Genomic DNA, 230,686 nt, shown 5'->3' on the forward strand with positions numbered 1-230,686 from the left:
CCTTATACTATTGATTGTTGTGAGGTTGGGGAATTAATGTATGAGACATTTAATGCAGCAAGTGCAAAGCTTAATATAATAGGTGTATCAGCACACCCAATGAATGCTTATAAAATAATGCTAAATCCAACTTTATTAGCAAATGAGTTTATAAATCTTTTTGATAGATTGCAAACTCCTGAAAATACTAAAGATAAAGATGGATATATTTGGATAAATGAAATGCACTCAAATCAAAACGAAGCTAGTGTGTGTTTAAATATAAGAGACCACGATAAAACTAAGTTTGAAGAGAAAAAAGAATACATTAAAACTTGCGTTGATTTTATGCAAAATAAATATAAAAAAGCTAGTTTTAAACTAGAAATGAGCGATACTTATTACAATCTAAAAGATGCTTTAAATGATGATAATAAAGATAGTTTAGATAAATTATATAAAGCTTTTGAATTATCAAATATTAAAGCAAATACAATTGCTATGCGTGGTGGGACTGATGGAAGTGCGTTGAGTGTAAAGGGTCTTTTTACCCCGAATTTTTTCACAGGAGCACATAATTTTCATTCAAGATTTGAGTTTTTACCTGTTAAATCACTTGAAAAGTCTTATGAAGTAGCACTTAATTTAGTAAAAATATATTCAAACTAGGAATTTTAATTCCTAGTTTTAAATTCTTAAAAGCTATATCCTAAATTAACTCCGTATCTAATACCTTTAGCTATTACATCATTTGTATAACTTGCTTTAATTCCTGCATAAAAGCCGTCTAAATTGCGAGTGAATTTATAACCTAGCATAAGATTTGCTTCATAATTTAGTCTTTTTTGTTGCTCGTTAAATAATTTATCTCTTTTATTATCTAAATAAAATTTTGCAAAAGCACTAGCTTCAACAACTAATCCTTCATCAAAAATATTCATAGTGCTAGCTCCTAATTTGATTAAATTAGTATTAGCTACTAAATCTTTAGTATTAGTTTTGCTTTTGATTTTTTCATGACCTAAGCCACCTAAGACATTAAAGCCTGATTTAACTCCTACATTATTATTAAAAAATCCAATACCACCTAATACATTAACAGCAGTATAAGTGCTTGAAATTTTGCCACTTTCTATATTATTTTTATATTCTGAATCAAAGTCGTGAATGCTTAAATCTGCACCAAAAACAAAATCATTATCATAATTACTAAGTTTATAAGAATTTATAAAAATTCTTCCTTGATAAATACCATTATCGCTTAAATTAAGCCCGTAATCTTTAGCTTTTCCTACCATAAAATCAGCACCTACGAAGTTTTGTGCGTTTAGGCTAATTACACATATTAGTGTTGATAAAATTTTTTTCATATTATCTCCTTTTTAAAAAATGTTAATTCTATATTTGTATTTTTATATTTTAGTAATTTATAAATTATGACAATATATAGGCTTTTTGATATTAGAAATAAGTTGTCCGTTATTATTTTTAGGAATTGTTGTAAAACCTACATTATTTATTACAATACATATTGAGTTATTTTGGTCTATATTAGTTGATTTGCTTAGTCTAATAATATATGAATTAGCTTTTATTAGATTATAAGTTTTTGATTTATTAGCATATGAACTTGCAAATAATTCTCCTAATTCATTTACCATTATTCTGTGAGTTTTTTTGTATTTATTATTTAGATTATAAAATACATCAATTTTAGTTATTCCAAAGCTTTTTGTAAGATTTGTCCTTGTTGTAAGCAAATTATCATCTACGCTTATTCCTGCATATCTAGCTCCAATTAATTTTGTTTTATCAAATAAATCTTTTGCTAATTCATTTGCATCTGGATTTGATGAGCTAGAACCTATGCTATCACTAAAAATACTATATCCAAATTCTTGATGATTGCATTTGTATTTGTTATATGAAGTTTTTGTATTTGCTACACAATGAAAATATATTTGCCAATATGATTTATCGTAATTTGTCGTATAATCATATATATCGTAATTTAGTGCTAAATTACGAAGTATATAAATATCTTGAGATAAACTCCTAGCCGCTAGGATTAAAGAATTTGAATTGATTTTTGATATTGCTATACTTGAGAGTATTCCAGCAACAACTAAAACTAAAACTAATTCAATTAAAGTAAAGCCACACTTATTTGCACGCAGCTCTGTCAATATGTACGAATCCAGAATATTTCTCTACATAAATACAAGCTATATCACTACCTTTTGAAATTTCTATTTTAAATCCACTTGGATTTTGATTAAAGTTTAAAGGCTCTCCTAATTCATTAAATATAATAGTATCCGTAGGTGTTAGACCGCTAGCAGGAGTTGTTGTTGGTGTAGTTGGGGTAAATGTTATATTGTATTTTTTAATTTTAAGAATAGCTGTTCTTGTAGCACAATTTTCATTGTTTTCAAAATCACATATTCTTTTATCAGGATTTAAAAAATCTTCAGCATATTCTGCTAAAACAGGCGTACTTCCTTTTGTGTTGTATTCGGTTTTACTAATTTTATAAATCTTATTAGAAGCTATTGTAAAACGATAATATTTATTATGATAACCATTTGTTCCATCATAAGCGTCATCTCCTAACGCTAGAATTTTTGTATATCTAATATCGTTTGCAATACTTCTAGCAGCATCTATTAATTCACTTGTATGTATTTTAGAAACAGCAACCGCACTAAGTATAGCACCAACAACCATAACAACTAATAATTCAATCATAGTAAAAGCTTTTTTCATACTTACATCCATTCTAAAACTTGAGCTAACTCATTAGCTACAAAGCATTTAATACCTTTAAAATTACTTTTATTTGGAATTATAGCATTTTTAAAGCCTTGATTTTTTGCTTCATTAAGTCTAATATCAAGGCTAAAAACTTCGCAAATTCCACCATTTAAACTAAGCTCCCCAATAAATACACTCTCATTGCTTAAAACTCTATTTTTAAAGCTAGATATTATAGCAGCTGCAACTGCTAAATCAGCAGCAGTCTCGCTAACTTTTATCCCACCGCTAATATTTATAAATACATCATATCTTGCAAGTGGAATTTCTAATTTTCTCTCAAGCAAGGCTAAAATCATATCAAGTCTATTTCTATCAAATCCAGTTGCACTTCTTTTAGCATAAGCACTTTCGCATACTAAAGCCTGAACTTCAAGAGTAATTGCTCTGCTACCTTCTAAAATAATAGTTAGAGCACTTCCTGCATGATTTTTACCTACAAATCTAGTTTTAATATTGTTTGCACTTATAAGTCCATTTTCACTCATTTGCCAAATGCCTATTTCGCTAGTGCTTCCGAAACGATTTTTAAAGCCCCTTAAAATTCTTAATTCCTTACTAGCATCACCTTCAAAATAAAGCACCACATCAACCATATGCTCAAGCACTCTAGGTCCTGCAATTGAGCCTTCTTTAGTGATATGTCCTATTATAAATGTGCTAATATTATTGCTTTTGCTTAGTTTCATTAGCTCAAATGTAAGCTCTCTTACTTGAGTGATTGAACCAGCACACGAACTTATATTTTCTGAATAAATAGTTTGAATACTATCTATAATTAAGACTTCATAATTATTGCTTAAAACTTCATTTTTAATATTTTCAAAACATAATTCAGTTAATAAAAACAAATTATCTTCATTAGCATTTAATCTATTTGCACGAAGTTTTATTTGACTTTTACTCTCTTCAGCACTAACATAAAGGACTTTTTTGCCATTTTTTGCTAAGTTTGCAGCGGTTTTTAAGAGTAAAGTTGATTTGCCAACACCAGGAGAGCCACCTAGTAAAACTAATGAGCCTACAACAAGCCCGCCACCTAAAACCAAATCAAGCTCTTTATCATAAGTTGAAAATCTATCAACTTGCTCAATTAAAACTTCTTTAATGCTAACTGCTTTGTTTGAATTTGGTTTTATTTCGTTTTTTAATACTTCAATTTGAGTTTGATTTAATTCTAAATATGAATTAAATGCCCCACATTCAGGGCATTTGCCTAAAAATCTAATTTGTTGATTACCACAAGCTTGGCATTCATAAAGGCTTGATTTTTTCTTAGCCATTGTTAAAAATTCCGTCTAAAAGAACCTTTAAATATTCATTTGCTTTAAAAGGAGCAATATCATTTGCACCTTCTCCATATCCAAAATATAAAATTGGTAGCTCTAATTCTCTTGCGATTGCAAATAATGAACCACCTTTACTTGTTCCATCAAGTTTAGTAATAATTACTCCATCAAGCTTTACTAAATCATTAAAAACTTTTGCTTGATTAATACCACTATTTCCTTGAGTTGCATCTAGGACTAGAATTTTTCTATGTGGAGCGTTTTCATAAGCACGAGATGAAATTCTTATTATTTTTTCTAGTTCATTTGCTAGATTTTTTTTATTTTCTAATCTTCCTGCTGTATCAATAATAACATTATCATAACCTTTGCTAAGTGCTTTAGTAATGGTATCAAAAGCAACTGCACTTGGGTCATGCCCTTGCTTAGTGCTTACAATATCGCAATTATTTTTACTAGCCCAAAGTTCAAGTTGCATAATTGCACCTGCTCTAAAAGTATCACAAGCTCCTAGTAAAACTTTTTTGCCTTGATTTTTATAAAAATTACTTAATTTTCCTATGGTTGTAGTCTTTCCTACTCCATTTACACCTAATATCAATTCTACAAATGGTTTATCATTAGAATTTGAATTAGGATTTTCATACATAAAATATGAGCTCATTACTCTTTCTAAATCTGCTCTTTCAACTATATCTTTAGGCGGTAAGTAGTATAAAATCTCTTCTACTATTTCATAAGTAATATCAGCATTTACTAGCATTTCTTCTAATAAATCTTTACTTATTTTTTCGTTTTTTGGTTTTACTTGATTTATAGCTTCAAGTGTTTTTGCTAAGCCTTTTTTTAAAAAATCTAACATTATTTCATAACCTTTTGAATATCAATATCAAGCATTTCTTCATAAACTGCACCTAGATAGTTGTTTATATTTTTACCATTTTGGTCGTATAAAGCAATATATGGAATGCCGTTAATTTCTCCTAAAACTTTTAAAAATGTGTAATTATTATCACCTGTAACAATATCATAGCTAATACCATTATCCTTAATAAATTTAGCTATTTCTTCATCACTTTTATCTTCTAATAAAACGCCAATAACTCTTAATCTATCTTTATATTTTAATGCTAAATCATTTAAGTGTGGAATTTCAGCCTTGCAAGGTGGGCACCAAGTAGTAAAGAAATTAAATAATATAATTTTATCATTTGAAGTAAATTCTAAGTCTTTATTATCATTATTAATTCTTTTAATTTCAAAAATCTCATCGCTATTATAAAATTTTAAAGAGAATTTAATTAGTCTATTAAAATCAGGTTCTTTTTTAACTTCAACTTGAGTAATTTGTTCGCTTTCTTCTTCTTTTTTATCTTCTTTCTTATCAAAACAAGCTGTAAAAAACAATAAAGCAACGCTTAGCAATATAGCTTTCATTTTAATTCCTTATGTAATATGCTTATAAATTTTTTAGGTTAGATTATGGATAAAAAGTTAATAAGAGAAAAATTTCATAAAGAAAATTATAAATTTTGTAAAAATTACGGAAGTTTTAGAGCTATTTTAAAAATAATATCTAAAGTTAAAACAAATAAAAAATTAAATCTTTTAATTTATATTGCAAAAGATAAAGAAATAAATCTATATAAATACAAAAGATTTTTATGTAAAAAATTCAATATTTATATTCCAAAAATGCTTAGTGATAATAGTTTAGCTTTTAATAAATTAAGGTTTCCATTAAGTGAAGTTAGATTTAAAATAAAAGAAAGCTCAAGTAAGATTGAAAATGTTAAAATTGATATTGCAATTATACCTGTTTTAGGAATTGATAAAGATTTTAGAAGAGTAGGTTTTGGCAAAGGATTTTACGATAGAACTTTTTCTAAAATTGATTATGATTTATTAATTATTTTTATTCAAAATATAAAATCCGTTACTAAAAACAAAATTTGTTTAAAATCGGATATTCAAGGCGATTTTTATATCGCAAATGGTAAAACAATAAAAAGAAAGAGAAGTTATGACATTAGTTGAAATTATATCGTTATTAGCGGTATTTATTCTAGGAGGAGCATTAGGGGTTTTAGTAGCCAAAAGAATACACGAAGCTCATTTTAAAATTCACGAAGAACAAGCAAAAGCAAAAGCAAAAGTGATTGAATATGAAGCTGAAAAAATACTAAGAAATGCTGATAAAGTTCTAGAAAATGCCAAAGCAAGTGAGGGTAAGATTGAGTTGAGTTATAAAAAATCTTATGATGAAAAGATTTTAGAACTTCAAAAAGAACACGATAAGAAAATTCTAGAAATTGAGAAAAAAGAGCAAATTCTAGCAATAAACGAACAAAAATTAGATGAATTTAAAGCAAGTATTGTAAAAAGCGAGCAAGCTGCAAATGAATTGATGGAAGAAGCAAATATGCTTAAAAAATCTTGCGAAGCAAAAATGCAAGAATTATTAAGCAGTATTGAAAATATAAGTGGTTTAACTCAAAGCGAAGCAAGAGAATTAGTAATAAATCAAGCTAAAGAAGATGCAAGAGATGAAATCGCTCATATCGTAAGAAAATGCGAAGAAGAAGCAAAATCTCAAGCAAAGGCAAAAGCAGGATATATCCTAGCACAAGCTACTACTAGATTTGCAGGTGAATATGCAAGTGAGAGATTAATTAGCGTAATAAATCTTAAAAGCGATGATTTAAAAGGAAGAATTATCGGTAAAGAAGGAAGAAATATAAAAACACTTGAAATGGTTTTAGGTGTTGATGTAATTATTGATGATACTCCAAACGCAATTATTATTAGCTCATTTAATGTTTTACGCCGTGCAATTGCTAAAAAAGTAATTGATTTATTAATAGATGATGGAAGAATTCAGCCAGCTAGAATTGAAGAATTACACGAAAGAGTTTCAAAAGAATTTGAAGAAGAAATGTTTAACGAAGGTCAAAATATCATAATGGATTTAGGACTTACAAAAATGGCCCCTGAATTAGTAAAATTAATTGGCCGTTTAAAATATCGTGCAAGTTACGGACAAAACGCATTAGCACATAGCTTAGAAGTTGCACATTTAGCAGGAATTATCGCAGCTGAATGTGGTGGTAATACAAGACTTGCAAGGCGTGCTGGAATTTTACATGATATTGGCAAGGCTTTAACTCACGAATATGAAGGTAGCCATGTTGATTTAGGTGCTATGGTTTGTGAAAGGCACAAAGAGCATCCTGTGGTATTAAACGCTATTTTTGCTCATCACGGGCATGAAGATGCTTTAAGTATTGAAGCTGCTGCAGTTTGCACGGCTGATGTTTTAAGTGCGGCAAGACCAGGTGCTAGAAGAGAAGTTTTAGAAGCGTTTTTAAAGCGTGTTAGTGAGCTTGAAGCTATTGCAAAACAACATTCTCAAGTTAAAAAAGCTTATGCAATTAATGCTGGTCGTGAAATTAGAGTTATTGTAAATGCTAAGCTAATTAATGATGATGAAAGTGTTCTTTTAGCTAAAGAAATAGCTAGTGAAATAACAAGCAGCTTACAATTTCCAGGAGAAATTAAAGTAAATGTTATCCGTGAAACTAGAGCTGTGGAGCTAGCGAAATAATGCAAGAATTTATAGAAAAATTTGTAGAATACGGATATATTTTAGTATTTTTATACTCTTTAGGCGGCGGTATGTTAGCACTGCTTGCCTTAGGAGTGTTTGCAAGTGCTTATAATGTAAATCCTTATATTAGTATTTTAGTAGCTTTTGTAGGTAATTTTCTAGGCTCATCGGCTTTATTTTATTTTACTAGAGCTAGTAAAAAAGACTTTCAAAAACATCTTGTAAAGCATAAAAGAAAACTAGCTCTTTTAGTAGTTTTATTTAGAAAAAATGGCTTTATTTTTACTTTAGTTTGTAAGTTTGTTTATGGGCTTAAAACCTTAGGTCCAATAGCAGCTGAGATTTCAAAATTAAGCTTTTTTAGATTTAGTATTTATAATTTAATTTCTTGTTTTGTTTGGGCTGTTGTGGTGTTTTATGCGGCGTTTTATTTAGGAGATAGCTTGGCTAAAACTTTTGATGAATATTCATCTTATATGCCAATTATTTTACTTGTTTTATTGATTGTAATTTTCACATATTTAAAAATAAAAGCGAAGAAATGAAGAGCAAAAAATTATTAAATATTAGATTTTTTTTAAGAAAGATAATTCATTTTAAAAATCATAAATTCCTAAATCAAATTCTACTAGATTATCCGAAATTATCTAAGAAATTTAGCGAGAATTTAAAATATCACAATGATATGTTATGCAAAAAATACGGGGCTACTAATTTTACTTTTGAATATTCAAATGAATGTTTTAAAAGGGATTTAGAAATTATTACAAATAGATTTTTGGATATTTTAAGTAATGATGAGATTATTTTTAACGAATTTGATTTAAAAATTACGCTTAGCTCAAATCCTAAAGTAATTAGCGAAGGACTTTTTACAATTCATTTGCATTATAAAAATGAGCTTTTATATTCTTTAAGTTTTGTTTTATTAAATGATGCTTTATTAATCACAGCTTTACAAGGTAATTTAAATACTAAAGATGAGATAAAAGAATTTACTAAAGTTTATTTTGGCTTAAGACCGCTTAATTTTATTATATTTTTTGCTTTTATTTTTGCTGAGTTTTTAGGTATAAATAAAGTTTGCGGAGTAAAGGATAGATTTTTAGTATCAAGATTTAAACGCAATAGAAAAAGAGATGGAAGAGTATTTGTAATACCAAATTATGACGAAATATGGCAAGAAAATACAAAAATTATTAAAGAAGAAAAATCATTTTATGTATTAGAATATTTGCAAAAAGATTTAGAAGAAATACCATCAAAAAAACGCTCAATGTATAAAAAAAGATTTGAGTTCTTAAAAACGATTAAATTGTAAGCAATAATTATTCCTAACTAGCTAAAATGCTCTTTATGAGAGTAGATAAATTTTTAAATGCAGTAAATATCACAAAACGCCGTTCAATTTCACTTGATATGTGTAAAAACGGCGTAATTTGTATAAATGGAAATGTTGTTAAACCTAGTAAAGAAGTAAAAGTTGGCGATATTATAAGTCTAAATCTTTTAAACGAGCAAATTAGATTTAAGGTATTAGCTTTACCTACAACCAAAAATGTAGCTAAAGCAAAATCAAATGAATATGTGGAAAAACTAGATGATAATCAAGGCTAATTTAGATAATTTAGATTTAGTGGTAAATGAGTTTGGCGATAATGGGATTTATTTATTGCAAGGCGATTTAGCTAGTGGCAAGACTACTTTAGTAAATAAAATAGCAAATAAAAAATTAAATCAAAAAGCAATTTCTCCAACTTTTAGTGTATTAAATACTTATAAAAACGATACTAATACGATTTATCATTATGATATTTATCAAAAAGGAACAAAAGCTTTTATAGAAAATGGTTTGTTTGAGAATTTGTTTAATGATGGTCTTCATTTAATTGAATGGGCTGATGATGATTTTATAAAAATATTAGAGCAATTTGCACTTGAATACAAGATTGTAAAAATTAGCGCTAATAATGAAGGTAGGCTTTATGAGTTTAGTTAATTTAAAAGCGTGTGGTTTAAAAAAAAGTATAAAAAATATAGAAATTATAAAAAATGTAGATATTAGTATGGATAATTCTCAAATAGTAGGATTGTTTGGAAGTAATGGTGCAGGAAAAACTACTACATTTTATATGATTTGCGGACTTGTTAGCCCTAGTGCTGGGGATATTTTTTTAGATGATTTAAATATTACTAACGAGCCACTTCATAAACGCGCAATTCTAGGCATTGGTTATTTACCACAAGATTCAAGCGTTTTAAAAGATTTAAGTGTTTGGGAAAATATGCAAATTGCAGCAGAGCTTAAAGGGCTTAAAAATATAGATGAATTAATAGAAGAAAAATTAAATCTTTTAAAGATTTATGATAGAAAAGACCGCCTTGCAAAAAGTCTTAGCGGTGGGGAGCGTCGTAGATTAGAAATAGCTAGAGCTTTAGTTTTAGAGCCTAAGTTTTTATTACTTGATGAGCCTTTTGCTGGGGTTGATCCAAAAAGTATTAATGATGTTCAAAGCATTATTAAGGATTTAAAAGATTTAAATATAGGCGTATTAATTACTGACCATAATGTCCGTGAGACCCTTAGGATTTGCGATAAAGCTTATGTTTTAGATAGCGGTAGTATTTTAGCTAGTGGAAGTGCTAAAGAAATTGCAAATAATGAAATAGTAAAAAGCAAATATTTAGGTAAAAACTTTTCTTTATAATGTTAAAAGTCCGTCAGCAAGTAAGCCAAAAGCCAAAATTATCTCAAACCCTTAGAAGCTGGTTGCCACTGCTTCAAGCTAGTAGTGATGATTTAGAAGATGAAGTAAATAATCTAGCAAAAGATAATCCTTGTATAAAAATTAGCTCAAAAAAAGAAATAAATGATAAAAAATCTAACAAAAGTATAAGACAATTATATTCTAAAGGTGGTGGTTTGATTGAAGAATTAAATATCGCTAAAAAAAGCATATATGATGATTTAGAATTACAGCTTAATAAGACTTTATTTCCTACTCAAAAATCTCAAGAAATTGCAAGAATTATTATAAGTTGTCTTGATGAGAATGGATATTTTGTATATGATGAAAATATTTGTTTAGGATATTTATTAGAAGATATAGAAAAAGTTAGAAAGAGATTTTGCTACCTTGAGCCTTTAGGAGTTGGTGCGATTAATTATATTGAAGCTTTAGAGTTTTGCTTATTGAATGCGAATTTAGAAAATGAATTATTTTTATTATGTAAAAAGCTTATAAATGATTTAGATAATTTATCAAAATATACTAAAAATCCTTTATATAAAGACGCAATAAGAATTATAAAAAGCTTTAATCTACCGCCTTTTATTGATGATTTAGAAGATAGCAAAGAGATTATCCCTGATATTTATATCTTAAATGAGAATGGAAAATTAGAAATAATTATCAATGATGATTATTATCCGCAGATTGAAATTCAAGACTATAAAGAGTTAAAAGAACAAGTAAAAAATGCTAAAAATTTAGTAGATGCTTTAGAGATGAGAAAGGCGACTTTAAAAAAACTTGCCTTAATGATAGTTGAATATCAATATGATTATTTTTTAGGTGGAGATATTAAGCCATTAAAAATGCAGGATTTAGCAACCGAACTTGATAGAAATACTAGCACAATTAGCCGCGCAATAGCTAATAAATACATTAGCTCAAATCGTGGGATAATAGCTATTAAAGACTTTTTTGCAGCAGAATTAAACGATGGCACAAGTAATAAAACCATCAAAGAATTTGTAAGTGAATTAATCAAAAATGAAAATCACTTAAAACCTTTAAGCGATCAATTAATTTTAGAAAAAATAGAAAAAGAATTTAATGTAAAAATAGTAAGAAGAACTATCACAAAATATAGAAAATTACTAGATATTCCAAGCTCAAGCGAGAGAAAAAAATTATATTCATTAAGGTAGAAAAATGACTTATTTAGAACTAAAAGAAAAATATAAAGATATAAGAATTATAGCGGTTAGTAAATATACAACAGATGAGAAAATAATGGCTTTACATAAATTAGGACAAATTGAATTTGGCGAAAACAAAGTGCAAGATTTAGCTAGAAAAAAAGCTGAATTATCAAGTGATATTAACTGGCATTTCATAGGAAATTTGCAAAAAAACAAAGCTAATTTACTTATAAAAACAAAGCCTGTTATGTGGCAAAGCTGTACTAACTTAGAACTTGCAAAATATGTTGATGCTAGACTTGATTATGAGCTAGATACTTTGCTTGAGATAAATGTGGCTAACGAAGATAGCAAGGCTGGTATTAATCCAAGTAAAGCGATTGATGAGTATTTAGCGATTAAACAAAATTGTAAATTCATAAAACCTGTAGGAGTTATGTGTATAGGTGCTATGAGCGATGATATTAAGCAAATTATTAAGAGTTTTGATTTGTGTTATAAGATTTATGATGAGCTTAAAAAAGATGGAGCTAGGATTTGCTCTATGGGTATGAGTAGTGATTATGAAATAGCTATTAAAAGTGGAGCAAATATGATACGCTTAGGCAGTGTGCTATTTAATTAATAAAATAAATTTTCATTTTATAAGATAAGTTTTTATAGTTGTAGTTATCTTAATTTTTATATAAAATATTATTAAATAATAAGAGCTATTTTAAGATATTATTTTTTAGTTTTATATAAAGTTTTGATTTTAAATTCCAAAATCTTTAATATCGTAAATATTGTTTATTACAAATACAAAATAAAATATATATAAGTTCTAAAATATCTTTATATTTAAAATATTGAAATTAACAATATAATACCAATTTGCCTTTTATTTTAAAGTATTATCTCCTATTTTAAATTCTTAAAATGTATTGAATTTAAAATAGGAATTGAGTTTATATTTTTAACTCCCATTCATAAGCGCTTTTGCAAATTAATTCAAGGTTGTCGTTACTATATTTCCAGTCTGTTAAAGAAGTTATTTTTTTATTAGATGCTACAAGTGAGCTAGGATCTCCTGTGCGTCTATCTGCCATTTCTACTTTAAAATCATTACCACTGATTTTTTTCATAATATCAATTACTTCTTTTACGCTAGTTCCTTTTGAGTACCCAACATTAAAGGCTTGACTTGTTTTTTGGTTTTTTAAATATTTTAATGCTTCAATATGTGCGATAGCCAAGTCATCAACGTGTATATAATCCCTTACGCAAGTTCCATCAGGGGTATTATAATCATTACCATATAAATACATTTTATCTCTTTTATTAGCAGCACATTCAGCAGCTATTTTTATAAGTAAGCTAGATTTACTAAATTGACCTAAAGGTGCAATTAGGCTTGCTCCTGCAACATTAAAGTATCTTAATGCTATGAAATTAAATTCTTTCTTAGCATTTGATAAATCATTTAATATATATTCGCCTATTAGTTTTGTTAAACCATAAGGATTTATAGGATTTTTTGGAGTATCTTCTGTGATTAATTCATTAGTTTTTGGTTCTCCATAAGTTGCAGCAGAACTTGAGAAAATAAAATTATTAATATCGTATTTTTCACAAATTTTTAATAAATTAATCATATTTGATACATTATTATCATGATATTTTAATGGATTTTGCGTGCTTTCAAATACGCTAGTATTAGCTGCAAAATGCACTACACAATCTATTTTATTATTGGTTACTATTTGTTCTATTAGTTCTAAATTTCCAAAATTTCCTTCGTAGAATTTAAAATTATCAAATTTATTTAACACTTCTAAAGCCCTTGCATTTCCAGTGCTAATATTATCAATACCTATAACTTTATAATTATTCTTTAAAAAATGATAACTTGTAATTGAGCCAATATAACCTGCTGCGCCTGTAATTAAAATCATTCTTCGTTCCTTTCTAAATGTATTATTTCATCAAGCACGACTGTTGCGTATGAGCCTTTTTGTAGGCTAAATTCAAGGCTAAGTTGTGCTAATTCTTCATTATAGTTAATTTTTTCATCATTTGTGTAAGTCCATAAATATCTTCTTGAACCATTTTGAGTTTTTAATAAATCAAAATAATCCTTATATATGCTATTTTCAATTTCACCTAAAAAACCTTCATTTAATTTAGGCTTATTTCCTAGTATCAATCCAGAAGGGCTAATATCCCTTGCTAAAAATCTTTTTAAACCATCTTCTAAATTCTCATTAAATACCTTGCCGTAAGGATAATGCTCATATATTTCATTATCAAATAATTTAAAAAATTGTTCTTGTTTTTTTAGATTTTCAACTAAAGTTTTATCCTTATAAAGTGCTAATAATTCTTGTTTAGAAAAATCATTGCTAAATCTTGAAATTTCTATTCTTTTTGATAAATATGTGTTGAATAATTCGCTTTGAAATGCAGAAATTAAAAAGTTATTTAATTTATTATTTTTAAATTTTAATTCGTTTTTTAATATTTCTAAGCCTGTTTTTGCATTATCATTATCTTTGCCAAAACGCTGATAGCCATAATAATTAGGAAAGCCATTTTCTTTAATATTTGTAAAAATTTGCTCAATCTTTAAGGCGTCAATTTTATTAACTTTTTTTAATCTTATAAAAAATGAATTACCTTTTAAATGTCCGATTTTTAATTTATTATTGTGTAAAAAAGTATCAATAATTTTACATTTTTCATGAGAAAATTTAGCTAATTCTTTCTCGTATTTTTTAGGCATTGAAATGTATTGAAATGTAAGTCCTTGCTTGTCTTTAAGACCTGCGTAACCAAAATCTTTTGCTTTAATTCCTGTTGCTGCACTTAAATCTTTTAAAAGTTCATTTGTGCTTAAATCTTTCTTTTGTATATGTAAAATCAAATGCTCTCCAGAGCCACTAAATTCGTATAATGGTATTTCACGCACTACGAAATCGCTAGAATTTTTTGAAAAATAAACATTGATTTTTGAATGAGTGTTTGCTCTTAAATACATATTAAATCCTTTTAATAATTTATAACATTTTTTTGATATAAATTAGTAAAAAAGGAATTTTGTTATGAGAAGTTTTATTTTAAGAGTATTTAGATTTGATGCTAGTAGAGATTATGAGTTTTACTATAAGCCATATGAGATTAATTTAAAAGACATTAACGATAGTTCTACACTTTACGATGTTTTAGGGTTAGTAAAACAACAAGATAGATATTTTAATATGCCAGATTGTAATGAATTTGTAAGGATTGAAAATAAAGTTTTATCACTTAATACAAACATAAATGAACTTATTAAAAAATTTGGAAATGATTTTTGTGTAAGTGCAATTGATTTAAAAAGAGCAAAGCTTGATTTAATGTGTGATGATAGTGATTTTATAAAAGTTTTTGATTATTTTAAAAATATTTGCAATGCAGATGATTATAAAGATTATTTAACTTATAAATTTTTATATTATGCAAGTGATATTCGTGAATATAATGATGAATTTTTAGGTGATAGTGCGTTTGTGTTTGCAAATAAATTATTAGAAAAATATCCTAATAAAAGAAAAGATATTTTAGATATTGTTTTTGATAAGGAAAAAGGAATTGAGTATAGTGTAAGCTTAAAACCATTTTTATATAGTGATTATGAAAAATATGAAGAAATTAAAAATTCTTTAAAACATCAAAAGGAGATTAGATGATAACTTTAATAAATGATGATTTTAATTTTTCTAATTTATTAAAAGGTGATTATAGAAAAACCTATGTAAAAACACCTAGTTTTATGAGTGAATATAAAGCAGATGAATATAAAAAAGAATTTGATTCTTGTTTAGGAGAGATGAATTTAATCTGCGATACTAGTATTTTAGATTATGCAAAGAAAAATTATAAAAATGCTTCATGTGTTATTCAAGATTTACAAAATATAGAAATTAAAAACGATTTTAATGGTTTTAATGTAGCTGTTTATCGTGGTTTTACCATTGATTTATTTTTACATTTTTTAAAAAAGACTAAGGCAAAATTAATAAATTATGAAACTCAAGAATTTGAAAATGGTTTTAGATTTTTAGAATTTGATAAGCAAATAGCTTATAAAAAAGCAGCTAAGATAGTTTTAGATGCTTATGATAGCGGTGCTGATTTTTTAGTAGTTGGCGATAGTTTAAGCTTTAAAATGTTTGATACTTTAAGTGGCGAATTACAAAAAGTATCTAATAGAGATTTTAGTGATTTTTATATTTTACATATGGCTGAGTTTATAAGTTTAGCTAATGGTAATATTCCAGCTAGTCTTAAAGACCATAAATTAAAGGTTAGTTTGGTATGAAAATAGCCATTGCGTGCAAAGATATTTTATTAGAAAAGACTTTAATATTATTTTTACAAGATTATTTAGCAAATAAAAAAGATTGCGATTTTTTAATCACTGATGAAAAATTAATGCACGCAAAAAAACCACAATTTATAATAGGTTTTAATAATGCACATTTAAAATTGCCTTTTAGTAAAGAGCAATTAATTGATGCTTTATATGAGTTTTCAAGCACAATAAATCAAGATGATAATAAGGTTTTAAGTTTTGAAGAAAAACTTGATAAATTACTTAATAAATTTAAATATGATTTACTTCAATTAATGTATGAAAAATAATGTTTTAAGAGTTCAGAGCGGTTTTTTAAAAGGTAAAATTTTAGAAAATCCATCAAAAGATACCACAAGAGCTACAAAAAGTATAGTTAAGTCTTGTGTTTTTAATGTTTTAAGAGATGAATTAAGGGAATATGTTTTTATAGAAGCATTTGGCGGTAGTGCTAGTATGGCGATTGAGGCTATAAGTAATTATGCTAAAAAGGCATTTGCTATTGAGATTGATAAATTAGCGTATAAAAGTGCTTTAAAAAATACAAAAGATTTAAATATAGAAGTTTTAAATGACGATACTTTTAAAGCTTTACCTAATATTATTGCCAAATTACAAAATGAAAAAACTATTCTTTATTTAGACCCGCCATTTGATATTAGAGATGGTTTTAGTGATGTATATTTGAAAATCAAGAATTTGTATGAGAATTTAGATTGTGATATTGTCATTATAGAGCATTCTAGCAAGGTTGAATTTGCATCTTTAAAATATACCTTATTTAAGGTAAAAAAATTCGGCAACACAACTCTTAGTTTTTTTACTAGGTCTTAATTTATTTACTTTAGCTTAATAGAATATAGAGCATAATTTTTTTAGTAGGGATACGCAAGCCGAAAGGAAAATTATATATATTTTTATTAGGAGATTTTATGAAAAAGTTTTTATTAGTTTTACTTGCTTTTTCTAGTGTTGCTTTTGCTGCAGAAACTGAAATCGGTAGCGAGTTATTAAAAGCTTGTTCTGTTTTAGCTGCTGGTATTGGCTTAGGTGTTGCTGCACTTGGTGGTGCTATTGGTATGGGTCATGCTGCTGCTGCGACTATTGCAGGAACTGCTAGAAACCCTAGTTTAGGTGGTAAATTATCAACAACTATGTTTATTGCTATTGCGTTAATTGAAGCACAAGTAATTTATGCTCTAGTTATTGGATTAGTATTATTATACGCTAACCCATTTTTAGGATAATTTTAGGCTACTTTTGTAGCCTTTTTGCGTTTATGGTGGAATTGGTAGACACGCTATCTTGAGGGGGTAGTGCCAACAGGTGTGCGAGTTCAAGTCTCGCTAAACGCACCATGAAAAATAATATTACAAAAGGATTTTGAAGTGAAATTATTAGTAGTAGATGATAGCTCTACAATGAGAAGAATTATTAAAAATACTTTACAAAGATTAGGTCATGAGGATGTTTTAGAAGCTGAACATGGCGTGGAAGCTTGGGGATTGTTATGTGCAAATAGCGATATTGATGTTTTAATAACAGATTGGAATATGCCTGAAATGAATGGTCTTGAACTTGTTAAAAAAGTAAGAGCTGAAGCTAAATATGCAGATATGCCAATCATCATGGTAACTACTGAAGGTGGTAAAGCAGAAGTTATTACAGCATTAAAAGCTGGTGTTAATAACTATATAGTAAAACCTTTTACTCCACAAGTATTAAAAGAAAAATTAGAAGATGTTTTAGGATAATTATGCGTAATACTTATCAAGAATTAGTTATTAAAACAAATAATTTGGAGTTTATTAGTGATTTTGTATTTGCGTTTGATGTTGATGCAATTGAAGAAAAAAATGATGAATTAATTGTAAGAAGTGATAATAATCTTGATGATTTAGTTTTTGCGTTAGGCGAGTTAAAACAAAAACTTAATGATGCTAATTTAAATATTAATCTTACTTATGAACTTTGTGAAAAAGAGAATAAGGATTGGATTAATGAATATAAGAAAAATATAAAGCCAATTTTAATAGATAATATATATATACATACTACTTGGCAAGAGCCTAAAGCAGGCTATGTAAATCTAAAAATAGATCCAGCTTTAGCTTTTGGCTCAGGTCATCATGAAAGCACAAATTCTTGTGTAGAATTTTTGCAAAAATATTATAAAGGTTGCAAAACAGGTCTTGATGTAGGATGTGGTAGTGGAATTTTGTCTTTAGTTATGGCTAATTATGGTATTAGTGTTGATTCTTGTGATACTGATGAATTAGCAATTATGAGTACTAAAAATAATTTTGAGTTAAATAATCTTAAAATTAATAATATTTGGCAAGGTTCTTGTGATAAAGCCAAAAAGAAATATGATTTAGTAGTAGCAAATATAATTGCCGATGTGATATTAATTATTAAAAATGATTTGATAAAAAGTCTTAATGAGAACGGAGTTTTAATTCTTTCTGGTATTTTAAATACTTATTCTGAAAGGATTAAAAGTCAATTTTCTTCACTAACTTTAGTTGATGAGAAAATAAAAGGAGATTGGCTAACTTTAGTTTATAAGGTGAAAAATGAATAATAATGAAAATAAGAATTCTAATAAAAATCCAATAGTTATATTTTTAATTTTTTCACTATTGGTATTTGGTGGGTTTTCTTTATTTTTTGAAGAAGGTGGAATAGCTGATAATGGAAATAAAATAAGTTATTCTGACTTTAAGAAAAAAATAGAGACAGGTGAAATAACAAAAGTTCAAATAGGACAAACTCAAATAAAAGGTAGCGGGCTTAACTCTAGTTATACTGCAAACTTAGTAAGAGATTCAAATCTTACTACTTTACTTGATAGTAAAAATGTAAATTACACATCTTATTCTGAAAATAACTTTTTATCTAATTTATTATTTACTTGGATAATTCCAATTTTTATATTTTTTGCTATTTGGGGATTTATTACAAACAGAATGCAAAAGAAAATGGGTGGCGGAATTTTAGGAATTGGAAACTCAAAAAAATTAGTAAATTCTGAAAAACCAAAAGTAAAATTTGATGATGTAGCAGGTGTAGAAGAAGCAAAAGAAGAAGTAAAGGAAATAGTAGATTTTCTAAAATATCCAGAAAGATATATTAAATTAGGTGCTAAAATTCCAAAAGGTTTATTGTTAGTTGGACCTCCAGGCACAGGTAAAACTCTTTTAGCAAAAGCAGTTGCAGGTGAAGCCGATGTTCCATTTTTTAGTGTTTCGGGTTCAAGTTTTATAGAAATGTTTGTAGGTGTTGGCGCTAGTCGTGTTAGAGATTTATTTGAAAACGCTAAAAAAGAAGCTCCGGCAATTATTTTTATAGATGAAATTGATGCTATTGGTAAATCTCGTGCAGCAGGTTCACATATGGGCGGGCACGATGAAAGGGAACAAACTTTAAATCAGCTTTTAGCTGAAATGGATGGGTTTGGTTCAGAAAGCCCTGTAATTGTATTAGCAGCTACAAATAGACCTGAAGTGCTAGATGCAGCATTACTTAGACCGGGTCGTTTTGATAGACAAGTTTTAGTTGATAAGCCAGATTTTAAAGGAAGATGCGATATTTTAAGCGTTCATATGAAAGATGTAAAAATTGCTAAAGAAGTTAAAGTTGAAGATATTGCAAGACTTACGGCAGGACTTGCTGGAGCTGATTTGGCAAATATAATAAATGAAGCTGCATTACTTGCAGGAAGAAATAATAAAAAAGAAGTAGAGCAAGGCGATTTAACTGAAGCAGTTGAAAGAGCTATTGCAGGACTTGAGAAAAAATCAAGAAGAATAAGTGATAAAGAGAAAAAAATTGTAACATATCATGAGTGTGGACATGCTTTAATAGCAGAGACAACAAAAGGTGCTAAAAAAGTTACAAAAGTTTCTGTTATTCCTAGAGGTTTAGCAGCGCTTGGTTATACTTTAAATACTCCTGAAGAAAATAAATTCTTAATGCAAAGACACGAGTTGATTGCAGAAGTTGATGTTCTTTTAGGTGGTCGTGCAGCTGAGCATGTATTTATTAAAGAGATTTCAACAGGTGCTAGTAATGATTTAGAAAGAGCAACCGATATTATAAAAGCAATGGTTTCTATGTATGGTATGAGTGATATTGCTGGGCTTATGGTTTTAGAAAAACAAAGAAATCAATTCTTAGGTGGTGGTCAAACTATCAAGGATTATTCAGATGATATGGCTCATAAATTAGATGAATATGTTAAAAACTTACTTGATGAGAGATTTAAATCTGTTGTTGCTACTTTAGAACAATATAGTGGAGCAATTGAAACAATGGTTGAAAAACTTTATGAAAAAGAAGTAATAGAAGGTAGTGAAGTAAGAGAAATAATTAAAAATTATGAAATAGAAAATAATTTTGAAACTAGATTAAGTGAGATAGAAAAATGAATTTAATAGCAAATTGTGGAAAAAAGATAATATTAATTGCTTGGATAATATTTATATTATTTACTTTAATATTTTCTTTTTCTTGTTTGTTATTTTTAATTTTAGTATTACTACATTTATTTTATAAAAGGGTTGAGAGAGAAATAACTGATTATGATAATAATACTATAGTAAGTCCAATTGATGCAAAGGTAGTTGGAATATATGTTGATGAAGATAATAAAAATATAGTATTAACTTTAGAAAAAAATTATTTTAGCTTATTTTTAAATTCTTCAGAAATTAGAAGTGTGATAAAGTCTGAAGATATTTATAAAAAGCAATTTAATGGTTTAAAATATAATGATAATTTTTATTCAAATGCTACTGAAATAGTATTTAATAAAGATATTTCATTAATTTTAAAACCTGCTAGGTATTGTGTAAATTCTTTTTATGACATAAAAAAAGCTTTTAAAGGTCAAAGAATTGGATTTTTTTCAACAGGATTAGTTGATATAAAATTACCATATAATTGCACTTTATTAGTTGGAATGCACGATAAAATCTTAGCTAATGCAGATATTGCAAAGATTGGAGAATAAAATGGAAAAAAATTCTCATAAATTAGCTTATATTTTACCTAATTTATTTACAGCAGCATCTATATTTTTAGGCGTTTTAAGTATTTTAGCGTCTATTAAAGGCGATTATGATAAAGCTATGATTTTAATTATAGTAAGTTTGATTTGTGATGGCCTTGATGGTCGTGTGGCAAGACTTACAAATACAGCTTCAAAATTTGGAGTAGAATTTGATAGTTTAGCTGATATTATTGCTTTTGGAGTTGCACCTGCAGTACTATTTTATTTTAATTTAGGTCAAGAATATGGAAGACTTGGTTCTCTTGCTATGGCTGTTTTTATAATATTTGGTGCAATTCGCTTAGCTAGATTTAATGTTACAACAGGCACATATGATCCAAGAGTTTTTATAGGTCTTCCAATTCCAACGGCTGCAGTTGTTTTAGGTATTTGGGTTGTGTTTTATAAACACCATTTTGATAATAATTCATTTATAGAAATTTTTATTATATTTCTTACATTTTTATTATCATTTTTGATGGTGAGCAATGTAAGGTATCCAAGTTTTAAAAAGATAGAATTTCAAAAAGCAAATATTTTAAAAGCTTTAGTGATTTTAATTTTTATTTGTTCTCTTATATATTTACGCCCTTTAGAAATTTTTACCTTAATAATGAGTGCTTATGTTATTTATGGTTTATCAAGAGCGATTTATAATTTATATATAAAAAAGATTAAAAAAGTAGGATAAATATGTTGGATAATAGTAGCGTAGCAGTATTTATAGATGCAGAAAATATACCTGCTAAATATGCTAGAGAAATATTTGACTACGCTTCTAATTATGGAAATGTTATTATTAAAAGAATATATGCTGATTGGAGTAAAGAAAATATTCAAAATTGGCGTGAAAAAATATTTGATTATGGCATTATTGCAATGCAGCAATTTTCTACTTCATCGGGTAAAAACTCATCTGATATGTATCTTACAACCGAAGCTTTAAGCATATTTTATGAAAAACAAATAGATGTTTTTGTTATAGTTTCAGGTGATAGTGATTATACGAGTTTGGCTCAAAAATTAAGAGAAAACAAAAAATTAGTAATTGGAATAGGGACTAATAAATCTTTAAAATCATATGTAAATTCATTTAATGAGTTTTTTTATTTGGATAATGAAAAAGTTAAAAGTAATGATAAAGACAGATTAAAAGCAATTCCAAAAGAGCAATTAAAAGAATTAGAACAAATAATTGATAATTTAATTGATGAAAAAACTAGAGCAGAATATGCAGTAATAAATACATATATGCAGAAAAAATATTCTGATTTTCACGCTAAAAATTATGGTTTTAGTAGTTTTAGACAATTAATTGAGAATTTTATTTTAAAACATAAGGAATATCAAGAAAAAGTATCTGATGATAGATGTACTTATTATCTTGTGAAAAATTCTACACTCCTTCGCCCAAACAAGGGCGATATAGACTAAAAATTTATTAATAATACATATACTAACAATACATTAAATTAAAGGAAAGAAAAAAAATGAGTGAAAGAATTATAATATTTGATACAACTTTAAGAGATGGTGAGCAAAGTCCAGGTGCTTCAATGAATACAGAAGAAAAAATCCAAATAGCTTTAGCGCTTGAGCGTTTGGGTGTTGATGTTATGGAAGTAGGGTTTGCAGCATCTAGTCCAGGAGATTACGAAGCGATTAATAAAATTGCGCAAATTATTAAAAACTCAAGCGTTTGTTCTCTTGCAAGATGTGTAGAAAACGACATTATTCAAGCAGGTAAAGCGCTTGAGCCAGCAGCTAAAAAACGCATTCATACATTCATTGCAACAAGCCCAATTCATATGGAATACAAGCTTAAAAAAACTTCAGCAGAAGTTTTAGCAACTGCAGTTAAGAATGTAAAATTAGCTAAGAGTTTATGTGATGATGTTGAGTTTTCTTGTGAAGACGCTTTAAGAAGTGATGTAAATTTTTTAAAAGAAATGGCTGATGCAGTTTATGAAGCAGGTGCAAGGACATTTAATATCCCTGATACTGTTGGATATAGATTACCTGATGAGATTTATAAGGTATTTAAAGAAATTAGCGATTATACAAAAGGAAGACTTATAGTATCAGCACACAATCACAATGATTTAGGTTTAGCTACTGCAAACACACTTGCTGCTATTAAAGGTGGTGCTAGACAAATTGAAGTAACTCTAAACGGCTTAGGTGAGCGTGCAGGAAACGCTGCTTTAGAAGAAGTTGTGATGGCTTTAAAGGTTAGAGCTGATGAATTAGGCGAGTTTTATACCACAATTAATCATAAAGAAATTTATCCATCAAGTAGATTATTATCAAACATAATCGGTGTAAATCCACAACCAAATAAAGCAATAGTAGGTAAAAATGCCTTTTCTCACGAAAGTGGAATTCATCAAGATGGCGTGTTAAAACACCCTGAAACTTATGAGATTATGAAAGCTAGTGATATAGGCTTAGTTCAAGATAATTTAGTTTTAGGAAAACATAGTGGAAGAGCAGCGTTTAATGATAAATTAAAATCTCTTGGCTTTACATTAGATACCGATGAGTTAAATCGTGCATTTGCAGAGTTTAAAGACCTTTGCGATAAGAAAAAAGAAGTATTTGATGAGGATTTAATAGCGATAGTTGCTGCTGATAAGATTAAAATAGAAGAGAAATTTAAGCTAATAAACCTTCAAGTAAGCGATTGTTCATCAGCACTTGCAACTGCTGCTGTTACTATGGAGTGCGATGGAGAAATATTTAGCGAAGCAGCTATTGGAGATGGTGTAATTGATGCAGTATTTAAAGTAATTGATAGAGCTAGCAAGGTAAATGGTAGCTTGCTTGATTATAAGGTTGATGCAGTTAGTAAAGGTAAAGATGCTTTAGCTCAAGTTAGTGTAAAAGTTAGCTTTGAAGGTCAGCGTGCAATCATTGGTCATGGGCTTGACCTTGATACTATGAAAGCTAGTGCTAAGGCATATTTAGGTGCATTAAATAGCTATATTTCAATGAACAAATGATGAAAAAAGTTATAGAATTTGTAAAGGAGTTTAATAAGTTTGCTAAGGATAATTCCTTAGCACTTATAGAATTAGAACAAGCAAATTTCATAGCTAGTGCAAAAGACACTCTAAATCTTAGTAATATTGTAAAAAATATTATTTCTATTAAATTTTATAACCTTTATAAAGGAATAATTTTTTCTGATTTAGATTTATTTGTAGATAGAATACAAATATCACAATTTAGCCTAATTGATAAAAAACATATGTTGCTTTTATTAATAGCTAGTAGAAGTGAAAAATACGCTCAAACTCTAACCAGTAGTTTAAGAGAAGATGAAAGAAAATTTCTTAATACTTATCTTAAAAAAACTAAGGAATTTGTAAATTATGTATTGGATAAAAACAATAAAGACGAAATAGCTTTATTTTTATATGATTTAAATTCTTTTAGAAAATACTTAAAAAAAGATGAATTTTTAATGCCTACGAAAATTTCTAATGCTTTTAATTGGGTTAAAAAAATTGATGATAAAAATATTTTAGATGAATTAGAAAATAGTAAAAAATCATTATTTTTATCAAGAAGAAAATATTATGATAAATTAAATATATATGAAGATGTTGTGAAAGATTATAAAAAATATGAAAAAAAATTAGATTTAATTATTAAAGAGTTTAAATCAAATTCTAATTTATAAATTAAGTAAAATTCAAATATACTAAAAGTTCTTTATTATTATGATTTTTTATACTAAAAGTATTGCCTAATGCTTCGTTTAAAGTCCCACTATTTAGATATTTAAAATTAAAATTATTTAGTTCATATTTAAGGTTTTGTGAGCTAAATTTAGCTCTTTTATCAAGGCAAAATAATGATATTTGCTGACCTTTATAAGAATTAGCAGTAAAATCAGTATTTTTTATAAAAAATTCCCCGTAATTTGTGATTAGTTTTAGATTTATTGTCTTATTAAAGCGATTTTTTAATTTAAAATATTGAAATAATAAAGCTATATTTGCTATAAAATGATCATCTCTTTTGCCCCCAGCACCAAGGATAAAAATATCACTAAAATCCATTGATAAAGCGTATTTATAGGCTTTTGTTAAGTCATTTGTATTTTGATTTTTTACTTTAATTATTTTTGCTTTTGTTTTTAGATTTTGAAAACTATCTAAATCACCAATAATTACATTAGGCTCATAATTATTAGCCAAAAGCAAATTAGCAGCACCATCACAAGCTATTAAAAAATCAGCATTTTTTAGATAATTTAAGGTTATTTTATTGGTGCAAAACTCCCCATTAGCCATAATCACGCAAGTCATTTTAAATCCTTTTTCCAAGAAAATAAGTAAATAATACCTAAGATAAAAAATAAAATCATAAGCATTAATACAGCTAAATTAGAACTATCTTCAATGTAAAGAATGGTCCAAATATAAATAGAAGCAATGTTTGAAATACTTATATAAATATAATGATTTATTATTTTTTTTAGACTTAAAATAGTTGCTATAAGCCCACTTGAGAATATAAAGCTTTCAAGATAAATAAATCTTGATTCTAAATTCTGTAAATAAAAAGAATAAAAATAAGCAATAATAAAAATTGCTATATAAATTAATATAAAATTTTTCAAGTTTAAAGTCTTAATTAAAGTATTTTTATTCCAATAAAAATAGCCATAAATCATCATAGGAAAATAGCATAATAAATACAAAAATACTTCTCCAAAAAGTCTATTTATATAAGCAATATAAGCATAAATTAAAGCATTAAATACACCTACAATAAAGCATAATTTATTTTTTACTCCCATTAATAATACATATAAAATTCCAGTAAAAAGAGCAAAAAAGTTTAAAACATTTGAATTGGTAAAATAAGCAAAAGCTAAACTAAAAATAAGCGAAGTTAAAAATAATCTCATAATATCTCCTTAATCAGCATTACCTGTCCAAGTTCAATGGGTTTAATCTCAGCTAAAAGCACCCCAAAAAAATCTTATTATAATTATAAAAATTAATAATCTTATTAATCAATTTGTTTTATAATCACAGCTTTTAATTTACACCAATTTGGAGGTCAAAATGGCTTTGGATTCGGCAAGAAAAGCTGAAATTATCAGCAAATATGCAAGATTTGGTGGCGACACAGGTTCGTCTGAAGTTCAAATTGCTTTACTTACAGAAAGAATTGCAATATTAACAGAACACTTAAAAGTATTTAAAAAAGACTTTTCATCAAGACTAGGACTACTTAAATTAGTTGGTCAAAGAAAAAGACTTTTAAAATATTTAAAAGCTACAAAATACGATGTTTATGTTAAATTAATTAACGAATTAAACATTAGAGATAAATAATTCTTAGCCCCTTTTTGGGGCAAAATACTATGATTTTATACGATAATTTAGAAGAAATTACCTACCTTGAAAAACTAGCAAATCGTCTAAGCTCTAAAGATATTGAGCTTGTTTTAACTAACAATGATGAAATGCAAGAAATCAATAAAAATACAAGAAATATTGATAAAACTACTGATGTTTTAAGTTTTCCACACGATAATTCTTTTTTAGATACTAATTTTTTAGGCTCATTAGTTATTAATACCGAACTAGCAAAAACTAAAGCTTGTGAATTAGGGCATAGTTTAGAAGATGAAATATCTTTATTATTTATTCATGGAATGTTACATTTATTAGGGTATGACCACGAAATAGATAATGGCGAAATGAGAGCAAAAGAGATTGAGCTAATAAAAGAATTTAATTTACCAACAAGCCTTATAGTAAGAACTTTAGATTAAATCTTTTTATGTAGAATGATAACTATTTTATTTTTTAAAAGGATATTCTATGGAACAAAATGCTTTAGTTCAATTTTTACCATTAATCGTATTATTTGCGATTTTTTATTTTTTAATTATTCGCCCACAACAAAAACAAGCAAAAGCACATAAAGAAATGCTAAATTCACTTACTAAAGGTGATAAAATAGTTACCAATGGTGGTTTAATTGTTGAAGTTGTAAAAGCTGAAGATGATTATTTAAAAATTAGATTAAATGATGATGTTGTTGCTAAATTAGATAAAAATTTTGTAGCTAGAAAAGTAGAAAACACAAATAATTCGGAAGCAACAAAATAATGCGTAATCAAAAAACAAAAAGTATCACATATCGTTTTTATGTTTTAGTTTTTGTTACACTTTTTGGCATATTTTTAAGTGTGCCAAGCTTTTTTTCTATAAATGGTCCTAAGATTAATTTAGGGCTTGATTTACAAGGCGGACTTCATATGCTTTTAGGTGTAGAAACCAATGAAGCTATAAAGTCTAAAGTAAAATCAATCGCTTCAAGTATTAATTATTCTTTTAATAAAGAAAATATTTTAACTGATGGATTTAAAAGTAATGATGGTGTAATACATTTTGAACTACTAGATAAAGATGATACTGCTAAAGTAGATAAAATAATTAAAGAACTAAAAGGCTTAAAAGTTAGTGTTAATAATTCTTTTTATGAGATTACTTTAACACCTGAAGAAGAAGTTCAAACTGCTAAATTTGCAATAGATCAAGCTGTAGAAACTATTAGAAATAGACTTGATTTATTTGGGCTTTCAGAGCCAACTGTTGCTAAACAAGGTGAAGATAAAATCTTGGTTGAAATTCCAGGCGTAAAAACTGCTGAAGATGAGCAAAGAGCTAAAGATTTAATAGCTAAAGCTGCACATTTACAACTAATGGAAGTAGATAGAGCTAAGGCTGATCAAGGCAATATGTTAAGTCCTGAAGAAGCAGCAAGTTATGGAGATATTATTTTACCTGATGTAAAAGATAAAAATATTAAATATGTTTTAAAAGAATTACCTATTTTAGATGGCTCTATGTTAATTGATGCTAGAGTAGGATTTTCTGATAAAACTGCTCAACCTGTTATTAATTTTACACTTAATTCAGAAGGTGCAAAAATATTTGGAGATTTCACAGGTAAAAAAGTAGGTCATCAATTAGCAATAGTTTTAGATGGTAAGGTATATTCAGCTCCTAGAATTAATGAAAGAATAGGTGGTGGTAGCGGACAAATTAGTGGGAATTTCAGTGTTGAAGAAGCACACGATTTAGCTATCGCACTAAGAAGTGGGGCTTTATTAGCACCTGTTAAATTACTTGAAAAAAGAAGCGTAGGGCCAAGTTTGGGTGCTGATAGTATTGAGCAAAGTTTAGTTGCACTTTTAGGTGTATTTTTGATGATTGTTGTTTTTATGGGAGTTTATTACGGAATTAGTGGTTTGTTTGCAAATATCGCTCTAATTTCTAATATATTCTTATTAGTAGCAGTAATGGCACTTTTTGGAGCAACACTTACTCTTCCTGGTATGGCTGGGATTGTTCTAACCGTCGGTATGGCTGTAGATGCGAATGTTATTATTAATGAGCGTATTAGAGAGCTTATAAGAGATGGCGTTAATTTAAGAGATGCTATAAATAATGGTTATCATAACGCAATGAGTGCGATTTTAGATAGTAACCTAACTACTTTAATTACAAGTGCTGCATTATATGCTTATGGAACTGGTGCTATTAAAGGATTTGCTGTTACTATGAGTATAGGAATAATTGCATCTATGATAACAGCAATTATAGGAACTCATGCTTTATTTGATTTGTTTGCTAATAGAATTGAAAAAAGTGGTAATACAAGACTTTGGTTTGGTTATAGGAGAGTGTGATGCAAGTATTTTCTAGTAAAAAAATATATGATTTTATGAGGCTTAGATTTGCATCTATTGGCTTATCTTTTGTTTTAGTTATTGGCTCTATTATTTTATTATTTACACAAGGTCTAAATTACGGAATTGATTTTAGTGGTGGGACTTTAGTTCAGATAAAATACACTAATAAAAATGCTCCTTTAGATGATATTCGTAATATCTTAAATCAAAATGAAGCTTTAAAAGGTGCTAGCGTTACGGAATTTGGAAGTAGTGATGAAGTAGTAATTAGATTTTCAAGTTCAAGTGATAGTTTAGGTAAAGATGTAGGAGATACTATTGTAAAAATGTTATCTTCAACAGGCGATATTGAGCTAAGAAGAGTTGATATTGTTGGACCAAAAGTTGGTGGAGAATTAAGACAAAAAGGTTTAATGGCTATTTTGGTATCTTTTGCACTTATTTTAGTTTATATAGCTATTAGGTTTGAATGGCGTTTTGCTATGGCTGCAATTATTAGTGAAATTCACGATATTGTAATAGTTATTGGAGCGATTTCTCTTTTTCAAATTGATGTTAACCTTGATACTTTAGCAGCTATTTTAACCGTTTTAGGCTATTCACTAAATGATACAATTATTATTTTTGATAGAATTCGTGAAAGCATAAAAGAGAGTAAAAGCACTAATTTAGGCAGTATTATTAACGAAAGCGTATCAGCAACCTTATCAAGAACAACTCTTACATCAGGAACAACACTCTTTACGGTTTTAATTTTGTTTTTTTATGGTGGAGACATGATACACGGCTTTTCTCTTGCTTTAATAGTTGGGGTTATTGCAGGAACTTTAAGTTCAATTTTTGTAGCAAGCCCACTTTTAATGTGGTTTAATTTTAGTGTTAGTAATTATAGAACTAAAGAACTTGATAAAATCAAGAAAAAAGAAGAAAAAGAACGCCTAAGAGCAATGTATGAAAAAGGACAATTATAATGGATTTTGGAAGAGTAATTCATATATTCTTTACATTGATGAGTTTAACTACAACGGCTGGCTTTTTATATTATCAAAGCCCTGTGGCATTATTTATAGCAGCTAGCATTAATTTGGTTTCAACACTTTTAAAAATTGGTGTTAGAAATATTTTAAGCACAGAGATTTTTGCAAGTTCACTTGTAACTGATGTGCATTTAATAATAGCTTTTGTTTTAACTCAAATTTATGGAACTAGTATGAGTGATTTGGTATATAGTATGACAATAGGTGCTGTAATATCAAATATATTTACACTTATTTTAGTATTGATTGAAGCTATTAAAAATAAAGATGAATTTTAAGGACTAATTTATGTACAACGCAAAAGAAGTTGAGAAAAAATGGCAAGAAATTTGGGATAAAGAGAATTATTACGAACCTAGTAATGATTTTAGTAAAGAAAAAAAATATATATTATCAATGTTTCCATACCCAAGTGGTAAAATCCATATGGGACATGTAAGAAACTATGCAATAGGTGATGCTTTAGCAAGACGCTTTAGAACTATGGGCTATAATGTTTTACACCCACTAGGGTTTGATAGTTTTGGTATGCCTGCTGAAAATGCTGCTATAAAATATGGGCTTCATCCTAAAAAATGGACTTATGAAAATATTGATTATATGAAAAAAGAACTTTATTCTTTAGGTTTTTCGTTTTCTAAGACAAGATTGCTTGCTACAAGTGATGAGATTTATACTAAATTTGAGCAAGAAATTTTTGCAAAAATGTATGAAGCAGGTCTAATTTATACAAAAAAAGCTAATGTAAATTGGTGTGATAATGATAAAACCGTTTTAGCAAACGAACAAGTTGAAGATGGCAAATGCTGGAGATGTGGTCATGAAGTAGAGCAAAAATCTATGAATGGTTATTATGTAAGAATTACAAAATATGCTGAAGAATTATTAAAAGATTTAAAATATTTAGAAGATAAATGGCCAAATCAAGTTTTAACAATGCAAGAAAATTGGATAGGCAAAAGCGATGGATTGGAATTTGAATTAGATGTATCAAGTTCTAATAAAGATTTAGATGGATTAAAATTCAGCGTATTTACAACCCGTGCTGATACGATTTTCGGACTTTCTTATTTTGCTTTAGCACCTGAACATGAAATTACTAAAAAAGTTTTAGAAACTAATTTAATAAGTGAAAATGATAAAGATAAAATTAAAGCTATGCAAAATATGAGTGCTAAAAATAGAGCTCAAAGTGAAAAAGAAGGCGTATTTTTAGGTATTTATGCAATTCATCCAATAACTAAAGAAAAATTACCTGTATGGGTAGCAAATTTCGTTTTAGCTGATTATGGTAGTGGTGCTGTTATGGCAGTTCCAGCTCACGATGAAAGAGATTTTGAGTTTGCTAAAAAATATAATTTAAATATAAAATATGTAATAAATGGCGAAAATAAAAAAGATAATGAACCTTTTACTGAATATGGAATTTTATTTGATAGTGCAGAATTTAGTGGCTTAGATAGTGCTAGTGCTAGAATTGCAATTGCTAAAGAATTTGAAAATAGAAAAATCGGTAAAAGTATAATCAATTATAAATTAAGAGATTGGGGTATATCTCGTCAAAGATATTGGGGAGCTCCTATTCCGATTGTTAAATGCGATACTTGTGGAAGCGTAGTTGAGAATAATTTACCAGTAGCTTTACCTGAAGATGTAGTAATTGATGGAGAAGGAAATCCACTTGAAAAACACCCTACATTTAAACAATGTAAATGCCCTAAATGTGGAAAAGACGCAATTAGAGAGAGCGATACAATGGATACATTTTTCCAAAGTTCTTGGTATTTTGCAAGATTTGCAAGTAATCCTAGCAATTGGAATACAAAAGCAATTGATGATGAAGCAAAATATTGGATGAATGTAGATCAATATATTGGTGGTATTGAACACGCGATTTTACACTTATTATATGCTAGATTTTTCCAAAAAGCTCTAAGGGATTTAGGATATTTAAATGTAGATGAGCCGTTTGAACGCTTACTTACTCAAGGTATGGTTTTAAAAGATGGTGCTAAGATGAGTAAAAGCAAGGGCAATACGGTTGATCCTGATGATATTATTAAAAATTACGGAGCTGATACTGCAAGACTTTTCATACTTTTTGCTGCACCACCTCAAAAAGAATTAGAATGGAATGATAGTGCGGTTGAAGGTGCTTATAGATTTTTAAATAGACTTTATGATAAGGCTTTAGGGATTAATGTAGTTGATTTTAGTAATATAAATCACGCAAATCTTAGTAAAGATGATAAATTAGCAAGACTTAAAGTATATGAAGCTTTAAAAAAGGCTGATGATGTATTTAATAAAACTTACGCATTTAATACATTAATAGCTGCTTGTATGGAAGGCTTAAATGCTTTAAATAACGCAAGTAGTGATGAAGTTTTAAGTGAAGGTTTTGCAATAATTTTAAGCATACTTGACCCAATTATTCCACATTTAGCAAGTGAGTTAAGTGAGAAATTATTTAATAGAACAAATATTAAAACTTATGAATTAAAAGAAGAAGTATTTGTAAGCGATACAATAAAACTTGGAATTAGTATTAATGGTAAAAATAGAGCAGAGATTGAAGTTGATGCAAATGCTAATCAAGATGAAATTATCAAAATAGCAAAAGATAAAGCAGCTAAATGGCTAGAAGATAAGATTATCGTAAAAGAAATTTATATTCCTAATAAATTAGTAAATATTGTAATTAAATGAAAAAAATACTTTTAAGTTTTACATTATTTTTTTGTGCTTGTGGCTATGCACCTTTGAATGTAGCCACTAGCAAAATGTTAGGCGAAAGTGTCAATGTAATTACTATTATAAATAAGGCTGAACCTAAAGATAGTATTACTTTAAATGATAATTTTACGAATTATGTAGAACATTATATGCATAAAAGTGTTAGTAAAACTGCAGATAGTAAGATTATTTTAAGAATTCTTAGTAGTGAATTTATACCTTTATATTATGATGAATTTGGATACGCTAAGAGCTATAAAGCTATTATTAGATTAGAATTTAATGTAACTTTTCAAGATGAAACAACTAAAAAAATTATAACTTCAGGCGAGCATATTTTTAATACAAATACAATTAGTGTTTTAAGTGATGAGCAAAAAAGTAGAGCTATTAATTTAGCTAGCCAAAAGGCGTTTAACGAATTTGCTTTAAGAATTATTATGTAGTTAATAATTAATTTTGTTTTGTTAGTATTAAGAAAAAATTTTAAAGAGAAAAAATGTCTATTAATATTAATGTGATTGCTAAAGAAACAATTGTAGAACTTACCAAAAGGAACTTATTATTAACTCCTGAAAATTATTCAGAAGTTTTTGATGAGATTGCTAAAAAGTATGGAAGAACAACTCAAAATATTGATAAAATTCAAGGGTATATTTCTAAATTAAATCCCACATTAGCTCAAGATGTAAAAGGAAGAAATGTAAAAAGCTTAGAAGAATTAGTAGTATTTTTAATCTCTAAAGCTAATGGTATAAAAGAGGATAATAGTGATAAAAAGCTCATAATAAACTATAATATAATTTGTAAAAAATTATTAAAAATATTATCAAATTTACCAAATAAATCAACTAAAACTCTTAGTGAAGAAGCTTTAAATAAATTAAATAATTCAAGTCTAAAAACATTAGAAGAATTAAAAAAAGATTGGATTAGGGTAGATGATGATTTATTAGAACTTAATAATAAAATTCAACATTTAGGATTAAACTCAAGAGATGATTTTTTAGAAATTTTAGATGAATTATCTTTAAAAATTGAAAGAAATAATTCTAATGCAGTGTGTGAAAATTTAGCTCCATCTGTGGCTTATTCTTTAACTCCATCAATTGCTAATTATGTAAATGATGAAATCAATCAGTTTTGTGAGAGTATAAATGCAGAACCGCAAATATTAGGCGTAAAGCAAATTACAGAGCAATTTAGAAATCTAGTCAAAAAAAGAATAGATATTGATAGAGCAGAAATTTCAAGTTCAAATAAAGTTTTAAATGATGTTTTGGAGCAAATTAGCGATAAGATTGTAAGTATTCTTAGTATGGCTACAAATTCTCAACAAAAAGTTCAAGAAATTAAAAAAGAAATTGAAAGTATTAAAGCTGAAGATGAAGCTATGCAGACTATTAAAGCAAGATTGATAGCTATAGTTGCTATGTTTGAAAAAGAAATAATAGATTTAAAAGAAAAAACAAAATTAGATGCCGATACTCTAGGTGATCTTAAAATTAAAGTTCAAGGATTAGAGCAAGAAATTAATAAACTAAGAGAAGAAACTCAAGTAGATTTTCTAACTCAACTTGCAAATAAGCGTCAATTAGAAGAGCAATTAAAATTAGCTGAAGAATCTTATGAAAGATATAATATAAATTATTCAATAGCATTTTTTGATATTGACCATTTTAAGTTTATAAATGATACCTATGGACACGCAGCAGGAGATACTATACTTGCTAATTTAGGAAATATTATTTTAAATAACATTAGAAAATTAGATTGTGCGGGAAGATATGGTGGGGAAGAATTTATGGTAATTCTTCCACATTCATCAATTGATGATGCAGTAAAATTTGCTGAAAAAATTAGAGTTTTAGTATCAGAGCAAAAGTTTTTATGTAAAGGTAAGACTATTAGTATAAAAGTAAGCGGTGGTGTAAGTGATAGAAGAAGCTATGAGACCCAAGAGCAATTTATTGAAGCTGTTGATAAATTATTATACGCAGCAAAAAATGCAGGTAGAAATAATATAAAAAGTGCAAGTAGAAAATAAACTTTCAAATTATTTAGATAATTTAGCGGAATTTTACGAGAAATTTGACCTTTTTAAGGCTCATAGATTTAAGCATTTGCTAAATTATGATTTTGATACAAAAGTAGTGCAAATTTTAGGCACTAATGGTAAAGGTAGTACGGGAAGATACCTTGCTTTAATGCTTAGTGATAGCGGGTATAAAGTAGGGCATTTTATAAGTCCACATATATTTTCTTACAAAGAAAGATTTAGTATATTTCAAAATCAAGTTATGCAAGATATTGATTTAGACATAGCTCATAATATTTTGCAAGATAAATTAAAAAAGCTTAATTTAAAAGAAAATCTTAGTTATTTTGAATATTTATGTTTTTTATCACCTATTGTTTTTAGTGAGTGTGATTATGTAATTTTTGAAGCTGGACTTGGTGGAGAATACGATGCTACAAGTATTTTTAAAAGAGATTTATGTGTATTTACTCCGATTAGTATTGACCACGCCGATATTTTAGGTTCTAATTTAGATGATATTTTTAGAACTAAAATTAAAGCAATGTGTGGTGTTAATATTTTTGCTAATAAAAATGAGATGATATTAAAAGCGGCCATTCAAAAAGGAGTTAAGGCTAGTTTTTTAAATGCTGATTATTCAAAATTATGCCTTGATGAAAATGAGTTTTTAAAACATAATTTTAGCTTAGCTCAACTTGCATATTTTGAGTTAGAAAAACATTTTTATATAGGTAAAGCAATTAAATTAGATTTAAGAGCAAGATGTGAAAAACTAGCAAGTAATTTAATAATAGATGTAGGGCATAACGCTGCAGCTGCAAAGAATTTAAATCAAGAAATTAAAAAACAATTCCCAACTAAAGTTAGTTTAATTGCTAATTTTTTTGCCAATAAAGATGTAAAAGATATTTTAAGTATTTTAAAGCCAAGTATTAATGAAGTTTTGGTTTTTAACTATAAAAGCGAACATAGAGCTTTAGCAAATGTTAAAGAGATTTGCAAAGAATTAGACATTAAATGTAGTGATTTTAGTGATTTTGATATAGATAAAAATTATGCAGTTTTTGGCTCTTTTATGCTAGTAGAAAGGTTTTTGAGATTTTATGCAAGCAAATCTTTATGAGTATTTAATAAATAATAAAAATTATGCAAAAATTATTATATGTGAAGACTTAAACGAAGCAAAATCTTTATCAAATGTAGCTTTATATTTAGGGATAAATAGTTTTATTTTACCTGATTTTAGAGCAGAGATTAATGACGATTTACGCTCGTTTTCTATGGAATTATTTGATATTTCAAAAGTTTTAAGTGATTATTACGATTATCAAGATAAAAAGATTTTAATAATCCCTATTAATACTATTAAAAAACCACTTCCAAGTAAAGATGATTTAAAGTGTTTAAAGATTGAATTTGGCGATAGGATTAATTTAAATTCTTTAGCAAAAGAGCTTTTAAGGTTAAATTATAATTTAGTTGATATGGTTCAAAGTCCAGGAGAATTTAGCATAGGTCATGAAAAAATTGATATTTTTTCATTGAAATATGAAAATCCAATTAGAATAGTTTTATTTGATGATGAAGTAGAAAGTATTAAATATTTTGATGCAAATTCTGGACTTAGCTATAAAGAAGAGTGTGAATATTGTGATATTTTGCCGTTAATTTCTTATGTAAGCGAAGAAAAATACGAAGAAATCAAAGAAAGTATTTTAAATAATGATGATTTAAATGAATACGAAAGTGTATTTTATTGGCATTTAAAACTTAGTAATTATTTAGAGTTTTCTTATGTTTGCACGAAAGAATTTGAATTAGGAAATATAATTTCTAAAGCTAAAAAATATAGCGATATGGTGTTTAATCCTAGCAATGATTTTTTCAAATTAAACTCAAATAAAAAAATAAAATTACTAGCTAGTAATGAGAATAAATTCTTAGATTATAAATTAGGTGAAAATGTAGAAAAAATCATCTCAAATGCAGTTTTAAATATTCAAAGCGATGATGAATTAATATTAAGTCTTAATAAATATTATAAAAAAGAGAAAAAATATAAATCAAGCATAGTTTTAGATGAGCTTATAAAAAATGATTATGTAGTTCATGAGCGATACGGCGTAGGTAGATTTTTAGGATTAGAATTAATAGAAAATGAAGGAAAAAAGCAAGAATTTATTGTGATTGAATATCAAAATGAAAATAAATTGCTACTTCCAACTAGCTCACTTTATTTGCTTGATAAATATATTTCAAGTTCAATTCCTGAACTTGATAAATTAGGCAAAAATACTTTTGTAAAACTCAAAGAAAAACTTAAAACTAAATTATTAGCAATTGCAGGTGCTATTACTGAACTAGCAGCAAAAAGGCAGTTAATTGTAACAAAGGCTATTAAAAAACCACTTGATTATGAGATATTTAAGGCTAAAGCAGGATTTGTTTTAACAAGTGATCAAGAAAAAGCAGTTAATGATATTTTTGAAGAGATAAGCAAATGCACTCCTATGGATAGATTACTTAGTGCTGATGTTGGTTTTGGTAAAACCGAAGTCGCAATGCACGCAATTTTTGCCTGTGTTAAAAATGGTTTAAATGCCTTATTTTTTGTCCCGACTACACTTTTATGCTCTCAACATTATAAAACACTTAAAAATCGTTTAGAGCCTTTTGGAATTCAAGTTTTTAGACTTGATAGATTTTCTAATACTAAAAAAGCTATTATGAATACAAAAGAACCAAAGGTTATTATAGGAACTCACGCTTTACTTAGCTTAGCAATTGATGATGTTGGGCTAATTGTAATTGATGAAGAGCATAAATTTGGCGTAAAACAAAAAGAAAAATTAAAAGATATAAGTATAAAAGCTCATCAATTAAGTATGAGTGCTACTCCAATCCCAAGAACGCTTAATCAAGCTTTAAGCACACTTAAGACTTATTCTCAAATTCTAACTCCACCTAATGATAGATTAGATGTAAGAACTTTTGTAAAAACTTATGATGACGCTTTAATTAAAGAAATCATAGCAAGAGAGCTTAGGCGTGGCGGGCAAGTATTTTACATACACAATCACATAGCTTCAATTGAACATAAAAAACGCTATTTAGAAGAGCTTTATCCAAAGCTTAGAATTTTAGTTTTACATTCAAAAATACCAGCAAATGAAGCTGAAGAAAAACTATTTGAATACGAAGAGAAAAAGTATGATTTATTATTATGCACAAGCATTGTTGAAAGTGGAATTGACTTAGCAAATGCAAACACCATAATAGTAGAAAAATCAAACCATTTCGGTATAGCTGATTTGCACCAACTTCGTGGTAGAGTAGGTCGTAGCAAAATACAAGGATTTTGTTATTTTCTAGTTGATAATGAAGAAAGCGTTAGTGAAGATTCTAAGAAAAGATTATTAAGCTTAGCTAGTAACTCGTATTTAGGCAGTGGTAGCACTCTAGCTCAAATGGATTTAGAAATAAGAGGCGGTGGTAATTTATTAGGTGCTGAACAAAGCGGTCATATAGAACAACTTGGCTATGCACTTTATATTAAAATGCTAGAAGCTGAAATTAATCGACTAAGTAAAGGAAATATCACAAAAGAGATTAAATACGAGCAAAAATTATTAGTAAATGCTTATATAAGCGATTATTTAGTGCCTAATGATAAGCTAAGATTAAGCCTTTATAGAAAAATAAATGAGTGCGATAATTTAGCTAGTTTATCTACTATGCAAGATTCTTTTAATGATAGATTTGGCAAATGTGATAGCTATACAAGAAATTATTTTTCACTTATGGCAATTAAAATTTTATGTATTAAGCACGGATTTTGTGAAGTTAGTAATTATGAGCAAAATATAAAACTTTTAAAAGATAATGATGAAAGAATTATTTTAAAAGCACCAAGCAAAAGCGATGATGATATAATAGATACTTTATTAAAATATTTAAATTCTTTATAAGAATTTAAATATTAATTCGGATTAATTAATTTGCTCAAGCATACTTAAAACTTCTTCAAAAGCAAAAGCCTCATCATTTCCTTGTCTTAAAAAATCATTCATATAATCTTTTTTACTCATTGCAAAATCAAGCTCTTTATCGCTACCTTTTACATAAGCACCAATTCTAATTAGAGTTTCGTTTTCTTTTAAAACTGAATTAAGCCTTTTAAACTTAGCAGCATTTTTTTTATGTTCAGGCGTTACCACATCTCCCATAACCCTACTTGCTGAATTTTGAATATTAATCGGAGGATATATTCCAAAATCAGTTAGGCTTCTATCTAATACGATATGCCCATCAAGAATTGACCTGCTTTGATCAGCAATAGGATCACTCATATCATCGCCATCAACCAACACTGTAAAAAATGCTGTAATAGTTCCTTTACCTTCTTCTTTACCAGCTCGCTCCATTAATTGCGGCAATAGATTAAATACACTTGGTGGATAGCCTTTAGCAGTAGGTGGTTCTCCAAGAGCAAGACCGATTTCGCGTTGAGCCATAGCAAAACGAGTAACGCTATCCATTATAAATAATACATCCATTCCTTGTTCTTTAAAAAATTCAGCCACACTCATAGCACAAAATGCCCCATATTTACGCATTAATGCACTATCATCGCTAGTCGCAACTATCATAACGGTATCATCCATTTTACCACCTAAATTCTTATGTATAAACTCAGGAATTTCTCTACCACGCTCACCTATTAAAGCGACTACTTTAACGGCTGCAGGGGCATTTTTAACTATCATTCCCATAAGAGTTGATTTACCAACCCCAGAACCAGCAAAAATGCCTAATTTTTGTCCTACTCCACAAGTTAAAAGTCCATCAATACTTTTAATACCAACAGGAAAAGGCTCGCTTATAAGCCCACGCTTAAGTGCGTCTATTGGTGCTCTTAAAATAGGCATCATTTTACTTGGTGTGATTTTTTCTTTTCCATCTTTTGGACGCATAAATGGATCAACCACACGCCCAAGTAATTCCATAGAGCAAGGAATTTTCATTCCTGCTTCTTCTAAAAATGCTTTATCTCCGATTTTAAAGCCTTCTACAAAATCAAAAGGGCTTAAAAATGAAATATGCTCCTCAATCTTAACAACCATTGCATAAGCGGTTTTTTCCTCGTTTTCAAGTCTTATAACATCGCCTACGCTAGTGATTAATCCTTTAATCTCTATACTAATTGCAGAGATTTTGTATATAAAGCCAAAATTTTGTGAAATTGGTATTTTTGATATTTTATTTTTAAGTTTTTCTAAGTTCATTTTATTAGTGAATAAAATTCTTTCCTAGTTCTTTCATCGCTTAAAAATATGCCTTTAAGAGAACTTGTTATTGTTTTAGAATTTACTTTTTGAATTCCACGCATTTGCATACATAAATGCTCAGCTTCAATAGTTACAGCAACACCTTTTGGCTTTAATATTTCATATAAAGCTAGGCTAATTTGTTCGCATAATTGTTCTTGGATTTGCAATCTTCTTGAATAAACTTCAACAAGTCTAGGTAATTTTGAAAGCCCAACTACTTTTCCATTAGGTATATAAGCAATATGAACTTTTCCAAAAAATGGTAATAAATGGTGTTCGCATAAGCTATAAAAATCAATGTCTTTTACTAAAACCATTTCATTGTTATCAGTGTTAAAAATAGCTTCGTTTAAAATTTCTTTTGGATTTTTTGTATAGCCACTACATAAGAATTCATATGATTTTTGAACCCTTTCAGGTGTTTTTACTAATCCTTCTCTATTTGGATTTTCACCAATTTTTATTAATAAATTTTTAATTAAGTCTTGCATTCTTTACCTTTATATTTTGCCAATGATTAATTTTTTTAGCTAGAATTGTGCGAAATATTTTACAAAAGGTAGTTTAATGAAACTTAGTACAACAAAAATTGATGAAATTAATTACTCAGTAAGTGGTGTTATAGAAAAATCTTTAATAGATGAAAAGGTTAAAGAAATAGCTGTAAAAGCTAGTAAAACTATGCAAGTTGCTGGTTTTAGAAAAGGCAAAGTTCCTGTAAATGTTGTTTTAGATAGATATAAAGATTCTTTACTAAAAGATGCAGAACAAGAAGCGATTACAAGTGCTTATAAAAATGCAGTTAAAGAAACAGGTAAAGATGAAAAAGAATTAATCGGCGAGCCAAGCTTTAAAAAATTCGATAGAAAAGATAGTGGAATTGAATTTGAATTCGTAGTTTCTTTTAGACCAACAATTGATTTAAGTGGTTATGAAGCATTAGTTCCTGCATTAAAAATAGAAGAAATTAAAGAAAAAGATATTAAAGCTAGAAAAGAAGCTATGCTTAAGCAATTTGCTCCATTAGAAAAAACTAAAAAACAAATCTTAAAAAAAGGTGATTATGCTAAGTTTGATTTTGAAGGATTTGTTGATGGCGTTGCTTTTGAAGGTGGTAAAGCAGAAAATTATATGCTAGAGATTGGAAGTGGTCAATTTATACCAGGATTTGAAGATGGTATGATAGAGCTTAAAGTTGGCGAAGAAAAAGATATAGAAGTAACTTTCCCTGAAAATTATCAAGCAGCTCATTTAGCGGGTAAAAAAGCAGTATTTAAAGTAAAATTACATGAAATTCACGCAAGAAAATTACCTGAAATTGATGAAGAAATGCTTAAAAAATTACTTCCTGGTGTAGAAAACCCAACTGAAGCAATTTTAGATGAAAAAATAAAAGAACAATTAGAAACAGAAGCTAAATTTAAACAAATTGATGAAAAATTAAAACAAGAATTTGTTGAAAAAATGCTAGAAAAATATACTTTTGCAGTTCCACAAAATATTTTAGAACAAGAAACTAATTTACAATTTAATCAAGCTGCAAGAAGCTTTAGTAAAGAAGAATTTGACAAATTAAAAGATGATAAATATTTAGAAGAAAAAAGAAAAGAATATGAATCAGAAGCTTTAAAAAGCGTAAAATTGACTTTCATTGTTGATGAATTAGCAAAATTAAGAAATGTAGTTGTAAATGACCAAGAAGTAGCGCAAGCTATTTATTTTGAAGCTTTAAGATATGGAATGGACCCTAAACAATTAATAGAAAACTATACAAAAAATGGCACATTACCAGCTGTTAGAATGAGTTTAGTAGAAGAAAAATTATTTGCTGATTTATTTTTAGGAAAAGATAAATGAGCTACATACCTTATGTAGTAGAAAAAACTAGCAAAGGCGAGAGAAGTTATGATATTTACTCTCGCTTACTTAAAGATAGAATTATTCTTTTAAGTGGTGAAATAAATGATGATGTAGCTGCTAGTGTAGTTGCACAATTATTGTTTTTAGAAGCTCAAGATTCTACTAAAGATATTTATTTGTATATAAATAGTCCTGGTGGAGTTGTAACTAGTGGTCTTAGTATATTTGATACAATGAATTATATTAAACCTGATGTTAGTACAATTTGTATAGGACAAGCTGCTTCAATGGGAGCATTTTTACTTAGTTCTGGAGCTAAAGGTAAAAGGTTTGCTCTTCCAAATGCTAGAATTATGATACATCAGCCTTTAGGCGGTGCAAGAGGTCAAGCGACTGATATTGAAATTCAAGCAAAAGAAATTTTAAGATTAAAAGCAATGCTTAACAAAGTATTAGCTGAAAATACCGGTAATAAATTGGCAAAAGTTGAGAAGGACACTGAACGCGATTATTTTATGAGTTCAGAAGAAGCTTTAAAATACGGACTAATTGATAAGGTATTAGAAAAAAGTTTTAAATAGGATAGGGCTTTGAATAAAGAGATAATACACGATGAATCTCCTAAGATTCAGAAATTAAGCGGTGGAGAATTTGAGAAATTTACTCAACAAGTAATTAAACAACTTATAGAGGATAATGTTCCACCAACTCCTACTAATTATTCTATTTATTTTGAAAAAATGTTAGATACTAAGCCTATGGCCTTTAAAAAAAGAGTAACAGAAATGATTACTTATGAAAAAGAAGACCAAAGTAATAAAGTTGCTGTAATAGAACAAGACATTAAAGAAACCTTTGTAAATATAAAACAGCTAGTAGGTTCTATTGCAACAATTTATAAAAATATAAGCACAATGAAAGCTTTAATTAAGAAAAAAATAGGCGATTTGAGTATTGCTACCGGTTCTTTATCTATTCAAAATATTTTAAGGTCTTTAGATAGTGATATGGCTAAACTCACCACAGCCCTTGATATTCAATTAAATAGTATAAAAAAAGGTTATGATGAGATTGTAAAAATACATAATAGGGTAAATGAGCAGAGTGAATTTGATGATAAATTCGGAGTGTTTAATAAAAGATATTTATATAATAATATTACTCAAGACATAGAAGATATTAAAAAATATGGTTATTCAATATCATTGATGTTTGTAAAGATTAAAGATAGTTTATTAAATACAATTGAATTACAAAAAGATAAAAATCTTTTGATGAGAAATGTTGCGAAATTATTATTAAAAACCTCAAGAAGAAGCGATGTTGTGGCACATTATGGAGATGGTATTTTTGTAATGGCAATGAAACATACAAATATAGTTAATGCAAAAAAAGCTTGTGAGAGAATTTCAGACTTATTTTACAATACAACATTTTTTATAAATGATAATGAAATTGATATTAATATAGAAATGAGCGTTGTAGCACTTAGTGGCGATAATTATGAAGAACAGATTCTTGAGGCTATTAGCGTATTACCGAATACTGGTAAAAATAAAGAAATTTATGCTGTAGTTGGAGATAGTGAAGAAAATGATGCTTAAATTAATAACTTATCCTAATAAATTATTATTTACTAGGAGTGAAGAAGTTAAGGTATTTGATGAAGAGTTACATACATTTTTAGATGATATGTATGAGACTATGATTTCGTCTAGTGGTATAGGTTTAGCAGCAATACAAGTTGCAAAACCTTTAAGAATATTTTTGATTAATTTATTAAATGAAAATGAAGAACAAAATAAAGATGATTTGATTGAATTTATTAATCCAATAATAACACCTATTGGAGAAGGAACGCAAGTTTATGAAGAAGGTTGTCTTAGTGTTCCTGGTTTTTTTGAAGAAGTAACTAGATATAATAAAATTAAAGTTGATTATTTAGATAGATTTGGAAATCAAAAAACTTTAGAAGCTGAAGGGCTTTTAGCAGTTGCTATTCAACACGAAAACGACCATCTTGATGGACATTTATTCATAGAAAAAATATCATTTAGTGGAAGAAAAAAATTAGAAAAACATTTAAAAAGTTCTAAAAAGCCTAAAAAATAATTATGGCTTTTTAGATTATTGTTTATATCTTCATTTATTTTTCAAAATAATTTATACTTTTATAATTCATAGTAATATTTTAAAAAAAGTATAAAAATATTTATTGTTAAAATCTTTTGGAATTTAATTTGCAATGCTTTTATAGAACTTACTTTGTATTATGCTTGTAGTTTAAATTATTTGATTAGTTTGTAAATATTATTAGATAGATTTGATATTTAAAACTTAAGTGAATATTAAAAATTACGCAGCTTATAAATATAGTAATTTATATTAATTTAAATAAAATAATTGGTTTTAATAAGATATTAAAATACTTAAATTGATACTAAAAATTAAAATTGTAACTAAGCAGAAAAAATCGGATATTATTTTTTATTACAAAATAATTTTTTAACAACACAAGCACTAAATACTAGATATTTTTATAAGATTTTCATTAGTTATTTTATACTTTTAAAAACTATTAAACAAACCTAGAAATTAAATTAATATCAAGATTTTAAATATTTTATAGGTAATATATCATTTCTATAATTTAAAATATTAGCTATCTTAGATTTAAAATTTATATTAAAATCTTAAAAATAAATTTATATTTGACACTTTTTTGCCACTACATATTTTTATAATAAATTGATTTTTTAGAAGGAGTATAGATGTTATCAAGGAGAAATTTTATAAAAGGAGTAGCAGGAGTTGGCCTTAGTGCACCTTTAGCATTAAACGCTAATGATAATTTAGGAAAAGACATAAAATTTGATGAAATAGCTGATGTTATTATAATCGGAAGTGGTGTGAGTGCTCATATTTGTGCTGCTTATTTAGTAAAGAATAAAATTGATGTTTTAATGATTGAAAAGATGGATAGAATTGGTGGTAATTCAGTTCTTTCTCAACAAGATTTTGCTGTTCTTAATTCAGATTTACAAATTAAAGCTGGCATAAAAGATAGCGAAGAATTATTTTTAAATGATTTAAATAAAGCTGGAGCTGGATATAATCATTTAGAACATTCTTTAAGAATTATAAGAAATTCAAATGAAGCATATGAATTTGCTAAAAGTTGTGGGGTTAAATATGCTGATAAGCTTAAGTTTTTAGGCGGTCATAGTGTTGCTAGAAGTGTTGAAACTATTGGCGGTGGCGGTGCTTGTATTAGCACTTTAAATGAATTTTTTATAAAACATAATGGAAAGATTAAAAACGAAACTAAATGCGATGAAATCATTCAAGATGAAAGTGGCAAAATAATTGGCGTAAGCGTTAGAGAAAATTATAGATTTAATAGAAATCTAGCAAATGATGATAGAGAGAATTTAAGTGGAGATAAAAAACACTATAAAGCAAGGCTTGCGGTAGTTTTTGCAACAGGTGGATTTAGCCGTGATATTGAGTTTAGAAGTATAGTAAATCCTAGATTAAGACTAGCAAAAAGCCCTTCAAGTTTAGGTCAGACTGCTGGTGCATTAAAACAAATGCTAAAGGTAGGAGCAATCCCAACTCAATTAGCACTTAGTAGATTTTCTTTTGGAATTCCTACAGAAGATTTAATTTATGGGATTATGGTTGATTGCAATGCTAAAAGATTTTTAAATGAAGATGGGGATAGACAAGGTTTATCAAATAAAATCTTAGCTCATATGGAAAAGATTAACACAACAATTTATCCAATAATTATTTTTGATAGCATAGGATTTGCTAATTCGCACGACCCTAATAGAATGCAAAGTTTTATTACTGCAGGGAAAATGAAGAAATTTGATAGCTTAAGTGATTTAGCTAATAATTTTAAGCTTAATGAAAATGATTTATCAAAGACAATGCAAGATTATGAAACAGGAATTTCAAATAATAAAGATGAGTTCAAAAAAGATTTAAGTAAGATTAAAAATTCTAGTATGAGTAAAGCACCTTTTTATGCAATGACAGCTGCACCAGGTCTTAGTTATACTCCAGGTGGTGTTTATGCTGATATAAATATGAGAGTTTTAAATATTAGTAACTATGAGCCAATTAAAGGGCTTTACGCGATTGGTGAGGCAACTGGTGGTGTTCATGGACAATCAAGGCTTACTAGTTGTTCTATTCCTGATTGTATGACTTCAGGAATTGCTTGTGCGAAAGATATTTTAAAAGGAGTATAAATGCAAAAATTATTAATGATTTTGATATTAAGTATTTTTGCATTAGGCAATGAATTTGCAATAAAACCACACCATGTTGATGTGAAATTAAAATGCACAGATTGTCATAAAGAAGCAAATGAAAAAGATTATAAAGCACTTGATTCTAATTCATGTCTAAGTTGTCATGGAAGTAAAGAGAAATTAGCAAAAAGGCTTGATTTTTTAAAAGGTAAAAATCCGCATAATAGTATTCATGATAATGCGAATTTAAATTGTTACACCTGTCATAATGAGCATAAGCCATCATTTAATATGTGTAATACTTGCCATAATACTAAAACTTGGATGAAGGAGATAAAATGAAAAAAACTATTATTTTTGTTTCATCTATTGTGGTTTTAACTTTAATTTTTGTGTTTTTATCTCATAAAGCTATACAAATGACTGGCGATGATAAATTTTGTGCGAGTTGTCATGTAATGCAACCGATGAAGGAAGCTTATATTAAAGATGTTCATAGTGGTAATAATAATCTAGGTATAAAGGCAAATTGTGTAGATTGTCATTTGCCACACGATAATATAGTAAATTATCTAAGCACAAAAGCTTATAATGGCATTAAAGAATTTAGTATCACTGCTATTGGAGCTGATGAAAATATAGATTGGTATGAAAAACTCAATCATAAAAAAGATTATGTTTATGATAGTGGATGCTTAAAATGTCATCAAGATATTACTAAAATTAATTCTAAAAATGAAATGCAAAATACAATGCATAAAAGATATTTAGATTACGCAAATGAATTAAAATGTGTAAGTTGTCATACCCATGTAGGTCATGATGGTTTAAGGGGTAAATTAGATAAAAAATGAAAAAATACACAATTTTATATGCAGAAGATGATTTAAATCTAGCAAGTCAAGTTATTGATTTGCTAGAACTACTTGATTTTAATGTGCTTTATGCTAAAGATGGCTTAAGTGCTTTAGATATATATTTGGCTAAAAAGCCTGATATATTATTACTTGATATTTCTATGCCAAAACTTGATGGTTTAAATTTATTAGAAAATATAAGAAATTCTGATAATAAAATTCCTGCTATTATGATTACAGCTTTAAGCGATAAACAAACTTTATTAAGTGCAGTTGAGCTTAATATTTGCAAGTATTTAATAAAACCTTTTGATAGGATTAAACTTGAAGATGCTTTAAAAAAGGCTATAAAAAGTATTAATAATAAAATTAAATTAAGCAATAATATATATTTAGATATTGATTTAAATGAGTTATTAGTAAATGATGAGATTATTAAGCTTAGCAAAAAAGAATTTTTATTGCTTGAAATTTTGTTAAAAAGTAGTCCTAACATTGTAGATATTTATAAGATTTGCGATTATGTATATAATGATTATGATGTAAGTTCTGATGCTATTAAATCACTCATTAAAAATCTTAGAAAGAAATTAGGCGATAAAGGTATAATTCATAATGCAAATTCTCGTGGATACTATATCAAAATTACTTAATATAAGCATTCGCAAAAAAGCTTTTATATTTGTTTTAACTTTGATTATTTTTTTATGTTTTATTTTGAATTTTTTATATATTTCTTGGCATAAAAATTATTTATTTCAAAACAAAAATAGTTTTAATGATAGGTTTATTTATTTTTATAGTGATTTTTTAAATAATTTATTAAACAATACGCTTAGTATTAGTTATGAATTTAGTTCTAATTTAGATTATTTAAAAAATGATGAAAAGCTAAATAAATTAAATAAATTATTTTTAAATCTAAGCTCAAATGAGGCATATTTAAAGGATATTAAATTATTTATTTTAAAAGAAAATATTTGCATAGAAAAAGATAAAATAAAATTAAATTGCCAATATGATTTTAATAATCAAACAGATATTTTACTTAGATTAAATACCGAACCAGTTTATTTAATTAATTTAAAAATAAATGAAAATTATGCGATTACTTATACAATAAGTGCAAAAAAATTATTAGATAATTTAAAAATTCAAGATGATTTTTTAGCTGCTTTAAAGTATGAAAATGAGTATTTTTATAATGAATTTGATTGGCAAAATAAAACTAAACTTTTAACAAATGATGAAGATATAATTAAGTTAGATGATAAATATTATTTAAGTAATGAAATTATTTTAAATGATAGATTTTTAATATTGATTAAAAAAGATATTACAAAAGATTATAAAACTCATTTACATATAATAAAAAAGGCTTTTATAATTAGTGTGATTTTGGTATTTTTTGCTTTTATTGGGGTATATTTTGTTTTAGGATTTTTAATTAATAAATTATTAAAAACCGAAGAAAAACTAAGAAAATTAAATGCAAATTTACAAGAAGAAGTAAAAAATCAAGTTGAAATAATTAAGGCTAAATTAGATGAAAATACACAAAAAGAGCAATTGCTAAATCATCAATCAAAATTAGCTGCATTAGGTGAAATGATAGCTTGTATAGCTCATGAATATAGACAGCCATTAGCAACTTTAGGTGCAATTTCTAGTTATCTTGAGATTAGTTTAGAAAAACAAAAAATTGATGATAAGTTTCATCAAAAATTAAAAGAGATAAATCCTATTTTAAATTATATGTCAAAAACTATTGATGAATTTTATGATTTTTATAAGACAAAGCAAGAAAAAAGCTCTTTTTATGTTTATGAAGCTATTTTAAATTCTTTAACGATTTGTAATGCAAGCCTTACAAGGAATGCAATTAATACTACTTTAAGACTTGATAAGAATTTAAAAATAAATTCATATAAAAATAGTTTAGCTCATGCAATAATCAATCTCATTACAAATGCAAAAGATGCTTTAGTTAATATAAAAAATCCTTATATTATAATTAATCTTTATGCTTATAAAAATAATATTTACATTAGTATAAAAGATAATGGAATAGGGGTTAAAAAGGATTTAGAAGAAGAAATTTTTAAACCTTATTTTAGCACGAAAAATGGTTCAGGGCTTGGGCTTTTTATGATAAAAAATATTTTAAATAGTGAGTTAAATGCTGATGTGTTTTTAAAAACTAGAAAAATTGGAGCTAATTTTTATATTAGGATTGCTTATGAATGAGTTGTTTTGTTTAATTGTAGGTAGTGGTATTAGTGGTTTAACATTGGCGAATTTATTGGTTAAACAAGATATTTTATTAATTGAGCAAGATGATGAATTAGGCGGAGCTAAGAGTTATTTAAATTTTGCTGCTAGTAATTCATCTTTTCAACAACTAGCAAATATAAAAGATGATAAATTTTATGATGATTTGATTTCTTATTCAACTAATTATGCTGATTTTACTTTATTAAAAGAGCTTAGTGAAAAATCAGCACAAGCTACTCAACTTTTAAAAAGTTTTGGGGTTGAATTTGAATTAGCTATATTAAATAGCTTAAATCATTCAGTTCCTAGAGAATTACACCCTTTAAAAAATGCTAAAGAAAGTGTGATAAATCCATTAATCAACAGATTGCTTAGTAAAAATGTAAATATATTAACTAAGGCTAAATTAATTGATTTTGATAATGGTATTGCAAGTATTTTACATAAAGATGAAATCATAAAAATTAAGGTTAAAAATATAGCTTTTTGCACTGGTGGATTTGCAAACGATAAAGAATTTATAAAAATTCATTATCCACTAGCTTATTATGCTAAAACTATGTCTAAGAATAATTCAAATTCTTTAAAGATTTTATTAAAAAATGGAGCAATCCCAACTCAATTAAGTCTAATGAGATTTGCTTTTGTTTTGCCTATGGATATTTTTAAATATGGAATTTTAATTAATTCTGATTTTAAAAGATTTGTTAGAGAAGATAGCTCAAGGCAAGATTTAGCAATAGCGATTTTAAATGAAATTAAAAATAATAAATTAGTTAAATTACTCCTAGATAATCACGGAATAAATTATATAAATGATACAAGTATATTTTACAAATACTATTCTTTAGAAGAAATTGATAAAAGATTAATTAATTGCGTTGATGAATACAATAGCTATTTTAGTAATAGGATTGATAAATTGGGTAAAAATCTTAATAATATTTCTATTAAAGCAATTAATAAGCCTATGTTTTATTTGGCTAATGTAGATGTTTATTTAAACTATACTTTAGGTGGGGTTAAATCAGATATATTTGCAAGAGTAGTTGATATAGATACTAATACAGCTAAGAATAATATGTTTGCTATAGGAGAAGTTAGTTCTATGTTTGGAGAAGCAAGGCTTAGTGGAGCTGCTAGCATAGCTTGTGTTGTATTTGCTATGAATGCTAGTCAATTTATGCTATCAATTTGAAAGTATTAATAATTTTTTTATAATCTAGCTAAATAGGAGAAAATATGAAGAAGAAATACTCATTTTTTAAAAACGCAAGTTATGCTTTAGCAGGGGTTAAAAGAGCTTTAAATGAAAGTGCTTTTAGGATAGAATTTATAATAGGAATTTGCTTTATTTTATTTGCTTTATTTTATCCTTTTTCTTTATTTGAAAAGGCATTTTTAATAGATGTTATTATTTTAGTATTTGCTGCTGAATGCTTTAATACTTCTATTGAGAGCGTTGTAGATTTGGCAACTTCAAAATACCATAAACTTGCAAAAGATGCAAAAGACTTAGGCTCTGCTGGAGTATTTTTTACTATTTTAATAGCTGTTTTAACTTGGCTTAGCGTTTTATATAAGGAATTTTTATGAAAATAAGTGAGATTTATAAGATTTTAGATGAATTAAGTCCTTTTAATACTCAAGAAAGTTGGGATAATAGTGGGTTAATTTTAAGTAATGATGATAGTTGCGAAAGGATTTACCTTAGCCTTGATTTAGATTTTAATCAAGTAAAATCATTTTTACCAAATTCATTGATTATTACTCATCATCCTTTGATTTTTAAGGGTATTAAAAGTATTAAAAATGATTATGCTGGTAATATTTTAAAAGAATTAATCAGAAAAAATTGTGCTTTAATTTCTATGCATACGAATTATGATTTAAGTCATTTAAATAGATATTTTTGTGAAAAGTTTTTAGGCTTAGAAATAATTGAAAGCGATGGGTTTTTAGCTTATGCTAAGAATAATTTTAAAGATATTTATGAATTGGCTGATTTTTTAAAGGCTAAATTAAACTTAAAAAAAATATCAATATCTTTAGCAAAAGAAATAATTCAAACTGATTTAATAGGAATTTGCACGGGTTCTGGAATTTCATTGGCTAGTGAGCTTAAGAGTAATATATTTTTAACAGGAGATATTAAATATCACGACGCTTTAGCTCTTAGTGAAAATAATATAAGTTTAATCGATATTAAGCATTATGAAAGTGAGATTTGTTTTGCTAATTCTTTAGCGAGTAATTTGCAAAAATTACCGATAGAGATTATAATCAGCTCTTCAAAAAATCCATTTTTAGAGTATTAAGGACATACTATGAATAAACACCTATCACAATTAGTAGAGCTTTCTAAATTAGATAAAGAAATAGATAGTTTTTTACCACAAATTGAAAGTGCTAAAAGAGAAGCGAACAATTTAGAAGATAAAATTAAAAGTCTTGAGAATAAAAATTCAAAATTAGAAGAAAGCATAAAAGAAATTAGTGAGAGTAAAGTAAAAGTAGAAAATCACATAGCTCAATTTTCAACAAAAATCAATGAAACTGCTAAAAAAATTGCTTTAGTAAAAACAGAAAAAGAAGCAAATGCTTTAAAATTAGAAGAAGAAATCGCAAGAGAGCAATTAGAAGCTGCAAATGAAGAAATATCAAAATTAGAAAAAATAGTAGATAATAAAAAAGAAGAAATTAAAGAAAATCAAAAAGAAATTACTAAATTAAATGATGATTTAACTATAGCAATAGCTAATCAAAAATCAGCACTTGATGCTATTGAAGAAAAAAGAAAAGAAATTTATGTAAGAAAAGATAAGTTAGCTAGCGAAATTGATAGCAAAGTTTTCGGATTTTATGAAAAAATTAGAAAATGGGCTAAGAATACTGCAGTAGTTCCTGTTAAAAAACAAGCTTGCTATGGTTGTTTTATGCAACTAAATAGCAAAACTTTTAGTGCAGTTTTAAAAAGTGAAGAGATTAATAACTGCCCACATTGTGGAAGAATTTTATACATAGAAGAGTAATTTTTATAATTTAAAAAATGTATTTTTTTTATATTCTTGTTTCTATTTTAATTTATCCTTTATTCTTATTGGTTTTAATTCCTTTAAGTTTTAAGGATAAATATTCTAAACTTTATCAAAAATTTTTACCATTCAAAAAGCATAAAATAGCAGATATTCATTTTCATTTTGCAAGTTATGGAGAAGCTGTCGCTTTAGGCGAGTTGATTAAATATTATAAAAATAAAGGTTTTAAAATATTACTTACTTGCTCATCAAAAACAGGGCTTATGAAAGCAAAAGAATTTGATGACAATGCTTTTTTACTACCTTATGAGCCATTATTATATTTATGGCTTAAACCTGCTAAGACTTTAATGGTATTTGAAGCAGAATTATGGTTAGCTTTACTTAAAATATATAAAGATTTTGATAAAAATACTATTTTATTAAACGCTAGAATGAAAGAAAATAGCTTTAAAAATTATAAAAAATTTAGTTTTTATTATGCAAAAATATTTTCATATTTTGATTTAATCCTTGCTCAAAGTAATGAAGATAAAGAAAGATTAGAATATTTTAATGCTAAAAATATAGAAGTTTTTACAAATATAAAGATTACAAATAAGCCAATAGTTACTAAGCAATTAAGCAAAAATAAAGAAATAATTTTAATTGCAAGCACTCACGAAAATGAAGAAGAAATAATTCTAAATAAGCTAGATAAAAATTTCTTAAAAGATAAATGTCTAATAATAGCACCAAGACACCCTGAAAGATTTCATAAGGTTGAAAAATTACTTTATAATAAGGGTTTTAATATTGTAAAATATAGCAATGATTGTGATGGATATTTAAAAAGTGAAGTATTTTTGCTAGATACTTTAGGAGAATTAATTAATTTTTATTCAATTAGTGATTATGTGATTTTAGGTGGTTCTTATACTAAAATAGGCGGACATAATTTCGCCGAAGCTGCGTTTTTTGGCTGCAAAATCACTTCAGGAACTAATGTGTTTTCTCAATATTCAAGTATAAAATGTATAGAAAATATAAAAATTAGTGATGATATTGATTTTACAAATGTTAAAAATGCTAAAATCAAAAACGAATATACTTTCAACGCATTATGCGAAATATTAGATAGGAAAATAAATGAAACAAGATAAAGCATATAAATTATTAGCAATTCAAGAAGGAATTTCAAATTCAGCTGCTAAAGAATTAATAGATTTAGGTTTAGTAATGCACGGGGGCAAAAGATTAGAGATTGCAAGGGGTCTTATGCCTGTTAATACTATTTTTAAACTTGCAAAACCAGAGCTTAGCGTATTGTTTGAAGATGATAATTTATTAGCTATTAATAAGCCAATTGGTATTGCGAGCGAACATATTAAAAATAATTACACTCTTTTAAATAGACTTGATAAGGATACAAGTGGCATTGTATTATTTGCTAAAAATGAAGAGTTTTTAAAGGCTGCAAAAAACGAATATAAAAAAGAAAAAGTGCAAAAACTCTACCTAGCAATTACTAATAAAATCGTAAGCGAAGGAATGGAGATTGATGAGCCGATTTTAACCATAAAAGGCAAAAGTGCATTTAGCAAAATTAGTAATAGCGAAAACGCAAAATACGCTTATACTAAAATAGAGCCTTTAATTATAGAAGGTAAAAAAACCTTATTAAAAGTGCAAATTGCAACAGGTAGAACTCATCAAATAAGAGTTCATTTAAATAGCGTTGGTCTAGGAATTTTAGGCGATGTTAAATATAGTAAAATAATTAGCTCAAGGCTAATGCTTCATTGTGCTAGGACAAAAATATTTGATTATGATATAAAAACTCCTATGCCAAATGATTTTCATAAAGACTTTGAATTAAAAGGGCTTAATTTAGACTTTTTATTTTAATTTTTAATGCTTTTAAGATAGTTTTTATTTTAAAAGCATTGGAATTTTATAAATTATACTTTACCAATGATAAAGCTTATAATTATTACACTTTGTTTAATTGCTGAAATTAAAATAAATCCCTTTAAGCATAGTAAAGGAATAATAATGTTAGATGTAATGCAAATTCAAGAAATTTTACCACATAGACCACCATTTTTGTTAGTTGATAAAATCACAGAAATCAATCTTGATGAAGGTTATGTATTAGGTTATAAAAATGTTAGTATAAGTGATCAAGTATTTGCAGGACACTTTCCAGGTCATCCGATTTATCCAGGAGTTTTAATATTAGAAGGAATGGCTCAAACGGGTGGAATTTTAGCTTTTCAAAGTATGAAAGATAGTGTTGATCCTAAAAGCAAGGTAGTATATTTTACAGGAATGGAAGAAGTAAAATTCAAATCACCAGTAAGACCAGGCGATAAATTAGTATATAAAATGAGCGTTGTTAAAAATCGTGGAGCAATGTGGGTGTTTAGTGGCGAGGCTTATGTAGATGATACATTATGCACTCAAGCAATTTTAAAAGCGATGATAGTAGATAAATGATTTCAGATTTAGCAATAATAGAAAATGGTGCAAAAATAGGCAAAAATGTTAGCATTGAGCCTTTTGCATATATAGGAAGTAATGTAGAAATTGGTGATAATTGCATTATTAAAAGTGGTGCAAGAATTTTAGGAAATACAAAAATAGGAAATAATTGCAAGATTTTTTCTTATGCTATTTTAGGTGATATTCCACAAGATATTTCTTATAAAAACGATGATTTTTCAGCTTTAATAATAGGCAATAACACAACTATTCGTGAGTTTTGCACTATAAATTGTGGCACACAAAAAGGCGATGGATACACAAGAGTTGGAAATAATAATTTCATAATGGCTTATGTTCATATTGCACACGATTGCACCTTAGCTGATAATATAATTTTAGCAAACAATGTAACCTTAGCAGGGCATGTTGAAGTTGGCTCATTTAGTGTGATTGGCGGACTTACTCCGGTTCATCAATGGGTTAAAATAGGCGATTATTGTATGCTTGGAGGTGCTTCAGCATTATCTCAAGATTTACCACATTTTTGTCTAGCCGAAGGCAATCGTGCTTATGTTAGAAGTCTTAATTTAGTAGGGCTTAGAAGGCATTTAGAAAAAGATAAAATAAATGAATTAAGTGAAGCATTTAGTAGGATTTTTAGAAGTAAAACAGGGCTAATTAGCGATAGAGCAAAAGCTTTATATGAGAGTTCAAATTCTGCCGAAGTTGTTAAATTATGCTCGTTTATTTTAAATACAAAGCGTGGAATTCCAGTGAAAGGAAATGATAATGAGCAATAATATTTGTAGTTTTTGTGGCAAATCTTATCCGTTTGACCTACTTTCAAATGGTAAAAATAATACAATTTGTCCTACTTGTGCTGGTGTTATATTTAAAATGTATGATGCTAAAAATAAAGAATTAGCAGTAGATGAGGTAGCTGATAGTTTAAAAGATATAAGTTCAAAAGCTTTAAAATCTCATTTGGATAATTATGTAATAGGTCAAGATAGAGCAAAAAAGGTTTTAAGCGTAAGCGTTCATAATCATTATAAAAGGCTTATGAGTAATGCCGATGAGAGTGATGTAGAATTAGCAAAATCAAATGTTTTATTAGTAGGACCTACAGGAAGTGGTAAGACACTTTTAGCTCAAACTATGGCAAAAGCACTTGATATTCCTATAGCAATTTGCGATGCTACGAGTTTAACTGAAGCTGGATATGTAGGAGAAGATGTTGAAAATATCTTAACAAGACTTTTACAAGCAGCTGATTATAATGTTGAGCGCGCAGAATGTGGGATAATTTTCATTGATGAAATTGATAAAATCGCAAGAAAGGGAGAAAACCGCTCAATTACAAGAGATGTAAGTGGAGAAGGCGTTCAGCAAGCATTGCTTAAGATAATAGAAGGTAGTGTTGTAAATGTCCCACCACAAGGCGGTAGAAAACACCCAAATCAAGAATTTATTCAAGTTGATACTTCAAATATTTTATTTATTTGTGGTGGTGCTTTTGATGGAATTGAAGAGATTTTAAAGCAAAAGCAAGGCGAGAATGTAATGGGTTTTGATACTACTAGCGTTAAACTTAGTGAAGATGAATTGTATTCACATATTGAGCCTGATGATTTGATTAAATTTGGTCTAATTCCTGAATTAGTTGGAAGATTGCACGCAATTGCAAGTCTTAATGAAATTAGCGAAGAAGATATGGTAAGAATTTTAATTGAGCCAAAAAATTCAATAATTAAGCAATATCAAAAGATTTTTGAATTTGATGGTGTTAAATTAGAATTTGATAAAGACGCACTTTTAGCTATTGCTAAAAAAGCTCTTGATAGAAAAACAGGAGCAAGAGGTCTTCGTGGGATATTAGAACAATTATTACTTGATTTAATGTTTGATTTAGATAAATATGAAGGTTATGAAATCGTTATAAATAAAGATTTTGTTAATGACGAAGGCGATGCTATTTTTTTAAAAATTAAGGATAATAAATGATACTAGACCATTTAATAGGGTTATTTTCAAGTGATATGGGTATTGATTTAGGCACAGCAAATACTCTTGTGCTAGTAAAAGATAAGGGTGTAGTAATTGATGAGCCAAGTGTTGTAGCAGTTCAACATACAAAATATGGAAAGAGCAAAATTTTAGCAGTTGGTAAAGAAGCTAAAGAAATGCTAGGTAAAACTCCTAGTGATATTCAAGCAATTCGCCCTATGAGAGATGGGGTTATAGCTGATTTTGATATGACTGAAAAAATGATTAGATATTTTATTGAAAAAACACATAAAAGAAAGAGTTTTTTACGCCCTAGAATATTAATATCAGTTCCTTATGGTCTAACTCAAGTTGAAAGAAAAGCAGTTCGCGAAAGTGCTTTGAGTGCTGGTGCAAGAGAAGTGTATTTGGTTGAAGAGCCAATGGCTGCAGCAATTGGTGCAAATCTTCCCGTGCAAGAACCTGTCGGCTCATTAGTAGTTGATATTGGTGGTGGAACTACTGAAATAGGAGTTATTACTCTAGGTGGTCTTCATACTGCAAAAAGTATTAGAACAGCAGGAGATAAGTTAGATAGCTCAATTGTAAATTATGTAAAAGAAAAATACAATCTAATAATAGGCGAAAGAACTAGCGAAGATATTAAAATCCAAGTTGGTTCAGCTATTCAATTGCCTGAAGAATTAACTATAGTTGTTAAAGGAAAAGACCAAGTAAAAGGGCTTTTAAGTAAGGTTGAACTAAGTAGTGAAGATATTCGTGAAGCTATAAAAGAGCCTTTAAAAGAAATTGCTGATGCGCTTAAGTTTGTATTAGAAAATACAAAACCAGAACTTGCAGGCGATATTGTAGAAAATGGTATAGTGCTAACTGGTGGTGGAGCATTAATCCGTGGAATTGATAAATATTTAAGCGATATTGTGAAATTACCTGTTTATGTTGCTGATGAGCCACTTCATGCAGTAGCAAGAGGAACTGGAAAAATACTTGAAGAGATTTCTTTACTAAGACAAATAGTAAATGATGAATAAATTTAAATTATTACTCCTAATATGCGTTTTGCTTACATCTTCTTATTATTTTGTAGCAGATGTTAAAAACGCTGTTTTAGGGGTTAATGATTTTGTTTTAAATAAGCTTTATAATGCTTATGATTACACCAAACAAAATATTACTAAATATTTTAATCAAGTAAATCAGATAGATGAATTAAGCACAGAAAATAAAAAGCTAAAACAATACAAATTCTTATATGATAATTTGGTTATAGAATATAACAATCTTGCAAAAGCCCATAATCTTAAAAAATATGAATTTGAACTAGCCTTAACTAGGGTATTATCTTATGAAAAAATTGGAAGTTTGACTAAATTTTGGATGAGTTATGATGGTATAAAGCCTGATATTACTTATGGTTTGATATATGATAATAATGCAGTGGGGATTATGTATTCAAATAATAATAGAGCTTATGCACTTAGTTTAAATGATGAAAAATGTGTTTTTTCTGTGGTTGTTGGGGAAAATAAAACTCCTGCTATTTTACAAGGTAGTAAAAATTCAATTTATGTTAATTTCGTTACTGATTATAAAGAATTAAATATAGGAGATTTGGTTTATACGAGTGGAAAGGATTTGATTTTTCCAGAGGGTATTTATGTTGGAAAAGTAGTAAAAATCATAGATGAAGCTGGGTATAAAAGAGCTATTTTAGAAGATACAAAAACTCTTAGTCCTTATAGATATGTTTATATGGTAAGTGCTAAAGAGAACTCACAAGAAATTAAAAATTAAAATCTTAAATTATTTTTTATTAATTTACCCTTTGTTAATAGGGGGGGGTGTAGAATAATTACTTCATTTTAAAAAAGGAGTAATTATGGATAAGAGTTCCATTTTAATGCTACTTGATAATAAAATTTCAAGCGAGCAAAAGTTTATGCTAAATGATAAACTTGATAATTTAAGCGAAGAAAAATATAAAAACCTTCCACTAATCCCGTTAAAAAGCCCAATTTTAGCAGCAGTTTTAGGATTTTTCTTCGGAGTTTGGGGTGTTGATAGATTTTATCAAGGAAATATGCTTTTAGGATTTTTAAAAATAGGTCTATTTTTAATAGGCTTAGCTTCGACACTTGTATTTATCGGAGTTTTTATTTTATGGGCTTTATATATTTATGTATTAGTTGATATATATTTTGTATATAAAGCAGTTCAAAAAGACAATTACACAAAAATATTACAAATAATAGGATGATTTTATGAAAACAGATTTTTTAATTTCTAACAAAGGTCAAGAATTAATCAAAAACGAAGAAGAATTGAGAGTAAAGTTGAGTGAATTTGTAGGAGAATTGCCAAATGCTGCAATAGTTGATGAGTTAAGCAATGCGGCAAAATACTATACAAATAATGGCGAATCAAATACAGCAAGATATTCTTTTAGACTAAAAGATATATGCCTTCCTACATTATTGTTTAGTTATTTTAGTTATGCGTTGCGTTCTATGTGGATTTATGCAGGAATTGTTTATGGGGCAATTGTGGTTTTATCTTTTTTTGGTTATTTTTATTTTAAACCAAAGGGCTTATCAAATTCTTTTGATTTTTCTTATATTAGTTATGTTTTAATTTATGTAATTATCAGCGTTTTAACAAGTGCAACTTATAGATATTTTTTATTAAAAGAATTTTTCACTAAATACGAATTAACACTTATTAGCAAACCTAGAAAACCCATAAATATCTTAATAGCTATTGGATTTATTATTGCTTTATTGTTAGTTATAAAATTAATTAGCCTTTTTATTGTAGGTGCTAGTGTAATGGCTATTGGTGGTGTAACTAGATGGTAAGAATAGGAATTTAAAATTCCTATTTTATATAGCTTAAAGATTTTTTAAGCTTTTTTAATCTTTCTAAATCTTTATGCTTTAATTTTAATAAAGTTTCAATTAATTGAGTATGCAAGGCTTGTAATTCTACTAATTCATCTTTACTTAGAGTATCTAGCCAACCGCTATTAATTTTATCTTCTAGCTCATTGGCTAAACTTTCTAATTCGTAAAAATCTTCATTAACTAATGCTAATTTGATTTTAGTTATCAATGTTTGCTCTCTAAATATGAAATTACGCCTAAAGCAGCGTTAGCACCATCAGCCGCAGCACAAACAACTTGTCTTGGAGCATCTACTCTTAAATCTCCTGCAGCAAACAAGCCTTCAACACTCGTTCTCATTTTTAAATCAACCTTAACAGCATCTCCTACCATTTCGCATAAAAATGAGCCATCAGTTTGTTTTAATACTTCATTTCTCACATCAAGTCCTACGAAAGTAAATATCCCTGGAACTGCTAAATCTTTTTTGCTACCATCATTAAATACTATTTTAACCCCAGTAACTCCAGCATTATCTCCTACAACTTCTTCTACTTTAGCGTTTAAAATGAACTCAATTTTTTCATTTTTCTTAGCTCTTTCAACGGTTGATGGAGCTGCACGAAAACCTTCTCTTCTGTGGATTAAATATACTTTAGAGCATAGATTAGCTAGATAAAGTGCTTCTTCAAGTGCAGTATCTCCACCACCTAAAACTGCAACTTCTTTTTTTCTATAAAACGCACCATCGCAAGTTGCACATGTGCTTACTCCACGACCAAAAAATTCATTTTCGCCTATAAAACCAGCTTTTTTAGGAGCTGCTCCTGTGCAAACTATAACAGCTTTAGCATCTTCGCTTGAATTATCAGAGAAAATTATTTTAAAATTCTCGCCATTTTTTTCAACTCTAATTACTTCTTTTTGCTCAATTTTTAGACCAAATCTAGTGCTTTGCTCACTCCAAGGTGCCATAAAGCTAATTCCATCCATTACGGTTGCAACGCCTGGGTAATTCTCCATCTCACTTGAGCTTGTGATTTGTCCGCCTGGCATAAATTTTTCATACATTACAACATTTTTAAGCCCACCACGAGTTGCATACAATCCCGCACTAAGACCAGCAGGGCCACCACCAATAATAGCTAAATCTAACATTTTATCTCCTAATTAATAATTTTTATTATTTAATAATAACTTTATTAAGTTAATCAAGTTTAAAATTTATTATACTTTAATTCGTTACCAAACAATCTAATTTTGTCTTTTTTATAATCACTTCTAAGTGGGCTTAAATAACTTTTATATTCAATAGGATAAATTCCTGTAATATCACAAATTAAATGTATTAAATCATCGCTCATAAAAGGCAAATCTTTAGCTTTATTTAAATCTTTTAATAGTTTTTTATGATTTTCTTCAAAAGAATTTGAATAAAGAATTATAAAAGGTATTTCAGCAGTAATTTTATCTAAAATATGCCCTAAAACAGATTTGCTTTTATCATCATATAAGCTTTCAGCATGGTCGCTTAAATAAATTATCAAACTATCATCATTTTTAAATATATCATAAATATTTTGGATTATATAATCAGTATAAAGTATGGAATTATAATATTCTGCTATGCTTTTTTTATCGCTTATATTAGTTTTAATATCGCTTTCATTAAATTTTGCAAATTCTTTAGGATAGCGTTTTTTGTAATTTCCGTGATTTCCTAAAAGATGAATTACTATGAAATTATTATCACTTAATTTTAGGTTTTTAATAATAGGCAATAAAACCCCATCATATTTTGCATAACTTAAAGTATCGCTAGAGCTCATATATTTATTTGTAAAATAAGAAAAATCACTCATAATACCAACACTAGCAGCATTATTTCCCCATTCGCTAATATAGTCTTGATTAGATATCCAAAAGGTTTTGTAATTTGCTAATTTGAATAAATTAATAATGTCTAAATTCTCATAAAATTTTCTTTCACTTAAATTATCTAAATTAGCAAAATTAAGTAATACACTCATTACTGGATTTGTAGAAGCATAAGGGGCAATAACATCAGAATAAATTATTTTATTTTTTATATTTATTAGATTAGGTGTGGTGTTTAATCCTTGCCCGTAGTCTTGATAAGCACTTCTTCTTGAGCTTTCTCCTATTATTAAAACTATATTTTTTATGTTTTCATTAGCTTTTAATTTTTCGTGATTATTAGCAATTTTTAAATAACTCTTTTGCATTATTTTAGAATTAATCAAAATATCATCTGTATAAATTAATTCTTTATTAAATTTAATAAAAGGAATATTTATATATCTACTAAAATCATATTTAATAGCTCTTCTTAAATCATTCCCAAAGCATACTACAAAGATTAAAATAATAAAAGCTATGTTTAATTTGTTATTTATTTTTATATTTATTTTAATTTTTAATAAAAATAAAGCCACAATCATAAAAATTAAAATTCCAAAGAATTTAAAATTAATATATATTGATACAAACTCAATACTTTCAGCCATATTTGTATTTAAAAATGCTTCTAAGAAACTTGGATTTAAAAAATTATTAAAATTAATTACTAAAAAAGATTGAATAAAGATTACAAAGAAATTATAAATTATTAAAAATCTTAAAATACCCCCCCCCATAAGGGATTTTAGATTTTAGAATATAGATTAGAAAATATACAAACAAGATTATAAAAATTAGCGTAACTGAAGTAGATTTTATATATTTTAAATCTTGAATAATGCCTTGATTTATAATCTTATTAGAAAACAATACTAAGCAAAAAATATTGCTTAGTGTAAAATATAAAAATATTCCAAAATGCTTTAAAACAAATTCAGTAAAATTATTCTTCATCTTTAGCCTTTTTTTGCAAGATATTTAGGGTTGTATTTACTATACTAAATGCTAAAGCAGTATAAATATATGCTTTATTTATATGAATATTTAAACCTTCAACTATTAAAACGCCACCAACTAAGACTAAAAATGTTAAAGCTAGAGTTTTTAATTCTTGGAATTTTTCTACTAAATCTCCAATCCATTTACTAGCAATCATCATAAACATCATAGCAATTATTACAGCTAATATCATAATACTAAGCTCATCAGCAATTCCTACCGCAGTAATTACACTATCTAAAGAAAAAATTATATCAATTAAAGCAATTTCAATTATTACAACAAAGAAATTTGAACTAGCCTTAAAATTACTATTATCACTATGCTCGTTTTTTTGCATTGATATTAGTTCTTTAATTGATTTAATTATTAAAAATATTCCCCCACCAATTAAGACAATATCTCTACCGCTAAAATCTTGACCTAAGATATTAAATAAAGGTTTTGTAAGTTTAACAAGCCAAAAGATACTAAATAAAAGTGCTATACGAGTTAGCATAGCAAAACCAAGTCCTAAAATACGGCCTTTATTTTGAAGGTGTTTTGGTAATTTACTTACTAAAATAGTAAGAAAAATAATATTATCTATTCCTAAAACTATCTCAAGTAATACTAAAGTTACGAAAGATAATATGCCTTCTGAAGTGAAAATCCATTCAAACATAATTGTCCTTTTTATTGATTAAAAAATGCTATCCTAACCGAAATTTTTTAAAGGAGATTAAATGAGATTAGAACACGATTTTTTAGGCGAACTTGAAATTGCTGATGATATTTATTATGGAGTTCAGACCTTAAGAGCAGTGCAAAATTTTGACATTTCAGGAAAGCGTTTAAAGGACTTTCCAAGACTAATTATATCTTTTGCGAAAGTAAAAAAAGCAGCAGCTTTAGCTAATTATGAATTAGGCTTAATTAATGAAGAGATTAAAAACGCTATTTGTTTTGCTTGTGATGAATTAATAGCTGGAAAATATAAAGACCAATTCGTTGTAGATATGATACAAGGTGGTGCAGGAACTTCTACAAATATGAATGCAAATGAAGTTATAGCAAATATTGCTTTAGAAAAATTAGGGCATAAAAAAGGTGAGTATGAGTATTGCCATCCAAATGACCATGTGAATTTATCTCAAAGCACAAATGATGCTTATCCAACATCTTTAAGAGTTGCTTTATATGATTATTTAAGCGATTTAATGAAAGCTATGAATTATTTAAAAGCAGCTTATGAAAGAAAAGCAATTGAGTTTAAAGATATTATAAAAATGGGAAGAACCCAGCTTCAAGACGCAGTTCCGATGACTTTAGGAAGAGAATTTAAAACTTTTGCTGTAATGCTTGGCGAAGATATACAAAGAGTTAGCGAAGCAAGAAGCTTAATTTTAGAAATTAACTTGGGTGCAACTGCTATTGGAACAGGAATTAATTCTCATCCTGATTATCCACCAATCGTTGCAAAACACCTTCAATACATAACAGGTGCAAATTTTGTAATAGCAGATGATTTAATAGAAGCTACACAAGATACAGGAGCTTTCGTTCAAATTAGTGGAGTTTTAAAAAGAGTTGCAACAAAATTAAGTAAAGTTTGCAATGATTTAAGATTACTTTCTAGTGGTCCAAAATGTGGCTTAAATGAAATTAACTTACCAAAAATGCAACCAGGCTCATCAATTATGCCAGGTAAGGTAAATCCAGTTATCCCTGAAGTAGTAAATCAAGTGTGTTATTATGTAATTGGTGCTGATGTTAGTGTTACTTTAGCTTGTGAAGGCGGACAATTACAATTAAATGTATTTGAACCACTTGCAGCATATAGTTTATTAAATAGTATTTGTATGCTTGAGCGTTCTATGAAGACTTTAGCTGATAAATGTATAGATGGTATCACAGCAAATAAACAAATATGCGAAGATTTTGTGATGAATAGTATAGGAATTGTAACTGCACTAAATCCTTATATAGGTTATGAAAATAGTGCAAGTATTGCAAAAGTTGCATTGCAAACGGGTGCAAGAGTTTATGATTTAGTTTTAGAGCGTAAATTAATGGATAAAGAAAAGCTTGATAAGATTTTAAGTCCTGAGTTTATGTTAAAGCCACATATGGGAGAAATTAAATAATATTTTGAAATAGAAATTCGGAATTGGGAAAAAGGGGTGGAAATATCGGTATTTAGGTGCTTTTAAGCTAAAACACAAAATTCGCTCACATTAAAAAAATAAACGCTTTAAAAACTTTCAAAAATGCTTATCTTGTTTCATAAAAAATAGTTGGCAAGTTAAAAACTTGCCTTGTATAAAAAAGGATAAAAGATGATTTGGTATTTAATAAAATTTGAAGTTGCTTTAATGGTTTTAATGTGTTTAACACTTATAATCTTAGATAAATATGCATCAAAAGAAAATCAACTATCTAAAAATAAAATTAAGGTTTATATTTTGTGTGTTGTAGGACTAATTTATCTTATAAAATGTGTTTAAAGGACAAATAATGAAAATTATTGATACTTGGATATTAGTGGCTATGGTTTTAATATGTTTTTGTGTTGTTGTTTTGACTTACGAAGACTATAAAAAAGCCTTAGCTAGTGGTAATGAAAGAAGGATTGATAAAGACAGAAAAGATTTAAAAGAAGCAATAGCTATATTATTTGTAGCGATAGTTTGCTTTATTTTAGGGTTTTTGTTTTTTTGATAGGTGCTTGGCAAAGGCTAGAAACTTGTTGTTTAAAAAAAATAAGGATAGAAAATGGTAAAGGTAAAGTTAAAGTTTAAAACTGATGAAGAAGAATTAAAAAAATTGGCAAGTGAATATAATTTAGCAGATAAAAAAGCGTTAAAAGCTATAGAGATTTATTGCTTGATAGAAAAATTACTTCCTAATGAGTTTGTTGTAGAAGGTAAAGGAATTTTTGGGATTAATAATACAATACTAACATTGCAAGATGAAATAAAGTTCGTAGAATTAATGGCTGTAGATCTTCATAATGCGTTTAATGTATTTATGAGTGATGAACTTATAAAAAGATTTGAACAAGAAGAAAGCTTTTATAAGTATTTTGAAGCTAAAAATATGCTAGGAGAATTTTCTACAAGGCAAATAGCTATGATATTTTGTATGTGTTTTTATAGATTTTATTCTTATTTAATAGTAAGGCGTGAAAATAAGTCAACTAATATTCGTAATTTGAATGAGATAGTTGATAATGATTTAGGTTTTGGTAGATTTGATTTGGGTCTTGTATTTGAAGAACTTAATATAGAACGAGAAAATGAAAGAAGAAGTCATCACAGATATTATGAAGTAGTACAAAATAAAGAATTATACTACAGCACGATTTGTAAGCTGATATTTAAAAGGATTTTTTGTGAAATTGAAAAAACGCAAGAAAAACAGCAAATTGTAAATGAAAATAATACTGATATAATACGAGAATCACTACTTAAAGGTTTTTTTTAAAGGAGCGTTAATGGATATAGTAATTATGTATTTATTAGGTGGATTAGGTTATCTTTATGCTGCTTTTAGATGTCGTAAGGATAAGATAGATTTTTTAGTTTTACTTATATTTGCGATATTTTTTATCGCTGCAGGAATTAAAGAAATATTAGCTGCTTATTGATTAGTTTTGAACCACCGAGTTTTTCTCGGTGGTTGCTTATTTTGTAATTCTCCCCTTTATTTTAATGTTTTTTAAAAATCACAAAGGGGCGATTATTGTTTAAATTATTTAAAGGAAAAAGTATGAGAATAGAAGAATTGATAAAGAAATTAGTTGCATTACAAAATGCTTATGGAAACTACAAAGTGTTTTTAAAAGAAAACGAGAATAGTATAAGAATAATAGAAGATATTGTGCTTGAAGAAGCAATACTAATGATTGATGATGAAAAAGTAGGAAATCATAATTATTTCCTAATTGGCTGAAAGGGTAAAAATGAAAGATTTTCAAATGATTTTGGAATTAAAAGAATTATTAATTAAAACATTTCAAGGTAGTAAAGATATATTTCCTACAAGACCATATGACACTATCATTGTTGCAGGACTTATTAGGGTTTATAAATCTAAAACAAGGGCAAAAACATTAAATATCTTTTTAAAACATTGGATAAAGACTTCACTAGATGATTTATATAAAGATAATTTTAAAGTTGTATTACAAAATCATAAAGGTTTTATATGCTTTAAAGAAGTAGCCTTGCATTGTATGAATGAAACTAAAAGGATAAAAGATGTTTCCAAATAGAGATTACGAAAATATAGAAAAATTTATTAAGGATTTAGAAGAAGCAGGAGCTGATGGCTTTTTCTTCAGCCATATAGATGAAATAGTGTGTCACAAGATAAAACAGGATATTTATTTTAGTTATTTATCTAATATTTTAAATATTAAAAGCTATACCCCTATGAATATCAAACTAGCCTACAGAAAGCTTGAAGAAAGCAAAAGGCAAGAAGTATTTAGCGGACTTATTGCTTATTTAAAATCTACTTATTTAGATTTTAAAAGAGAAAAAATCCAATTGATAAGTAAAAAACAACTAAAAGAAGTTATTGAGTATTGGGAAAAAATAGGGAAAGTTTATGGATATGACTATGCTGACCCAAGACTTTTAAAATCAGGTAAAGATAATTACTTTTTTGAAAATGAAGTAATAAAGCGTATTTTAAGAACAGATTGTTTGCAATTGAGATTTTTATTAGATTATACAAATAGAGATAGAACAAGGGTTGAATTTTTAGAAAATTATTGGGTAAGGCATATTAAAGAGAATGAAACGCCTTATGAATTAGTCGTTAGAGTAATAGAAGAAATCAACCAAATAAACAAGTATTTTGAATTTGTTTGGGATAAGGATGAGTGATGAGAGAATTAAAAGATTTAAAAGATTGGTGGATAGAACATTATAAAAAGCAAATTGATGAGCTAAAAAAGATTAGAAAAAACAAATTATATAGCCAAAAAGAAAAAGAAGTTTCTTCTATAGGAGCTGAATTTAATGCGTATGAAGGTTGGTTTTATTTTGATATTGGAGCTAAGTTTAAACTAATACCTTTACAAAACGACCTATACCATAAAATAAATAGCTTAGATAGTAAAATTAGAAAAGAGTTTGCTTATGAGTTCATAACAAAAGTCTTAAATGGCTATATTTTAAGTGGCATTGTAGAACCGATGAGTAAAGAGCTAGTTGACCCATTTGAATGGAGCTTTTGTTTTGGCTATATTGATAAAAAAGAGCCACAATGTATTAACTTTTTAGACTTTTATGGTGTAAATGATGCAGAGCGTTTGGTGGAAGAAGTTGGGTGCAAAAAATACAACGAGCTTACAGATATGGATGCTGGATATATCAATAGTATGAGTGATTTTTCAGCGTTACTTATTTTAACAGATAGCAAAACCGCGAGTGAATTTATAAAAGATTTTTTAAAAAGGATAAAAAATGGTTAGTAAAGGTTTTTGTGAAAGAGCAACGATGGTTGATAGTGAAATCATTTGCGATAAGGATTTAGATTTAGAAGCTTTAGGACTTTATAGTTTTTTGGTGTTTTTAAGCAATATAAGCGAACCTATAAATCTTTATAAGATAGCAAAAAGCAGAAATATAGATTTTAAAAAACATTATAAAACACTAAAAAGACTTGAAGAAAAAGGATATATAGAATTACGAGACTTAAGAAATATCCTTGCCAAAGAAAGCCTTAATAGTAACGATAAGTTTGAGAATATCGTAGTTAAAGTTCATAATATGTATAGTAGAAAAAGACCACAATTAGGAGAATGATATGGAGCTTAAAGAATTTATAAAGCAGCTTAAAGCCGAGATTGATTGTGTAAATACAAATCCTAAGCTTTATTTTTATATTGAAAATTACGGAATAAAAGCTGAAATTAAAGAAATAAAAGCTTTTAGCGAAAAAGCAATAGATATAAAGCTAATAGCAGAAGAAGTTTAGAAAGGAATAAAATGTTAGAAAGATTTAAGAGATTATTGGAGATAGCAAAAAATGATGAAGAGTTTAAAAAAGAGTTGGCTGATTGCTTAGATAAGGCAGAAACTACTAAAAACCTTAAGCATTTTCAATATGGGCTTTATAGCGATGAAGAAATAGAGCAAATATCACAAAAAATTTTAAGAGCAGATTTAATGTATAAGCTAATTCCTAATAGTATAAAACTGCTTAATAATGAGCTTAGTTTTGCTTTTGATGTATCTAGTGATAAGATATTTTTAAAATACGATGTGAAAAACTATAGACCTATTGATTTAGATATTGTTTTTGATGGACACCCAGATGCAAACGAAGAAGATAAAAAAAGAGTAAAGGATTTAACTTATAAAAAGATATGGAACGAACTATGTATAGAAGAAAACAAAGCATTATGTAGTAAAGTAATATCGCTTGCAAAAACGCAAGATTTTCAAACAAAACAAGCAATTTCTAAAACAAAACTAGATGAGCTATTAGAAAAGCTTGATGAAACTATTGAAAGTGTAGATTGTATTCCACACAATAGTGTAAATTCGGTATCAGGCGATTGCAGTGATATAGTTGATGAATTAGAAGAATTAAAAACCGAGCTTAAAGACTTATTTACAATAAAACTGATTTAACACACACCCAAATCCCCCTTATTTAATTATGTTTTTTACAAAACACCCAAAGGGCGAGTATTGTTTAAAGAAAGGAAAAAAAGATGACTTATGAAGAATTAAAAGAGATTAAGCAAAGGCTTGATAAGTGGAGAGAGCAAAGGTATTTAAGTTATGAAAGTCAGCAAAAAGGCTTCGTGCCGAATATCCTAGATGAGCTAAGAGAGTATTATCTAGCAAAAGATGACGATGAAAGGGTCGCTGAATTATGCGATATAGTAATTTATTGTTTAAATGTAAAAGAGTTAGAAGAGTTTGGGTTAAGTAATAAGCGTGCTGCTTCGCTAAGACATTTGATAGATAATCTAGCAAATATGATAAGCACAAAATACACAGGACTTGAGCTTGATTTTAAAAGCGAGTTAGCATTAGCTAGTATTGAAGGACTTATTGAAGTTAGTATAAGAATAATTCAAAGAATGAACTATAACCCTTATGAATGCCTAAAAGAAAAGGTAAAAGAGATAGAAAGCAGAAGTGGTAAATATGATGAGAGTTTAGGTAAGTTTATTAAAGATTTTGGAACTTATACAAAAGAAGAAGCAAAAGAATTAATCATTAGTTTTTATTACGCTTGGGAAGAAGATGATATTAAATACGATAAAGAAGATGAAGATTATTTTTATTTCATTATCACAACAGAAAACAATCGTATTGAAAAAATCAAAAAATGGCATAAAGCTAAGATGATTAAATGCTTAGCATAGATGAATATCTAAAAGCAAAAAATATAAAAAACCCACAATTAAAAAAATCATACGATTTACTAATTAGCTATGAGCTAACTCATAAAAAGTTTAGCAAGGCTGATTTTTTAAATGAGCTTTATATTTTTTGCACCACATTAAAACAAAACAGGTTTTTAAAAGAACGCTACATTCAAGCGTTTTTTTTAATTAATGAAATTGAAAAGAATTTAAAACAAAATTAGAAAGGAAAAACAATGAAACGACACCCAATTTTGAATAGTGATTGTTCTCATTACGACAATGAGAGCGAACCTACGATTTTACAAATACAAAAAGAATTAACCTTAGATGAATTAATCGGCTTTTGCAAAGGCAATGTTATAAAGTATAAAAAAAGATATGGCAAAAAAGAAGGGGAGAATTTAGAAAATAATATAGATAAACAAACTACATATAGGTATGGAGCTTTATTTTATAAATTATTTAAAAGTTTTAAAGCTAATTCAGAAGAACAAGAGATTTTAACTAAGATTTGGAATGCAAATATAACCGAAAAAGAAGCAAGAGATTATTTAGCTAAAAATAAAGCCGCTGCAGAAAATAAAAAAATGTGTTATGTAATTGTTTGCGATATTTTAGAATATTTGCTAAGGAGCTAAAATGCAAGAGTTAAAAGATATTTTTGATTATATAAATCAAATGGATTATGAAACGCTTTTTAAGAATTTAAAAGGCATAAACGAACAAGAAAAGCTAAGAAAAGAAATTAACATTAATTTTAAAACCAATGCTGATTTATCTTATGAAGAGTTGAGATTATATGGATACAGAAAACTTACTAAACCTGAAGCGTTTTTACAAATAAAAAACGCCTTAGAAAAGTTCTACAAAAGTAAAGAGCTAAAGTTTTATATCTATAAAGAAAACAAGCAAATTTGTTTAAATGATTTAGATGTTAGCAAAAGCTTTTTTGCTTGGTATGTTGAAAATACTAAGCCACAGATTTATTTTGAATACAAAAATAAAGAATATAACTTAAAAATATACGATGTATATTTTTATGATGTTTTGCTAGGCAATAAAACAATTTTAGAGCTTGAAGCGAATAAGGTTTTTGGTAAAAAAATGAGCGAATGCTTATACGAATTAAACAAAATAAAAGAAAGGCTAGATAATGAGTTTTATAAATAATTTTGAAACAAAGCAAAAGCTTGTAAATATAGAAAATGGCATTAATTCACTTAAAAACAAAATAAATATAGGTGTAGATTTAAGTGAAGTTTTAAACAAATTAACAAGCATTGAAGCAAGATTAGAAAGGATAGAAAATGAGCTTAGAGAAGCTATCAAAAAACCTACAAATATATAGAGAGTATCTAAAACTAAGTGAGTTATTAGATTTTAATCACGAAGCTTTTAGCGAGATTAAAGAAAAGCTAAAAGTAAATGATATAAAGTGCTTAAAAGATGGTTTAAGGCTTAGAATTGATAAGATAGAAAGAATATTTTATTATAAAAAATGCTTAGAAAAAATAGCCTATCCTAAGTTTATACAAGCATTGAATAACTTAGATAAAAACGAGCTAGAAAAGTTTTCACAAAACACAAAGCATTTTTTAGCTTCTAAAAGCGTAAAAACAAAAGATATTAAAAAGCATTTAGCTTATGATTTTAAATATGTTTTAAAAGATACTGCATTTTTGCAAGATTTAAAAAACTTGTTAGTCTTAATTTAATCCCTTTTTTTGACAAGTAGGTAAAAGTCCTTTTCACATTAAAAATAAAAAGGATAAAAAATGGTAACACTTAATTTAGTAGGAAGAATAGTAAAAGATGTAGAGCTTTTTAATAAGCAAAGTGGACTAAATGATGATGTATTTTATACAAATAATACAATAGCTATTGAACTAAACGGCGTAGATAGAAGTAAAACAAAGCCTGAATACACTCAAACACCATTATTTTTTAATTTTGTTTTATTTGGCAATGAAGCAAAAAACTTTAGCAATTGGGCTAGTAAAGGTCAAAGAATTGCAATTGTAGGCGAGTGGCAAATAGATTATTATTTAGATAAAAACCAAGAGCAAAGAAGCCAAGACACTATAAAAGTATTCAAATGGCAATTATTAGATAAGCCACAAGAAAAACAAGCACAAACAAGGCAAACAAACTATACGCCTAAAGAAAAACCAGCCATTCAGCAAAGCGAAGAAGAAAGCGAAGTTCCATTTTAATAAGGAGAAAAAATGACAAAAAGCAATTTAAATTACATAATAAATGAGCTAAAGATAATTGCTAATTTTATCAAAAAAAATGATTTAGCTAATTATCACTCAAGCCTAATTAATTTATATATTTATATATACAAATTAAAGGGTAAAAAACTTGAATATATATTTATTTTGCTTTTGCCAAAAATTGCTTCGCTTATCAAAGCAAATGCTGAAGTTTTTGAGAATAAGCTAGAGCTATCAAGGAAAGTTTATATTAAAAAATGCCTTGAAGTTCTAGAAGAACTTATAAAAGATTGCGAGATTAGAAAAGAGCTAAAATGAAAATTAATTTAATAAATTATGGAATTAGTTCTGTAGTTAGAATAAGAAATGATAAGCAAAAAATATTAGCTAGTTATAGCTTTTTTAACAACGATGAGCTAATAGATGATTTAGGAAGAGTTGTGAGTTTTAATGCTAAAGCAAAAAGATTTTATGAAGAATGCTTACTAACAAACTCACTAAACGAGATAAAAGAAATTGCAAAAAAATATACATAAAATTTTATGTATTTTTATATGTATTTTAAGGAGTAAATATGAGTGATAAAGAAAGATTATTAGAAATATTGTTTCAAGTTTGTAAGGATGAAAACATTAACTTTCTAGCAGTTAATGATATAAGATTAGCAAAAGATAAATTATATCTTAATGAGCTAGAAATTGACCCAAACGCAGTGTTATACCTTGATTACGCAAGATTGTTTGCGAAGATTAATGCAAGAGTTAGCATTATTCAAGCACTAAATATCGCAATAAAAACTGATTGCGATACTTACAAAGAACAAAGACTATTAATCCACGAAATTTTAAAAATAGCAAGTGAGAGCAAATTATTTAGTGAGCTTGAACTAATGCAGCTTAGCCTAAGCGCAAAAGATAAATGCGATGAGTTGTTAATAAAGGAGTAAAAATGAATAATGAAGAAATATTATTAAATAGCATAATTCAAATTAAGAAAGCGTTTTTTGAAACAAGAGAATTTTTAAACGATAAATCTTGGGAAGATTTGATAAATAAAAAAGTCTATGAGTTAATTTGTAAAATTGTAGAAGATGGTAAACAAATTGACCTAGTTACTCTTGTGCTTTACGCACAAGAGCTAAAAGTAGAGCAAGTAATTGATAGAATTTATTCAATTACTAACACAGAACCAACATTAAATTATTTAGATTTTGCAAAAAATCTAAATAAAAAAGAATGCTTAAAAGCTCAAAACGACCTAGCGTTAAAACTACTTGACGCTAGTAAAAATGGCAATCTATTAAGTTATGAAGATGTAATGAACTTAATAAAAGTTCCAAAGACAATGATTTACAAGACTGCTGCCGAACTATACTATGAAATGAGCGAAGAAATAAAAACAATGACCTTATATCCAACAGGAATTAGCGTTATTGATAGATGTTTTAAAGGTGGCTTTCAAACGGGCGGTCTTATTTTAATAAACGGAGAGCCTGAAGCAGGTAAATCTATGTTTGGCTTACAAGCAATAGAAAATATCGCAAGAGCTAAACACAGAGCTGCTTATTTTTGTTTTGAGTTTTTAAAAAGGGACTATATTCAGTTAAAAATGAATGTAGATAAGAACCTACAAACAAAAGAAAATGCAATCGCAGCAGAAGAGAATGAGAAGCGTGCGTTAAAAAGACAAGCAAGAATAAAACAAGAATTAGAATTAAAAAAAGATGAGATTAGAAAATTACAAAATAAAAACGAAAATAAAGCAATAAATTTAGAAGATAAAGAAGTTCTTAAACTATTAGATATTAAGTATGAATTAGATGATGAAAAACCTATAAAACCTGTAATTATAACACCATTCTTTAAAAAGGAAAATTTTAACAATCTTGAAGTTATAGATGAAGATTATGGAATTAATGAAGTTGCTATGCATATTAGAAAGTTGTGTGAAGAAAAAAATGTTAAATTCTTTTTAATTGATAGCCAAATGCGTTTGGAAGTAAATAACGGAAGAAGCCTTGAAGAAGAAGAAAGCCGCAAATTTAGCACCCTTGCAAAACTAGCACATAGTTTAGATATTTGTATAATCTTAATAGTTCAAACGAGTAAAACGGACACCCAAACTCCTGCGGGGACAAAAAAAGGAGCTCACGAAGCAAAAGCTATAATCCGTATTGAAACAGTAAAGGAAAACAAAAGTATAAGTGCAACAAAGCGTTACATTATAGTTCAAAAAAATAAGCAAAGTGGAGCTCACGATAGTTTTCTTGTGGAATTTGACCCTAATACTTGCAAATTTGGTGAGCGTATTATGGATAAAAAAGATGATGAAAACAATAAAAAGAAACATAAGGTAGAAGATTTATGAACCTACAAGAGCTAAAAGATACATTAAATATTTTTGATATTGCAAACTCATTAGGGCTTAATGTAGCAAAAAATGGCACTAGATTTTGGACGCAGTGTCCATTTCACGCTGATAAAAACCCTAGTTTTATTTTAAATGCTGATAAGAATTTTGGTTATTGCTTTACTTGCAATGCAAGTGCTGATGCTTTTAAACTCGTAATGCATATAAAAAATTGTGATTTTAATGCAGCTTGCGAATATATCGCAAGCTATTACAATACTATTTATGAGAGTAAAAGCTCAAGCAAAAATCAAGAAAATTACGAAAGCCTAGAACAAGCTTTAAGTATTTATCAAAGAGCATTAAATGATGAATGCAAAGAATATTTAAAAAAGCGTGGAATAAATGAAGATAGTATCAAAACCTTTAAGCTTGGCTACGGCGTAAGATATGAAAAACAAGAAGATGAACTAAAACTTCATCTTTTTAATAATCGCTTAATAATTCCTATATTCAATAATTCAAAACTAGTAGGATTTGGTGGAAGAAGCCTTGAGAAAAATCCAAAAATAAAATATATTAATTCTCCTGAAAGCGTATTTTTTAAAAAATCACAAATCCTATTCGGACTAAATGCAAATCATATTAAAAAGCAAAATAGCGTAATTATTGTTGAAGGCTATTTTGATGTGATATTAGCTCATCAAAAAGGCTTTAAAAATGTAGTTGCAACGCTTGGCACTGCATTAAATGATTTTCATATAAAAAGGCTTAGCAATCTAACGAATAATATTATCTTTTTGTTTGATAATGATAATGCAGGAATGCAAACTAGTCTAAAAATTGCAAGAACTTATATAAATAATGAGTTTTGCAAAATGGGAATAATTGATTTTAAAGGTTGTAAAGACTTAGGAGAATTATTATTAAAAGATAGTGAATGTTTAAGCCGTATTAAAACAAAAGATTTAGCACTATTTTTATGCCAAAACGAAATGCTAAAATATGTAAAAGGCGAAAATAATATAAATATTATTAATAATATTAAAAACATATTAGAGCAAGTAAGCTCAAACTATCTAAAAAGCTTTTATAGAACTAAAATATGCGAAACTTACAATTTAGATATAAAGTATTTTAGTCTTAGTGTAAAAAGCGAAAAGCCTACAACCACACCTAATTTAAAACAAAAAAGCGAAATAGAAGCAAGTATTTTAAATAAATGTTTAGAAGATAAAAATCATTTAGAATACACGAAAACTTATTTAAAAGAAGTGCATTTTTTAGATTTTTTTGATAGTGCTAGAAAAGTTTTTACAAATCAAAGCTTAGATGAGAGCGAATTAGCAGAAATTAGCATTTATGCTAACAAAAAAAGTAACTTGGAGTTTTTAATCGGTTATAAATTAAAAGACTATTCGCAATGGCTAATAAAAGAAATAGCGACAAATAAAGGCTTAGACGCTTTAGATAAAGCAAAGCGTATTCAAAAAATCCAAGAAGATATAAAAAAACTAAATGCAAAGGTAGGACTAAATGCTAGATAAATATAATCAACTACAAGCAGAACTTATAAAAAGAGAATTGGCTAAAAAGAGCCTAGTGGATTTTATGCGATATAAGTTTGAGAACTTTTATAATAAAAAGTTTAATGACTGCTGGTATTACGGCTACATTGCTGAATACTTAAAAGCTTGTATGTTAGGTCAAATTGATAGGCTTATAATAAATGAGCCACCATCACACGGAAAAAGCGAACAAATAGTAAAATCATTCGTTCCATTTGTATGGTTAAATGACCCTAGCTTTAAGATTATTTATACAACTTACGGAGCTGATTTAACAAAAGATGGTGGCTTAAGTGTAAAGACTTTTATTAATTCTAAAGTATATCGCAATTTAGGTGCTGATTTTAAGTTAGTAAGTGATGAAATATTTAATATTACAAATGATAAAGGTGGTAGAATGTTTTCAACTACTACTGGTGGAGCTGTTACAGGCTTTCATTGTAATGCTTTAATTATTGATGACCCATTAAAAGCAGCTGAATGCTATTCGCAAACGGCTAAAAACAATGTAGAAGAGTATTATACAGGCTCACTTTTATCTCGTTTAAAAAATGATGAAGCAAATTTCGTTGTAATTATTATGCAACGCTTAGCCGTAGATGATTTAGTAGGTAGATTAAAGGACAAAGATGGCTTTCATCATATTTGCTTACAAGCTTTAAATGAGCGTAAAACTTATTATTTTATGCCGAATGAAAAAAGAATTACGCATTCAATAAATATTGATGAAGATTTAGAGCTTTTTTATGAAAGAGAAGAACAAGAAGCCTTAAACCCATTTTTAAAACCTGTAGAAAAATTACTAAGAGATAAAGAAGAAATGGGCGAAGTAGTATTTAATACCCAAATGCAACAAGACCCTGTAATTACTGAAGCAGGATTTTTTGAAAAAGAGAAATTATCTTACATAAATGATTTTGATATGCCTAGCCAAAACGACTACATTATAATAGATAGTGCAGAAAGCACAAGTAAGAGTGCTGATGATAGAGCGATTGTTACTAGTGGAATAAGTATAAATGAAGATAATCAAACCTTACTAATAGTTAAAGATATTTTGCACGGAAAATGGGAATTAGAAGACTTTTGCGAGAATGCAATTACAATGATGTTAAAATACCCAAATGCACCTGTTTTTATTGAGTTAGCTGGTGGTGGAATAACTTTTCATAGGGAGTTGCAAAAATATATTAATAAAAAAAATACTGAATTTAGAAGAGATGGAAAAGCTATTTTAACAAATATCGTTCAAGGCTTTAAGCCAATTACTAAAGAAAGTAAAAATCATCAAATCCAAGCTTTAGCCCCACTTTATAATACAGGCTTTTTAAAGTTTAAGCACACTTGCTTAAATAAAGAACAAGCTATAAAAGAATTACTAGCATTTGACCCTAGCAAGAAAAACAATACAGATAATGTAATTGATTGCATAGCTAAAATGCTTATTCTAGATGGAGTTTATCCACTAGATAATAATAATTCAAAAAATACTTTAAGCGATATTACTTATAGATATAAAAGGGGGTGGAGAATATGAATAAAAAAGAATTAAAAATCCAAGCAAGGACATATTACGAAACGCATTTATGCAGTGTAAAAGATGTAGCAAAGCATTTTAATATAAGCGAAAAAACGCTTTATTATTGGATTAAAAATGAAGATTGGCAACAAGCAAGCGTGGGTGTAAATGTAGATAGCAATGAACTCGTGCAAGGTGCAATAATGAGCCAAATAGACGCCGCTAAACAAAATGTAAAAAATGAACTTATAACACAATTTGAGAATAAAAAGTGTCTATTTGATGAAAGCATAATAGATACTACAAGCGATGAAATACTACTCACTGCTATGAGTTCAAAAATGATAGATAAAACACTAGTTGAGTATATGTATATGAGCAAGGCAAGTGCAGTGAAGCTATATAAACACGCCACAAGTTTAAAAGAGCAAAAAGAAGTAATAAATGCCCTTGCAACTGCTGCAAGTATAGCTGAAAGTGTCAAAAAGTGCATTCACGGAAAAGATGTGCCAAGTATCGCAATCCAGCTAAATAATAACAATATTTTAAGTAGTGAAAACCTAGCAGAGCTTAGTAGTGATGAACTTAGGAGAATGTTAAATGAAATCAAGAAGCCCGAGATTTAGTATAGATAAAAAAGTCTTAAATGATTTAAAAATTACTGCTAGATATTATGGAGTTAGTATCTCGTATTTGTGCGAGTTAGCGATTGATTTTTACAAAGGAAAAGAATATGAAAGAAAATTACAGAAAAAGTTGCATATTTTATATGCAAAAAAACAAGTTAAAGAGCTTAAAAAGACTTGCGAAGAGCAAAAATACTTCAAAAAGCAAGATATTAGAGGTATCGTTGCGACAATTTTTAGCGAATTTGAGTGAAAAAGATATATTTTTAGCAAATGAGCTAAAAAATTTATGGCACTAAAATGAGATTTTAAAATTTGCTACTCTTTTTAAAAATTTTTAAAAGGAGAGCAAATGCCAAACGAAAACGAAGCACCAAACGAAAAAACGGCACAAAAGCCAACACAAGCTCAAGCACCTAGCACTAAAGAACAAATTATGGCTTTAGAGCAAGAAATAAACGAGAGTAGAGCTGCTATTGATAAAGATTTTGCTAAAAAGTTTGCTTCAAGCATTAGTGAAGAACAACAGCAACTAATGTTTAATGATTTAGCTGCTTTTTTAGAAAGTTACGAACAAGCAAAGCTAGAGAATTTAAAATCGGAATTAAAGCCAAAAATCGCAAAACACGATGAGCTTAAAATCCAATTAGAAAATGAAGGCATTGAAGAGACAATAAAAGCTGCAAAAGAAAAATTACTCGCAAAATACCCAAAGGCAAATCCTGATGAAGTCCTTGCTTTTATGCAAGAAGATTTAAGCCCTAAACAATTAAAAGAATTAGAGCAATTAGACCCAAGCGAAGTGTTAATAAAAGTCTATGAGCTAATGCCACAGAGTAAGGGCAAAGAATTACCACAAGAATTAAATGATTTAAATGATGATGGTAGTTTAGATAGCAATAATAAACAATACGATGTAATGAATATTGATTAAAAGGAGAAAAAAAATGGATAAAAATATTATAACCACAACAAAACAAGCGTTAGATTATTTTAACGATGAATTAGTAGCTAAAAAAATCAGCAATGATTTACAAATAGGATATTTAGCAGAAAACCCATTACTATCTTTAATGGGAACAGGAAAAAATAGAGCAATTAGAACTATAATCTCTAACACATTAAATCCTTTAACAATTCCATTGGGTGGCTTAATTGATGGCGACGCTCAATATGGTAATACGCATATGTTTTCAGAGCTTTCAGAGATTTCGTTTTTATCACAACAATTCACACCGCAAGTTTTAACAAAAGCAGTTCAGCTTGAGATTGAGCCTTATCGTGCTAGGACAGGACTTGATTATGTAGCAGAAGCTAAAAGACAACTTAGTGATTGGTTAGGAGAACATACGCTTAAAACACAAATGGCAAATCTTACTCACAATTTTACAAATGCAGTTTTTGCAGATAAAACAAATGGAGTAAAAACACCAAGTCAAAATCAAAAAATAAGTGCAGTATGTAAGACAATTGAAGCAGATGATTTTTTAACTCTTGCAGTATTAGAAAGAGCTATTGATATGGCAAGAGATGGCGAATACTATGATGGCGATAATAAAAAAGGCTTTACACTTGACCCAATAAAACTTAGCAAACAAAACTTAGGTGCAGGTGGAGCTGAATACATACAAGAAGACTATATTATCGTAATTTCAAGAACTCAAGAAAGACAACTATTAAAAGACCCAAGATATGTCGCACTTTACGAACAAGCAGTAGCAAGGGGAGATAATCATCCGTATTTAACAGGCTTTAGAGTTAGAGTTAAAGGTTGCCCTTTAATGGTAATGAAAAATTGGGATGGAGAAAATGGTGGCGGAATGCCAAACTCACACACAGACCAAGACATAATCAATAAATATCTAAAGAACTTGCCTGATGATACGATTAAACCTTTAAGTGATTATAAAGGTAGTGGTAATTGCAAGGTTGCCATCGGTTGTCTTTTAGGTGCAAGTGCCTTAGTGCATATTGCAGACCAAGAAGTAAAAACTTATATAAAAGAACACCCACAAGACCCAAGAAAACTAATGATAGGAATTCAAAAAATCCTAGTAGCTGAAAAAGTAAGATTTTTCGCAAGTAATAAAGCTAATAAAAACCCACGCAATGGTAAAGATTACGGCGTAATCGGTATCTTTAGCAGTGGTGCAGAAGTTTAAAAAAAAAGGAGAAAAAATGAGAATACACGAACACACAAAAAGAGTAATTAGAATTATAAATCTTGAAGAATTAGCAACTGATAAAAAACATTATATTGGTTGCTTTCCAAATGGCTATTTCATAGGTGCTGTAAAAGTTCTAACAAAAGAAGCAAGTGAAACAACAGGAGTTTTAGCAGTGATTAAAGACAAGAACAACAAAGAGCTAATTTGCGATATTGATTGTGCTGTTAAAAACAACTTAACGGAGCTTTCGGTTTATGATGTAATGGAAGAAACTAAGCATTTATACATTAGTATTAAACAAGGCACTCCTACTAAAGGAAAGCTAGTTGTATCTTATGATTTAGTTTCTAATCAATCAAGCGTTTATGAGTTTGCGTGATGATTAATAAAGCTCATTTCGTAGGTCTTATTTTAAATCAATTAGTTGCTAAAGATGAGAGCAATTATGATGAAGATAAAATATTGTTTTATATCAATATGGCTTTAAAAGTCATCTCAAGCGAACTTGATTTAAATGTAAAAACTATTGAATGTGAGCTTAAAAAAGGGGTTGAATACCCCTTTCCAAGCGATTTTATAAAATTATTGGCAGTTAAAAATAATGATGAGAATGTAAAAATATATTCTTATTTATATTATGCGAATAAAAGCATTAAAGAAAACGCAATTATTTTAAGTGCTAATGATTTTTTTGCAAACTTTAGCTTTAAGGCTAAGATGATTTACTCATTTTATGATGAAGTAATGCCAAGTGATACTTATATAAATATACCACTAATATGCGAAAAAGCACTTTATTATCAAACGCTAATGTTAGCAAAAGAAATGCTACTAAGCACAGGTAAAAGCTTAGAACAAGCAGAAGTATTTCGCCAAAAATACGAGCTTGAGCTACTTAGATGCAAGAACCTACTAAATAACAAGCATAAACTAATTGAAACGAGATATAAAAATGTTTGAAACTGAATTATTTATAAAAAGATTTAAAATGATTGAAGAAGTAATGAGCGAAAGTAAACTCATTGACTTAGGCAAAAAAGCTTTTTTAGAAGAGATTAAAAGTGATGAATTAGGCGAGATGGAAAAAGCTCAAGCTGCGGCTTCATTTCTTTCTCAAATAGTCACTTCAGCACTAAATATTGCTGCTGAAAGTGCTTTAAGAGTAGGCATATCATACGAAGAAGAAAAGGCAAAAAAAGAAAATACATACCATCAAAGCGAGATGGCAAGAGAGCAAATAAACAAACTCTCGCTTGAGAAAGATTTAGTAAAAGCTCAAATTAACTTAACAAATCAGCAAGAAGATATAGAAAAAGCAAAGCTAAAAAGTGCTTTAGCAGATTTAGAAGCAAAACTCAAGCAACTTGAATTACTAAAAGTGCAGATTTTAAGCGAGATTGAAAAGATTAAAACACTTAATAAAACAGCAGATGATAACTTGCGTGTAAAAGTTGGAGAGCTATTAATTCAATTTATGCAAATAGCACTTAGTAAAGATTGGGTTAAATTAGATGATAAAGCAGGAACTAGCCTTTATACGCATATTTTAAATAGTATTCAAGATATTTTAGCGAAGAGCAAAAACATTGCACTTGATACTAGCAAGTTTGATAAGATAATAGCCGAAACGCTAAAAGCAAATGCTAGTTTAAATACGCCTAGCACAAACATAAAGGCTGATAATTATAATGTATTAATTAGTAATTATACGCCTAATTTAGATGAAATTATAAGCATTATGGTTTTAAGTTCTGATGCTAGTATAACACCAAAAATCTATTTGGATAATAAGTTAATTTTTAGTGGTTTTGCGACTAGCTTTAAGATAACTAGCAAAAAAGACTACATTGTAAAAGTAGAATTTAAAAAAGATATTATAAAAGAATATAAATTAAGTGTAGTGTAAAATGGGTTTTTTTAAAAGCATTGGAAAAGCTATTGCAAAAACAGTAAAGAAAATTTCTAAACCTGTTTTTGATATTGTTGCCGCACCTGTTAAATGGACAGGCAAAGCTTTAACTTGGGTTGGTAAAAAAGTTGGCGGTGATGTAGGAAAAATCTTAGGCGGTGCAGGAGCTATTGGAACAGGCATTGTTGATTATGCTGATAAGGCACTAGGTTCTATAATTGATGGCGTTTTCACAGGACACATAAGACAAGCATTAACTACCACACTTGATTTAGTAGCTTCAGCTGCAATAATCATAGCAGGAGTTTTTACATATAATCCTTACTTAATCGCTGCAGGTGTAGCTTATGCTGATTATCGTTTTGGGAATGGTAATTTAATCGTAAGACCTGCAGTAAATGTTACCACAGGCTTTTTAGCAGATACGGGAATTTTAAAACACGCAAGAGAATATAGAGAAGAAATAGCTTTAATAGTTGGTGTTAGTGCAGGTATTTTGGCTAGTTATGGTGTAGGAGCTTTCGTTAGCTCACTTGGAATTAGTCAAAGCATAATAACTACATATAATGCAATAAATAGCGTGAATATGTTTTACAATGGATATGTAAGCTATAAAAACTACGAAGAATTAAAAGAACAACTAAGAGAGCAACTAGAAGAATATAAAAAATACTTGCAAAGCTTAGAAGAAGAGAAAAAACAAGCTAATGATTTGTTTTTAAATCAAGCACTTAATTTTAATTTATACGAGTGGTTTGCAGGTGGCAAAAAGTATAATGAGTTCAGCATAGGAAACGCTGAATATGATTATATGAATACTAAAAATCCGTGGTTCGTAGCACTAAATGAAAGCGAAGAAAAAGCTAAAAATTATGAAGATTTAAAGCCTTATTTATCTTATAAGTCTTTAAATGTTTATGATGATTTTTTTGAAAAGACCTTAAAGGTCGATAGTGTTTTTGGTATTGCCAGTATAAAGCAATTTTCAAATAAAGATATGTATATAAATGTTGCAAACGAATACAACCATTTAGTTGATTTATATAATGCTAAGCAAGATTTATCAGCAAAATTTGGAACTACTAATCTAACAGTATTTACAAGAATTGGCAAAATACTAGCTAGTGTAACATTTCCTGTAAGTGAAGAACAATTAAAACTAAAAGAAAAGGAGCTTAAATATTATGAACGATACTTACAATGATTTTACTAAAAACTTTTTTGGCTCAAAAATGCCAACGCAAGAGCCGTTTAATTTTAACAATGATTACAATTTATGGCAGAGTTTAGGCTATTCTCCATTAAATGCTGGGTATGATAGCTTTTCAAAAAATAGCTTTAGTTTTAGTGGCAGTGGTAATGTAGCTAATAATAACACTAACTTTTTTGCTAGCAAGGGTTTTGCTAATGCAATGGGTGCAGTTAATACGATTGGTGGTATAGCAGGTGTAGTTGGTGGATTTATGGCTGCAAGAGAGCGGAAAAAGTTTGGAAAAGAAATGGCTGCTTTAGAAAGAGAACAAAGACATAGAATATACGCAAGAGAAGACGCAAATAATAAAGCACTCAATCAAGGTTTAAGCGCGTTTTTTAAGCAAAAAAAAGATAATTTATAGCACTAAATTTAAATTTGCATTTTTGCTACATTTCTTACAAGGAGCAAAAAATGCAAAGAGAAGTCATAACAAAAGCTAAAACTTTAAAACTAAAAAATCCTTTTGTAAAAGAATTAGTTCAAGTTGAAAATAACAGAGCCACATTAAGAGTTGATGAGTTTTACGCTGATGAAAATAACAATATTTACTATGTTTTTTCAGGAAATGGCATATTTAGTAGTTTTGATGATTACATTAATACTCCTTTAAATTTAAATAAAATAGACTTTTTCAAAATTGATAAAGAACTACTAAATCCTGATTCAAAATATTTGCTCCTTTTTAATAGCGAAATAGATGAAAAATATAAAAAAGGCTTAGAAGAATTTTTGTTAGAAAGGATAAGCGATGATAGATAATCCAAAAAACTTAAGCGAAATGCTAAAAAGTATTGTGAGTGGATACGATGATATTAAAAGCATTCATAATCAAAATATATTGATAGAAAAAAATATATTTTCAGTGCAGACTGCACTAGAAAACGAGCTAAAAACAAGTGCAAGTTACAATGAAAGAACTAAGCTAAAACTAGATGATATAAACGAAAAATTAGCTAATGCAAAAGTATTTTTTGATGAGATAGCAAGTAATCAAGCCCAAGTAAAAGCACTCTTTACTAGCATTAATAACCTAGTGATAAAAGAAGCAGCACTTATAAAAAATGTAGATAGTAAAATATCAAATTACACCGAGCTAAATGCTAAAAATACTGAATTACTAGCCGAAATTAAAGCTATCAAAGAAGCTGTAGCTTTAGCTACTAAAACTTACAAAAATGATTGTGATTTGGCATTAAAAGGGCTTAACGAAAGCTTAACAAGGGCAAATACATTAAATGAGAGCTTGGCTGTTAAGGATGTAGAACTAAAAAATACGCTTGAAAGTATAGAAAGTGCTAGGACAAACTGCCTCGTAATCTCAAACGAGATTAAAGAAATGCGAAAGCGTAGTCAATGCCTAATGTCTAAAGCTGAAGATATTTTTAGCAAGGCTACTTGGTTTGAGAATACGCTAAATGAATACATTGCAAAAATACAAACACTAGAAAACAATTATAATGAAGCTTTTGTTAAAAATGAAGAATTAGAGCTAAAAATAAAAGATAGCATTGATACACTTGATAAGATTTTAATAGCCTTAAACGGAAGAAGCTTGGATGAAGTATTAACAGAGCTAAAAACTACAAATACTACCTTACAAACTGCAATAAACACAAAGTCAGAAATTGATACAATTAAGACCAACTTAGAGCAAGTTTTAGCAGAGCAAAACACAAAGCTAGATAATTATTACACAAAGATTGAAAGCGATGAGCTTTTAGACTTAGTGAATAATGAAATAGCAAAATTACAAGAGAATAAAGCTGATAAGCTAGAGCTTGAGCCACTAAAATCTGATATTTCAAATCTAACTAATAATAAAGCAAATAATACAGATTTAGAGCCAATTAAAAATAATATTTCTAATCTAGCTAATAATAAAGCTGATAAGCTAGATTTAAATCCAATAAAGAATGATATTTCAAATCTAGCCAACACTAAAGCAAATAAAAGCGAAGTTTATACAAAAACAGAAAGCAATAATTTACTAAATGCAAAAGCTAACAATACGGATTTAAATCCAATAAAGAATGATATTTCAAATCTAACTAATACTAAAGCAAATAAAAGCGAAGTTTATACAAAAACAGAAAGCAATAATTTACTAAATGCAAAAGCAAATATAGGGGACTTAACAAAAGCTAAAAGCGATTTAGAAGTAAGAATTAAAGCAGTTGAGAATGATTATGTAAAAGTCTATGATACGCCTATTAATGTAAGCGTAGGCACCGGTGGAACTTATGCGAAACTAAGCGACGCGTTTAAGGCGTTAATGTGTTACAAAAAAGCAAGAGCAAATGTAGGAGATTGTGTTATTACGCTTTTACCTAATTTTGTTTTAAACGAGCAACTTACATTTGATAATGTAGATTTAACGCATATAAGACTTATTTCAAATAATGCAGTAATTAAATGTGAGTTCGCCCACGAAGCAAGTGCAAATTTTGCAGTTTTTAGATTTTTTCATTCTAAATCTTGCTTATTTTATAGATGTAAATTTGATTTTACAAATAAGCCACAAAGACTAATTCAATTAGGTTATAATAGTTCGCTTAGATTTTGTGAATGTAGTGTAAATAATTCAATTTACGGAATAATCTCTTATAATGGTTTTGCAGATGTTAGAAGTTGCACTTTTACAAACACTATTGAAACTTGTCTTTATTTTACAGAAAACGCTAATTTAAATGCATTATCTAACACTTACGATACTTCAAATCGTGCAATTGTAAGCCTAAGAAATACAAAACTAAATTCATATAGAGATATTTTTAAAAACATTAAATTAGAATGCTTCCTAGTGGACTGGGGAGGATTTGCTATGTATGAAGCACATCCGAATGGGAGTTTTGTGAACTCTCCTAAGAAATGTAATCTAGTGCCAAATACACTTTATAAAAATGGAGTATTTTTTGATAGGACTACTAGCGAACAACCAATAATACAGACAGATATACCGAGTGGAAAAATGTTTAAATGCAATGGTATCAATGTAATAATGCTAAGAAATCTTAAAGTAGTTCCAACTTGCACTGATGCAATATGTACTAATTCTTATACAATAAATAAAGGATATATAAAAAGATATTCTTTTAGATATGACTTTAAACTACCTGTTGTAGGAGCCTTTATGGTCGGAATGGATAGAAAAGGCTTTTTTATGAGTGGTCAAAGTTTTTCATATTCAATAAAAGACAAAGAAGAAACAACACCAGGAAAAGATTTAAAAGTGCAAGTAAATCAGCTTAGCGAAGCTGACGCCTTAACATTTAACATTGTAGCAATAGGATATTAAGATGGAAGAATTAAACAATTTAATACAAGATGATTTTATCAATGATTTTAGCGATTATTACACTGATGAGAAAGTTTACAGCGTTGTTTTAAAAGAAAGCGGCTTTATTGATTATATTGATATGAAAAAACTTGAGAACGGCATAGAAGTTAGCGAAGAAGTTTATTTACAAATTATGCAAAATAAAGTGAATTTCTACGAAAACGGCGAGTTTATTTATAAGCCTGAAATTATGGAGCTAAGTTTTAATGAGTTTAAAGAGAAAAAACTAAGTGAAATAGAAACTAGCTTTAAAAATGCGATGAGCAACTTAGACAAAACGCCTGATGAAGAAAGGCTTACTTTTGAAAGGCAAGAGCGTGAAGCTAGAGAGTATCTAGCTAGTAATGATGAAAGCAAAGCACCATTTTTAAAAGCACTTGCAACTAGCCGTGAAGTGCCTTTAAACGACTTAGCACAAAAAGTAGTAGCTAAAGCTAATTTATACGCAAACGCTAGTGCAACACTCATCGGAAAAAGACAAAAGTGCCTAGATGAGCTTAAAAAAGCTACCACTAAAGAAGAGCTGGAAAGGATAAGTTTTGAATAGAGTTATTTTAAAGCCAATTAAAAAAGATAGGTGGGAATTAGTGCAAGATTATGAATATGAGAGTTCGTTCGGAATTATTAGTATTCCAAAGGGGTTTATCACGAACGGAGCGAATATTCCAAGAATTCTATGGAGTTTGTTTCCACCGAATAGTCCTGAATATATCAGTGCAGCTACTATTCACGATTATTTGTGCTTAAATGCTTATAAGGATAATAAAAATTATGCGATGTTTTATTTTGCAGATAAGGTGTTTTATGAGTGCCTTAGAAAGCTTAATGTAAATAAGTTTAAAGCTAAGATTTTTTATATATTTTGTAGGGCATATCATTATGTTAAGTATAAATAAAGAGCTAATAATAATCGGTGTTTTATTGCTATGTTTATTGTATCTAAATCACGAGAATAAGCACATAAAAATAAGGCTAAATGAAGAGCTAAAGGCGAAACAAGAACATATAAAAACGATAGAGAATTTAAATCAAGAAATTAGGAAAATAGAGAGCCTAAATAAAGAATTAAAAGCACAAGAAATAAAGCAAGAAAATATAAAAAATATTCAAGTAAAAAAGGCATTAAATAATGAAAAAAGTAAAGATAAGCTTAGCGATTATTTCGTTGATGTTTTTTGCAGCTTGCAGCAAACAAACGCAAATAGTGTATGTAAAACAACGCCTAGCAAGTAATTTGTTAGAGTGTAAAAGTATAGATTACTCAAATTATAAAATGAGTAAAAATAGTGATTTAGCATTGTTTTTAATAGATTTAAACGATGGCTATTTAGATTGTAAATATAAGCTTGATTTAATTAGGAGAGAATATGGAAACTGAAGCGATAGGAATAGTAGTAAAAACCGCTAAAGCTTTTGAAGACTTAGGCATTATAGGAATTATGTTTGTTTGGATTGTATATCGTGAATATCAACATTATAGATTTTCAAAATCAACTACAGATGAGCTGGTAAAATCATCAAATGCTTTATATAATTTAACAGATAAGATAAATCAAAAAATCATAGAAAGTAATGCAAATAACGCTAAAAATATAGAACTTTTAGGCAGTATTGATACAGAATTAAAACAAAACAATGAAGTAAATAAGCACTTGATAGAATATGTAAAAGATACTTGCGTAGGTGTAAAAGTAAGACTTGATAAACTAGATGATAAATTAAATGAAATAGATAAAAAAATTATAGCACTAAAATGAAATTTGCTCTTTTGCTAGACTAAAGCAAAGGAGCAAGAATGATAAAAATTAAGCTACATAGATACAAGCTAAATTCACACGGAAGATTTGGTGCGTTTAGCTTGTATGATGATGATAAACTCATATATAAATGTAATAGTTTAGAAGAATTAATCGTAGGCACTAAAGCAGGTTGTGATATGGCAATTACAATTGGAGTGTATGAATGCGATTTGCATTATAGCCCAAGTAAGAAAAACGGAAGTAAGAAATATCCAAATAATTTATTAATTAGAGTAAGCAATGTAAATGTAGATAAAGATAGATATATCTTAATCCATATCGGAAATACGCTAAAAGATACGCTTGGCTGCATACTGCTTGGCGTGGTGGATAAGGATTATACAGGAGTATGGAACTCTACAAAGACTACAGGGGAGTTTTACGATAATCTTTATGATTTATGCAAAAAATATGAGTATGAGCTAAAACAAGAGCAAATGGTAGCAACGCTAGAAATTACTAGCGAACTTGAAGATGAAATCGTATGTTTAAGTTAAAGGAGATAAAATGGGACAATATGTAGATAGTAATTTGCTAAATATGGCAAAGCCTGATAAAAATGAATGGCAAGCAGTTGGAGATGGCTTTAAAGAAATGTATAATAATTACATTAGAACTAGACTAAGCCAAAATGAAATAGATTTAAGTGACTTGAGATTAGGCTATGAAAGAGCTACTCAAGATGATAGGATTAGAGCGATTAAGCTAGGAACAGAGAACCTAGAAAATCAAGTGCAAAAAGGTGCAATTGATTTAGATATAGCTAGACAAACTAAAAATAATAAAATCGCACAAGAGCAAATAAAAACCGCAAACGATATGGAAACTCTAAAGCAAAATCAATTCGCTACAAAAACACAACCTGAAATATTTAAAATGCAAAAGGAAAATCACAAAGTAAACTTAAGCAATACCTATTCAATTATAAATGAGCGTAAGCAAAATATGTTTTTTAAAGACCAAGCCTACAAAGAACAAGAAGAAGCTAAAAAAGTAATGAGTGATTTTAATGAGTTTTCACTCAAGTTTCCTAACTTAAAAGGAGATGATTTAAAGAATGGTTATGTAAAAAACCTTGATGATGAGTATAATTATACACTCAATAATCCACTATTAAACGATAGTCAAAGAGTTAATAAATTAAGTGAAATTCATAGAAAGAAAATAAATTTTGCAAAATATTTGCCACAAACCGCACAAACAAATAGCATTATAACACAAGGGTTTAGTCCTTATAGTAAAGGTGGCAATGGTGCAAATGCAACAAGTGGAATAGATACGAACGAAATATTTAACAACCTTAACAAAGAAAAACTATTAAAAGAAGAAATTAACAAAAATAATAAAGATATAACTAATATTAAAAATCAAATCAGTTCTATAAGAAATAATCATTTAATTAGCGATGAAGAAAAAGCAAAACAAATACAAGAATTAGATGGTGCAAAAAAAGACCTAGAAAATAAAAATAATACCTTAATGAACTATCAAAATACAATATACAAATCAGATTTATCTGATATATATAAAATTCTTGAAACTAAAACAAGTAAAGAAATAGCAAAAGACGCTTTTACGAACTTAGAGAATTTAAAAGAAGTAAAAAACCTAATTAATAAAGCAGCTTATTTAAGTGATAAGGTAGGATGGTTTGGTATAAATAATAAGATTTATAGCGTAGCTGCTAATATGGTTGGCTCTACTTTTGATATGAAAGAATTAGAATCCGTAATGACACAAATAAAAGCAAGATTAAGTGCAGAAAAAGGCAAAACATTATCTAAAGAATATCAGAATTTAACTAAATTAGTTGATGACCCAACAACTTTTGCAAACAACTTAAACGCTTTTAGGCAAAGTCTTAGCTCACTTGATGATTATATCATAGGACAAGCTTTAAATATAGGAGATAGTTATGGCAATGATGTTAAAAATCTAGTATCTAATGTCGGTGGTTTTAATAAAAAGGTTAGAGATGATTTCAATAGCGAAGATAATGAGATAAATTTGGTTTTAAAACAATATACCGAAACTACAAGCAGTAATAAAAATCCTACAAATCCTACGCTAGAATTAGCTAAAAGAAGCCCATTTGCATAAAACTAAGACAGGAAAAACTTTAATAATATAGGAGCCAAGCCTAATATTAAGGCTATTATTAAAGCTCTTTTCCAATCCCATTGATTATAACTTAAATTGCTATCTTTTGTATGTTTATCTTCTATTAACTGCTCTTCTGAATTAGTTTTATTGTAAAGATTTTCATTCTTTTTCATCATAGGAACTAGATTATTATAAATTCCACTATGTTGATGTAGACATAATTTACACTCTTCATCGTATTTTGTTCTACTTGTTTCATCACTAAGAATTGAATAAACTTTAAGATAAAGTTCACCTTTTTTATTAAGTGCTGTGCCATATTCGTTAATTAATTCTTCTTTTTTATCTTCATAAGCATTTATGATTTCATCTAAACTAGCTGCCCTACTAACACCTAAGATTTTATAATAATCTAGCATTATAGTTTCGGTATCTTGTTCTTTTTTACTATTAACATTCAAGCTATCATTTGAAGCTATGGATTTTTGTTTATCTTTTTCGCTAGATTCATCAGAAAAAAGAAAACCAATAAAACCAATAATTAAAAATAAAATTATAACAATTGCACCTATGCCTATTAAAAAAGGGGCAATATGCACTAATAACCACATTGCACCAGAAGCAAATGCTAACATTACGCATAGTCCAATTAAACTGCCTATGAATTCAGCCATTAAAATCCTTTTTAAATATATTAAAAATTAAAAAAAACATAAATTATTATACAAGAAATCACCTATAATCTACTTTCTTAGTAATTTCACTAATTCTTTTTGGTCTACCTAAGTATTTTGGCTTGTTTAACTTCTCGTATTCATAATCATTTGTCGTTTTATATAAATCTTCATTTTTCTTAAACATAGGGACTAATTTTGAATATACCTTGCTATGCCGATGTAAAAACTGCTTATACTCTTCATCGTATTTTGCTCTACTTGTTTCATCACTAAGAGTTGCGTAGGCTTTAAACAATCTTTTGCCTTTTTTGTTAGTAGCTGTGCCATAATCTTCAATCAAGAGAGCTTTTTTATTTTCATAAGCATTTACAATCTCATCTAGGTTGGCATTATAATCAATACCCAATATTTCATAGTGATTATCCATTGTATTGGTTTGCAAATCTTCTTCATTGCGTTTATTATTTTCTTCTAATAGCTTTCCTAAATCGCAATTTTTATTATCACCTACCATATCTTCTGTTATATCGCTCAATATCTCTTTACATATCGCAATGGTTTTTTCTTTTTCTCTTTTATCTGAAAATAAAAAATTTAAAAACCAACGCAACACAGCAAATCCAATAATAACCCCACCGATAGCAGTTAAAATTGGTATAGCAATTTTCATTAAACCTGAAGCAAGAGCAGCTATTGCCAATACAAATCCAATTCCAACAAGCCCTATTATAAAATCTGCCAAAAAAATCCTTTTTAACACATTATAAATAAAATAAACTAAAAAATATTTTAATATTTATATTTATAGCATAAAACGACTTTTAACTTTTAGTTATATTAAATATAAGAAAGGACAGAATAAATGAAAAAACATAAAAAAAACAATTTTAATTATAGATTATTCTTATTGTTATACTATTTATAAACCCTAGCAAAACACGGCTAATTTGCTAGGGTTAGGTGAATTGCTTTAAGCTTAGGCTAAGCCGTGCTTCACTATAATTTGATTAGAGAATTAAAAAAGTGTTTTACTTAGAACTTTTTTAAGGTTCTAAGTAAAGCTATGATTAAAACGATTAAAATAATTGTTTCTCCCATATTACCACCTTTCCACCCTAACAAGCCTAAGGCAAAAAGCAAATCATATTATAAATTAATTTTTATTAAAAACATTTTAAATAATATTTTTATGGTATTTTCCGTTTTGGAAATAACCACTTTACGGCACTAAAACGACTTTTAGCTTTACGCTATCTTGAAAATAAAAAGGATAGACAAATGCTAAAAGTTGCGGGATTTTTTGCAGGTAGTGGTGGGATTGAACTTGGATTTAGCCAAGCTGGATTTAATATAATTTATGCAAATGAGATAAATCCACTAGCAGCTAAAATATACGAAGCAAACTTCAAACACAAAGTAGATATTAAAGATATAAAAGATGTAGATAATGTGCCTAATTGTGATGTAATAGTGGGTGGTTTTCCTTGTCAAAGCTTTAGCCTTGCTGGTCTTAAGCTTGGATTTAATGACAAAGTTAATGGTAATTGCTTTTTTGAACTTGCAAGAATGATAAAGCTTAAAAATCCAAAAGCCTTTATGCTTGAAAATGTAAAAGGACTTGTAAATCACGATAAGGGTAAAACGCTAAATATTATTAAAAATACTCTTAAGGATTTAGGATATTACTTACATATAAATATTTATAATGCAAAGGAATATGCAAATATCCCGCAAAATCGTGAGAGAATATTTATAATCGGATTTAAAGATAAAAGAGCTTATGAAAGATACAAACCTTTAAAAAAAGTGCCTTTAACTAAAAGCATTAAAGATTTCGTAGATTTTAATGCTTTATTAGATGAGAAATATTATATAAAAGAGAGTTTTACTAGATATGAATTAGTAAAAGATATAGAAAAATATAAAATATATACTATTGCATTCAAACAAGCTAGAACAAATAAAGATAATGTATGTCCTTGCTTACTTGCAAGTATGGGCAAGGGTGGTGGTAGAACACCTTTTATAAAAACAAGTGATGATAGGATTAGAGTATTAACTCCTAAAGAATGCTTTAAACTGCAAGGCTATCCTGATAATTTTATTTATCCAAAGGATATATCTAAAACACAACTTTACATAGCAGCAGGTAATAGTGTCGTAGTGCCACTCATAAAAGAAATCGCATTAAGTATCAAAGAAGCTTTAAAGTATAATTTATAGCACTAAAATGAGATTTTACAAAACGCTAAACTCTTTTTAATTTAATTAAAAGGAGTTTTGATGACTTATGAAGAATTTCAAAAATTATATAATGAAGATAAAGAGTTTAAAAGTTTAATAGATGAAAAAGCAAAAGCAAAAAGTAAAGCGATTGACAATATTGCTACAAAACAAGTAGAGAGCATAATCGCTGATATAAATACAAGCGATAATGAGTTTTTACAAACACCTAATCAAACGCCTACGCAAACACCTACACAAGAGCCAACACAAACGCCTACGCAAACGCCTATGCAACAAGTAGGACAAGCATTTAATGATAAAACTAAGATATCTAATAATATAAATGAAATGAAAACTTTAAATGAGATAGCAAAAGATAATAAAAGTGATATTACAGGTTATATTAATGATATAACTAAAAAAGAAAGAGAAGAATTTGATTTTTATACTAATGAGATTAAGCAAAATACTAAAATAAAAAGCGATAGTTTCATAAATAAATTAGTTAAAAATTATAGACAATTTAACAAAGGAGAAGATGTTGTTACATATGCAAATAATGTAGTAAAACAAATAAATGATTTTACAAATCAAGGTATGCAAGATTTAGAAGATGATGGCTTATTTGCTCATTATAAAATAGATAAAAATGATTTTAATTCAGAAGCTTATTTTAATTACATTGAAAATCAAGCCCTAAAACAAGAAAAAATCAAGCCCCTTGATAATTTTATATTAGATAGAATGTTAGCGTTAAATGAAGTCAATAATAAGTTTAATGATATAGCAGCAAAGGCTAATCATTTATATACTGATTATTCAGATATTATAAAAGCAGCAATAGGAGATAATAATGATAAAGCTGAATTGTTAGACAAGACTGCTGTAGTAAAAGCTCAAGTTAATTCATATTTTAACAAAAACTATAATAGCCAAATTACTCAAGATGGTAAAAATTATTATGCGATTGATAATATTACAGGTAAAAAGATATTTCTTGGAGATAGCAATAGTATATGGTCTGATTTAAAAGCTGCACCATTTGAAACAACTCTAACTGCTGCAGGTGCCTTAGGTGGCGGAATTATTGCTAAAAATACTTTAGGAGCAAGACTTGGAGCAACTTTAGCTACAGAATTAGCAGGTTCAATCACAGCGGCTGCTTTAGCTGCTAGTGGTGGTTCTATAGTTGATTATTATAAAAATGTCAACGAATTAGGTGTAGATGGCAATTGGGATGAAGCATTAAAAAAAGCAAAAGAAGCAGCCGCTTTTTCTGCGGTTGCTGATATAGGTGCTTTAGGAGTATTAAATACACCAAAACTAATTTCAAAAGGTTTTAATATGACCATAGGTAAAATAATACCTACTAATGCAAAAAAACGAGCGAGTAAATTTATAGGTGGTCAAGGTATTGGAGCAGCAGAAAATTACACTAAAGGTTTGCAAATAGAAGATGATGTATATGAAGTATTACTTAATGCAAATGAAAAATATAAATTTGCTGATTTAAGTGAAATAAAACATAATCACGAAGTAAGAGAAAAATTTGCAGATAAAGTAGTAGGAGTAATAGCTAATCGTTTCGCTCAAGAAGAGATTACAAAATCACAAAAAGAAATGCTATTAAAGGCATTAGTTAGCGAACAAGGTGCAGATAACTTAATAGAAGCAGTGCAGAAAAACATAAGCTACGCACCACTTTTAGAAAAAAACATAATAGGAATTCATACAAGAGCTTTTCATAATTTTATGGGACAAATAAAAGATAATGTAAGTGAAGAAGAAATAAGCAAAATCATATTTAAAAATATTGATGAGATTAAAAATAACTATGCAAATATCTATGAAAAAATAAAGAAAATTGACAAAAATGAAAATCATAAAGTAGATATTAAAGAATTTTCAAAGCTATTAAATAATTTTTTAGAAAGCGATACAAATATCGCACATTTAACAAGTAGACAAAAAAGAGAAAAGTTTTTTAGGGGATTTGAAAATATCGTTTTTGATGATAAGCATAATCTAAAAAGCTTTAATGCTAATGAACTAATAGAAATTAGAAAAGAGCTTTATAGTTATTACTATTCAAATACAAATAAAGGTGCTTTAAAGAAAGATTATAAAGCTTTAAAAGATATTTTAGATAGTAAAATATATGATTATTTAGAAAAGCTTGAAAAGAACGGACATAAAGAATTAGCAAAAGAATTTAGAGCCGTAAATGATGATTATCACTTCTATAAATCAGTTTTATTAGATGATACGATAGGCTTACAAGAAACTTTAGATAAAAGATTGTTAGATAATAACGCCTTTTTAAATGCTTATGAAAAATTATTAAAAGATGATATTAGAAATGAAACAGGCGAAAATTATTTCCATAGGTTTATATCAAAACTAAGCGATAGTGAAAGGGCAAAAATAGAGTTTTCTATAATAGAAAGAAATATTAATAAGAAAATCCATACACAAAGATTAAGCGAAATTGTAAGTTATGATTATGGTAAAATCGCAGATGGCTTAAAAGGATATAACTTTTTATCGCAAACTAGCAAAGATATGGTGGAGTTAATTGATACATATTCTAAGTTTTTTGCAAATGATATAAAAATTTTAAAAGCTATTGGTAAAGATGCTACCGAGCAATTATCACAAGGTATTAGCCAAAATGTAATAACAAGATTTTTTACAATGCTTTCAAATCTTTTTATGCAGAGCTTAAAAAAATATATGTTTTGGACTGATAGTGGTAAAAAAGCGTCGTTTCAATATCATATCCTGCAAGGCATTAAACAATCTAAAAATATAAATGATTTTAACGACTACCTAAAAATGAGCTATAACTTGGCAAAAGATAGCAAATTAGCCTATGCAAGTATTTTAAAAGAGATGGTAGATGATACTCAAAAAATGGTGGATATCAAAGATGAAATCATAAAAGAGAGCGAAAAAGGAACACCAAGAAAAGTAAAAGAGCGTGAAATAGATTTAGATAATGTTACACCTAATTCAGGCAAAGCTGATTTGATGGATGTGGGATTTACTAAAGAAGAAGCTAATAAAATGACTTTAAGACCATTTGATGAATTAGGCAGCTTAGGAGCTGATAATGAAATATTTAAAATGGATTTTAAGAAATATATAAATAAAATAAATGATAATGAAGAAGAATTTTATAAAAGGAGTTATTTAGATGATAGAACAAATTCAAAAGGTGCTACATTCAACAGAATTGGTGAATTTAACGAATTATCGCAAGATAATGGCATTAAGGGAAGCTATAATGTCCTTAACGAAGGAAGAGCAACAGAGTTTAGAAGTGAATTTGGCGGGGATAGAAGAAGAGAGCTTACTAAGACAGATACTAGAATACGAGAAAATCAAGATGAACGATTGGCAGATAAAGTATCTAAGCAATCATCTGATGCCGACTTGGCTGGATTATCAGAGCAACGAAATGCTAATAGCCTTAATGCAGAAAAAACTATGGATAATACTAGATACGATAACACAGAATTGGCAAGTGATAACACAAGAAATTTACCCACCGCAACACACACAAAAGCAGGAGAATTACAGGAGAATGGTAATGAGCGATTTAGAGCGATTGCTGATACTAATAGATTTGAACGAGATAGCAGAATACGACAACAATATGCAAGAAGCGAAGAGAATATTATCACAGGTGTTGAGCTAGAAAAAAAAGAAACGATTAATCATTTAGCTACTAAAAAAGCTAAGCAAAAGGTAGCTAAAGATTTAAGTGATGAAAAAGTATTAAATGAGAGCATAAAAGAAGCAAAAGAGCAAAGGGCTTTAAGCGAAGCTACTAAAAATTATGCAGGAACAATTGATAAAGCAAATATTAATACAAATATACAAAGCTTAAAGTTATTAAAAGAGCTTGAGAACACAGAAAGAATTGCTAATGAAGAAGAACAAAGATTACTAGCTTCTTTTAGTGGATTTGGTAAAGACGCACAAAAAGTGTTTAGCAAAGATAGTAAATATCTAAAAGAATTAAAAGAGTTTTTAGATGATAGCGAGATAGAGCAATTAAAAAGAGCTACGCTAGACGCATATTTTACCCCTACTGCAATTGTAAATAATATGTATGAGATAATGAAAAAGCTAGGCTTAAATAAAGGAGATTTAATCCTTGAGCCTAGCGTTGGGCTTGGTGCATTCGTTAGAAACAAAAACGAATATAACTTTAATTTAGTTGAGCTAAATCCTGTTATTGCAAGATTTACAAAGCAGCTTTATCCATCATCAAAATTAATAAATGATGATTATATAAAAACAAGTGCTAAGGCTAATTTCATCTTAGCAAATCCACCTTATGGCAATATAAAAACTTTTTATAAAAATGAAGAGCTAAATATACACAACGCATTTACTAAAAAAATGATAGATGATTTAAATGAAAACGGCGTTTTAGGTATGATAATAACTCATAGTTTTATTGATAATATGGATAATGCTATGAAAGAATTTCTTCATAAAAACGCTGATTTTATTACGATGATAAAAGTGCCTAATAAGGCGTTTAAAGATACAGATATTAATACTGATATTATCTTTTTACGCAAAGGCACAGGGCAAAACATAGATGTAATGCTAAATAATTTTTATGAAAAATATCCACAAAACTTACTAGGTGCAAGTAAGAGCCAAAAAACAAATCAATATGGTAAATTAGAAGATATTTTTAGTGGTGGAGCATTAGAAAAAGCTCACGCAAATGATGATATAAGGATTAATATAGATAGTATTAAAATCTATGAATACGAAAAAAATCCAATAATTAACAAAGAATTAGACCAACCACTACTAAAAGCTAGAGAATATTACAATAAAAACGCTGATGAAATAAGAGCTGGCGAAGTTTATGTAAAAGATAATAAAGTATATTTTAACGATAGCGAAATAAATTTAAATGAACTTGATAAAACAAGAGCAAGTGCTTATAAAAAATTCATTGAACTATATCCTAATATAAAAGCCCTAAGAACCACATTAAATAGCTTAAGAGAAGCAGAGTTAAGCGACGCTAAATTAGATACTATAAATCTACTTAGAACCAAACTAAATAGTGATTATGATACCTTAGCAAAAAAGCTAAAAAATGATAATATATTTAATTCACACGCTTTAAAATACGGACTTGAAAACGACGCTTATGCTTATGAGCTAAAAGCATTAATTAGATACGATGAAAAAACTAAAAAATACTATAAAAATGATATTTTTAATAAAAGGGTGTTTAATCCTGTAAAAGTTGAAAGTAAGCCTAAAAGCATAACTGACGCATTCTATTATAATCAAAACAAAAACTACGCATTTAATTCTCAAAGCTTAAGCGAGTTGCTAGATAATAAATTTAGTGTTAGAGAGATTGAAAAAGAGCTTTTAGATAAAGAATTGGTGCTTAAAAATCATAATGGCGAATTAGTAGATACAAATGAGCTTTTAAGTGGAGATTTATTAGAAAAAATAGCAGAATTTAAAAATGCAAAAAACTTAGATGAATATCAATTAAAAACACTTGAAAAACTAGAAAACGCCTTGCCCGAAAGGATTAAAATAGATGATATTAGCTTTTCTATGAGTTCAAATATCATAAAAGAAAAATATATAAAAGACTTTTTTAGTGATACTTATAAAGCTAATATAAAAGATATTATTAAAGAGCCAAACACGAGTAAAATAGATATTATTTTTAGCGAACTTGGAGAGCATAAGTTAGTAGTAGATGATTTATATAAAACTTATGATATTAGCGATTTTGCTGATATTATTTTAAATAATAAGCAAATCGTAGCTCAAAAATATATAGACAAAAAGCTAGTAATTAGTGATAAAGGCACACAAGCTTTAAAAGGCATTATAAACGATATTAAGCTTAAATTTGATAATTATGTAAGAAGTAATTATGCAAATGAAATTGAAGAAAGTGTATATAAGCTAAATGCAAAGATAAACAAATCTTATGAAAACTCACATATTAGCGTTGCAGGAATGAATGCTGATATTAGTCTTTACGACCATCAAAAAAGTGCAGTGGCAAGGGTTCTTGATAATAAAGCAACTTTTATAGCTCACGAAATGGGACTTGGTAAAACTATGAGTATTGCAAGTAGCGTAATGAAACTTAAAGAAGTTGGCAAAGCAAATAGAAGTATGATAATAACGCCAAAGGCGGTTGTAGGTCAATTTGCTAATGAGTTTAAATTCTTATATCCAAATAGCAAAATCTTAATGATAGATAAGTTTGATAAAGCAAATCGTTTAAAAACTCTTAATATGATGAAATACAATGATTTTGATGTATGTATCATAAGCCACGATAATTTTAAAAATATAAAAATAAATACTGAATATGAAGCTAATTTTATTAAAAGCGAAATAGATGAGCTAGAAAGCACGATAAAAAGAATTAAAGCAAAAGATAATGATAATATAAACATTAAAAATCTAACAACAAGACTAGAAAACGCCCAAAACAAGTTAAAAAATAGACTTGAAATTGCAAATAAAGAAAAAGATAATGTGTTTTTTGACGACTTAGGAATTGACGCTTTATTTGTAGATGAAGCACATAAGTTTAAGAATATGAGCTTTTATTCAAGTTTTAAAAACTTAAAAGGACTTGGTGCAAACGACGCAAGTGAAATAGCTTACGATATGTATATAAAAACTAGCTTTTTAAGAGATAATGATAAAAGAATTGTTTTTGCGACAGGAACACCGCTAAGTAATAGCATAACAGAGCTATATTCATATATGAGAATGCTAAAACCTGATGAATTAAAAGCGTATAACATACACTCACTTGATGATTTTATAAACGCACACGCAAAAATTGAAGCAGTGCTAGAGCCTAATGCAAAAAACGAGCTAGTAGAAGCTACTAGAATAACTGATATTGTAAATATTAAAACTCTTAAAAATATGCTTTTTAGCGTGATGGATTATATGAGTAATAAAGAGCTTAAAGAAATTTGGGAAATCCGTGCTAAGAATGGAGATTTAATAGCACACGAAAAACTAAGAAGCCTTGCACCTAAGATAGAGCATATTGAAGTGGCTATTAAACCAACAGATGAGCATAAAGCTAGAAATAGATTATATGCTAAGTTTTATGATGATTTAAATAATAGTAATAATCACGCATTAGCAGGACTTGAACACTATAAAAAAATGTATGATGAAAATAGACTAAGCGAAAAATATGAAGGCACTTTTTCAAGTGATAAAATATATTCTAGAAAACTTGCAGCAAATGGAGAATTAAACGCCGCAAGAATGAATGATAGCATTGATATTCGTTTAAATGGTGGTAGTTTAGATGATGAAAATAGTAAAATAAATACTGCAGTAAAAAATATAATCAATACGGCTAAGGATTGGGAAAAAGATAAAGGAACTCAAATTGTGTTTTTAGACAAATCAAATGCTATGCAAGATGAGATAAGAGAAAAATTAATAAAAAGTGGTAAGTTTAAAGAAAGCGAAATCGTAAATATTAGAGATTTTGACAAAATCACAAACGAGAATAAAAGAAATGAAGAAATAGCAAAAGCTTTACAAAAAATGCAAGATGGCGAAGTTAGAGTTTTAATAGGTTCAAGGCAAAAACTTGGAGCTGGAGTGAATGTGCAAAAACGCATAGTAGCATTACACAATATAGACGCTCCGTGGAACGCAGCTGATTATATGCAAGCACTTGGTCGTGCTGAAAGGCAAGGAAATGAGCTAAATAAGATATATGATAATTTTAGTGTAAAAAGTTATAACTATGTTTTAGAAGAGAGTTTTGATGCTAAAGTTTATGATATATTAAAGCATAAACAAAATATATCAAGAACCTTTTTTGCCAAAGATAGCAATTTAAATAGTGCTGAAAATTTTGTAGGAGATATACCATTTGAAACAATGTCAAATTTGGCAAATGGTAATGAATTAGCAACTAAAATGCACGAGCTAATGAAACAAAGAGCTAAATTAGTAGAAAGTAAAGCTGCAATTGAAGCTGCAAACACTAATAACGAGCAAATGTTAAGTAAAAATCAAGCACTTTTTAGCAAAGCAAATAAAACGCAAAAGCTAATAAAAAGCCTTGATATAAAAGAAAGCGAGAATGTAGTAATTGGTGGTAAAGAATATCCTAAAAATACTGATACAAATAAGCTTATAAAAGAGCGTTTAAGGGCTAATCAGCACTCACACGATTTTTTGTTAAGTTATGATGGAGTTTATGTGAATTATCAAAGAAAAAGCTTTAATAAATATGAGCTTTTTATATATGATAGAATTGATGGAGTTGATACAAGATTTGATTTAGTAAAAGAGTTTAGTTTAGATGATAATACAAATATACTGCAAAGATTAAAAAATAGTTTTGCTAAGTTTGATGATATAGTAAAAGAACAAGGCGAGATAAAATACAATGCACTTAAAAAAATCAACGAAGCAAAAGAATATAAAGTGCAAGTATTTAATGATGATGAAAAAATCATAAAGCTAAATAATGAAATCGCAGAGCTTAAAGCTGATATTGAAAGAAAAGTAAAAGCAGCTAAAGAGCAACCAAGTAATGAGCCTATAAAAGAAGAAATAAAAGAAGAGATTAAGCTTTAAAAAACGATTTAATAAATAAAAGTAAAGATGAGCTTTTAAATATCGCTAAAGAAGATAATTTAAGTGAGTGATTTTATGTAAAAAAAACGCTGGTTGCAGTGATAGTGCAACTAGCGTAGCATTTATTGCACTAATTCTATCTAAGTTTGAAATCTGCAGTTCACCTACAAGATTAAAAAAAATAAATGCTAGTTTTTATTTTAACCCTATTTTATTAATATAAAAATAAAAAAGGTTTGAAACTTGAAAAATATTAAAATTACCGATGATTTTATAAATGATTTTAAATTAGATGAAAATATTAGAAAAAAAACCTTTAAAATAAAAGATAATTTATATATTAGATTTGAGCGAAATGTTAAAGCGTTTGATTTTAAAATGAGTTATCAAAATAAGGTATATTTTGAGAAAATAAATGAATTTAATTATCAAGATTTTACGATAAAAGATGCTTTTATTAAAGCTTTAGAAATTAAAGCAAGTATTTTAAAAAACCATAAAATTGATTTTGCTAAAATTATCAATATTACTCCTAATAAATCTAAAAATCAAGTTTTTAGTAGGACTTTAAGAAGAACAAAATTCCTTAAAATTGATAAGATTATTTATAGGCTAAAATATACTGATAAGATTTTCAAGTTTAGAATAAATGAGTATTTAATAGTAAAAGTTTCTAAAAAATGCAAGGCTTTTATTTTTAATTATACTAAAGATAATAATTATTATAATTACAATTTAGGTTGGTTTTCAGCCGATTTTTTATATAAAGACGCTATGCAAAAAGTAGATGAGATAAGAAAAGAATTGAATATTTAATTTTTAAATATAAAATCTAATTAAGAAAAAATATAGTTTCACAACCGATTTGAAACAAAAAAGCATTATAATAAATGCGTTTTAGGTAAATGTTAGTTTCATAACTTTGATTGTGAAATCATTTGAAAAAGTATAAGTAAAAAGGACAATGTGATTAAAAATCACACTCCTTTTAAAAATTGGTTTTATTTTTAACTCTTGCTTTTTTTCCACGAAAGTGCTTTTCATCTAGTAATTTAGCTCTTTTTAGATTATCTCTATTTTTAGTAAGAACTACATATTTATACAGATTTCTTCCTTTTATTAAAAAAATTTCATTTGTGTTTATATTTTTTAGCGTAAAAGTATGTTGTCCTGATTTTCCATAGCTTTCTTTTAAAACTTCGCATTCTAATGCTACTCTGTCTAGAAAAATAGGCTTTTTATAAGTGCCACCCCATCTATCCTGAATAAACAAAATTTTATCTTCTGAAACGATATCTCCTGTGCTATCATTGTGATAGCGTCTTGCAAAAGGTTTTAATAATTCATAAATATCATTATGATTTATAAACTTATCATCTTTAAATCTAAGCTCACAAATCTTTTTTAATTCTTCTAATTTCATTTTAACTCCTTTAAAAAATAATATAATTGTATTTGCTAAACGCTTGATTTTGCGTTTTTGTTTGGTTTTTATGAGTGATGAGTTTAGCTAAGAACTCATCGCTTTTAATTAATTCTAAGAATGCTAAATAATTCATATTGCATCCTTATAATAAAGTTTGCAAAAATCTTTTAAAGCACTTATGGCTTCTTCGTGTTCTCTAAACCTTTCTTTAAGATGATATGTCTTTCTAATATCATCATTAAATCCGCCTTCGCTGATAAAGTCTACTTTATCGCTTAAATATTCTTCTTGCTCTATTGTCGGTGATTTAAGTCTAATATCAGCTTTTATTGTCTCGTTATATATTGTTAAGCTAAGTTCTATGCTTTCGCCTAAAAACCTGCTGCTTTTTGTATCTGCAATTGTAACAATTCTTTTTATTGAATGTCCTTTCGGATAAGCACCTGCTGAAATAATTTCTAATTCTTTAAACTCTTCAAATGCTTTTGCGTAAGCTTTTATGTTAAATCTTTTCATTTTTTATCCTTTTATTTATAATTTTTGCTTAAAATAAAAGCCCTTGCTCGTAACAAGGGCTAAAAGGCTCTTAAGCAAAAAGCCTTTTGCAATGAGATGTTAAAATCTCTTTTAGGTTGGTGTTTTTAGAAAGAGTGCTTATCTCTTCTAAAAACATTTCATCATCGTAAAGCTTTACGAACTCATCTTCTGAAATTTGTTCTCTAAATAATATGTGTTTTAGCAAAAGTTTGTGCTTTTCTTGGAAATCATAAGCACTGAAATTATCTTGCTTATAAGCAATTAAGAGCATTTGTGCTTCTAAACTTAAATTATAGAAATCCTTATCTTTTAACTCGCTAACTATAACCCTTGCAACTTCGTTTAAGAAGTCTTCTAAATTTATATTTAAATCTATCATTTTTTATCCTTTTAATTTTTTTTGGTTTTTTGGCTTTTTAAAAAGCAACTTGTTTTTTATCCGTTTTAAAATCTTTTTTTGTTTTTTATGGCATTTGGTTAGTCTCCTTTCGTTAGTATATATATGTTTAAAAAACATTCTTTATTATTTTTTTTCGTTTTAAAAACATATTAAGCGAAATGTAACATAATATTCTTAAATTAAATTTAAATAAATGTTGTTTTTAAATATTTTTTATATTTTTTATGTTTTATTAACATATATATATTAAACTATCATCATATATCAAAAAAAGGAAAAAAAAATGACAAAAGAAGATTTTCAACAAAAGCTAAAAGATTTGAAATTAAGTCTTACTGACTTTGCAAAACTTATAAACACTCCTTACGCAACCGTGCAAAATTGGACTAGAGAAAATCACACGCCGCCTTCTTGGCTTGAGAGCTGGTTTGATAACTATGAGAAGGCAAAAAGTTTTGATAGTGTAAAAGATGAAGTAATCAAATTAGCTAAATTATTTAATAAAGAATAGATTTAATTCTGAATTTAAATTCTTTATTTTTTTAAGAATTTAAATTCGCCACCCCACTTAAAAAAATCACATACCATACTAAAGTTAATAAACAATTAATTTTATAAAGAATTTAAATTTATTTTAAGGAAAAATTGGTAAAATACTTGTGTCTTTTGCTAAAGCTTAAGAGTTAAAGATGATTTAAAATTATTTTTAATTTTTGTAATCGCTTTACTTAAAACTTTAAAAAGTTTCTAAGTAAAGCACAATTCAAAAAAACCTAAAAGCATTATAAACTTGCACTGCTTAGCTTTAGCTTAAGGCAAAATCAATCCAAAAAAACTGCGGTGCGGTTTTAATGCTTATAAGAGTGAAAGCTTTTATAAGCAATTGGATGATTTAAATCTTTCAAAATTACGCTTAAAATCAAAAAACTTTACTAAAACATACTAAGATACTAATTTTATATTTAAAACGATTTTAGATATGTTTTTGTTAATTTAAAAGCATATTTTATAAACTCGCCACATCAGATTTTTTTACACTTTTAAAATTCGCCGCCCCCCCCCACCGAAAGGAAAATTTTTATTTTTTTATGGTTTTTAACTTTAAAAATAAGTGTTTTCGCCGATTTGTGCTAGGTTTTTAGACAATTCTTTAGGATTTTTTTAAAAATTCTAATTTTTCTAAAAAATATTTTTGCTTTTTTTTGATGGATTTATGTTTTGTATTGAAAACTTTAATCTTTACAAAAATTATTTTTTTAGATTTTTTAGCACAATTTAGCACAATTTATAACACAATAATTTTTTTAATATTGCTAAAACTACGACTACATAAGCAAATAAACATTTTTATACTAATTTTTAGCTCAAATTCAGAAAATCAAAAACGAAAATTTTTAAACAAAAACAACTCAAAACACGCTCACTAATACTCATTGCCTAGAAGTGAAAAATCGTAAAATCATAGGGGGCTATCTTGCCCATCGTAACAATTACCCCTAGCTATGCAAATAATCAATTCTTTTAAAAATTAGCCAATTTGTTTTAAAGCCAAGCAATCATAAAAACAAAAAAAATATTTTTAAATGGGGCGACTTGAATTTGGATTTTGGGGCGATTTATGGCACTAAAATGAGTTTTTAGTTTTGGGTAATCTTTTTACAAAAAGATTAAGGCTTAAAAATGAACCTAGATAAACTCAAAAAAATGTTTAAAGAAGCAAAAGAGATGAAATACGCTGAGCGTAAAGAATACGAGCAAAGCTGCGAGTATTATCACAACAATCAATTAAGTGATGAAGTTTTAGCAATCCTTAAAGAAAGAGGACAACCACCGCAAAGCGAAAACATATTCGCAATGCTTATAAATAAAGTGCTAGGCTATAAAAACCAAGAGCAATTAGACATACAGGTATTGCCTACGCAAGAAAGGAACAAAGACTTAGCGATTTTGCTTAGCAATATTTTAGAGAGTTTATTTGATTACGAGTGGCAAAAAGAAAGCAAAAAGCTTTTTTTAGACCTTGCGAATGGGGTGGCAGTCGCTAAGATATGGTGCGTGGCTAGTAAAACTACAAACAGATGGGGCGAACCTAACAAAGAGCTTCACATAAAACGCATTGACCCTAAAACATTTTTCATAGACCCTTATAGCAAGGAATATAATGCAAAAGATAGCAGATATTTTCATCATATCCAACTAATCAGCCTTGATGAAGCTAAAAAGCTTTTTAAGGGCAAAATCACACCTAGTTGCGTAATAACCAATAGCTATGGAAGTGAATTTGTGCGTATAGTTGAGACTTGGTATAAAGAAAACGACGCTTGGCACAGAACCTTTTGGAATAATGAAACGATTTTTAAAAGTGAAAAAAATGTTTTAAGCTTTAATAAAACGCCTTATGTGGTGCAAAAGTTTAATATAGATGAGAAAAACAATTTTTATGGCTTTTTAAGAACATTAAAGCCTGTATTAGACTTTATAAACTACGCAGAGAATAGAATGGCGAATATGCTAAATAGCACTAAGATTTTTTATGAAAAAAGTGCGGTAGATGACCCTGAAGAGTTCGAGCGTGGGGCTAGTATGGATAATGTGATTTTACCTGTGCGTGATGGAGCATTGTCAGGTAATAAGATAAGAGTGGATAATCAAGCACAAGAAATAAGCCAGATAGCTGCAAAAGTGAATGAGAAGCGTAACACAGCACAATTTCTAGTAGGTTTTAATAGTGAAATGCTAGGCTTTACAAATACTCGTGTAAGCACAGAAACCGTAATGCAGCGTAATCGTGCAGGTGTAATTAGCCTTGAACTTTATATGCAAAGCACAATAGCTTTACAAAAGAATATGGCGAGAATTATGCTTGATTATATTCAGCATTATTTTGATACGGAGCAGGTTTTTAGACTTGTGGATAAAGAAAATTACGAAATATATTATCAAACAATTAACGAAGCAGTTCAAGAAAATGGCGTAGTAATCTATGAAAACGGAAAGCCTAAAATGAATAATGCAATTTCATTTGATAGATACGATATACAACTAACTACTAGAGCTGATACAGACGCAAGTGAGCTTAAGTTTGCAACTTGGGGCGAAATCTTAAAGACTATTGCACCAATAGACCCGCAATTAGTCTATAAACTAATGCCAATGATGTTTAGCGATAGTGGGAATGCAACTTATAGAAAGGTTGCAAATATTATGCAAGAGCATATAGAACAAATGAGCCAAAACACCCAGCAAGACCCAAATGCCGACTTTAATCAAGCTATGCAGCAACTAATGTTACAAGAAAAACAAGCCGACATTAATGTCAAAAAAGCAAAAACAGCCGAAAATATAGCTAAATCTCAATATCATCTTAAAAAAACAGATAATCAAGGAGAGCGAAACGACCTTTAAATAAGGCTTTTCGCACCTTTTTTATTTTTTTTCTTTCGTTTAAGCAAAATTTAAGCTTCCCTAATATATTTTATTTATAAATTAAATTTAATATAATAAATTTAAATTTAAATTTTTAATTAGATAATATCTCTTTATTAGAATTTATTAAAATTCAAATTCTCTAAATTCAAAAAAAAAAAAAAAAAAAAAAAAAAAAAAAAAAAATGGCAAAGCCCTATTTCATCGGCATTTTAGCATTCTTTAAGTATTTTTTAAGGAAATATATTTTCATTTTTACGATTTTAAAAATAAGCTAATTTTATTAATTATAAAGCATTTAAGCTATGTTTATATTAAAAATTTTTTTTGGAAATTTATTTCCTAAGCATTTTTTAAGGATATATTTTTTATAATGATTTTTGTGAATTTAATTCATCAAAGATGAATTAAAAAGTTCTTTTACTTATTATTGTCAAAAAGGGAAATCATAATTTATTTTTTTATGTGAGCTGATTTTATTTTTTTATAAGGATAGATGATGCTACAAAAAAGTGAATATATTCGTTTTGCTACAAACTTAAACAATACGCAAAAACTATTGATGTTAGATGCGTTATTAGAATACAAGACAATAAAAACTAGAACCTTAGATTATTATGTAACTTTATTAGGCGTTGGTAAAAAAATGCTTATTGAATACTTAAAAGATTTATCAGAAAAGGGATTTATTGGCAGTTTAGATTATTCAAAAGATATTATTAAATTCAAAGTATTAGATTTAGATTTTTCAATTTTTGAAGAAATTAAAGAAAATGCAAAGTTTGATTTTAATGAATTTATGAAATACATAGAGTTCAAGAAAGAATATTATGCAAAAAAAGGTGGAAAAAAGAAATTAGTTATTGGCAGCGAACAAATAAGAAAAACTGCTAATTTTTTGAACGCATTAAATGACTACGATTTAGCAACAGCTACTTTAGAAATGAGTATAACCTATGCGTGGATAAAACTACTACCTGAAAAGGCAAAAAACTATCTAATGCAAAAAAGAGCTGCAAATCTTAAAACACAAAATATCAGCATAAGCGAACTTATAAAAGCACCTAACAATACAATAATCCAAAACGGCGTGAAATACACTGCCATCTACACCACTAAAGGTTGGGAGATAGAGCAATGCGTAGCGAGTTAGTAGATTTATTAGACACTGCGATTATTCGTGCAGGACTTAATAAGCAAGAGATTTTAAGGCTTGAAAAAGCCTTGAAAAATGTTTGTTATGTAGATGAGTTTATAGACAATATTTGTGCTGATAGTGATGAGATTGCTGGCTACAACATAAAAGCATATTCTTATATGTATTTTTTACATTATCTTAAAAAGGATGCCGAGAAGGCGAGACTTTTTAAAGCTAAAGATATGTTTAAAAACGAAAAAATATTAAGCAGTAGTGATAAAAACTTAATTATGTTTGCGAAAAATACCTATGCAGATGAAAGCGAACAGCTTTTGTTTGTTTCTCAATATCTTTAAAAAAAGGGGAAGCAATGAAAGTTGTTAATAGAAACAATAAAATCTATATTCATTATACGAATAAAGAGAATAAAATCATTAGGTTTAGCACTAAACTAATTGCAAATAAAAGCAATTTAGCTTATGTAAAAGCAAACATTTTTAAGCTAGTAAAAGACTACGAGTTAGATTTAAAGCTTTCAAAAGAAAGTTTTGAAGAGTATGTAAAAAGGTTTTTAAAAAGTAGCCAAGTTGGTAAAAAAGAAATTACCAATAAAAATAATGCAAGAATTTTTAGAAATCACATTATGCCATACTTTAAAACTTTAAAAGACTTAAATTACAAAAGCGTTAAAGATTTTATTGCAAGATTAAATGATAAAGATTTATGTGCTGAATTTAAAAAAGATATTGTAAATAGGCTAAGGCTTTTATGTGAAGAAGCTATAGAGTTAGGCGATATAAAAACATTCGCCTTTCCGAAAACAAAATTCAAAGATTTAAGGGTAAAAGTAAGTATAAACGATAAGGTTTTAAGCGTTGAAGAACTTAAAACCTTGATTAAAAATTGTAAAGATGATTTTTTAAAACAAATCATCATTGTCAAATGTTTCACTGGTATAAGGAATAGCGAACTGATTGCTTTAACTTGGGATTGTATTGATTATGAGAATGAAAAAATCACAATTAAATATAATATCTCAAGTGGCAAAATAACCACCACTAAAACCAACAGAATTAGAGTGATTGATATGCTGCCACAGGTTAAAATAGCTTTACAAATGCTAGAAACCCAACATAAATATAATGAAACCTATGTTTTAGCGAGTGCTAAAACAAAAAGGCGTTATATAAGTAGTAGTGCTTTAGTAAAAAGGTTTAAAGATTATTTAAAAGACAGCGAGTTTAGAGAACTAAAGTTTTATTGGACTAGGCATATTTTTGCCACTCTATGTTTAAGTAAAAATATTCCTATTGATTGGATTAGCAAAACTTTAGGTCATAGTAAGATAAACACAACTTTATCTTTCTATGCGACCTACATAGAAGATAAAGAAAAGATAGACGCAATAAAAAATGAGCTAAAAGCGTTGATATAATGCTTTTAGAAAATTGTGCTAAATTGTGCTAAATTGTGTTTTTTAGTTTTATTTGCCTAGCTAGTAGGCAAATCAGCGTTTTAACATTAGCACAATTTTAAAAATTAAAAAACGCTAATTTTCCCTTTTTTTCAGTATCTCCGAATTGATTGTGAATTTGAAATAGGAATTTTAAATTCCTATTTCTTTAAAAGTAATAGATAATAATTTAATCTAAATAATAAAAATTATTATTTATTGCTTTTGTTTAAATTTAGCTAATTTTTTTTAGTTAAAATTTATCTTTAACAATCACAAGGAATAACAATGTATAAGATGATATCAAGTATGAAATTAAGCATAATTTTGTTTTTGTTGTTTGCTTTTGCTAGTGGTTTAGCAACTTTTATAGAAAGCAAATATGGAACTCCTACAGCTTGGGCTTTAATATATGCTAGCTGGTGGTTTGCTGCTATTCAGGTATTGCTAGGAATTAATTTATTTTTTGCAATATTTAGATATAAAATGTATGAAAAATTACCGCTTTTTATATTCCATCTTAGTTTTTTATTTATGCTACTTGGCTCGGCACTTACTAGGTATTATGGATTTGAAGGATATATTCATATAAGAGAAAATGAAACTTCAAATATAGTAAGCTCAAGAGAAGCATTTTTTAGTATTTCTGCTATGAAAGATAATAAATACTATTCAAGCGATGAGTTTAAATATATAAGCGTAATAGGTCATAATGATGTAGATATTAACTTAGATTTAGATGGCAAAATAGCTAATTTAAAATTAGAAAAAGTTATTTTACACGCAAAACCAGCTTATAAAGAAGAAATAGGTGGAAAACCTTTCGTATTATTAAATGTTTCAGGAGAGCAAGGCTCAAGTGCATTAGCCCTTGATGAAGGTAGATTTGTTGTATTAGGAGAAGTTGTAATAGCAAATAAAAAAACTATTTCAATGAATGCTAAGCTTTTAGAATTTAACGAAAACAAAATTAAAGCGAATTTTGATTTAGAAATATTTGATGTTAAAAATAAGAAAAATATAAAATTATTAGCTGATAATGAATTTAGCCTTGATGATGGAATGGTAATTTCATTTGAAAATTACAAAATTGGATTTGATAAATTTTACAAAAACGGCGTTAAATACTACGAAGATAGCAAAGATAGCGAGTATCCAAATGCTTATTTAGTAAAAGTAACTTATGATAATGATAGTTTATACGCATATTTATTTGAAGGAGAAGGACAAAAAATCACTCTAGCAAATCAAACTTTTAGCATATCTTATACTGCTAAATTACTTGAATTACCATTTAGCTTTACTTTAAACAAATTTGAATTAGAGCGTTATATGGCTTCAAATTCTCCGAAATCTTATGCAAGTTATATTAGAATAAATGATGATGAAAGTAAGGATTATAAGATTTATATGAATAATGTATTAGACCATAAAGGTTATAGATTTTATCAAAGCTCATACGATAAAGATGAGCTAGGAACTATTTTAAGTGTAAATCAAGACCCAGGCAAAATACCAACTTATATTGGATATTTATTATTAGGTATAGGATTATTTTTAAACTTGATTTACAAAAACTCACGCTTTATGATTTTAACAAAACGCTTAGCAAAAATGAGTTCATTAGTGCTTTTACTTAGTGCTTTAACTCCACTTTTACATTCTGATGACATTAATGAAGCTATAGATAATGCTAATAAAAATCTAGCCCCAGTTAGCCTAGAAGAGCATGTAAAAGAATTAAGCGTTTTACCAGTTCAAAAAGACAATGGAAGAATAGCTCCATTTGGCTCATTAGCACTTGATTTAGTAAATAAAATTCATAAAACAAGCACTTATCAAGGCAAAGATGCAACAGAGCTTTTAATATGGATTATGAGTGATTTTAAAGACTTTTCTAAAGAAAAATTTATTTATCTAAGCAATCAAGAAATAAGAGATTTTTTAAATCTTGGCAAGGGTAAATATGCTAGTTTTTACGATTTTTTTCCAAATAATGTATATGCTTTAAAAGATGAAGTTGATAAAGCTTTAAGAACCAATCCAAACAAGCGTGGAACTTATGAAAAAGAATTATTAAAAGTTGATGAGCGTTTAAATCTTTTATATTACGCTTCTTTAGGTGGTTATGTAAGAGCTAGTTTTGAAGATGGTAAAGCTTTAAATGTCTTAGAAACTAGCAAACCTGATTTAAAAGCTTATTTTTTATCATTAATAAATGCAAATAAAGACAATAATTATGCTTTAAGCTCAAAGATTTTAAATGAGATTAAGGCAAGTCAAGGAACTAATATTGATGAAGCAAAATTTAAATTAGAAATCGCTTTTGATAAGGTAGGGATTTTTACAAAATTAAGCCCTGTTTATTTATTAGGTGGTTTAGTGCTATTAATTTTAGTATTTTCAAGAATGATTAGTGGTAAAACAAGTCTAAAAACTGCCTTTAAAATAGTTTATTATCTAAATATTTTAGTTTTCATAGTTCATACAATTGCACTTGCTATTAGGGGATATTTAAGTGGTCATGCACCTTGGTCAAATTCTTATGAAAGTTTATTGTATATTTCTTGGGCATTAAGCTTAAGTGGTATTGTATTTTCTAAAAAAAGTCCTATTTCATTATCACTTACTTCAATTCTTGCAGCTATTGTTTTAATGGTAGCTCATCTTAGTTCAATTGACCCACAAATAGGCAATCTCGCACCTGTTTTACAAAGTTATTGGCTAACAATTCATGTTAGTATCATAACTGCTAGTTATGGATTTTTAGGTCTATGTGCTTTACTTGGAATTTTTGTATTAGTTTTATTTATTATGTTAGGAAAAAATAAAAAGCTAAATGAAAGAATAAAATCAAATATAAAAGAAGCTACAATGATTAACGAAATGGCTATGATTTTAGGCTTATCGTTGCTTACTTTAGGCAATTTCTTAGGTGGTGTTTGGGCTAATGAATCTTGGGGAAGATATTGGGGCTGGGATAGTAAAGAAACTTGGGCTTTAGTATCTATTTTAGTTTATGCTGCAGTTTTACACATTAGAATGATTAAAGGAATAAATAATCAATTTACATTTGCAGTATGCTCTATGTTTGCATATTTGAGTATTATTATGACTTATTTTGGAGTGAATTACTTTTTAACAGGTATGCACTCATATGCTGCAGGAGAAGCTGCTAGCGTGCCTATTTATGCTTACATTAGCGTAGGAGTTATGGCGTTATTAGCGATTGTTGCAAGTAAAAATAAAAAGGAAGCAGAACTTTTATGAGAGATAATGTATTTATAATTGTCGGCGTAGTAGCTTTTTTAGTAATTATTGCTCTAGTTTTTTATTTTATAATTAAGAGCTCAAAAAATAAAGAAAATCAAATTCTTACACAAGAAAAGCAAGAAGTAGTCAAGAAAGTAAATGCTTTAGATGATTTGATAAAAGCAGCAAAGAGTGCAAAAACTCCAGCTGCTTTAAATAAAGTAGTTTTAGCGTTTTTACAAAGTCAAAGTCTTGAAAATAGAGCAAGTCTTACAACTTTAAGTGAAGATGCTAAAAAAAAATTAGGATTTATTAGTGTTGTTTGTGCTAACAAATGTGCTGAAGCAAAATTAATTGCTTTTTTAAATCACGAATTGGGTAAAAAATATCCAAGTTACAAAAGAGAAATAGATTTATATGAGAATTTAGGACTTGCAAGAAGAAGGATGAAGTAATTGAATAAACTTTATTTTAGGTATCTTGCTAGCCTTTATCTTAAAAATTGTTTAATTTTTATTATTGCTTTTGTAGGATTTTATTTATTTATAGATATTTTAATTAATTATAAAAAGCTGCATTTAAATACCAATATATTCTTATTATATATTGTATATACAATGCTTACAGCTTTTTATTATATATTGCCAATAGCTTTAATACTTGCTATGATTTTTACAAAAATATCTCTTATTAAAAAAAATGAATTTATAGCGTTTTATTCTTTAGGGCTTAGCAAAAACGCAAGTGTTAAGCCTATAATGTTTATAAGTTTAATAATAAGTTTTATCGCAATTTTTTTAAACTATACAAATATTGCTTATGCAGAAAACTATAAAAGCAATATTTTAAAATACGGATATTTAAGCAAAGAACAAATGGATTTGTTTTTTAAATATCAAGATGATTATATTTATATAAAAAGTTATGATAAATCTACAATGAATGATATTAAAATTATCAAAAAAACAAATAATGAAATATCTAAAATCATTTTAGCAAAAAGAGCAAATTTTATTGATGATAATTGGGTTTTAGAAGATGCAAAAGTTATGGAATTTAAATTAGGAAATAATTTTGATGATACCTTTATAATTAATCAAAATTTAGAAAAAGAAATGATTTTAAAAGATTTTAACCCAAGTTTGCTTGATAATTTAGGCACTGATGATAGCTCTTTAAAAGACGCATTTTTTTATCTTAATAATTTTGAAGCTAATAAAAACATAGCAAGAGCTAGTATTTATAAGCAAAGTATATTTTTATTATATGCTCCATTTTTTATGCTTATAATTTTTTACAATATTCCTATTATGCCAAGATATAATGATTTAAATATCTATGCTTTAACATATACAAGTTTATCTTTATTAGTTTATGGAGTTTTATTTTTGCTATTAAGATTTGCTAGTAATGGTAGTATAAATCCTGAACTAGCTATTCTTTTGCCAATAAGTATAATTATTGTATATTCATTAATGAAGTTTAATAAAAATAAGTGATTATAAAAGGAGCAAAAAATGGACTTTTTAAAACTTGCAAATGGTATTAATACACCTTTTTATTTGTATGATTTTAACGAGATTGAAAATAGATTTAATAGTATTAAAAAAGCATTTAGTGGAGCTAAAAATAATATTTTTTACGCGGTTAAGGCTAATTCAAATTTATCTTTATTAAAGTTTTTAGCGAATTTAGATAGTGGATTTGATTGTGTTAGTGCAAATGAGATTAGAAGAGCTTTAAAAGTAGGTGCTAAACCTTATAAAATAATTTTTAGTGGGGTTGGTAAAAGTGCAAGTGAATTAGAATTTGCAATAGAGCAAAAAATACTTTATATAAATGTAGAAAGTAGTGCTGAATTAGAGCTTTTAGAAAGTATTGCAAAGAGTAAAAACCAAGTAGTAAATATAAGTATTCGTGTAAATCCTAATATAGATGCAAAAACCCATCCTTATATTTCAACAGGTCTTAAAGAAAACAAATTCGGAGTTAGCCTAGATAATGCTAGGGCTATGTTTTTAAAAGCACATAAATCAGATTATTTAAATCCAGTAGGAGTTCATTTTCATATAGGTTCAAATATCTTAGAATTAAGTAGTATCATCCAAGCTGCTATTTTGGTAGAAAAATTTATAAAAGAGCTAAATACCGCAGGGCTAAATATTAAGTTTTTTGATATTGGTGGCGGAGTTGGTATCAAATACAAAAATGATGAAATCGAGCCTAATTTAGATGAGTTTGCACATATGATTAAAAATATTGCAAAAGCACAAGATTTGACAATTTGCTGTGAGCCAGGTCGCTATATTGTAGGAAATGCAGGTTATTTAGTAAGCAAGGTTTTATATGAAAAAATTAACGAAGGAAAAAGATTTGTAATATGCGATGCTTCTATGTGTGAACTAATTCGCCCAAGTTTATACGAAGCATATCACGAGATTTTAAGCTTTCCTAGTGTAAATAAGCTAAATGAAAGTAGCAAGGCTGATTTAGTTGGTGGAGTTTGTGAAAGTGGAGATTTCTTAGCAAAAGATATAGTTTTACCACCTTTAATGGCAAATGATTTAGTAGTTATTAAAAGTTCAGGAGCTTACGGATTTGTAATGAGCTCAAATTATAATTCAAGAACAAAGGTTGCTGAATATTCTTTATACAACAATGAGTTAAAATTAATAAATAAAGCTCAAAGTTTTGATGAATTAATAGCTAATGAATTATCTTGTTTGTGAGTATATTATGAATTTAGAAGAAATTAGACAAAATATAAATAAAATTGATGATGAAATAATTAAATTATTAAATCAAAGAATGGAATTTGTAAAGCAAGTTGGTATTTTAAAGCATAATGAAGGTAGTCCAATTTATCGTCCTGTAAGAGAAAACGAGATAATAAATAGACTAAGTGAAAACAGCAAAGGCTTATTAGAAAAAGACGCAATTAAAGCAATTTATCAAGAGATTTTTGCAATTTCAAGAAATCTTGAATTACCACAAAGAGTTGCGTTTTTAGGTCCAATTGGCACTTATACTCATCAAGCAGCAAGATTATGGTTTGGAGCACTTAGTGAATATATTGAGATTGCTACTATTGAAGATGTTTTTGTTAGTTTAAATAACGATGAAGTATCTTATGCAGTAGTTCCTATAGAAAACAATACAGAAGGTGGAGTTGGAGCTACTCTTGATTGTCTTGCAAAATACGATGATATTTTGATTTTTGCTGAAAATTATTTAGATATTCATCATTCATTCGCAAGCACAACTGATGATATAAGAGATATTAAAGTGATTTTTTCTCATCCACAAGGCTATAATCAGTGTAAAAAATTCTTAGAAGCTCATAATATTTTAGACATTGAGTTTGTCCCTACAAAAAGCACAGCCGCTGCTGCAAAATTAGCAAAAGATACGCCAAACTCAGCTGCAATTTGCTCAAAAATTGCAGCAAAATTAAGCGATTTGCCTTTAATGTTTGAATGTATTGAAGATAATAAGGCAAATAAAACTAGATTTTTAGTGCTTAGCAAACATTCTTGCGAAAAATCAAGCAATTCTAAAACATCAATTCTAGCAAATACAGCACATAAAGCAGGTGCTTTAGTTGATTTGCTTAATGAGTTTAAAGAAGCAAATATCAACTTAACTAAAATTGAATCAAGACCTTTAAAGAAAAAAGAATTTGAATATAGTTTTTTTATTGATTTTGACGGACATATTGATGATTTGAATGTGCAAAAAATCTTAAAAAATAAAACAAATATAAAATGGCTTGGCTCATATTTAAAGAATGATAAATGATTAAGCAATTTTTACAAGGAATAGGCAAGTTCTATTCGGGTTTAGAAAAAAAACAAAAACTAACTATATTAGCAGCCATTATTGCAACCGTTGCTTTTATAGTTTTTTTACTCGTATATAATTCTGGTAATAATAAAAACTACTCTGGATATTCTGTTTTATTTGATGAATTAGATACTAAAAATTCAGCTGCAGTTGTGTCAATATTAGAAAAAAATCAGATAAATTATATTTTAAAAGATGAAAGCACCATTTTAGTTCCAAGTGCTGATGTTTATAAGCAGCGTTTAGAAGTGGCAAGTGCTGGAATTTTAAAGGATAATAAAGTAGGTTTTGAGATTTTTGATAAACAAGAATTTGGAGCTACTGATGAAGAACAAAAAATCAAGTTTAAAAGAGCTTTAGAAGGCGAATTAGCAAGAACAATTGAGAGCTTAAATCCTATTAATAAAGCTACAGTTCATATTGCTTTTGGTAAAGAATCTTTATTTGTAAAAGAAAAAGAGCCACCAACAGCTTCAGTAGTTTTAAATATTAAAATGGGTATGAAATTAGGTCAAAAGCAAGTTTTAGGGATTAAAAATTTAATAGCATCATCAGTAGCTGGTTTAAGTGTTGAGAATGTTAAAATAATTGATCAAAATGGAGTTAATTTAGGTGCTGATGAAGTAGGGCTTGATGTAGATGAATTAAACGCACAAATAAATTATAAAAAAGAATATGAAAATTCATTAGAGCAAAAGATTATAAATGTTTTAGCACCTGTTCTTGGTGGTTGGGATAGAGTTGTTGCTAGAGTTAATGCTGATTTTAATTTTGATAAGGCAAATAGTCAAAGTGAAGTGTTTGACCCAAATTCAGTCGCTAGAAGTGAGCAAAGTTTAGAAGAGAAAAAAGAAGGCAAAAAAGGCAAAGAAGTAGGCGGAGTGCCAGGAGCAATATCAAATATTGGACCTGTTCAAGGCATTGAAGATGGAGAAAATAAAGAAAGTTATAGCAAAAATCAAAGCACAATTAATTATGAAATATCTAAAAAAATTACAACCATCAAAGGTCAATTTGCAACCTTAAATAGAATTAGTGCAGCAGTAGTAGTAGATGGAAAATACGAAATTGATGAAAATGGCGAAGTAAAATATGTAGCAATTAGCGATGATGAGCTTAAAAAATTACAAGGTTTGGTAAAAAACGCAATAGGATTTAATGATACTAGAGGAGATAGTGTTAGTGTTGATAATATTAGATTTAATAATATTAAAGCTCCAGTTCCACCATCAATTAAAATTACTAATTTCTTAGAAAGCTATATAATGCCGTTTATCCCACCTGCAAAATATATTTTTGCTATGGTGTTAATGTTTATATTTTATAAAAAGGTTATATCTCCGTTTATTAAGAAAATGCTTGAGGATAAGGTATTTACACCTGAAGAATTAGAAGAAATTAGGCGTGAAGAAGGTGCTGATGATGAAGAAGATGCGATAGAAAAATATCAGCAAGCTAAGAAAAGAGTTGAAGAACAACTTGGAATTGATGCTGGATTTAGTGAAGATGAATTACAATATGATATTTTACTTGAAAAATTAAAAACTATTAGCACAGAAAAAAGTGATGAGGTTGCTATGCTATTTAAAAGTTTATTAAAAAACGATGCTGAATTTAATCAATCTCAAAAGGAAATGTAATGGCAAATTTAAGCAACGAACAAAAAAGCTTATATAATGATTTAAGTATTTTAGAAAAAATTGCAATATTTTTGGTTCTAATGGGAGAAGAGCCAAGCACACTAATATTTTCAAATCTTGATACAGATATGGTAATTGAAATCACAAAATATATTGCAAGTGCAAAGCAAGTCGATAGGGCAGTAGCTACTGCTGTATTAGAAGAATTTCACGCTTTACTTAAGTCAAATCAGTATATTAAAAATGGTGGTTTGGAATTTGCTAAAGAGATTTTATACAATACTTATGGGATTGAAGAAGCTGAAAAAATCTTATCAAAATTAGCAAAAACTTTAGATGGAAATCAAGCATTTTCTTATCTTAGCAATATTAAACCTCAACAATTAGCTGACTTTATCGTAAATGAATATCCACAAACAATAGCTTTAATTATTGCACATATGGAGCCTACTAGAGCAGCTGAGACTTTAGAGTTTTTTGAAGATAATTTAAGAAGTGAAGTAATCCATAGAATTGCTACTTTAGGTGATATTAGCCCAAGTATTATTAAAAGAGTTTCAACCGTTTTAGAGAGTAAATTACAATCTCTTACATCTTATAAAGTTGAAGTTGGAGGGACTAGAGCAGTTGCTGAAGTGCTTAATCGTCTAGGTCAAAAATCAAGCAAATCAACTATTGCATATTTAGAGCAAACTGATGAAAAACTTGCAACTACTATTAAAGATATGATGTTTACTTTTGATGATATTACTAAATTAGGCACAACAGCAATTAGAGAGATATTAAAAGTAGCTGATAAAAAAGATTTAATGATAGCTTTAAAAGGAAGCACGGAAGATTTAAAAGGTATGTTTTTATCTAATATGAGCCAAAGAGCAGCAGAGAGTTTTAATGAAGAAATGGGATTTTTAGGTGCTGTTAGGGTAAAAGATGTAGAAGAAGCACAAAGAAAAATCGTTGAAGTTGTTCAAAAGCTTAATGAAAGTGGAGTAATACAATTAGGCGAAAGTGATGAGATGATAGAATGATGAAAACTATTATTGATAATAAAGCCAAAGAGCATCATATTCAAAATTATAAATTTAAAATTCTAAGCTCGTTTGATACCGATACAAGTGAAGAGCAGCTTAGTGAAGTTATTGAAACTCCACAAGAAATAAAAGAAGAGCCTGTAATAATTAAAGAAATTACTCCGCCACCACCACCGCCACCAAATCCAATCAATGAAGAAATGCTTAAAAAAATGGAAACTTTAAGCGATAATGTAGTAAAACTTCAAATGAAACTTGAAAAACAAGAAGAAGAATTTGAAAAAAGACTTTTAAATGAGATTGAAATAGCTAAAAAAAACGCTTATGAAGAAGGTTTAAACGCAGGTAAATCTCAAAATGAAGATAAAATAAACGAGCTTAGTATAAATGTATCAAATAGTATTAAAAAGCTTGAAAATAAATGCCAAGAATTAAGTGATTTTTGTGAAAAAACAAAAAGCGATTTAAACGAAGCTGCTTATTTAATAGCTAAAGAAGTAGTAAATAAAGAGCTAGAAACAAGTTCAGCAAAAATTGCTCTAGCTTATGCAAATACGATAATGCAAGGAATTGATAAAAGCATTAAGATTAAAATCAGTGTAAATCCTAAGGATTTTGATTATTTAAATAAAGAATTAAGTTCAAATAGGATTGAAATCTTAGCTGATGATGCTATTAATAAGGGTTGTTTGATTATTAATTCAGATACATTAAATACTCAAATTAACTTAAAAGAAAGATTAGCACAAGCAAGGAGTATGATATTAGATGAAGCGTAAAATTGAAAATATCAAAAGCCTTAATGAAAACGAATTAAAAGAATTATGTAGTGATATAAGAGCTACAATCATTGAGCAAGTTAGCAAAAACGGCGGTCATTTATCGTCTAATTTAGGCGTGGTTGAACTAAGCGTTGTTCTTCATCATTTATTTGATATAAAGGAAAATCCTTTAATTTTTGATGTATCTCATCAATGCTACGCACATAAAATATTAACAAATAGGAATTTAGAAAATCTAAGACAATTTAATGGAATTAGTGGTTATACCGAGCCAAATGAGAGCGAGTATGATTTTTTTATAGCAGGGCATTCATCTACTTCAATATCTCTTGCAACGGGGGTTGCAAAGGCTTTTAGTCTTAATAAAAAAGATGCAATTCCAATTGCTATTATTGGTGATGGGGCGATGGGCTGTGGATTAGCTTATGAAGCTTTAAATGAATTAGGAGATAGAAAATATCCAAGTATTATTATCTTAAATGATAATAAAATGAGTATTAGTAAGCCTATTGGTGCGGTTTCAAGATTTTTATCAAAAAGTTTATCAAGTCCAATTTATCAAAAATTTAAAAAAGGCGTTGAAGCAATGCTTGAATACTTGCCTGAAGGTGCTAGATATACTGCAAAAAGATTTGAAGATGGATTTAAATTAATCACTCCTGCTGGAATGTTTTTTGAAGAATTAGGACTTGAATATATTGGCCCAATTGATGGGCATAATATTGCTGATTTAATAACTGCATTAAATCTAGCAAAAAGTCTTAAAAAGCCTGTATTATTGCATATTCAAACAATCAAAGGCTATGGTTATGAGTATTCTTTAAATGATGAGGGTAGTTGGCACGGAGTTGGAGCTTTTGATATAAAAACAGGTAAGAGTTTAAGTAGTTCAAAAAAACCTAGTGCAACGGCAATTTTTAGTGATATTTTAGATGAACTAGCAAGTAAAAATGAAAAAATAGTAGGTCTTAGTGCAGCTATGCCAAGTGGCACTGGAATTGATAAATTAATAGCAAAATATCCTAATAGATTTTATGATGTAGGAATAGCAGAAGCTCACGCAGTAACTTCAATGGCAGCTATGAGTAAATGTGGTTTTATGCCTGTTGTAGCTATTTATTCAACTTTTTTGCAAAGAGCTTATGATAGTTTAATTCACGATTGTGCAATACTTAATCTTAATATGGTTTTTGCACTTGATCGTGCAGGGATTGTAGGAAATGATGGCAAAACTCATCAAGGAGCTTTTGATATTTCATATATATCTTGCATACCTAATTTTAAAATTTGTGCCCCAACGAATGCTAAAAGTTTTAAATTATTGCTTGAATACGCTACAAGTAAAGTTGGGTTAATTGCTATTCGCTATCCAAGGGGAAGTTTTGCTTTAGATGAGAGCTATGAGCCAAGCTTAAAAACTCATTTTATTAAAAATGTAAATTCTAATATAAGCTTTTTAGGTTTTGGAGAAGGCGTTGCAAAAGCTTTAGCAGTTAGTGAAGAAATCAATGCAAATGTAATTGATTTAGTATTTGCTAAACCACTTGATAAAGAGTTTTTATTAAATCTTGCTAAGAGTTCAAAAGAATGGCATATTTTTAGCGAAAGTGCAAAAATAGGCGGATTAAATTCTATAATTTCTAGCTTTTTAAAAGAATATGATTTAGACATTAAATTAATATCTTATGAATATGAAGATGAGTTTATAACTCACGGAAATACAAATGAAGTTATGCAAAGCTTAGGGCTTGATGCAAAAAGTATTATAAATAAAATTAAAGGCAATAAATGATAGTTAGTGCAGGAATAAGTGAGATTTATGATTACGCAGAGCCTATTGGATTAGGTAGTAATTGCGCTATAAAACTTAGCGAATTAATACTTAAAAAGCAGCCAAAAAGATTGATTTTTATAGGTTCAATGGGGCTTTATACTAAAGAAATTGAGCTTTTTAGCGTAAATGAGTTTAAAAGTGCTGTAAATATTGAATTAGCTATGTTAGATGATTTAGTTTATACCCCTATGAAAACTAATGAAGTTTCTAATTTAAATTCTTCTAATTATATTTGTAAAAATTACGAATACGCTAAGAAAATGAATGAAAAATACGGGATATTAGGCGAAAATATGGAGTGTTTTAGTTTTTTTGCGACTGCTAATTATTATAAAATCCCAGCTAGTGCAATTTTAGTAGCGACTAATTATTGTGATGAATTCGCACACGAAGAATATATAAAAAACATAGCAAAAGCTAATGAAATACTAGAAAATTACTTAGAAAACAAAGGACTTTTATGAAAGAATTATTAGATTTTTTACCAGAAGAATACAACCTTAGTCCAAAATATCTAAATAATGAATTAGCAAAATTTGTATATCAAAAATATATAAATGATTTTAGCGAAGCTACAAGTTTATCAAAAGCTTTAAGAGAGCAATTAAAAAATGAATTTAACATTATGCCACTTAGCTTAAAAATAGCTCAAACAAGTATTGATGGGAGTATTAAATTCTTATTTTCCTTGCACGATAATCACACAATAGAAAGCGTTTTGCTACCTATGAAAAAAGAAAGAATAGAAAATGGTGTGAAAAAAAGTGCAAAATACACTATTTGTATAAGTAGCCAAGTAGGTTGCAAAAGTGGTTGTGCCTTTTGCTTAACTGGTAAAAGTGGGCTTATTAGAAATCTTAGCACAGCTGAAATAGTAGCTCAAGTATTATTTATCAAAAAATACGCAAAAATCCCTTATGAGCAAGGTATTAATATAGTTTTTATGGGTATGGGAGAGCCACTTGATAATTTAAAAGCAGTTAGCAAGGCTATTAAAATCTTTTCTCATAATGATACTCTAGCAATATCACCACGCCGTCAAACAATCTCAACAAGCGGTCTTGCAAAGCAAATTGAAGAATTAGGTAAGATGAATTTAGGTGTATTACTTGCAATTTCGCTTCACGCTGTAAATGATACTTTAAGAGATGAATTAATGCCTATTAATAAGGCTTATAATATTGAAAGTGTTTTAAATGCGGTAAGGAATTTCCCAATAGATGCTAGAAAAAGAGTGCTATTTGAATATTTATGTTTAGGTGGGATTAATGATGATTTAAGCCACGCAAAGGCTTTAGTAAAATTACTACACGGAATAAAAGCTAAGATAAATTTAATTTATTTTAACCCACACGAAGGCAGTATCTATAAACGCCCAAGTGAAGAAAAAGTAATTGCTTTTAGAGATTATTTACAAGCACACGGACAAAACGCTACCATTAGACAAAGCAAAGGGCTTGATATTAGTGCAGCGTGCGGGCAATTAAGAAATAACGAGGATGAAAATGCAAAAACCATCATATAGAATAGCTCAAATATTAGTAAGACTTTATAATGAAGAGATATTAAATAAGCACGATTTAGCTGAAGAATTTGGAGTAAATGCTAAGACTATTCAGCGTGATATTAATGAAAGATTATCAAAATTACCAATAATTGCTAGAAGAAATGGGGATTATAGTTTAGATAAAGCTTATATCAAAAGCAATCACGAAGAGATTAGAAAACTTATAAAAATATTTGATATTACTATGCTTCCAACAAGGCTTAGCGATGAGTTTTTAAACAATCTTTTTACTCAAAAAGAACTACCAATTACTAATATTAAAAATAACGAAATTGATGATATTAGTAGTGTTTATGAGAGCTTAACTAATGCAATTTTAAATAAGGTAAAAATTAAAATAACTTATAATGCAAAAGAAAGAATTTTAATGCCTTATAAATTAGTAAATCATCAAGATATTTGGTATTTATTAGCTTGTGAAGAAGCTGAACTTAAAAGCTTTACTTTATATAAAATCAAAAATTTATTAATCACACAAGAAGAATTTATCCCAAATGAAAGCACACAAGAGCTGATTAACAATAATTCAAGTAGTTTTATATCAAATAATATTACAAATGTTATTTTAGAATTAGATTGTGTTGCTAAAGAATATTTTTTAAAAAGAGCAATATTAAAAAATCAAAGAATAATTTCAAGCCATTTAGATAAAATCATAATAGAAACAGAAACAAGCTATGAAGATGAGATTATTAGGCTGGTTTTTAAGTGGATTCCACATATTAAAATTCTTGAGCCAAAAAGCTTAGCAAATGAGTGCAAGGCTAGAATTAAAGAATATTTAAAGAATATTTAATGCAAAAGCAAAAGATATTTGAAATAATTTGTAGTGAGTGTAAAGAAAAGCAAATTAGCATAGTAAATATTGAAGGATTTAGCATAATAAACGAAGAGATTTTTTGCCTAAAAAGCTCAAATAAGATTTCTTATAATGATTTAAGATATATTGATTTTGCTTATATTTTATTAGAAATTAACACGAAAAATAGTTTAATAAATGCTTTTAGTATAGCTGCAAAATTAGTAAGCGATGATTATGAAGAACATAAAGAATTATTAAAAAAATGCTTTTTGCTCTTAGATGATACAACGCATTTTAAAGACCTTGAAAAATGCTTAATAATGTTGCAATTAAAAGAAAGTTACGATAAGTTAGAAGATAAATTCTAGTAAATTATTTACTAGAATTATTGCTTTTTACTATTTGATGAAGGCAAGAGCCATCTTTAACATTTATAAATTCATCATTTTTAGAAATAGCTACAAAGATTTCATCATTATTTTTTAAATAGTGTTTTTCTCCAAAAGGAGTATAAGATAAAGCACCTAAACATATCAATAAATTTGCAGGCTTACTAGCTATTAAAGGTCTTATATCTTCAAGGGTTGCTATGTCTATTTGATTATTTATAGTATCAATTAGCCAAGTGATTAATGTATTTGAATAATAAAAATAATTTTTTATATAATCTTCGTTTGCGTATTTTATTATCTCATTATCTCTTTTTAAATAGCAGTGGATTTTATAATCATTTAATTCATCAAGATTATTTAAAGGAACTAAATTCCCAATACCTTTACTAGCAGTTGAGAAGTTCTTTTTAGAAGATATTTTATTTTCATTTACTCTTTTACTAGCGTCATTAAACGCTGCATAAAATTGTGGTTTTAAATCACTTAGTTTATCATTTTCATAAAAAGCTTTAAAAGTTACACATAATTCAGGCTCAATTTGAACAAAATCTCCATCTAAAATAAGCTCATTTTCACTAATACAAAATCTCTTTAAATATTCTTTATCACTATCTTTAGAGTAGAATGGAAACACACCTTTAGGTGCAAAATCACTTGTATGTAATTCAGTAAAATCTTTAGCTTCGTTAGCTTGATTTAAATGATTAGGAACATTTCCTATCACACCTAAGCATAAATAGTCTTTAAACATTATTTTTCCTTAAATTGAAATATTTTTATAATTTATAGCATTAATTGATAAGTTTTATGTAAAATAAATATACTTTTTTTATTTTAGGAGAAAATATGAAAAAAACGATATTTCTATCCCTATGTGCGATAAGTGTATTGCACGGGAGTATGGTAACAACAGAAAATAAAATTAAAGGTATTTTTATTGGAAATGTTGATAATGCGTATGGTGCTGCACATACTAAACTTGAATTAATACAAGACTTTTATAACTATGGTCGTGATAATGCAATCATTGGTTGTCTTCACGGAAGACCTGGTAGTGATGCTTGGGCTTATTATGATTGTGCTTCTTTAATGCAAGTGTATAGTTATAAAGATGGTAGCGGAAATCCTGAAGCAGATAATGCAAATTATAGAGATAATGTGTATTGTATGGTTGATGGCAGTAATGATTTAGGAACAAATAAAATTCCAAATGCTAGTGAGTTTATTGCAAATATTAATAAAGCTAATCTTGATAAAGGATTATATGTTTCAAAAGATAAGATAAGCCCAAGTATTAAATATGATACTACTATATATCAATACAACTTAGGAAATTATCAAGAATCATATAAAGATTTTGGCGTAAATACTACAGGTAGATTATTAGTAGTTGCTAACAATCAAAAAGAATACAATCCATTTAGTTTTTATCTAAGCGATAATATTAATCTTGGCTCTTTTCCTAATGATTTTAAAAACTTCGTAAATCAAAATCTAGGTATACAAAATGGACAAATGATACCAGGAACAGGTTCAAAACGCTCTAATATGTATCAAAGTTGGGCTCTTTTAGCTCAAAGAACAATATCAGGTGGCAAAGATAGAGGTGCTTGGTGTAATCAGATTTATCACTGGGATGATCGTAGGTTTAGAAGTGGTTCAGGTTGTGGTTCTAGTGATTGGAATAGTTTAAGCGCTCATGGAAAATATGTTAGATTTTTCCATTCTTTATGGGGTTTAGGCTATCAATTTAGAGCTTCTACTGCTAGTGATCATGTTTTAGACTATAAAACAGGTATGGCTCAATATGGTGGGATAAAAAATGAATATGGTCAAGTAGTTCCTTTTGGAATTAGTGGAGACCTTTATGGTTCTGCAGAATTTAGAGGGGATGATACCTATGTTAGACATTATCCAGAAGGCTATAAAAGAGATTTGTATTATCAAACTTATAATCTAAGAAAAATAACTGAAGCAATTACTTTAAAAAATATAAGCTTATATGGAACTAATGAGTTTAATAATAAAGATAATGTGTTTCCTTTTTTTAATAAGAATTTAGATCAAGGTATTAATAATTCTAATGCTTTTGGTAATAATAATAAGATAGGAAAATGTTATTTTATTAATTTACAATATTATGGAAGTAAAAATCAAAATGGTTATGCAAAGTTTGAAGCTATGCAATCTAGCAAATTATTATGGAATAAACCAGCTAATGAGTTTTTACAAAACTATATAAGTAGTTTAGATGGTAAATATGCAATCGCTAATTACTCAATAGATAGAAGCAATATTTATACTAGAGCAACTTCTGGTGAAGAGCATATATTTACTTTAAATACTAGACCTACAAGTTTTAGATATGATGATGCGAAAAAATACGGCAATTCTTCAAATGGCAAAATTGGTGCTAGATATTATTTACATTTTTATCCTGACGCTGATGGAGCTAAAACTACTGAAATTGATAAAAATTTAGTTCCTAGAAAAGCAAAAGTTGAAAATTTACCAAGTAGCTTTAATGATAAAGAATTTTATGTTGTAACAGAGCTTAAATACGGAGTAAATAATAATGCTCAATTATCATTTACATACGAAGGCGTTGATTTAGACTTTAATAGATTAGGCTTTGAAAATAAACAAGAATGCGATATAAGTAGTGGTAAAAACTGCTCTAATATGAAATTTAAATTTAAAGATTTTAAATACAAAACTTATAAATTAAGCAAAACTGATGGTGGCTTTAGAGTAATTAGCGAAGATAGTGAAAAGAATGGCTATTTTTCAAGTGAATACACAACTGATGTTATGGCATTAAGAGTTGATGAAGGGTTATTAGATGCAATTAAGTATAAATCTGGTGAATCAATACTATTAGAACTTACACTTGATAGAGGTTTTTATGCTGATGATAGACCATTTTTTGAAACCAATTCAAATACTATTATTAATGCTAAATCATCAGGTAAGTTCTATGTAATTATTAGTGATATTAATTTTAATGCTAGTAATGTAGATTTTGGTTCTATTTGGAATAAACAAGACCCTGATAAAATGCCTGTATTAAACAGCACTAGCACAGGTTTTAATCCTACGACTGCAAATACTAGAATAGCTGGAAAACCTGTTTATTTAGGTATTCAAAGTGCAAAATCATCAAATAAATTAAATAATATTGATAATTTTGTAACTTTTGATGTAATAGATGCAAATACTAATAAAATAATTAAATCAGCTGACCTTACTTATTATGATAATGGAACAAGTAAAGTTAATATTAGTCACGAAAATGATTATTTAGTAGGTAATCCAATATTTACTCAAACAGGATTTAGTGGTGCTTATCCGTTTTATAATGGCGTTGTTAGAATTGATGATTTAAAAGTAGGTAGATATAAAGTATGCTATACAATATATTCTAAATCTCAAGTTCAAGAAGAAATCAATAAAAATAATAACAATAAAGACGCTAAAAGCCTAATTGAAGTGCCTGTTAAAGCTAGAAATTGCACTAATGATTTTAGTTTAAGACCTGCTTTAGTTGAATACACTACAAGCACTACATTTACAGCTGGAGAAAATGCTCTTGCGGGTGGAAAAGTAGCAGTATTTAATGCAGGATTAAAAGATGCTGATGATAAGCTAATAGTAACAAATGAAGAATTTGCTTTAACAAAAACTACTTTAAGTGTAGAAGATAGTCAAGGTAAAAATTATGATTTTAGTTTAAATGCAACTAATAAAAATACTATATCTGATAGCAATGAAGTTGCGTTTGTAAAAGACAATAATAATACCTATAAAATCAATGACGCAGTTGTAAATTTCCCATTATCAACTGATGCAAAACTTAAATTATACGAAGGTAAATTCACAAAACCAGATAGTATTAAAGGTTTATGTAATGTAAATGCTATCAATAATAAAGTAGATGAATATGGAAAAGTAGGTTGTTTAATTGATAGTAAAAGTGCTATAAGTATTAATTTTGCTAGCACTAAGGAATATGTTTTAAGAACTCCTATAATAAACAATGCCTTTACAGATGAAAAAACATTCTTTAAGAGTGAAGTAGGCGATAATAATAGCTTAAAGATTTATTATGTATTTAATAATTTAGGTGCTAAGGATACAAATAGCTTAAATTATGTATATCATAAATTTAGCAAAGACCATAATCTTGAGTATGAATTAAATTTTGATAATACTGATAAACAAGCTAAAGATAGATATTTAGTAAATATTGATGAAAATTATACGGATAAAAGCTTTAATACCACAATTAATGGTGCAAATCAAATTCTAGTAGATAGAGTTATCATTACAAAAGATAAGTTAAATAAAGATTTTGATAAAAAATTAGAAGATTTATATAATGATACAAAGACAAATAACATTAATGCTGTTATAGCTGGATTTGCTGCACCAAAAGATAAAATATCTGTAGATTTAGAATTAGCTTACACTAAATACAAAAAAACTCCAGATAATAAAACAATAGATACTAATGCAAGTTTAGCTAAGCCAAGTGTTGCTGAGTTTTCATTATTAAAATCATCAAAAGTTTCTTTAGATGGAGCTAGCACTAATTTAGCTAATGAATACTCATTTATCTTTACTAATGTTACTTATAAAGATAATAAAGTAACAAATACTGACAAAATTACTTTAAATCCTACAACAGATTTAGAGCTTTATTATTTAAATAAGAAAAACGAAAGAACAAAAATACCTTTAAAGAGTTCTTTATATTATAAAGACGCTGGTGCTATTATTAATGAATTATCATTTAATGCTGAATATGGCTCAAGCTTTTCTAAAAATCCAAAAACAGGCGAAGTAACTATCACACTAACACCTGATAATGCTAAAAAGCAATACATTAAAGAAGTAATTAATCTTAATAATACAAGTGATTTACATGGTGGTAAGTTCAGTTTAGAATTTACAAATACTAAATAATTTTAAGAAGGGTTTAAAAACCCTTCTTTTTATTAATGACAAGCCGGAGTGTTTGTCGTTGGTTGAATACTAGAATTATCAGCTTTAGTAGTGTTTAAAAACTCAATTAATTTAAATGCAGCTTCTTCATATCTTTTTGCTACTATTGAATTTGGCTCACACATAGAAATAGGCTTACCACTATCTCCACCCGTTCTAATTGATAAATCAATAGGAATACAAGCTAAAACAGAGCAATCATATTCATGAGCTAAATTAAGCGCTCCACCTTTACCAAAAATCTCATGCTCAACATCGCAATTAGGACAAATAAAACCACTCATATTCTCAATTACACCAGCTACAGGTATATTTAATTTGTTAAACATATCTAAAGCTCTTTTACTATCATCAAGGCTTACTGCTTGTGGGGTGCTAACGCAAACTCCCGCACTAACAGGCACACTTTGAGCTAGAGTAATTTGTGCATCACCTGTTCCTGGAGGCATATCAAGTAATAATACATCAAGCTCACTCCATAACACATCGCATAAAAGTTGCTCAATCGCTTTCATTACCATAGAGCCTCTCCACATTAATCCTTGTCCTTCTTCAATTAAAATTCCCATACTCATAAACTCAATTCCATAAGCTTTAACAGGACGGATTTTATTGCCTACTACTACAGGTTTTTCGTTTTCAGCACCAAGCATTCTTGGCATATTAGGACCATATATATCAGCATCTAGCACTCCTACTTTTTTACCAAGTTTTGCAAGTGATAATGCTAGATTTAGAGTAGTTGTGCTTTTGCCAACTCCACCTTTTCCACTACTAATCATCACAAAATGCTTAATTTGTGGAGCTAGATTTTTGATTTTTGGTCTTTTTACTTCTGGCTCTTCTAATTTTGGTTGAATGATTTTAAGCTCAAGTTTATAATGATTATTTCTAGCTATTGCTTCACATTCATTTCTAATAGCATTTGCTATTTGCTCACTTGCAGCTGGAATTTCAATATCCATTAGGATAATATCTCCTGCTAATTCGCACCTTTTTACAAAACCAAAACTTACAATATCCTTTTGAAAATTAGGATATTTGACATTTTTGAATAGTTCAATTATTTCCATTTTTTCTCCTTTTTTTACCTTTTATGCTAACAAAAAAAGTAAAATAATAAGATGAAATTTGTATTTTTATTAATTATTAGTATTTTTTTAAGAGCAAGTGATATTAGTGTTTGTTATGTAAGTGATAGCTACAAGCGACTTGATACTATGTTTGGGCATATATTTTTAGCTTATAACAATAAAGCGGCTAGTTTTAATCTAAATAGTAATTTAAATATTAAAGATAATTTATCAGCACTTTTTGGAGTAGAAGGCATTATGCAAATTTTGCCTAAGGATAAATTAATTAAGTTTTATGAAGATGATGAAAGACAAGTAAAATGCTATCCGCTTAATTTAGATGATAGCCAAGAAGCCAATCTATCAGCTTTATTTTACGAAGATGAGATTTATGATACTTATACATTTTTGCATAAAAATTGCTCATCGGCTTTAAGTATGTATGCCAAAAACTATGGTGTTAATCTTAAATCAAGCCTAATTCCAATTCGTTTTGTATCACTTAATACTGATTATAAAAAGAACTTTCATAAAGTAGGATTGTTTTATGAATATGATAAAAAAAATAGCCTTGATTTTGAGATAAGTATTCTTAGTCTAAATGATAAATTATCTCATAGTTTAAATATATTAAACTTTAATAAAAATTATATAAGCCCTATAAAAATTAGCGAATACGAAAAGATTAGCTATGAATTTGAATTAGGAATTAGATATAAAAAGGCTAGGGTGTTTGCTAATTTTTTCTTAGGGTATTATTATGAAGGTTTTTTTATAGGGGCTAATAATTATGGCTTAAACATAGGTTATTTAAAGGATTTTGATAATTTTGGTATAAAAATTAGTGCTGATAAAAAACATATAAATCTTAATACTTATTTTGATTATAAAAATTATCGTTTAAGTTTAATTGCTAATCAAAATTACGCTAAAATCGGTCTTATATACTCATTTTAAGGATAATAATGAAAAGCGTTGCAGAGAATAAAAAAGCAAGATTTGAATATAGCATAATTGATACTTATGAATGTGGTTTTGCCTTATTAGGTAGCGAAGTTGTAGCTGTAAGACACGGCAAAATCAATTTAAAAGATTCTTTTGTAAGGATAATCAAAGGTGAAGCTTGGCTACTTGATAGCCACATAGGTCATATGAATACGGCGAATAAATACTTCACTCACGAAGATAGAAGAGCTAGGAAATTATTGCTTCATCGTGCAGAAATTGATAAATTAATAGGTAAAATCAGCACAGATGGATTTACTTTAGTAATACTAAATTGTTATTTTAAGCGTGGGATTTTGAAAGGAACTCTAGCTTTAGCAAAAGGAAAAAATCTTCACGATAAGCGTCAAGCAATCAAAGAAAGAGATTTAAAACGAGAAGCAAGAGCGTATTATTAATTAACTCTTAAATATTAAACTAAAATTATTTTATATTAAGGAAAAATATGAGAATTTATTTTGCAAACGACCACGCAGCAACTAAGTTAAAGTTTAGTTTGATTGAATATTTTAGTAAAGAATACGAATGTATAAATCTTGGTTGTGATAGTGATGATAGTGTGGATTATCCTGATTATGCTAATAAATTAGCAAATGAGCTTAAAAACGATACAAATGCAATAGGTGTTATTATTTGTGGAAGTGGTATAGGAATTAGCATAGCGGCAAATCGTCATAAGCATATTCGTGCAGCACTTTGTCATTGCGAAGATTATGCAAGATTGGCAAGAGAACATAATGATGCTAATGTTATATCTTTAGGCGCTAGATTTGTTGATTTTGAACTTGCAAAAAAATTAATCATAACCTTTATAAATACCCCATTTCTTGGTGGAAGACACGAAAATAGAGTAAAAAAATTAGGGCAATAAATGTTATTTATTTGGATGGTTATTACTGCTTTAGTTTGTATATGTATTTATTTTTTAGTAATGACTTATTATTATAAATCATTACTTAATAAAGAAAGAGCCTCAAAAGAGTTTTTAAAAACTAATTTTGATGATACAGAAGTAGTTATGAGAAAGCTACAAACACAACTTCAACGCTCTTTAGGAAATATAGATGTATTAAATGAAGAATTAGATAAGGTAAAAAGTGAATTAACAAGCCTTAGGACAAGAAATTCTCAATATCGCTTAGAAAATAATAAATTAAACACAAAAATCAAAGAATTAGAAGCAAAAATTGAAAGCTTATTATAAGGATTAATATGAATATAGAAAAATTATTAAATGAGAAGATAAAAAGATACCCAAACTACCCAAAAGAAGGAATTGTATTTGCAGATATTACCACGCTTTTAGCAGATAAAGAAGGTTGGCAAGTTTTAATAAATCACTTAAAAGATAAATATAAAGATGAAGAATTTGATTTTTTAGTAGGAGCTGAAAGTCGTGGCTTTATTTTTGCAGCTGCATTAGGAGCTATTTTAAATATCCCTTTTGTTCCAATTAGAAAGAAAAACAAACTCCCAGGAGAGCTATTAAGTATTGAATATGATTTAGAATACGGCAAAGATAAAATAGAGATGAAAAAGGACGCATTTTTAGGCAAAAAAGATGTAAAAGTTCTTTTTATGGATGATTTATTAGCAACGGGTGGCACTAGCATTGCTTGTATGAAATTATTAAAATTAGCAGGTGCTAAAGAAATTAAGAGTTGTTTTTTAATAGATATAAATATCGGTGGATATAAAGCTTTAAAAGAGCATTGTGATGATATTTATTGCATTTTAAAGGATTAGCAATGGATATGATAATTAATTTTATAAATTCCTTTTTTGCTGATCCTGAGGGGGTTTTAACTTCCTTATTTAGAGATAAAATCGTAATTGCTAGTATTATTATATTTTTATGGTGCACGCTAGAAGGCGAAACTGCATTAATACTAGCAGGACTTGCAGCTCACGGAGAGCATATTCATATAGGACTTATCACATTTATAGCAGGTTGTGGGGGATTTTTGGGTGATCAGATATATTTTTATATAGGAAGATACTCAAAAAGCTATATTAGAAAAAAGCTAAAAACACAAAGGCGAAAATTTGCAGTAGCACAGATTTTACTTCAAAAATATGGCTGGCCTATAATATTTATCCAACGCTATATGTATGGCTTTAGAACCGTTATTCCTATGAGTATAGGGCTTACTAATTATAGTGCAAAGAAATTTGCGGTAATTAATTTTATTTCAGCTCAAGTATGGGCTGCTATTACTATTTTTATAGTGTATATTTTTGGCGAGCATATATGGGAGATTATTAATTGGGCGAAAGACCATTGGTATTTGGCAGGAATTTTAGTTGTAGGATTTTTATGCTTAATTTTATATGCTTTTAAAAGTTTAGAAAATAAATTATTAAGTAAGAAAGGTAAAAAAAATGAAAGTAGTATTTAATGAAAAAAATACTGATTTTAAAGTTTGTTTGATACAAAACAAAGATTTAAGTAGATTTGATGATAAAGAATTTTTTGAAATAAATGATTATAAAGGAGTTGGAGCGATTTGCAACCTAGCTAAAAGAACGCTTTATGTTGGCTTAAACGATGAATTAACTTATGCTAGTTTTATAGCTAGTTTAGGTAGTGCGATTAAGAGCATTAAGAACTTAAATATAAAAAGCATTAGCCTTGAATTTATTAATCTTGGTTGTGAGTTTTATAGTGCTTATGCTCATATTTATGCTGTTATTTCATCTTTATATGAGTTTAATAAATATCATAAAGAGCCTAAAAATTCTAAAATAGAATTAATAAGCCTTGAAACACAACAAAACGATGATATTCAACAAGGCATTGAGCTAGGTAAAGTATTAGCAAATGCTTGTGAAGATGTAAAAAATATAGTAAATGAAATTCCAAGCACTTATAATCAACTTAGTTTTGAAAAAGACGCTTTAAAATTAGCTAAAGAATTTGATTTAGAATGCAATGTTTATAGTGATGATTATTTACAAAAAGAAGGAATGAACGCATTTTTAGCAGTAAATCGTGCAAGTAGTTATCCTGCAAAATTAATCCACTTAGCTTACAAACCACAAAACGCTATTAAAAAAATAGTTTATGTAGGAAAAGGGCTTGTATATGATACAGGTGGGCTAAGTCTTAAACCAGCTGATTATATGCTAACTATGAAAGCTGATAAGAGTGGTGCGGCTGCTGTTTTAGGTATTTTAAAAGCAGCTAGTATGTTAAAACTACCTTATGAAATACACGGAATTATAGGTGCAGCACAAAACTGCATAAGCGAAAAATCATATATGCCTGATGATGTATTGATTTCAAGAGAAGGTGTAAGTATAGAAGTAAGAAATACTGATGCTGAAGGAAGATTGGTTTTAGCAGATTGCTTGAGTTTTGCTCAAGATTTAAAGCCTGATTTATTAATAGATTTAGCTACTTTAACAGGTGCTTGTGTGGTTGGGCTTAGCGAATATACAAGTGGTATTATGGGATATAATGAAGACTTGCAAAACGAGTTTTATAACAATTCAAAAAGAAGTGGCGAATACACTTGCGTTTTACACTTTAACCCACACATTAAAGAGCTTATTAAAAGTAAAATAGCTGATGTTAGCAATACAGGTAGCTCAAGATATGGTGGGGCAATTAGTGCAGGAATGTTCTTAGGCGAGTTTATTAGAAAAGAATATAAAGACAAATGGCTACATTTAGACATTGCTGGACCTGCTTATGTAGAAAAAGTGTGGGGCGAGAATGCTTATGGAGCAAGTGCAGCTGGAGTTAGAATGAATATTATAAACTTACTTAGAATGGCAAGGAGTGCAAAATGAGCCTTAGCGTAGGTATTGTTGGACTTCCTAATGTTGGTAAAAGCACGACTTTTAATGCTTTAACAAAGGCAGCAAACGCTCAAGCAGCAAATTATCCATTTTGCACCATTGAGCCAAATAAAGCTATTGTTGAAGTGCCTGATGAGAGATTAAAAGTCTTAGCAAATATAGTAAATCCTGAAAGAATAATGCACTCAATGATAGAATTTGTAGATATTGCAGGTCTTGTAAAGGGTGCTAGCAAAGGCGAAGGTTTAGGTAATAAATTCTTAGCAAATATTCGTGAAACTGATTTGATTTTACATATAGTAAGATGTTTTGATGATGAGAATATCACTCATGTTGAAGGTGGGGTTGACCCGTTAAGAGATATAGAAATCATAAATCTTGAATTAATCTTAGCTGATATTGAACAACTTAATAAAAAGCTTGATAGACTTAGCAAAGAAGCAAGAGCAAATCTTAAAGGTGCTAAAGAATGCCTTGAATTAGCACAGGATTTATTAAAACACCTTGAAGATGGCAAATTAGCTAGTGAATATGCAAATCGTGATAGCGAAGCTTTTATAACTTTAAATAAAGAATTAAGATTACTTAGTGCTAAAGAAGTAATTTATGGCGTTAATGTAAGCGAAGATGAATTATTAGATGATAATGATTATGTAAAAAAGGTGCGTGAATATGCAGCCAAATCAAATCATAGTGTTTTAAAATTATGTGCTAAGCTTGAAGAAGATTTGGTTGGAATGGACGAAGCTGAAGCTAATGAGTTTTTAAAAGAATTAGGCGTAAATGAAAGCGGTTTAGCAGCTATTATTAGGACAAGTTTTGCTAAGCTTAATTTGATTTCTTATTTTACTTGCGGGGTTAAAGAAGTTAGGTCTTGGACTATTCATAAAGGTTATAAAGCTCCTAAGGCTGCAAGTGTAATTCATAATGATTTTGAAAAAGGCTTTATCAAGGCTGAAGTAATTAGCTATGATGATTTCGTAAATTGTGGTGGCGAAGCAAAAGCTAAAGAAGCAGGTAAATTACGCTTAGAAGGTAAAGATTACGAAGTAATTGACGGCGATATAATGCACTTTAGATTTAATGTATAAACCTTATTAGCAAGGCTTAAAAGTCTTGCTAATCTTTTAAAAATCCTTTTTATTTATAGAATTTAGAAAAACTAAAAATCTTTATAAGTTAAAAATATTAAAAGCATTGTTGATTGAAAATAAATCAAACAAGACTTAAAAAAGTCTTGCTAATCTTTTAAAAATCCTTTTTATTTATAGAATTTAGAAAAGCGAAAAATCTTTATAAGTTAAAAATATTGTTGATTGAAAATAAATCAAACAAGACTTAAAAAAGCCTTGCTTGATTTTAGATTAGAAATTATAAGAAAATCCTAAGTTTATATTGTAGTTATTATTAAAGTGATTTGTAATGCTCTTAGCAAAATCTAAATTAATGTTAGTATTAACGCTAGGTTTATAATCAGCTCCGAATTTTATTTCAAATCCTCTATCTTGAACCCTTTCAAAATAATAAGTCATACCATCATTAGCACTATTACTTGGACTTTCGTTTAAGTCTTTAATATAAGCAAATTCAGTATTTAAACCTACTTTATCATTGATTTTAGCACCAGCTTTAATAACTGCTTTTGCAGTATATTGAGCTGCTTGTTCTGTTTGAATTCCTAATACTGCTCCATCAATATTTACTTTTGGATAGCGAGTAGCTATTAATTTAATATTAGGTTCTACATAATAATCAGAGCCAAATCTTTGTCCTACTTTAACTTTTGCTTGCCATAAATTATCATATCTTGTAGTATTTATCATCGCTAAATCGCTCTTATAATTACCTTTTAAAGTCAATAAATTTAAGTCATAATCAACGAAAAATCCCGAATTAAAATTCGTGCTAGCATAAAGTCCAATGCCAGTTATTCCAACATCAGTGCTTAATGCTTTATTAGCTTTTAGTTTTGCTTTAGAAGCTTTTATACCATAAGCTACATCAAGATTTTTTAAAGATACTTTATTATCTACTCCGACATTAACTCTGCTACCTTTTAAATTATTTGAATCTGTTTCAAAATAACCATAATCAGAATTTATCCAAAAACCTTTATTTTTATCATCATTTCTTAAGTAATTAAATCTTAAGTCATTATCATCAATATAATATCTAGCAACATAATATGGTGTATACATTATGTTTTTAATCGCACTTGTAACAGCTGGGTCAAGATATTCTAAAGTCAATAAATCCTTATCATCAGCACTAACCTTACCAAAGCCTTTTAAAGCTTCTTTATCTATTTCTAAATTAGACCTAATGCTATCTTTATTAATTATTGGTTCTTTATCTGTTAAACCTAAACTCCATACTCCATCTTTACCTATTTCATCAAAGCTTAAAACCTTAGTATTATAAGTAGCTAAAACGGTTTTATAAGTTACTTTAAAGTAAGCTTTATCTTTTTCATTATCTTCTTTTTTACCATTTACAATAGCAATAGGAACTCTTGTATTTATTAACTTACTTAAGTTCGTATTGTATAAAACGATTTCGTTATTTTCTCCTAAAGCTTCTTTATTTACTATGATAGGACCACTGAATTTATCTTCTAAACTAGTATCAATTCCACCACCATAAATATAAAACTTAGAATTATTAGCATTTAGAGTATTAGTTACAACTTGTGCTTGAATGTGCGAATTATCCACTATTAAATTATCAGCTCTAATTCCACCTATACCATTGCTATTTGTATTAGTAGCTCTTATTGTTGAATTTTTGATTGTATAAGTGCTATTTTTTAAATCGCTTGTCTTATCATAAGTATTTGTAGCCAAATCATCAATGCTTGATATAGGTTTAGTTCCTGTAATTTCTATAAAGGCATTATCAGCATTTAGCGTATTTGTTTTAAATGTGTTTGCAGTGAAATTACCTGAAATCTCTGAATGATTATGCACTAAAATATCTTTATTAAAGGTATTATTTAAGTTCGCATTTATATTGCATTGTTCTACATTGTTATTGTAAATTCCATTGCTAGTGTTTAATGTCCCACACTTATTATTGTCATATTTAATAGCAGCATTAATAATAGAATTATTTACATTCAATTCTGAATTATTTGTAATATCTTCGCTTACATTTTTAACATTTGTAAGACTTAAAATACCGCCATCATCATTTGTAATTTTGGTTGCTAATTCGCCTATATTATTAAAGTCTAATTTAGATTTATTTCCATTATTTTTAATACTTGTTCCAGCGATTTTATCAGTATTATTAATGCTTAAATCTCCGCCTTTTTGATTTGTAATATTATTAAATGATTTAATATTATCTAATACCACTTTAATAGCTTCATTTACTAAATCTTTCATAGAAGCATTGCTTAATTTAGTATTGCCTTCGCCTTTTAGTGTTAAATCATCATTAAATGTTGAATTATTTAAATTATTTGTCCCACCATCTATTGTAGTTTTATTGTTAAATTGTGAGCCATTATCTTTTACATTCTTAGCTATAACTTCGCCATCAAATGTAGTTTGATTAGAATCTAGGCAATCTACTTCTACTTTTCCTTTAAGAGTTGTCGTGCTATCTGGTTTAAAACAAGCTTTATTTCCTTTAACGCTTATATCATTTTTTAAAGTTGAATTACTTACTTTAAATTCCCCACTAGCATTTAATTTAGCGTCTAATTTAGACTTATCATCAATATTTTTAATATCCAAATTATTCGCATTAAATGTAACATTTTTGCCTATATTAACACCATTTTTACCATCAATATTGCTTAAGCCTGTGCTAGTGATTGTAACAGGAGTTGTATCATCGCTACAAATACTAGCTTTGTTATTTAAATCCAAATCCTTAGTATCAATGCTAGAGCAAACTTTAGCATTATTAGTTAATGTGGTTTTTCCATTATTTGCAGTGATTATTGCGTCTTTTCCTTTAAACTCCCCACCACTAATAGTAATATTCCCAGAATTTGAAGTAGCTTTAATATTATTTGATTTAGTGTTGTTTAAATTAATATCATTATTTGCATTTAAATTCGTATTATCTTTTATAGTTGCATTAGTTACATTGATATTTTTATCTGCTTTTAAATCAGCATTAACTTGCGTAGGCTCGCTTCCTTTGATTGTGATATTTTCTTTTGAAGTTAGTTTAGAATTAATCTTGCTTGGATTATTCTTATCATCTGAAGTTACAATAATATCTTTTATAGCATTAATTGTCGCATCAATTACGCTATTTGCTATATTTGCCATTCCTTGCAAGATAATATTAGAACTCTTATCATCTTTACCTATTTGAGAATTATTAGCATTAAGATTATTAGCATTTACATTGCTTGAGTTCAATGTAGCATTTGTAGCTGTAATATTATTAGCTTTATTAATATCTGCATTTATCGTTGTATCTTTTCCTAAAGTAATATCATTAGCATTTTTTATAGTAGAGTTAATGGTAGTTTTTTTATTAGCTGCAGGTGGTTCTGGACTAATTCCATCATGCACTCCTAGATTTTGAGCGTCATTGCTTAAGATTATATTACCTGCTACATCAATATTTCCGCCAGCAACTTCAGCCCCATTTGCAATTAGTAGCGTTCCACTAGGATTTTTGCTAGTTAAATTTCCTTTTATAGTAGCGTTATCAATTGTAGCATTGTTAAAATTACTATCTGCATTAATCAATGCACCTCTTCTAGCTACTAATTCATTAGTTTCTATTGCTTTATTAATTGTAGTAGTTGTGTTATTAGCACAAGAGCCACCACCTATTATATCTACTCTACCGCTACTATTAATATTTGAATTAACAATAGAACCATTTTGCACGGTAACTAAATTAGTTCCTTTAATTAAACCATTATTAGTAGTAGAGCAATCTATTAAGGCTTTATTTGTAAATAATTCTCCTAAAACATTTACAACTGATTGTTTAGTAGCTGAAAAATCACTAGAATTACCATTATTTAAAGTTACGCTAGATGAACTTATATCAGTATTTTTTGCATTTAGAGTATTTGTTTTTATATTTTTAGAATTTGTAATGCTTAATTTCTCATCAGCTTTAATTAAATCAGCATTAATTCCTTTAGCATCTTTTGTATTTAAGATATTAGTATTTTTAGCACTGATAGTATCTCCAGTAAATTTAACATCATCTAAAGTTAAATCATTTAAGCGTTTGCTAGTATCATTACCTATATTTGCATTAGTTAAATCTACATTTTTAAGACTTAATGTATCATCTACACTTGCTGCATTTATATTAGAATTACTAATCTTAGAATTAGCAATTTTTAAATTCCCATCAATTCTAACATCATTATTTTTATTAGCATCTTTATTTTGAATGTTTAATTTTTCTAAAAGCATATCTTGAGCTAATTGTAATAATGTTTTATTAGCTTTGATTGTAGTTTCTTGTGAATTATCTAATTTAGAATTAATGAAATTAACTTCATTAGAAGTTAGATTTCCCGATAAAATAGCGTCTTTTATAGTAGTAGTGCTTTTGATATTTACATTACCACTAAGTGTAGCTTGATTTCTTACTTCTAAATTATCAGTATCTTCAATTGACGCTAATACTTTTGTATCTTTTCCATCTATTATGATTTTACCACCATTAGTATTTGTGCTAAGCTTTGTGCCTTCGTTGATTACGCTTTTGTTTTGTAAGGTTATTGTATTAGCATTTATGGTAGCATTTTCTGTTGTTGAATTATCAATCGTTATATCTTTAGCTTGTAAGCCACCTTGTATAGTTGAGCCATTATTTACTTTTATATCAGTAGCATTAATTTGTGAGTTTGTTTTAGTGCTACTATCATTTAAAGTGACGCTATTAGCATTTACAACACCACTTTCTCCTAAAATAGCTTTGCTTTCAAATTCTGCTGTAGTAGTTATTGTAGAATTAGCATTTAATGTAGCACCATCTTTTACAAGCAATTTATTAGCATTAATTGTCCCTTTTATATCGGTTTCTTGAGTGCCAGGTGCAGGGTATTTGCTATCTAGTATTTTATTACTTAAAATAACACTTCCACTATTTGTTATAAACTTAGCATTTTCATCTGATTTAGCTCCGTATCCTAATACAATATCACTATTTTTAGATTCTAATTCTCCGTTTATAGTCCCCCAATATGCTTGGATTTTATTATTTGCCTTAATTTTTGCAGTTTTTTCTACATTTGCATTTAATAAATCCACGCTATCATCTATATCTAAAATACCTTTTATATTTGCAGTTGCTATTCTTGCACCATTTGCTTTGATTGTTTTATCTGCATTCAAGGTAGCATAATTTGATATATCTACAAATCCACTTGCATTTATATTGGCATTGATTGTTGTATCTTTGTCGCTAATAGTAATGTCTTTAACATTTGTAATATCTGCATTAAGCTTACTTCCATAAGATATTGTTGCATTGCCACCTATATCAAGAGCTGAATTAATTTCGCTATTGTTATCTATAATTACATTGCCAGTTGATTTGAAACTATTTCCATTATAAGTTGAGTTTTGAAAATAAGCTCCGTCTGTATTGATATTTGCACCACTAACACTTGCATTAGTAGATTTAAAATAATTACTTGTAAATTCTCCACCACTAACATTAGTTTTGTCTTTACCTAATTCTCCAATATTAATAGAATTTGTGCCAGTAAATACTCCACCATTTACATTGCTACCTGATTTAACATATATATCATTTGCATTTAATTCTCCGCTACTTACATTACCACCAGAATTAATGTTTATAGTGTTATTTGCAGTGATTTTACCACCACTTACATTGCCACCAATGTCGGCTTGATTTGTAGCATTTAGCTCTGATGAGCCACTTATATTTCCATCTTTATTTAATTTAATATTAGTAGCTGTGTGAGTTCCTTTGCTTACATTTGCACCATTTTCAATGATAATATCAGCTCCTGCTATGGTATTGCCTTGTATATTAGACTTGCCTTTATAAGTAACATTATTAAACTTACTTTCTAAATTAGCGTTTTCGCTTGTGTTTGAATTATCTAGCGTAATATCTCCACCTTCAGCTGTTATTTTACCCGATTGGATATTTGAGTTATTGTTAATATTTACATTTTCATTAGCTTTAAGTGTTCCAGAAAGTATATTTGAATTGTTAGTAATATTGATATTTTTACCATTTATGTTCTTTGCATTACTATCTGTATTATCTAAAGTTACACCGCCTTGAGTTGATGTTACTTCTGTTTTTGACATTAAGGCTTTATCGGTTTTATTATCCTTAATTGTTATATCGCTACCACTTTTTAAGGTTACTAAATCTAGCTTAGAATTGGTTATATTTATTTTATTTCCACTTTGAGTAGACCAAATACCACCATCTGTAGTGTTGTTTGAAGTAATATTTGAATTAGTAATATCAATAGTTGAATTTGGCTTACCCACAACTATGTGTTTAAAATCAACATTTGAACCATCAATTTTAATATCTTTATTTGTGCTAATATTTCCGGTAGTGCTTACAGAACTATTATTTATTGTAAGATTATCAGCGTTTATTCTATCCCCATTTATATTTGCATTATCTGTGATAGTTAGTTTTTGTATAGCGTGTGTTGAAGTGCCACCAGTTGTTCCTATATTAACATCAGTATATTTACCACCTTTGATATTAATCCCACCTGTTGTGCTACCTTTTTCTTGTCCTATATCAGAATTACTCGCAGTAACATTTACAAGGTTTAGAGTTTTATTTTGACCGCCTATTATATTAACAGCGTTTTTGCTAGTTCCAACGATTGTAGTGCCTGTTATGGTTGTATTATCTTTAGTAAAAGTAGCAGCATTATTATCTTTTGTATTTATCGTGCCATTTAGTAAATTAGAATTTATATTAAAGCCAGCTGAATTGATATTAATCGTATTATTAGTGCCGGTAGTTGCATTAGTTGCGTCGCCTAATATTACACTCCCACCATTATGAGTAATAGTATTGCCACTTGTATTGCCATTAATATTTAAAGTCCCACTATCACTTGTAATAGTTGAATTACTAACTTCATTTGCAGTTAAAGTCCCACCTTTGCTATTTATGGTTGATTTATCTTTAACATTATTAACGCTTAATTTTCCATTAGCATTACTATTAATAGTTGAGCCTAGAACATCGCCTGATATAGTTAAATTACCATCTGTATTACTATTAATAATTGAGTTATTTGTAACATTTTTAGTAACTTCAATTTTAGCACCATTGCTATTGATAGTTGAGCTATCTATATTGTTTGTTACCTTTAAAGTCCCGCTAGTTCCATCAATTGTAGAACCTACTACATCATTTTTAACATCAATAGTCCCACCATTATTTTTAATAGTTGAATTGTCAATATTATTTGTAACACTTAAATTCCCACCACTTTCACTATTTATAATTGAATTAGCAGTAATATTATCAGCAGTTATATTTGCACCTTTACTATTAATTGTAGATTTATTTGTGATATTTCCCGCAGTTAAATTCCCACCATTACCATTGATTGTTGAGCCATTAATTTCATTTGTAACTTTAATAGTCCCATTAGTTTCGCTATTTATAGTTGAATTATTTTTTATATTATTAGCAGTAATAGTTCCACCTTTGCCATTAACTTCTGAGCCATTAATTTCATTTGTAACATTAATAGTTACACTGTTTTCGCTATTGATGATGGAATTATTATTTATATTTTCAGCAGTGATAGTTCCACCTTTGCCGTTAACAGTAGTAGATGAAATAGTGTTAGCAATTATTGTACCAGAACCATTTTGTACTTTGGAATTTGTAGCTCCATTACCTTCTACAATATTTAGTGTTATAGTCCCTAATTTATTGTGTAAGAATGTATTATTTAAACTTGTATTACCTTTTACAGTAAATGTTGCATTGCTATCATTTACTAAATAAGTATCATTACCTATTAGATTACCTTCTACAAGTAATATTGCATTTTTATTTTGCATATAGATACCATCTTTACTACTAAGTTCTGTTGCTTCTATTCTACCTGCATTGTTAATATCTCCATTTACAGTTAAATCATTTTTAACTGTCATAGAACTAGTTTTATCCATCCATAAGGTGCTTCTTTGCTCTCTATTATTAGCATGTTGACCACCTTGGCTATTAATTATGAAATTTAAAAAAGTTCCATTAAAACTATCTAAAGGGTGAAAATCTCCACCACCACTCATAGTAAAAGTAGTATTATTTGCATTTGCTTCGTTTTTAAAATTAATTGTTTTTATATCTGTTTGATTTAAACTGCTGTATATATCGTTTGTTTTTTCTATTGTTAAGCTATTTCCACTAAAAGTCGCTGCTTGAACTGAACTAATTATCGTAAATGCTAGTAATGACATTCTTATGGTCTTATTCATATGAAATCCTTAAAAAGTTGCTTGATTTTTATTAATGCTAAAAAATTGATATAAATCAAGGTATTATATTTATAAATTGAAAAAACAAAGCTTAAAAAATGATAATTTTGCAACAATTTTTGCTAAATTTTTCGCAATAAAATACTTAAATATTACAAGTTTTCTAATAGTAATTTAGTTGTATTTAAAATGCTTTATATATTGTTGTAGTAGATAAAATATTAATTTATAAAAATTTAATATTTATTATTAAATATTTAAAATCTTAAATATAAATTAATTTTTATTAGTAAATATAAAAATATATATTTTATAATTTTTCTTAAGAATTTCATTTTCAAATTCTAATTATTCAAAGAAGACTAAAAATACCTTATAACTTTATGATAATACTTACTATATAAAATGTTCTTTTATATTTTAAAAAGGAGAAATTATGGCAATTTCAAGAAGAACATTCCTTAAAGGTTCAGCAATTACAGCTAGTGCGATTACTTGTCCTTTGAGTGCTGATACAAATTTTTATGATATCAAGCAAATCCCACACGCTACACATTTTGGTGCATTTACAGCCGAAGTAAATAGCGAAGGAAAAATAATCAATCTTATCCCACACGAAAGTGATAAAAACCCAAGCGTAATCACTAAAGCTATCATAGATAGAACATATTCAGATACAAGGGTAAAATATCCAAGTGTTAGAAAAAGTTTTTTAGAAGGTAAAAATCGCCCTGATTTAAGGGGTCGTGAGCCTTTCGTTCGTGTTAGTTGGGATGTAGTGCTTGATTTATTATATAAAAAGCTTAAAGCTACAAAACCTGAAAATATCTTTAACGCAAGTTATGGTGGATGGGGTCATGTTGGCTTACTTCATAATTGTAACGCAGTTGCAGGTAGATTTTTTAACACCGTTTTAGGTGGAGCAATAGGCACTGATGGAGAGTATAGTAACGGAGCAGCGGGTAAAGTAAATACTGCTATAGCAGGGGATTTAGAAGTTTATAGTTTGCAAACAAATTACGAGCAAATGATTAAAAACTGCGAAGTTTATGTAATGTGGGGTTGTGATATTTACAAGGATAATCAAATAGATTTTAAGGTAGCTAATCGTGAGAATGATGGTTGGCTTAAAAAATACGCAGCTAGTAATATAAAGTTTATTAACATTGACCCACAATACACAAAAGCAGCAGAAATTACAAAGGCTGAATGGATAAAAATCGTCCCAAATACCGATGTTGCAATGATACTTGGAATGTGCCATTATTTATATACAAGTGGAAAATACGATAAAGAATTTATAGCTAAATATACAGATGGATTTGATAAGTTTTTACCATATTTGCTAGGTAAAACTGATGGAGTAGAAAAAACTCCTGAATGGGCGGCTAAGATTTGTGGAATTGATGCGACTAAGATTAAAGAATTATGCGATTTATTTGTTAGTAAAAGGACATTTTTAGCAGGTAACTGGGCAAATCAAAGAGCGCATCACGGCGAACAAGCTGACTGGGCTATCATAACTTTAGCTTGTATGATTGGTCAAGTAGGACTTCCTGGTGGTGGATTTGGCTTTTCTATGCATTATTGCTCGGCTGGTGGAGCGTTTAGTGGAGCGTTACTTCCTGTTGGATTACCACAAGGAAAAAATAGCGTAAATATAAATATCCCTGCAAGTCGTGTAAGCGAAGCTATCCTAAATCCAAATAAAACTATCAATTTTAAAGGCAAAACCTTTACATATCCAGAGATTAAAATGTTTTATGTAGCAGGTGCTAGTGTTTTAGGTCATCATCCAAATACTAATGAATTAATTCATGCTTTAAGACAACTTGAAACAATAGTTGTTCATGAGCCTTGGTGGACGCCGATGGCAAAAATGGCTGATATAGTAATCCCAGCTACAACAACACTTGAGCGTGATGATATAAGTTTTGGTGGTTCATATTCGCAAGATTGGGTATATGCTATGAAAAAAGTAATCGAGCCTGTATATGAAAGCCGCAATGATTACGATGTTTTCTATGAACTAGCAAAAAGATTTGGCGAAAGAGAATTGGCTAAGTTTAGTGGTGGCAAGAAAGACCATTTAGAATGGATAAGAAGTTTTTATGAGAAGAGTGATTGTATAAATGAAATGGAATTTGATGAGTTTTGGGAGAAAGGCTCACTTCATTTTGAAATTCCAAAAGAAGCTTATGAATTTGTTCGCCACGCTGATTTTAGAAAAGACCCAGTGAATAATAAATTAGCAACAGAAAGTGGAAAATTCCAAATCTATTCACAAAAATTTGCTGATTATAATTTACCTGATTTTAAAGGTCATATAACTTGGTTTGAACCGGCTGAATATTTAGGAAATCAAGAATTAAGCAAAAAATATCCATTCCATTTATTAAGCCCACACCCAAGATATAGAATTCATTCTCAACTTGATAATACTTGGGTAAGAGAGCTTTACAAAATCCAAGGTCGTGAGCCTGTAGTAATTAATACAGAAGATGCTAAAAAGCTTGGTATTAAGCACGGCGAAGTGGTAGAAGTATATAATAATCGTGGTAGATTATTAGCTGGTGCATTTGTAAGTGATGATATTAGAAGTGGCGTTGTAGCTATTCAAGAGGGTGCTTGGTATGACCCTGAAGATGATAAAGATAATGCAAGATGCAATCAAGGTCATGTAAATGTGCTTACTTCATCTCGCCCAACTTCTCAAATGGCACAAGCAACAAGCGTAAATACTTGCTTAGTAGCGATTAGAAAACTTGATAAAAATGAAGCTGTTAAACCATATAAAAACACAACACCACCAACAATTATAGGAGCGTAAAATGAGAAAAATTATAGGATTATCATTAATTACTTTAAGTGCTTTTGCATATAAGCCTGATTATCAGCAAATATTTTTACCAACTCCTGCAAAAGTTGAGACAAAAAAGCAAGAATTTGCTAAAGATATTAGATTTATCTTAGATGAAAAAGCGACAATGCTAGATGAAAATCAAAAGCAAATCGGAACGATTTATGAAGGAACTATGGTTAAGCTAATTGAAACTAAGGGAGATTTAGCTAAGGTTAGCATTAGTGGAGAAGTTGTAGGAGATAAATTAGCATTTAATAAAAATGCGGAATTTGTCTATTTAGAGAGTAAAAACGCTAAGCCTGAAATGAGCTTTTGGGTAAAATCAAGCTCTTTAACTACTGATAAAGACGCTGCTTTTGAAGGTGTTGAGGTGTTTTATTATGATTCTTGCACGAGTTGTCACGCAGCACACGCTCCAAGCGAACACGCAATTGATGAATGGGACGCTTATTTAGGAGCAATGCAAATGAATGCAAAAATTACTGACGAGCAAAAGGATAGAATATTACGCTATATGCAAGCACATTCTAGCAATGGAGCTTTTAAGTAAATTAAAATAGAATTTGTAATTAGGATTAATTACAAATTCTTTTATTATTTTTCTATTTTTGTTTTACAATCTAAGCACTCTATAAATGTGCCTTTTTTAAGTTCTTTTATAATCATTATTCCGCCACAATTAGCGCATTTTTCTTTAGCTAGTGGGTATGAGCTAATGAAATTACATTTAGGATAAGAACTGCACCCATAAAATGCACCCCTTTTAGAAAATCTTTGCACCAAATCGCTACCACATTTAGGGCAAGGGACATCTAGTTTTACTAATTCTTTTTTAGGTTTTTCTTCTTTGTTTTCGGTTTTTGTATCGTTTAAATTCCTTGAATATTTGCATTTTGGATAACCACTACAAGCTACGAATTTACCGAATTTGCCTTCACGAATTAGCAATTCTTTACCACAATCAGGGCAATTTTCTCCTAGTTTTTCTACTTGTTTTTGACTTTGAATACTTGTTTTTCCATCGTTGATTTTAGTGATAAATGGCTCATAAAATTCATTTAAAACTTCATCTAAATCACGCCCATGAGTTGCAATCTCATCTAAACGCTCTTCCATATTGCTAGTAAATTTCGCATCTACTATTTGCATAAAATGTTCTTCTAAAAATTCTATGATTTTTTCGCCTTTTTCTGTAGGGATTAGTTGTTTTTTCTCTAACTTCACATAATCTCTATCAATTAAAAGGCTTGTTGTAGGTGCGTAAGTGCTAGGACGACCTATGCCTAATTCTTCAAGTTGCTTAATAAGACTTGCTTCGTTGTATCTTGCAGGTGGCTCTGTGTGTAAGGTCTTTATTTTTGAGCTTTGTAAAGTCATTTTATCGCCTTTATTTAAAGCAGGTAAAATCTTATCTCCACTAGCATCATCATTCAATCTTAAATGCCCATCAAATAGCACTCTTCTTCCACTTAGTTTAAACTTCGCCTTATTACTTGTGATATAAATTGTATTGTTTTCTATCTTTGCATCAGCCATTTGGGTCATTAAAAATCTATCATAAATTAATTTATACAATTTATATTCATCAGCCTTTAAATACTCTTTAGCAATTTCAGGAGTAAAGCTAACATTAGTTACACGAATAGCTTCGTGAGCTTCTTGAGCGCCTTTGCTTTTAGTCTCATAAACTCTTGCTTTAGTCGGTAAATATTCTTTGCCATAGTCTTTTGCGATTTGCTCTCTTGCTGATTTTATTGCTTCTTCGCTTAAGTTTAAGCTATCAGTTCTCATATAAGTAATTGCACCCATAAATCCTGCGTGAGTTTGAACGCCTTCATATAAAGTCTGTGCTAACATCATAGTTTTTTTAGGAGAAAAACCTAATTTAGAACTAGCAGCTTGTTGTAAAGTAGAAGTCATAAAAGGTGGTTTTGGACTATCTTTACGCTCTTTTATACTGATTTCATCTACGATAAAATCCGAGCTTTTAATGTGTTTTAGGATTTCTTCGGCTAAGGCTTTTTCAGTAATGCTTGTTTTTGATAATTTCTTGTTATCAAATTCTATTAATTCTACTTCTAAATCTGTTTTAAACTTAGTATCAAGCTCATAATACTCAATGCTTACGAAATTTCTTATTTCTCGCTCTTTTAAGATAATTAATCTTAAAGCCGCACTTTGAACCCTACCAGCACTAAGTTTGCTTGCTACCTTGCTTGATAATAAGCCACTTAATTTAAAGCCTACAATTCTATCTAGCATACGCCTAGCTTGTTGAGCATTTACGCTATTTAAATCTATTTTTCTTGGGTGTTTAATAGCGTTTAAAATAGCGTCTTTTGTAATTTCGTGAAAAACTATTCTATCATAGCCTAAAACATCTCCGCCTAAGATATTTGCTAGATGATATGCAATTGCTTCTCCTTCTCTATCTTCATCGGTTGCTAGTAAGACTTTAGCACCTTTGCTAAGGCTTTTTAATTCTTTTACTATGCTTGAGTGAGTTTTACTGATTTCATAATTAGGTTTAAAATGTCCATCTTCTATATCAATTCCTAATTTATTTTTAGGCAAATCCCTAATATGACCTTTAGACGCAATTACGCTATATTCACTACCTACAAATCTTGAAATTGTTTTAGCTTTGCTTGGTGATTCTACTATTATTAGGGTATTACTCATTCGTTCTCCTTGATTAAAACATTGGCAAATTCATCATATAATTTTCTATATTCATCGCCAAGTTTTACTAAATCTTTATTTGTGCTAATGTATTCTAAATCCTTTAACACTGCATAATCTTTTAAAAAATTATTTGCATTTTCTTTTTTAAGATAAGTTTTTGCAAGTTCGTTATATACATTTAAAAATTCCTTTTGAAAATCTTCAAATTTTTCTAAATCAACACTTAATAAAGTATCATTTGAAAAGCTTAAAACCTTGCTTTTAAATAATATTGCTAAAAATATCAAACCCTCACAATAATAAGGCTCTATTTCTTTAGTGCTTTTATAAGCCATTAAAGATACTGCTCTACTTGTTATATTTGCTAATAAGGCCTTTTTGTATTTTTCATCAAAATGATTGCAAAAATCATATATCCCACCAGCACTTGCTTTAAATTCTTCAATATTTTTAAATACTCCATTAGTATTCATTAAGCTTTCTGTATCGCTACCTATAAAGAAAATATGTCCTGCTTCGTGTCCAATGGTGCTAATCTCATAAATCTTTTTCCATAAAAACTCATCATTTAATACGCTTTTATTGTAGTCGTTAAAGGCTTTATCAAATACTTTTTGATTTAGCATTGTTCTTGGTTTTGATTTTGTTTTTTTATAGACAAAATCTAAAAATGCAAATATTTTTTTGCCATAATTTGCTGATACAAATTCATCATTTGGCACAACTTGAGCTGAAAATAAGCCATTTAATTCTGCTCCATAATAAAGTATAGGTTTGCTAATATGAAGCTCAATTTTGTCTAAATTAGCTAGGCTTAGATTTAATGCGTTTTGATTAGTTATATTAGCGTTTTTATAAGCTTTATTTAAGCTATTTTTCATCTTATTAACAAAACTTTCACTATTAAAATCATAATTATCATCAATTCTAATATCCCACTCAAGTGCTACTGAATGAGTAAATGCGTCTTCGTAATATTCTAAAAAATGCCCAACTTGAATGAAGTCTTTTGCCCCCATCCAAGCTATTTCAGCATTTTGCCAAGGCTTTAGGCTAAGCTCTTTACTCATTAAAGCATTTTGCAAGGCTTTAAGATATTTTATATATGCTTCATTTTTATGATTTAATTTAAAAAACTCATTAAAGTATTCATCAATCTTTTTAAATTCTTCTTCAAAATATAAAGAATATGGTAAAAGCTCTGGTTTAGTATCCAAATTAATTGCTATTGCATAAATCCTAGTAGCTATTTCATCATTTTCATCAAGATAATAAAGCTTATTATTTTTTATAAACTCATAAGGATTTTCTAAACTTTTAAAAAATTCATTATTTTTTTCAATTGCCTTATCCCATTTAGGCTGAATACTATTAAAAACAAGACCGATTTTATGCACTAGTTTTAATAAATCTACATAAAATTTATCTAAACAAGGGCTTAATTTTTCAATGATTTTTATATGTCTTTGCTCGTAAAATTCTTTTACTCTTTTATATGCTAAATCCTTTGCTTTTGCTAAGTTTATATTATTTTTTTTGCAAGTATTTTCATAATTTGTAGTATTTAGCTCAATAATTCTTAATAAATATGAATTGAAATTCATATCATTTATCTCTAAGCCAAGTTCTTTTAAATCATTATTGATAAGTCTTGCTAAATCGTGATTGCTTGATGAGTTTAATTTGTATAATGAGAATAATTCTTCTTCGTGCTCTTTTATGATTTTTCCTAACATTTTTGCTCCTTTTTTCGCATTTTGCCAAAAAATATTTAAATATGGAACACACTTTGCTATATAAGTAAAAATATTTTTAAACAAGGATAGAAAATGGCAATTTCACCTATGAATAATACTGCTATGAGTGTTAATACAAGTATCGCTGCACAAAATGCTAATACGCTTTCTGATAAGCAAAAATCAGAGGGCTTTAGTCTTGATAATACCATTCATACAAGTGATGTAAAAAAGCAAGAAGCAGATGCAAAAGCCTTAAAAGAAGCCGATGGGACTAATCCAAATTCTAAGATTTCTCAAGAAGCTTTTATGAGATTATTGCTTGAAGAATTAAAGCATCAAGACCCAACAAGTCCAATGGATAGTGATAAAATGCTAACTCAAACAAGCCAACTAGCAGCTCTTGAAACTCAAGAAAAAACTAATAAAACTATGGATGAATTAGCTAAGAGAATGGAATTACTTAGCAATAGTGTAGGAATTGGTATGATTAATGCGGTTGGTAAAATGGCTGTGCTTAAAAAAGATACCTTTACTCACGATGGTAAGGCTGTTGATTTGCCGTTTAACTTATACTTTCCAAATGGTGCTCCAAATGATGTAGTAATAGGTGTATTTAACTCAAATAAAGAGCAAATTGACGCAATTAAAGTTGATAAAGACATTATTCAAAAAGGTAATAATAATTTTATTTGGGATACTAGATATGAAGATGGAACTATTAGAGAGAAGGGTGATTTTAAATTCGTAGCTCAATATGAAGATGAACACGGAAATATAGTTCAAATTCCTAGTGGTTATTTTAAGGTTGATGGGGTTACTTTTGAAGATGGTAAGGCTTATTTAAACGCTTCTGGTATTAAAATCAGCTTTGATGATATAGCACAATTTCAGGATGAAAAACTATGATGCGTTCATTTTATAACGGGGTTAGTGGAGTAAAAACTCATAGTTTTGGAATGGATTTATTAGCTAATAACATTTCAAACATAAACACCGTTGGCTACAAGGCTGCTATGCCTGAATTTAAAGACATATTTTATCAAACAGGCAATGATGTTGGTGGCTTAAATAATTTTGGGGCAAATCAAGTCGGACTTGCTGCAAGTGGTTTAAGCTCAACTTTTTCTCAAAAACAAGGAGCATTAGTTTCTAGTCAAAATACCTTTGATGTAGCACTTGAAGGCAAGGGATTTTATGGCATAAAAGATTACGATGGTAATACTTATTATACTAGAAATGGGGCTTTTAATATTGATAGCGATTTTAATTTGGTTGATAGTTTTGGAAGATTTGTGCTAGGGACTATGAATGCTGGATTTAATGCGAGTGCTATGAGTGAAAATATTAAAGAAATGTTTGGAAAAGTTAGTTCAAATGCTGGTTTTACAATATCTAATAATGATTTAGATATTAAACTAAACGCACCAAACGCACAAACTCCTATAACATTGCCAAGAACACTTTTTATGAATGCAGTAGCAACTACAAATGTAAATATTAAAGCAAATCTTAGCAATGCTTTTCACGAAGAAGATAAGTATATAAATCTTGATAATATTGAATTAGAAATTGATAATAATAAAAGCACTTTTAAAGCAAGTAATCTTGAGCCTAATGCTAGAATTTTATTAGAAGTTGATAGGGGAGATGGAAGCGATACTATAGAAGCATTTGCTGATGAGTTTGGGAATTTAGAAAAGACAATTAGCGGGAATGTAAATAGCTTTAGTGCAAGGCAAGTAAAGACTATTAATGTAGGTGCTAATAATAAATTTGATATAGCAACTTATGATGCGAATGGAAATATTAGAAAAATTGATTTGCAAATACAAGCTATTGATAAGCTTAATTTTAAAGCTACTGCTATTTTAAAAGATACTCAAGGAAATACTATTAGTGAAGCTAGTGGGAATATTATTTTTAATACCGATGGTTCATTAAATACAAATGAATTAAATCAAATAGATGGAATAAATCTAAATCTAGGAAGCCCAAGAGTTGATGGTAAGGGTGGATATGATGGATTAACTTGTATTGATAATGCAAAAATAGAGCGTTATGTAGAAGCAAACGGCTATCCAGCAGGAGTTTTAAAAGATTACGCTATTGATGAAAGGGGCAATATATTAGCTAATTTTACTAATGGTAAATCTCAAGCTGTAGCTAAGTTTGCAGTGTTTAATTTCGTAAATGAGCAAGGCTTACATAAAAATGGAGAAAATGAGTTCAGCACTACTCCTGATAGTGGAAATCCTATATTTTTTACCGACGCAAATGGTAATGTAATAAACTCATATAAAATCAAATCAAATTATTTAGAGCAAAGCAATGTGGATTTAGGCACGGAGCTTACTCAAGTGATTATTTTTCAAAAGGCTTATGAAGCAAACGCTAAGAGTATCACAACAGCCGATCAAATGCTAAAACGCGCAATAGAGATGAAAAAATAATACAAAATAAATTATATTTAGCACAATTTTTCGTGTTAAATATAATTAAAAATATATTTTAAATAAATTATTTAGTATAAAAATATTTAAAAATTGTGTGTTTTATAAGTAATTTAGAATTTAAAATATGTATTTTTGTGTTATTATCTTTTTAAATAAAGTTAATTTTTATTTTCTTTAGCTTTTAATATATAAATTAATTTTTATTAATATTTTGAAATTTGAAGAAAGTATTGTAACTAGGGATTTTAAGAAAAATTTTATGAATAAAATATAATTTAAAAAATCATAATTTGTATATGTTTAAGTTTTGTTTAATAAATTAAATATATAGTTCTCGTGCAAATTTATTCAAAGGAGACACAATGAAAAAACGTAACAAACCTGTTGCTGGGGGGGGTATTTTAAAGTTATCTCTTGCAGCTAGTGCATTAATTTTCTCTCAAGGCTTAATTGCTGATGAGCCACAAACTTCAAATCAAAACACACCAATAGTAAAACAGAATGAAGCAAACTCGCAAGGTATAAATTCATCACCTTCAAACTCAACTGGAACTCCAACTGCTGAAAATAAAGAACCTTCTGTAGAGAATAAGGAACCTTCTGTAGAGAATAAAGAACCTTCAGTTGAAAATAAAGAACCTTCTGTAGAGAATAAGGAACCTTCTGTAGAGAATAAGGAACCTTCAGTTGAAAATAAAGAACCTTCTGTAGAGAATAAGGAACCTTCTGTAGAGAATAAAGAACCTTCAGTTGAAAATAAAGAACCTTCAGTTGAAAATAAAGAACCTTCAGTTGAAAATAAAGAACCTTCAGTTGAAAATAAAGAACCTTCTGTAGAGAATAAAGAACCTTCTGTAGAGAATAAGGAACCTTCTGTAGAGAATAAAGAACCTTCAGTTGAAAATAAAGAACCTTCAGTTGAAAATAAAGAACCTTCTGTAGAGAATAAGGAACCTTCTGTTGAAAACAAGGAACCTTCAGTTGAAAATAAGGAACCTTCTGTAGAGAATAAGGAACCTTCAGTTGAAAATAAAGAACCTTCTGTAGAGAATAAGGAACCTTCTGTAGAGAATAAGGAACCTTCAGTTGAAAATAAAGAACCTTCAGTTGAAAATAAAGAACCTTCTGTAGAGAATAAGGAACCTTCTGTTGAAAACAAGGAACCTTCTGTAGAGAATAAGGAACCTTCAGTTGAAAATAAAGAACCTTCTGTAGAGAATAAGGAACCTTCAGTTGAAAATAAAGAACCTTCTGTAGAGAATAAGGAACCTTCAGTTGAAAATAAGGAACCTTCTGTAGAGAATAAGGAACCTTCTGTAGAGAATAAGGAACCTTCAGTTGAAAATAAAGAACCTTCTGTAGAGAATAAGGAACCTTCAGTTGAAAATAAAGAACCTTCTGTAGAGAATAAGGAACCTTCTGTAGAGAATAAGGAACCTTCAGTTGAAAATAAAGAACCTTCAGTTGAAAATAAAGAACCTTCTGTAGAGAATAAGGAACCTTCTGTAGAGAATAAAGAACCTTCAGTTGAAAATAAAGAACCTTCAGTTGAAAATAAAGAACCTTCAGTTGAAAATAAAGAACCTTCTGTAGAGAATAAAGAACCTTCAGTTGAAAATAAAGAACCTTCTGTTGAAAATAAAGAACCTTCTGTAGATACAAAAGACCCTGATGAGCCGAAGAAAGAAGGTCAAGTAGATGAAAATCAAAAAGATGAAGCAAGTAAAGAAGATGGTTTAAAAGCTGAAGATACTCCAAAAGTAGATGAAGTTCCAAAAACTGAAGATAAAAAAGAAGAAGTTAAAGAGCCAGAATCAAGCAAAGAAGATACAAATAAAGAAGATGCAAATAAAGGTGAAGAAGATAGCAAAAAAGATGAAGCTACTAAACCAATCAAACCTGATGTAAGCACACCAGCTGTCCCAGAGAAATCTCCTGAAGAAGTTAAAAAAGAGCAACTAATCAAACAAACAGAAGAAATAGTAAAAAATCTAGGCAATCTAGGAAATATGGCAAAAGATAAAGTAAATGAACTTGTAACTATCCTAGTAGATAGCGGAGTAAAAGATTTAGCGACATTTAATGCAAATAATTTAGACGCTACTACAAAAGCAAAAGTTCAAACAGCAGCAAATGCAATAGCAACAAAAGTAATTGATAATGAAAAATCAAATATCACAAGCAATGCTCTAGGTGCGTTTAATGTGCAAATTAATAATATGAATAAGCGTTTAGGTGAGATTAGGGGATTAAATTCTGATATTGGAACTTGGTTTAGAGCTTATGGCGGAAGATTTAGCGATAGTAGCAATCATATTAATTTCTACTCAACTCAATTTGGTGCTGATAAGATGAGTAATTTAAGCGATGCTGATGTGATAACTGGTGCAATGATAGGATTTGATAAAGTTAATGCTGATACTAAGGCAAATGGCTTTAATATTGGTGTATATGGAAGTTATATCCATAATAATGGTTTATTTGTTGATAGCGTTTTAAAATATGCAAATACAAGCTTTAAAAAGACTGGCGTAGAGTTTAAAAAACAAAACTCTGTATTATTAAGCGTTGAAGGTGGATATAGAGCTAAGATTAATGAAAAAGCTTATGTAGAGCCAAGTTTAGAAATAATCACTGGTCGTGTAGGTAAATATGAAGCTAAGAGTAAGGCTAATACAATAAGTGTTAAATCATTTACGCCAATTATGATTAAGCCACAAGTTTATACAGGTATAGAACATAAAGACTTTGTATTTAGAGCTGGAGTTGGTGCTGTAGTTAATGCGAAAAAACAAGAAGCTGATATAGTAATCAACAATATCGTAAATGGAATTGATGCAAAAGCTAAAACTAAGTTAAATAGCAATAATCACGGATTTGCAAGTGTAGGTGGTAGCTATAAAGTAAATGATAATCTAAGAATTAATTTAGGCGTAGAAAAGAGCTTCGGAAGTAAGTTCAAAAAAGACTATGAAGTAAATGCAGTTATTAGATATACATTCTAATTTGTTTAAAGCTTAAGGTATTTAAACCTTAGGCTTTAAAATAAAAATAATTTAGTATGATATTTTTATATTTAAATTATTAAAGGAGTTTTGATGGCTACAAGTAAGGATTATTTGGAGTATGTTTTAGACTTATTTGATGGATTGAATATAAGATATAAATATATGTTTAGTGAATATATGCTGTATTATAAAGATAAGGTTATAGGTGGTATTTTTGATAATCAATTACTATTAAAACCTACAAAATCAGTGTTGAAATACTTAAATGAACCTACTTTTTTATTGCCTTTTAAGGGTGCAAAAAATGAGATGGTTTTGTTTGATAAAGAAGATAAAGAGCTTTTGAGTATGATTGTAATAGCAATGGTTGATGAATTGCCAAATCCTAAAAAGAAGCTTAAAAATAGTAAAAATTGTATTAGTAATTAAAATATTTATAAAAATTCTTAATTTTTAAATTCTCATAGCTATTTTGATTGAAATCTTGTGAAAAGTATTTAATATATTTATAATATATCAAGATAACTTGATATTTAGAATACTATAATAAATTTTCAAAATTATTTTATTTTGAAAAAGGATTTTTATGGAATTTACAAGTGAGAAATTATTAGAAACTTTTTATGAGTTTTTGTTTTTAACTGCTGAAATAAGCTTTTTATTTATTTTTATCAATATGATTATGTTTTATATTAATTCAAGATATAGCTTTAATAAATATTTAAAAAATAATGTTTTTTCATATTTTATAGCAATATTTTTAGGCTCAATTACTACTTTTTGTTCTTGTTCAACTATACCTGTTTTTAATTCTTTAATTAAAAACAATATTAATCACGGAGTAGCTAGTGCTTTTTTACTAACTTCGCCATTAATTAATCCTATGCTAATTACTATGCTACTTAGTGCATTTGGTTTTAGCATAACTTTTTATTACATTATTTATATAGTTATATTTGTATTTATTATAAGCTATTTAATAGGTTTAATACCTGCAAGATTGCTATTAAAAGATATTGTAACTAAAGAATTTCAATTTAATCAAAATACCAAGCTTAATTTGTATGAATGTTTATACAAGTCTTTAAAATCATATAATGATATTTTTTATTATGTATTATTTGGTATGTTAATAGGTGCTTTTTTGCATAATTTTATGCCTGTTGAATTTATTAAAGATTATTTATCTAGTTTTGGAATTTATGGTATATTTTTGGCTAGTTTTGTTGGTTTGTTGCTTTATATACAAACTTGCTTGATTATTCCATTGGGAGTAACTTTAATAAATGTTGGGTTTCCTATCGGTATATTTTTTAGTTTTTTAATAGCTGGTGGGGGTTGTTCTTTACCTGAATTAATTTTACTTAGGTCAATGTTTAAAATTCGTATGATGATAATATTTATCATTAGTATTTTATCAATGGCAAATATTTTTGGAATTTTACTTTATTTATTTTATTAAGGATTAAAATGAAGAATTTATTAAATTATACAGCAGCTATAAATGATGAAACTAGGCTTAAAATCTTAGCTTTTTTAGATATTCATAAAAAATGTTGCGTATGTGAGATATGTGAGAGTTTTGAAATGCTTCAGTCTAGGATTTCAAGGCATTTAAAGATATTAAAAGATGCTGATTTATTAATAGCTAGTAGGGGTGGGGCGTTTATTTATTATGAGATAAATTATGAAAATACTAAAGAGATTTTAGAGCTTTTAAAAAAGGCTAATTTTACTTTACCTGATTTAAAAACCCCAAAAGAATGTAATTCCTAGAAAATCTAGGAATTAAAATAAAAATCCAACAAAGCCATTAACAACAAGAGCATTTACAATGTCTACTAAAAATCCACCCATAATAGGAACGATAATAAATGCTATTTTGCAAGGTCCGAAGTGATTTGTTACTGCTTGAAGATTTGCAATCGCAGTTGGAGTTGCACCCATACCAAAGCCACAATGTCCTGCTACAAGGCAAGCTGCTGCGTAGTTTTTGCCACAAATAACAAAGGTTACATATCTTACATAAATAATAATTGCTATTGTTTGAATTATTAATAAAACGCTGATCGGAACAGCTAATTTTATAAGTTCAACGATATTTAAAGTCATAATTGACATAGCAAGGAATAATGATAAAGCCACATTTCCTATCACACCTACTTCTCTATCAAATACTTTATGAATATTTAGTGAGCTAAAGCCATTTCTAATAATAATACCTGAAAATAAGCACCATACAAATGTCGGCATACTATCTAAGAATTTTAAAAAGCCAATTTCTTTATTGGTAGCTACATTTGCTGCTTGGCACGCATAATCAATTGCATTACCAATCACTAAAGCAAGAGCAATTAAACTTAAGCTTGTAATAAAACTATAACTTGTAATTAATCTTACTTTTTGCGGACTTGTAAATGCTTCATCACTTGATGTTTCGTTGTTTTCTACTTCATCGCTTTTTAGATTAAATTTTTTGATTAAATAATTCGCCATAGGACCACCAATAAGCCCACCAGAAATTAATCCATAAGTAGCACACGCCATTGCTATATCAGTTGCTTGTGCGAAATTATAAGGTGATTCTTGAAATGTAGCTCCCCAAGCAGCACCAGTTCCGTGTCCGCCACTAAGTGTAATTGAGCCACCAAGTAAGCCTATTAATGGATTTTCACCCATAGCACTCATTACTCCAACACCAATTGCGTTTTGAACCACTAATAAGACGAAAACAGCAATTGAGAAAGTAATTAGTAATTTCCCGCCCTTTTTGATACTATCAAAATCAGCACTAAGCCCAACCGTTGCATAAAATGCTAATAAAAGTGGGGTTTTTATATCTTCTGCGAATTTGATTGTAAAATTTGCATAATAACTAGATAAGAATAAAATAAATGCTACTATGATACCACCAGTTACAGGCTCTGGAATATCGTAATTTCTTAAAAAGCTAGAATATTTAGTAATTATTCTACCCAAAATTAAGACAAGCATAATACAAATAAATGTGCTATAAAAATTAAGTTCAAGCACACTAGTGCCATTATCATTGCTAAGCAAAGTTGCAATACCGAGATTGATTTTTTCCATTAAAACTCCTTTTATTAAATCGCTTTATTTTGTCTTAAAATATTTAATTTGTTACAAATATAAGCAATTAATTTTGTTTTTTTAAAAAAGTGAGTAATTTTGTAATAATTTTGAGATTTTATTTAATAAAGTTTTGATTGATATATAAAGAAGAGCTACCTAAAAGGTAGCTTAGAAATTATTTGCTTTCAGCGTCTTTTTTTTCTGCTTCTGGCTCAACTGCAACTGCTTGTGCGTTTGCATCAGCATTTTCTACTGATTGAGTTTGTTCTACTGGTTGAACTTTTGTAGCGTCTGTATTTTCTTCTGCGAATAAACCTGCACTAAATGCACCTAAGATAGCTGTTAAAACTAATAACTTTTTCATTTTTTCTTCCTTTTTAATTAAAATGCGCCGGCATTCTACTCCTACAATCTTAAACTTTACTTAAAAAAAATAAATTTTGAAAAAATATTCTGAAATTCCTAATATATAGTCAAATTAGCGATTTTAAATTAGCAAAATATTTATAAAATTATTAAATATATTTATATAATTTAAATTAAATAATTATGGATTTTAAAATAGGAATTTAGTTCCTATTTTGTTGATTTTGTTTTTGCATTATCTGTGTTTAGTAAAGAACTAATTCTTACTCCATTAAGGTAAATTATCCAAGAAAAATAAAGCCATATAAAGAAAAATAAAACAGCAGAAAAACTACCATAAATGCTAGCATATACTTTATTTAGTGATATATAAAATACAAAAAGACTTTTAAAAATGCTCCAAACTAAAGCTACTAAAAAGCTTACTAGAGCTATGATTTTAGGATTTAAATGTTTATTGATTGATATATGAAAACATACAAAAAATAAAGCCCAAATGATTAAAAAAGGTAAAATTCCTAAGAAATTAAACTTAAGTCCTATTGCATCTATATATTTTTGAATTTTATAACTTAAATAAAAGCTAGTTAATAATCCTAAAGGTGCTAGAGTAATTAGCGACCAATATGTGCTAAGTGATGAAAAAAAGCCCTTTTTAGGAGTATTGCTAATGTGTGAGATGGTATTTTCATAAGCATTAAAAAACATAAATAAAGCAAAAACCATAGCGATAATTCCTGCTACATCAAGTTTTGTGCTATTTTGTAAAAATTGCTCTATGTAATTTACAGAATTTGCTTCTTGGTTTGGCAAAATTAAGCTAAATATAAAATTATTTAATTGGCTGCTTTGTTCTTTAAAACTTGGCATATGAGCGAATACAAAAAAACTTAAAGATAAAATCGGAATAATATTTAAAACACTATAAAAAGAAAGCGAACTAGCGTGTTGTAAAATACCTTTATCACTTACATTAATGATTGTTTTTAAAATGTGTAAAATCTTTTTCATAAAAATCCTAGATAAATAAAAAATATTAAGTTCAAACTTATAACAAAAATTGCTAAATACCTATGAAAAATTGATAAAAAACTAAGTATTAAATAAATGAAAAAATATTTAAATTCTAATTTAAAATTAATTGCAAACATTTTAAAATCTAAAAATATTAATAAGTATTTATCCAATAAATCTCCTAAATTAATAATATGTAAAAACAAAACTAAAGGATAAAAAATCACAAAAATAGGAGTTAAAATAATCCCTAATAATTGTTGAAAGCTAAGCAATGGAAAAAAGTATAAAACAGGTGCAACCATTGCAAAAAAGGTGCTAAGTTCAAGGCAGATTAGTTTTGTAAGCGAATTAGCATTAAAATGATAAATAAATAAAAATATATAAAAGACCCCAAGGCAAGAGAAGAAAAATCCCACATTAAATAAAAAGCTAGGGTTAATAGCAATGCAAATAAAAAATGCTAAAAATAAATGCGAAAAACTAAGAATTTTAATTGCTCTAATTATGAAATAAAATCCCAAAATAGCCATTATAAATGAGCGAAAATAGCTTGCAACTAGACCAATTTCATAAAAATATAAGGCTAAGATTATGAAAATAATTATTCCTAAATCAAAATGAATTGACCTATATGGGAAAAATCTTTTTTGAAAATACTTATAAATAATTGAAAATATAAAGAAAAATATGGAATAAATAAGCCCTAAATGATAGCCTGATATTGCTAGTAAATGTGCAATTCCATAGTAATTTACGCTATCCCTTAAATCCTTGCTAATGCTTTTTGCAAAAAATAAAGCTCCAAAAAATTGCTTCATAGTTAAATTCTCGTGCTGATTTATAAAATAACTTACAAATGCGTTCTCTTTAATCTCTTCTAATTCTTCTAAAGCATAGCTTGGCAAATAAAATCTAGCTTGTAAGTATTCATAAAAATTAAGCTTATTTTTAGCTGCGAATTTTAAGCTGATTTGATTGGATTTAATTTCTTTTTTAGTAGTTGTGTATATTAAAACATCTTTATATGCAAGTGCTAGAACATAATAACTTTTATTATTTTTAGTTTTTAAATAATTATTGCTTATTTTTAACTCATAACTATCTTGTTCTAAAAACTCGCAAAAATCTAAGAATTTCAAATGCACTTGCAAACAAAATATAGCAATTAAAACAATAAATATTATAAAATAATGTTTTTTATTGATTATTAGAGTTCTTTTGCTCTTTATATTCATCACATAAATCGTTTAAAAAACAATTATTACAATCAGGTTTTTTAGCCTTGCAAATATATCTTCCAAACAAAACCATTCCTTTATGCAATTTATCAAGGTCGGTTTTAAATAGTTTTGTAAGCTCTTTAGCACAATCATTGGGAGTTTTTGCATTTGATATTTTTAATCTTTTGCTAACTCTAAAAATATGAGTATCTACAGCCATTACATTTGCACCCAAACTCTCGCATAAAACCACATTAGCAGTCTTTTCTCCAACCCCTGCAAGGTTTATTAAATCATCAAATCTCATAGGTATAATTCCTGAATGAAATTCCACAACACTTTTTGCCATTTTGATAAGATTAATTGCTTTATTTTGATAAAAATTACAACTTTTAATTAATTCTTTTATATTCATTAAATTTGCATTTGCTAAAGAATTTATATCAGGATAGTTTGCAAATAAACTTGGTGTTATTAGATTAACCCTACTATCAAGGCATTGAGCTGATAGCATAACACAAACTAAAAGTTCATAATCATTATTAAAAATTAATTCACTTTTTGCGTTTTTATAATTATTTAAAAATCTATTTTTAATTTCTTTTTCTCTTCTTCTCATAATTACTATCTTACTATTTTTTTACACAATATTTGTAAAATGATATATCAAATCAATTGAAAAAGGAAGATATTATGAAAAAAATTTCATTAGTTCTAGCAGGACTTTTATGTGGTGTAAGCTTAAATGCAGCTGTGGTTGCAACTTATAAAGGTGGAGAAATTACAAGCGATGATTTAGCACCTTATTTAGCTCAATTTCAAATAAGCGATGTAAGTGCGCTTCCAAAAGAAGTTAAAGATGGTTTAATAAGAGATGTATTATCAAAAAGACTTTTTGCTAAAGAAGCTGAAAAGATGAAATTAGATAAAGATGCGAAATTTCAATCAGCTTTAAATAGTGCAAAAGAATTATTACTTGCTCAACAATATTTATTGAAAAAATTTGAAGGTATCAAGGTAAGTGATGCTGAAATTAAAAAATATTATGATGAACATTTAAATGATTTTAAAGTTCCTGAAGCTGTAAAAACTAAACATATTTTAGTTGCTAGTGAAGCTGATGCTAAAGAAATATTAAAACAATTAAAAGGTCTTAAAGGAGATAAATTAGTAGCTAAATTTAGCGAACTTGCTAAATCAAAATCACTTGATAAAGGTTCAGGAGCAATGGGTGGCGATTTACCTTATATGAGTGCAAATGAATTAGTTCCTGAGTTTTTCAATGCAGCTAAAAAACTTAAAAAAGATGAAGTTTCAGAACCTGTAAAATCTCAATTTGGTTTTCATGTAATCTTAGGAGAAGATTTTAGAGCTAGCAGACAAGGAAGCTTACAAGAAGCAACTCCATTTATTGAAAATGGTTTAAAAAATGAAAAACATAAAGAATTAATTAAAAACGAAGTTGAGAATTTGATTAAAAATTCAGGCTTACAAGTTAAATAAGGATTTATAATGGGTGTTTTAGAATTAGTAAAACCAGGTGTTATTTATGGTAAAGATTTAGAGCGTGTTTATGCTTACGCAAAAGAAAATAAATTTGCAATTCCAGCAGTAAATGTTGTAGGAACAAATTCTATAAACGCCGCATTAAAAGCTGCTCGTGAAGCAAATTCGCCTATTATTATTCAATTTAGTAATGGCGGAGCTAGTTTTTTTGCAGGAAAAGATTGTCCTAATTCAGCAGTAATTGGAGCAATTGCAGGTGCAAAGTATGTGCATGAAGTAGCAGCTGCTTATGGAGTAGTTGCTATTTTACATACTGACCACGCAGCAAAAAAACTTTTACCTTGGATAGATGATTTAATTAAGGCAAATAAAGAATTTTATGCAATTCATAAAAAACCTTTATTTAGTTCTCATATGCTTGATTTAAGCGAAGAAAGTTTAAAAGAAAATATTGAAATTTCTTGCGAATATTTTAAGAAATTTAACGCATTAGAAATCGGTATAGAAATTGAATTAGGTTGTACTGGTGGAGAAGAAGATGGAGTTGATAATACAAATATTGACAATGCTAAATTATACACTCAACCAAGCGATGTAGCACTAGCTCATAAAGAATTAAGCAAAATTGGGACAAATTATACAATCGCAGCAAGTTTTGGTAATGTTCATGGGGTTTATAAACCAGGAAATGTAAGACTTGAGCCAGTAATTTTGCATAATTGTCAAGAATATTTACAAAAGGGTGCAAAACCACTTAATTTTGTATTCCACGGCGGAAGTGGTAGTGAAGCAGAAAAAATCACTGAAGCAATCAATTACGGCGTAATTAAAATGAATATAGATACTGATACTCAATGGGCATTTTGGGATGGTGTTCGTGAATATGAAGTAAAAAATCACGGATATTTACAAGGACAAATCGGAAATCCTGAAGGTGATGATAAGCCTAATAAGAAATATTATGACCCAAGAATGTGGTTAGTTGCTGGAGAAAAATCTATGCAAAAACGCCTTTTACAAGCGTTTAGCGAGTTAAATTGTATGAATAGGAATTAATCTTGCAAACAATAATTGTTAAAAAGAAGAAAAGTGTATTTTCTTCTTTTTTATTTTTAATCTTTTTACCTTTATTAGTCTTCGTGTTAGCGATTTTAGCTTATTTAAATATTATAAAACTTATTATGCCATTACATACTATTATAATGTGTGCTGTGCTCTTAGTATTTGCTATGTTTTTTGCACCGCAAAATGAATATTGTGTATATGCAAAAATTAAAAAGAATTCATTAATTTTTGAAAATGATTTAAAAGATTTTATTAAAGATAATTCTTTAAGAATTGATGAAATTAGTAAGGCTAATGTGAGTTTTGATGAATTTTTTGATAATTATTTACATAAGCTAAAGCCACTTTCATTTGGATATATTGCTAGTGCTGTTTTTCCAATGATTGGAATTTTAGGAACATTTATAAGTATTGCAATATCTATGCCTGATTTTAAAGTAGGTAGTTCAGCTGCGCTTGAAGGAGAAATTAGCTTATTGCTTAGCGGAATTTCAACTGCTTTTTATGTTTCAATTTACGGGATTTTTCTTACTATTTGGTGGATGTTTTATTCAAGACTTGGTATTGCTAAAATTAATAATTTTAAAGAAAATTATAGAATTAATAGTAAAAAATATTTTTGGAGCAAAGAAGAATTAGAAAGAATTTCTCTTAGAAAAAATAGTGAGTTATTTTCTAATACAAATTTATTATTATCAAAGCTTTATGATAATGAGTTTTTTAATGAAATATCAAAACTCCATCAAGATAAATTTACGGGTTTTAAAGAATTATTTAAATCTTATGAAAAAATTGCGATAGTTCATACAAATTTAGCTCAAAAATCTTTAGAATTAAGCAATAAAAATACTAAGCAAATGCAAGAAAAGATAGATGAATTTTCATTAAGAATTGAAAATAGCTTGAAAGAATTTGCTAAATTAAAAGAAGATTTAGAAGCTAAATTATTAGATTTTAAAAATATTTATGAAGATGAAAAACACGAATTTAGAATAGTTGATGAATTAAAAGCTGATATTGAAAACCTTAGCAAAGAAGCAAATCAGGTATTAAATAAAATAAATAATGCGTAATAAAGATAATAATAATTTTTGGATAGTTTATGCTGATTTGATGGCTGGATTATTGTTTGTATTTATTTTAGTTCTTAGTGCTATTGTTTTAAAATATATTTTTACACAAAATGAGCTAAAAAATGAACAAAAACATTTAGATGAATCAAAAGCTTTAATAATTAGCAAAGATGAGCTTTTGAGTTCTTTAAATGAAGAGCTTGAAAAACTCAATATTTCATTAAACGATGAGCTAAATAAAAATAAAGATGCAAATGATTATATTAAAAAATTGCTTTTTAATTTAGATGAAAATGCAAAAAATAAGGAAGAATTATTAAGTAATATTGATAAAAAAGACGCACAGATTTTAATACTACTTAAAAATCTTGAAGATACTGAAATAAAAATAAAAAATAAAGATGATAAAATAGACGAATTAGCAAAGCAATTGAGTGGGTTTAAGGTTGAATACGAAAAGCTTAAAAATAATAAAACAAAATTAATTCAAGCTTTACAAAATAAATTATCAAATGATATTTTAATCAATCTTAATTCAGGCAGTATTAGCTTAAATGCTAGTATTTTGTTTGATAGTGCGGAGTATTTGATTAAAGATAGTGCAAAAGAAGAGCTTAAAAAAACTCTAATTAAGTATTTTGATGCCTTGCTTAGCTCACCTGAAATTCTAGCTAATATTGATAGTATAGTGATTGAAGGACATACTGATAGTGTTGGTGGATTTACTTATAATCTTGAGTTATCTCAAAAAAGAGCTTTGGAGATTATGAAATTTATTAATTCGTTTTATAATGATAAAAGATTAGAAAAACTACTTGTAGCAGTTGGCAAAAGCTATAATGATTTAAAATTTAAAGATGGCGTTGAAGATAAACAAGCAAGCAGAAGAATAGAAATAAAATTACAATTTTCAAATGAACAAGCAATCAAGGAATTTGAAAGCGTAATTTCAAAGGATTTAAGTGAAAATAGCAATAATTAGACTTAGTGCAATGGGCGATATTTTTCATATGCTATGGCATATTAATTATATAAGAGCTGCATATCCTAAAGCTAGGATTGATTTTTTTGTAGATTCTAGGTTTTATTTTTTACTTGATGGACTTGTTTGGTTTGATAATATTTATTCATTACCACTCAAAAAACACCCAATAAAAGCATTAAAAGAGATAAAACATTTAAAAAAATTATATGATATTAGTATTGATTATCAAGGAAGAATAAAATCAGGTTTTTTAGCAAATTATTTGAGCGCAAATTCTTATGGATATTCTAAAAATGGCTTAAGAGAAAAGTTAGCTTATTATTTTTATAAAAACCATTGCAATTGTGATTATTTAGAAAATGTGTATAAAAGAAGCCTTGAATTAACTCGCTTTGCTTTAAAAGAATTTAAAAATGATGAGTTGGTAACTAGCGATGTATTAATTTATGATGAGATAAAAACTCAAAATATTATGAATAAAATAAAGCCTTTAGTAGAAGATGAATTTATATTATTACATAATGGCTCAAGCAAGATAAATAAAATGCTTCCTTTAGAAAAATTGATTGATATTTGTAAAAATTGTGATTATAAAATATTGCTTAGTTGGGGTTCTCAAATAGAACTTGATAGAGCAAATGAGATTGCAAAAGAATGTAAAAATGCTAAAGTCTTGCCTAAAATTTCATTAAATGAATTAGTATTTTTAAGCAAATTAGCAAAATTAATTATAGGAAATGATAGCGGGACTACTCATATTGCTGTGGTTTTAAATCGTCCTAATATAACTTTTTTAAACGAATGTGATAAAAAACCTGCAAAAAGATTAATAAGTCCATCTAATTTACAACATTATTTTTATAAATTTAGCGATGTAAATAAAGAAAAAGTTTTAGATATTATTAGTAAGGTTTTTAGCAAATGAGAGATTATTTATATATTTTTATTTTTTATTTTTTTAATTTTTTACTAAAATTAATTCCCAATAAGATTTTAAAATTCTTTGCTAATTTAATCGGTAGCCTAGCATTTAGAATTAATAAAAAACATAAAAATATAATCTTAAAAAACTTAGAGCATTTTTGCAAACTCACACAAGCTCCAAAAAGTATAGAAATTACCAAACAAGTTTATAAAAAATTTGCCTTTTATATATTATCAATGGTAAAAAATCAAGATATAAGCCAAGAAAAATTATTAAAACAAATAAAATTATTCAAAAACGAAGAATATTTACAAGATTTATTAAGTGCTAATGCAAAAATAGTTTTTACAACAGCACATTATGGATATTGGGAGATTTTGCCATCTGCTGTTGCTATTAAGTATAATTGTAAAATTAATATAATTGGAAGAGCTTTAGAGAGTGTAAAAATTAATGCCATACTTACTAAATATAGAGAAAATTTCGGAGTAAAACTAATAGAAAAAACAAATGCTTTAAGACCTATGATTAAGGCTTTAAACAATAATGAATTAGTAGGAATTGTAAGCGATCAAGACGCACATATTAAAGAAAGTAGCGAGTTTATTTTATATGGTAGAAAAGTTACTCAAAGCAATGCAGCAAGTCTTATAGCTAAAAGGTGTGATGCTTATTTATTGCCTGTTTATATTTATGAAATTAGCGATGGTTATTGTATAGAGTTTTTTAAGCCATTAAAGGCTAGTGAAAAAACAATAGAAGAACTTAGCTTTTATCAATTAGAATGCACGAAAAAAATGTGGGAAAAAAATCCTAGTGAGTATTTTTGGTTTCACAAAAGATTTAAGACATTTTATGAGGATGAGTATTGAAAGTTTTTATATATTTACCTAATTGGCTAGGCGATGCTATTATGGCTGCTGGTGCTATTAATGCTTTAATTAAAAAATATCCTAATGCAAAAATTACTTTTTATGGAAGTTTTGTAGCTTGTGAGCTTTATAAGGATTTAGGTGAAGTTGTAGTAGAGATAAAAAAACAAAGATTAAAGCAAATTAAGGCTTTAAAAGAAGAATTTGATTTAGGAATTTCATTTAAGGCAAGTTTGTCATCTAAGTTTTTGTTATTTATATTAAATGCTAAGAAAAAATTTTATTTTAAAGCAAACAAAAGTGATAATACTCATCAAGTTTTAAAATATTTTAATCTAATAAAGCCACTTGGATTAGACGAGCAACTAAACACAGCTTTACCTTTTAAAAAGCTTAAAACAAGAAAACTAATAGGAATAGCAGCTGGGGCTAATTATGGTGCAGCTAAATGCTATGAGCCTAGTTATTTTGCAAAAATTGCTAGCACTTTTAAAGAGCATAAAATAATACTTTTTGGGACTAAGAATGAAGCTGGAATTTGTAATTTTATTGAAGATGAGCTTAAAAAATACAATATAAAAGCCATTAATTTGTGCGGTAGAACTAATATTAAAAGATTGGCTTTAGCAGTTTCTAGCCTTGATTATTTATTGGCAAATGATAGTGGAATTATGCATTTAGGTGCTAGTTTTAATATAAAAGTTCTAGCATTTTTCGGACCTACGAATACAAAACAAACATATCCTTTTTGTAATAATGGTAAGTTATTTTCATTGTTTTTGCCTTGTTCTCCTTGTGCTAAAAAAGTATGCCCTTTAAAGCACCACAATTGTATGAAACAAATGACACCTGAATTTGTATTAGAACAAATGAGATAAATCAAGTCTTTTTATTTCTTTAAAGAGTAAAATACTCCTAAAATTATTCAAAGGAGATTTTATGAAATTTAATGTAATTTATGAAGTAAAAGATTGGCAAGGCAATTCAAGTGAGTTAAAAATAACTCCAATTTATGATGATGAAGCGAACAAAGAAATTCAAATTATTTTACCAAAAGGTAAAATTATGCAAGAGCACAAAGCTCCAGGAGTGATTGTGGTTCAGGTTTTAAAAGGGGATATTGAGTTTATAATTGATAATAAAAGTATAAATTTAAAAGATTTGATGAGTATAAAAGTAGCTGCTAATATTAATCATAGCTTAATCGCTAATGAAGATAGTATAATTAGACTAAGTCTTGCAAAAAATGATAATTTTAGTAGGGTAAAAAGCGTTCAAATTGATTAATACTTTAGAGGTTTTTCAACCTCTAAATAATTAGCAAGAATATGTAGTTTTAAATTCGTATGCAGTTGGGCGTTGTTCTACTGGCCAAACTTGATTTTTAAACTTCATATGTTGATAATCTTGTATGCAAACATCAGTAAATGCAGGTTTTAAATAAGCATTATCACGGATTAAACTCTCTAAAGCACCCCTTAGAGTATGTGGTAATTGCTCTATTCCTTTTTCTCTAATTTCATCAAGGCTTAATTTAAATAAATTTTCATCCATAGGTCCAGCTGCAGTAAGCTCATTTTTAATTCCATCAAGTCCTGCTAAAAGCATAGATGAAAATGCCAAATACACATTACTAGAACTATCAGGAAAACGCATTTCAACTCTAGCACTTTTTTCGTTAATTCCATAAGGCACTCTACAACTAGCTGAACGATTTTGACAAGAGTAAGTTAGAATTGATGGAGCTTCAAACCCTGGTATTAATCTTTTATAAGAATTAGTAGTTGGATTTGTAAATGCTGTTACACTTCTTGCGTGTCTTAAAACCCCACCTATATAATGAATTGCAGTCTTGCTAAGTCCTGCATAGCCACTTTTATCATAGAATAAGTTTTTACCATTTTTAAATAAGCTCATATGAACATGCATTCCGCTACCATTATCAAGATGAAGTGGTTTTGGCATAAATGTAGCAGTTTTGCCATTTAGATGAGCTACCATTTTTACTACATATTTATATATTTGAACATTATCAGCAGCTTCTACTAAAGTATTAAACTTAACCCCGATTTCTCCTTGACCTTGTGCGTTTTCGTGGTGATGAACAAAGCATTCAATACCAACACGCTCTAAAACTTGAACCATTTCAGCTCTTAAATCTTGCATACTATCAACAGGAGGAACTGGAGTATAACCACCTTTTCTTCTTGGGCGATGACCGGTGTTATAAGCGTCTTCATAATGCTTACCATCATTCCATTCACCTTCTTCTGTGTCTATTTGATACATAGCATAATTCATTGTATCTACGATTTTAATATCATCAAAGATGAAAAATTCATTTTCAGCACCAAAATACGCAGTATCAGCAATATCACTACTTTCTAGCATTTTAAGAGTTCTTTTTGCTATTGTTCTTGGGCATTTTTCATAAAAATCATTTTTATAAACATCAAAAATATCACAGATTACAATAACGGTATTGTCGCTTGTAAATGGGTCAATAAAAGTTGTTGTAACATCAGGGATTAATATCATATCACTTTTTTCAATTGGTTGCCAGCCCTTATATGAGCTTGCATCAAAAGGAATTCCATTAGTAAGTGTATCTTTTGTTACACTTTTCATAGTGTATGTATGATGATTCCAAGTGCCATCAAGAGAAGTAAATCTAAAATCTACAAACTTTATTTCATTGCTTATGCAAAAATCAAAGAATTCGGTAACATTATTTACAAATTTAGCCATTTTTTTAACCTTAAGTTAGATTTGATTAGCTATGATTTTAGCTAATATTTTTTAATTAAGTATTATTTTAAGGAAGAAAAATAATGACGCAAGAAGAATTAGATGCTTTAATGGCTGGTGGGCTTGATGATTTTGAAGATGAGATTGTTAATGATATAAAAGAAGAAGTTGTAGAGCCTAGTGAAGCAATTGAAGATTTAGAAGATGAAGAATTGAGTTTAGAAGAAGAATATAAATCATATAGACCAGATTCAAGGAAATCTTGGCCACCACCACCACCAACAGAAGATCATAAAGTTGTAAATCAATTAGATGATGTAACTCGTGATAGTGAAGTTAAAGCTACTGAATTACTTGAAAAAATTGAAACAATGATGGATTATTTTGCAACTGCTGAAAAGATTATAAAAACCTTTAAAAAATCAGTTCAAAATCAAGTTGAGTTATTTACAACTTTAAATGAGAAATTTCCTAATGTTAATAAATTTAGTGAATGTTTAGCTGAATGTAAAGAACAATTAGCAAAAATTGATGAAGCATTAGATAATCTAGCTATGGGACAAGATGAAGCTATGATGGCAATGGACGCTATGCAATATCAAGATATTCATAGACAAAAAATTGAGCGTGTAATTAATGTAATGAGAGCGTTATCTAAGTATATGAATAGCTTGTTTGAAGGCAGAATTGATGATGAAAAAAGAGTTAGTAGTGCTGTTCATATTGAAGGAGATAGCACAGCTGATTTGGTTACAAATGATGATATTGAAGCATTAATTGCGTCATTAGGTAAAAAATAATGCTAACTCCACAAATAATTGCTCCAGCAGGTAATTTAAAAAAATTAAAAATTGCTGTAAATTATGGTGCTGATGCTGTTTATGCAGGACTTTCATCGTTTTCTTTACGCTCTCGTGCTGCTAAAGAATTTGATGAAACTAGCTTTGCAGAAGGTATAAAATATGCTCATAGCAAAGGTGTGCAAGTTTATGCAACGGTTAATGGTTTTCATGTGAGTGCTCAATTAGAAGGTCTTAAAAGACATTTAGCCTTACTTGCTGAGTTAAAACCTGATGCGTTAATAATCGCTAGTATAGGTGCTATGAGATTAGCAAAAGAAATAGCTCCTAATATTCCTATCCATGTTAGCACTCAAGCAAATATTTTAAATTATGAAGATGCTTTAGTTTATAAGGATTTAGGTGCAAAAAGAGTTGTAATTGCTAGAGAATTAGGCTTAAAAGATGCTTGTGATATAGCAAAAAATGCAGATATTGAAATAGAAGCATTTGTGCATGGCTCAATGTGTTTTGCTTATAGTGGAAGGTGTTTAATATCAGCAGTTCAGAGTGGAAGACGCTCAAATCTTGGTGCATGTGCTAATGATTGTAGATTTCCTTATGAATTATATGCGAAAAATCCAGAAAATAATGCTTTATTTAGAATAGTAGAAGATGATTTAGGAACACATATTTTTAATTCTAAAGATTTAAAACTTGCTAATTATATAGACAAAATTATGGAAAAAAATGCCATAAATGCCTTTAAAATAGAAGGAAGAACTAAGAGTGAATATTATGTAGCTTGTGCAACTAGAACTTACAAACAAGCTGTAATTGATACTTTAAATAATCAATTTGATGCGAAAAAATATGATGATGAGTTAAATACTTTAAAATCTCGTGGATTTACTGATGGGTATTTAATGGCTAGACCTTATGAAAAAGATGATACTCAAAATCACGAAACTTCAATAATGCAAGGCACAATGCAAGTGCATGGGTTTAGCGAAAATGGTAAAAGCATAGCTAGTAAGGGAATTATTAAAAAAGATTATGAATACGAAATATTTGCTCCATTAAATGCAAGTATTGAATTAGTAAATAATGAAATAGGCGAAATTTATAAGCGTGATGATAAATATTTTTGCAAATTTAAAAAGCTTATAAATGAGAACAATAAAGAATTTAGCGAATTACATAGTGGTAATATAAATGAGATTTTAAGCCCATCTTTATTGCCAGAATTTAGCTTTTTAAGAGCATAGGAGTTTTTATGCAAACATATCTTGAACTTAGTGAATTTTGCAAATTAGTTCATTTGAATGAAGAAGTTGTAATGGCTATGATTAAAAGTGGTTCATTAAAACACAAATATGAAAATGAAAAGCTTTTAATAGAAGCAAATGCAGGGACTTTTGCAATCGTTCCTGTAAAAGATAAAAACATAGAAGTTCAAGATATTGCAAATACCCCTGCAGGTAATTTTATAGAAAAGACAATAGGAACTATTCTTAATCTTCACGAGAAAGTCTTAGATGCAAAAGATGAAACTTTAGAAGTTTTAAGGGGTGAAAATGCCTTTTTAAAAGAAGCACTTTATTCTATGCAAGAGCTTTATGATGAAGATAGAAAAGTAATAGATACTCTAAATAAAGAATTAGAATTAGCTAGAGAAGAAATTGAATATCTTAAACGCAAATATAAACTAATGTGGAATAAAGCTGTAGAAAATTATCAAAAAGATATTAAAGAATAAAAATGAGAAAAATCTTATTATTTGTATTTATTAGCGTGTTTTGTTTTGCTAATCAAGGTTTAGAGTATTATAAAAATAAAGAATACGAAAAAGCTGCTAAAATTTGGGAAAAAGAATGTGCTAAAGATAATTTTAAGTCTTGCAGTTTTTTAGGTTATATTTATAGTCAAGAAAAATATGTAAAGCAAGATTATTCAAAAGTAATTAAGCTATTTAAAAAAGCTTGTGATGCAAATGAGTTTGGTGCTTGTTTTGGTTTAGGTTGGATATATAAAAATGGAAAAAGTATAAAACAAGATGATAAAAAAGCAAATAACTTATATGAAAAAGCTTGTAATGCAGATATTTTTGAAGCGTGTTATAATTTAGGTAATTCTTATTATATTGGACAAGGTGTAAAGCAAGATTATAGTAAATCAATCAAGTTGTATGAAAAAGCTTGTGATGGAGAAGTTTTTAATGCTTGTTATAATGCTGGCGTCTCGTATAGCGAAGGAAAAGGCGTAGAACAAGATTACAATAAAGCAATTAAATTATATGAAAAAGCTTGTGATGGAGAATATCCTATGGCTTGCAATAATTTAGCTCTTGCTTATTTTAATGGTGAAGGTGTAAAAGAAGACTATAATAAAGCGCTTAAATTAAGTAAAAAAGCTTGTGATTTAGGCGAGCAGATGGGTTGCTATAATTACGACATACTTAATCAAATAAAGTATTAGAATTTAAATCATTCATTATAGATTTAAATTCCACATAATAATTTGCGTAAAATATACTTTTTTTTATTACAATCAATAATATTACAAAAAGGAGAAATTATGAAAGTTTTATTAATTAAAGATGTAAAAGGCTTAGGTAAAGCCGGAGAAGTTAAGGAAGTAAAAGATGGTTATGGTCAAAATTTCTTAATCGGTAAAGGTTTTGCAAAAGTTGCTAGCACAGAAGTGCTTAGAAAACACGCAAGTGATTTAAAGAAAAAAGAAGAGCAAGACAGATACGAGCTTGAATTAATGAATAAATTAAAAGATAGTTTAGCTGATAAAAAAGTTATTATTAAAAAACAATTAGGTGCTAATGGAGCATTATTTGGTGGAGTTACAAAAGATGAAATTTCACACGCTATTAAAGAGCAATTCAACCTTGAACTTGATAAAAAAAGCATTCAAGATTATGCTATTAAAGCAGAAGGTGAGTATAAAGTGAGTGCAAAATTAGGTCATGGCATTGTTGCTGAATTTATAGTAGTGGTAAAAGGTGCTTAATGTTTCACGCTACTACGATTTTAGCTTATAAAGGAAAAGATGCTTCAGTAATTGGTGGTGACGGACAAGTTACTTTTGGAAATACGGTTTTAAAGGGTAATGCAGTAAAACTTAGAAAACTTTATGAAGGAAAAGTATTAGCAGGTTTTGCAGGAAGCACTGCTGATGCTTTTACTTTATTTGATATGTTTGAAAAAATGCTTGAGAGTAAAAAAGGAGATTTAGAAAGAGCTGTTATTGAGTTTTCAAAAGAGTGGAGAAAAGATAAATACTTAAGAAAACTTGAAGCTATGATGATAGTTTTAAACAGAAAACAAATCTTTTTATTAAGCGGGACAGGCGATGTAGTTGTGCCACAAGATGAGTGCATTTGTGCTATTGGAAGTGGTGGAGCATACGCACTTAGTGCTGCAAGAGCATTGCATAATCATGCGAATTTAGATGAATTAACTTTAGTTAAAGAAAGTCTTAAAATTGCAGGAGAGATTTGTATTTATACAAACACAAATATAACTACTTATGAATTAAGGGATTAAGAATGCAGATGTTACCTAAAGAAATTGTTGAATTTTTAGATGAATATGTAATAGGTCAAGAAAAAGCTAAAAAGGTAATTGCTATTGCTTTAAGAAATAGATATAGAAGATTAAAGCTTGAAGAAAGTATGCAAGATGATGTTGTTCCTAAAAATATTTTAATGATAGGAAGCACAGGTGTTGGTAAAACAGAAATTGCAAGAAGAATTGCTAAATTAATGGGCTTACCTTTTATTAAAGTAGAAGCTAGTAAATATACTGAAGTTGGTTTTGTTGGTCGTGATGTAGAAAGTATGGTAAGAGATTTAGCTAATGCGGCTTTAACTTTAGTAAAAAATGAACATTTAGAAAAAAACAAATCAAGATTAGCTGAACTAATAGAAAATAAAATTTTAGAAAAATTATTACCGCCATTACCAAAAGGTGTTAGTGAAGAAAAACAAGCAGAGTATGAAACTAGCTTAGAAAAGATGAAAGAGCGTCTAAGAAATAAAGAATTTGAAGATAAGGTTATAGAAATTTATGTAACCCAACGCTCACTTGAGACAAATCCAAATCTACCACCAGAACTTGCAAGTATGCAAGAGATGGTAAAAGTGATTGGTATTGCTGATAAAAAAGTGAAAAAAGAGTTAAAAATTAAAGACGCTAGAAAAGTTTTAGAAACTGAATTAACAGATAGTGTTTTAGATAATGAAAGCATTAAAGATGAAGCCTTAAAAAGAGTTCAAAATGAAGGAATAATCTTTATTGACGAGATAGATAAAGTTGCGGTAAGCTCGGGTAATTCAAGCAGACAAGACCCTAGCAAAGAAGGTGTTCAAAGAGATTTATTACCTATCGTAGAAGGTAGTGTAGTAAATACTAAATTAGGTAATGTAAAAACTGATCATATATTATTTATTGCAGCAGGTGCATTTCATTTAAGTAAGCCAAGTGATTTAATCCCTGAATTACAAGGTAGATTTCCATTAAGAGTTGAGCTTGATAGCTTGGGTGCTGATGAATTGTATGAAATTTTAACAAGACCTAAAAACTCACTTTTAAAACAATATAAAGCACTTTTAGAAACTGAAGGAGTTAATTTAGTGTTTGAAGATGATGCTATTAAAAAAATTGCAAAAATAGCAGCACAAGCAAATGAAAGTATGGAAGATATAGGTGCTAGACGCTTACATACTGTTATTGAAAAATTAGTAGAAGATATTTCTTATGAGTGTGATAAATACAAAGATAAAGATTGTGTAATAGATACAAAATTAGTTGATGATAAATTAGGCTCTATTATAGAAAATCAAGATATAGCAAGATATATTTTATGAAAAGCGGTTTTGTAAGTGTAATCGGCAGAACAAATGCCGGTAAAAGCACAATGATTAATTCTTTACTAGGCGAAAATATTTGCCTAGTATCACATAAAGAAAATGCCACAAGAAGAAAAATGAATGTGGTAATAATGCACGATGAAAATCAAATAATATTAATAGATACTCCAGGCCTACACGAAAGCAATAAGAATTTCAATCAACTATTAATAGAAGCTGCTAAAAAGAGCTTAGATGAGTGTGATTTGATTGTATTTGTGATGAGTATTTTTGATAGTTTAGATGAATATAAAAAATTTTTAGATTTAAAGCCAAAGGTTGAGCATATTGTAGTTATAAACAAAGTTGATTTGGTTGAACCTAAAAAATTGTTAGATAAATTAGAAGAATTTAATAAATTAGATATTGTTCCTAATATCATTCCTTATTCATCAAAAAATAAATTTTATAAAAATAAATTATTAGATGAGATGGTAAAGTATTTACCAGAACACCCATATTTTTTTGACCCAGAATTTAGCACTGATAAAACAACTAAAGATGTTATTAAAGAATTAATAATAGAAAGCATTTATCAAAATCTTAGTGATGAATTGCCATATTGTTGTGAAGTGTTAATTAATAAAATTATAGAAAAAGATAATTTTTTAACTATTTATGCCGATATTATTACAGATTCAGAAAATCATAAAGCAATGCTAATTGGTCGAAATGCTAATACAATTAAGCGTATTGGAATAGTCGCTAGGAAAAGAATTGCTGAAGTTTTTTTATTAAAAATTAACTTAAAGTTGGTTGCAAAAGTTCAAAAAAAATGGTACGATAATGAGAACTTTTTAAAAAAAGTAGGCTTAAAACAATAAAAAATAAAAGGTATTTAAATGGCGAAAACAGCGAAAAAAAGAGAATTGGTCGCTTTTGATTCAAGTACAAAAAAACTCTATAAACTTGCTGATAATGTCCTTAGTGAAATTACCGTTAAGGAAAAAAGCAATTCTGCTTACAATATTACCTATATGCCAGGTGAAAATGTAAAGTATGCTTCTGTTGAGGTTCCAAACGATACAGATGAGGATGAAATCAGTATAATTACAAACAAAACTTATGAAGTGTTAGAATTAGATATAGACAAGGATTATAAGATATCTTATAGTATTTCTAATGCTAGTATGGGAATTAATACAGTATATAATGTATTTGTAGTAGAAAATGAAAAAATTGAAACAGAATTTAAAGATGTAGCTAATAAGCTTCAGTATATTGATTATATAGATATTGAACCATTGATGTATCAAAATTATTATACAAGCAAACTTATAGAAAGTGATGGAGTTCAAGTATTTATATATTTTCATAAAACATATACAACACTTACCGTGTATAAAGATGGAGAATTAATAAACTATAAGATTATTAATAAACTTAGCATAGATATGTTGCATGGTAGTTTTTCTCATGATTTAGGAGAGAGAATTCCTGAACATATGTTTTTAAATGAATTATCAAAATATGGTTTTGACCATGTAGATGATGCAAAAAGAGTTTCACTTAATAAGGTTTTAAGCGAGTCTTTTAAATTCTTAATTAACAATTTATCTTTAATATTAAGAGGTGCTCAATTAGATAATGTTACTATTACAAAAGTATTTGTAGGAACTGATATTGGGTTAAGTCAAAATTTCTTAAAAAAAGTTGAAGTATTGTTTTCTTGCTTTAGGTGTCTTGATGATGATATTATACTTGAAACTATGCTTAATAATAAAGTTGAAATTGGAATTAATAGTCTTGAAGTAGCAGAATTTGTTAATATCCATAAAATTAAATATGATTTATTTAAAAATATTAGAAATTTTACCGTTGAGGTTAATACACCTTCTGAATTTACAACTACTCCTGAAAAAGAAGGCGGAGAATTAAGGATTAATCCATTTGTTTTATTAAGCTTGTTAAGAGCTAATGAACAATTAAAAATGCCAAATGATGTATTTAACATATCTACATTTTTAAGACCACCACCTTTTGCGAAGAGATATTCTGGGAAGTTAATTTTATCAATTTTGGCTGTTATTGTATTGGCTAGTATTTATCCTATATATAATTACATAAATGGTAAATTTATTGAAGTAGAAGAAAGAGATACTAGTGAAAAAATTCCTGCTAAACAAACAGAATATACAAGAATTGATAATGAAATTAAAAACCTTGAAAGTAGATTATCTAGTTTATCAGCTGAAGTAAATGAAGCTAGAAGAACTTTAGAATTTAGATATACACTTTTAGATAATATTTATGATAAAAAAGTTAATTATCTATCAAAAGCTAGTGCAGCTACAAAAATGGCTAGTATCTTAAATCAAAGCAATATTAAAGTAACAAGTATGTCTTTTGATAATGATATTATAAATGTTAATTTAAAAGGAACTGCAACAGGTATAACTTCATTCTTAAAAGAAATAGGTGCTGATGATACTTATAGTATTGAATCAAGAGATGTATTGATTAAGATATTAAATCTTGATGATAAAGATAAAGAGCATGAAAGTAATATTGTAATAAAGGTTTTAAGATGAAACAAGGTAGTATTTTTGATAAAATAGATAATTATTACGAAAAGCAGCCTAATACTAATATATTCTATATGAGTATATTTATGTGTGTATTTTTATTTGGTTATTTAATCTATGATTATACATATGAGAGTTCAGAGCAGTATGTGGCAGAACAAACAGAATTGTTAAATAAAGCTAAAGAAGAGTTAAGAAGGCTTGATGATTTTATTGAAAGAGAAAAGCAAAACTCAAGAATACAAAAATTAACACAAGATATCATTAGCGAAGAAAAAGCAAGAAAAGAAATCAGTGATGAGAATATGTATTTTGATGATAAATTAAAAGAAGCGTCAAAATTATTATATAATCAAAAAAATTGGTCTGAGTTTATGGCTAAAATTAATGAATTATCTAAAAAATATCAAGTAGTTTTAGGTGATGTAAGAAGTAGTGTAAATGATTTGGTAAGTCAAAAAGTAGAAGAAGTTTTTAATGTTCAATTTTCTTTAACTGGTAAATTCCAAAATATTTTACATTTTGTAAATAGCTTAGAAAAATCAATTGATGTTGTAGATGTAAATATGCTTAAACTATACAAAATTGAGCCTACAGATAATCCTAATAAGGATAATAATGGTGGCGAAAATAACAAAGTTTATACAAATGACATTCAAGCTGATGTTAAAATCTCAATATGGGGGATTAAATATTAATGAAAAAAGTATTATGTATATTAGTTTGTATTCAAGCAATTTTTGCTATGACAAGAACAGAACTTGACAATAAATTTAATGAATTAGTTCAAGTTAGAAATACAATAGACTATCTTGAAATTACAAAAACAAATGATCCTTTTTATAAGGACAAAATCAAATCAGACGAGGTTATAACTTTTACTTTATATGCTATTGTAGATAAAAGAGTGAAAATCAATCAAAAATGGTATGGTTTAAACGAAATAATTACTGCAGGTTATAGGGTAGTTAGTATTAATAATGAAAGAGTTGGTCTTTCAAATTCAATTAATTATGTAGAACTTAATTTAAAGGATAATCAGAATATTCAAATCAGTGTTAAATAAAACTATTATATCTTTAAGTGCAGCGCTAATGCTATCTAGCTCATTAAGTGCAGCAGATTGCTCAAAAAGAGCTTTTGATATTAAAGTAAATAAAGAAGATACTTCAGCTTACGAAATAATTAATCAATTATCAAAAGTATGTGATTTTAGTGTAGTTTATAAAGATTCATATTCAAAAGGAATATTGAGTACTAGACAAGATGGAATAAGCATTAAAAATATGCATATTAATGGCATTTTTGATTTGCTTATTGCTGAACAAGGTTTAGATTATGATTTTTCAAATAATATCTTAAAAATTCAAGGTTTAAATACTAAAACATTTAAATTAGATTATATTACTTCAGTTCGTAAGGGTAGTGCTATTACTAAGGCAAATGTTGAATCTCAAGCAAGCAGCAGCGATAGCAGTAGCTCAAGTTCAAGTTCAGGTTCAAGTTCAGATAGTGATAATATGATTGAAACTAAAGAAGAATTTGATTTTTGGAAAAACATAGGCAAAGAGATTTCAGAAATAGTTCAAAATTCAGGTCAAAATATTCCTATTACACCTCCTACAATCAATGCTAATGCAGGTTTAATCACAGTTACTTCAAGTAATGAAATTTTAGATAGGATTGAAACTTATTTAAATCAAGTTCAAGAATCACTTAAAAAACAAGTAGTAATTGATGTTTCAATTATTGAAGTAAGCCTTAATAAATCTCATAAAACAGGTATAGATTGGACTCAATTTAATTTAGGATTTGATACTACTGGAGCATCTCTTACAAATCTTATTGGAAACACTGCTAATGGCACTATTATTTTAACTGATAAAAAAAATACTTCTAATGTATTTTGGGGTAAAACCGATAAAGGTAGATGGCACGGAGATGAAAATATAGCTATTAATATGGGTATTAACCTAACAGGTATGATAAATTTTCTTAAAGAAAGTGGAGATGTTAAAGTTGTTTCAAGTCCTAAAATCGCAACTTTAAATAACCAACAAGCATTAATCACGGTTGGTGATACATATAATTATAAATTAAAAGGAAGTAGCACAACTACAGATAGTGGTAGCACGGGTGATGCTGATGAAGAAAAATCAATTTTCGTAGGTATTTTATTAAATATCTTACCTGAAATATCAGATGATAATAAAATTATGCTAAGAATTAATCCAAGCATTAGTGAGCTAATAAATATTGAAGATAAAAAAGTTAAAGATGGCTATAGGGTTGTTGCTCCAGATACAAAACAAAAGAAATTATCAACAGTTGTTCAAGTAAGAGATGGAGAGACTATTGTTTTAGGTGGACTTATTACTGATTCTGAATTATTTAGTAAAAATGGAATTCCGGTATTACAAGACATTCCTTTATTAGGAAAATTATTTGGCTCTAAACAAAAATCAAAAGAAAAAACAGAATTAGTGTTTGTTATCACTCCGCATGTTGTTGATTTTACTAAAGATAAAGAAGAAGTAAGAAAATCTTTAGAAGATTTAGGATACTCTTTAGCACTAGATTATAAAGAAGATTTAAAACCTACTGCTACTAAAAACTTATTTAAAGAAAAAGCAGAAGAATTTGATTCAATAAATAATGTTGAATAAGGGTTGCTATTGAATAAATATACATTAGCTAAAGAATTATTTATAGACAATTTAGAAAGCCTTAGATTTATCAATCTTGATAAATCTAAGATTGCTTATCATAAGATTATAACTTCATTAGAAAAGCCTTTAAAATTAGTATTGTTTTATGGTAAGCCAGGTTGTGGTAAGACTTTTTTATTAAATAAAATAGAAAAAGATTTAAAAGAAAAAAATAAAAAGATTATATTATTAGAACAGCCATTTTATTCAGAATCAGGATTTTACACAGAGTTGCATAGAAAAATTTTTAATGAATATGTAGAGATTGAAAAATACGAAGATTTTTTAAGAATTTTTAAAGATAAAGTTACTCAAACTCCTGAAGAATTAAAATACGATGGATATATGGTAATGCTTGATGAAGCTCAAATGTATCCTAATATATTAATAGAAAAAATTAGACTACTATCAGATACTAGAATGTTTAAATTCTTATTTACAGTTCATAAGACAATTGCTGATGAGGATATTTTAGCTCAAGAGCATTTTACTACTAGAATTTGGGAAAGTATTGAACTTAGTGAATCTAGTGAAGATGAAATTAAAACTTATATTAATAAGAAATTAGAAACTTTAAAGAATGGTTTGGATAAAGGATTTTTTAGTAATAAAAATTATAAGTTTATATATAGCGTTACTAAAGGAAACTTAAGAACTGTTAATATGTTATTGTATAAAGCATTTGAAATATATGAATTTTACGAACAAGAAAGATTTAGTGAGTTTAGTAATCCAAAAATCAATGAAAAAGTATTAGAAATGGCTGCTCTTGATAAAGGTTTATTAAATGCTTAATTTACATGAAGTTATAGAATTAGAAAATAAATGGAAAATTTATTCAAGTAAGAAAAAAAAGAAAAAGTATATCTTTTTATACATATTAGCTTTTATTATATTTGTTATTTTTATATCTGCTTTAATATATTTTGCATACTCAAAAGGTGCTAGCGAATTAGAAACTAATGTAAAAAAAAGTAATAATGAAGTTAAAAAGATTATAAATGATACTAAGGTTAAATTAGAAAAAGAAAAAATATTAGATAATAAAAATATTATCAATAAACCAGTAGAAGTAATTAGTAATAAGCCAGATAATGATAAAAAATTAGTAGATATGCCTAAACAAGAAGAAGTTAATACTACTACTTTATCAGATACTACAAATAATGAAACTATATCATTAAGTATTATGAATATAGATGTTAAAAACTCATCTTTTAAATCAAATACAAGTGAAACAAAATCAAGTAATATTAAAAATAATAACATTATTAAAAATATACCTAAAAATATAGAAACTAACACAATAGTTATTACTGATTTAAATTCTACGGCTACACCTAAGGTAGAAAGCAAAAAAGAATTAGATGATTTAGAATATTTGAAATTAAAATTTTCTGAAACTAATAGTATATATTTTGCTTTAGATATAGCTGATGTATATTATTCTAAAGGCGATTTTAAAAACGCTAGAGAATGGGCATTGACTGCAAATAAATTAGATGTTAAAAACGATAAATCTTGGGTTATGTTTGCAAAAGCAAGTTATAAATTAGGTTTAAAAGAGCAAGCTATTAATTCTTTAACTAATTATTTAAATTCTAATAGTTCAACTCGTGTTAAACAAACTTTAGACTTAATTAAAGAAGGTAAATTATGAGAAAAATTATTTTTTTATTAATAGCTTTAAATTGTTTCGCTATTAGTTTAGCAGATATTAATAAAGCTATTGAAAATCAAGAATATTCAAAAGTATGCAATAATTTAGTATATGATTTAGCTGTAAAAAATCAAGATGATGGATTGATGAATTTGTATGGTATTGCATGTTTAAGAACAGATTATATAAACAAACTATCAGCTGTTATTATTGCACTTAGAAATTCAAAAGAAGCAAGAGCTAATGCTGTTTATTATTCAACTATTTTATATAAGAAAAAATTATTACATTCAGCACTAGTTGATAACCTTAATATAAGCTCTATTAAGCTACCTAAGTGCGATTATATTTTATCTGATATTTACGATGATTATATATTAGGTAATTATATAAAGGAAAATGATAAATATATTTTTAGATATAATGATAAAATCTATGAAATGAGTTTGAGATTTGATAAACCATTTACTAAGATGGTTTTAACTATTTTAAATTCAAACAATCAAATATTAGAAGTGAAAGAGTACTGGTAATGGAATTTGTAGATCGTTTAGGAGTTTTAGTATATAGAAGAAAAATGGAATTAAAAGACACTATTATGTCTTTTGAAAATCCACAAGATAAGTTAAATTATTTAAAAAGCGTTTTAGATGAAAGCACATTAGAATCTTTATTGATTGACCTTTATAAGACTAATGGTATTACTTTAGATGATATTGCATTACATTTTGAAATAGGTAATAAAGAATTTTTAGAAAAAATTGCACAAAAATTAAGATTTGAATATATAGATTTAGATTCGGTTGATATTAATTATAAGATTTCTGAAAAAATTCAGTATTCAGTTTTATCAAACTATGGATTTTTACCTTTTAAAGAAGATGAAATTAATTTATATGTAGCATATAAAGAACCATTTAATTTAGAAACTCAAGATAAAGTTCAACATTTATTTAGTAGAAAACTTGTTAAAAACTATGTCGCACATCCATCTCAAATTGATAGATATTTAAGTAAAATTCAATTAAATGAAAGTATAAAAGATATTATCAATGATATTAGAAAAGAGTTAAGCTCTGATCCTACAATGACTGGTGGAGAGCAAGATAGCTCTGGAATTTTAAAATTAATTGAAGTTATCCTTAGAACTTGTATTGTAAATCGCTCAAGCGATATTCATATTGAGCCTACTGAGACAAACTGCATTGTTCGTGGTAGGATTGATGGTATGCTAACTGAAATATTTATTTTTGATAAAGATATATATCCACCAATGGTTTCTAGAATGAAACTTTTATCAAATATGGATATTGCAGAGAAAAGAAAACCGCAAGATGGTAGATTTTCAGCTAGGGTTTTAGATAAAGAATATGATTTTCGTATTTCAACATTACCTATTATAAATGGCGAAAGTATAGTTTTAAGGATACTTGATAAATCAAAGATTTTAATTAGTCTAGGCAATCTTGGAATGCACCCTACAAATCTTGAAAGATTTCAAGCAGCAATGCATGCACCTTATGGGATTATTCTTGTAACTGGTCCAACAGGAAGTGGTAAAACAACTACTCTTTATGCTGCGCTTAATGATATGAAAAGCGTTGAGACTAAAATTATCACGGTTGAAGACCCTGTAGAGTATCAGTTGAATTTGATTCAGCAAGTGCATGTTAATGAAAAAGCAGGGCTAACATTTGCAGCTGCACTTAGGTCTATTCTAAGACAAGACCCTGATATTATAATGATAGGTGAGATTAGGGATGCTGAAACATTAACAATTGCTATTCAAGCAGCACTTACAGGACACTTAGTATTTTCAACTCTTCACACGAATGACGCAGTTTCAGCCGTTACTAGGATAGTTGATATGGGGGTTGAGCCTTATATGGTTAGTGGTGCATTAACAGCAATTGAAGCACAAAGACTTGTAAGAAAGCTTTGCCCTAATTGTAAGCAAGTTACAAAAATACCTGATAATTTTTATTCAAGAATTGAAAAGTATGTAAAAGAAGTAGAAAATCCACAATTTTATAAGCCTGTAGGTTGCCCTAAATGTTCTCAAACAGGCTATACTGGTCGTGAAATGATAAGTGAAATTCTACCAATCAGCGATAGAATTTCTTCTATGGTTGCAGCGGGTGCATCTAAAGAAGAGATTAGAAAAGTAGCTTATGAAGAAGGTTTTGTTGATATGTTTCATGATGGTATAGTAAGAGCTGCTAAGGGTGTTACTAGTGTTGATGAAGTATTAAGAGTTGCGAAAGAGTAATAAATGAAGAAATTTCAAGTTGAGTATATTAGTAAAGGACAAAAAAAGGTCTTAACTCTAACAGCGCAAAGCAAGGCAAGTGCTGTTGAACAAGCTAAAAATAAAAATTTAGGCCGTATAGTAAAGGCTGGCGAAGTTCAAACCGTTTCGCTAGGAAGTGCTGTTGATAAATTAAAAAATTTATCTTTTTTTAAACCTACTATAAAATTACCTGATTTGATTGCTTCAATTAACCAATTAGGTGTTATGGCTGGTGCTGGTATTTCTATCCATGATAGTGTGAGAGAAGTTGCAAATTCAAGTGCAAATAAAAGGGTAAAAGAGATTTTTTCTAAAGTTTATGAGGACTTGAATGCTGGTCTTAGTATAAGTTTATCACTTGAACCATTTCAAGCTGAATTAGGTGATATTACACTAGCTATGGTTAAGCTAGGTGAAAGCACTGGTAAATTGGGTGAAAGTTTAAAAAAACTTGCAGAAATTTTACAAGAATTATATGACAATCAACAAAAGTTTAAAAAGGCTTTAAGGTATCCTATAATAGTTGTTACAGCTATTGCTATAGCATTTACTATCTTAATGCTTGTTGTTGTTCCGCAGTTTAAGGAGATATTTGAACAATTAGGGGCTAATTTACCACCTGCTACTAAGGCTTTGTTATTTATTGAGCATACTTTAAGAAATTATGGGATATATGTTTTAGTTGTGCTTATTGGTGGGATATTTGCTAGTAAAAGATTTTATGGAATTAATGATAATTATAAAGCTTTAGTTGATAGATATGCTTTAAAAACTTATCTAATAGGAAAGATTATTTTATTTGCTACTATGAGTAGATTTAATCTTATTTTTACAGAGCTAGTAAGAGCAGGTATTCCTATTGCAGATGCACTTGATACTTCACTTAGAACAATATCTAATACAACTATGAAAAATAAATTAAATGCTACTAAAGTTTCAATTTCAAGAGGGCTTAGCTTAACTGAATCTTTTAAAGAAACAGAACTTTATGAGAATATGCTTATTCAAATGATTAAAGCAGGCGAAGCCAGTGGTCAATTAGATGCAATGCTTGAAAAAGTTACTGGGTATTATAAGGAAAGATTTAATAATATTATAGATAACCTATCAAGCTATATTGAGCCAATTCTTATGTTATTTATTGCTGGTATGGTTCTTTTCTTAGCACTTGGTATTTTTATGCCTATGTGGGATTTAGGAAGCGCTGTAAAAAGCTAAATAAAATCTTTAGTCAAGAATTTGACTAAAGATAATACATTTCTTTATTAGTTTGAATTTACAATAATTTAACTAAGTTCTATACAATCACTAAGCTACAATATTTTTTAATTTGATAAATAGTTTTAATTTTAATGAATTAAAATAATCTTTGTAAGCTATTTGGTTTATAATATAAATTATAGATTTTGATAAGGTTTTATCTGTATTAGTAATTATTTAAAGGAGTTAAAATGACTAGAATATTAATGATTGAAGATGATTTAGAATTAGCAGAAATTTTAAAAGAATATTTAGAGCAATATGATATGAAAGTTGATATTGCTGATGAACCATATATTGGATTGTCAAAATTAAATCTTACTACATATGATTTGATTATATTAGATTTAACATTGCCTGGAATGGACGGACTTGAAGTATGTAAAGAAATTAGAAAAAAATATACTAGTCCAATTATAGTATCATCTGCAAGACACGATATAAATGATAAGGTAGAAGCTTTAGAATTAGGCGCTGATGATTATTTACCAAAACCGTATGATCCAAAAGAATTAAAAGCTAGAATTACATCGCATTTAAGAAGATTTGAACAAATTCAAATAAGTGCAAACGAGCATAGCAACAAGACTTTAGAATATGATGAATTTAAACACGCTATTTATTTTAGGGGCAAAGAATTAGTTTTAACAAATGCAGAATTTGATATTTTAAGTTATTTAATTAAAAAAGAAGGTGGTGTAGTTAGCCGCGAAGAATTAATTTACAATTGTTCTTCAATTAATGAAGAAAGTTCTAATAAAAGTATAGATGTAATTATTTCTAGAATAAGACAAAAAATTAGTGATGATAGCAAAACTCCAACTCATATTCACGCAATTAGGGGAATTGGTTATAAGCTAACACAATGAAATCTAGTATTTTTTATGTAATTACTTTTATTTTTATATTAGCTACTTCAACTATAGGAATGGCGTTTATTTGGTTGATTAATTATGATAAGGATAATTATTCAAACGAACTAAACGCTAGATATTCTTACTTAGCGAATTTAAAACTCCAAGAATTAAATAATGCAATTACTGAAGATGAATTTAATTACAAACAAAATCAATTTAAACTTAAATTAATAGACCAAGATAGTAAAAAATTAATTTTATTTGATGCTATAACATTGGCTGAAGATAGTAATAATTTAGGAGCAAGTAAAATTCTTACAAGTAATGGCAAGAATTATTTATATATAATAGCAAATGATAAAGATTTCTTATATGAAGATACGAATTTTAATTCTTATAGATATATGAGTATTCAAATAATATTATGTATAGTTATTTTGGTTTTATTAATTAGTTATATATTTGTTATAGGTAAATTAAGACCTATTAGAAGACTTAAAAGACAAATTACAAAATTTGCTAGCAATGACTTAGATAATATAGAAAATATAAGCAAGGGTAATGATGAGATTTCTCAAGTTTCAGATGCTTTTTATCAAGCTATTAAAAAAATTAAAGATTTAAATACTTCAAGACAATTTTTTTTAAGAAATATAATGCACGAGCTTAAAACTCCAATTACAAAAGGTAGAATTACAGCTGAAATGCTAGAAGATACGAAATTTAAGCAAAGACTTATAAATGTATTTGATAGAATGGTTATTTTAATAGATGAATTGGCCGCAGTAGAGCAAATCACAAGTGGAGTTGCAAAAAATCCAAAGAAAATTTCAATTACTCACATTTTTAATGAAGCAAAAGAAATGTTGCTTTTAGAAAATGAAAAAATTAATATTATAAGTGATAATACTTTTGTAGTTTATGTTGATTTTAAATTATTTACAACTGCAATTAAAAATTTATTAGATAACGCTATTAAATATTCAGATGATAATGCTGTAAGAGTTATAATTTGCCATGAAAGTATAAAGTTTTATAACAAAGGTAAAAAATTAGATAAAAATATTGAGTATTATTTAGAGCCTTTTACTCAAGGTGGTAATAAGAGTTCAAATTCTTTTGGCTTGGGGCTTTATGTTGTAAATACGATTTTAGAAGCTCATAAATTGAAATTAAATTATAACTATGATAATGGTTATAATATTTTTGCTATTACTAATCTTGATAATATAATCAAAGAAGAAAAAACTCAAGAAAAATAACTTTTATTAACTTTAAAAAAGCTAAAATACCCGCTTATTTCACACACACCAATCCTTATTTGTTGCAACGCTAGTTGTATTTGGGTGTGGAGGTAAAAACAATTTTTTAAGGAGAAACCTATGGTTACAATGAGAGATTTATTAGAATGTGGTGTGCATTTTGGGCATCAAACAAGACGCTGGAATCCTAAAATGAAAAAGTTCATTTTTGGTGAGAGAAAAGGTATTTATGTAATTGATTTACAAAAAACAATTAGATATTTTAGATATACATACAATATCGTTCGTGATGCAGCAGCAGAAGGTAAAACAATTTTATTTGTTGGAACTAAAAAGCAAGCAACAGATGCTATTAAAGAATATGCAATTAAATGTGGAATGCCATATGTAAATCACAGATGGTTAGGCGGTATGATGACAAACTTTGAAACTATTCGCCAATCAATTAGAAAACTTGAAGTTATTGAAAGTATGCAAGAAGATGGAAGCATTAATTTATTAACTAAAAAAGAAGCATTAATGCTAAATCGTAAAAAAGAAAAATTATTAGATTATTTAGGCGGTATTAGAGACCTTAAAACTCGCCCTGATATGATTTTTGTAATTGATACAGTAAAAGAAAAAATTGCAGTTGCAGAAGCAAATAGATTAAAAATCCCAGTAGTAGCTCCAATTGATACAAACTGCGATCCTGATGTTGTAGATTTTCCTATCCCAGGTAATGATGATGCTATTCGTTCAGTTCAATTATTCTGCCAAGAAATGTGCGAAGCTATATTAGAAGGTAAAGCTTTAAGAGAACAAGATGGTGAAGTAGTTGAAAGAGCAGAAGTTAGTGAAGATGAAAAACAAGAAGTATTAGAAGAAGCTATGATGGAAGGGGAAATGTAATGGCAGAAATTACAGCAGCTATGGTAAAAGACCTGCGCGAAAGCACAGGTGCTGGAATGATGGATTGTAAAAACGCACTTAAAGAGTGTGATGGAGATATGCAAAAAGCGGTTGAATACTTAAGAGAAAAAGGCTTAAGTAAAGCTGCTAAAAAAGCTGATAGGCTAGCAGCTGAAGGTTTAATTGGTGTTAAACTTTCAAATAATTTAGCAAGTTTAGTAGAAATCAATTCAGAAACTGACTTCGTTGCTAAAAATGATAAATTTATAGATTTAGTAAATAAAACAGTTGAACAAGTTCAAGTTAGTGGAGTTTGCGATGTTGAAAGTTTATTAAATAGCAATATTGATGGGGCTAAATTTGAAGATTATCTAAAAAATCAAATCGCAACTATTGGAGAAAATTTAGTTGTAAGAAGATTTGCTACTTTAAAAGCAAATGATAATGAAGCTTTAAGTGGTTATTTACACACAAATGGTCGTGTAGGTGTTATCGTTAAGGCTAAATTTAATAATGCTGCTAATAAAGCAAAAGTTGAAGAATTTTTAAAACAACTTTGTATGCATATTGCAGCTATGAAACCAAGTGTTTTAAGTTATAAAGATTTAGATAAGGAATTTGTAGAAGCTGAATATAGAGCTTTATGTGCTGAACTTGAAAAAGAAAATGAAGAATTAGTTCGCCTTAAAAAGCCACTTCATAAAATTCCACAATTTGCAAGTAGATTACAAATTACTGATGCAGTTTTAAAGAAAGCTGAAGAAGATATAAAAGCTGAATTAAAAGCTCAAAATAAACCAGAGCAAATTTGGGATAAAATTGTTCCTGGTCAAATGGCAAGATTTATAGCTGATAACTCAATTTTAGATTCTCGCCTTACATTAATGGGACAATTTTATGTAATGGATGATAAAAAAACAGTAGAGCAAGTTATTGCTGATAAATCAGTTGAATTAAAAGATGAATTAGTAATTGAAAGCTTCGTAAAATATGAAGTTGGCGAAGGCTTAGAAAAGAAAAACGAAGATTTCGCAGCAGAAGTTGCAGCTCAAATGGGTAATTAATGTTAAAAGCAAGCGGTATTGGTAAAAAATACGATGCCGTTTTATTTAACAATTTAAATTTAACTTTAAATCCGCAACAAACTTTAGCCGTCTTAGGCAAAAGTGGTTGCGGAAAATCTACATTATTGCATATTTTATCAACACTTTTAGCACCTGATAGCGGGGAAGTCTTTTATAAAGATAAGAATATTTATAAACTTAGCGAAGATGAAAGATTATTAATAAGAAGAAATGATTTTGGAATTATTTTTCAGCAGCATTATCTTTTTAAAGGATTTTCAGCTTATGAAAATATTGAATTAGCAAGTGTTTTATCAAATAATAAAATAGATGATGAGATAATTAATTTTTTAGGTATTAAAGAAATTCTAAATAAAAAAGCTAATGAATTAAGTGGCGGAGAGCAACAAAGAGTAAGTATTGCTAGAGTTCTTTGCAAAAAACCTAAAATTATTTTTGCTGATGAGCCAACTGGAAATCTTGACCCAGTAAATGCAAAAATAGCTATGAAGTTATTAATTGATTATGTTAAATTAAATAATTCAGCCTTATTTTTAATTACTCACGATGAAAATTTAGCTTTAATGTGTGATGATATTTTAAGGATAAATAATGGGTAAGTTAGTTTTTTTAAGTGGTGCTGGTCTTAGTGCTCCATCTGGCTTAAGCACATTTAGAGATAATGATGGTTTGTGGGAGCAATATGATTTAGATGTGGTTTGTAATTATCAAACTTGGATTAAAAATTTTAATTTAGTTCATGAGTTTTATAATAAAAGAAGACTTGAATTAAGAAAAGTTAAACCTAATAAAATGCACGAGAAGATTGCTGAAATATCAAAGCGTTTTGAAGTTATTAATTTTACTCAAAATGTTGATGATTTATTAGAGCGTGCAGGGTGTGAAAATGTAATTCACTTGCACGGAAAATTATTAGAATTACACTGCACTAATTGTAATGACATTACTAAGCTTAATTTAAATGATGATTTGGAATTTAAATTTGAAAATTGTAAAAAATGCCAAAGTAAATTAATTAAACCTAGTGTGGTATTTTTTGGAGAACAAGCGCCATTTTATACTGATTTATATTCAACATTTTACAATCTTAATGAAGATGATTTGGTGGTTATCATAGGAACAAGTGGTGCAGTTATTAATATAAATTATTTATTAAGGTTTGCAAAATCTAAAAATATATTAATTAATTTAGAAAAAAATAAATATATAAATGAAGCTTTATTTTCTCATATTATTTATAAATCTTGTGATGAATGTATAGATGAATTAGAGCAAATTATTCAAGAATGGAACTAGTAAGATTATTTAGTGAGCAAAACATAGTTTTGTTTATGCTATTACTTGCTAGAATGAGTGGACTTTGCTTGTTTTTTCCATTTTATTCGCATTTACAAATTCCTGTGGTTATTAAGTCTAGTTTTGTTATTATTATGACTTTTTTTTTCTATCCATTAGCTCATACTAATATAACGCCAAATTATTTAGTTATTGCCCTTATAACTGAGCTTTTGTTAGGACTTGTTGCAGGTCTTTGTTTGCAGCTTACTTTTACGATTTTACAAATGAGTGGAGAACATATTAGTTTTATTATGGGTTTTTCTATGGCTAGCGTGCTTGACCCAAATACTGGTGCAAATACTCCTATCATCGGTCATTTTATCTCTCTTATTGCATTGCTTTTGTTTTTAGCTTATGATGGACATCATTTGGTTTTGTTATTTTGGGCAAAGAGTTTAAATGGTATTGCTTTAGGTGATTTTGCTTTGCATGATGGTTGGTTTAGACAGATAATGAATGAGACTAAAGACATATATTTAATTGGTCTTAGCCTTGCGTTTCCAATAATTGCTATATCAATGCTTAGTGATTTTGTATTTGGTTTGCTTATGAAAACAATGCCACAATTTAACCTTTTAGTGGTAGGCTATCCTATAAAAATAACGATAGCATTTATTGTTTTGATGACAATTTTAGCTACAATCTTGTTTTATTTTAAAGAATTGGTTTTAAAAGTGTTTTTACAACTTGAACTATTTGTAAGTTAGGAAGGTATAATGAATGCAATATTAATTAATAAAAATCCAGCAATTTCAAGATTAATAAGCCTTAGTTTGCAAAAATTAAATATTACTTATAAAGAAATAAATAATTTAGAAGAGCTTGAACCTTGTGATATTATTATAGCTGATAATGAGTGTGAAGTTGATATTAAATTATGTCAACAAATGTCTAAAAAACTAATTCTTATATTAGCAAAAAATGAAACAAGTAATGATGCAATAGTTATTCATAAACCATTTTTACCTACTGATTTTATAGATTTGATAAATAGTTTTAAAGACGAATTAAAAGAAGATTTTAATACTAGCGATTTAGATAATATTGATTTATTAAGTGATGATATTGATTTGGAAGAATTTAAAATAGATAATATCACTGATTTAGATAGTTTAGACTTGAATGATTTTGGTAATAGTTTAGGTTTGGAAACTAAGCTTGATTTAGATAATACTGATGAATTAAATTCTATAGATGATTTTAACATAGATAATATTGAAGAACTTGATAATTTAAATAACGATGAATTATTACAAGATTTAGATAGTTCTAATGATTTAACTTCTTTAGATGATGAATTATTGCAAGATTTAGAGAATTTAGATGATGTTGATAATAAATTTAGTGAAGAATTGGATAATATTGAAGAACTTGATAATTTAAATAATGATGAAGCATCTCAAGGTTTAGATGATATTAATAATGAATTAGATGAGAATTTAAGCGCTCTTGATGATTTAAATTCTTTAGATGATGAATTAGATACGAAATTATCTGATTTTAATGAAGATGAGAATTTAAATAATGATGAATTATCACAAGATTTTGATAGTTCTAATGATTTAACTTCTTTAGATGATGAGTTACCACAAGATTTAGATGATACTAATGATGAGTTAGATGAGAATTTAAATACTCTTGATGATTTAAATTCTTTAGATGATGAATTAGATACGAAATTATCTGATTTTAACGAAGATGAGAATTTAAATAATGATGAATTATCGCAAGATTTGGATACTTTAAGTGATATTGAGAATTTAGATGAATTAAGTAATGCTATTGTTTTAGAAGAAGATTTAAAAACTACGAAAGACATAGATGATTTAGAAGAGAATTTAAATAATGATTTAAATTTAGATGATTTGAATAATATTGATGAATTTTCATTACCTGAAAGTTTTGAAGAATTAAGTAGAGATTATCAAGATTTATTGCAAGATGATATTGATTTTACAAGTTCAAATGGTTTAGAAGAAGATATAAATAATAGTTATGAAGATGATAATTTTAAAGATTTAGAAGATGATTTAAATACAGAAATAACAAATGATTTTGATGTTGTTACGGGTGATTTAGATGTAGCTGAAGATATGAAAGATGATTTTATTGATAGTGGTTTAGAAGAAGAATTTGAAGATATGAAAGAAGATTTGAATGTTAATAATCATTTAGAAGATATTCAAGATAATGAATTAGGTTCTTTAGCTGCTTTTGATGATATTAAAGATGATATTGAAGATATTCAAGAAATTGTAGGAGATGAAAAAGTGAGTGATTTTGATGATTTAAATGAAATTGAAATTAAAAAAGCGTTAGGGGAGGAAGTTGTAGAATTATTAGACAATAATGAAGATATAAAAGAAAAAAATAATGATTTTACTAATAGCATAGAAGCAAATGTTGATGATGACATTAGTGAAGTTAGCGAAAATGTTACAAAAGCAGTAAATCAAGCTATTATCAATAGCACAAAAGGCACGAAAAATCGTATAAAAGATATAAATATATCAATTAATATAAGTTTTAAAGATTAATTATGGCAGGAATTTTATTAATATCAGGCCCAAGTGGTGCGGGCAAAAGCACACTATTAGAGCGTTTAGCACAAGATTATAATGATTTTTATTTTTCAATATCAGCAACCACTAGAGCTCCTAGAGCAGGAGAAAAAGAGGGTGTAAATTATTATTATTTGACCCACGAAGAATTTGAATTAGGAATTAAAAATGATGAATTTTTAGAATATGCTAATGTTCATGGGAATTATTATGGAACGCCATTAAAACCAATTTATGACGCTTTAGAAAATGGTAAGAATGTTATTTTAGATATAGATGTTCAAGGCTTTAGAATAGTAAAAGATAAATTAGGTAAAGATTTTTTATCAGTTTTTATAAGTCCTGAGAATGAAAAAGTATTAAAAGAACGCCTTGTTTCTCGTGGCACAGAAAATCCTGATGTAATTGCTAAAAGACTTCATAATGCAACTGCTGAAGTTCAAGCTATTGGAAGATATGATTTTTTTATTATAAATGATGATTTGGAAAAAGCTTATAAAGAGCTTAAATTACTTTACCAAGCAGCAAACTTAAAAGTGTTAAATAAAGACATTAAAAAATTTATTTCAGAATGGAAAAAAGGAGAATAATATGGGAATAGGTAGTGGATGGCACTGGATTATTGTTTTATTAGTAATCATTTTATTATTTGGTGGTAAAAAATTACCAGAACTTGCAAAAGGCTTAGGAAAAGGTATTAAAACATTTAAAAAAGAAATGGCAGATGATACTACTGCAAAGCCTGTGAATGAAATTGATGAATTAGCTGATAATACTAAAAAAACTGAAGCTAATGAAGTAAAAAGCGAGCAAAAAGCCTAATGCTAAAGGAAAGTATTAAAGAGTATTTATCAAAAGTATTAGAATGCGAATTTAGTTTAGAAAGTCCAAAAGATAGAAATTTAGCTCATTTTGCAATGCCTTGCTTTAGCTTTGCAAAAGAGCTTAAATTAGCCCCAAATAAAATTGCAGCAGATTTTGCAGAAAAATTGAAAAATTGTGAGATTTTTAGCAGTGTTGAAGCAGTGAATGCTTATGTCAATTTCAAATTATCAAATGATTTTTTAGATAAATTATGTAAAAATGCTTTAAATAACCCAGAAGATTTTGCAAAAAGTCCTAAAAAAAATTATAAAATCTTGCTTGAATATGTAAGTGCAAATCCTACAGGACCACTTCACATAGGGCACGCAAGGGGTGCTATTTATGGAGATAGTTTAAATAAAATTGCAAAACATTTAGGCTATACATTTGATACAGAATATTATGTAAATGATGCAGGTAATCAAATAGATTTATTAGGCGAAAGCGTTATTTTAGCTATAAGAGATTTTGTTTTAAAAGAAAATGTTGAATATCCTGAAAGTTTTTATGGTGGCGAGTATATGCAAGAACTTGCTAGGATTTTTTATGATAAATTCAAAGATGATTTTATAAATAACAAAACCAAAATAGCAAGTTTAGCTAAAGATGAAGTCTTAAAAGAAATCAAGCAAACTTTAGCAAATGCTAGAATTGAGATTGATAATTATGTAAGCGAAACTGCTTATTATCCAAAGCTTGAAGAAACTTTAGAAAAATTAAAAAAAGCCGAAGCAACATATTTAAAAGATGATAAATTATATTTAGCATCTACAAAATATGGAGATGATTTAGATAGAGTTATAGTGCGTGAAGATGGTAGGGGGACTTACTTAGCAGCTGATATTGTTTATCACGATGATAAATTAAGTAGGGGATATGATAAAGTTATTAATATATGGGGAGCTGATCATCATGGCTACATTGCTCGTGTAAAAGCTGCTATGAGTGCTTTAGGGCACGATGCTAATAATCTTGAAGTAATCCTAGCTCAAATGGTTAATTTGCTAAAAAACGGACAACCTTATAAAATGAGTAAAAGAAAAGGTAATGTAATTTTATTTAGTGATGTTTTAGATGATATTGGCGTAGATGCTTTAAGATATATTTTTATAAGTAAGCGTTGTGATAGTCCGCTTGAGTTTGATGTAGATGAGTTTAAAAAGCAAGATAATTCAAATCCTATTTTTTATATAAACTACGCACACGCAAGAATTCATCAAATATTTGCAAAAGCTAATAAAAACTTTAATGATGTAATTAATGTTAGTTTAAGTAATTTTAAAGATGAAAATGCACTTAATTTATTATTTGATGCTTTAGCTTTAAATGATGTTTTAGAAGACGCTTTTAATAGTAGAACTCTTTCTAAATTATGCGATTATTTAAAACAAATCGCAAGTTCATTTCATAAAATTTATAATGAAACTAGAGTTGTTGGACATGAAAACGAAGAGCAATATTTAAAAATATTTGCTCAAGTTGCTTTATGTATAAAAACAGGTTTTAGCTTAATTGGTATAAATGCAGTAAGTAGAATGGAAAAAGAGTGAGTAAAAAACACAACAAATCCCCAGAGCAAGTAGCTTTGGGGGTAAATAAAATTTATAAAAGTAAAAAAATAGAAAGTTATGTAGTATTAGTAGTTTTAGCATTTTGTTCTTATGCTATTGGTGAATTAAGCTTTTTTAAGAACTTTGGAATATCAGCTTTAATAATTGCCGTAATTTTGGGAGCTGTTATTGGAAATTTCGCACATCATAATGTAAGCTTATTAAAAAAAACAGGTGCTTTAGGAGTATGCACTAAGCAGATTTTAAGACTAGGGATTATTCTTTATGGTTTTAGAATTTCTTTAAGTGATATTGAAAGCATTGGTTTAAGTGGAGTTGGACTTGCTTTTTTTATAGTTTTTTCTACATTTTTTATTGGCTTATTAATAGGAAAATTATTAAAAATAGACTTTTTACAATCAGCATTAATTGCTAGTGGTTCTAGTATTTGTGGAGCTGCTGCTGTTTTAGCTAGTGAGAGTGTGCTAAAAGGTGGTTCGGCAAGAGTTGGTATAGCAGTTTGCACCGTAGTTGTGTATGGTTGTATTGGAATGTTTGTTTATCCATTGGTTCAAAATCTATTTGATTTAGATGGTAGATTATTTGGCTTTTTAGTAGGCGGGACTTTACACGAAGTTGCACATGTTGTAGGAGCGGGTTCTAGTATAGGAGTTGATGGGGCAAATTCAAGTATAGTTATAAAAATGGTAAGAGTTTTAATGCTTGTTCCATTTTTATTAATGCTTAGTTTTGGATTTAAAAAAGAAGAAAAAAAAGGCAATTTCTTAAATCAAATTCCTTGGTTTGCTTTAGGATTTTTACTAGCTTGTGGCATATCAAGTTTGCCTATTTTAAATACAGAATATGCTTTAAATGTTATAAAGCCTAATATTGCTATTTTTGATACATTTTTATTAAGTTTAGCAATGGTGGCACTTGGAGTAAATATTAGAAAGGATATGTTAAGCAAAGCTGGTCTTAAGCCATTTATTATGGCAGCAATTTTATGCGTATGGTTAGTGGTTGCAGCTTATGCTTATATAAAGGTGTTTTGTTAATGAGAGCAGAATGGCAAAAATGTGAATATATATTATTAGCATTACCTCATAAAGATAGTGATTGGTCGCCTTATTTAAATGAGATTTTAAATTCTTATTTAGAATTTGCAAAAGCTATTACAAATCATTGTAAGGTGCTTTTAGTTCATCACGAAAGTGCAAATCTTGATGAGTTTAAAAAGTTAAATAATATAGAGTTTTATTGTTTTAATACTAATGATACTTGGATTAGAGATTTTGGTCCAATTGATAATAATTTGGATTTTGTTTTTAATGCTTGGGGGAATAAATTTAGTTCTAATTTAGACAATGCTTTTAATGAAAATTTGTTTAAAAATTATCTTAAAAAAGACCTAAATAAAATTGATTTTATTTTAGAAGGTGGTAGCATTGATACTAATGGCAAGGTATTATTGACAACTACTGAATGTTTATTAAACGATAATAGAAATCAACAAAGCAAAGAAGAAATAGAAAATACACTTAAAAAATATTTAAAAGTTCAAGAAGTTTTATGGCTTGAAAATGGTGTAATTATAGGTGATGATACGGATTCTCATGTGGATACTTTAGCTAGATTTATTGATGAAAATACTATCGCTTATAGTTCTTGCGAAGATGAAAATGATGAAAATTACGCTAGTTTAAAAGCCTTAGAAGATGAGCTTAAAAAAACTAAATATAATCTAATCCCACTACCAATTCCTAGCCCAAAACATTATAATGGCAAAAGACTAGGCTGCACTTATGCTAATTTTGTGTTTGTAAATGATGCTTTAATAGTGCCTTGTTATGATGATAAAAATGATGAATTAGTAAGACAAAAATTACAAAAAGCTTTACCTAATCATAAAATTATTTTAGTGAATGCCTTAGTCTTCGTAAGGCAAAATGGTTCATTACATTGTTCTTGTATGAATATATTTGAAGAATAATTTTATTTTCATAATTACTCTTTTTAATTAATTTTTTAATTTATAATAAAATTTTTATTTTAAAAACAAGGGGTAATTATGAAAAATATTTTAGATTTAGTAGGCAATACACCAGTAGTTAAACTCAATGCTTTAACAAATGATAAGATGGCTCAAGTTTATGTAAAACTTGAGAAATTTAATTTAAGTGGCAGTGTAAAAGATAGAGCTGCTTTAGCTATGATAGAAGAAGCTAAATTACAAGGAAAATTAAATTCTAATTCAATCATTTTAGAGCCAACTAGTGGAAATACAGGTATTTCTTTAGCGTTGATTGCTAGATTAATGGGCTATAAAGCTTGTATAGTAATGCCTGATACTATGAGTAAAGAAAGGCGAGATTTAATAAAAACTTTCGGAGCTGATTTAATTCTTACGAGTGGAAAAGATGGTATGAAAGGTGCTATTAATAAAGCTTTAGAATTAGCAAAGAGTGATAATAGATATATAATCTTACAACAATTTGAAAATCCAGCGAATACAAAAGCGCATTATACGAAAACAGCAGAAGAAATCATAAAAGAATTTAAAACTCTTGATTATTTTGTAGCAGGAGTAGGCACAGGTGGGACTATTAGTGGTGCTGGTAAGAGATTAAAAGAGCATTTTAAAGATATTAAAGTAATAGCAGTAGAGCCAGAGCAATCTCCAATGCTTAGTAAAAATACAGCAGGAGCGCATAAAATTCAAGGAATAGGGGCTGGATTTGTTCCTGCTATTTATGATGCTAGTGTGGTTGATGATATTGTTTGTGTAGATGAAGCTGATGCAATTAATATGGTAAGATTATTAGCTAGTAAAGAAGGATTGTTATTAGGAATTTCATCTGGTGCTAGTATATTTGCAGCCTTAGAGTTGGCAAAAACTTTACCAAATGATAAAAAGATTTTAGCAATAGCTCCTGATGGCGGAGAAAAATATATTTCTATGGGGATTTTTGATGTTTGATAATTTAAAATATGATTTAGAAAATATTTTAAAAAACGACCCAGCAGCAAGAAATAAATTAGAAGTTTTTTTATTATATCCTGGTGTACATTCTGTGTTGTTTCATCGTTTAGCGCATTTTATGTATAAGAAAAAATTATTTTTTATAGCTAGATTTATATCTCAATTTTCAAGATTTTTAACAGGTATAGAAATACATCCAGGAGCAATAATTGGCAAAGGCTTATTTATTGACCACGGAATGGGAGTTGTGATTGGAGAAACGACTATTATAGGAGATAATGTTACTATTTATCACGGGGTTACTTTAGGCGGCACAGGTAAAGTTAGTGGTAAAAGACATCCTACCATTGAAGATGGAGTAATAATTGGAGCAGGCGCTACTATCTTAGGCAATATCACAATTGGTAAAAATGCAAAAATCGGTGCGAATGCTACTATTTTAAAAAATGTATCGCCAAATACAACAATGGTAGGAACTATAGGAAAGGAAATAATCAAGAATATAAAATAACTAGAATTTGATAATATCTTGAAAACTTATAAGGATAAAAATATGTTAAAAATTGGTTTAGTATCACAAAAATATAGCGAAAATATGAGAGAAATCACAAAAGCAAAGATTAAAAATGTTGCTAAAAAAGGTGCAAAATTAGTAATTTTACAAGAATTACACCAAAGTGCTTATTTTTGCCAAGTGCAAAATACTAATAATTTTGACCTAGCTAGTGATTATGAAAATGATTTGATTTTTTGGAGCGAAGTAGCAAAAGATAATAATATCGTATTAGTTACATCTTTATATGAAAAACGCCTAGAAGGTTTATATCACAATACCGCTATAGTTTATGAGAGTGATGGAAGCATTGCAGGAAAATATCGTAAAATGCACATACCTGATGATCCGCATTTTTATGAGAAATTTTATTTTACTCCAGGTGATTTAGGTTTTCGTGCGATTGATACAAGTGTAGGAAAATTAGGAGTTTTAGTATGTTGGGATCAGTGGTATCCTGAAGCTGCAAGACTTATGGCTTTAGATGGAGCGCAGATTTTAATATATCCTACAGCTATTGGTTGGCTTTATGAAAACGGCGTTAGTGATGATAGTGAAACTATGCAAGACCAATTAAATGCGTGGCTAGGCGTTCAAAGAGGACATGCAATAGCTAATTGTTTGCCTGTTGTGGGGGTAAATCGTGTTGGTTTTGAAGATGTAAGTCTTAGTGGCGAAAGCAGCATTACTCAAAATGAGAAAAAACATTTTATAAATAACAATGAAACTACTAAAAATGGTATTGATTTTTGGGGTAATAGTTTTGTATATGATGCACAAGGTAAAGAGCTATTTAGAAGCAATGAAAGCGAAGAGCTTGAAGTAGTAGTTGCTATAGATATGAAAAAATGCGAACAAATAAGACGCTGGTGGCCGTTTTTAAGAGATAGAAGAATAGAACATTATTCTAATCTAACAAAAAGAGCTATAAAAGAATAAATTATTTTGGAATTTAATTAGGAATTAGCATCAAGCTAATTTCTAATTGCTAGGATATTTTATGGCTTTTAAAAACGCAATTATTGATGATAGATTAGATAAAAAATACTCACTTTCTTATATCTACGGAGAACATACTAATAGTTGGTATGGCAGACAATGTCATAAATTTCCTTATGATTGGGATATTGTAATAGATGAAGAATTAGACTGCTGGTTTATGAATTGTATGTATTTTGATGACCCTGAGCTAGACCATGCAGAGCTTAATAAATCTTTGTGGATTTTATATTATAAAGGCGAGCATATAAGGATAATTTTAGATTATGATATTAGTCAAGAGATTGATAATGTAGTTTATAATAGAGTTTATAAAATCCTTTCTATAAGAGATAATAAAACATTAAGTGAAAAAGAAATAATAGCCTTATTAAGAGAAATATTAGCTGTTTATAAATGGAATGGAAGCTTAAATAATGATAAAGAATTTAAAGCATATATAATAGATGAAGTGTTTGAAGATATTTTGTAAAAAAATTAAATCATTTTAAAAATATAAAGGATGAAAATGTTTTATAAAGAATGTGAGCTTTGCTCTTGTAAGATTTCAAAATTAAAATTATATACCTATAAAAAGGATTTAGGAATTTATACTTTAAAATGTCCTAATTGCAATGCTTCTTATGGATTGAAACTTAAAGTATATTTTGTAATGATTTATGCTATTTTGAATGAGATTTTAGGATGGTCTGTGTTTTTGCTACCATTTTTTTGTGTGTTTTTATGCAGTGATTTTGTGAGTAAGAATGCTGTCTTTTTAATCTTTGTATGGCTTGTATCTTTTCTAGGTATTGGGCTTTTTGTGGTAATACTTGAGCATTATTTAAATTTATTTATATTTTCTAAATTTGTTTTAATTGATGATAATGAGAAGTTAGAAGTTAAAAAAACTAGATTAATTAAATTAAAAGATTTTTTCATAAAGCTTATAAAAAGATGAAAATGTTTTATAAAGAATGCGAGTTTTGCTCTTATAATATTTCAAAGCTAAAATCATTTTCTTATAAAAAAGACTTAGGTATTCATACCTTGCAATGTCCTAATTGTAAGGCTTCATATATTTTAAAAGGCAAAATATCAAGATTAAAAATTAGCGAAATGATAAATATTATTTTTGGTGTGTTAGATTTTAGTATTGCATTTTTTATAGCTAGGGCTTTTGTTTATGATAATATTTTAATTTTTATAATTTTGTTTTTCTTAGTTTTTGTGATTTTATCTTTTATATTCTCTATTATTCAGCGTTATTTGGATTTATTAGTATTTGCAAATTTAAGTTTAATTAAAGATATAAAAACTAAAGATAATTGGCTTAAAAAAATAAAATATTATATTTTTTATAAAAGCTAATTCTTATTTTAAATTCCATAAAATTTTAAAGAATTAAAATATGAATTTTACTTTCAAAAAAGGAGAAAGAATGGCTTTTAAAAATGCAATTATTGGCGATAATTAGAGAAGAAATATTCTTTTGTAGATATTTGTATTGAGCATACTAATGATTGGTATTTAAGACAACATCATAAATTTCCTTATGAAGAACGCATTGTAATAGATGAAGAATTAGACTGCTGGTTTATGAATTGTATGTATTTTGATGATTCAGAACTTGACCATGCAGAGCTTAATAAATCTTTGTGGATTTTATATTATAAAGGCGAGCATATAAGGATAATTTTAGATTATGATATTAGTCAAGAGATTGATAATGTAGTTTATGACAAAGTCTATAAAATACTTTCTATAAGAGATAATAAAACATTAAATGAAAAAGAAATAATAGCTTTACTGAAAGAAATATTAGCTGTTTATAAATGGGACGGAAGCTTAGATGAAAAAGAAGAATGCACAATTTATGTAAGAGAAGAAGTATTTAAAGATGAAGTGTAAAAGAATTTGATTGTTGGTTTAAAGATTTTATTTTTTAGTTTTTTGATTAATAAATTATGCTTTAAAAAGTTAAAGGCATAATTTATTTAATCTTTTATTAATCTTCTATCAATTTATATCCTAATGACGCATTATATATTATAAAACTATGGCAAGTATCAACTTGAAATTTATCAGAATCAGATTTAGGTTCTAAATCTACATTGTCATACCATTTTTTACACCAATCAGGCAAGCACGCATCTTGTATAACATAGCCTACTTCTACAACTTTATTATTTCTAGGGTCTGTTTTGAATGCACATTTTTTACCATAATTCATATTTCCTTGAGTTACTATAGTTTTATCAGGATATGTTCTTATGATTTTAGCTGTGTTAGTATTAGAATTGTTGTTATGGTTTATAACATTATTTACATTTAAAAGTTCTGGCATAACGCAACCTGTAGATATAAAACATAACGCACTAGCCATAATTATATTAATTTTTTTACTCATTTTCTCTCCTTTATATTAGTTTTTTATTTTAATAATATAATACTTATAATTGACTTAATACAGAATATCAAAATTAATACTTCATCTTTTTAAATTCTCTTAGTTTTATTTATTTTTTGTAAATTTGTAACAATTTTGTAATTTTTTACGATTTTTATGCTTATTTTTCACATTAAATTCACATAAAAATCCTAGCATTTTCTTAAATCAATTTAAGGAGAAGTTATGAAAACTAAAATTAGTATGATTTTATTATTATCATCTTTTGCATTTGCGATAGACCCAAGTGTGAATAAAACCAAATCAGAAACAGGCATTAAACAAGCTAAAATGAATTGGGTAGTGCCAAGTGCTATGAATGATGATGGGTATTTAGATGAAGAAAAATTACCTAAAGGCTCAAAATATATTGAAGCAGTGATTTTAGGCAATAAAATCCTAAATGAAACCACATATTACATAGGTCCAAAGGCAAAAGATGAGAGTAAAAGATATGCAGGAAATAATTTATCTTGCAGCAGCTGTCACGCAAATGGCGGGACTATTCCTTATGAATCAGGTTTTGTAGGAATTTATGCTAGATTTCCACAATACTTAGCTAGAGGCGATGTAGTCGCTACTCTTGAAAATCGTATAAATGGCTGTATGGAACGCTCTATGAATGGTAAGCCATTGCCTATTAATTCAGTAGAGATGAAAGCAATTGTAACTTATATGCACTATTTAAGCCAAGGTGTGCCAGTGGGTGCTAATGTTGAAGGGCAAGGACTTACTCAAGTAAAATTATTAAATAGAGCAGCTGATCCTAAAAAAGGTAAAGTTATTTATGAAGAAAAATGCTCAGCTTGTCATGGTGAAGATGGGGCAGGAATGCTAAATGACGAGCAAAAAGGTGGATATTATGTATATCCTGCTTTATGGGGAGATGATAGCTATAACACAGGTGCTGGAATGTATAGACTAATAAAAGCAGCTTCGTATATTAAAGGTAATATGCCAAAAGGTGATGCTACTTTAAGTGATGAAGAAGCTTTTGATGTGGCAGCTTATATTAATTCAAAACCAAGACCAATTAAGGCTAATCGTGAAGCAGATTTTCCTGATAGAAGGACAAAACCACTTGATATGGATGTAGCTCCTTATGATGATGATTTTAGCATAGAGCAACATAGATTTGGACCTTATATAAAAATGCAAGAAGTTAGCAAATCTAAAGCAAAATAAGTAAAGAAGGAATTTCAATTTTGAAATTCCTAAAATCTTAATTAAATTTAACATTATTTATATTTTTAAATTTTAAAATTATGTTTCATTTAAAGTTTCAAAAGGAGTATGTAATGTTAAAAACTATAAAAGCAAAACTTGGTTTTGTTATTATTTTAGGATTGTTTGTTTTATTTTTGATGCTTTATTTATTTTACAATAATAATCAAAAGACAATTCAAGCTAATTCAAATGAGGTAGCAAGAATTATGCAAGTTGATATAGAAGAAAAATTAAAAATATCAACTGATGCAATGATTAATGCGCTTTCAATTCATTTAAAAGATTTACAGAGTGAAAAAGAGAAAATTGATTATATAGCACAAGCTATAGAAAATTTTAGATTTGACAATGGTAATGGGTATTTTTTCGTTTATAAAGATACCACAGCAGTAGCTCACCCAGTTAGCAAAAAGCTAATAGGACAAGATTTAAAGGGAATGCAAGCTCCTGATGGGACTTTTTTTATTCAAGAATTAAGCAAAAAGGCTAATTCTGGTGGTGGTTTTGTAACCTTTCCTTTCCCTAAACCAGGCACTGATATTACAGCACCAAAATTATCTTATGTAGCATTAATACCTAATACAAATTCTTTATGGATTGGAACAGGTGTTTATTTAGATGAGATTGATAAGAATACTCACGAGTTAGAAAATTTAATCAATAGTAGTTTTGTTACGACATCTATTATTGCTTTATTTGTATTTATAGTGGTTTTTATCCCTTATATTGTATATGTGATGATGCTAATAGTAAAATCTTTAAGCAAATTAAATAATGGTATTAACGAATTCTTCTCTTTCCTAAACCACGAAAAAGAAGACGCTCACGAAATCATCTTACATTCTAAAGACGAATTTGGCTCTATGGCAAAAGCAATCAATGATAATATAGAAAAAACTAAATTATCTTTATTAAAAGATGAAGAAGCAGTAGAACAAAGCGTTCAAACAGCAGCAGCAATTGAAAGTGGAGATTTAAAAGCAAGAATTACTTTAAATCCTGCAAACCCACAATTAATTGAATTAAAAAATGTCTTAAATAAAATGCTTGATACTTTAGAAGAAAAAGTTGGAGCTAATACAAACTCAATTGAAAAGATATTTGATGAATATAGCCAAAACGACTTTAGAAATGAAATAAAAAATGCTAAAGGTAGAGTAGAACTTGCAACTAATATGTTAGGTAAGCAAATAAGAGATATGTTAAAAACAAATCTTGAAACTGCAAGAAACCTGCAAGATAAATCTAAAATACTAAAAACAAGTGTTAGTGATATAAACGAAGGTGCAAGAAAGCAAGCAAGTAGCTTACAAGAAAGTGCAGCAGCAGTAGAAGAGATGAGTGCATCTATGCATGCAGTAAATCAAAAATCAAACGAAGTTATTAAAAACGGAGAAGATATTAAAAATGTTATTACTATGATTAAAGATATAGCAGAACAAATTAATCTACTTGCACTTAATGCTGCAATAGAAGCAGCACGTGCAGGTGAGCACGGACGTGGGTTTGCTGTAGTTGCTGATGAAGTAAGAAAGCTAGCTGAAAGCACTCAAAAATCACTAACAGAAATAGAAGCAAGTGTTAATGTATTAACTCAAGGAATAAATGATATGAGCGAAAGCATTAAAGAACAAACTCAAGCAATATCTCAAATAAATGAAGCAATAAGTAGTATAGATGAGCTAACACGTGCTAATGTAGTAGTAGCTGATAATACTAATAAAATATCAGATGAAGTAGATTTAATGGCTAGCATTGCTGTTGAAGCTGTTATGAAGAATAAGTTTTAATACTAATTATTCTTAAGAACTTTTATTTATTAAGTTCTTAAGAACTTATCTAAAGCTAGAAAGTAAAACTTTTTAGCTTTATTGTTTTTATGAGTTTTTGTATTTTTATTAGTGATTGTTTTTTAAAGCTTATTATTTTTACCTTAAACCTAAAAGTTTTTTATATTTTTAATTTTCTTTTATCTTTTTTACCTATTTACTCTCATTAGAATTTGTAATATTTATGAATTGAAAAAGTTTTAAGGCAACTCATTGTATTTTTAGGTGTATTTTTAATAATTTTAAAAATAAAGAATTTAAACTAAGAATTTGGTTTTAACTCCAAAAAGAACCAACGCTAATTAAGTTGGTAAAAATTGGTAAGATTTTGAGTGTTTAACATTAAAAATTATGGAATTTGAATTAAGAATTTGATTTGTGGTTTTAGTTTTAAAATTAAAATTCCTGTTTTAAATTCTTTTTTTCAGTGTGTTTTTTCCACTCTTGAGACTATTATTTATAACTAGCAAATGAATTGCTAGTTATAAATAATAATGAGAGTGAATAGGTAAAAAAGATAAAAGAAAATTAAAAATATAAAAAGTTTTTTGAATGGTAGGTAAAGATTATAAAAAACATAAAAGCTTTAGAATAATAATCACTAAGAAAATTATAAAAATTAAAAAATATTAAAAACTTTTAGGTTTAAGGTAAAAATACAAAAACTCATAAAAACAATAAAGCTAAAAAGTTTTACTTTCTAGCTTTAGATAAGTTCTTAAGAACTTAATAAATAAAAGTTCTTAAGAATAATTAGTATTAAAACTTATTCTTCATAACAGCTTCAACAGCAATGCTAGCCATTAAATCTACTTCATCTGATATTTTATTAGTATTATCAGCTACTACTACATTAGCACGTGTTAGCTCATCTATACTACTTATTGCTTCATTTATTTGAGATATTGCTTGAGTTTGTTCTTTAATGCTTTCACTCATATCATTTATACCTTGAGTTAATACATTAACACTTGCTTCTATTTCTGTTAGTGATTTTTGAGTGCTTTCAGCTAGCTTTCTTACTTCATCAGCAACTACAGCAAATCCACGTCCGTGCTCACCTGCACGTGCTGCTTCAATTGCAGCATTAAGTGCAAGTAGATTAATTTGTTCTGCAATGTCTCTAATCATAGTAATAACATTTTTAATATCTTCTCCGTTTTTAATAACTTCGTTTGATTTTTGATTTACTGCATGCATAGATGCACTCATCTCTTCTACTGCTGCTGCACTTTCTTGTAAGCTACTTGCTTGCTTTCTTGCACCTTCGTTTATATCACTAACACTTGTTTTTAGTATTTTAGATTTATCTTGTAGGTTTCTTGCAGTTTCAAGATTTGTTTTTAACATATCTCTTATTTGCTTACCTAACATATTAGTTGCAAGTTCTACTCTACCTTTAGCATTTTTTATTTCATTTCTAAAGTCGTTTTGGCTATATTCATCAAATATCTTTTCAATTGAGTTTGTATTAGCTCCAACTTTTTCTTCTAAAGTATCAAGCATTTTATTTAAGACATTTTTTAATTCAATTAATTGTGGGTTTGCAGGATTTAAAGTAATTCTTGCTTTTAAATCTCCGCTTTCAATTGCTGCTGCTGTTTGAACGCTTTGTTCTACTGCTTCTTCATCTTTTAATAAAGATAATTTAGTTTTTTCTATATTATCATTGATTGCTTTTGCCATAGAGCCAAATTCGTCTTTAGAATGTAAGATGATTTCGTGAGCGTCTTCTTTTTCGTGGTTTAGGAAAGAGAAGAATTCGTTAAGTCCTTGGGTGATTTTTGATAAAGGTTTTAAATAAAAATTAATAATTAAACTTAAAAATCCTATTACTATTATTAAAAATATTAAAAAGCTTATTAAAGTAGCATTTCTAGCATCATTTACACTATTATTTATTACATCTTCTAAAATAATGGTGCAAATACTAAATCCACTTATATCATTAATAATACAATAAGCTAAGTAATTTTTATTATCCTTTGTAAAAACAATATGATTTAAATTCTTATTAGTTTTTAGCGTAGATAATTTTTGATTTAGGCTATCAAGCCATTCAGGTTTGCCTAATTCGTTTGCGTTTTCACTAGCTATTATCTCATTATTTTTATCAAGAATTAAAGTGCTAATATCATTATGAGATTTAATTTTTGTAATGGTATCGCTAAAATCATTTATTAGTATATTTCCACCAATTACAGCTACGATTTTATCATTTTTAAACACAGGTGCAAAAATAGTTGTGGCTGATTTTTTGCTTGAGACATCTTGATAAATTGATGAATTACTAGCCTTTTTTAAAGCTACTGCTTCTTTATACCAAGCTCTAGTTCTACCATCAAAATTAGGGATTAATCTAAAAGTTAAATCAGGTTCAGCCTTATAAACATTTCCATTTGCTAAGCCTATAAATAATCCTTGAAAATCTAAAACCCTATTATCACTACTAATGATTTGCTTGATAAATTCTGGGCTTAAATCATCAGCATCTTCAAAAGTTTTTGCAATTTTTTCAATTTGCTCAATACGGGTTTTGATATATTCATCAACATAAGCATTTCTTAATTGCAATTCTCCTGCTATTGAAGAATCGTAATTATTTATGATTATATCTTCTGTCTTATTGCTTTGCATATAAGATAAAACTAAAAGTAAAACTACAAATAAACTTGCAGTTGTTAATGAAATTTTGAAAGAAAGTTTCATTTGGTAATCCTTTTTTTAATTGAAATCGAATACCAATTTTACCCCCCCCCAACCTTAAATAAAAATAAAATTATAAAATAAATTATTAGATGATAAAAATTATTTACATTAATTTAAATTCTTATTTTAAATATCTTAAAAAATACAAAAAAGTTTTTAAGCTTAAAAATTAATAAATTTAATAAATCATTAAGCTAAAAAAGAGATAATCAAACTTATTTTTTTTAAAGGACGAAAAGATGAAAATTATAGATTTAATCAAGCACAACAAATATCTTACTATCCGTCATCATCTTCGTCATCTACATAATACTCATTAATTTATAATCGTTTTTTAGTTGTGTTTTTACACTTTTTATTATTTTGTTTAAAGGAAAAAAATTGAAGAATTTAGAAAATATTTTTAAAGTAATTTTTCCACTTGCAATAGTGATTATTACTACTTATTATTGTTATCCATTTAAAGAACTTAGCGAAGCAGAGCATTTAGCTTATCTTAAAAGTTATGGCACTACTTTAGGACTTACTTCACTTGGTTTGATTATTGGTCTTACTGGTGGATTTTTATTAGCGTTTTTATTGGTGCTTAGGAATAGATTTTTAACAATGTTAATCAATGAATATTTAGATTTAATTAGGGGTATGCCATTAATGCTACTTTTAATGATATTTGCATTTGTGGTTTTTGCTCAAGTTGAAAATGTATTTTTTGTAGCCGTTATTGCTTTAGGACTTAATTCTAGTGCTTATGTTGCAGAGATTATTAGAAGTGGGATTGAAAGCGTTGATAAAGGTCAAATGGAAGCAGCAAGGTCTATGGGTTTATCGCATTTTCAAGCTATGAAAATGATAGTTTTTCCACAAGCTGTTAAAAATATCATTCCTGCTTTAGCAAATGAGTTTATATCGTTGTTTAAAGAAACTTCAGTAGTTGCGTTTATAAGCGTTGTTGATTTGACTTTTCAAAGCAAGATTTTTCAATCACTTTTATACGACCCTAAGCCTTATATTTTCGCAGGTGTTGTGTATTATGCTAGTGTTAAAGTATTTACTTGTTTTGTAAGATTATTAGAAATGAGGCTAAAAAGAAATGATTAAGATATCTAATTTATGCAAAAATTACGGGAATTTAGAAGTATTAAAAGATATTAGTGTAGAGATTAATAAAGGCGATATTATTGCTATTATTGGACCTAGTGGCGGTGGAAAAAGCACATTTTTAAGATGTTTAAATAAACTTGAAGTTGCAAGTAGTGGAGAGATTTTAATCAATAATGAAAATATCTTAGATGAAAAAATTGATATTAATAAGCACAGACAAAAAGTATCAATGGTATTTCAACATTTTAATCTATTTGCAAATAAAAATGTATTGGATAATTTGATTTTAGCCCCTGTTAGTTTAAATATTTTAAGCAAAGATGAAGCTATTAAAAAAGCTAGAAATCTTTTAGCTAAAGTTGGTTTAGCTGATAAAGAAGAGTTCTTTCCACACAAATTAAGCGGCGGTCAAAAACAAAGAATAGCAATAGCAAGAAGCCTTATGATGGAGCCTGAAGTTATATTATTTGATGAGCCAACTAGTGCGCTTGACCCTGAAATGGTAGGAGAAGTTTTAGGACTTATTAAAGAAATAGCAAGTGGAGATAATGCTCCTATTATGATATTAGTAACTCACGAAATGGGTTTTGCAAAAAATGTAGCTAATAGAGTATTTTTTATGGAAAGTGGCAAAATAGCAGTAGATGATACACCACAAGTTGTATTTAACTCTAGCACAAATGCTAGATTAAATGAGTTTTTAAACAAAGTTTTAAACCATTAGGATTAGATATGAAAAAGATTTTTTTAGCTTTATTTATAACTTTATTTGCTTATGCAAATGAAGTTGTTAAGGTTGGTATTTCGGCAAATTACGCTCCATTTGATATGATGGTTGATGGTAAATTGAGTGGTTTTGATGTTGATTTGGTAAATGAGATTTCAAAGGTTGCTAATCTTAAGATTGAATTTGTTAATATGAGTTTTGATGGGCTTATTCCATCTTTAGTAGCTGGTAAAATCAATATGATAGCTTCAGGAATGAGTATTAGCGAAAGAAGAATGAAGAATTGTGATTTTTCTAATCCTTATTTTTTTGGAAAAACTATGTATCTTAAAAGAAAGGGCGATATTTTCACTACAAAAGAAGATTTAAAAGGTGTTAAAACAGGAGTGAAACTTGGCACAATTCAAGAAAATACTGCAAGAAAGCTAGGTGCTAATGTGATTTTACACGAAGATTCAGCAGTGGTTGTTATGAGCCTTGTGAATAAGCAAATAGATGCGGTTGTTTTTGATTCTTTTGTGGCTAAGAAATTTATGGCAAAAAATCCTGAAATTGAGAGTTTTTATGAAGAAAATGACGGGGCTTTAGGTTTTGCATTTGCATTTGCAAAGGATAAAAATAAAGACTTAATTGATATAATCAATAAAGCCCTTGAAGAAGTAAAAGCAAGTGGTAAGTATGATGAGCTTATCAAAAAATACGGGCTATAAGGAGTAGTTATGAAAAAGTTTTTATTAGTAGTGTTTGCACTGATTTTTAGTGCTTGTTTATATGCAAATGACAAGGTTTATAAAGTTGGGATTTCTCCTGATTATCCTCCATTTGATATGTTAGTTGATGATAAGATTAGTGGTTTTGATGCTGAATTATTTGATAATTTAGCAAAAATTGCTGGTATAAAATATGAATTTAAAGCTATGAGTTTTGATGGACTTATTGCAGCACTTAAAGCAGGTAAGATTGATGCTATTATGAGTGCTATGAGTTCAAGCGAACAAAGAAAAAAAGCTTGTGATTTTAGCAATGTTTATTATAAAGCTAAGACAATTTATCTAAAGCATAAAGATAGTAGTATCGCAACTAAAGATGATATAAAAGGTAAAAAAGTAGGAGTGCAATTAGGCACGGTTCAAGAAGCAGCAGTAAAACAAGTAGGTGCGTTAGTGCAACCTAATGAAAATCCTGTTGTTTTAGTAATGGCTTTAAATGATAAAAAATTAGATGCTTTAGCATTTGATGCACTTGTAGCAAGAGAATATTTAGCAAAATATCCTAATTTAGCTGAATTTTATAATGAAGATGATGGCACAGAAGGATTTTCTATAGCGTTTAGCAAAAATGAAAATGTAGAGCTAAGAGAGAAATTAAATAAAGCTTTAGAAGAATTTATAAAAACTAGCGAATATGAAGCTTTACTTAAAAAATACAATATAAATTAATATGAGAAGTGATTTTTTTAAGCCTAGATTTAAAACTAGGCAAATTAGTGTAGGCGGGGTTAAAATCGGTGGTGATGCTCCAATTAGCGTTCAATCAATGCTATTTACAAAAACTCAAGATATTAATGGATGTTTAGAACAATTAATTGAGTTAAAATTAGCAGGTGCTGATATAGTAAGAGTTGCGTGTTTGGATATAAAAGATGCAAGGGCTTTAGCAGAACTTAAAAAGCAAAGCCCACTGCCGCTAATTGTAGATATTCATTTTAATCACAAATTAGCTTTATATTGTGCTGAATTTATAGATGGGATTAGAATAAATCCAGGAAATATCGGTGGCAAAGAAAATATAAAAGAAGTAGTAAATGCTTGTAAGCAAAGAAATATTCCTATAAGAATTGGTGTAAATCACGGAAGTATTGAAAAGCAATTTGAAAACAAATACGGCAGAAGTGTAAAAGCCTTGCTTGAGAGTGCTGTTTATAATATTAAATTACTTGAAGATTTTGATTTTAGGGATATTAAAATAAGCATTAAAACTTCAGACGCACAAAGCACAATAGAAAGTTATACGAGATTAAGAGAATTGTGTGATTATCCGTTTCATTTAGGAGTAACTGAAGCAGGAACTAAGTTTCATAGCACAATAAAAAGCTCAATTGCTATAGGTCAGTTATTATTAAATGGCATAGGCGATACTATTCGTGTTTCTATGACAGGAGAGCTTAGCGAAGAAATAAGAGTCGCTAAAGCGATTTTGCAAGATAGCGGAGTGCAAAAAAGCGGTATAAATATAATCTCTTGTCCAACCTGTGGAAGAATTCAAAGCGATTTGTTAAGTGCTGTTAAAGTGGTTGAAGAAAAGACAAAACACATTAAAGCACCATTAAATATAAGCGTAATGGGTTGTGTTGTAAATGCTTTAGGAGAAGCTAAAGGAGCTGATGTAGCGATTGCATTTGGCAAAAATGAAGGCTTAGTAATAAGACACGGCGAAGTGGTTGCAAAATGCAAATATGATACTTTAGTAGATAAATTTTTAGATGAAGTATTAGACGAAGCAAAACTTCACGAAGAATAGAATTTGAAATTCCTATTTCAAATTCTTATTTTAATTTCTTTAATTTTTACGAGAGATTAAAATAAGAATTAAGGAAGAATTATGAGTAAGTATTTTGATATTGAATTAGAGCAAAGTATTTTATTAGCTTGTATAGAAAATAATGAAAATATAGATATAGCCGCAAGTATTATTAAGCCAAGTGATTTTTCATATAGATTACACGCTGATATATTTGAGTTTGTATTAAACAAAAGAAGACTTAGAGAGAGTGTGGATTTAAAATTAGTAAAAATCTCTTTTGCAAGTGCAAAGGATAGTTTTTGGACTGCACTTGAGCAGCAAAATTCTTTCATAGAAGTTGATGAATATTCAAAAATGTTAAGGAATTTAAGTGTAAAAGACCAGCTTAATTCTTTAATGAATACAAGCACACAAGAGCTAAGCAGTGTGCAAGATAGTATTGATTATACGCATAATTTAAATGCTAAGATTTATTCTTTAGTATCAGGCGTTAGTGATAATACTTTAAAAAGCTCAAGAACTGCTGTTAATGAGTTTTATGAAGAATTAAATAGAGTTAGCAAGATAATTGATAAAGATGTAATCGGGGTTGATACAGGTTTTTCTTTGTTAAATCATTATACAAAGGGCTTTAAAGCAGGGGAGTTAATAATTCTTGCAGCTCGTCCTGGTATGGGTAAAACTACATTTGCTTTAAATATTTTATTAAATGCACTTAAAAAAGATGTTGGAGTGGTGTTTTATAGTCTTGAAACAGAAGCTTATAAGATAATGGCTAAATTAATAGCACAAGATACAGGAATAGGTTTGCAAAATATCTTAACAGGAGATAGATTAACAGAAGATGAGATAAATAATATGCAAATGAGTGCGAATATGCTTAGTGAAAAGACTTTATATATTTATGATAAGGGTAATTTAAATATAGAATTTCTTCGCTCATCTTTAAGAAGATTAAAAGAAGAGCATAACAATATAGGTTTATGTGTATTAGACTATATTCAGCTTATGAACTCACTAAATACAAGGGCTGATAGACATATTCAAGTAAGTGAGATTAGTAGGGGGTTAAAATTACTTGCATTAGAATTAAAAATCCCTATTTTAGCACTTTCTCAAGTTAATCGTTCGGTAGATTCTAGGATGAATAAAAAACTTATGCTCTCAGACATTCGTGAGAGTGGTAGTATAGAACAAGATGCTGATTTGATATTATTTATTAATAAAGCTGATGATGATCCGACTATTTTAGCAGAACGCCACGCTATACTTGATATTGCTAAGAATAGAAGTGGGGAATTAAAAGAAATTCATTTTGATTTTAAAGCTTCTAAAGCGAAATTTTTACAACTTGAGTTTAGAAAAGACAACGAACCAAGCGAGACTGAAGAATTTTAATTTAGGAAATAAATTCCTAAATTATTCAAGTATTTTTAGGTTTTCACAAGCTATATTGTTTCCTAAATCACAAGATTTTTTATAATACAATTTAGCCATATTTTTATCTTTTTTATGATACATAACGCCTAAATTATTGCATGCGTATGCGTCTTTATTATCGCAAGATTGATTCCACAAACTAGCTACTTTATCATAATCTTTTAATTCATAATATACATTACCTAAATTATAACAAGCATTATAATCTTTAGCAGAGCAAGCAATTGATAGATATTTAATAGCTAAATTATTATTTTTTTCATTAGCATATAAATTGCCTAAGCCATAACAAGCTGGGATTAAATTATCATCACAAGCTTTTTTTAGATATATTTTTGCATTATCAAATTCTTGATTTTTCTTAAATAATATTCCTAAATTATAGCAAGCGTCTTTATAGCTATTTTCACAAGCTCTTGCTAAATATTCTTTTGATTTATTAAAATCTTGAGTATTAATCCCTGCATAAAAGCAAGCTTCATAATTTCCATTATCGCAAGATTTTTCATAATATTTACTTGCTTTATCTTTTTCGTTATTTTTACTATAAATTACCCCTAAATTGTAGCAAGCATTATAAATATCGCCATCACAAGCTAGGGTAAAATGTCTTATAGCAAGACCTAAATTATCTTGATTATATTCAACTACACCTTGATTATAACAAGCAGCAGGAATTTTGCTATTTTCACAATCACTTAAATAATCAGCCATTGATACTAAACTCATACTAATTAAAAATAATATCTTTTTCATGTTCTAAACTCTTGTAATTTTTTATTTAGCTCTTCAGTCATTTCACTAAGGTGATTTGCTGCACCAGCTATTTCTTCAACGCTTCTTGCGTTTTCGTTCGTTATTGTATTCATATTGTTTAAATTATTTAGAATTTCTTCCATATCTTTACTTGTATTTATATAATCATTCACGGTTTTTTCACTTGAGCTAATAGCTTCTGCTACGCTATTTTTCATAATACTCATATTATCTTTAGTAGAATTTGCAATATTACTTAAATCTTGCATTTGGTTTGAGTTAATACTCATTTGCTCACTTGCGTCTTTTATGCCTTGAACTATAATGCTTATAGTAGCATTTACCTCGCTAAGACTTCTTTGTGTTCTTTCAGCTAGGCTTCTTACTTCATCAGCTACTACGGCAAATCCACGACCTTGCTCTCCTGCACGTGCAGCTTCAATAGCAGCATTTAATGCAAGAAGATTTGTTTGGTCTGCAATTTCGTTAATGATTTCTAATACTGATTTTACATTATCAGCATCTGTGCTAAGCTTTTCTATCTTCATAGCAAGTTCGCTTTCAATACTTGCACTATGTATGATTTTATTACTTAATATATTAATTTCTTTATTTGAAGTTTCTATCATACTTAATGCTTCATCTAATTTTATAGTAGCGTCCTTAGCCTTTTGAACTCCTATTTCCAAGCTTTCTTTGGTATTTTGTCCTTTTTTAGCTATTTGATTTACTATTTCACTGCCTTCTTCAGCGCGTTTTCCTGTTTGAAGACTAGTATTGCCTAATTCACTTGCTATTGAAGCATTTTCGTTAGAAATATTTTTAGCTTGTTTGATTAAAATTCTTATTTTTTCTAAAAATTCATTAATAGCACTTGAAGCGTGAGCTATTTCATCATTTCCTTTCACTTCTAATTTATTAGTTAAATCCCCATCTCCACTGCTTAAATCTCTTGCTTTAATCTCTAATATTTTTAAAGGTTTTGATATAAATAAAGTTGCAAAAATATATGCAATAAGCATTAAAACTATGAAAATAATTGCACTAATAATTATAAATTTTATTAATTCTTTAAATTGTTCTTCGCCTAATTCTTTTGCGTTTTTATCTAAAAATGTATAAACACTATCTAAATCAACTGCAGTGCTAAATATCAAGCCACTAGCTTTATCTTGCAATGAATATGCTAAGAATTTCTTAGTAGTTTTATCTTTATATTTAAACTCATATTCGCTAAATCCACCACCATTTTTTCCAGCATTGATTATATCTTGTATGAAAGCTTTATTATTGGTATCAACTGAATTAATTTTATTAGTTCCAATCCAATCTTTTAGTGTGTGATACACAACTAAACCATCTTCTTGAAATACTAAAAATCCTTTAGTATTGTTATCGTATCTTACTTCATCTAATTTGTTTTTTAATATGTCATTAAATTCTTTTAATTTGTTTTGATTTTCTAAATCTTTATATGTTGTTTTTGTATATTGAACCATACTTTCTACTAAAGTTTTTACTTGTTCTTTTCTAAGATATATGCTTTCGTTTTCAATTTCAGTTAGCATTTTGTTTTCTAACTTATCAAACATTAAACTAGAATTAAAGCTAAGTGATACTACTAATAGCAATAATGAACAAAATACCAATATACTAATCTTAAGTGAAATTTTCATTCTAAATCCTTTTAATTTTTTGTAAATAATAAATATATTAGATAAATTTTTATTAATTAAATTTTATTTTTTTTACATTTTTCATTCTTTTTAATTTGTATTAATTATTAAATAAGCAAAATTTGATTAAATCCTAAGAAAAAACCTAATGGAGGCAGTATGATTACAGGTGCAAAGATGATTTGTGAAGCTTTAAAGCTAGAAGGTGTTGAAGTAGTTTTTGGTTATCCTGGTGGAGCAGCTTTAAATATCTATGATGAATTGTATAAGCAAAATGATTTTAAACATGTTTTAGTTCGTCACGAACAAGGTGCAGCTCACGCAGCAGATGGCTATGCAAGGGCTAGTGGTAAAGTTGGAGTTGCTATTGTTACAAGTGGTCCAGGATTTACAAATACTTTAACAGGGATTGCTACAGCTTATGCTGATAGTATTCCTATGGTTTTAATTTCAGCTCAAGTTGCAAATTCACTAATAGGAACTGATGCGTTCCAAGAAATTGATGCAGTTGGAATGAGTAGGCCTTGTGTAAAGCATTCTTATTTAGTAAAAACTATTGAAGAATTACCAAGAGTTTTAAAAGAAGCTTTTTTTATAGCAAGAAGTGGTCGTCCAGGGCCTGTTCATATTGATATTCCAAAGGATATTACAGCTATTAAAGGCGAATTTAAATATCCTAGTGAAGTAAATATGAAAACATATAAGCCAACTTATAAAGGCAATCCAAGACAAATTAAACGCCTAGCAAGTGCTTTAATGGAAGCTAAAAAACCACTTTTATATATAGGTGGTGGTTGTATTAGTTCAAATTCTAGTGAGGCTATCCGTAAATTTGTAGAAAAAACTAAAGTTCCTGCGGTTTGCACTTTAATGGGTTTAGGGGTATTAGAACACGATAATCCGTATAATCTAAGAATGGCAGGAATGCACGGAAGTTATAGAGCTAATATGGCTATGAGTGAATGTGATTTATTAATTTCATTAGGTGCTAGATTTGATGATAGAATTACAGGTAAAACTAGCGAGTTTGCAAAATTAGCAAAAATTGCTCATATTGATATTGACCCAACTTCAATTTCTAAAATCATTAAAGCTGATTTTCCTATCGTTGGAGATGTTGGTAGTGTTATTAGCGATCTTTTAGATGAGGTAAAAGAATTTGAATTTGATTTATCAACTTGGCATAGTGTTTTAGATAGACACGAGAGTTTATATCCATCATTTAGCTATGAAGATAGCGATGAAATCTTAAAACCACAATGGGTAATTAATGAATGTGCGAAAATTACTCCTAATGCAAATATTATTACCGATGTAGGGCAACACCAAATGTGGGTAGCACAATTTTTTAAATTCAATGAGCCAAGAAGACTTAGTACAAGTGGTGGTTTAGGAACTATGGGATATTCAATTCCTGCTGCTTTAGGAGTTGCATTTGCAAAAAATAATGAAGTAGTTCTTAATTTTGCTGGCGATGGTTCGTTTTTGATGAATATTCAAGAATTAATGACGCTAACTGCAGAGCGTAAAAAAGTAATTAATATTATTTTAAATAATGCTTATTTAGGAATGGTTCGCCAATGGCAAACTAGATTTTATAATGAAAGATATTCAGAAACTAATCTTGAAGATGTGCAACCTGATTATGAAATGTTAGCAAGAAGTTTTGGCTGTGATAGTTTTAGAGTAAAGAGCAAAGATGAGTTTATTAAAGCATATCACGAATGTTTAAAAAGCCCTAGAACTTGCGTGATTGATGTTGTTATTTCAAGATTTGAAGATGTTTTACCAATGGTTCCAGCAGGTGCTGCAATTTATAATATGATATTACCACAAAAATTAATCACAAAGGATAGCAAATGAGAAGGGCGTTAAGCGTTATTGTAGAAAACCAACACGGGGTTTTAAGTAGAGTAGTAGGGTTATTTTCTGGTCGTGGTTATAATATAGATAGCTTAACTGTTGCTCCTATTGCAGGGACAGAGTTTTCAAGAATTAATATAATTACAAGTGGAGATGAAGCTGTGTTTGAGCAAATTACTAAACAACTTCACAAATTAATTTCTACTTATAAAGTTTTTGAAGATTGCGAATTTGTTGAGCGTGAATGTGTTTTGGTAAAAATCAATATAGACCAAAATCTAGCTGGTCTTGATAGTTTATTAAAAGGCTATAATGGAACAATAGCTCACTCAAATGATGAATATATGACAATTTGCGTAAATGATACTAGCGATAGAGTGGATAATTTTTTAAAGACAATTAAAAAATACAATCCTAAAGATTGTGCTAGAAGCGGCGTTGTTTTGATGGAAAATTAATATGAAAAGTTTAAAAGAATTATGTGAAAATGTAGGAATTAAAATAGAATTTGAAATGCAAATTTCAAATCTAAATTCCTTAGAAGATGCAAATGAAAATGAGCTTAGTTTTTGTATAAAAGAATGTGATGCTTTAAAAACTACTAAAGCAGGTGCAGTATTAATTAGTGAAAAATTAGCAAATCTTTTACCAACAAATGTAAAAGCAGTTATTTGCGAAGACCCAAAATATATTTTTGCATTGTTTAGTAAGGTATTTTCTAAGGATTTAATTAGAGTTGGTAAAGACGCAATCATAGGCGAAAATACAACAATAATGCCAAATGTTTATATAGGTAAAGATGTTAGCATAGGAAGTAATTGCACTATTTTAGCAGGTGCTTATATTGGCGATGGAGTTTGTATTAAAGATAATGTAATAATATACCCAAATGTTACAATTTACAATGATAGTGTAATAGGAAATCATTGTATAATTCATGCTGGAAGTGTTATTGGAAGCGATGGTTTTGGCTATGCAAGTAATAGCAAAGGACATTTTAAAATCTATCATAATGGTTATGTAGAATTACAAGATTTTGTTGAGATTGGTTCGTGCGTTTGTATTGATAGAGCAGTGTTTTCAAAAACACTTATAAAAACAGGCACTAAAATTGATAATTTAGTTCAAATAGGACATAATTGTGTTTTAGGTCAAGGTTGCTTAGTGGTATCTCAAACAGGACTTGCGGGTTCAAGTGAGCTTGGAAATGCTGTCGTAATGGGCGGTCAGAGTGCAACGAGTGGGCATTTAAAAATTGGCGATGGTGCTATTATTGCTGCTAGGGGCGGAGTTAGTAAAGATTTAGCTGGTGGCAAGGTTTATGGTGGATTTCCTATAATGGAGCAAAGTGAGTGGCTAAAAATGCAAGCAAAATTAAAAAGGATTAATAAATGAAAGCTGAACTAATTAGTTCAATTTTACTCAAAGGCACTCAAAGTGGCAAAATATCATTAGCTAATATTAAAAACCCTTATGGAGATGGTAGCAATGATGTTTTAAGCATAGCTGTGTGTTTAAAAGAAAATATTCCAGAATGGAAAGTTCATATTCCTTATGAAAATTTAGATGAATTAATAATAGCTTTACAATCAATTAGTGGCAAAAGGCAATAAAATTGATTAAAACCCATTTAAGAATTTTTGAAATAGTGCTAATACTTATGATGTTTAGCATAGTTTTTGTTTTTTCTATGGGTTTTTTTAACTATGGGGGACAAAAATCTCCTTATGGTTTTTTATTTTCTCAAACCCTTTTTGCGATTGTTGGAGTGCTTATTATTTTTACCTTTCAATTAATTAGCGAAAAGGCTTGTTATAGAATTTTATATGTTATTTTAGGTTGCAGTGTTTTAGCTTGTTTTGTCTTACCATTTTTACCTGCTTCGTTAGTTGTTGAAACTAAAGGAGCTAGAAGATGGATTAGGCTTTTTGGTTTTTCCATTGCACCATTAGAATTTGTAAAAATTTCTTTTATAGCTTTTTTGGCTTTTACATATTCAAGAAAGATTGATGAAAATAAAAGAAAATTTTTACAAGATTTGCGATTATTAGCTCCAACTATAGCTATATATTGTTTTATTTTTGGCTATGCTTATATTACTCAAAATGACTTAGGACAATGTGTTGTAACTGCTGTTACATTGTTTATTATGGCATTAGCTGCTGGGGTTAGATTTAGAAATATTTTATATTTATTTTTAGCTGCAATTGCTGCTGGAATTTCATTAATAGCTTATAATCCTAGAAGACTTGAAAGAGGGCTTGAGTGGTGGGGTAGTATTCAAGATTTTGTTTTACCAATTTTCCCTGAAAGCATTCAAGAAAGTCTTAAAATAGCCCATTCAAGTGAGCCTTATCAAATATCACATAGTTTAAATGCTATTACAAATGGAGATTTATTAGGGCAAGGATTTGGATTAGGGGTTTTTAAATTAGGATTTTTAAGTGAGGTTCATACTGATTTTATTTTATCAGGCATTGCCGAAGAAATAGGATTTTTAGGATTTTTGTTTGTTTCTTTATTGTTTGGTTTTTTAATAGCTTCGGTATTAAAACTATCAACTTATATGAAAAATAAGCAAAATTATTTGTTTTGTATAGGCTATGGTGTTTGTATTATGGCTACTTTTTTAATGAATATTGGTGGAATTATTTCTTTAATTCCTTTAAAAGGAATTGCAGTGCCATTTTTAAGCTATGGGGGTAGCTCTATGTTGGCTAATTCTATAGCTATTGGAATATTATTAAGTATTTTTAAAAATACAGGAGAAAATATTAATTTGGAAAATAAAGAATGATAGCAATTACTGGTGGTGGAACAGGCGGGCATTTAGCAGTAGCTAAAGCTGTGTCAAAAGAATTAGATGAGTTTGTTTATATAGGTAGCACTAAAGGACAAGATAGTTTATGGTTTGAAGGTAGCAATTGCTATTTTTTAAAAAGTAGTGGTTTTGTAAATCAAGGAATTTTAGGCAAGATTAAAGTTTTATTTTCTTTAATAGCTTTAGTATTTGAATGCCTTAAAATATTTAAAAAGCATAAAATTACTTGTGTTTTAAGCGTTGGTGGATATTCAAGTGTGCCTGCTAGTATAGCTGCAATTATTAGTTTTAAAGCACTAATAATTCACGAACAAAACTCAAAAATGGGTCTTGCAAATCGCCTTACAAAACCATTTGCTAAAAGGTTTTTTTCAGCTTATGAAAAAGAGTTTTGCCCTTACCCTGTGCAAGAAAAATTTGCACTCAATAAAAGAAAAAGAACCGAAATTAAAACGATTTTAATAATAGGTGGCTCTCAAGGAGCTAGATTTTTGAATGATTTTGCATTAGAGCTTTATCCTGAATTATTAAAATTAAATATTAAATTAATTCATCAATGTGGTGCTAAAGAGTATGATAAATACGAAAAAGCGTATGAGAAATACGAAATTAAACCAACACTAATAGGTTTTTCAAAAGAGATTGATAAATATATGCAAGAAGCTGATTTTGCTATTAGTAGAGCAGGTGCTAGTGCTAGTTTTGAGCTAATAAATATAGCTTTGCCAACACTTTTTGTGCCGTATAAATATGCTTATAAAAATCATCAATATTTTAATGCCTTGCATTTAGTAGAAAACAAACTAGCATTTATTTGTGAAGAAAAGAATTTAAATAAAGAATTTGTATTGAATTTGCTTAAAACAAATGCCTTAGAATATGCTAATAATTTATATGAATATGAAAATGTAAATGGTGCTAAATTCTTAGCAAATGTTTTAAAGGAATATTGATTTGAGCTTTTTTTCTGTTGAGTTTTTAATATTAATATTTATATTTTTCATTGTATTTAATTTGCTAGGCAAAAATAAGCAAAATGCTTTATTGTTAGGGTTTAATATACTAATACTATATTTATTTAATCCTTATTGCTTATTAGTAGTGCTTGTTTTTAGCTTTTTTATTCATTTTTTTGCTTTGAGCGTTTATGTTAGGAATTCTAAAAATATCTTTTATACTGCTATATTTTTTATAGTGTTAAATCTATGTATATTCAAATATTATTCAAGTATTAAAGATAGTGTTGATTATGTTCTAAGCTATTTTGATATTATGATTGCTGATATAATTTTTCCTTTAGGGCTTAGTTTTTATACTTTTAATGCAATTACTTATATTGTTTGGGTTTATAAAGAAAAACAAGAGCCAGTTGGTTATTTAACGCTTTTTACTTATCTTAGTTTTTTTGCTACTTTTGTTAGTGGTCCTATATTTAGATATGTTGATTTTATTAAGCAATTTAATACTTTAAAACGCTTTAAACACAAGGATTTAATACTAGCTAATTTATTGTTTGCTTTAGTAAAAGTATTTTTGATTTTACCTATTGTTGATAAGTATTTTTACGCATTTTTAAATGATTTAAATAATTTAAGTTTTTTAGGTTTATTAAATTGTTTTTACTTGTATTCAATCAAATTATATTTAGATTTTAGTGCTTATATTAATTTAGTTTCTGCATTTGCTTTAATGATTGGCTTTAAATTGCCTAAGAATTTTAATAATCCATTTAAAGCTAGAAACATTCAAGATTTTTGGAAAAGATGGCATATTAGTTTATCAAGTTTTATTCGTGATTATATTTATATTCCACTTGGTGGAAATAGGGTAAATAGAACAAGTTTAAATATTATTATTGCCTTTGTTATTTCGGGTATTTGGCACGGAAATTCGTATAATTTTGCTTTATGGGGTTTAGCTCACGCTTTAGGGCTGATTTTTATTTCTTTATTTTCTTATAGGTTTAATAAATTTGTAGCTTCATTTATAACTTTTACTTATATTAGCATTGTTTGGAGCTTTTTTTATTTTGTGAGTTTTGATGAGGTTAGAGAATATTTTTCATTTTTCTTGAAATTTAATTTCATTGATAAAAGAGAAATTTATATATTTTTAGTAGTATTTGTTTTATTTATAATTAATTTTTATTCTAAAAACCACTTAGCATTGGTTGTAAATATTTTAAGACACTTAAATATTTTTATAAAAATTATTGTAATTAATCTAGTTTTATTAATTGTGTTTATTTATATGCCAAGTGGAATTCCTAACTTTATATATGCAGGGTTTTAATGAGAGAATTTATTTTAATAATTATTAGTTCAAGCATTATTTTTATTAGCTTATTTAACGACTCTTTAAAAGAATATTATGAAGTAAATTATCATAAAAATATAGATTTAGATTTTGTATTTTTTAAAAAAAGCAATGAATTTAAAGAATACCTAGAATACAATGTGTTTTTTACAAAGGTAAAAGAAATAAAACCACAAATAAGCAATGAAAACAATAATAAAATAAAGGTATTTCATAAATGCTATCTTGATACTTTATATATGATTAAGCTAATTGCTAAGCAAGAAATTCACAATAATCAAAAATTAGTTTTAAGTAAAAATAATGGAGTAATTTTATTAGGCGATAGTTTAATGCAAGGTGTTGGGCTAAGTATATGCAATTCTTTAAAAAAACAAAATATTAAATGTGAGAATTTAGCAAAGCAAAGCACAGGATTACTTAGGAAAAAATACTATGATTATGCAAAGGTTTTAAAATCTTCTTTACAAGAAAGTGCGATTAAAAATGTAGTAATTTTAGTAGGTGTAAATGATTTATGGAATGCTAATGAAAACAACAAGGTATTAAAATTTGGCGATAGTGAATGGAAGAGTTTTTATACAAAAAGAATTGATGAACTTGTAAAAATTACAAGAGATTATAACGCTAATATTTTTTGGTATGAATTACCTGTAGTTAAAAACGATGAGCAAAATGAAAAAATAAAAATATTAAATGAAGTATTTTATGAATTGGCTAAAAAAAATAATTATCAATTTATAAAATTAGATTCTGTATTAACCGAGCATTTTGATTTTTATATCAAGATAGATGGCAAAAGCAAAAGGATTAGGTCAAATGATGGCATACACTTTACTCCACTTGGGTATGAGTTGATTTCACAAGATTTTTTTAAAACAGTTGAAATACAATGAGAATTATTATTTATCTTAGTATAGTTATATTTTTTTCATCTTGTAGTTATGTGGATAGTTTATTTATAAAAGAGATAAAAACAGATAAGATTTATAAATCCCCTAAAATATCTCAAAAAAGCCAAAATGAAATTCTTGTAAGCAAAGAAGCAAAAGTTAAAACAAATTTAGTTAATTTTCAGCCTGATAAACCAAAAGAAATCCAAGTAAAACCTAAAAGCAATCTTTTAATTCCTTATAAAAAAATAGCATTTATAGGAGATTCTCATTTAGCAAGTGATTATATTCCCGAATATTTTAGAAAGGCTTTAAATATTCACTCTTTAGGATTTGTTCCTGCGATTTTACCTAAATGGCACAATCAGTATTTAGCAGATTATAATAATTTAGGATTTAATGTAGAGTATTTGATAAATACAAAAACTAATTTAAGTTTTGGTGGAATTAATGCAAATTGCAATGCAAAATGTGAAATTAATATAAATCTTAAATTCAAGGCTAATAATGTTGAGTATTTAGAATTTAAATCAGGAATTTGGAATATAAAAAATTATCAAAAAAATACAAATCAGATTAATTTTTCTACAACGGCAAATAAAATCGGTGGTTTTATTACTAATAATTCTAGTTATATTGATAATTTAGGTATTAATGGAGCTAGTATTTTTAATTATTCAAGAATAGATTATAACTTAGCTAAAAGTGTTGCTAAGAAATTAGATTATGATTTAATAATTTTTTCTTTTGGCACAAATGAGAGTGTGTCAAATAAGATTAATCAAGAGAATTTCATTAATAACTATTTAAATATTATAGAACTTTTCAAAACAAAAAAATCAAAAATAATATTATTAATCCCGCCAGAACCAACATTATTTGTGAATAAAAACTATGTTAAAGGAGAGAATAATGCTTTAGTAAAAACTTTAATCAAACAAGTGGCAAAGACAAGTGGTGTTTATATTTTTGATATAGATAATTTAATGCAAAAAGAAGGGGGAAAAATTGCTTGGATAAATGATAAAAAATCATTAAAAAATACACATCTTACTAAGTCGGGCTATGAGTATGTAGCATTTAGGTTATTAGAGTTTTTAAAGATTACAAAGGAATAAAATGAAAGATGAATTAATATATAAATTAGAAGATAGGCCTCCGTTTGTGCGTGCTGTTTTAGCTGCACTTGTTCATTTATTAGCTATGTTTGTAGCAGTAATAACTCCTTCATTATTAATAGGAAAAGAATTAGGACTTAGCCCTGAAAATGCTACTAGGATTATTTCTATGTCATTATTTGCTAGTGGGGTAGCTGGATTTATTCAAATGATGACTTTAAAGGTTGGAAAATTTCAAATTGGTTCAGGTTTATTAAGTGTTCAAGGAACAAGCTTTAATTTCGTTTCAGCAATCATTACAGGTGGTTTGGTGCTAAGAAATCAAAACCTAAGTGATGCAGAGATTTTAGCAGCAATTTTTGGAACTCTTATGTTATGTAGTATCACTGAAATGCTAGTATCAATTAGTTTAAAATATGTGAAAAGAATTATTTCAAATCTAGTTTGTGGAAT

General features: G+C 28.1%; 237 protein-coding genes, 1 tRNA gene, 1 pseudogene and 1 riboswitch (2 of these 240 only partly in view). Of the genes and pseudogenes, 201 read left to right on the forward strand and 38 right to left on the reverse strand.

From position 1 onward, the window contains the following. Nucleotides 1-648: the 3' portion of a peptidase T gene (gene pepT / locus AVBRAN_RS01740; RefSeq protein WP_239803381.1), read on the forward strand. The gene continues 555 nt to the left of window position 1, outside the view; only the last 648 of its 1,203 coding nucleotides appear in the window; its start codon lies off the left edge, out of view; its stop codon occupies nt 646-648. A gap of 26 nt (nt 649-674) precedes the next feature. Here the strand turns inward: pepT and AVBRAN_RS01745 are convergent, their stop codons facing one another. Genes AVBRAN_RS01745 through AVBRAN_RS01770 form a run of 6 tightly spaced genes read right to left on the reverse strand, consistent with a single transcriptional unit; the run spans nt 675 to nt 5,519 of the window. Next, a complete protein-coding gene (locus AVBRAN_RS01745) occupies nt 675-1,349 on the reverse strand; it encodes a hypothetical protein (protein WP_239803382.1) in 675 nt (224 codons plus the stop codon). Nucleotides 1,350-1,406: 57 nt separating this feature from the next. After that, a complete protein-coding gene (locus AVBRAN_RS01750; protein WP_239803383.1) occupies nt 1,407-2,165 on the reverse strand; it encodes a prepilin-type N-terminal cleavage/methylation domain-containing protein in 759 nt (252 codons plus the stop codon). After that, complete coding sequence (locus tag AVBRAN_RS01755; protein WP_239803384.1) at nt 2,143-2,745, reverse strand: prepilin-type N-terminal cleavage/methylation domain-containing protein; 603 nt, start codon at nt 2,743-2,745, stop codon at nt 2,143-2,145. The genes AVBRAN_RS01750 and AVBRAN_RS01755 overlap by 23 nt, the downstream gene beginning before the upstream one ends. Nucleotides 2,746-2,747: 2 nt before the next feature. After that, entirely contained in the window at nt 2,748-4,076 is a 1,329-nt protein-coding gene (gene radA / locus AVBRAN_RS01760; protein ID WP_214115925.1) for a DNA repair protein RadA, read from the reverse strand. Continuing rightward, nucleotides 4,069-4,944: a signal recognition particle-docking protein FtsY gene (gene ftsY / locus AVBRAN_RS01765; RefSeq protein WP_214119726.1), complete on the reverse strand. Its 876-nt coding sequence runs from the start codon at nt 4,942-4,944 to the stop codon at nt 4,069-4,071. The genes radA and ftsY overlap by 8 nt, the downstream gene beginning before the upstream one ends. After that, nucleotides 4,944-5,519 carry a TlpA disulfide reductase family protein gene (locus tag AVBRAN_RS01770; protein WP_214115921.1) on the reverse strand — a complete coding sequence of 192 codons (576 nt, stop codon included), beginning with the start codon at nt 5,517-5,519 and terminating at the stop codon, nt 4,944-4,946. The genes ftsY and AVBRAN_RS01770 overlap by 1 nt, the downstream gene beginning before the upstream one ends. Before the next feature lie 45 nt (nt 5,520-5,564). Here AVBRAN_RS01770 and AVBRAN_RS01775 point away from each other — a divergent pair, with 45 nt between their 5' ends. From AVBRAN_RS01775 to AVBRAN_RS01815, 9 genes are read left to right on the forward strand one after another with little or no spacing between them, the layout of a single operon-like run. After that, nucleotides 5,565-6,119 (forward strand): 5-formyltetrahydrofolate cyclo-ligase, encoded by a 555-nt coding sequence (locus AVBRAN_RS01775; RefSeq protein ID WP_214115919.1) that lies wholly within the window; start codon nt 5,565-5,567, stop codon nt 6,117-6,119. Further along, on the forward strand, nt 6,106-7,686 hold the full coding sequence (gene rny / locus AVBRAN_RS01780; RefSeq protein ID WP_214115917.1) for a ribonuclease Y: 1,581 nt from the start codon (nt 6,106-6,108) through the stop codon (nt 7,684-7,686). Before AVBRAN_RS01775 ends, rny begins: the two co-directional genes overlap by 14 nt. Next, nucleotides 7,686-8,234 carry a DedA family protein gene (locus tag AVBRAN_RS01785; protein WP_214120024.1) on the forward strand — a complete coding sequence of 183 codons (549 nt, stop codon included), beginning with the start codon at nt 7,686-7,688 and terminating at the stop codon, nt 8,232-8,234. The genes rny and AVBRAN_RS01785 overlap by 1 nt, the downstream gene beginning before the upstream one ends. Next, on the forward strand, nt 8,231-9,010 hold the full coding sequence (locus tag AVBRAN_RS01790; RefSeq protein ID WP_214115907.1) for a DUF535 family protein: 780 nt from the start codon (nt 8,231-8,233) through the stop codon (nt 9,008-9,010). The genes AVBRAN_RS01785 and AVBRAN_RS01790 overlap by 4 nt, the downstream gene beginning before the upstream one ends. A gap of 35 nt (nt 9,011-9,045) precedes the next feature. Continuing rightward, nucleotides 9,046-9,306 carry an RNA-binding S4 domain-containing protein gene (locus AVBRAN_RS01795; protein WP_214115905.1) on the forward strand — a complete coding sequence of 87 codons (261 nt, stop codon included), beginning with the start codon at nt 9,046-9,048 and terminating at the stop codon, nt 9,304-9,306. Then, a complete protein-coding gene (gene tsaE, locus AVBRAN_RS01800) occupies nt 9,290-9,688 on the forward strand; it encodes a tRNA (adenosine(37)-N6)-threonylcarbamoyltransferase complex ATPase subunit type 1 TsaE (RefSeq protein WP_239803385.1) in 399 nt (132 codons plus the stop codon). The genes AVBRAN_RS01795 and tsaE overlap by 17 nt, the downstream gene beginning before the upstream one ends. Then, a complete protein-coding gene (gene lptB / locus AVBRAN_RS01805; protein WP_214115900.1) occupies nt 9,675-10,397 on the forward strand; it encodes an LPS export ABC transporter ATP-binding protein in 723 nt (240 codons plus the stop codon). The genes tsaE and lptB overlap by 14 nt, the downstream gene beginning before the upstream one ends. Beyond that, a complete protein-coding gene (locus tag AVBRAN_RS01810; RefSeq protein ID WP_214115898.1) occupies nt 10,397-11,623 on the forward strand; it encodes an RNA polymerase factor sigma-54 in 1,227 nt (408 codons plus the stop codon). Before lptB ends, AVBRAN_RS01810 begins: the two co-directional genes overlap by 1 nt. A 4-nt stretch (nt 11,624-11,627) precedes the next feature. Continuing rightward, entirely contained in the window at nt 11,628-12,242 is a 615-nt protein-coding gene (locus tag AVBRAN_RS01815; protein ID WP_239803386.1) for a YggS family pyridoxal phosphate-dependent enzyme, read from the forward strand. A 322-nt stretch (nt 12,243-12,564) separates the two neighbouring features. Here the strand turns inward: AVBRAN_RS01815 and galE are convergent, their stop codons facing one another. Then, entirely contained in the window at nt 12,565-13,551 is a 987-nt protein-coding gene (galE, locus tag AVBRAN_RS01820; protein ID WP_239803387.1) for a UDP-glucose 4-epimerase GalE, read from the reverse strand. Continuing rightward, nucleotides 13,548-14,633, reverse strand: coding sequence for a tRNA pseudouridine(13) synthase TruD (truD, locus tag AVBRAN_RS01825; protein ID WP_214115891.1), 1,086 nt, complete (start codon nt 14,631-14,633; stop codon nt 13,548-13,550). The genes galE and truD overlap by 4 nt, the downstream gene beginning before the upstream one ends. Nucleotides 14,634-14,697: 64 nt before the next feature. On the opposite strand from truD, the gene AVBRAN_RS01830 reads away from it, so the two are divergent. The 14 genes from AVBRAN_RS01830 to AVBRAN_RS01895 all read left to right on the forward strand — a co-directional run bounded on the left by AVBRAN_RS01830 (nt 14,698) and on the right by AVBRAN_RS01895 (nt 24,727). Beyond that, entirely contained in the window at nt 14,698-15,324 is a 627-nt protein-coding gene (locus AVBRAN_RS01830) for a DUF5644 domain-containing protein (RefSeq protein WP_214115889.1), read from the forward strand. Next, nucleotides 15,321-15,956: a hypothetical protein gene (locus AVBRAN_RS01835; protein ID WP_239803388.1), complete on the forward strand. Its 636-nt coding sequence runs from the start codon at nt 15,321-15,323 to the stop codon at nt 15,954-15,956. The genes AVBRAN_RS01830 and AVBRAN_RS01835 overlap by 4 nt, the downstream gene beginning before the upstream one ends. Continuing rightward, nucleotides 15,953-16,279: an ornithine carbamoyltransferase gene (locus AVBRAN_RS01840; RefSeq protein ID WP_214115885.1), complete on the forward strand. Its 327-nt coding sequence runs from the start codon at nt 15,953-15,955 to the stop codon at nt 16,277-16,279. Before AVBRAN_RS01835 ends, AVBRAN_RS01840 begins: the two co-directional genes overlap by 4 nt. Beyond that, complete coding sequence (locus AVBRAN_RS01845; RefSeq protein WP_214120018.1) at nt 16,269-16,823, forward strand: RsmD family RNA methyltransferase; 555 nt, start codon at nt 16,269-16,271, stop codon at nt 16,821-16,823. Before AVBRAN_RS01840 ends, AVBRAN_RS01845 begins: the two co-directional genes overlap by 11 nt. 98 nt (nt 16,824-16,921) lie before the next feature. Further along, nucleotides 16,922-17,236, forward strand: a complete 315-nt coding sequence (locus AVBRAN_RS01850; RefSeq protein ID WP_214115881.1) for a F0F1 ATP synthase subunit C — start codon at nt 16,922-16,924, stop codon at nt 17,234-17,236. Between the two features lie 26 nt (nt 17,237-17,262). Next, nucleotides 17,263-17,347 (forward strand) — tRNA-Leu (locus tag AVBRAN_RS01855). Nucleotides 17,348-17,377: 30 nt separating this feature from the next. Continuing rightward, nucleotides 17,378-17,743 (forward strand): chemotaxis response regulator CheY, encoded by a 366-nt coding sequence (locus tag AVBRAN_RS01860; RefSeq protein ID WP_214115879.1) that lies wholly within the window; start codon nt 17,378-17,380, stop codon nt 17,741-17,743. Nucleotides 17,744-17,745: 2 nt separating this feature from the next. Continuing rightward, a complete protein-coding gene (locus AVBRAN_RS01865) occupies nt 17,746-18,573 on the forward strand; it encodes a 50S ribosomal protein L11 methyltransferase (RefSeq protein WP_214120017.1) in 828 nt (275 codons plus the stop codon). Next, nucleotides 18,566-20,419: an ATP-dependent zinc metalloprotease FtsH gene (ftsH, locus tag AVBRAN_RS01870; protein ID WP_214115875.1), complete on the forward strand. Its 1,854-nt coding sequence runs from the start codon at nt 18,566-18,568 to the stop codon at nt 20,417-20,419. Before AVBRAN_RS01865 ends, ftsH begins: the two co-directional genes overlap by 8 nt. After that, complete coding sequence (locus AVBRAN_RS01875; RefSeq protein ID WP_239803389.1) at nt 20,416-21,003, forward strand: hypothetical protein; 588 nt, start codon at nt 20,416-20,418, stop codon at nt 21,001-21,003. Before ftsH ends, AVBRAN_RS01875 begins: the two co-directional genes overlap by 4 nt. Before the next feature lies 1 nt (nt 21,004). Next, a complete protein-coding gene (pssA, locus tag AVBRAN_RS01880) occupies nt 21,005-21,733 on the forward strand; it encodes a CDP-diacylglycerol--serine O-phosphatidyltransferase (protein ID WP_214115871.1) in 729 nt (242 codons plus the stop codon). A gap of 5 nt (nt 21,734-21,738) precedes the next feature. Next, nucleotides 21,739-22,476 (forward strand): NYN domain-containing protein, encoded by a 738-nt coding sequence (locus tag AVBRAN_RS01885; RefSeq protein ID WP_239803716.1) that lies wholly within the window; start codon nt 21,739-21,741, stop codon nt 22,474-22,476. Between the two features lie 56 nt (nt 22,477-22,532). Continuing rightward, on the forward strand, nt 22,533-24,044 hold the full coding sequence (locus AVBRAN_RS01890) for a 2-isopropylmalate synthase (protein ID WP_239803390.1): 1,512 nt from the start codon (nt 22,533-22,535) through the stop codon (nt 24,042-24,044). Further along, the gene (locus AVBRAN_RS01895) at nt 24,044-24,727 is read left to right on the forward strand and encodes a hypothetical protein (protein WP_214115860.1); all 684 of its coding nucleotides are present in this window, start codon (nt 24,044-24,046) and stop codon (nt 24,725-24,727) included. The genes AVBRAN_RS01890 and AVBRAN_RS01895 overlap by 1 nt, the downstream gene beginning before the upstream one ends. Nucleotide 24,728: 1 nt before the next feature. On the opposite strand, the gene AVBRAN_RS01900 is transcribed toward AVBRAN_RS01895, so the two are convergent. Then, nucleotides 24,729-25,358 (reverse strand): thiamine diphosphokinase, encoded by a 630-nt coding sequence (locus tag AVBRAN_RS01900; protein WP_214150232.1) that lies wholly within the window; start codon nt 25,356-25,358, stop codon nt 24,729-24,731. Continuing rightward, nucleotides 25,355-25,963 (reverse strand): nicotinamide riboside transporter PnuC, encoded by a 609-nt coding sequence (gene pnuC, locus AVBRAN_RS01905; protein WP_239803391.1) that lies wholly within the window; start codon nt 25,961-25,963, stop codon nt 25,355-25,357. The genes AVBRAN_RS01900 and pnuC overlap by 4 nt, the downstream gene beginning before the upstream one ends. Next, nucleotides 25,953-26,039: riboswitch (TPP riboswitch) on the reverse strand. (Overlaps the previous gene by 11 nt.) Nucleotides 26,040-26,123: 84 nt before the next feature. On the opposite strand from pnuC, the gene rpsO reads away from it, so the two are divergent. Genes rpsO through AVBRAN_RS01960 form a run of 11 tightly spaced genes read left to right on the forward strand, consistent with a single transcriptional unit; the run spans nt 26,124 to nt 38,550 of the window. Then, on the forward strand, nt 26,124-26,396 hold the full coding sequence (gene rpsO / locus AVBRAN_RS01910) for a 30S ribosomal protein S15 (RefSeq protein ID WP_214115856.1): 273 nt from the start codon (nt 26,124-26,126) through the stop codon (nt 26,394-26,396). 29 nt (nt 26,397-26,425) lie between these two features. Next, a complete protein-coding gene (gene ybeY, locus AVBRAN_RS01915) occupies nt 26,426-26,839 on the forward strand; it encodes an rRNA maturation RNase YbeY (RefSeq protein WP_239803392.1) in 414 nt (137 codons plus the stop codon). 49 nt (nt 26,840-26,888) lie between these two features. Continuing rightward, the gene (gene yajC / locus AVBRAN_RS01920) at nt 26,889-27,179 is read left to right on the forward strand and encodes a preprotein translocase subunit YajC (RefSeq protein ID WP_214115855.1); all 291 of its coding nucleotides are present in this window, start codon (nt 26,889-26,891) and stop codon (nt 27,177-27,179) included. Further along, entirely contained in the window at nt 27,179-28,765 is a 1,587-nt protein-coding gene (secD, locus tag AVBRAN_RS01925) for a protein translocase subunit SecD (protein WP_214115854.1), read from the forward strand. Before yajC ends, secD begins: the two co-directional genes overlap by 1 nt. Further along, nucleotides 28,765-29,739, forward strand: coding sequence for a protein translocase subunit SecF (gene secF, locus AVBRAN_RS01930; protein ID WP_214115853.1), 975 nt, complete (start codon nt 28,765-28,767; stop codon nt 29,737-29,739). Before secD ends, secF begins: the two co-directional genes overlap by 1 nt. Beyond that, entirely contained in the window at nt 29,739-30,083 is a 345-nt protein-coding gene (locus AVBRAN_RS01935; protein ID WP_214115852.1) for a DUF6394 family protein, read from the forward strand. Before secF ends, AVBRAN_RS01935 begins: the two co-directional genes overlap by 1 nt. 10 nt (nt 30,084-30,093) lie before the next feature. After that, nucleotides 30,094-32,514: a leucine--tRNA ligase gene (gene leuS / locus AVBRAN_RS01940; RefSeq protein WP_214115851.1), complete on the forward strand. Its 2,421-nt coding sequence runs from the start codon at nt 30,094-30,096 to the stop codon at nt 32,512-32,514. Continuing rightward, nucleotides 32,511-32,987: a hypothetical protein gene (locus tag AVBRAN_RS01945; RefSeq protein WP_214115850.1), complete on the forward strand. Its 477-nt coding sequence runs from the start codon at nt 32,511-32,513 to the stop codon at nt 32,985-32,987. Before leuS ends, AVBRAN_RS01945 begins: the two co-directional genes overlap by 4 nt. 53 nt (nt 32,988-33,040) lie before the next feature. After that, on the forward strand, nt 33,041-34,588 hold the full coding sequence (locus AVBRAN_RS01950) for a GGDEF domain-containing protein (protein WP_214115849.1): 1,548 nt from the start codon (nt 33,041-33,043) through the stop codon (nt 34,586-34,588). Next, on the forward strand, nt 34,572-35,705 hold the full coding sequence (locus AVBRAN_RS01955) for a Mur ligase family protein (protein WP_239803393.1): 1,134 nt from the start codon (nt 34,572-34,574) through the stop codon (nt 35,703-35,705). Before AVBRAN_RS01950 ends, AVBRAN_RS01955 begins: the two co-directional genes overlap by 17 nt. Further along, nucleotides 35,686-38,550, forward strand: a complete 2,865-nt coding sequence (locus AVBRAN_RS01960) for a DEAD/DEAH box helicase (protein ID WP_239803394.1) — start codon at nt 35,686-35,688, stop codon at nt 38,548-38,550. The genes AVBRAN_RS01955 and AVBRAN_RS01960 overlap by 20 nt, the downstream gene beginning before the upstream one ends. 11 nt (nt 38,551-38,561) lie before the next feature. On the opposite strand, the pseudogene fliI reads toward AVBRAN_RS01960, so the two are convergent. Further along, a pseudogene (gene fliI, locus AVBRAN_RS01965) lies at nt 38,562-39,867 on the reverse strand (flagellar protein export ATPase FliI). Beyond that, a complete protein-coding gene (gene folE, locus AVBRAN_RS01970; protein ID WP_214120540.1) occupies nt 39,864-40,403 on the reverse strand; it encodes a GTP cyclohydrolase I FolE in 540 nt (179 codons plus the stop codon). The pseudogene fliI and the gene folE overlap by 4 nt, the downstream one beginning before the upstream one ends. Before the next feature lie 76 nt (nt 40,404-40,479). Here folE and tig point away from each other — a divergent pair, with 76 nt between their 5' ends. From tig to AVBRAN_RS02080, 22 genes are all read left to right on the forward strand, one after another. Further along, on the forward strand, nt 40,480-41,769 hold the full coding sequence (gene tig, locus AVBRAN_RS01975) for a trigger factor (RefSeq protein WP_239803395.1): 1,290 nt from the start codon (nt 40,480-40,482) through the stop codon (nt 41,767-41,769). Continuing rightward, a complete protein-coding gene (clpP, locus tag AVBRAN_RS01980) occupies nt 41,766-42,353 on the forward strand; it encodes an ATP-dependent Clp endopeptidase proteolytic subunit ClpP (protein ID WP_214115843.1) in 588 nt (195 codons plus the stop codon). The genes tig and clpP overlap by 4 nt, the downstream gene beginning before the upstream one ends. A 9-nt stretch (nt 42,354-42,362) precedes the next feature. Further along, nucleotides 42,363-43,376, forward strand: a complete 1,014-nt coding sequence (locus AVBRAN_RS01985; protein WP_214115842.1) for a diguanylate cyclase — start codon at nt 42,363-42,365, stop codon at nt 43,374-43,376. After that, complete coding sequence (def, locus tag AVBRAN_RS01990) at nt 43,366-43,884, forward strand: peptide deformylase (RefSeq protein WP_214115841.1); 519 nt, start codon at nt 43,366-43,368, stop codon at nt 43,882-43,884. Before AVBRAN_RS01985 ends, def begins: the two co-directional genes overlap by 11 nt. A 659-nt stretch (nt 43,885-44,543) precedes the next feature. Next, nucleotides 44,544-46,031 carry a flavocytochrome c gene (locus AVBRAN_RS01995; protein ID WP_239803396.1) on the forward strand — a complete coding sequence of 496 codons (1,488 nt, stop codon included), beginning with the start codon at nt 44,544-44,546 and terminating at the stop codon, nt 46,029-46,031. Then, a complete protein-coding gene (locus AVBRAN_RS02000; protein WP_239803397.1) occupies nt 46,032-46,376 on the forward strand; it encodes a cytochrome c3 family protein in 345 nt (114 codons plus the stop codon). Next, nucleotides 46,373-46,888 (forward strand): NapC/NirT family cytochrome c, encoded by a 516-nt coding sequence (locus AVBRAN_RS02005; protein WP_239803398.1) that lies wholly within the window; start codon nt 46,373-46,375, stop codon nt 46,886-46,888. Before AVBRAN_RS02000 ends, AVBRAN_RS02005 begins: the two co-directional genes overlap by 4 nt. Further along, nucleotides 46,885-47,544 (forward strand): response regulator transcription factor, encoded by a 660-nt coding sequence (locus AVBRAN_RS02010; protein WP_214120636.1) that lies wholly within the window; start codon nt 46,885-46,887, stop codon nt 47,542-47,544. Before AVBRAN_RS02005 ends, AVBRAN_RS02010 begins: the two co-directional genes overlap by 4 nt. Nucleotides 47,545-47,608: 64 nt before the next feature. Next, complete coding sequence (locus tag AVBRAN_RS02015; protein WP_239803399.1) at nt 47,609-49,138, forward strand: HAMP domain-containing sensor histidine kinase; 1,530 nt, start codon at nt 47,609-47,611, stop codon at nt 49,136-49,138. Then, nucleotides 49,131-50,363 (forward strand): FAD-binding protein, encoded by a 1,233-nt coding sequence (locus AVBRAN_RS02020; RefSeq protein WP_239803400.1) that lies wholly within the window; start codon nt 49,131-49,133, stop codon nt 50,361-50,363. The genes AVBRAN_RS02015 and AVBRAN_RS02020 overlap by 8 nt, the downstream gene beginning before the upstream one ends. Before the next feature lie 44 nt (nt 50,364-50,407). Beyond that, the gene (locus AVBRAN_RS02025) at nt 50,408-50,761 is read left to right on the forward strand and encodes a diacylglycerol kinase (RefSeq protein ID WP_239803401.1); all 354 of its coding nucleotides are present in this window, start codon (nt 50,408-50,410) and stop codon (nt 50,759-50,761) included. Then, on the forward strand, nt 50,758-51,483 hold the full coding sequence (locus AVBRAN_RS02030) for a Nif3-like dinuclear metal center hexameric protein (protein WP_239803402.1): 726 nt from the start codon (nt 50,758-50,760) through the stop codon (nt 51,481-51,483). Before AVBRAN_RS02025 ends, AVBRAN_RS02030 begins: the two co-directional genes overlap by 4 nt. Before the next feature lie 9 nt (nt 51,484-51,492). Then, entirely contained in the window at nt 51,493-52,197 is a 705-nt protein-coding gene (locus AVBRAN_RS02035; RefSeq protein ID WP_214115832.1) for a C4-type zinc ribbon domain-containing protein, read from the forward strand. A gap of 17 nt (nt 52,198-52,214) precedes the next feature. Further along, complete coding sequence (locus AVBRAN_RS02040; RefSeq protein WP_239803403.1) at nt 52,215-53,345, forward strand: glycosyltransferase N-terminal domain-containing protein; 1,131 nt, start codon at nt 52,215-52,217, stop codon at nt 53,343-53,345. Continuing rightward, nucleotides 53,332-54,090: an RluA family pseudouridine synthase gene (locus AVBRAN_RS02045; protein ID WP_214115830.1), complete on the forward strand. Its 759-nt coding sequence runs from the start codon at nt 53,332-53,334 to the stop codon at nt 54,088-54,090. The genes AVBRAN_RS02040 and AVBRAN_RS02045 overlap by 14 nt, the downstream gene beginning before the upstream one ends. Before the next feature lie 147 nt (nt 54,091-54,237). Further along, nucleotides 54,238-54,681, forward strand: coding sequence for a 3-hydroxyacyl-ACP dehydratase FabZ (gene fabZ, locus AVBRAN_RS02050; protein ID WP_214115829.1), 444 nt, complete (start codon nt 54,238-54,240; stop codon nt 54,679-54,681). Further along, nucleotides 54,678-55,469, forward strand: coding sequence for an acyl-ACP--UDP-N-acetylglucosamine O-acyltransferase (gene lpxA, locus AVBRAN_RS02055; RefSeq protein WP_239803404.1), 792 nt, complete (start codon nt 54,678-54,680; stop codon nt 55,467-55,469). Before fabZ ends, lpxA begins: the two co-directional genes overlap by 4 nt. Continuing rightward, nucleotides 55,459-56,673, forward strand: a complete 1,215-nt coding sequence (clpX, locus tag AVBRAN_RS02060; RefSeq protein ID WP_239803405.1) for an ATP-dependent Clp protease ATP-binding subunit ClpX — start codon at nt 55,459-55,461, stop codon at nt 56,671-56,673. Before lpxA ends, clpX begins: the two co-directional genes overlap by 11 nt. Then, the gene (locus tag AVBRAN_RS02065) at nt 56,670-57,707 is read left to right on the forward strand and encodes a rod shape-determining protein (RefSeq protein WP_214115826.1); all 1,038 of its coding nucleotides are present in this window, start codon (nt 56,670-56,672) and stop codon (nt 57,705-57,707) included. Before clpX ends, AVBRAN_RS02065 begins: the two co-directional genes overlap by 4 nt. Then, complete coding sequence (gene mreC, locus AVBRAN_RS02070; RefSeq protein ID WP_214120317.1) at nt 57,700-58,470, forward strand: rod shape-determining protein MreC; 771 nt, start codon at nt 57,700-57,702, stop codon at nt 58,468-58,470. The genes AVBRAN_RS02065 and mreC overlap by 8 nt, the downstream gene beginning before the upstream one ends. Nucleotides 58,471-58,555: 85 nt before the next feature. After that, nucleotides 58,556-58,933, forward strand: coding sequence for a TM2 domain-containing protein (locus tag AVBRAN_RS02075; RefSeq protein ID WP_239803406.1), 378 nt, complete (start codon nt 58,556-58,558; stop codon nt 58,931-58,933). Nucleotides 58,934-58,937: 4 nt separating this feature from the next. Further along, nucleotides 58,938-59,531, forward strand: coding sequence for a hypothetical protein (locus AVBRAN_RS02080; RefSeq protein WP_239803407.1), 594 nt, complete (start codon nt 58,938-58,940; stop codon nt 59,529-59,531). Nucleotides 59,532-59,550: 19 nt separating this feature from the next. Here the strand turns inward: AVBRAN_RS02080 and AVBRAN_RS02085 are convergent, their stop codons facing one another. The 5 genes from AVBRAN_RS02085 to AVBRAN_RS02105 form a co-directional block, all read right to left on the reverse strand. Then, nucleotides 59,551-59,784, reverse strand: a complete 234-nt coding sequence (locus tag AVBRAN_RS02085) for a hypothetical protein (RefSeq protein ID WP_214150288.1) — start codon at nt 59,782-59,784, stop codon at nt 59,551-59,553. Then, nucleotides 59,781-60,713, reverse strand: a complete 933-nt coding sequence (trxB, locus tag AVBRAN_RS02090; RefSeq protein WP_239803408.1) for a thioredoxin-disulfide reductase — start codon at nt 60,711-60,713, stop codon at nt 59,781-59,783. Before trxB ends, AVBRAN_RS02085 begins: the two co-directional genes overlap by 4 nt. Nucleotides 60,714-60,772: 59 nt before the next feature. Beyond that, entirely contained in the window at nt 60,773-62,083 is a 1,311-nt protein-coding gene (locus AVBRAN_RS02095; protein ID WP_239803409.1) for a phosphoethanolamine transferase, read from the reverse strand. Nucleotides 62,084-62,174: 91 nt separating this feature from the next. After that, a complete protein-coding gene (locus AVBRAN_RS02100) occupies nt 62,175-62,429 on the reverse strand; it encodes a hypothetical protein (RefSeq protein ID WP_214115806.1) in 255 nt (84 codons plus the stop codon). Then, on the reverse strand, nt 62,419-63,138 hold the full coding sequence (locus AVBRAN_RS02105) for a TerC family protein (protein WP_214120322.1): 720 nt from the start codon (nt 63,136-63,138) through the stop codon (nt 62,419-62,421). The genes AVBRAN_RS02100 and AVBRAN_RS02105 overlap by 11 nt, the downstream gene beginning before the upstream one ends. 61 nt (nt 63,139-63,199) lie before the next feature. On the opposite strand from AVBRAN_RS02105, the gene aspA reads away from it, so the two are divergent. From aspA to AVBRAN_RS02315, 42 genes are all read left to right on the forward strand, one after another. Beyond that, on the forward strand, nt 63,200-64,600 hold the full coding sequence (aspA, locus tag AVBRAN_RS02110) for an aspartate ammonia-lyase (protein WP_214115804.1): 1,401 nt from the start codon (nt 63,200-63,202) through the stop codon (nt 64,598-64,600). A 192-nt stretch (nt 64,601-64,792) separates the two neighbouring features. Then, the gene (locus tag AVBRAN_RS02115; protein WP_239803410.1) at nt 64,793-64,960 is read left to right on the forward strand and encodes a hypothetical protein; all 168 of its coding nucleotides are present in this window, start codon (nt 64,793-64,795) and stop codon (nt 64,958-64,960) included. A 10-nt stretch (nt 64,961-64,970) separates the two neighbouring features. Next, the gene (locus AVBRAN_RS02120; RefSeq protein ID WP_239803411.1) at nt 64,971-65,174 is read left to right on the forward strand and encodes a hypothetical protein; all 204 of its coding nucleotides are present in this window, start codon (nt 64,971-64,973) and stop codon (nt 65,172-65,174) included. A gap of 54 nt (nt 65,175-65,228) precedes the next feature. Further along, a complete protein-coding gene (locus AVBRAN_RS02125) occupies nt 65,229-65,939 on the forward strand; it encodes a hypothetical protein (protein ID WP_239803412.1) in 711 nt (236 codons plus the stop codon). 10 nt (nt 65,940-65,949) lie between these two features. Continuing rightward, nucleotides 65,950-66,102, forward strand: a complete 153-nt coding sequence (locus tag AVBRAN_RS02130; protein ID WP_239803413.1) for a hypothetical protein — start codon at nt 65,950-65,952, stop codon at nt 66,100-66,102. A gap of 122 nt (nt 66,103-66,224) precedes the next feature. Then, nucleotides 66,225-66,407: a hypothetical protein gene (locus AVBRAN_RS02135; RefSeq protein WP_239803414.1), complete on the forward strand. Its 183-nt coding sequence runs from the start codon at nt 66,225-66,227 to the stop codon at nt 66,405-66,407. A gap of 10 nt (nt 66,408-66,417) precedes the next feature. Continuing rightward, complete coding sequence (locus AVBRAN_RS02140) at nt 66,418-66,729, forward strand: hypothetical protein (RefSeq protein ID WP_239803415.1); 312 nt, start codon at nt 66,418-66,420, stop codon at nt 66,727-66,729. Then, on the forward strand, nt 66,716-67,348 hold the full coding sequence (locus AVBRAN_RS02145; protein WP_239803416.1) for a hypothetical protein: 633 nt from the start codon (nt 66,716-66,718) through the stop codon (nt 67,346-67,348). The genes AVBRAN_RS02140 and AVBRAN_RS02145 overlap by 14 nt, the downstream gene beginning before the upstream one ends. Then, on the forward strand, nt 67,348-67,938 hold the full coding sequence (locus AVBRAN_RS02150; protein ID WP_239803417.1) for a hypothetical protein: 591 nt from the start codon (nt 67,348-67,350) through the stop codon (nt 67,936-67,938). Before AVBRAN_RS02145 ends, AVBRAN_RS02150 begins: the two co-directional genes overlap by 1 nt. Then, a complete protein-coding gene (locus tag AVBRAN_RS02155; protein ID WP_239803418.1) occupies nt 67,931-68,272 on the forward strand; it encodes a hypothetical protein in 342 nt (113 codons plus the stop codon). The genes AVBRAN_RS02150 and AVBRAN_RS02155 overlap by 8 nt, the downstream gene beginning before the upstream one ends. A 1-nt stretch (nt 68,273) precedes the next feature. After that, nucleotides 68,274-68,444 carry a hypothetical protein gene (locus AVBRAN_RS02160; protein WP_239803419.1) on the forward strand — a complete coding sequence of 57 codons (171 nt, stop codon included), beginning with the start codon at nt 68,274-68,276 and terminating at the stop codon, nt 68,442-68,444. Nucleotides 68,445-68,455: 11 nt separating this feature from the next. Continuing rightward, complete coding sequence (locus AVBRAN_RS02165; protein ID WP_239803420.1) at nt 68,456-69,103, forward strand: hypothetical protein; 648 nt, start codon at nt 68,456-68,458, stop codon at nt 69,101-69,103. Nucleotides 69,104-69,186: 83 nt separating this feature from the next. Next, nucleotides 69,187-69,849, forward strand: a complete 663-nt coding sequence (locus AVBRAN_RS02170; protein WP_239803421.1) for a hypothetical protein — start codon at nt 69,187-69,189, stop codon at nt 69,847-69,849. Next, complete coding sequence (locus AVBRAN_RS02175; protein ID WP_239803422.1) at nt 69,837-70,073, forward strand: hypothetical protein; 237 nt, start codon at nt 69,837-69,839, stop codon at nt 70,071-70,073. The genes AVBRAN_RS02170 and AVBRAN_RS02175 overlap by 13 nt, the downstream gene beginning before the upstream one ends. Nucleotides 70,074-70,085: 12 nt before the next feature. Then, a complete protein-coding gene (locus AVBRAN_RS02180; protein WP_239803423.1) occupies nt 70,086-70,490 on the forward strand; it encodes a DUF3310 domain-containing protein in 405 nt (134 codons plus the stop codon). Nucleotide 70,491: 1 nt separating this feature from the next. Then, on the forward strand, nt 70,492-71,022 hold the full coding sequence (locus AVBRAN_RS02185; RefSeq protein WP_239803424.1) for a hypothetical protein: 531 nt from the start codon (nt 70,492-70,494) through the stop codon (nt 71,020-71,022). After that, the gene (locus tag AVBRAN_RS02190; protein ID WP_239803425.1) at nt 71,006-71,200 is read left to right on the forward strand and encodes a hypothetical protein; all 195 of its coding nucleotides are present in this window, start codon (nt 71,006-71,008) and stop codon (nt 71,198-71,200) included. The genes AVBRAN_RS02185 and AVBRAN_RS02190 overlap by 17 nt, the downstream gene beginning before the upstream one ends. Next, complete coding sequence (locus tag AVBRAN_RS02195) at nt 71,160-71,567, forward strand: hypothetical protein (protein WP_239803426.1); 408 nt, start codon at nt 71,160-71,162, stop codon at nt 71,565-71,567. Before AVBRAN_RS02190 ends, AVBRAN_RS02195 begins: the two co-directional genes overlap by 41 nt. A gap of 60 nt (nt 71,568-71,627) precedes the next feature. Next, nucleotides 71,628-72,065, forward strand: coding sequence for a single-stranded DNA-binding protein (locus tag AVBRAN_RS02200; protein WP_239803427.1), 438 nt, complete (start codon nt 71,628-71,630; stop codon nt 72,063-72,065). 12 nt (nt 72,066-72,077) lie between these two features. Next, complete coding sequence (locus AVBRAN_RS02205) at nt 72,078-72,386, forward strand: hypothetical protein (RefSeq protein ID WP_239803428.1); 309 nt, start codon at nt 72,078-72,080, stop codon at nt 72,384-72,386. Next, entirely contained in the window at nt 72,383-72,604 is a 222-nt protein-coding gene (locus AVBRAN_RS02210) for a hypothetical protein (RefSeq protein WP_239803429.1), read from the forward strand. The genes AVBRAN_RS02205 and AVBRAN_RS02210 overlap by 4 nt, the downstream gene beginning before the upstream one ends. Nucleotides 72,605-72,642: 38 nt before the next feature. After that, complete coding sequence (locus AVBRAN_RS02215; protein ID WP_239803430.1) at nt 72,643-73,014, forward strand: hypothetical protein; 372 nt, start codon at nt 72,643-72,645, stop codon at nt 73,012-73,014. A 2-nt stretch (nt 73,015-73,016) separates the two neighbouring features. Continuing rightward, nucleotides 73,017-74,435, forward strand: coding sequence for an ATPase domain-containing protein (locus tag AVBRAN_RS02220; RefSeq protein ID WP_239803431.1), 1,419 nt, complete (start codon nt 73,017-73,019; stop codon nt 74,433-74,435). Further along, a complete protein-coding gene (locus AVBRAN_RS02225) occupies nt 74,432-75,964 on the forward strand; it encodes a CHC2 zinc finger domain-containing protein (protein WP_239803432.1) in 1,533 nt (510 codons plus the stop codon). The genes AVBRAN_RS02220 and AVBRAN_RS02225 overlap by 4 nt, the downstream gene beginning before the upstream one ends. After that, the gene (locus AVBRAN_RS02230) at nt 75,954-77,522 is read left to right on the forward strand and encodes a hypothetical protein (protein ID WP_239803433.1); all 1,569 of its coding nucleotides are present in this window, start codon (nt 75,954-75,956) and stop codon (nt 77,520-77,522) included. Before AVBRAN_RS02225 ends, AVBRAN_RS02230 begins: the two co-directional genes overlap by 11 nt. After that, on the forward strand, nt 77,519-78,130 hold the full coding sequence (locus AVBRAN_RS02235) for a helix-turn-helix domain-containing protein (RefSeq protein WP_239803434.1): 612 nt from the start codon (nt 77,519-77,521) through the stop codon (nt 78,128-78,130). Before AVBRAN_RS02230 ends, AVBRAN_RS02235 begins: the two co-directional genes overlap by 4 nt. Beyond that, on the forward strand, nt 78,105-78,383 hold the full coding sequence (locus AVBRAN_RS02240; RefSeq protein WP_239803435.1) for a hypothetical protein: 279 nt from the start codon (nt 78,105-78,107) through the stop codon (nt 78,381-78,383). The genes AVBRAN_RS02235 and AVBRAN_RS02240 overlap by 26 nt, the downstream gene beginning before the upstream one ends. Before the next feature lie 99 nt (nt 78,384-78,482). Next, nucleotides 78,483-79,064 (forward strand): hypothetical protein, encoded by a 582-nt coding sequence (locus tag AVBRAN_RS02245; RefSeq protein ID WP_239803436.1) that lies wholly within the window; start codon nt 78,483-78,485, stop codon nt 79,062-79,064. Nucleotides 79,065-79,077: 13 nt separating this feature from the next. Next, on the forward strand, nt 79,078-80,292 hold the full coding sequence (locus AVBRAN_RS02250; protein ID WP_239803437.1) for a DUF4043 family protein: 1,215 nt from the start codon (nt 79,078-79,080) through the stop codon (nt 80,290-80,292). A 16-nt stretch (nt 80,293-80,308) separates the two neighbouring features. Then, nucleotides 80,309-80,677, forward strand: coding sequence for a hypothetical protein (locus AVBRAN_RS02255; protein WP_239803438.1), 369 nt, complete (start codon nt 80,309-80,311; stop codon nt 80,675-80,677). Then, nucleotides 80,677-81,258, forward strand: coding sequence for a hypothetical protein (locus AVBRAN_RS02260; RefSeq protein ID WP_239803439.1), 582 nt, complete (start codon nt 80,677-80,679; stop codon nt 81,256-81,258). The genes AVBRAN_RS02255 and AVBRAN_RS02260 overlap by 1 nt, the downstream gene beginning before the upstream one ends. Continuing rightward, the gene (locus AVBRAN_RS02265; protein WP_239803440.1) at nt 81,251-82,204 is read left to right on the forward strand and encodes a hypothetical protein; all 954 of its coding nucleotides are present in this window, start codon (nt 81,251-81,253) and stop codon (nt 82,202-82,204) included. The genes AVBRAN_RS02260 and AVBRAN_RS02265 overlap by 8 nt, the downstream gene beginning before the upstream one ends. Before the next feature lies 1 nt (nt 82,205). Further along, nucleotides 82,206-83,411, forward strand: coding sequence for a hypothetical protein (locus tag AVBRAN_RS02270; RefSeq protein WP_239803441.1), 1,206 nt, complete (start codon nt 82,206-82,208; stop codon nt 83,409-83,411). Further along, nucleotides 83,392-83,823 carry a hypothetical protein gene (locus tag AVBRAN_RS02275; RefSeq protein WP_239803442.1) on the forward strand — a complete coding sequence of 144 codons (432 nt, stop codon included), beginning with the start codon at nt 83,392-83,394 and terminating at the stop codon, nt 83,821-83,823. The genes AVBRAN_RS02270 and AVBRAN_RS02275 overlap by 20 nt, the downstream gene beginning before the upstream one ends. 50 nt (nt 83,824-83,873) lie before the next feature. After that, nucleotides 83,874-84,221 (forward strand): hypothetical protein, encoded by a 348-nt coding sequence (locus tag AVBRAN_RS02280; RefSeq protein ID WP_239803443.1) that lies wholly within the window; start codon nt 83,874-83,876, stop codon nt 84,219-84,221. Further along, entirely contained in the window at nt 84,211-86,757 is a 2,547-nt protein-coding gene (locus tag AVBRAN_RS02285) for a hypothetical protein (protein WP_239803444.1), read from the forward strand. Before AVBRAN_RS02280 ends, AVBRAN_RS02285 begins: the two co-directional genes overlap by 11 nt. Nucleotide 86,758: 1 nt before the next feature. After that, nucleotides 86,759-87,346, forward strand: coding sequence for a hypothetical protein (locus AVBRAN_RS02290; RefSeq protein ID WP_239803445.1), 588 nt, complete (start codon nt 86,759-86,761; stop codon nt 87,344-87,346). Further along, a complete protein-coding gene (locus AVBRAN_RS02295; RefSeq protein ID WP_239803446.1) occupies nt 87,339-87,695 on the forward strand; it encodes a DUF1353 domain-containing protein in 357 nt (118 codons plus the stop codon). The genes AVBRAN_RS02290 and AVBRAN_RS02295 overlap by 8 nt, the downstream gene beginning before the upstream one ends. Beyond that, nucleotides 87,679-88,032 (forward strand): hypothetical protein, encoded by a 354-nt coding sequence (locus AVBRAN_RS02300; protein WP_239803447.1) that lies wholly within the window; start codon nt 87,679-87,681, stop codon nt 88,030-88,032. The genes AVBRAN_RS02295 and AVBRAN_RS02300 overlap by 17 nt, the downstream gene beginning before the upstream one ends. 134 nt (nt 88,033-88,166) lie before the next feature. Beyond that, a complete protein-coding gene (locus AVBRAN_RS02305; protein ID WP_239803448.1) occupies nt 88,167-88,556 on the forward strand; it encodes a hypothetical protein in 390 nt (129 codons plus the stop codon). Between the two features lie 38 nt (nt 88,557-88,594). Further along, the gene (locus tag AVBRAN_RS02310) at nt 88,595-89,095 is read left to right on the forward strand and encodes a DUF5675 family protein (protein ID WP_239803449.1); all 501 of its coding nucleotides are present in this window, start codon (nt 88,595-88,597) and stop codon (nt 89,093-89,095) included. 10 nt (nt 89,096-89,105) lie between these two features. Further along, nucleotides 89,106-90,698 (forward strand): hypothetical protein, encoded by a 1,593-nt coding sequence (locus AVBRAN_RS02315; RefSeq protein ID WP_239803450.1) that lies wholly within the window; start codon nt 89,106-89,108, stop codon nt 90,696-90,698. Between the two features lie 2 nt (nt 90,699-90,700). On the opposite strand, the gene AVBRAN_RS02320 is transcribed toward AVBRAN_RS02315, so the two are convergent. Next, nucleotides 90,701-91,375 carry a hypothetical protein gene (locus AVBRAN_RS02320; RefSeq protein WP_239803451.1) on the reverse strand — a complete coding sequence of 225 codons (675 nt, stop codon included), beginning with the start codon at nt 91,373-91,375 and terminating at the stop codon, nt 90,701-90,703. Nucleotides 91,376-91,433: 58 nt separating this feature from the next. Continuing rightward, nucleotides 91,434-92,120 (reverse strand): DnaJ domain-containing protein, encoded by a 687-nt coding sequence (locus AVBRAN_RS02325; protein ID WP_239803452.1) that lies wholly within the window; start codon nt 92,118-92,120, stop codon nt 91,434-91,436. A 536-nt stretch (nt 92,121-92,656) separates the two neighbouring features. Between AVBRAN_RS02325 and dcm the strand changes: the two genes are divergently transcribed. The 4 genes from dcm (at nt 92,657) to AVBRAN_RS02345 (ending at nt 103,066) form a co-directional block, all read left to right on the forward strand. Next, a complete protein-coding gene (dcm, locus tag AVBRAN_RS02330; RefSeq protein WP_239803453.1) occupies nt 92,657-93,601 on the forward strand; it encodes a DNA (cytosine-5-)-methyltransferase in 945 nt (314 codons plus the stop codon). A gap of 60 nt (nt 93,602-93,661) precedes the next feature. Beyond that, complete coding sequence (locus AVBRAN_RS02335; RefSeq protein ID WP_239803454.1) at nt 93,662-102,250, forward strand: SNF2-related protein; 8,589 nt, start codon at nt 93,662-93,664, stop codon at nt 102,248-102,250. Between the two features lie 67 nt (nt 102,251-102,317). Further along, nucleotides 102,318-102,473: a hypothetical protein gene (locus AVBRAN_RS02340; protein ID WP_239803455.1), complete on the forward strand. Its 156-nt coding sequence runs from the start codon at nt 102,318-102,320 to the stop codon at nt 102,471-102,473. Nucleotides 102,474-102,493: 20 nt separating this feature from the next. Then, the gene (locus AVBRAN_RS02345; protein WP_239803456.1) at nt 102,494-103,066 is read left to right on the forward strand and encodes a hypothetical protein; all 573 of its coding nucleotides are present in this window, start codon (nt 102,494-102,496) and stop codon (nt 103,064-103,066) included. Nucleotides 103,067-103,238: 172 nt separating this feature from the next. Here AVBRAN_RS02345 and AVBRAN_RS02350 read toward each other — a convergent pair whose 3' ends face one another. The 4 genes from AVBRAN_RS02350 to AVBRAN_RS02360 all read right to left on the reverse strand — a co-directional run bounded on the left by AVBRAN_RS02350 (nt 103,239) and on the right by AVBRAN_RS02360 (nt 104,592). Further along, a complete protein-coding gene (locus tag AVBRAN_RS02350; RefSeq protein WP_239803457.1) occupies nt 103,239-103,673 on the reverse strand; it encodes a hypothetical protein in 435 nt (144 codons plus the stop codon). A gap of 10 nt (nt 103,674-103,683) precedes the next feature. Continuing rightward, a complete protein-coding gene (locus AVBRAN_RS10995; protein WP_275591990.1) occupies nt 103,684-103,809 on the reverse strand; it encodes a hypothetical protein in 126 nt (41 codons plus the stop codon). Next, nucleotides 103,806-104,192, reverse strand: coding sequence for a hypothetical protein (locus AVBRAN_RS02355; RefSeq protein ID WP_239803458.1), 387 nt, complete (start codon nt 104,190-104,192; stop codon nt 103,806-103,808). The genes AVBRAN_RS10995 and AVBRAN_RS02355 overlap by 4 nt, the downstream gene beginning before the upstream one ends. Nucleotides 104,193-104,262: 70 nt before the next feature. Next, nucleotides 104,263-104,592: a hypothetical protein gene (locus AVBRAN_RS02360; protein WP_239803459.1), complete on the reverse strand. Its 330-nt coding sequence runs from the start codon at nt 104,590-104,592 to the stop codon at nt 104,263-104,265. A 304-nt stretch (nt 104,593-104,896) separates the two neighbouring features. Here AVBRAN_RS02360 and AVBRAN_RS02365 point away from each other — a divergent pair, with 304 nt between their 5' ends. From AVBRAN_RS02365 to AVBRAN_RS02450, 18 genes are all read left to right on the forward strand, one after another. Beyond that, nucleotides 104,897-105,124 (forward strand): hypothetical protein, encoded by a 228-nt coding sequence (locus tag AVBRAN_RS02365; protein ID WP_239803460.1) that lies wholly within the window; start codon nt 104,897-104,899, stop codon nt 105,122-105,124. Nucleotides 105,125-106,293: 1,169 nt separating this feature from the next. Further along, nucleotides 106,294-108,018, forward strand: coding sequence for a hypothetical protein (locus tag AVBRAN_RS02370; RefSeq protein WP_239803461.1), 1,725 nt, complete (start codon nt 106,294-106,296; stop codon nt 108,016-108,018). A 520-nt stretch (nt 108,019-108,538) separates the two neighbouring features. Continuing rightward, the gene (locus AVBRAN_RS02375) at nt 108,539-109,192 is read left to right on the forward strand and encodes a hypothetical protein (protein ID WP_239803462.1); all 654 of its coding nucleotides are present in this window, start codon (nt 108,539-108,541) and stop codon (nt 109,190-109,192) included. Next, a complete protein-coding gene (locus AVBRAN_RS02380) occupies nt 109,177-109,533 on the forward strand; it encodes a hypothetical protein (RefSeq protein ID WP_239803463.1) in 357 nt (118 codons plus the stop codon). The genes AVBRAN_RS02375 and AVBRAN_RS02380 overlap by 16 nt, the downstream gene beginning before the upstream one ends. Nucleotides 109,534-109,547: 14 nt before the next feature. Continuing rightward, nucleotides 109,548-110,612 (forward strand): site-specific integrase, encoded by a 1,065-nt coding sequence (locus AVBRAN_RS02385; RefSeq protein ID WP_239803464.1) that lies wholly within the window; start codon nt 109,548-109,550, stop codon nt 110,610-110,612. 306 nt (nt 110,613-110,918) lie between these two features. Further along, nucleotides 110,919-113,900: a cytochrome c biogenesis protein CcsA gene (gene ccsA, locus AVBRAN_RS02390; RefSeq protein WP_239803465.1), complete on the forward strand. Its 2,982-nt coding sequence runs from the start codon at nt 110,919-110,921 to the stop codon at nt 113,898-113,900. Further along, nucleotides 113,897-114,337, forward strand: coding sequence for a hypothetical protein (locus AVBRAN_RS02395; protein ID WP_214115802.1), 441 nt, complete (start codon nt 113,897-113,899; stop codon nt 114,335-114,337). The genes ccsA and AVBRAN_RS02395 overlap by 4 nt, the downstream gene beginning before the upstream one ends. Continuing rightward, nucleotides 114,338-115,381 (forward strand): LptF/LptG family permease, encoded by a 1,044-nt coding sequence (locus tag AVBRAN_RS02400; RefSeq protein ID WP_239803466.1) that lies wholly within the window; start codon nt 114,338-114,340, stop codon nt 115,379-115,381. It abuts the gene before it with no gap. Between the two features lie 18 nt (nt 115,382-115,399). After that, on the forward strand, nt 115,400-116,611 hold the full coding sequence (gene lysA / locus AVBRAN_RS02405; RefSeq protein ID WP_214115800.1) for a diaminopimelate decarboxylase: 1,212 nt from the start codon (nt 115,400-115,402) through the stop codon (nt 116,609-116,611). Between the two features lie 4 nt (nt 116,612-116,615). Beyond that, nucleotides 116,616-117,680 (forward strand): prephenate dehydratase, encoded by a 1,065-nt coding sequence (gene pheA / locus AVBRAN_RS02410; protein WP_214116008.1) that lies wholly within the window; start codon nt 116,616-116,618, stop codon nt 117,678-117,680. Continuing rightward, complete coding sequence (fliF, locus tag AVBRAN_RS02415) at nt 117,677-119,365, forward strand: flagellar basal-body MS-ring/collar protein FliF (RefSeq protein ID WP_239803467.1); 1,689 nt, start codon at nt 117,677-117,679, stop codon at nt 119,363-119,365. Before pheA ends, fliF begins: the two co-directional genes overlap by 4 nt. Beyond that, complete coding sequence (gene fliG / locus AVBRAN_RS02420; protein WP_214115798.1) at nt 119,365-120,393, forward strand: flagellar motor switch protein FliG; 1,029 nt, start codon at nt 119,365-119,367, stop codon at nt 120,391-120,393. Before fliF ends, fliG begins: the two co-directional genes overlap by 1 nt. Continuing rightward, nucleotides 120,393-121,175 carry a FliH/SctL family protein gene (locus AVBRAN_RS02425; RefSeq protein ID WP_214119882.1) on the forward strand — a complete coding sequence of 261 codons (783 nt, stop codon included), beginning with the start codon at nt 120,393-120,395 and terminating at the stop codon, nt 121,173-121,175. The genes fliG and AVBRAN_RS02425 overlap by 1 nt, the downstream gene beginning before the upstream one ends. Next, entirely contained in the window at nt 121,165-122,970 is a 1,806-nt protein-coding gene (dxs, locus tag AVBRAN_RS02430) for a 1-deoxy-D-xylulose-5-phosphate synthase (RefSeq protein ID WP_214115796.1), read from the forward strand. Before AVBRAN_RS02425 ends, dxs begins: the two co-directional genes overlap by 11 nt. Next, nucleotides 122,967-123,476 carry a purine-nucleoside phosphorylase gene (locus tag AVBRAN_RS02435; protein WP_214115795.1) on the forward strand — a complete coding sequence of 170 codons (510 nt, stop codon included), beginning with the start codon at nt 122,967-122,969 and terminating at the stop codon, nt 123,474-123,476. The genes dxs and AVBRAN_RS02435 overlap by 4 nt, the downstream gene beginning before the upstream one ends. Further along, the gene (gene rlmN, locus AVBRAN_RS02440; RefSeq protein ID WP_214115794.1) at nt 123,473-124,537 is read left to right on the forward strand and encodes a 23S rRNA (adenine(2503)-C(2))-methyltransferase RlmN; all 1,065 of its coding nucleotides are present in this window, start codon (nt 123,473-123,475) and stop codon (nt 124,535-124,537) included. Before AVBRAN_RS02435 ends, rlmN begins: the two co-directional genes overlap by 4 nt. Next, a complete protein-coding gene (locus AVBRAN_RS02445; protein ID WP_214115793.1) occupies nt 124,518-125,375 on the forward strand; it encodes a WYL domain-containing protein in 858 nt (285 codons plus the stop codon). Before rlmN ends, AVBRAN_RS02445 begins: the two co-directional genes overlap by 20 nt. Continuing rightward, nucleotides 125,375-125,749: a hypothetical protein gene (locus AVBRAN_RS02450; protein ID WP_239803468.1), complete on the forward strand. Its 375-nt coding sequence runs from the start codon at nt 125,375-125,377 to the stop codon at nt 125,747-125,749. Before AVBRAN_RS02445 ends, AVBRAN_RS02450 begins: the two co-directional genes overlap by 1 nt. 4 nt (nt 125,750-125,753) lie before the next feature. On the opposite strand, the gene AVBRAN_RS02455 is transcribed toward AVBRAN_RS02450, so the two are convergent. Continuing rightward, nucleotides 125,754-126,524: a DUF5718 family protein gene (locus tag AVBRAN_RS02455; protein WP_239803469.1), complete on the reverse strand. Its 771-nt coding sequence runs from the start codon at nt 126,522-126,524 to the stop codon at nt 125,754-125,756. Nucleotides 126,525-126,619: 95 nt separating this feature from the next. Between AVBRAN_RS02455 and AVBRAN_RS02460 the strand changes: the two genes are divergently transcribed. After that, the gene (locus AVBRAN_RS02460; protein WP_239803470.1) at nt 126,620-130,738 is read left to right on the forward strand and encodes a hypothetical protein; all 4,119 of its coding nucleotides are present in this window, start codon (nt 126,620-126,622) and stop codon (nt 130,736-130,738) included. Between the two features lie 32 nt (nt 130,739-130,770). Here AVBRAN_RS02460 and AVBRAN_RS02465 read toward each other — a convergent pair whose 3' ends face one another. Continuing rightward, nucleotides 130,771-131,850 carry an Mrp/NBP35 family ATP-binding protein gene (locus AVBRAN_RS02465; protein ID WP_214149760.1) on the reverse strand — a complete coding sequence of 360 codons (1,080 nt, stop codon included), beginning with the start codon at nt 131,848-131,850 and terminating at the stop codon, nt 130,771-130,773. A gap of 51 nt (nt 131,851-131,901) precedes the next feature. Between AVBRAN_RS02465 and AVBRAN_RS02470 the strand changes: the two genes are divergently transcribed. Genes AVBRAN_RS02470 through ychF form a run of 8 tightly spaced genes read left to right on the forward strand, consistent with a single transcriptional unit; the run spans nt 131,902 to nt 137,750 of the window. Beyond that, the gene (locus tag AVBRAN_RS02470) at nt 131,902-132,807 is read left to right on the forward strand and encodes a DUF4105 domain-containing protein (RefSeq protein ID WP_214149759.1); all 906 of its coding nucleotides are present in this window, start codon (nt 131,902-131,904) and stop codon (nt 132,805-132,807) included. A gap of 8 nt (nt 132,808-132,815) precedes the next feature. After that, entirely contained in the window at nt 132,816-133,253 is a 438-nt protein-coding gene (smpB, locus tag AVBRAN_RS02475; protein WP_214115787.1) for an SsrA-binding protein SmpB, read from the forward strand. Between the two features lie 32 nt (nt 133,254-133,285). Beyond that, nucleotides 133,286-133,726, forward strand: a complete 441-nt coding sequence (locus AVBRAN_RS02480) for an RpiB/LacA/LacB family sugar-phosphate isomerase (RefSeq protein WP_214119885.1) — start codon at nt 133,286-133,288, stop codon at nt 133,724-133,726. Beyond that, nucleotides 133,727-134,059, forward strand: a complete 333-nt coding sequence (locus tag AVBRAN_RS02485; protein ID WP_214115786.1) for a hypothetical protein — start codon at nt 133,727-133,729, stop codon at nt 134,057-134,059. It abuts the gene before it with no gap. Between the two features lie 8 nt (nt 134,060-134,067). Next, nucleotides 134,068-134,601: an adenine phosphoribosyltransferase gene (apt, locus tag AVBRAN_RS02490; RefSeq protein WP_214115785.1), complete on the forward strand. Its 534-nt coding sequence runs from the start codon at nt 134,068-134,070 to the stop codon at nt 134,599-134,601. Nucleotides 134,602-134,603: 2 nt separating this feature from the next. Further along, the gene (locus AVBRAN_RS02495) at nt 134,604-135,254 is read left to right on the forward strand and encodes a DedA family protein (RefSeq protein WP_239803471.1); all 651 of its coding nucleotides are present in this window, start codon (nt 134,604-134,606) and stop codon (nt 135,252-135,254) included. Continuing rightward, nucleotides 135,238-136,650 (forward strand): leucyl aminopeptidase, encoded by a 1,413-nt coding sequence (locus AVBRAN_RS02500; protein WP_239803472.1) that lies wholly within the window; start codon nt 135,238-135,240, stop codon nt 136,648-136,650. The genes AVBRAN_RS02495 and AVBRAN_RS02500 overlap by 17 nt, the downstream gene beginning before the upstream one ends. Continuing rightward, nucleotides 136,647-137,750 carry a redox-regulated ATPase YchF gene (gene ychF, locus AVBRAN_RS02505; RefSeq protein WP_214119875.1) on the forward strand — a complete coding sequence of 368 codons (1,104 nt, stop codon included), beginning with the start codon at nt 136,647-136,649 and terminating at the stop codon, nt 137,748-137,750. The genes AVBRAN_RS02500 and ychF overlap by 4 nt, the downstream gene beginning before the upstream one ends. Before the next feature lie 273 nt (nt 137,751-138,023). On the opposite strand, the gene AVBRAN_RS02510 is transcribed toward ychF, so the two are convergent. Further along, nucleotides 138,024-146,102, reverse strand: a complete 8,079-nt coding sequence (locus tag AVBRAN_RS02510; protein WP_239803473.1) for a hypothetical protein — start codon at nt 146,100-146,102, stop codon at nt 138,024-138,026. Between the two features lie 436 nt (nt 146,103-146,538). Between AVBRAN_RS02510 and AVBRAN_RS02515 the strand changes: the two genes are divergently transcribed. Both AVBRAN_RS02515 and AVBRAN_RS02520 read left to right on the forward strand, forming a co-directional pair. After that, a complete protein-coding gene (locus AVBRAN_RS02515; RefSeq protein ID WP_239803474.1) occupies nt 146,539-148,932 on the forward strand; it encodes a molybdopterin-dependent oxidoreductase in 2,394 nt (797 codons plus the stop codon). A 1-nt stretch (nt 148,933) separates the two neighbouring features. Continuing rightward, entirely contained in the window at nt 148,934-149,515 is a 582-nt protein-coding gene (locus tag AVBRAN_RS02520; protein ID WP_214119872.1) for a hypothetical protein, read from the forward strand. Between the two features lie 44 nt (nt 149,516-149,559). Here AVBRAN_RS02520 and topA read toward each other — a convergent pair whose 3' ends face one another. Together topA and ciaB are read right to left on the reverse strand one after the other, a co-directional pair. Next, nucleotides 149,560-151,647, reverse strand: coding sequence for a type I DNA topoisomerase (topA, locus tag AVBRAN_RS02525; RefSeq protein ID WP_214115779.1), 2,088 nt, complete (start codon nt 151,645-151,647; stop codon nt 149,560-149,562). Next, a complete protein-coding gene (ciaB, locus tag AVBRAN_RS02530; protein ID WP_239803475.1) occupies nt 151,644-153,386 on the reverse strand; it encodes an invasion protein CiaB in 1,743 nt (580 codons plus the stop codon). The genes topA and ciaB overlap by 4 nt, the downstream gene beginning before the upstream one ends. 93 nt (nt 153,387-153,479) lie before the next feature. Between ciaB and AVBRAN_RS02535 the strand changes: the two genes are divergently transcribed. From AVBRAN_RS02535 to AVBRAN_RS02560, 6 genes are all read left to right on the forward strand, one after another. Then, nucleotides 153,480-154,295, forward strand: coding sequence for a flagellar hook capping FlgD N-terminal domain-containing protein (locus AVBRAN_RS02535; RefSeq protein WP_214149753.1), 816 nt, complete (start codon nt 153,480-153,482; stop codon nt 154,293-154,295). Next, on the forward strand, nt 154,292-155,839 hold the full coding sequence (locus tag AVBRAN_RS02540) for a flagellar hook-basal body complex protein (RefSeq protein WP_214115776.1): 1,548 nt from the start codon (nt 154,292-154,294) through the stop codon (nt 155,837-155,839). The genes AVBRAN_RS02535 and AVBRAN_RS02540 overlap by 4 nt, the downstream gene beginning before the upstream one ends. A 365-nt stretch (nt 155,840-156,204) precedes the next feature. Further along, nucleotides 156,205-158,847: an autotransporter outer membrane beta-barrel domain-containing protein gene (locus AVBRAN_RS02545; protein ID WP_239803476.1), complete on the forward strand. Its 2,643-nt coding sequence runs from the start codon at nt 156,205-156,207 to the stop codon at nt 158,845-158,847. 93 nt (nt 158,848-158,940) lie between these two features. Then, nucleotides 158,941-159,279: a hypothetical protein gene (locus tag AVBRAN_RS02550; protein WP_239803477.1), complete on the forward strand. Its 339-nt coding sequence runs from the start codon at nt 158,941-158,943 to the stop codon at nt 159,277-159,279. 157 nt (nt 159,280-159,436) lie between these two features. Next, nucleotides 159,437-160,312 carry a permease gene (locus AVBRAN_RS02555; RefSeq protein WP_239803478.1) on the forward strand — a complete coding sequence of 292 codons (876 nt, stop codon included), beginning with the start codon at nt 159,437-159,439 and terminating at the stop codon, nt 160,310-160,312. A gap of 8 nt (nt 160,313-160,320) precedes the next feature. Beyond that, on the forward strand, nt 160,321-160,626 hold the full coding sequence (locus AVBRAN_RS02560) for a metalloregulator ArsR/SmtB family transcription factor (RefSeq protein ID WP_214120123.1): 306 nt from the start codon (nt 160,321-160,323) through the stop codon (nt 160,624-160,626). 12 nt (nt 160,627-160,638) lie between these two features. Here the strand turns inward: AVBRAN_RS02560 and gltS are convergent, their stop codons facing one another. From gltS to nth, 5 genes are all read right to left on the reverse strand, one after another. Then, nucleotides 160,639-161,940: a sodium/glutamate symporter gene (gene gltS / locus AVBRAN_RS02565; protein ID WP_239803479.1), complete on the reverse strand. Its 1,302-nt coding sequence runs from the start codon at nt 161,938-161,940 to the stop codon at nt 160,639-160,641. Nucleotides 161,941-162,118: 178 nt separating this feature from the next. Next, nucleotides 162,119-162,307 carry a hypothetical protein gene (locus AVBRAN_RS02570; RefSeq protein ID WP_214115772.1) on the reverse strand — a complete coding sequence of 63 codons (189 nt, stop codon included), beginning with the start codon at nt 162,305-162,307 and terminating at the stop codon, nt 162,119-162,121. A 212-nt stretch (nt 162,308-162,519) separates the two neighbouring features. Continuing rightward, nucleotides 162,520-163,320, reverse strand: a complete 801-nt coding sequence (locus tag AVBRAN_RS02575) for a YihY family inner membrane protein (RefSeq protein ID WP_214115771.1) — start codon at nt 163,318-163,320, stop codon at nt 162,520-162,522. Continuing rightward, nucleotides 163,317-164,561 carry a ComEC/Rec2 family competence protein gene (locus AVBRAN_RS02580; protein WP_239803480.1) on the reverse strand — a complete coding sequence of 415 codons (1,245 nt, stop codon included), beginning with the start codon at nt 164,559-164,561 and terminating at the stop codon, nt 163,317-163,319. The genes AVBRAN_RS02575 and AVBRAN_RS02580 overlap by 4 nt, the downstream gene beginning before the upstream one ends. After that, the gene (gene nth, locus AVBRAN_RS02585) at nt 164,524-165,165 is read right to left on the reverse strand and encodes an endonuclease III (RefSeq protein ID WP_214115769.1); all 642 of its coding nucleotides are present in this window, start codon (nt 165,163-165,165) and stop codon (nt 164,524-164,526) included. Before nth ends, AVBRAN_RS02580 begins: the two co-directional genes overlap by 38 nt. A 74-nt stretch (nt 165,166-165,239) precedes the next feature. Here nth and AVBRAN_RS02590 point away from each other — a divergent pair, with 74 nt between their 5' ends. The 8 genes from AVBRAN_RS02590 (at nt 165,240) to AVBRAN_RS02625 (ending at nt 172,259) form a co-directional block, all read left to right on the forward strand. Further along, nucleotides 165,240-166,049 carry a peptidyl-prolyl cis-trans isomerase gene (locus tag AVBRAN_RS02590; protein ID WP_214120118.1) on the forward strand — a complete coding sequence of 270 codons (810 nt, stop codon included), beginning with the start codon at nt 165,240-165,242 and terminating at the stop codon, nt 166,047-166,049. A 9-nt stretch (nt 166,050-166,058) separates the two neighbouring features. Beyond that, nucleotides 166,059-167,108 (forward strand): class II fructose-bisphosphate aldolase, encoded by a 1,050-nt coding sequence (gene fbaA / locus AVBRAN_RS02595; RefSeq protein ID WP_239803481.1) that lies wholly within the window; start codon nt 166,059-166,061, stop codon nt 167,106-167,108. 2 nt (nt 167,109-167,110) lie between these two features. Next, nucleotides 167,111-168,190, forward strand: a complete 1,080-nt coding sequence (locus AVBRAN_RS02600; protein ID WP_214150406.1) for a MotA/TolQ/ExbB proton channel family protein — start codon at nt 167,111-167,113, stop codon at nt 168,188-168,190. After that, nucleotides 168,183-169,172: an OmpA family protein gene (locus AVBRAN_RS02605; RefSeq protein WP_239803482.1), complete on the forward strand. Its 990-nt coding sequence runs from the start codon at nt 168,183-168,185 to the stop codon at nt 169,170-169,172. Before AVBRAN_RS02600 ends, AVBRAN_RS02605 begins: the two co-directional genes overlap by 8 nt. Further along, nucleotides 169,153-170,100, forward strand: a complete 948-nt coding sequence (locus AVBRAN_RS02610; protein WP_239803483.1) for a glycosyltransferase family 9 protein — start codon at nt 169,153-169,155, stop codon at nt 170,098-170,100. Before AVBRAN_RS02605 ends, AVBRAN_RS02610 begins: the two co-directional genes overlap by 20 nt. Continuing rightward, a complete protein-coding gene (locus tag AVBRAN_RS02615; RefSeq protein ID WP_239803484.1) occupies nt 170,097-170,972 on the forward strand; it encodes a lipid A biosynthesis lauroyl acyltransferase in 876 nt (291 codons plus the stop codon). Before AVBRAN_RS02610 ends, AVBRAN_RS02615 begins: the two co-directional genes overlap by 4 nt. After that, nucleotides 170,969-171,850 (forward strand): glycosyltransferase family 9 protein, encoded by an 882-nt coding sequence (locus tag AVBRAN_RS02620; RefSeq protein ID WP_239803485.1) that lies wholly within the window; start codon nt 170,969-170,971, stop codon nt 171,848-171,850. The genes AVBRAN_RS02615 and AVBRAN_RS02620 overlap by 4 nt, the downstream gene beginning before the upstream one ends. Nucleotides 171,851-171,911: 61 nt before the next feature. Continuing rightward, nucleotides 171,912-172,259 carry a cupin domain-containing protein gene (locus AVBRAN_RS02625; RefSeq protein ID WP_214115761.1) on the forward strand — a complete coding sequence of 116 codons (348 nt, stop codon included), beginning with the start codon at nt 171,912-171,914 and terminating at the stop codon, nt 172,257-172,259. Between the two features lie 30 nt (nt 172,260-172,289). Here the strand turns inward: AVBRAN_RS02625 and glnA are convergent, their stop codons facing one another. Further along, nucleotides 172,290-173,720 (reverse strand): type I glutamate--ammonia ligase, encoded by a 1,431-nt coding sequence (gene glnA / locus AVBRAN_RS02630; RefSeq protein WP_214115760.1) that lies wholly within the window; start codon nt 173,718-173,720, stop codon nt 172,290-172,292. A gap of 83 nt (nt 173,721-173,803) precedes the next feature. On the opposite strand from glnA, the gene AVBRAN_RS02635 reads away from it, so the two are divergent. The 37 genes from AVBRAN_RS02635 (at nt 173,804) to AVBRAN_RS02815 (ending at nt 206,696) form a co-directional block, all read left to right on the forward strand. Continuing rightward, nucleotides 173,804-174,520, forward strand: a complete 717-nt coding sequence (locus tag AVBRAN_RS02635) for a chemotaxis protein (RefSeq protein WP_214115759.1) — start codon at nt 173,804-173,806, stop codon at nt 174,518-174,520. After that, on the forward strand, nt 174,520-175,767 hold the full coding sequence (locus tag AVBRAN_RS02640; RefSeq protein WP_239803486.1) for a peptidase U32 family protein: 1,248 nt from the start codon (nt 174,520-174,522) through the stop codon (nt 175,765-175,767). The genes AVBRAN_RS02635 and AVBRAN_RS02640 overlap by 1 nt, the downstream gene beginning before the upstream one ends. Before the next feature lie 8 nt (nt 175,768-175,775). Continuing rightward, nucleotides 175,776-176,258 (forward strand): DUF3972 domain-containing protein, encoded by a 483-nt coding sequence (locus tag AVBRAN_RS02645; RefSeq protein WP_214115757.1) that lies wholly within the window; start codon nt 175,776-175,778, stop codon nt 176,256-176,258. Nucleotides 176,259-176,260: 2 nt separating this feature from the next. Further along, complete coding sequence (locus tag AVBRAN_RS02650; RefSeq protein WP_239803487.1) at nt 176,261-176,977, forward strand: tetratricopeptide repeat protein; 717 nt, start codon at nt 176,261-176,263, stop codon at nt 176,975-176,977. A gap of 99 nt (nt 176,978-177,076) precedes the next feature. Further along, a complete protein-coding gene (rplI, locus tag AVBRAN_RS02655; protein WP_239803488.1) occupies nt 177,077-177,520 on the forward strand; it encodes a 50S ribosomal protein L9 in 444 nt (147 codons plus the stop codon). Then, entirely contained in the window at nt 177,520-178,056 is a 537-nt protein-coding gene (gene hslV / locus AVBRAN_RS02660; RefSeq protein WP_214115754.1) for an ATP-dependent protease subunit HslV, read from the forward strand. Before rplI ends, hslV begins: the two co-directional genes overlap by 1 nt. Before the next feature lie 2 nt (nt 178,057-178,058). Further along, complete coding sequence (gene hslU / locus AVBRAN_RS02665) at nt 178,059-179,378, forward strand: HslU--HslV peptidase ATPase subunit (RefSeq protein ID WP_214150108.1); 1,320 nt, start codon at nt 178,059-178,061, stop codon at nt 179,376-179,378. Further along, nucleotides 179,375-180,244, forward strand: a complete 870-nt coding sequence (gene era / locus AVBRAN_RS02670) for a GTPase Era (protein WP_214115752.1) — start codon at nt 179,375-179,377, stop codon at nt 180,242-180,244. The genes hslU and era overlap by 4 nt, the downstream gene beginning before the upstream one ends. A gap of 18 nt (nt 180,245-180,262) precedes the next feature. Continuing rightward, the gene (locus AVBRAN_RS02675) at nt 180,263-181,951 is read left to right on the forward strand and encodes a hypothetical protein (protein ID WP_239803489.1); all 1,689 of its coding nucleotides are present in this window, start codon (nt 180,263-180,265) and stop codon (nt 181,949-181,951) included. Next, nucleotides 181,948-182,643, forward strand: a complete 696-nt coding sequence (locus AVBRAN_RS02680; RefSeq protein WP_214120104.1) for a hypothetical protein — start codon at nt 181,948-181,950, stop codon at nt 182,641-182,643. Before AVBRAN_RS02675 ends, AVBRAN_RS02680 begins: the two co-directional genes overlap by 4 nt. Continuing rightward, the gene (locus AVBRAN_RS02685) at nt 182,643-183,011 is read left to right on the forward strand and encodes a hypothetical protein (RefSeq protein ID WP_239803490.1); all 369 of its coding nucleotides are present in this window, start codon (nt 182,643-182,645) and stop codon (nt 183,009-183,011) included. The genes AVBRAN_RS02680 and AVBRAN_RS02685 overlap by 1 nt, the downstream gene beginning before the upstream one ends. Then, nucleotides 183,001-184,611 (forward strand): pilus (MSHA type) biogenesis protein MshL, encoded by a 1,611-nt coding sequence (mshL, locus tag AVBRAN_RS02690; protein WP_239803491.1) that lies wholly within the window; start codon nt 183,001-183,003, stop codon nt 184,609-184,611. Before AVBRAN_RS02685 ends, mshL begins: the two co-directional genes overlap by 11 nt. Nucleotides 184,612-184,620: 9 nt before the next feature. Beyond that, nucleotides 184,621-185,448: an ATP-binding protein gene (locus AVBRAN_RS02695; protein WP_214115747.1), complete on the forward strand. Its 828-nt coding sequence runs from the start codon at nt 184,621-184,623 to the stop codon at nt 185,446-185,448. Next, entirely contained in the window at nt 185,441-186,313 is an 873-nt protein-coding gene (locus AVBRAN_RS02700; protein ID WP_239803492.1) for a CDC27 family protein, read from the forward strand. Before AVBRAN_RS02695 ends, AVBRAN_RS02700 begins: the two co-directional genes overlap by 8 nt. Further along, nucleotides 186,310-186,846 carry a hypothetical protein gene (locus AVBRAN_RS02705; RefSeq protein WP_214120155.1) on the forward strand — a complete coding sequence of 179 codons (537 nt, stop codon included), beginning with the start codon at nt 186,310-186,312 and terminating at the stop codon, nt 186,844-186,846. Before AVBRAN_RS02700 ends, AVBRAN_RS02705 begins: the two co-directional genes overlap by 4 nt. 65 nt (nt 186,847-186,911) lie before the next feature. Beyond that, nucleotides 186,912-188,582, forward strand: coding sequence for a GspE/PulE family protein (locus AVBRAN_RS02710; protein WP_239803717.1), 1,671 nt, complete (start codon nt 186,912-186,914; stop codon nt 188,580-188,582). A gap of 3 nt (nt 188,583-188,585) precedes the next feature. Beyond that, nucleotides 188,586-189,821, forward strand: a complete 1,236-nt coding sequence (locus AVBRAN_RS02715; RefSeq protein ID WP_214115743.1) for a type II secretion system F family protein — start codon at nt 188,586-188,588, stop codon at nt 189,819-189,821. Between the two features lie 233 nt (nt 189,822-190,054). Beyond that, nucleotides 190,055-190,732 carry a response regulator transcription factor gene (locus AVBRAN_RS02720; RefSeq protein ID WP_214115742.1) on the forward strand — a complete coding sequence of 226 codons (678 nt, stop codon included), beginning with the start codon at nt 190,055-190,057 and terminating at the stop codon, nt 190,730-190,732. Then, the gene (locus tag AVBRAN_RS02725) at nt 190,729-191,982 is read left to right on the forward strand and encodes an ArsS family sensor histidine kinase (protein ID WP_214115741.1); all 1,254 of its coding nucleotides are present in this window, start codon (nt 190,729-190,731) and stop codon (nt 191,980-191,982) included. The genes AVBRAN_RS02720 and AVBRAN_RS02725 overlap by 4 nt, the downstream gene beginning before the upstream one ends. 120 nt (nt 191,983-192,102) lie before the next feature. Further along, a complete protein-coding gene (gene rpsB, locus AVBRAN_RS02730; protein ID WP_214115740.1) occupies nt 192,103-192,873 on the forward strand; it encodes a 30S ribosomal protein S2 in 771 nt (256 codons plus the stop codon). Next, entirely contained in the window at nt 192,873-193,937 is a 1,065-nt protein-coding gene (gene tsf, locus AVBRAN_RS02735; protein WP_239803493.1) for a translation elongation factor Ts, read from the forward strand. Before rpsB ends, tsf begins: the two co-directional genes overlap by 1 nt. Then, nucleotides 193,937-194,557 carry an ABC transporter ATP-binding protein gene (locus tag AVBRAN_RS02740; protein WP_239803494.1) on the forward strand — a complete coding sequence of 207 codons (621 nt, stop codon included), beginning with the start codon at nt 193,937-193,939 and terminating at the stop codon, nt 194,555-194,557. Before tsf ends, AVBRAN_RS02740 begins: the two co-directional genes overlap by 1 nt. Beyond that, on the forward strand, nt 194,550-195,254 hold the full coding sequence (locus AVBRAN_RS02745) for a Sir2 family NAD-dependent protein deacetylase (RefSeq protein WP_239803495.1): 705 nt from the start codon (nt 194,550-194,552) through the stop codon (nt 195,252-195,254). The genes AVBRAN_RS02740 and AVBRAN_RS02745 overlap by 8 nt, the downstream gene beginning before the upstream one ends. Further along, nucleotides 195,245-196,003 (forward strand): flagellar biosynthetic protein FliR, encoded by a 759-nt coding sequence (gene fliR, locus AVBRAN_RS02750; protein WP_214115736.1) that lies wholly within the window; start codon nt 195,245-195,247, stop codon nt 196,001-196,003. The genes AVBRAN_RS02745 and fliR overlap by 10 nt, the downstream gene beginning before the upstream one ends. A gap of 9 nt (nt 196,004-196,012) precedes the next feature. Next, the gene (locus AVBRAN_RS02755) at nt 196,013-197,833 is read left to right on the forward strand and encodes a hypothetical protein (protein ID WP_239803496.1); all 1,821 of its coding nucleotides are present in this window, start codon (nt 196,013-196,015) and stop codon (nt 197,831-197,833) included. A gap of 2 nt (nt 197,834-197,835) precedes the next feature. After that, the gene (gene gmk / locus AVBRAN_RS02760) at nt 197,836-198,447 is read left to right on the forward strand and encodes a guanylate kinase (RefSeq protein ID WP_214115734.1); all 612 of its coding nucleotides are present in this window, start codon (nt 197,836-197,838) and stop codon (nt 198,445-198,447) included. A 1-nt stretch (nt 198,448) separates the two neighbouring features. Then, on the forward strand, nt 198,449-198,679 hold the full coding sequence (gene tatA, locus AVBRAN_RS02765; protein ID WP_214115733.1) for a twin-arginine translocase TatA/TatE family subunit: 231 nt from the start codon (nt 198,449-198,451) through the stop codon (nt 198,677-198,679). Next, nucleotides 198,679-200,271: an arginine--tRNA ligase gene (gene argS, locus AVBRAN_RS02770; RefSeq protein WP_239803497.1), complete on the forward strand. Its 1,593-nt coding sequence runs from the start codon at nt 198,679-198,681 to the stop codon at nt 200,269-200,271. The genes tatA and argS overlap by 1 nt, the downstream gene beginning before the upstream one ends. Then, nucleotides 200,268-201,329 carry a putative sulfate exporter family transporter gene (locus AVBRAN_RS02775; protein WP_239803498.1) on the forward strand — a complete coding sequence of 354 codons (1,062 nt, stop codon included), beginning with the start codon at nt 200,268-200,270 and terminating at the stop codon, nt 201,327-201,329. Before argS ends, AVBRAN_RS02775 begins: the two co-directional genes overlap by 4 nt. Further along, nucleotides 201,329-202,264 carry an agmatine deiminase family protein gene (locus AVBRAN_RS02780; protein ID WP_239803499.1) on the forward strand — a complete coding sequence of 312 codons (936 nt, stop codon included), beginning with the start codon at nt 201,329-201,331 and terminating at the stop codon, nt 202,262-202,264. The genes AVBRAN_RS02775 and AVBRAN_RS02780 overlap by 1 nt, the downstream gene beginning before the upstream one ends. Before the next feature lie 78 nt (nt 202,265-202,342). Continuing rightward, the gene (cysK, locus tag AVBRAN_RS02785) at nt 202,343-203,251 is read left to right on the forward strand and encodes a cysteine synthase A (RefSeq protein ID WP_239803500.1); all 909 of its coding nucleotides are present in this window, start codon (nt 202,343-202,345) and stop codon (nt 203,249-203,251) included. Next, nucleotides 203,244-203,765, forward strand: coding sequence for a serine O-acetyltransferase EpsC (gene epsC / locus AVBRAN_RS02790; protein WP_214115729.1), 522 nt, complete (start codon nt 203,244-203,246; stop codon nt 203,763-203,765). The genes cysK and epsC overlap by 8 nt, the downstream gene beginning before the upstream one ends. 84 nt (nt 203,766-203,849) lie before the next feature. Next, nucleotides 203,850-204,746 carry a carbon-nitrogen hydrolase gene (locus tag AVBRAN_RS02795; RefSeq protein ID WP_239803718.1) on the forward strand — a complete coding sequence of 299 codons (897 nt, stop codon included), beginning with the start codon at nt 203,850-203,852 and terminating at the stop codon, nt 204,744-204,746. Nucleotides 204,747-204,807: 61 nt separating this feature from the next. Beyond that, nucleotides 204,808-205,278, forward strand: a complete 471-nt coding sequence (locus tag AVBRAN_RS02800) for a hypothetical protein (protein WP_239803501.1) — start codon at nt 204,808-204,810, stop codon at nt 205,276-205,278. Nucleotides 205,279-205,314: 36 nt separating this feature from the next. Then, nucleotides 205,315-205,746 (forward strand): hypothetical protein, encoded by a 432-nt coding sequence (locus AVBRAN_RS02805; RefSeq protein WP_214120144.1) that lies wholly within the window; start codon nt 205,315-205,317, stop codon nt 205,744-205,746. Nucleotides 205,747-205,748: 2 nt separating this feature from the next. Next, nucleotides 205,749-206,156 carry a hypothetical protein gene (locus AVBRAN_RS02810; RefSeq protein WP_239803502.1) on the forward strand — a complete coding sequence of 136 codons (408 nt, stop codon included), beginning with the start codon at nt 205,749-205,751 and terminating at the stop codon, nt 206,154-206,156. 228 nt (nt 206,157-206,384) lie between these two features. Further along, on the forward strand, nt 206,385-206,696 hold the full coding sequence (locus AVBRAN_RS02815) for a hypothetical protein (RefSeq protein WP_239803503.1): 312 nt from the start codon (nt 206,385-206,387) through the stop codon (nt 206,694-206,696). Between the two features lie 97 nt (nt 206,697-206,793). Here the strand turns inward: AVBRAN_RS02815 and AVBRAN_RS02820 are convergent, their stop codons facing one another. Continuing rightward, entirely contained in the window at nt 206,794-207,195 is a 402-nt protein-coding gene (locus AVBRAN_RS02820) for a hypothetical protein (RefSeq protein WP_214150614.1), read from the reverse strand. Between the two features lie 225 nt (nt 207,196-207,420). Here AVBRAN_RS02820 and AVBRAN_RS02825 point away from each other — a divergent pair, with 225 nt between their 5' ends. Both AVBRAN_RS02825 and AVBRAN_RS02830 read left to right on the forward strand, forming a co-directional pair. After that, nucleotides 207,421-208,419, forward strand: a complete 999-nt coding sequence (locus AVBRAN_RS02825) for a c-type cytochrome (RefSeq protein WP_214150613.1) — start codon at nt 207,421-207,423, stop codon at nt 208,417-208,419. A gap of 113 nt (nt 208,420-208,532) precedes the next feature. After that, nucleotides 208,533-210,251 carry a methyl-accepting chemotaxis protein gene (locus AVBRAN_RS02830; protein ID WP_239803504.1) on the forward strand — a complete coding sequence of 573 codons (1,719 nt, stop codon included), beginning with the start codon at nt 208,533-208,535 and terminating at the stop codon, nt 210,249-210,251. Nucleotides 210,252-211,049: 798 nt separating this feature from the next. On the opposite strand, the gene AVBRAN_RS02835 is transcribed toward AVBRAN_RS02830, so the two are convergent. Then, nucleotides 211,050-212,999 (reverse strand): methyl-accepting chemotaxis protein, encoded by a 1,950-nt coding sequence (locus AVBRAN_RS02835; protein ID WP_239803505.1) that lies wholly within the window; start codon nt 212,997-212,999, stop codon nt 211,050-211,052. 429 nt (nt 213,000-213,428) lie between these two features. Here AVBRAN_RS02835 and AVBRAN_RS02840 point away from each other — a divergent pair, with 429 nt between their 5' ends. The 6 genes from AVBRAN_RS02840 (at nt 213,429) to AVBRAN_RS02865 (ending at nt 218,748) form a co-directional block, all read left to right on the forward strand. Next, nucleotides 213,429-214,097: an amino acid ABC transporter permease gene (locus AVBRAN_RS02840; RefSeq protein ID WP_239803719.1), complete on the forward strand. Its 669-nt coding sequence runs from the start codon at nt 213,429-213,431 to the stop codon at nt 214,095-214,097. Then, nucleotides 214,090-214,824, forward strand: coding sequence for an amino acid ABC transporter ATP-binding protein (locus AVBRAN_RS02845; RefSeq protein WP_214117900.1), 735 nt, complete (start codon nt 214,090-214,092; stop codon nt 214,822-214,824). Before AVBRAN_RS02840 ends, AVBRAN_RS02845 begins: the two co-directional genes overlap by 8 nt. 8 nt (nt 214,825-214,832) lie before the next feature. After that, nucleotides 214,833-215,537 carry a transporter substrate-binding domain-containing protein gene (locus tag AVBRAN_RS02850; protein ID WP_214119994.1) on the forward strand — a complete coding sequence of 235 codons (705 nt, stop codon included), beginning with the start codon at nt 214,833-214,835 and terminating at the stop codon, nt 215,535-215,537. Nucleotides 215,538-215,546: 9 nt separating this feature from the next. Next, a complete protein-coding gene (locus AVBRAN_RS02855) occupies nt 215,547-216,266 on the forward strand; it encodes a transporter substrate-binding domain-containing protein (protein ID WP_214117898.1) in 720 nt (239 codons plus the stop codon). Between the two features lies 1 nt (nt 216,267). Then, nucleotides 216,268-217,347 (forward strand): flavodoxin-dependent (E)-4-hydroxy-3-methylbut-2-enyl-diphosphate synthase, encoded by a 1,080-nt coding sequence (gene ispG, locus AVBRAN_RS02860; protein WP_239803506.1) that lies wholly within the window; start codon nt 216,268-216,270, stop codon nt 217,345-217,347. A gap of 81 nt (nt 217,348-217,428) precedes the next feature. Beyond that, the gene (locus tag AVBRAN_RS02865; protein WP_239803507.1) at nt 217,429-218,748 is read left to right on the forward strand and encodes a DnaB-like helicase C-terminal domain-containing protein; all 1,320 of its coding nucleotides are present in this window, start codon (nt 217,429-217,431) and stop codon (nt 218,746-218,748) included. 21 nt (nt 218,749-218,769) lie between these two features. Here AVBRAN_RS02865 and AVBRAN_RS02870 read toward each other — a convergent pair whose 3' ends face one another. Next, on the reverse strand, nt 218,770-219,546 hold the full coding sequence (locus AVBRAN_RS02870; protein ID WP_214117895.1) for a tetratricopeptide repeat protein: 777 nt from the start codon (nt 219,544-219,546) through the stop codon (nt 218,770-218,772). Continuing rightward, nucleotides 219,543-221,222, reverse strand: a complete 1,680-nt coding sequence (locus tag AVBRAN_RS02875) for a methyl-accepting chemotaxis protein (RefSeq protein ID WP_239803508.1) — start codon at nt 221,220-221,222, stop codon at nt 219,543-219,545. Before AVBRAN_RS02875 ends, AVBRAN_RS02870 begins: the two co-directional genes overlap by 4 nt. 159 nt (nt 221,223-221,381) lie before the next feature. Between AVBRAN_RS02875 and AVBRAN_RS02880 the strand changes: the two genes are divergently transcribed. The 10 genes in view from AVBRAN_RS02880 to AVBRAN_RS02925 are tightly spaced (at most 2 nt apart) and all read left to right on the forward strand, a layout consistent with a single transcriptional unit that may run on beyond the window. Next, complete coding sequence (locus tag AVBRAN_RS02880) at nt 221,382-223,085, forward strand: acetolactate synthase large subunit (RefSeq protein WP_239803509.1); 1,704 nt, start codon at nt 221,382-221,384, stop codon at nt 223,083-223,085. Beyond that, the gene (gene ilvN / locus AVBRAN_RS02885) at nt 223,082-223,543 is read left to right on the forward strand and encodes an acetolactate synthase small subunit (RefSeq protein ID WP_214117892.1); all 462 of its coding nucleotides are present in this window, start codon (nt 223,082-223,084) and stop codon (nt 223,541-223,543) included. The genes AVBRAN_RS02880 and ilvN overlap by 4 nt, the downstream gene beginning before the upstream one ends. Before the next feature lies 1 nt (nt 223,544). Beyond that, on the forward strand, nt 223,545-224,480 hold the full coding sequence (lpxD, locus tag AVBRAN_RS02890; RefSeq protein WP_214117891.1) for a UDP-3-O-(3-hydroxymyristoyl)glucosamine N-acyltransferase: 936 nt from the start codon (nt 223,545-223,547) through the stop codon (nt 224,478-224,480). Beyond that, nucleotides 224,477-224,698, forward strand: coding sequence for a hypothetical protein (locus tag AVBRAN_RS02895; protein ID WP_214117890.1), 222 nt, complete (start codon nt 224,477-224,479; stop codon nt 224,696-224,698). Before lpxD ends, AVBRAN_RS02895 begins: the two co-directional genes overlap by 4 nt. A 2-nt stretch (nt 224,699-224,700) precedes the next feature. Continuing rightward, nucleotides 224,701-225,882: an FtsW/RodA/SpoVE family cell cycle protein gene (locus AVBRAN_RS02900; RefSeq protein ID WP_214117889.1), complete on the forward strand. Its 1,182-nt coding sequence runs from the start codon at nt 224,701-224,703 to the stop codon at nt 225,880-225,882. Continuing rightward, nucleotides 225,879-226,859: a UDP-N-acetylglucosamine--N-acetylmuramyl-(pentapeptide) pyrophosphoryl-undecaprenol N-acetylglucosamine transferase gene (locus AVBRAN_RS02905; RefSeq protein ID WP_214149782.1), complete on the forward strand. Its 981-nt coding sequence runs from the start codon at nt 225,879-225,881 to the stop codon at nt 226,857-226,859. The genes AVBRAN_RS02900 and AVBRAN_RS02905 overlap by 4 nt, the downstream gene beginning before the upstream one ends. A 1-nt stretch (nt 226,860) precedes the next feature. Further along, nucleotides 226,861-228,198: an MBOAT family O-acyltransferase gene (locus tag AVBRAN_RS02910; RefSeq protein ID WP_214149781.1), complete on the forward strand. Its 1,338-nt coding sequence runs from the start codon at nt 226,861-226,863 to the stop codon at nt 228,196-228,198. Next, the gene (locus AVBRAN_RS02915) at nt 228,198-229,118 is read left to right on the forward strand and encodes a DUF459 domain-containing protein (RefSeq protein ID WP_239803510.1); all 921 of its coding nucleotides are present in this window, start codon (nt 228,198-228,200) and stop codon (nt 229,116-229,118) included. Before AVBRAN_RS02910 ends, AVBRAN_RS02915 begins: the two co-directional genes overlap by 1 nt. Further along, nucleotides 229,115-230,233 carry a GDSL-type esterase/lipase family protein gene (locus AVBRAN_RS02920; protein WP_214149779.1) on the forward strand — a complete coding sequence of 373 codons (1,119 nt, stop codon included), beginning with the start codon at nt 229,115-229,117 and terminating at the stop codon, nt 230,231-230,233. Before AVBRAN_RS02915 ends, AVBRAN_RS02920 begins: the two co-directional genes overlap by 4 nt. A gap of 1 nt (nt 230,234) precedes the next feature. Continuing rightward, nucleotides 230,235-230,686, forward strand: the start of a protein-coding gene (locus AVBRAN_RS02925; RefSeq protein WP_214117884.1) for a solute carrier family 23 protein. Its footprint extends 913 nt past the window's final position; the window shows 452 of its 1,365 coding nt (coding positions 1-452); it begins with the start codon at nt 230,235-230,237; its stop codon lies beyond the right edge, outside the window.

The sequence above is a fragment of the Campylobacter sp. RM12651 genome (assembly GCF_022369475.1).
In the GTDB taxonomy this organism is placed as follows: domain Bacteria; phylum Campylobacterota; class Campylobacteria; order Campylobacterales; family Campylobacteraceae; genus Campylobacter_E.

Excerpts from the sequence above, each read along its gene's own strand:
- AVBRAN_RS01845 (WP_214120018.1), top strand. The coding sequence starts at position 16,269 with ATGAAAAATAATGTTTTAAGAGTTCAGAGCGGTTTTTTAAAAGGTAAA.
- AVBRAN_RS02310 (WP_239803449.1), top strand. The coding sequence starts at position 88,595 with ATGATAAAAATTAAGCTACATAGATACAAGCTAAATTCACACGGAAGA.
- AVBRAN_RS01865 (WP_214120017.1), top strand. The coding sequence starts at position 17,746 with ATGCGTAATACTTATCAAGAATTAGTTATTAAAACAAATAATTTGGAG.
- AVBRAN_RS02315 (WP_239803450.1), top strand. The coding sequence starts at position 89,106 with ATGGGACAATATGTAGATAGTAATTTGCTAAATATGGCAAAGCCTGAT.
- AVBRAN_RS02445 (WP_214115793.1), top strand. The coding sequence starts at position 124,518 with ATGCAAAAACCATCATATAGAATAGCTCAAATATTAGTAAGACTTTAT.
- aspA (WP_214115804.1), top strand. The coding sequence starts at position 63,200 with ATGAGATTAGAACACGATTTTTTAGGCGAACTTGAAATTGCTGATGAT.
- AVBRAN_RS02470 (WP_214149759.1), top strand. The coding sequence starts at position 131,902 with ATGAAATTTGTATTTTTATTAATTATTAGTATTTTTTTAAGAGCAAGT.
- AVBRAN_RS02235 (WP_239803434.1), top strand. The coding sequence starts at position 77,519 with ATGAATAAAAAAGAATTAAAAATCCAAGCAAGGACATATTACGAAACG.
- AVBRAN_RS02495 (WP_239803471.1), top strand. The coding sequence starts at position 134,604 with ATGGATATGATAATTAATTTTATAAATTCCTTTTTTGCTGATCCTGAG.
- apt (WP_214115785.1), top strand. The coding sequence starts at position 134,068 with ATGAATATAGAAAAATTATTAAATGAGAAGATAAAAAGATACCCAAAC.
- AVBRAN_RS02780 (WP_239803499.1), top strand. The coding sequence starts at position 201,329 with ATGAGAGCAGAATGGCAAAAATGTGAATATATATTATTAGCATTACCT.
- AVBRAN_RS02020 (WP_239803400.1), top strand. The coding sequence starts at position 49,131 with ATGAATGAGTTGTTTTGTTTAATTGTAGGTAGTGGTATTAGTGGTTTA.
- ciaB (WP_239803475.1), bottom strand. The coding sequence starts at position 153,386 with ATGTTAGGAAAAATCATAAAAGAGCACGAAGAAGAATTATTCTCATTA.
- AVBRAN_RS02905 (WP_214149782.1), top strand. The coding sequence starts at position 225,879 with ATGATAGCAATTACTGGTGGTGGAACAGGCGGGCATTTAGCAGTAGCT.
- folE (WP_214120540.1), bottom strand. The coding sequence starts at position 40,403 with ATGCAAGACTTAATTAAAAATTTATTAATAAAAATTGGTGAAAATCCA.
- AVBRAN_RS01795 (WP_214115905.1), top strand. The coding sequence starts at position 9,046 with ATGAGAGTAGATAAATTTTTAAATGCAGTAAATATCACAAAACGCCGT.
- AVBRAN_RS02555 (WP_239803478.1), top strand. The coding sequence starts at position 159,437 with ATGGAATTTACAAGTGAGAAATTATTAGAAACTTTTTATGAGTTTTTG.
- AVBRAN_RS02485 (WP_214115786.1), top strand. The coding sequence starts at position 133,727 with ATGTTATTTATTTGGATGGTTATTACTGCTTTAGTTTGTATATGTATT.
- AVBRAN_RS02395 (WP_214115802.1), top strand. The coding sequence starts at position 113,897 with ATGAGAGATAATGTATTTATAATTGTCGGCGTAGTAGCTTTTTTAGTA.
- secF (WP_214115853.1), top strand. The coding sequence starts at position 28,765 with ATGCAAGTATTTTCTAGTAAAAAAATATATGATTTTATGAGGCTTAGA.
- AVBRAN_RS02545 (WP_239803476.1), top strand. The coding sequence starts at position 156,205 with ATGAAAAAACGTAACAAACCTGTTGCTGGGGGGGGTATTTTAAAGTTA.
- AVBRAN_RS02100 (WP_214115806.1), bottom strand. The coding sequence starts at position 62,429 with ATGAAGAATAATTTTACTGAATTTGTTTTAAAGCATTTTGGAATATTT.
- AVBRAN_RS01875 (WP_239803389.1), top strand. The coding sequence starts at position 20,416 with ATGAATTTAATAGCAAATTGTGGAAAAAAGATAATATTAATTGCTTGG.
- AVBRAN_RS02300 (WP_239803447.1), top strand. The coding sequence starts at position 87,679 with ATGTTAAGTATAAATAAAGAGCTAATAATAATCGGTGTTTTATTGCTA.
- AVBRAN_RS02290 (WP_239803445.1), top strand. The coding sequence starts at position 86,759 with ATGGAAGAATTAAACAATTTAATACAAGATGATTTTATCAATGATTTT.
- AVBRAN_RS02355 (WP_239803458.1), bottom strand. The coding sequence starts at position 104,192 with ATGAAAAGATTTAACATAAAAGCTTACGCAAAAGCATTTGAAGAGTTT.
- AVBRAN_RS02380 (WP_239803463.1), top strand. The coding sequence starts at position 109,177 with ATGCGTAGCGAGTTAGTAGATTTATTAGACACTGCGATTATTCGTGCA.
- AVBRAN_RS02850 (WP_214119994.1), top strand. The coding sequence starts at position 214,833 with ATGAAAAAGATTTTTTTAGCTTTATTTATAACTTTATTTGCTTATGCA.
- glnA (WP_214115760.1), bottom strand. The coding sequence starts at position 173,720 with ATGGCTAAATTTGTAAATAATGTTACCGAATTCTTTGATTTTTGCATA.
- AVBRAN_RS02360 (WP_239803459.1), bottom strand. The coding sequence starts at position 104,592 with ATGATAGATTTAAATATAAATTTAGAAGACTTCTTAAACGAAGTTGCA.
- pssA (WP_214115871.1), top strand. The coding sequence starts at position 21,005 with ATGGAAAAAAATTCTCATAAATTAGCTTATATTTTACCTAATTTATTT.
- AVBRAN_RS02245 (WP_239803436.1), top strand. The coding sequence starts at position 78,483 with ATGCCAAACGAAAACGAAGCACCAAACGAAAAAACGGCACAAAAGCCA.
- AVBRAN_RS02005 (WP_239803398.1), top strand. The coding sequence starts at position 46,373 with ATGAAAAAAACTATTATTTTTGTTTCATCTATTGTGGTTTTAACTTTA.
- dcm (WP_239803453.1), top strand. The coding sequence starts at position 92,657 with ATGCTAAAAGTTGCGGGATTTTTTGCAGGTAGTGGTGGGATTGAACTT.
- AVBRAN_RS01785 (WP_214120024.1), top strand. The coding sequence starts at position 7,686 with ATGCAAGAATTTATAGAAAAATTTGTAGAATACGGATATATTTTAGTA.
- AVBRAN_RS02305 (WP_239803448.1), top strand. The coding sequence starts at position 88,167 with ATGGAAACTGAAGCGATAGGAATAGTAGTAAAAACCGCTAAAGCTTTT.
- AVBRAN_RS02275 (WP_239803442.1), top strand. The coding sequence starts at position 83,392 with ATGAACGATACTTACAATGATTTTACTAAAAACTTTTTTGGCTCAAAA.
- AVBRAN_RS02335 (WP_239803454.1), top strand. The coding sequence starts at position 93,662 with ATGACTTATGAAGAATTTCAAAAATTATATAATGAAGATAAAGAGTTT.
- AVBRAN_RS02700 (WP_239803492.1), top strand. The coding sequence starts at position 185,441 with ATGCTTAATTTACATGAAGTTATAGAATTAGAAAATAAATGGAAAATT.
- rpsB (WP_214115740.1), top strand. The coding sequence starts at position 192,103 with ATGGTTACAATGAGAGATTTATTAGAATGTGGTGTGCATTTTGGGCAT.
- AVBRAN_RS02645 (WP_214115757.1), top strand. The coding sequence starts at position 175,776 with ATGCAAACATATCTTGAACTTAGTGAATTTTGCAAATTAGTTCATTTG.
- AVBRAN_RS02680 (WP_214120104.1), top strand. The coding sequence starts at position 181,948 with ATGAAACAAGGTAGTATTTTTGATAAAATAGATAATTATTACGAAAAG.
- ftsY (WP_214119726.1), bottom strand. The coding sequence starts at position 4,944 with ATGTTAGATTTTTTAAAAAAAGGCTTAGCAAAAACACTTGAAGCTATA.
- radA (WP_214115925.1), bottom strand. The coding sequence starts at position 4,076 with ATGGCTAAGAAAAAATCAAGCCTTTATGAATGCCAAGCTTGTGGTAAT.
- topA (WP_214115779.1), bottom strand. The coding sequence starts at position 151,647 with ATGAGTAATACCCTAATAATAGTAGAATCACCAAGCAAAGCTAAAACA.
- AVBRAN_RS02200 (WP_239803427.1), top strand. The coding sequence starts at position 71,628 with ATGGTAACACTTAATTTAGTAGGAAGAATAGTAAAAGATGTAGAGCTT.
- mreC (WP_214120317.1), top strand. The coding sequence starts at position 57,700 with ATGAATAAATTTAAATTATTACTCCTAATATGCGTTTTGCTTACATCT.
- ftsH (WP_214115875.1), top strand. The coding sequence starts at position 18,566 with ATGAATAATAATGAAAATAAGAATTCTAATAAAAATCCAATAGTTATA.
- AVBRAN_RS02650 (WP_239803487.1), top strand. The coding sequence starts at position 176,261 with ATGAGAAAAATCTTATTATTTGTATTTATTAGCGTGTTTTGTTTTGCT.
- AVBRAN_RS02115 (WP_239803410.1), top strand. The coding sequence starts at position 64,793 with ATGATTTGGTATTTAATAAAATTTGAAGTTGCTTTAATGGTTTTAATG.
- AVBRAN_RS02265 (WP_239803440.1), top strand. The coding sequence starts at position 81,251 with ATGTTTGAAACTGAATTATTTATAAAAAGATTTAAAATGATTGAAGAA.
- AVBRAN_RS02035 (WP_214115832.1), top strand. The coding sequence starts at position 51,493 with ATGAATAAACACCTATCACAATTAGTAGAGCTTTCTAAATTAGATAAA.
- AVBRAN_RS02920 (WP_214149779.1), top strand. The coding sequence starts at position 229,115 with ATGAGAATTATTATTTATCTTAGTATAGTTATATTTTTTTCATCTTGT.
- AVBRAN_RS02455 (WP_239803469.1), bottom strand. The coding sequence starts at position 126,524 with ATGTTTAAAGACTATTTATGCTTAGGTGTGATAGGAAATGTTCCTAAT.
- AVBRAN_RS02500 (WP_239803472.1), top strand. The coding sequence starts at position 135,238 with ATGAAAGTAGTATTTAATGAAAAAAATACTGATTTTAAAGTTTGTTTG.
- rplI (WP_239803488.1), top strand. The coding sequence starts at position 177,077 with ATGAAAGTTTTATTAATTAAAGATGTAAAAGGCTTAGGTAAAGCCGGA.
- AVBRAN_RS02810 (WP_239803502.1), top strand. The coding sequence starts at position 205,749 with ATGTTTTATAAAGAATGCGAGTTTTGCTCTTATAATATTTCAAAGCTA.
- AVBRAN_RS02220 (WP_239803431.1), top strand. The coding sequence starts at position 73,017 with ATGAATAATGAAGAAATATTATTAAATAGCATAATTCAAATTAAGAAA.
- AVBRAN_RS02880 (WP_239803509.1), top strand. The coding sequence starts at position 221,382 with ATGATTACAGGTGCAAAGATGATTTGTGAAGCTTTAAAGCTAGAAGGT.
- AVBRAN_RS02025 (WP_239803401.1), top strand. The coding sequence starts at position 50,408 with ATGAAGAAGAAATACTCATTTTTTAAAAACGCAAGTTATGCTTTAGCA.
- AVBRAN_RS02740 (WP_239803494.1), top strand. The coding sequence starts at position 193,937 with ATGTTAAAAGCAAGCGGTATTGGTAAAAAATACGATGCCGTTTTATTT.
- lysA (WP_214115800.1), top strand. The coding sequence starts at position 115,400 with ATGGACTTTTTAAAACTTGCAAATGGTATTAATACACCTTTTTATTTG.
- lpxD (WP_214117891.1), top strand. The coding sequence starts at position 223,545 with ATGAAAAGTTTAAAAGAATTATGTGAAAATGTAGGAATTAAAATAGAA.
- ychF (WP_214119875.1), top strand. The coding sequence starts at position 136,647 with ATGAGCCTTAGCGTAGGTATTGTTGGACTTCCTAATGTTGGTAAAAGC.
- AVBRAN_RS02725 (WP_214115741.1), top strand. The coding sequence starts at position 190,729 with ATGAAATCTAGTATTTTTTATGTAATTACTTTTATTTTTATATTAGCT.
- AVBRAN_RS02155 (WP_239803418.1), top strand. The coding sequence starts at position 67,931 with ATGGTTAGTAAAGGTTTTTGTGAAAGAGCAACGATGGTTGATAGTGAA.
- AVBRAN_RS02105 (WP_214120322.1), bottom strand. The coding sequence starts at position 63,138 with ATGTTTGAATGGATTTTCACTTCAGAAGGCATATTATCTTTCGTAACT.
- AVBRAN_RS02190 (WP_239803425.1), top strand. The coding sequence starts at position 71,006 with ATGAGTTTTATAAATAATTTTGAAACAAAGCAAAAGCTTGTAAATATA.
- AVBRAN_RS02570 (WP_214115772.1), bottom strand. The coding sequence starts at position 162,307 with ATGAAAAAGTTATTAGTTTTAACAGCTATCTTAGGTGCATTTAGTGCA.
- AVBRAN_RS01895 (WP_214115860.1), top strand. The coding sequence starts at position 24,044 with ATGAAAAAAGTTATAGAATTTGTAAAGGAGTTTAATAAGTTTGCTAAG.
- epsC (WP_214115729.1), top strand. The coding sequence starts at position 203,244 with ATGTTTGATAATTTAAAATATGATTTAGAAAATATTTTAAAAAACGAC.
- AVBRAN_RS02895 (WP_214117890.1), top strand. The coding sequence starts at position 224,477 with ATGAAAGCTGAACTAATTAGTTCAATTTTACTCAAAGGCACTCAAAGT.
- AVBRAN_RS02875 (WP_239803508.1), bottom strand. The coding sequence starts at position 221,222 with ATGAAAATTTCACTTAAGATTAGTATATTGGTATTTTGTTCATTATTG.
- AVBRAN_RS02590 (WP_214120118.1), top strand. The coding sequence starts at position 165,240 with ATGAAAAAAATTTCATTAGTTCTAGCAGGACTTTTATGTGGTGTAAGC.
- AVBRAN_RS02845 (WP_214117900.1), top strand. The coding sequence starts at position 214,090 with ATGATTAAGATATCTAATTTATGCAAAAATTACGGGAATTTAGAAGTA.
- gltS (WP_239803479.1), bottom strand. The coding sequence starts at position 161,940 with ATGGAAAAAATCAATCTCGGTATTGCAACTTTGCTTAGCAATGATAAT.
- AVBRAN_RS02675 (WP_239803489.1), top strand. The coding sequence starts at position 180,263 with ATGGCGAAAACAGCGAAAAAAAGAGAATTGGTCGCTTTTGATTCAAGT.
- AVBRAN_RS02425 (WP_214119882.1), top strand. The coding sequence starts at position 120,393 with ATGAAAACTATTATTGATAATAAAGCCAAAGAGCATCATATTCAAAAT.
- AVBRAN_RS02075 (WP_239803406.1), top strand. The coding sequence starts at position 58,556 with ATGGATAAGAGTTCCATTTTAATGCTACTTGATAATAAAATTTCAAGC.
- AVBRAN_RS02165 (WP_239803420.1), top strand. The coding sequence starts at position 68,456 with ATGTTAGAAAGATTTAAGAGATTATTGGAGATAGCAAAAAATGATGAA.
- AVBRAN_RS02550 (WP_239803477.1), top strand. The coding sequence starts at position 158,941 with ATGGCTACAAGTAAGGATTATTTGGAGTATGTTTTAGACTTATTTGAT.
- AVBRAN_RS01850 (WP_214115881.1), top strand. The coding sequence starts at position 16,922 with ATGAAAAAGTTTTTATTAGTTTTACTTGCTTTTTCTAGTGTTGCTTTT.
- AVBRAN_RS02795 (WP_239803718.1), top strand. The coding sequence starts at position 203,850 with ATGAGAGAAATCACAAAAGCAAAGATTAAAAATGTTGCTAAAAAAGGT.
- AVBRAN_RS01775 (WP_214115919.1), top strand. The coding sequence starts at position 5,565 with ATGGATAAAAAGTTAATAAGAGAAAAATTTCATAAAGAAAATTATAAA.
- AVBRAN_RS02285 (WP_239803444.1), top strand. The coding sequence starts at position 84,211 with ATGATAGATAATCCAAAAAACTTAAGCGAAATGCTAAAAAGTATTGTG.
- AVBRAN_RS02625 (WP_214115761.1), top strand. The coding sequence starts at position 171,912 with ATGAAATTTAATGTAATTTATGAAGTAAAAGATTGGCAAGGCAATTCA.
- AVBRAN_RS02715 (WP_214115743.1), top strand. The coding sequence starts at position 188,586 with ATGAAGAAATTTCAAGTTGAGTATATTAGTAAAGGACAAAAAAAGGTC.
- AVBRAN_RS01815 (WP_239803386.1), top strand. The coding sequence starts at position 11,628 with ATGACTTATTTAGAACTAAAAGAAAAATATAAAGATATAAGAATTATA.
- fliR (WP_214115736.1), top strand. The coding sequence starts at position 195,245 with ATGGAACTAGTAAGATTATTTAGTGAGCAAAACATAGTTTTGTTTATG.
- AVBRAN_RS02350 (WP_239803457.1), bottom strand. The coding sequence starts at position 103,673 with ATGAAATTAGAAGAATTAAAAAAGATTTGTGAGCTTAGATTTAAAGAT.
- AVBRAN_RS01835 (WP_239803388.1), top strand. The coding sequence starts at position 15,321 with ATGATAACTTTAATAAATGATGATTTTAATTTTTCTAATTTATTAAAA.
- cysK (WP_239803500.1), top strand. The coding sequence starts at position 202,343 with ATGAAAAATATTTTAGATTTAGTAGGCAATACACCAGTAGTTAAACTC.
- ybeY (WP_239803392.1), top strand. The coding sequence starts at position 26,426 with ATGATTTTATACGATAATTTAGAAGAAATTACCTACCTTGAAAAACTA.
- AVBRAN_RS01830 (WP_214115889.1), top strand. The coding sequence starts at position 14,698 with ATGAGAAGTTTTATTTTAAGAGTATTTAGATTTGATGCTAGTAGAGAT.
- AVBRAN_RS02870 (WP_214117895.1), bottom strand. The coding sequence starts at position 219,546 with ATGAAAAAGATATTATTTTTAATTAGTATGAGTTTAGTATCAATGGCT.
- tsf (WP_239803493.1), top strand. The coding sequence starts at position 192,873 with ATGGCAGAAATTACAGCAGCTATGGTAAAAGACCTGCGCGAAAGCACA.
- leuS (WP_214115851.1), top strand. The coding sequence starts at position 30,094 with ATGTACAACGCAAAAGAAGTTGAGAAAAAATGGCAAGAAATTTGGGAT.
- AVBRAN_RS01755 (WP_239803384.1), bottom strand. The coding sequence starts at position 2,745 with ATGAAAAAAGCTTTTACTATGATTGAATTATTAGTTGTTATGGTTGTT.
- AVBRAN_RS02450 (WP_239803468.1), top strand. The coding sequence starts at position 125,375 with ATGCAAAAGCAAAAGATATTTGAAATAATTTGTAGTGAGTGTAAAGAA.
- AVBRAN_RS02045 (WP_214115830.1), top strand. The coding sequence starts at position 53,332 with ATGAAACAAGATAAAGCATATAAATTATTAGCAATTCAAGAAGGAATT.
- AVBRAN_RS02520 (WP_214119872.1), top strand. The coding sequence starts at position 148,934 with ATGAGAAAAATTATAGGATTATCATTAATTACTTTAAGTGCTTTTGCA.
- AVBRAN_RS02040 (WP_239803403.1), top strand. The coding sequence starts at position 52,215 with ATGTATTTTTTTTATATTCTTGTTTCTATTTTAATTTATCCTTTATTC.
- dxs (WP_214115796.1), top strand. The coding sequence starts at position 121,165 with ATGAAGCGTAAAATTGAAAATATCAAAAGCCTTAATGAAAACGAATTA.
- fliF (WP_239803467.1), top strand. The coding sequence starts at position 117,677 with ATGATTAAGCAATTTTTACAAGGAATAGGCAAGTTCTATTCGGGTTTA.
- hslV (WP_214115754.1), top strand. The coding sequence starts at position 177,520 with ATGTTTCACGCTACTACGATTTTAGCTTATAAAGGAAAAGATGCTTCA.
- AVBRAN_RS02250 (WP_239803437.1), top strand. The coding sequence starts at position 79,078 with ATGGATAAAAATATTATAACCACAACAAAACAAGCGTTAGATTATTTT.
- AVBRAN_RS02065 (WP_214115826.1), top strand. The coding sequence starts at position 56,670 with ATGATACTAGACCATTTAATAGGGTTATTTTCAAGTGATATGGGTATT.
- yajC (WP_214115855.1), top strand. The coding sequence starts at position 26,889 with ATGGAACAAAATGCTTTAGTTCAATTTTTACCATTAATCGTATTATTT.
- AVBRAN_RS02460 (WP_239803470.1), top strand. The coding sequence starts at position 126,620 with ATGAAAAAAACGATATTTCTATCCCTATGTGCGATAAGTGTATTGCAC.
- AVBRAN_RS02685 (WP_239803490.1), top strand. The coding sequence starts at position 182,643 with ATGAAAAAAGTATTATGTATATTAGTTTGTATTCAAGCAATTTTTGCT.
- ccsA (WP_239803465.1), top strand. The coding sequence starts at position 110,919 with ATGTATAAGATGATATCAAGTATGAAATTAAGCATAATTTTGTTTTTG.
- AVBRAN_RS01960 (WP_239803394.1), top strand. The coding sequence starts at position 35,686 with ATGCAAGCAAATCTTTATGAGTATTTAATAAATAATAAAAATTATGCA.
- smpB (WP_214115787.1), top strand. The coding sequence starts at position 132,816 with ATGAAAAGCGTTGCAGAGAATAAAAAAGCAAGATTTGAATATAGCATA.
- AVBRAN_RS02120 (WP_239803411.1), top strand. The coding sequence starts at position 64,971 with ATGAAAATTATTGATACTTGGATATTAGTGGCTATGGTTTTAATATGT.
- AVBRAN_RS01935 (WP_214115852.1), top strand. The coding sequence starts at position 29,739 with ATGGATTTTGGAAGAGTAATTCATATATTCTTTACATTGATGAGTTTA.
- AVBRAN_RS02010 (WP_214120636.1), top strand. The coding sequence starts at position 46,885 with ATGAAAAAATACACAATTTTATATGCAGAAGATGATTTAAATCTAGCA.
- argS (WP_239803497.1), top strand. The coding sequence starts at position 198,679 with ATGCTAAAGGAAAGTATTAAAGAGTATTTATCAAAAGTATTAGAATGC.
- AVBRAN_RS02270 (WP_239803441.1), top strand. The coding sequence starts at position 82,206 with ATGGGTTTTTTTAAAAGCATTGGAAAAGCTATTGCAAAAACAGTAAAG.
- AVBRAN_RS02745 (WP_239803495.1), top strand. The coding sequence starts at position 194,550 with ATGGGTAAGTTAGTTTTTTTAAGTGGTGCTGGTCTTAGTGCTCCATCT.
- ispG (WP_239803506.1), top strand. The coding sequence starts at position 216,268 with ATGAGAAGTGATTTTTTTAAGCCTAGATTTAAAACTAGGCAAATTAGT.
- AVBRAN_RS02605 (WP_239803482.1), top strand. The coding sequence starts at position 168,183 with ATGCGTAATAAAGATAATAATAATTTTTGGATAGTTTATGCTGATTTG.
- AVBRAN_RS02095 (WP_239803409.1), bottom strand. The coding sequence starts at position 62,083 with ATGGCTGAAAGTATTGAGTTTGTATCAATATATATTAATTTTAAATTC.
- rny (WP_214115917.1), top strand. The coding sequence starts at position 6,106 with ATGACATTAGTTGAAATTATATCGTTATTAGCGGTATTTATTCTAGGA.
- AVBRAN_RS02320 (WP_239803451.1), bottom strand. The coding sequence starts at position 91,375 with ATGGCTGAATTCATAGGCAGTTTAATTGGACTATGCGTAATGTTAGCA.
- AVBRAN_RS02080 (WP_239803407.1), top strand. The coding sequence starts at position 58,938 with ATGAAAACAGATTTTTTAATTTCTAACAAAGGTCAAGAATTAATCAAA.
- AVBRAN_RS02150 (WP_239803417.1), top strand. The coding sequence starts at position 67,348 with ATGAGAGAATTAAAAGATTTAAAAGATTGGTGGATAGAACATTATAAA.
- AVBRAN_RS01945 (WP_214115850.1), top strand. The coding sequence starts at position 32,511 with ATGAAAAAAATACTTTTAAGTTTTACATTATTTTTTTGTGCTTGTGGC.
- AVBRAN_RS02255 (WP_239803438.1), top strand. The coding sequence starts at position 80,309 with ATGAGAATACACGAACACACAAAAAGAGTAATTAGAATTATAAATCTT.
- AVBRAN_RS02145 (WP_239803416.1), top strand. The coding sequence starts at position 66,716 with ATGTTTCCAAATAGAGATTACGAAAATATAGAAAAATTTATTAAGGAT.
- AVBRAN_RS02560 (WP_214120123.1), top strand. The coding sequence starts at position 160,321 with ATGAAGAATTTATTAAATTATACAGCAGCTATAAATGATGAAACTAGG.
- AVBRAN_RS02635 (WP_214115759.1), top strand. The coding sequence starts at position 173,804 with ATGACGCAAGAAGAATTAGATGCTTTAATGGCTGGTGGGCTTGATGAT.
- rpsO (WP_214115856.1), top strand. The coding sequence starts at position 26,124 with ATGGCTTTGGATTCGGCAAGAAAAGCTGAAATTATCAGCAAATATGCA.
- hslU (WP_214150108.1), top strand. The coding sequence starts at position 178,059 with ATGCAGATGTTACCTAAAGAAATTGTTGAATTTTTAGATGAATATGTA.
- clpP (WP_214115843.1), top strand. The coding sequence starts at position 41,766 with ATGAGCTACATACCTTATGTAGTAGAAAAAACTAGCAAAGGCGAGAGA.
- AVBRAN_RS02130 (WP_239803413.1), top strand. The coding sequence starts at position 65,950 with ATGGATATAGTAATTATGTATTTATTAGGTGGATTAGGTTATCTTTAT.
- AVBRAN_RS01840 (WP_214115885.1), top strand. The coding sequence starts at position 15,953 with ATGAAAATAGCCATTGCGTGCAAAGATATTTTATTAGAAAAGACTTTA.
- AVBRAN_RS02820 (WP_214150614.1), bottom strand. The coding sequence starts at position 207,195 with ATGAGTAAAAAAATTAATATAATTATGGCTAGTGCGTTATGTTTTATA.
- AVBRAN_RS02230 (WP_239803433.1), top strand. The coding sequence starts at position 75,954 with ATGCTAGATAAATATAATCAACTACAAGCAGAACTTATAAAAAGAGAA.
- AVBRAN_RS02705 (WP_214120155.1), top strand. The coding sequence starts at position 186,310 with ATGAGAAAAATTATTTTTTTATTAATAGCTTTAAATTGTTTCGCTATT.
- AVBRAN_RS01745 (WP_239803382.1), bottom strand. The coding sequence starts at position 1,349 with ATGAAAAAAATTTTATCAACACTAATATGTGTAATTAGCCTAAACGCA.
- AVBRAN_RS01890 (WP_239803390.1), top strand. The coding sequence starts at position 22,533 with ATGAGTGAAAGAATTATAATATTTGATACAACTTTAAGAGATGGTGAG.
- AVBRAN_RS02385 (WP_239803464.1), top strand. The coding sequence starts at position 109,548 with ATGAAAGTTGTTAATAGAAACAATAAAATCTATATTCATTATACGAAT.
- AVBRAN_RS02210 (WP_239803429.1), top strand. The coding sequence starts at position 72,383 with ATGAAAATTAATTTAATAAATTATGGAATTAGTTCTGTAGTTAGAATA.
- AVBRAN_RS10995 (WP_275591990.1), bottom strand. The coding sequence starts at position 103,809 with ATGAATTATTTAGCATTCTTAGAATTAATTAAAAGCGATGAGTTCTTA.
- AVBRAN_RS02825 (WP_214150613.1), top strand. The coding sequence starts at position 207,421 with ATGAAAACTAAAATTAGTATGATTTTATTATTATCATCTTTTGCATTT.
- AVBRAN_RS02205 (WP_239803428.1), top strand. The coding sequence starts at position 72,078 with ATGACAAAAAGCAATTTAAATTACATAATAAATGAGCTAAAGATAATT.
- AVBRAN_RS02240 (WP_239803435.1), top strand. The coding sequence starts at position 78,105 with ATGAAATCAAGAAGCCCGAGATTTAGTATAGATAAAAAAGTCTTAAAT.
- trxB (WP_239803408.1), bottom strand. The coding sequence starts at position 60,713 with ATGTTAGATTTAGCTATTATTGGTGGTGGCCCTGCTGGTCTTAGTGCG.
- AVBRAN_RS02855 (WP_214117898.1), top strand. The coding sequence starts at position 215,547 with ATGAAAAAGTTTTTATTAGTAGTGTTTGCACTGATTTTTAGTGCTTGT.
- AVBRAN_RS02125 (WP_239803412.1), top strand. The coding sequence starts at position 65,229 with ATGGTAAAGGTAAAGTTAAAGTTTAAAACTGATGAAGAAGAATTAAAA.
- AVBRAN_RS02465 (WP_214149760.1), bottom strand. The coding sequence starts at position 131,850 with ATGGAAATAATTGAACTATTCAAAAATGTCAAATATCCTAATTTTCAA.
- AVBRAN_RS02185 (WP_239803424.1), top strand. The coding sequence starts at position 70,492 with ATGCAAGAGTTAAAAGATATTTTTGATTATATAAATCAAATGGATTAT.
- AVBRAN_RS02175 (WP_239803422.1), top strand. The coding sequence starts at position 69,837 with ATGCTTAGCATAGATGAATATCTAAAAGCAAAAAATATAAAAAACCCA.
- AVBRAN_RS02260 (WP_239803439.1), top strand. The coding sequence starts at position 80,677 with ATGATTAATAAAGCTCATTTCGTAGGTCTTATTTTAAATCAATTAGTT.
- lptB (WP_214115900.1), top strand. The coding sequence starts at position 9,675 with ATGAGTTTAGTTAATTTAAAAGCGTGTGGTTTAAAAAAAAGTATAAAA.
- gmk (WP_214115734.1), top strand. The coding sequence starts at position 197,836 with ATGGCAGGAATTTTATTAATATCAGGCCCAAGTGGTGCGGGCAAAAGC.
- truD (WP_214115891.1), bottom strand. The coding sequence starts at position 14,633 with ATGTATTTAAGAGCAAACACTCATTCAAAAATCAATGTTTATTTTTCA.
- galE (WP_239803387.1), bottom strand. The coding sequence starts at position 13,551 with ATGATTTTAATTACAGGCGCAGCAGGTTATATTGGCTCAATTACAAGT.
- AVBRAN_RS01995 (WP_239803396.1), top strand. The coding sequence starts at position 44,544 with ATGTTATCAAGGAGAAATTTTATAAAAGGAGTAGCAGGAGTTGGCCTT.
- AVBRAN_RS02835 (WP_239803505.1), bottom strand. The coding sequence starts at position 212,999 with ATGAAACTTTCTTTCAAAATTTCATTAACAACTGCAAGTTTATTTGTA.
- AVBRAN_RS02575 (WP_214115771.1), bottom strand. The coding sequence starts at position 163,320 with ATGAAAAAGATTTTACACATTTTAAAAACAATCATTAATGTAAGTGAT.
- AVBRAN_RS02815 (WP_239803503.1), top strand. The coding sequence starts at position 206,385 with ATGAATTGTATGTATTTTGATGATTCAGAACTTGACCATGCAGAGCTT.
- fabZ (WP_214115829.1), top strand. The coding sequence starts at position 54,238 with ATGTTAGATGTAATGCAAATTCAAGAAATTTTACCACATAGACCACCA.
- AVBRAN_RS02510 (WP_239803473.1), bottom strand. The coding sequence starts at position 146,102 with ATGAATAAGACCATAAGAATGTCATTACTAGCATTTACGATAATTAGT.
- AVBRAN_RS02365 (WP_239803460.1), top strand. The coding sequence starts at position 104,897 with ATGACAAAAGAAGATTTTCAACAAAAGCTAAAAGATTTGAAATTAAGT.
- AVBRAN_RS02540 (WP_214115776.1), top strand. The coding sequence starts at position 154,292 with ATGATGCGTTCATTTTATAACGGGGTTAGTGGAGTAAAAACTCATAGT.
- AVBRAN_RS02800 (WP_239803501.1), top strand. The coding sequence starts at position 204,808 with ATGGCTTTTAAAAACGCAATTATTGATGATAGATTAGATAAAAAATAC.
- AVBRAN_RS02830 (WP_239803504.1), top strand. The coding sequence starts at position 208,533 with ATGTTAAAAACTATAAAAGCAAAACTTGGTTTTGTTATTATTTTAGGA.
- AVBRAN_RS01900 (WP_214150232.1), bottom strand. The coding sequence starts at position 25,358 with ATGACTTGCGTGATTATGGCTAATGGGGAGTTTTGCACCAATAAAATA.
- nth (WP_214115769.1), bottom strand. The coding sequence starts at position 165,165 with ATGAGAAGAAGAGAAAAAGAAATTAAAAATAGATTTTTAAATAATTAT.
- clpX (WP_239803405.1), top strand. The coding sequence starts at position 55,459 with ATGAGCAATAATATTTGTAGTTTTTGTGGCAAATCTTATCCGTTTGAC.
- AVBRAN_RS02535 (WP_214149753.1), top strand. The coding sequence starts at position 153,480 with ATGGCAATTTCACCTATGAATAATACTGCTATGAGTGTTAATACAAGT.
- ilvN (WP_214117892.1), top strand. The coding sequence starts at position 223,082 with ATGAGAAGGGCGTTAAGCGTTATTGTAGAAAACCAACACGGGGTTTTA.
- AVBRAN_RS02805 (WP_214120144.1), top strand. The coding sequence starts at position 205,315 with ATGTTTTATAAAGAATGTGAGCTTTGCTCTTGTAAGATTTCAAAATTA.
- AVBRAN_RS02280 (WP_239803443.1), top strand. The coding sequence starts at position 83,874 with ATGCAAAGAGAAGTCATAACAAAAGCTAAAACTTTAAAACTAAAAAAT.
- AVBRAN_RS01950 (WP_214115849.1), top strand. The coding sequence starts at position 33,041 with ATGTCTATTAATATTAATGTGATTGCTAAAGAAACAATTGTAGAACTT.
- fbaA (WP_239803481.1), top strand. The coding sequence starts at position 166,059 with ATGGGTGTTTTAGAATTAGTAAAACCAGGTGTTATTTATGGTAAAGAT.
- AVBRAN_RS02580 (WP_239803480.1), bottom strand. The coding sequence starts at position 164,561 with ATGAATATAAAGAGCAAAAGAACTCTAATAATCAATAAAAAACATTAT.
- AVBRAN_RS01810 (WP_214115898.1), top strand. The coding sequence starts at position 10,397 with ATGTTAAAAGTCCGTCAGCAAGTAAGCCAAAAGCCAAAATTATCTCAA.
- AVBRAN_RS02720 (WP_214115742.1), top strand. The coding sequence starts at position 190,055 with ATGACTAGAATATTAATGATTGAAGATGATTTAGAATTAGCAGAAATT.
- tatA (WP_214115733.1), top strand. The coding sequence starts at position 198,449 with ATGGGAATAGGTAGTGGATGGCACTGGATTATTGTTTTATTAGTAATC.
- AVBRAN_RS02710 (WP_239803717.1), top strand. The coding sequence starts at position 186,912 with ATGTCTTTTGAAAATCCACAAGATAAGTTAAATTATTTAAAAAGCGTT.
- pnuC (WP_239803391.1), bottom strand. The coding sequence starts at position 25,963 with ATGAGATTATTTTTAACTTCGCTTATTTTTAGTTTAGCTTTTGCTTAT.
- AVBRAN_RS02030 (WP_239803402.1), top strand. The coding sequence starts at position 50,758 with ATGAAAATAAGTGAGATTTATAAGATTTTAGATGAATTAAGTCCTTTT.
- AVBRAN_RS02180 (WP_239803423.1), top strand. The coding sequence starts at position 70,086 with ATGAAACGACACCCAATTTTGAATAGTGATTGTTCTCATTACGACAAT.
- fliG (WP_214115798.1), top strand. The coding sequence starts at position 119,365 with ATGGCAAATTTAAGCAACGAACAAAAAAGCTTATATAATGATTTAAGT.
- era (WP_214115752.1), top strand. The coding sequence starts at position 179,375 with ATGAAAAGCGGTTTTGTAAGTGTAATCGGCAGAACAAATGCCGGTAAA.
- AVBRAN_RS02915 (WP_239803510.1), top strand. The coding sequence starts at position 228,198 with ATGAGAGAATTTATTTTAATAATTATTAGTTCAAGCATTATTTTTATT.
- AVBRAN_RS02215 (WP_239803430.1), top strand. The coding sequence starts at position 72,643 with ATGAGTGATAAAGAAAGATTATTAGAAATATTGTTTCAAGTTTGTAAG.
- AVBRAN_RS02135 (WP_239803414.1), top strand. The coding sequence starts at position 66,225 with ATGAGAATAGAAGAATTGATAAAGAAATTAGTTGCATTACAAAATGCT.
- AVBRAN_RS02515 (WP_239803474.1), top strand. The coding sequence starts at position 146,539 with ATGGCAATTTCAAGAAGAACATTCCTTAAAGGTTCAGCAATTACAGCT.
- def (WP_214115841.1), top strand. The coding sequence starts at position 43,366 with ATGATGCTTAAATTAATAACTTATCCTAATAAATTATTATTTACTAGG.
- lpxA (WP_239803404.1), top strand. The coding sequence starts at position 54,678 with ATGATTTCAGATTTAGCAATAATAGAAAATGGTGCAAAAATAGGCAAA.
- AVBRAN_RS02000 (WP_239803397.1), top strand. The coding sequence starts at position 46,032 with ATGCAAAAATTATTAATGATTTTGATATTAAGTATTTTTGCATTAGGC.
- AVBRAN_RS02140 (WP_239803415.1), top strand. The coding sequence starts at position 66,418 with ATGAAAGATTTTCAAATGATTTTGGAATTAAAAGAATTATTAATTAAA.
- AVBRAN_RS02435 (WP_214115795.1), top strand. The coding sequence starts at position 122,967 with ATGATAGTTAGTGCAGGAATAAGTGAGATTTATGATTACGCAGAGCCT.
- tsaE (WP_239803385.1), top strand. The coding sequence starts at position 9,290 with ATGATAATCAAGGCTAATTTAGATAATTTAGATTTAGTGGTAAATGAG.
- AVBRAN_RS02370 (WP_239803461.1), top strand. The coding sequence starts at position 106,294 with ATGAACCTAGATAAACTCAAAAAAATGTTTAAAGAAGCAAAAGAGATG.
- AVBRAN_RS02170 (WP_239803421.1), top strand. The coding sequence starts at position 69,187 with ATGACTTATGAAGAATTAAAAGAGATTAAGCAAAGGCTTGATAAGTGG.
- AVBRAN_RS01770 (WP_214115921.1), bottom strand. The coding sequence starts at position 5,519 with ATGAAAGCTATATTGCTAAGCGTTGCTTTATTGTTTTTTACAGCTTGT.
- tig (WP_239803395.1), top strand. The coding sequence starts at position 40,480 with ATGAAACTTAGTACAACAAAAATTGATGAAATTAATTACTCAGTAAGT.
- AVBRAN_RS02640 (WP_239803486.1), top strand. The coding sequence starts at position 174,520 with ATGCTAACTCCACAAATAATTGCTCCAGCAGGTAATTTAAAAAAATTA.
- rlmN (WP_214115794.1), top strand. The coding sequence starts at position 123,473 with ATGAAAGAATTATTAGATTTTTTACCAGAAGAATACAACCTTAGTCCA.
- AVBRAN_RS02755 (WP_239803496.1), top strand. The coding sequence starts at position 196,013 with ATGAATGCAATATTAATTAATAAAAATCCAGCAATTTCAAGATTAATA.
- AVBRAN_RS01790 (WP_214115907.1), top strand. The coding sequence starts at position 8,231 with ATGAAGAGCAAAAAATTATTAAATATTAGATTTTTTTTAAGAAAGATA.
- AVBRAN_RS02225 (WP_239803432.1), top strand. The coding sequence starts at position 74,432 with ATGAACCTACAAGAGCTAAAAGATACATTAAATATTTTTGATATTGCA.
- AVBRAN_RS02865 (WP_239803507.1), top strand. The coding sequence starts at position 217,429 with ATGAGTAAGTATTTTGATATTGAATTAGAGCAAAGTATTTTATTAGCT.
- secD (WP_214115854.1), top strand. The coding sequence starts at position 27,179 with ATGCGTAATCAAAAAACAAAAAGTATCACATATCGTTTTTATGTTTTA.
- AVBRAN_RS02375 (WP_239803462.1), top strand. The coding sequence starts at position 108,539 with ATGCTACAAAAAAGTGAATATATTCGTTTTGCTACAAACTTAAACAAT.
- AVBRAN_RS02615 (WP_239803484.1), top strand. The coding sequence starts at position 170,097 with ATGAGAGATTATTTATATATTTTTATTTTTTATTTTTTTAATTTTTTA.
- AVBRAN_RS02195 (WP_239803426.1), top strand. The coding sequence starts at position 71,160 with ATGAGCTTAGAGAAGCTATCAAAAAACCTACAAATATATAGAGAGTAT.
- AVBRAN_RS02160 (WP_239803419.1), top strand. The coding sequence starts at position 68,274 with ATGGAGCTTAAAGAATTTATAAAGCAGCTTAAAGCCGAGATTGATTGT.